The organism is Enterobacter hormaechei subsp. hoffmannii, assembly GCF_001729745.1.
Lineage (GTDB): Bacteria > Pseudomonadota > Gammaproteobacteria > Enterobacterales > Enterobacteriaceae > Enterobacter > Enterobacter intestinihominis.
Genome location: NZ_CP017186.1, coordinates 2,982,422 through 3,213,107 on the forward strand (window position 1 = coordinate 2,982,422; position 230,686 = coordinate 3,213,107).

General features: G+C 56.0%; 205 protein-coding genes, 8 tRNA genes and 1 pseudogene (2 of these 214 cut by a window edge). 90 read left to right on the plus strand and 124 right to left on the minus strand.

Translation table 11 applies throughout. The annotated features are described in order from the left end of the window. From BFV65_RS13960 to yejF, 9 genes are all read left to right on the plus strand, one after another. Positions 1-373, plus strand: the 3' end of a protein-coding gene (locus tag BFV65_RS13960; RefSeq protein ID WP_069596775.1) for a mannitol dehydrogenase family protein. It extends 1,094 nt beyond the left edge of the window; only the last 373 of its 1,467 coding nucleotides appear in the window; its start codon lies off the left edge, out of view; it ends in the stop codon at positions 371-373. A 123-nt stretch (positions 374-496) separates the two neighbouring features. Next, positions 497-1,483 (plus strand): CobW family GTP-binding protein, encoded by a 987-nt coding sequence (locus BFV65_RS13965; RefSeq protein WP_045308657.1) that lies wholly within the window; start codon positions 497-499, stop codon positions 1,481-1,483. A 33-nt stretch (positions 1,484-1,516) separates the two neighbouring features. Continuing rightward, positions 1,517-2,221 (plus strand): phosphatase PAP2 family protein, encoded by a 705-nt coding sequence (locus BFV65_RS13970; protein WP_069596776.1) that lies wholly within the window; start codon positions 1,517-1,519, stop codon positions 2,219-2,221. 424 nt (positions 2,222-2,645) lie between these two features. Beyond that, entirely contained in the window at positions 2,646-3,215 is a 570-nt protein-coding gene (mepS, locus tag BFV65_RS13975) for a bifunctional murein DD-endopeptidase/murein LD-carboxypeptidase (protein ID WP_003859364.1), read from the plus strand. 127 nt (positions 3,216-3,342) lie between these two features. Then, positions 3,343-4,896: a cyclic di-3',5'-guanosine monophosphate phosphodiesterase PdeN gene (locus tag BFV65_RS13980; RefSeq protein ID WP_063853861.1), complete on the plus strand. Its 1,554-nt coding sequence runs from the start codon at positions 3,343-3,345 to the stop codon at positions 4,894-4,896. Between the two features lie 75 nt (positions 4,897-4,971). Beyond that, positions 4,972-6,777, plus strand: a complete 1,806-nt coding sequence (locus BFV65_RS13985) for an extracellular solute-binding protein (RefSeq protein ID WP_069596777.1) — start codon at positions 4,972-4,974, stop codon at positions 6,775-6,777. A gap of 9 nt (positions 6,778-6,786) precedes the next feature. Then, positions 6,787-7,881 carry a microcin C ABC transporter permease YejB gene (locus tag BFV65_RS13990; RefSeq protein WP_003859369.1) on the plus strand — a complete coding sequence of 365 codons (1,095 nt, stop codon included), beginning with the start codon at positions 6,787-6,789 and terminating at the stop codon, positions 7,879-7,881. Continuing rightward, complete coding sequence (locus tag BFV65_RS13995; RefSeq protein WP_063849714.1) at positions 7,881-8,906, plus strand: microcin C ABC transporter permease; 1,026 nt, start codon at positions 7,881-7,883, stop codon at positions 8,904-8,906. The genes BFV65_RS13990 and BFV65_RS13995 overlap by 1 nt, the downstream gene beginning before the upstream one ends. 1 nt (position 8,907) lies before the next feature. Continuing rightward, positions 8,908-10,497 carry a microcin C ABC transporter ATP-binding protein YejF gene (gene yejF, locus BFV65_RS14000; RefSeq protein WP_022648729.1) on the plus strand — a complete coding sequence of 530 codons (1,590 nt, stop codon included), beginning with the start codon at positions 8,908-8,910 and terminating at the stop codon, positions 10,495-10,497. A 3-nt stretch (positions 10,498-10,500) separates the two neighbouring features. Here yejF and BFV65_RS14005 read toward each other — a convergent pair whose 3' ends face one another. The 3 genes from BFV65_RS14005 to rsuA all read right to left on the minus strand — a co-directional run bounded on the left by BFV65_RS14005 (position 10,501) and on the right by rsuA (position 13,044). Beyond that, positions 10,501-10,845, minus strand: a complete 345-nt coding sequence (locus BFV65_RS14005; protein ID WP_003859372.1) for a YejG family protein — start codon at positions 10,843-10,845, stop codon at positions 10,501-10,503. Between the two features lie 276 nt (positions 10,846-11,121). Further along, positions 11,122-12,321, minus strand: a complete 1,200-nt coding sequence (locus tag BFV65_RS14010; RefSeq protein WP_022648730.1) for a Bcr/CflA family multidrug efflux MFS transporter — start codon at positions 12,319-12,321, stop codon at positions 11,122-11,124. Between the two features lie 15 nt (positions 12,322-12,336). Beyond that, positions 12,337-13,044 carry a 16S rRNA pseudouridine(516) synthase RsuA gene (gene rsuA / locus BFV65_RS14015; RefSeq protein ID WP_022648731.1) on the minus strand — a complete coding sequence of 236 codons (708 nt, stop codon included), beginning with the start codon at positions 13,042-13,044 and terminating at the stop codon, positions 12,337-12,339. A 151-nt stretch (positions 13,045-13,195) separates the two neighbouring features. Here rsuA and BFV65_RS14020 point away from each other — a divergent pair, with 151 nt between their 5' ends. Together BFV65_RS14020 and rplY are read left to right on the plus strand one after the other, a co-directional pair. Next, positions 13,196-14,956, plus strand: coding sequence for a DNA repair helicase RadD (locus tag BFV65_RS14020; protein ID WP_022648732.1), 1,761 nt, complete (start codon positions 13,196-13,198; stop codon positions 14,954-14,956). A 125-nt stretch (positions 14,957-15,081) separates the two neighbouring features. Next, on the plus strand, positions 15,082-15,366 hold the full coding sequence (rplY, locus tag BFV65_RS14025; RefSeq protein WP_022648733.1) for a 50S ribosomal protein L25: 285 nt from the start codon (positions 15,082-15,084) through the stop codon (positions 15,364-15,366). 51 nt (positions 15,367-15,417) lie between these two features. Here the strand turns inward: rplY and yejK are convergent, their stop codons facing one another. After that, positions 15,418-16,425, minus strand: a complete 1,008-nt coding sequence (yejK, locus tag BFV65_RS14030; protein ID WP_017693031.1) for a nucleoid-associated protein YejK — start codon at positions 16,423-16,425, stop codon at positions 15,418-15,420. Positions 16,426-16,559: 134 nt separating this feature from the next. Here yejK and BFV65_RS14035 point away from each other — a divergent pair, with 134 nt between their 5' ends. The 3 genes from BFV65_RS14035 (at position 16,560) to BFV65_RS14045 (ending at position 18,717) form a co-directional block, all read left to right on the plus strand. Then, the gene (locus BFV65_RS14035) at positions 16,560-16,787 is read left to right on the plus strand and encodes a YejL family protein (RefSeq protein ID WP_001135586.1); all 228 of its coding nucleotides are present in this window, start codon (positions 16,560-16,562) and stop codon (positions 16,785-16,787) included. Positions 16,788-16,806: 19 nt separating this feature from the next. Beyond that, positions 16,807-18,567 (plus strand): LPS biosynthesis-modulating metalloenzyme YejM, encoded by a 1,761-nt coding sequence (gene yejM / locus BFV65_RS14040; protein ID WP_022648735.1) that lies wholly within the window; start codon positions 16,807-16,809, stop codon positions 18,565-18,567. Between the two features lie 73 nt (positions 18,568-18,640). Next, positions 18,641-18,717, plus strand: a tRNA-Pro gene (locus tag BFV65_RS14045). 38 nt (positions 18,718-18,755) lie between these two features. Here BFV65_RS14045 and BFV65_RS14050 read toward each other — a convergent pair. Continuing rightward, a complete protein-coding gene (locus BFV65_RS14050; protein WP_069596778.1) occupies positions 18,756-19,043 on the minus strand; it encodes a DUF2534 family protein in 288 nt (95 codons plus the stop codon). A gap of 202 nt (positions 19,044-19,245) precedes the next feature. Between BFV65_RS14050 and eco the strand changes: the two genes are divergently transcribed. Then, complete coding sequence (gene eco, locus BFV65_RS14055) at positions 19,246-19,755, plus strand: serine protease inhibitor ecotin (protein WP_032622478.1); 510 nt, start codon at positions 19,246-19,248, stop codon at positions 19,753-19,755. A gap of 134 nt (positions 19,756-19,889) precedes the next feature. Here the strand turns inward: eco and mqo are convergent, their stop codons facing one another. Next, on the minus strand, positions 19,890-21,539 hold the full coding sequence (gene mqo / locus BFV65_RS14060; protein ID WP_069596779.1) for a malate dehydrogenase (quinone): 1,650 nt from the start codon (positions 21,537-21,539) through the stop codon (positions 19,890-19,892). Between the two features lie 187 nt (positions 21,540-21,726). Here mqo and BFV65_RS14065 point away from each other — a divergent pair, with 187 nt between their 5' ends. Next, positions 21,727-23,022: a SulP family inorganic anion transporter gene (locus BFV65_RS14065; RefSeq protein ID WP_069597110.1), complete on the plus strand. Its 1,296-nt coding sequence runs from the start codon at positions 21,727-21,729 to the stop codon at positions 23,020-23,022. Here the strand turns inward: BFV65_RS14065 and mgtE are convergent. The 6 genes from mgtE to BFV65_RS14095 form a co-directional block, all read right to left on the minus strand. Then, positions 22,985-24,421: a magnesium transporter gene (mgtE, locus tag BFV65_RS14070; protein WP_006811337.1), complete on the minus strand. Its 1,437-nt coding sequence runs from the start codon at positions 24,419-24,421 to the stop codon at positions 22,985-22,987. The two genes, BFV65_RS14065 and mgtE, sit on opposite strands and share 38 nt — an antisense overlap. A 140-nt stretch (positions 24,422-24,561) precedes the next feature. Then, positions 24,562-26,205 carry a multidrug ABC transporter permease/ATP-binding protein gene (locus tag BFV65_RS14075; protein ID WP_046619099.1) on the minus strand — a complete coding sequence of 548 codons (1,644 nt, stop codon included), beginning with the start codon at positions 26,203-26,205 and terminating at the stop codon, positions 24,562-24,564. Positions 26,206-26,281: 76 nt separating this feature from the next. After that, positions 26,282-26,932 (minus strand): DNA oxidative demethylase AlkB, encoded by a 651-nt coding sequence (alkB, locus tag BFV65_RS14080; RefSeq protein WP_023300603.1) that lies wholly within the window; start codon positions 26,930-26,932, stop codon positions 26,282-26,284. Further along, on the minus strand, positions 26,932-27,990 hold the full coding sequence (gene ada, locus BFV65_RS14085; RefSeq protein WP_023300604.1) for a bifunctional DNA-binding transcriptional regulator/O6-methylguanine-DNA methyltransferase Ada: 1,059 nt from the start codon (positions 27,988-27,990) through the stop codon (positions 26,932-26,934). Before ada ends, alkB begins: the two co-directional genes overlap by 1 nt. 72 nt (positions 27,991-28,062) lie before the next feature. Further along, on the minus strand, positions 28,063-29,118 hold the full coding sequence (apbE, locus tag BFV65_RS14090) for an FAD:protein FMN transferase ApbE (RefSeq protein WP_045620899.1): 1,056 nt from the start codon (positions 29,116-29,118) through the stop codon (positions 28,063-28,065). Between the two features lie 113 nt (positions 29,119-29,231). Next, positions 29,232-30,323: a porin OmpC gene (locus BFV65_RS14095; RefSeq protein ID WP_046619097.1), complete on the minus strand. Its 1,092-nt coding sequence runs from the start codon at positions 30,321-30,323 to the stop codon at positions 29,232-29,234. A 745-nt stretch (positions 30,324-31,068) separates the two neighbouring features. Between BFV65_RS14095 and rcsD the strand changes: the two genes are divergently transcribed. Together rcsD and rcsB are read left to right on the plus strand one after the other, a co-directional pair. After that, positions 31,069-33,741: a phosphotransferase RcsD gene (gene rcsD, locus BFV65_RS14100; protein WP_023300606.1), complete on the plus strand. Its 2,673-nt coding sequence runs from the start codon at positions 31,069-31,071 to the stop codon at positions 33,739-33,741. A 16-nt stretch (positions 33,742-33,757) separates the two neighbouring features. Further along, the gene (rcsB, locus tag BFV65_RS14105) at positions 33,758-34,408 is read left to right on the plus strand and encodes a response regulator transcription factor RcsB (RefSeq protein ID WP_003859405.1); all 651 of its coding nucleotides are present in this window, start codon (positions 33,758-33,760) and stop codon (positions 34,406-34,408) included. A 111-nt stretch (positions 34,409-34,519) separates the two neighbouring features. On the opposite strand, the gene rcsC is transcribed toward rcsB, so the two are convergent. Both rcsC and gyrA read right to left on the minus strand, forming a co-directional pair. Continuing rightward, a complete protein-coding gene (rcsC, locus tag BFV65_RS14110) occupies positions 34,520-37,366 on the minus strand; it encodes a two-component system sensor histidine kinase RcsC (RefSeq protein WP_023300607.1) in 2,847 nt (948 codons plus the stop codon). Positions 37,367-37,500: 134 nt separating this feature from the next. Continuing rightward, entirely contained in the window at positions 37,501-40,137 is a 2,637-nt protein-coding gene (gene gyrA / locus BFV65_RS14115) for a DNA topoisomerase (ATP-hydrolyzing) subunit A (RefSeq protein WP_023300608.1), read from the minus strand. 146 nt (positions 40,138-40,283) lie between these two features. Between gyrA and ubiG the strand changes: the two genes are divergently transcribed. From ubiG to yfaE, 4 genes are all read left to right on the plus strand, one after another. Next, positions 40,284-41,012: a bifunctional 2-polyprenyl-6-hydroxyphenol methylase/3-demethylubiquinol 3-O-methyltransferase UbiG gene (ubiG, locus tag BFV65_RS14120; RefSeq protein ID WP_006811346.1), complete on the plus strand. Its 729-nt coding sequence runs from the start codon at positions 40,284-40,286 to the stop codon at positions 41,010-41,012. A 349-nt stretch (positions 41,013-41,361) separates the two neighbouring features. Further along, entirely contained in the window at positions 41,362-43,647 is a 2,286-nt protein-coding gene (gene nrdA / locus BFV65_RS14125) for a class 1a ribonucleoside-diphosphate reductase subunit alpha (RefSeq protein ID WP_022648801.1), read from the plus strand. Positions 43,648-43,755: 108 nt separating this feature from the next. Next, on the plus strand, positions 43,756-44,886 hold the full coding sequence (gene nrdB / locus BFV65_RS14130) for a class Ia ribonucleoside-diphosphate reductase subunit beta (RefSeq protein ID WP_022648802.1): 1,131 nt from the start codon (positions 43,756-43,758) through the stop codon (positions 44,884-44,886). Then, entirely contained in the window at positions 44,886-45,140 is a 255-nt protein-coding gene (gene yfaE / locus BFV65_RS14135; protein WP_003859419.1) for a class I ribonucleotide reductase maintenance protein YfaE, read from the plus strand. The genes nrdB and yfaE overlap by 1 nt, the downstream gene beginning before the upstream one ends. Positions 45,141-45,682: 542 nt before the next feature. Here yfaE and glpQ read toward each other — a convergent pair. Then, on the minus strand, positions 45,683-46,741 hold the full coding sequence (glpQ, locus tag BFV65_RS14140) for a glycerophosphodiester phosphodiesterase (RefSeq protein WP_069596780.1): 1,059 nt from the start codon (positions 46,739-46,741) through the stop codon (positions 45,683-45,685). Positions 46,742-46,752: 11 nt separating this feature from the next. Further along, positions 46,753-48,105: a glycerol-3-phosphate transporter gene (gene glpT / locus BFV65_RS14145; RefSeq protein ID WP_022648804.1), complete on the minus strand. Its 1,353-nt coding sequence runs from the start codon at positions 48,103-48,105 to the stop codon at positions 46,753-46,755. A gap of 249 nt (positions 48,106-48,354) precedes the next feature. Between glpT and glpA the strand changes: the two genes are divergently transcribed. From glpA to glpC, 3 genes are read left to right on the plus strand one after another with little or no spacing between them, the layout of a single operon-like run. Beyond that, a complete protein-coding gene (glpA, locus tag BFV65_RS14150; RefSeq protein WP_069596781.1) occupies positions 48,355-49,983 on the plus strand; it encodes an anaerobic glycerol-3-phosphate dehydrogenase subunit A in 1,629 nt (542 codons plus the stop codon). Then, the gene (gene glpB / locus BFV65_RS14155) at positions 49,973-51,190 is read left to right on the plus strand and encodes a glycerol-3-phosphate dehydrogenase subunit GlpB (protein ID WP_058646994.1); all 1,218 of its coding nucleotides are present in this window, start codon (positions 49,973-49,975) and stop codon (positions 51,188-51,190) included. The genes glpA and glpB overlap by 11 nt, the downstream gene beginning before the upstream one ends. Next, positions 51,187-52,377, plus strand: a complete 1,191-nt coding sequence (gene glpC / locus BFV65_RS14160; RefSeq protein ID WP_069596782.1) for an anaerobic glycerol-3-phosphate dehydrogenase subunit GlpC — start codon at positions 51,187-51,189, stop codon at positions 52,375-52,377. The genes glpB and glpC overlap by 4 nt, the downstream gene beginning before the upstream one ends. Before the next feature lie 31 nt (positions 52,378-52,408). Here glpC and BFV65_RS14165 read toward each other — a convergent pair whose 3' ends face one another. The 4 genes from BFV65_RS14165 to tctD all read right to left on the minus strand — a co-directional run bounded on the left by BFV65_RS14165 (position 52,409) and on the right by tctD (position 56,442). Next, positions 52,409-53,608: a nicotinamide mononucleotide deamidase-related protein YfaY gene (locus BFV65_RS14165; RefSeq protein WP_069596783.1), complete on the minus strand. Its 1,200-nt coding sequence runs from the start codon at positions 53,606-53,608 to the stop codon at positions 52,409-52,411. Between the two features lie 94 nt (positions 53,609-53,702). Further along, on the minus strand, positions 53,703-54,242 hold the full coding sequence (locus BFV65_RS14170) for a YfaZ family outer membrane protein (protein ID WP_022648809.1): 540 nt from the start codon (positions 54,240-54,242) through the stop codon (positions 53,703-53,705). A gap of 129 nt (positions 54,243-54,371) precedes the next feature. Next, positions 54,372-55,781: a sensor histidine kinase gene (locus BFV65_RS14175; RefSeq protein WP_023306632.1), complete on the minus strand. Its 1,410-nt coding sequence runs from the start codon at positions 55,779-55,781 to the stop codon at positions 54,372-54,374. Continuing rightward, the gene (gene tctD, locus BFV65_RS14180) at positions 55,768-56,442 is read right to left on the minus strand and encodes a transcriptional regulator TctD (RefSeq protein WP_017693014.1); all 675 of its coding nucleotides are present in this window, start codon (positions 56,440-56,442) and stop codon (positions 55,768-55,770) included. Before tctD ends, BFV65_RS14175 begins: the two co-directional genes overlap by 14 nt. A gap of 152 nt (positions 56,443-56,594) precedes the next feature. Here tctD and BFV65_RS14185 point away from each other — a divergent pair, with 152 nt between their 5' ends. From BFV65_RS14185 to BFV65_RS14195, 3 genes are read left to right on the plus strand one after another with little or no spacing between them, the layout of a single operon-like run. Then, the gene (locus tag BFV65_RS14185; protein ID WP_038416442.1) at positions 56,595-57,575 is read left to right on the plus strand and encodes a Bug family tripartite tricarboxylate transporter substrate binding protein; all 981 of its coding nucleotides are present in this window, start codon (positions 56,595-56,597) and stop codon (positions 57,573-57,575) included. Between the two features lie 11 nt (positions 57,576-57,586). Further along, positions 57,587-58,018, plus strand: a complete 432-nt coding sequence (locus tag BFV65_RS14190) for a tripartite tricarboxylate transporter TctB family protein (protein WP_022648813.1) — start codon at positions 57,587-57,589, stop codon at positions 58,016-58,018. Between the two features lie 11 nt (positions 58,019-58,029). Further along, positions 58,030-59,544 carry a tripartite tricarboxylate transporter permease gene (locus tag BFV65_RS14195; protein ID WP_023300617.1) on the plus strand — a complete coding sequence of 505 codons (1,515 nt, stop codon included), beginning with the start codon at positions 58,030-58,032 and terminating at the stop codon, positions 59,542-59,544. Here the strand turns inward: BFV65_RS14195 and menE are convergent, their stop codons facing one another. The 8 genes from menE to BFV65_RS14235 form a co-directional block, all read right to left on the minus strand. Continuing rightward, positions 59,545-60,906, minus strand: coding sequence for an o-succinylbenzoate--CoA ligase (menE, locus tag BFV65_RS14200; protein ID WP_069596784.1), 1,362 nt, complete (start codon positions 60,904-60,906; stop codon positions 59,545-59,547). Next, entirely contained in the window at positions 60,903-61,868 is a 966-nt protein-coding gene (gene menC / locus BFV65_RS14205) for an o-succinylbenzoate synthase (RefSeq protein WP_069596785.1), read from the minus strand. The genes menE and menC overlap by 4 nt, the downstream gene beginning before the upstream one ends. Continuing rightward, positions 61,868-62,725 carry a 1,4-dihydroxy-2-naphthoyl-CoA synthase gene (gene menB / locus BFV65_RS14210; RefSeq protein WP_014832749.1) on the minus strand — a complete coding sequence of 286 codons (858 nt, stop codon included), beginning with the start codon at positions 62,723-62,725 and terminating at the stop codon, positions 61,868-61,870. The genes menC and menB overlap by 1 nt, the downstream gene beginning before the upstream one ends. Next, a complete protein-coding gene (gene menH, locus BFV65_RS14215; RefSeq protein WP_069596786.1) occupies positions 62,722-63,498 on the minus strand; it encodes a 2-succinyl-6-hydroxy-2,4-cyclohexadiene-1-carboxylate synthase in 777 nt (258 codons plus the stop codon). The genes menB and menH overlap by 4 nt, the downstream gene beginning before the upstream one ends. After that, positions 63,495-65,165, minus strand: a complete 1,671-nt coding sequence (menD, locus tag BFV65_RS14220) for a 2-succinyl-5-enolpyruvyl-6-hydroxy-3-cyclohexene-1-carboxylic-acid synthase (protein ID WP_069596787.1) — start codon at positions 65,163-65,165, stop codon at positions 63,495-63,497. Before menD ends, menH begins: the two co-directional genes overlap by 4 nt. 88 nt (positions 65,166-65,253) lie before the next feature. Next, positions 65,254-66,549, minus strand: a complete 1,296-nt coding sequence (gene menF, locus BFV65_RS14225; RefSeq protein WP_069596788.1) for an isochorismate synthase MenF — start codon at positions 66,547-66,549, stop codon at positions 65,254-65,256. A gap of 86 nt (positions 66,550-66,635) precedes the next feature. Further along, on the minus strand, positions 66,636-66,941 hold the full coding sequence (gene elaB / locus BFV65_RS14230) for a stress response protein ElaB (RefSeq protein WP_022648821.1): 306 nt from the start codon (positions 66,939-66,941) through the stop codon (positions 66,636-66,638). A 50-nt stretch (positions 66,942-66,991) separates the two neighbouring features. Further along, entirely contained in the window at positions 66,992-67,456 is a 465-nt protein-coding gene (locus BFV65_RS14235) for a GNAT family N-acetyltransferase (protein WP_038416448.1), read from the minus strand. 71 nt (positions 67,457-67,527) lie between these two features. On the opposite strand from BFV65_RS14235, the gene rbn reads away from it, so the two are divergent. Both rbn and BFV65_RS14245 read left to right on the plus strand, forming a co-directional pair. After that, complete coding sequence (gene rbn / locus BFV65_RS14240) at positions 67,528-68,445, plus strand: ribonuclease BN (protein WP_022648823.1); 918 nt, start codon at positions 67,528-67,530, stop codon at positions 68,443-68,445. A 64-nt stretch (positions 68,446-68,509) separates the two neighbouring features. Continuing rightward, positions 68,510-69,514, plus strand: a complete 1,005-nt coding sequence (locus BFV65_RS14245; RefSeq protein ID WP_023306639.1) for a chemotaxis protein — start codon at positions 68,510-68,512, stop codon at positions 69,512-69,514. Between the two features lie 99 nt (positions 69,515-69,613). Here BFV65_RS14245 and nuoN read toward each other — a convergent pair whose 3' ends face one another. The 14 genes from nuoN to lrhA all read right to left on the minus strand — a co-directional run bounded on the left by nuoN (position 69,614) and on the right by lrhA (position 86,208). Then, a complete protein-coding gene (gene nuoN, locus BFV65_RS14250; RefSeq protein WP_022648825.1) occupies positions 69,614-71,071 on the minus strand; it encodes an NADH-quinone oxidoreductase subunit NuoN in 1,458 nt (485 codons plus the stop codon). Positions 71,072-71,077: 6 nt separating this feature from the next. Then, positions 71,078-72,607, minus strand: coding sequence for an NADH-quinone oxidoreductase subunit M (gene nuoM, locus BFV65_RS14255; RefSeq protein ID WP_023300624.1), 1,530 nt, complete (start codon positions 72,605-72,607; stop codon positions 71,078-71,080). Between the two features lie 160 nt (positions 72,608-72,767). Continuing rightward, entirely contained in the window at positions 72,768-74,609 is a 1,842-nt protein-coding gene (gene nuoL / locus BFV65_RS14260; protein ID WP_022648827.1) for an NADH-quinone oxidoreductase subunit L, read from the minus strand. Next, positions 74,606-74,908, minus strand: coding sequence for an NADH-quinone oxidoreductase subunit NuoK (gene nuoK, locus BFV65_RS14265; protein ID WP_006176506.1), 303 nt, complete (start codon positions 74,906-74,908; stop codon positions 74,606-74,608). The genes nuoL and nuoK overlap by 4 nt, the downstream gene beginning before the upstream one ends. After that, positions 74,905-75,459: an NADH-quinone oxidoreductase subunit J gene (nuoJ, locus tag BFV65_RS14270; RefSeq protein ID WP_069596789.1), complete on the minus strand. Its 555-nt coding sequence runs from the start codon at positions 75,457-75,459 to the stop codon at positions 74,905-74,907. The genes nuoK and nuoJ overlap by 4 nt, the downstream gene beginning before the upstream one ends. Positions 75,460-75,469: 10 nt before the next feature. After that, positions 75,470-76,012, minus strand: a complete 543-nt coding sequence (gene nuoI / locus BFV65_RS14275) for an NADH-quinone oxidoreductase subunit NuoI (protein WP_003861491.1) — start codon at positions 76,010-76,012, stop codon at positions 75,470-75,472. 14 nt (positions 76,013-76,026) lie between these two features. Continuing rightward, a complete protein-coding gene (gene nuoH / locus BFV65_RS14280; protein WP_022648828.1) occupies positions 76,027-77,004 on the minus strand; it encodes an NADH-quinone oxidoreductase subunit NuoH in 978 nt (325 codons plus the stop codon). Next, a complete protein-coding gene (nuoG, locus tag BFV65_RS14285) occupies positions 77,001-79,724 on the minus strand; it encodes an NADH-quinone oxidoreductase subunit NuoG (protein ID WP_069596790.1) in 2,724 nt (907 codons plus the stop codon). The genes nuoH and nuoG overlap by 4 nt, the downstream gene beginning before the upstream one ends. Before the next feature lie 54 nt (positions 79,725-79,778). Further along, a complete protein-coding gene (gene nuoF / locus BFV65_RS14290; protein WP_003861487.1) occupies positions 79,779-81,116 on the minus strand; it encodes an NADH-quinone oxidoreductase subunit NuoF in 1,338 nt (445 codons plus the stop codon). Then, positions 81,113-81,613, minus strand: a complete 501-nt coding sequence (nuoE, locus tag BFV65_RS14295) for an NADH-quinone oxidoreductase subunit NuoE (RefSeq protein WP_006176513.1) — start codon at positions 81,611-81,613, stop codon at positions 81,113-81,115. Before nuoE ends, nuoF begins: the two co-directional genes overlap by 4 nt. 2 nt (positions 81,614-81,615) lie before the next feature. Beyond that, positions 81,616-83,418 (minus strand): NADH-quinone oxidoreductase subunit C/D, encoded by a 1,803-nt coding sequence (gene nuoC, locus BFV65_RS14300; protein WP_003861484.1) that lies wholly within the window; start codon positions 83,416-83,418, stop codon positions 81,616-81,618. Positions 83,419-83,507: 89 nt separating this feature from the next. Then, a complete protein-coding gene (gene nuoB, locus BFV65_RS14305) occupies positions 83,508-84,182 on the minus strand; it encodes an NADH-quinone oxidoreductase subunit NuoB (protein ID WP_003861482.1) in 675 nt (224 codons plus the stop codon). Between the two features lie 15 nt (positions 84,183-84,197). Next, the gene (gene nuoA, locus BFV65_RS14310) at positions 84,198-84,638 is read right to left on the minus strand and encodes an NADH-quinone oxidoreductase subunit NuoA (protein WP_003861475.1); all 441 of its coding nucleotides are present in this window, start codon (positions 84,636-84,638) and stop codon (positions 84,198-84,200) included. A gap of 631 nt (positions 84,639-85,269) precedes the next feature. Continuing rightward, the gene (gene lrhA / locus BFV65_RS14315) at positions 85,270-86,208 is read right to left on the minus strand and encodes a transcriptional regulator LrhA (RefSeq protein WP_032622483.1); all 939 of its coding nucleotides are present in this window, start codon (positions 86,206-86,208) and stop codon (positions 85,270-85,272) included. A 936-nt stretch (positions 86,209-87,144) separates the two neighbouring features. On the opposite strand from lrhA, the gene alaA reads away from it, so the two are divergent. Both alaA and yfbR read left to right on the plus strand, forming a co-directional pair. Continuing rightward, a complete protein-coding gene (alaA, locus tag BFV65_RS14320) occupies positions 87,145-88,359 on the plus strand; it encodes an alanine transaminase AlaA (protein ID WP_022648831.1) in 1,215 nt (404 codons plus the stop codon). A gap of 117 nt (positions 88,360-88,476) precedes the next feature. Continuing rightward, positions 88,477-89,076 carry a 5'-deoxynucleotidase gene (gene yfbR, locus BFV65_RS14325; protein ID WP_022648832.1) on the plus strand — a complete coding sequence of 200 codons (600 nt, stop codon included), beginning with the start codon at positions 88,477-88,479 and terminating at the stop codon, positions 89,074-89,076. An 82-nt stretch (positions 89,077-89,158) separates the two neighbouring features. Here the strand turns inward: yfbR and BFV65_RS23585 are convergent. The 5 genes and pseudogenes from BFV65_RS23585 to yfbV form a co-directional block, all read right to left on the minus strand. Beyond that, positions 89,159-89,233: pseudogene (locus BFV65_RS23585) on the minus strand (hypothetical protein); the annotation flags it as partial. Positions 89,234-89,357: 124 nt separating this feature from the next. Continuing rightward, entirely contained in the window at positions 89,358-91,190 is a 1,833-nt protein-coding gene (locus BFV65_RS14330; RefSeq protein WP_069596791.1) for an SLC13 family permease, read from the minus strand. Positions 91,191-91,265: 75 nt separating this feature from the next. Then, entirely contained in the window at positions 91,266-91,925 is a 660-nt protein-coding gene (locus BFV65_RS14335) for a sugar phosphatase (RefSeq protein ID WP_022648834.1), read from the minus strand. A gap of 11 nt (positions 91,926-91,936) precedes the next feature. Continuing rightward, the gene (locus BFV65_RS14340) at positions 91,937-92,431 is read right to left on the minus strand and encodes a YfbU family protein (RefSeq protein WP_008502874.1); all 495 of its coding nucleotides are present in this window, start codon (positions 92,429-92,431) and stop codon (positions 91,937-91,939) included. A gap of 92 nt (positions 92,432-92,523) precedes the next feature. Beyond that, the gene (gene yfbV / locus BFV65_RS14345) at positions 92,524-92,979 is read right to left on the minus strand and encodes a terminus macrodomain insulation protein YfbV (protein WP_003861459.1); all 456 of its coding nucleotides are present in this window, start codon (positions 92,977-92,979) and stop codon (positions 92,524-92,526) included. A gap of 335 nt (positions 92,980-93,314) precedes the next feature. Here yfbV and ackA point away from each other — a divergent pair, with 335 nt between their 5' ends. Then, on the plus strand, positions 93,315-94,517 hold the full coding sequence (ackA, locus tag BFV65_RS14350; protein ID WP_022648835.1) for an acetate kinase: 1,203 nt from the start codon (positions 93,315-93,317) through the stop codon (positions 94,515-94,517). 75 nt (positions 94,518-94,592) lie between these two features. After that, entirely contained in the window at positions 94,593-96,734 is a 2,142-nt protein-coding gene (gene pta / locus BFV65_RS14355; protein ID WP_022648836.1) for a phosphate acetyltransferase, read from the plus strand. Positions 96,735-96,844: 110 nt separating this feature from the next. Here the strand turns inward: pta and BFV65_RS14360 are convergent, their stop codons facing one another. From BFV65_RS14360 to BFV65_RS14380, 5 genes are all read right to left on the minus strand, one after another. Beyond that, on the minus strand, positions 96,845-97,798 hold the full coding sequence (locus BFV65_RS14360; RefSeq protein WP_023306640.1) for a transketolase family protein: 954 nt from the start codon (positions 97,796-97,798) through the stop codon (positions 96,845-96,847). Further along, positions 97,791-98,621, minus strand: coding sequence for a transketolase (locus BFV65_RS14365; RefSeq protein ID WP_046619064.1), 831 nt, complete (start codon positions 98,619-98,621; stop codon positions 97,791-97,793). Before BFV65_RS14365 ends, BFV65_RS14360 begins: the two co-directional genes overlap by 8 nt. Further along, positions 98,618-100,009: a PTS ascorbate transporter subunit IIC gene (locus tag BFV65_RS14370; protein ID WP_017383437.1), complete on the minus strand. Its 1,392-nt coding sequence runs from the start codon at positions 100,007-100,009 to the stop codon at positions 98,618-98,620. Before BFV65_RS14370 ends, BFV65_RS14365 begins: the two co-directional genes overlap by 4 nt. A gap of 21 nt (positions 100,010-100,030) precedes the next feature. Beyond that, a complete protein-coding gene (locus tag BFV65_RS14375; RefSeq protein ID WP_003861447.1) occupies positions 100,031-100,303 on the minus strand; it encodes a PTS sugar transporter subunit IIB in 273 nt (90 codons plus the stop codon). Between the two features lie 79 nt (positions 100,304-100,382). Then, positions 100,383-100,826, minus strand: coding sequence for a PTS sugar transporter subunit IIA (locus BFV65_RS14380; RefSeq protein ID WP_045621140.1), 444 nt, complete (start codon positions 100,824-100,826; stop codon positions 100,383-100,385). A gap of 236 nt (positions 100,827-101,062) precedes the next feature. On the opposite strand from BFV65_RS14380, the gene BFV65_RS14385 reads away from it, so the two are divergent. Then, positions 101,063-102,082: a LacI family DNA-binding transcriptional regulator gene (locus BFV65_RS14385; protein ID WP_017383439.1), complete on the plus strand. Its 1,020-nt coding sequence runs from the start codon at positions 101,063-101,065 to the stop codon at positions 102,080-102,082. 3 nt (positions 102,083-102,085) lie between these two features. On the opposite strand, the gene yfcD is transcribed toward BFV65_RS14385, so the two are convergent. Genes yfcD through yfcF form a run of 3 tightly spaced genes read right to left on the minus strand, consistent with a single transcriptional unit; the run spans position 102,086 to position 103,960 of the window. Next, entirely contained in the window at positions 102,086-102,652 is a 567-nt protein-coding gene (yfcD, locus tag BFV65_RS14390; RefSeq protein WP_006811396.1) for an NUDIX hydrolase YfcD, read from the minus strand. 55 nt (positions 102,653-102,707) lie between these two features. After that, positions 102,708-103,259 carry a phosphodiesterase gene (yfcE, locus tag BFV65_RS14395; RefSeq protein ID WP_023300633.1) on the minus strand — a complete coding sequence of 184 codons (552 nt, stop codon included), beginning with the start codon at positions 103,257-103,259 and terminating at the stop codon, positions 102,708-102,710. 56 nt (positions 103,260-103,315) lie between these two features. Continuing rightward, positions 103,316-103,960 carry a glutathione transferase gene (gene yfcF / locus BFV65_RS14400; RefSeq protein ID WP_023300634.1) on the minus strand — a complete coding sequence of 215 codons (645 nt, stop codon included), beginning with the start codon at positions 103,958-103,960 and terminating at the stop codon, positions 103,316-103,318. A gap of 140 nt (positions 103,961-104,100) precedes the next feature. Here yfcF and yfcG point away from each other — a divergent pair, with 140 nt between their 5' ends. The 4 genes from yfcG to BFV65_RS14420 all read left to right on the plus strand — a co-directional run bounded on the left by yfcG (position 104,101) and on the right by BFV65_RS14420 (position 106,635). Further along, on the plus strand, positions 104,101-104,730 hold the full coding sequence (gene yfcG, locus BFV65_RS14405) for a GSH-dependent disulfide bond oxidoreductase (RefSeq protein WP_022648841.1): 630 nt from the start codon (positions 104,101-104,103) through the stop codon (positions 104,728-104,730). A 75-nt stretch (positions 104,731-104,805) separates the two neighbouring features. Then, entirely contained in the window at positions 104,806-105,174 is a 369-nt protein-coding gene (gene folX, locus BFV65_RS14410; RefSeq protein ID WP_003861432.1) for a dihydroneopterin triphosphate 2'-epimerase, read from the plus strand. Between the two features lie 13 nt (positions 105,175-105,187). Beyond that, positions 105,188-106,081, plus strand: coding sequence for a TIGR01777 family oxidoreductase (locus BFV65_RS14415; RefSeq protein ID WP_023300635.1), 894 nt, complete (start codon positions 105,188-105,190; stop codon positions 106,079-106,081). Positions 106,082-106,125: 44 nt separating this feature from the next. After that, positions 106,126-106,635, plus strand: a complete 510-nt coding sequence (locus tag BFV65_RS14420) for a GNAT family N-acetyltransferase (RefSeq protein WP_063853425.1) — start codon at positions 106,126-106,128, stop codon at positions 106,633-106,635. A 140-nt stretch (positions 106,636-106,775) separates the two neighbouring features. Here the strand turns inward: BFV65_RS14420 and hisP are convergent, their stop codons facing one another. From hisP to pdxB, 15 genes are all read right to left on the minus strand, one after another. Then, the gene (gene hisP / locus BFV65_RS14425; RefSeq protein ID WP_003861426.1) at positions 106,776-107,549 is read right to left on the minus strand and encodes a histidine ABC transporter ATP-binding protein HisP; all 774 of its coding nucleotides are present in this window, start codon (positions 107,547-107,549) and stop codon (positions 106,776-106,778) included. Between the two features lie 9 nt (positions 107,550-107,558). Then, on the minus strand, positions 107,559-108,272 hold the full coding sequence (locus BFV65_RS14430) for an ABC transporter permease (protein ID WP_003861424.1): 714 nt from the start codon (positions 108,270-108,272) through the stop codon (positions 107,559-107,561). Continuing rightward, on the minus strand, positions 108,269-108,955 hold the full coding sequence (locus BFV65_RS14435) for a histidine ABC transporter permease HisQ (protein ID WP_006811404.1): 687 nt from the start codon (positions 108,953-108,955) through the stop codon (positions 108,269-108,271). The genes BFV65_RS14430 and BFV65_RS14435 overlap by 4 nt, the downstream gene beginning before the upstream one ends. A gap of 88 nt (positions 108,956-109,043) precedes the next feature. After that, complete coding sequence (gene hisJ, locus BFV65_RS14440; protein WP_003861421.1) at positions 109,044-109,826, minus strand: histidine ABC transporter substrate-binding protein HisJ; 783 nt, start codon at positions 109,824-109,826, stop codon at positions 109,044-109,046. Positions 109,827-110,050: 224 nt separating this feature from the next. After that, positions 110,051-110,833, minus strand: a complete 783-nt coding sequence (gene argT / locus BFV65_RS14445) for a lysine/arginine/ornithine ABC transporter substrate-binding protein ArgT (RefSeq protein ID WP_046619057.1) — start codon at positions 110,831-110,833, stop codon at positions 110,051-110,053. A 290-nt stretch (positions 110,834-111,123) separates the two neighbouring features. Continuing rightward, positions 111,124-111,693, minus strand: coding sequence for a UbiX family flavin prenyltransferase (locus BFV65_RS14450; RefSeq protein WP_015572254.1), 570 nt, complete (start codon positions 111,691-111,693; stop codon positions 111,124-111,126). An 89-nt stretch (positions 111,694-111,782) separates the two neighbouring features. Next, positions 111,783-113,300: an amidophosphoribosyltransferase gene (gene purF, locus BFV65_RS14455; RefSeq protein WP_008502595.1), complete on the minus strand. Its 1,518-nt coding sequence runs from the start codon at positions 113,298-113,300 to the stop codon at positions 111,783-111,785. Positions 113,301-113,333: 33 nt separating this feature from the next. Beyond that, entirely contained in the window at positions 113,334-113,822 is a 489-nt protein-coding gene (cvpA, locus tag BFV65_RS14460) for a colicin V production protein (protein WP_000262116.1), read from the minus strand. A 253-nt stretch (positions 113,823-114,075) separates the two neighbouring features. Further along, positions 114,076-114,762 (minus strand): cell division protein DedD, encoded by a 687-nt coding sequence (dedD, locus tag BFV65_RS14465; protein ID WP_023300639.1) that lies wholly within the window; start codon positions 114,760-114,762, stop codon positions 114,076-114,078. After that, positions 114,752-116,020 (minus strand): bifunctional tetrahydrofolate synthase/dihydrofolate synthase, encoded by a 1,269-nt coding sequence (gene folC / locus BFV65_RS14470; protein WP_069596792.1) that lies wholly within the window; start codon positions 116,018-116,020, stop codon positions 114,752-114,754. The genes dedD and folC overlap by 11 nt, the downstream gene beginning before the upstream one ends. A gap of 70 nt (positions 116,021-116,090) precedes the next feature. Next, on the minus strand, positions 116,091-116,996 hold the full coding sequence (gene accD, locus BFV65_RS14475) for an acetyl-CoA carboxylase, carboxyltransferase subunit beta (RefSeq protein ID WP_022648854.1): 906 nt from the start codon (positions 116,994-116,996) through the stop codon (positions 116,091-116,093). A gap of 154 nt (positions 116,997-117,150) precedes the next feature. Continuing rightward, positions 117,151-117,810, minus strand: coding sequence for a DedA family protein (locus tag BFV65_RS14480; protein WP_006811410.1), 660 nt, complete (start codon positions 117,808-117,810; stop codon positions 117,151-117,153). Between the two features lie 28 nt (positions 117,811-117,838). Then, positions 117,839-118,651 carry a tRNA pseudouridine(38-40) synthase TruA gene (truA, locus tag BFV65_RS14485; protein WP_001286071.1) on the minus strand — a complete coding sequence of 271 codons (813 nt, stop codon included), beginning with the start codon at positions 118,649-118,651 and terminating at the stop codon, positions 117,839-117,841. Beyond that, positions 118,651-119,664 carry an aspartate-semialdehyde dehydrogenase gene (locus BFV65_RS14490; RefSeq protein ID WP_023306649.1) on the minus strand — a complete coding sequence of 338 codons (1,014 nt, stop codon included), beginning with the start codon at positions 119,662-119,664 and terminating at the stop codon, positions 118,651-118,653. The genes truA and BFV65_RS14490 overlap by 1 nt, the downstream gene beginning before the upstream one ends. A 67-nt stretch (positions 119,665-119,731) precedes the next feature. Next, a complete protein-coding gene (pdxB, locus tag BFV65_RS14495) occupies positions 119,732-120,868 on the minus strand; it encodes a 4-phosphoerythronate dehydrogenase PdxB (RefSeq protein WP_023306650.1) in 1,137 nt (378 codons plus the stop codon). A gap of 111 nt (positions 120,869-120,979) precedes the next feature. Between pdxB and flk the strand changes: the two genes are divergently transcribed. Beyond that, positions 120,980-121,984 carry a flagella biosynthesis regulator Flk gene (gene flk, locus BFV65_RS14500; protein WP_045621148.1) on the plus strand — a complete coding sequence of 335 codons (1,005 nt, stop codon included), beginning with the start codon at positions 120,980-120,982 and terminating at the stop codon, positions 121,982-121,984. 84 nt (positions 121,985-122,068) lie between these two features. Here the strand turns inward: flk and BFV65_RS14505 are convergent, their stop codons facing one another. Then, positions 122,069-123,247, minus strand: a complete 1,179-nt coding sequence (locus tag BFV65_RS14505; RefSeq protein WP_069596793.1) for an MFS transporter — start codon at positions 123,245-123,247, stop codon at positions 122,069-122,071. A 68-nt stretch (positions 123,248-123,315) separates the two neighbouring features. After that, entirely contained in the window at positions 123,316-124,533 is a 1,218-nt protein-coding gene (fabB, locus tag BFV65_RS14510) for a beta-ketoacyl-ACP synthase I (protein WP_022648859.1), read from the minus strand. Positions 124,534-124,691: 158 nt separating this feature from the next. Here fabB and mnmC point away from each other — a divergent pair, with 158 nt between their 5' ends. Then, the gene (gene mnmC, locus BFV65_RS14515; protein WP_023300645.1) at positions 124,692-126,689 is read left to right on the plus strand and encodes a bifunctional tRNA (5-methylaminomethyl-2-thiouridine)(34)-methyltransferase MnmC2/FAD-dependent 5-carboxymethylaminomethyl-2-thiouridine(34) oxidoreductase MnmC1; all 1,998 of its coding nucleotides are present in this window, start codon (positions 124,692-124,694) and stop codon (positions 126,687-126,689) included. A 65-nt stretch (positions 126,690-126,754) separates the two neighbouring features. Here the strand turns inward: mnmC and BFV65_RS14520 are convergent, their stop codons facing one another. Genes BFV65_RS14520 through prmB form a run of 6 tightly spaced genes read right to left on the minus strand, consistent with a single transcriptional unit; the run spans position 126,755 to position 131,303 of the window. Beyond that, positions 126,755-127,030 (minus strand): YfcL family protein, encoded by a 276-nt coding sequence (locus BFV65_RS14520; protein WP_022648861.1) that lies wholly within the window; start codon positions 127,028-127,030, stop codon positions 126,755-126,757. 13 nt (positions 127,031-127,043) lie between these two features. After that, positions 127,044-127,589, minus strand: coding sequence for an elongation factor P hydroxylase (locus BFV65_RS14525; RefSeq protein WP_023300646.1), 546 nt, complete (start codon positions 127,587-127,589; stop codon positions 127,044-127,046). Further along, the gene (locus BFV65_RS14530; RefSeq protein ID WP_022648863.1) at positions 127,589-128,398 is read right to left on the minus strand and encodes a sulfite exporter TauE/SafE family protein; all 810 of its coding nucleotides are present in this window, start codon (positions 128,396-128,398) and stop codon (positions 127,589-127,591) included. Before BFV65_RS14530 ends, BFV65_RS14525 begins: the two co-directional genes overlap by 1 nt. After that, on the minus strand, positions 128,398-129,222 hold the full coding sequence (gene mepA, locus BFV65_RS14535) for a penicillin-insensitive murein endopeptidase (protein WP_063147680.1): 825 nt from the start codon (positions 129,220-129,222) through the stop codon (positions 128,398-128,400). The genes BFV65_RS14530 and mepA overlap by 1 nt, the downstream gene beginning before the upstream one ends. A 2-nt stretch (positions 129,223-129,224) precedes the next feature. Further along, positions 129,225-130,310, minus strand: a complete 1,086-nt coding sequence (aroC, locus tag BFV65_RS14540; RefSeq protein ID WP_022648864.1) for a chorismate synthase — start codon at positions 130,308-130,310, stop codon at positions 129,225-129,227. A gap of 60 nt (positions 130,311-130,370) precedes the next feature. After that, a complete protein-coding gene (gene prmB / locus BFV65_RS14545; protein WP_022648865.1) occupies positions 130,371-131,303 on the minus strand; it encodes a 50S ribosomal protein L3 N(5)-glutamine methyltransferase in 933 nt (310 codons plus the stop codon). A 145-nt stretch (positions 131,304-131,448) separates the two neighbouring features. On the opposite strand from prmB, the gene smrB reads away from it, so the two are divergent. Then, positions 131,449-132,000 (plus strand): endonuclease SmrB, encoded by a 552-nt coding sequence (gene smrB, locus BFV65_RS14550; RefSeq protein WP_022648866.1) that lies wholly within the window; start codon positions 131,449-131,451, stop codon positions 131,998-132,000. A 46-nt stretch (positions 132,001-132,046) separates the two neighbouring features. On the opposite strand, the gene sixA is transcribed toward smrB, so the two are convergent. The 4 genes from sixA to BFV65_RS14570 all read right to left on the minus strand — a co-directional run bounded on the left by sixA (position 132,047) and on the right by BFV65_RS14570 (position 136,721). Further along, positions 132,047-132,532, minus strand: a complete 486-nt coding sequence (gene sixA / locus BFV65_RS14555; protein WP_003861375.1) for a phosphohistidine phosphatase SixA — start codon at positions 132,530-132,532, stop codon at positions 132,047-132,049. 209 nt (positions 132,533-132,741) lie between these two features. After that, on the minus strand, positions 132,742-134,889 hold the full coding sequence (gene fadJ, locus BFV65_RS14560) for a fatty acid oxidation complex subunit alpha FadJ (RefSeq protein WP_069596794.1): 2,148 nt from the start codon (positions 134,887-134,889) through the stop codon (positions 132,742-132,744). Continuing rightward, positions 134,889-136,199 carry an acetyl-CoA C-acyltransferase FadI gene (gene fadI, locus BFV65_RS14565; protein ID WP_023300649.1) on the minus strand — a complete coding sequence of 437 codons (1,311 nt, stop codon included), beginning with the start codon at positions 136,197-136,199 and terminating at the stop codon, positions 134,889-134,891. The genes fadJ and fadI overlap by 1 nt, the downstream gene beginning before the upstream one ends. 237 nt (positions 136,200-136,436) lie before the next feature. Continuing rightward, entirely contained in the window at positions 136,437-136,721 is a 285-nt protein-coding gene (locus tag BFV65_RS14570; protein ID WP_022648869.1) for a YfcZ/YiiS family protein, read from the minus strand. Between the two features lie 372 nt (positions 136,722-137,093). Between BFV65_RS14570 and fadL the strand changes: the two genes are divergently transcribed. Then, complete coding sequence (fadL, locus tag BFV65_RS14575; protein ID WP_022648870.1) at positions 137,094-138,377, plus strand: long-chain fatty acid transporter FadL; 1,284 nt, start codon at positions 137,094-137,096, stop codon at positions 138,375-138,377. Positions 138,378-138,421: 44 nt separating this feature from the next. On the opposite strand, the gene mlaA is transcribed toward fadL, so the two are convergent. Beyond that, complete coding sequence (gene mlaA / locus BFV65_RS14580; RefSeq protein WP_022648871.1) at positions 138,422-139,174, minus strand: phospholipid-binding lipoprotein MlaA; 753 nt, start codon at positions 139,172-139,174, stop codon at positions 138,422-138,424. A 315-nt stretch (positions 139,175-139,489) separates the two neighbouring features. Here mlaA and BFV65_RS14585 point away from each other — a divergent pair, with 315 nt between their 5' ends. The 4 genes from BFV65_RS14585 to ypdK all read left to right on the plus strand — a co-directional run bounded on the left by BFV65_RS14585 (position 139,490) and on the right by ypdK (position 142,166). Next, positions 139,490-140,419, plus strand: a complete 930-nt coding sequence (locus tag BFV65_RS14585) for a formate/nitrite transporter family protein (RefSeq protein ID WP_022648872.1) — start codon at positions 139,490-139,492, stop codon at positions 140,417-140,419. Between the two features lie 75 nt (positions 140,420-140,494). After that, positions 140,495-140,566: transfer RNA gene (locus tag BFV65_RS14590), tRNA-Arg, on the plus strand. Between the two features lie 248 nt (positions 140,567-140,814). Then, entirely contained in the window at positions 140,815-141,735 is a 921-nt protein-coding gene (gene lpxP, locus BFV65_RS14595) for a kdo(2)-lipid IV(A) palmitoleoyltransferase (protein ID WP_168713920.1), read from the plus strand. A 359-nt stretch (positions 141,736-142,094) separates the two neighbouring features. After that, complete coding sequence (gene ypdK, locus BFV65_RS23195) at positions 142,095-142,166, plus strand: membrane protein YpdK (RefSeq protein ID WP_099458937.1); 72 nt, start codon at positions 142,095-142,097, stop codon at positions 142,164-142,166. 57 nt (positions 142,167-142,223) lie between these two features. Here the strand turns inward: ypdK and alaC are convergent, their stop codons facing one another. Then, positions 142,224-143,459: an alanine transaminase gene (gene alaC / locus BFV65_RS14605; protein WP_023300650.1), complete on the minus strand. Its 1,236-nt coding sequence runs from the start codon at positions 143,457-143,459 to the stop codon at positions 142,224-142,226. Positions 143,460-143,845: 386 nt separating this feature from the next. Here alaC and BFV65_RS14610 point away from each other — a divergent pair, with 386 nt between their 5' ends. Further along, a complete protein-coding gene (locus BFV65_RS14610; protein WP_045308680.1) occupies positions 143,846-145,543 on the plus strand; it encodes a sensor histidine kinase in 1,698 nt (565 codons plus the stop codon). Between the two features lie 13 nt (positions 145,544-145,556). Next, positions 145,557-146,288, plus strand: a complete 732-nt coding sequence (locus BFV65_RS14615; RefSeq protein WP_032622329.1) for a LytR/AlgR family response regulator transcription factor — start codon at positions 145,557-145,559, stop codon at positions 146,286-146,288. Positions 146,289-146,323: 35 nt separating this feature from the next. On the opposite strand, the gene glk is transcribed toward BFV65_RS14615, so the two are convergent. Next, positions 146,324-147,289 (minus strand): glucokinase, encoded by a 966-nt coding sequence (gene glk / locus BFV65_RS14620; protein ID WP_022648928.1) that lies wholly within the window; start codon positions 147,287-147,289, stop codon positions 146,324-146,326. Positions 147,290-147,494: 205 nt separating this feature from the next. On the opposite strand from glk, the gene BFV65_RS14625 reads away from it, so the two are divergent. Continuing rightward, positions 147,495-148,730, plus strand: coding sequence for an ion channel protein (locus BFV65_RS14625; protein ID WP_038416469.1), 1,236 nt, complete (start codon positions 147,495-147,497; stop codon positions 148,728-148,730). Here BFV65_RS14625 and ipdC read toward each other — a convergent pair whose 3' ends face one another. Beyond that, positions 148,731-150,389: an indolepyruvate decarboxylase gene (ipdC, locus tag BFV65_RS14630; protein WP_038416470.1), complete on the minus strand. Its 1,659-nt coding sequence runs from the start codon at positions 150,387-150,389 to the stop codon at positions 148,731-148,733. 186 nt (positions 150,390-150,575) lie between these two features. On the opposite strand from ipdC, the gene mgrA reads away from it, so the two are divergent. Next, a complete protein-coding gene (gene mgrA, locus BFV65_RS14635; protein ID WP_022648931.1) occupies positions 150,576-151,574 on the plus strand; it encodes an L-glyceraldehyde 3-phosphate reductase in 999 nt (332 codons plus the stop codon). A 126-nt stretch (positions 151,575-151,700) separates the two neighbouring features. Continuing rightward, positions 151,701-152,048 carry a DUF2502 domain-containing protein YpeC gene (gene ypeC, locus BFV65_RS14640; protein ID WP_022648932.1) on the plus strand — a complete coding sequence of 116 codons (348 nt, stop codon included), beginning with the start codon at positions 151,701-151,703 and terminating at the stop codon, positions 152,046-152,048. Positions 152,049-152,081: 33 nt separating this feature from the next. Here the strand turns inward: ypeC and BFV65_RS14645 are convergent, their stop codons facing one another. Continuing rightward, the gene (locus tag BFV65_RS14645) at positions 152,082-153,320 is read right to left on the minus strand and encodes an Nramp family divalent metal transporter (protein ID WP_023300656.1); all 1,239 of its coding nucleotides are present in this window, start codon (positions 153,318-153,320) and stop codon (positions 152,082-152,084) included. 345 nt (positions 153,321-153,665) lie between these two features. On the opposite strand from BFV65_RS14645, the gene nupC reads away from it, so the two are divergent. Next, positions 153,666-154,853: a nucleoside permease NupC gene (gene nupC / locus BFV65_RS14650; protein ID WP_022648934.1), complete on the plus strand. Its 1,188-nt coding sequence runs from the start codon at positions 153,666-153,668 to the stop codon at positions 154,851-154,853. Positions 154,854-154,898: 45 nt separating this feature from the next. Here nupC and BFV65_RS14655 read toward each other — a convergent pair whose 3' ends face one another. The 3 genes from BFV65_RS14655 to BFV65_RS14665 all read right to left on the minus strand — a co-directional run bounded on the left by BFV65_RS14655 (position 154,899) and on the right by BFV65_RS14665 (position 157,490). Further along, on the minus strand, positions 154,899-157,088 hold the full coding sequence (locus tag BFV65_RS14655; RefSeq protein ID WP_069596795.1) for an EAL domain-containing protein: 2,190 nt from the start codon (positions 157,086-157,088) through the stop codon (positions 154,899-154,901). A gap of 209 nt (positions 157,089-157,297) precedes the next feature. Further along, a tRNA-Ala gene (locus BFV65_RS14660) sits at positions 157,298-157,373 on the minus strand. Positions 157,374-157,414: 41 nt separating this feature from the next. Then, positions 157,415-157,490: transfer RNA gene (locus BFV65_RS14665), tRNA-Ala, on the minus strand. 217 nt (positions 157,491-157,707) lie between these two features. Between BFV65_RS14665 and BFV65_RS14670 the strand changes: the two genes are divergently transcribed. Next, positions 157,708-158,070 (plus strand): YfeC-like transcriptional regulator, encoded by a 363-nt coding sequence (locus BFV65_RS14670; RefSeq protein ID WP_022648936.1) that lies wholly within the window; start codon positions 157,708-157,710, stop codon positions 158,068-158,070. 1 nt (position 158,071) lies between these two features. After that, on the plus strand, positions 158,072-158,458 hold the full coding sequence (locus BFV65_RS14675) for a YfeC-like transcriptional regulator (protein WP_032622330.1): 387 nt from the start codon (positions 158,072-158,074) through the stop codon (positions 158,456-158,458). 51 nt (positions 158,459-158,509) lie between these two features. Here BFV65_RS14675 and gltX read toward each other — a convergent pair whose 3' ends face one another. Next, positions 158,510-159,925 (minus strand): glutamate--tRNA ligase, encoded by a 1,416-nt coding sequence (gltX, locus tag BFV65_RS14680; protein ID WP_022648938.1) that lies wholly within the window; start codon positions 159,923-159,925, stop codon positions 158,510-158,512. Between the two features lie 258 nt (positions 159,926-160,183). On the opposite strand from gltX, the gene BFV65_RS14685 reads away from it, so the two are divergent. The 5 genes from BFV65_RS14685 (at position 160,184) to BFV65_RS14705 (ending at position 161,040) form a co-directional block, all read left to right on the plus strand. Continuing rightward, positions 160,184-160,259 (plus strand) — tRNA-Val (locus tag BFV65_RS14685). Between the two features lie 41 nt (positions 160,260-160,300). Then, positions 160,301-160,376: transfer RNA gene (locus tag BFV65_RS14690), tRNA-Val, on the plus strand. Positions 160,377-160,405: 29 nt separating this feature from the next. Further along, positions 160,406-160,481: transfer RNA gene (locus BFV65_RS14695), tRNA-Val, on the plus strand. A 4-nt stretch (positions 160,482-160,485) separates the two neighbouring features. Next, positions 160,486-160,561, plus strand: a tRNA-Lys gene (locus BFV65_RS14700). Positions 160,562-160,698: 137 nt separating this feature from the next. Continuing rightward, positions 160,699-161,040 (plus strand): FlxA-like family protein, encoded by a 342-nt coding sequence (locus tag BFV65_RS14705; RefSeq protein ID WP_022648939.1) that lies wholly within the window; start codon positions 160,699-160,701, stop codon positions 161,038-161,040. On the opposite strand, the gene BFV65_RS14710 is transcribed toward BFV65_RS14705, so the two are convergent. Next, positions 161,031-161,972, minus strand: coding sequence for a LysR family transcriptional regulator (locus tag BFV65_RS14710; RefSeq protein ID WP_038416474.1), 942 nt, complete (start codon positions 161,970-161,972; stop codon positions 161,031-161,033). The genes BFV65_RS14705 and BFV65_RS14710 overlap by 10 nt on opposite strands. Before the next feature lie 89 nt (positions 161,973-162,061). Between BFV65_RS14710 and BFV65_RS14715 the strand changes: the two genes are divergently transcribed. After that, complete coding sequence (locus BFV65_RS14715; RefSeq protein WP_022648941.1) at positions 162,062-163,057, plus strand: bile acid:sodium symporter family protein; 996 nt, start codon at positions 162,062-162,064, stop codon at positions 163,055-163,057. Here the strand turns inward: BFV65_RS14715 and BFV65_RS14720 are convergent. The 3 genes from BFV65_RS14720 to zipA form a co-directional block, all read right to left on the minus strand. Then, complete coding sequence (locus BFV65_RS14720) at positions 163,054-163,269, minus strand: DUF3820 family protein (protein ID WP_003861328.1); 216 nt, start codon at positions 163,267-163,269, stop codon at positions 163,054-163,056. The genes BFV65_RS14715 and BFV65_RS14720 overlap by 4 nt on opposite strands. A 1-nt stretch (position 163,270) precedes the next feature. After that, positions 163,271-165,286, minus strand: a complete 2,016-nt coding sequence (gene ligA / locus BFV65_RS14725) for an NAD-dependent DNA ligase LigA (protein ID WP_069596796.1) — start codon at positions 165,284-165,286, stop codon at positions 163,271-163,273. A gap of 68 nt (positions 165,287-165,354) precedes the next feature. Continuing rightward, on the minus strand, positions 165,355-166,350 hold the full coding sequence (gene zipA / locus BFV65_RS14730; RefSeq protein WP_022648943.1) for a cell division protein ZipA: 996 nt from the start codon (positions 166,348-166,350) through the stop codon (positions 165,355-165,357). A gap of 229 nt (positions 166,351-166,579) precedes the next feature. Here zipA and cysZ point away from each other — a divergent pair, with 229 nt between their 5' ends. The 5 genes from cysZ to crr all read left to right on the plus strand — a co-directional run bounded on the left by cysZ (position 166,580) and on the right by crr (position 171,371). After that, the gene (gene cysZ / locus BFV65_RS14735) at positions 166,580-167,341 is read left to right on the plus strand and encodes a sulfate transporter CysZ (protein ID WP_069596797.1); all 762 of its coding nucleotides are present in this window, start codon (positions 166,580-166,582) and stop codon (positions 167,339-167,341) included. Positions 167,342-167,504: 163 nt separating this feature from the next. Further along, a complete protein-coding gene (gene cysK / locus BFV65_RS14740; RefSeq protein WP_006811453.1) occupies positions 167,505-168,476 on the plus strand; it encodes a cysteine synthase A in 972 nt (323 codons plus the stop codon). A gap of 317 nt (positions 168,477-168,793) precedes the next feature. Further along, a complete protein-coding gene (gene ptsH / locus BFV65_RS14745; protein WP_000487600.1) occupies positions 168,794-169,051 on the plus strand; it encodes a phosphocarrier protein Hpr in 258 nt (85 codons plus the stop codon). 45 nt (positions 169,052-169,096) lie between these two features. Next, positions 169,097-170,824 (plus strand): phosphoenolpyruvate-protein phosphotransferase PtsI, encoded by a 1,728-nt coding sequence (gene ptsI, locus BFV65_RS14750; protein WP_022648945.1) that lies wholly within the window; start codon positions 169,097-169,099, stop codon positions 170,822-170,824. Between the two features lie 43 nt (positions 170,825-170,867). Beyond that, entirely contained in the window at positions 170,868-171,371 is a 504-nt protein-coding gene (crr, locus tag BFV65_RS14755; protein ID WP_022648946.1) for a PTS glucose transporter subunit IIA, read from the plus strand. 44 nt (positions 171,372-171,415) lie between these two features. On the opposite strand, the gene pdxK is transcribed toward crr, so the two are convergent. From pdxK to BFV65_RS14805, 10 genes are all read right to left on the minus strand, one after another. Beyond that, positions 171,416-172,252, minus strand: a complete 837-nt coding sequence (pdxK, locus tag BFV65_RS14760) for a pyridoxine/pyridoxal/pyridoxamine kinase (protein WP_022648947.1) — start codon at positions 172,250-172,252, stop codon at positions 171,416-171,418. A gap of 5 nt (positions 172,253-172,257) precedes the next feature. Continuing rightward, positions 172,258-173,169 (minus strand): cysteine synthase CysM, encoded by a 912-nt coding sequence (gene cysM, locus BFV65_RS14765; protein WP_048965750.1) that lies wholly within the window; start codon positions 173,167-173,169, stop codon positions 172,258-172,260. A gap of 67 nt (positions 173,170-173,236) precedes the next feature. Further along, a complete protein-coding gene (gene cysA / locus BFV65_RS14770) occupies positions 173,237-174,331 on the minus strand; it encodes a sulfate/thiosulfate ABC transporter ATP-binding protein CysA (protein ID WP_069596798.1) in 1,095 nt (364 codons plus the stop codon). Next, positions 174,321-175,196: a sulfate/thiosulfate ABC transporter permease CysW gene (cysW, locus tag BFV65_RS14775; protein ID WP_003861305.1), complete on the minus strand. Its 876-nt coding sequence runs from the start codon at positions 175,194-175,196 to the stop codon at positions 174,321-174,323. The genes cysA and cysW overlap by 11 nt, the downstream gene beginning before the upstream one ends. Continuing rightward, positions 175,196-176,029, minus strand: a complete 834-nt coding sequence (gene cysT, locus BFV65_RS14780; RefSeq protein WP_022648951.1) for a sulfate/thiosulfate ABC transporter permease CysT — start codon at positions 176,027-176,029, stop codon at positions 175,196-175,198. The genes cysW and cysT overlap by 1 nt, the downstream gene beginning before the upstream one ends. Continuing rightward, complete coding sequence (locus BFV65_RS14785) at positions 176,029-177,042, minus strand: sulfate ABC transporter substrate-binding protein (RefSeq protein WP_022648952.1); 1,014 nt, start codon at positions 177,040-177,042, stop codon at positions 176,029-176,031. Before BFV65_RS14785 ends, cysT begins: the two co-directional genes overlap by 1 nt. 176 nt (positions 177,043-177,218) lie before the next feature. Then, positions 177,219-178,118 carry a Dyp-type peroxidase gene (locus tag BFV65_RS14790; RefSeq protein ID WP_022648953.1) on the minus strand — a complete coding sequence of 300 codons (900 nt, stop codon included), beginning with the start codon at positions 178,116-178,118 and terminating at the stop codon, positions 177,219-177,221. Between the two features lie 92 nt (positions 178,119-178,210). Beyond that, on the minus strand, positions 178,211-178,786 hold the full coding sequence (locus BFV65_RS14795) for an RpoE-regulated lipoprotein (protein ID WP_069596799.1): 576 nt from the start codon (positions 178,784-178,786) through the stop codon (positions 178,211-178,213). A gap of 63 nt (positions 178,787-178,849) precedes the next feature. Next, positions 178,850-179,299, minus strand: a complete 450-nt coding sequence (locus BFV65_RS14800) for a DUF2919 domain-containing protein (protein WP_023306669.1) — start codon at positions 179,297-179,299, stop codon at positions 178,850-178,852. Next, complete coding sequence (locus BFV65_RS14805; RefSeq protein ID WP_003861292.1) at positions 179,286-179,711, minus strand: GNAT family acetyltransferase; 426 nt, start codon at positions 179,709-179,711, stop codon at positions 179,286-179,288. The genes BFV65_RS14800 and BFV65_RS14805 overlap by 14 nt, the downstream gene beginning before the upstream one ends. A gap of 212 nt (positions 179,712-179,923) precedes the next feature. On the opposite strand from BFV65_RS14805, the gene amiA reads away from it, so the two are divergent. Further along, the gene (gene amiA / locus BFV65_RS14810) at positions 179,924-180,799 is read left to right on the plus strand and encodes an N-acetylmuramoyl-L-alanine amidase AmiA (RefSeq protein ID WP_023306670.1); all 876 of its coding nucleotides are present in this window, start codon (positions 179,924-179,926) and stop codon (positions 180,797-180,799) included. Beyond that, positions 180,799-181,698: an oxygen-dependent coproporphyrinogen oxidase gene (gene hemF, locus BFV65_RS14815; RefSeq protein WP_038416479.1), complete on the plus strand. Its 900-nt coding sequence runs from the start codon at positions 180,799-180,801 to the stop codon at positions 181,696-181,698. The genes amiA and hemF overlap by 1 nt, the downstream gene beginning before the upstream one ends. A gap of 127 nt (positions 181,699-181,825) precedes the next feature. Here hemF and maeB read toward each other — a convergent pair whose 3' ends face one another. Further along, positions 181,826-184,105 carry an NADP-dependent oxaloacetate-decarboxylating malate dehydrogenase gene (gene maeB / locus BFV65_RS14820; RefSeq protein ID WP_023300666.1) on the minus strand — a complete coding sequence of 760 codons (2,280 nt, stop codon included), beginning with the start codon at positions 184,103-184,105 and terminating at the stop codon, positions 181,826-181,828. Between the two features lie 286 nt (positions 184,106-184,391). Between maeB and tal the strand changes: the two genes are divergently transcribed. Together tal and tkt are read left to right on the plus strand one after the other, a co-directional pair. Further along, positions 184,392-185,342, plus strand: a complete 951-nt coding sequence (gene tal / locus BFV65_RS14825) for a transaldolase (protein WP_069596800.1) — start codon at positions 184,392-184,394, stop codon at positions 185,340-185,342. 19 nt (positions 185,343-185,361) lie between these two features. Next, a complete protein-coding gene (gene tkt / locus BFV65_RS14830; protein WP_022648960.1) occupies positions 185,362-187,350 on the plus strand; it encodes a transketolase in 1,989 nt (662 codons plus the stop codon). An 81-nt stretch (positions 187,351-187,431) separates the two neighbouring features. On the opposite strand, the gene BFV65_RS14835 is transcribed toward tkt, so the two are convergent. The 3 genes from BFV65_RS14835 to aegA form a co-directional block, all read right to left on the minus strand. After that, positions 187,432-188,475, minus strand: a complete 1,044-nt coding sequence (locus tag BFV65_RS14835; protein ID WP_022648961.1) for a DUF1176 domain-containing protein — start codon at positions 188,473-188,475, stop codon at positions 187,432-187,434. 109 nt (positions 188,476-188,584) lie between these two features. Continuing rightward, positions 188,585-189,175, minus strand: a complete 591-nt coding sequence (nudK, locus tag BFV65_RS14840; RefSeq protein WP_048965538.1) for a GDP-mannose pyrophosphatase NudK — start codon at positions 189,173-189,175, stop codon at positions 188,585-188,587. A gap of 67 nt (positions 189,176-189,242) precedes the next feature. Beyond that, on the minus strand, positions 189,243-191,219 hold the full coding sequence (gene aegA / locus BFV65_RS14845; RefSeq protein ID WP_071892858.1) for a formate-dependent uric acid utilization protein AegA: 1,977 nt from the start codon (positions 191,217-191,219) through the stop codon (positions 189,243-189,245). A gap of 152 nt (positions 191,220-191,371) precedes the next feature. Between aegA and narQ the strand changes: the two genes are divergently transcribed. Beyond that, entirely contained in the window at positions 191,372-193,066 is a 1,695-nt protein-coding gene (narQ, locus tag BFV65_RS14855; protein ID WP_032623807.1) for a nitrate/nitrite two-component system sensor histidine kinase NarQ, read from the plus strand. Between the two features lie 141 nt (positions 193,067-193,207). Continuing rightward, complete coding sequence (gene acrD / locus BFV65_RS14860) at positions 193,208-196,321, plus strand: multidrug efflux RND transporter permease AcrD (protein ID WP_069596802.1); 3,114 nt, start codon at positions 193,208-193,210, stop codon at positions 196,319-196,321. 111 nt (positions 196,322-196,432) lie between these two features. On the opposite strand, the gene ypfM is transcribed toward acrD, so the two are convergent. Then, a complete protein-coding gene (gene ypfM / locus BFV65_RS23200) occupies positions 196,433-196,492 on the minus strand; it encodes a protein YpfM (RefSeq protein WP_100181659.1) in 60 nt (19 codons plus the stop codon). 387 nt (positions 196,493-196,879) lie between these two features. On the opposite strand from ypfM, the gene BFV65_RS14865 reads away from it, so the two are divergent. The 3 genes from BFV65_RS14865 to BFV65_RS14875 are packed head-to-tail and all read left to right on the plus strand — an operon-like array spanning position 196,880 to position 198,589. Beyond that, positions 196,880-197,236: an ArsC family reductase gene (locus BFV65_RS14865; protein ID WP_045309148.1), complete on the plus strand. Its 357-nt coding sequence runs from the start codon at positions 196,880-196,882 to the stop codon at positions 197,234-197,236. 3 nt (positions 197,237-197,239) lie between these two features. Further along, a complete protein-coding gene (gene dapE / locus BFV65_RS14870) occupies positions 197,240-198,367 on the plus strand; it encodes a succinyl-diaminopimelate desuccinylase (RefSeq protein WP_017383496.1) in 1,128 nt (375 codons plus the stop codon). Between the two features lie 24 nt (positions 198,368-198,391). After that, positions 198,392-198,589 (plus strand): YpfN family protein, encoded by a 198-nt coding sequence (locus BFV65_RS14875; RefSeq protein WP_000383991.1) that lies wholly within the window; start codon positions 198,392-198,394, stop codon positions 198,587-198,589. Positions 198,590-198,627: 38 nt separating this feature from the next. Here the strand turns inward: BFV65_RS14875 and ypfH are convergent, their stop codons facing one another. The 6 genes from ypfH to dapA all read right to left on the minus strand — a co-directional run bounded on the left by ypfH (position 198,628) and on the right by dapA (position 205,085). Further along, complete coding sequence (gene ypfH, locus BFV65_RS14880) at positions 198,628-199,323, minus strand: esterase (RefSeq protein WP_069596803.1); 696 nt, start codon at positions 199,321-199,323, stop codon at positions 198,628-198,630. Positions 199,324-199,396: 73 nt separating this feature from the next. After that, positions 199,397-201,343 (minus strand): tRNA(Met) cytidine acetyltransferase TmcA, encoded by a 1,947-nt coding sequence (locus BFV65_RS14885; RefSeq protein ID WP_069596804.1) that lies wholly within the window; start codon positions 201,341-201,343, stop codon positions 199,397-199,399. Further along, positions 201,343-202,212, minus strand: coding sequence for a KPN_02809 family neutral zinc metallopeptidase (ypfJ, locus tag BFV65_RS14890; protein WP_069596805.1), 870 nt, complete (start codon positions 202,210-202,212; stop codon positions 201,343-201,345). The genes BFV65_RS14885 and ypfJ overlap by 1 nt, the downstream gene beginning before the upstream one ends. Positions 202,213-202,332: 120 nt before the next feature. Next, positions 202,333-203,046, minus strand: a complete 714-nt coding sequence (gene purC / locus BFV65_RS14895; RefSeq protein WP_001171626.1) for a phosphoribosylaminoimidazolesuccinocarboxamide synthase — start codon at positions 203,044-203,046, stop codon at positions 202,333-202,335. Between the two features lie 109 nt (positions 203,047-203,155). Next, positions 203,156-204,190 (minus strand): outer membrane protein assembly factor BamC, encoded by a 1,035-nt coding sequence (gene bamC, locus BFV65_RS14900; RefSeq protein WP_022648971.1) that lies wholly within the window; start codon positions 204,188-204,190, stop codon positions 203,156-203,158. A gap of 16 nt (positions 204,191-204,206) precedes the next feature. Further along, positions 204,207-205,085 (minus strand): 4-hydroxy-tetrahydrodipicolinate synthase, encoded by an 879-nt coding sequence (gene dapA, locus BFV65_RS14905; protein ID WP_003860542.1) that lies wholly within the window; start codon positions 205,083-205,085, stop codon positions 204,207-204,209. Between the two features lie 145 nt (positions 205,086-205,230). On the opposite strand from dapA, the gene BFV65_RS14910 reads away from it, so the two are divergent. Together BFV65_RS14910 and bcp are read left to right on the plus strand one after the other, a co-directional pair. After that, positions 205,231-205,800 (plus strand): glycine cleavage system transcriptional repressor, encoded by a 570-nt coding sequence (locus tag BFV65_RS14910; RefSeq protein WP_000213743.1) that lies wholly within the window; start codon positions 205,231-205,233, stop codon positions 205,798-205,800. Further along, positions 205,800-206,270, plus strand: a complete 471-nt coding sequence (gene bcp / locus BFV65_RS14915; RefSeq protein ID WP_022648972.1) for a thioredoxin-dependent thiol peroxidase — start codon at positions 205,800-205,802, stop codon at positions 206,268-206,270. Before BFV65_RS14910 ends, bcp begins: the two co-directional genes overlap by 1 nt. 531 nt (positions 206,271-206,801) lie before the next feature. Here bcp and BFV65_RS14920 read toward each other — a convergent pair. After that, positions 206,802-207,866: an AI-2E family transporter gene (locus BFV65_RS14920; RefSeq protein ID WP_003860546.1), complete on the minus strand. Its 1,065-nt coding sequence runs from the start codon at positions 207,864-207,866 to the stop codon at positions 206,802-206,804. Between the two features lie 220 nt (positions 207,867-208,086). Between BFV65_RS14920 and bepA the strand changes: the two genes are divergently transcribed. Further along, entirely contained in the window at positions 208,087-209,550 is a 1,464-nt protein-coding gene (gene bepA / locus BFV65_RS14925) for a beta-barrel assembly-enhancing protease (protein WP_069596806.1), read from the plus strand. Between the two features lie 13 nt (positions 209,551-209,563). After that, positions 209,564-209,920 carry an arsenate reductase (glutaredoxin) gene (gene arsC / locus BFV65_RS14930; RefSeq protein WP_069596807.1) on the plus strand — a complete coding sequence of 119 codons (357 nt, stop codon included), beginning with the start codon at positions 209,564-209,566 and terminating at the stop codon, positions 209,918-209,920. Here arsC and BFV65_RS14935 read toward each other — a convergent pair. Then, the gene (locus BFV65_RS14935; RefSeq protein WP_069596808.1) at positions 209,917-210,741 is read right to left on the minus strand and encodes a hypothetical protein; all 825 of its coding nucleotides are present in this window, start codon (positions 210,739-210,741) and stop codon (positions 209,917-209,919) included. The two genes, arsC and BFV65_RS14935, sit on opposite strands and share 4 nt — an antisense overlap. 147 nt (positions 210,742-210,888) lie before the next feature. On the opposite strand from BFV65_RS14935, the gene celB reads away from it, so the two are divergent. From celB to BFV65_RS14950, 3 genes are read left to right on the plus strand one after another with little or no spacing between them, the layout of a single operon-like run. After that, positions 210,889-212,208, plus strand: a complete 1,320-nt coding sequence (celB, locus tag BFV65_RS14940) for a PTS cellobiose transporter subunit IIC (RefSeq protein WP_023300675.1) — start codon at positions 210,889-210,891, stop codon at positions 212,206-212,208. A 3-nt stretch (positions 212,209-212,211) separates the two neighbouring features. Continuing rightward, the gene (locus BFV65_RS14945) at positions 212,212-213,168 is read left to right on the plus strand and encodes a glycosylasparaginase (RefSeq protein WP_022648976.1); all 957 of its coding nucleotides are present in this window, start codon (positions 212,212-212,214) and stop codon (positions 213,166-213,168) included. After that, complete coding sequence (locus BFV65_RS14950; RefSeq protein ID WP_069596809.1) at positions 213,168-214,586, plus strand: leucyl aminopeptidase family protein; 1,419 nt, start codon at positions 213,168-213,170, stop codon at positions 214,584-214,586. Before BFV65_RS14945 ends, BFV65_RS14950 begins: the two co-directional genes overlap by 1 nt. Positions 214,587-214,662: 76 nt before the next feature. On the opposite strand, the gene BFV65_RS14955 is transcribed toward BFV65_RS14950, so the two are convergent. The 4 genes from BFV65_RS14955 to BFV65_RS14970 form a co-directional block, all read right to left on the minus strand. After that, positions 214,663-215,364 (minus strand): DnaA inactivator Hda, encoded by a 702-nt coding sequence (locus BFV65_RS14955; protein ID WP_211482948.1) that lies wholly within the window; start codon positions 215,362-215,364, stop codon positions 214,663-214,665. Positions 215,365-215,461: 97 nt separating this feature from the next. Next, positions 215,462-216,751, minus strand: coding sequence for a uracil permease (gene uraA / locus BFV65_RS14960; protein ID WP_022648978.1), 1,290 nt, complete (start codon positions 216,749-216,751; stop codon positions 215,462-215,464). Between the two features lie 82 nt (positions 216,752-216,833). Next, complete coding sequence (gene upp / locus BFV65_RS14965; protein WP_022648979.1) at positions 216,834-217,460, minus strand: uracil phosphoribosyltransferase; 627 nt, start codon at positions 217,458-217,460, stop codon at positions 216,834-216,836. Between the two features lie 217 nt (positions 217,461-217,677). Beyond that, a complete protein-coding gene (locus tag BFV65_RS14970) occupies positions 217,678-219,108 on the minus strand; it encodes a 6-phospho-beta-glucosidase (protein WP_023306686.1) in 1,431 nt (476 codons plus the stop codon). A 266-nt stretch (positions 219,109-219,374) separates the two neighbouring features. Here BFV65_RS14970 and purM point away from each other — a divergent pair, with 266 nt between their 5' ends. From purM to ppx, 4 genes are all read left to right on the plus strand, one after another. Beyond that, positions 219,375-220,412, plus strand: coding sequence for a phosphoribosylformylglycinamidine cyclo-ligase (gene purM, locus BFV65_RS14975; protein WP_032623797.1), 1,038 nt, complete (start codon positions 219,375-219,377; stop codon positions 220,410-220,412). Next, a complete protein-coding gene (purN, locus tag BFV65_RS14980; protein WP_023300681.1) occupies positions 220,409-221,050 on the plus strand; it encodes a phosphoribosylglycinamide formyltransferase in 642 nt (213 codons plus the stop codon). The genes purM and purN overlap by 4 nt, the downstream gene beginning before the upstream one ends. A 204-nt stretch (positions 221,051-221,254) precedes the next feature. Then, positions 221,255-223,315 carry a polyphosphate kinase 1 gene (ppk1, locus tag BFV65_RS14985; protein WP_006811494.1) on the plus strand — a complete coding sequence of 687 codons (2,061 nt, stop codon included), beginning with the start codon at positions 221,255-221,257 and terminating at the stop codon, positions 223,313-223,315. Between the two features lie 3 nt (positions 223,316-223,318). Then, a complete protein-coding gene (gene ppx / locus BFV65_RS14990; RefSeq protein WP_003860570.1) occupies positions 223,319-224,857 on the plus strand; it encodes an exopolyphosphatase in 1,539 nt (512 codons plus the stop codon). On the opposite strand, the gene BFV65_RS14995 is transcribed toward ppx, so the two are convergent. Continuing rightward, the gene (locus BFV65_RS14995; protein ID WP_051979833.1) at positions 224,805-227,102 is read right to left on the minus strand and encodes an EAL domain-containing protein; all 2,298 of its coding nucleotides are present in this window, start codon (positions 227,100-227,102) and stop codon (positions 224,805-224,807) included. The two genes, ppx and BFV65_RS14995, sit on opposite strands and share 53 nt — an antisense overlap. A gap of 368 nt (positions 227,103-227,470) precedes the next feature. Between BFV65_RS14995 and BFV65_RS15000 the strand changes: the two genes are divergently transcribed. The 3 genes from BFV65_RS15000 (at position 227,471) to BFV65_RS15010 (ending at position 229,022) form a co-directional block, all read left to right on the plus strand. Continuing rightward, the gene (locus BFV65_RS15000; protein WP_017383512.1) at positions 227,471-227,641 is read left to right on the plus strand and encodes a YfgG family protein; all 171 of its coding nucleotides are present in this window, start codon (positions 227,471-227,473) and stop codon (positions 227,639-227,641) included. Positions 227,642-227,797: 156 nt separating this feature from the next. Beyond that, positions 227,798-228,265, plus strand: a complete 468-nt coding sequence (locus BFV65_RS15005) for a DUF6130 family protein (protein WP_003860582.1) — start codon at positions 227,798-227,800, stop codon at positions 228,263-228,265. Positions 228,266-228,275: 10 nt separating this feature from the next. Then, positions 228,276-229,022: an alpha/beta fold hydrolase gene (locus BFV65_RS15010; protein ID WP_069596810.1), complete on the plus strand. Its 747-nt coding sequence runs from the start codon at positions 228,276-228,278 to the stop codon at positions 229,020-229,022. Positions 229,023-229,152: 130 nt separating this feature from the next. Here BFV65_RS15010 and BFV65_RS15015 read toward each other — a convergent pair whose 3' ends face one another. Further along, positions 229,153-229,989, minus strand: a complete 837-nt coding sequence (locus BFV65_RS15015; RefSeq protein WP_058676992.1) for a MipA/OmpV family protein — start codon at positions 229,987-229,989, stop codon at positions 229,153-229,155. Positions 229,990-230,194: 205 nt separating this feature from the next. Between BFV65_RS15015 and BFV65_RS15020 the strand changes: the two genes are divergently transcribed. Further along, positions 230,195-230,686, plus strand: partial view of a response regulator gene (locus BFV65_RS15020; protein WP_038416495.1) — the 5' portion only. The gene runs 186 nt beyond the window's last position; 492 of the gene's 678 nt are visible here — the first part of the coding sequence; the start codon lies at positions 230,195-230,197; its stop codon lies beyond the right edge, outside the window.

A 230,686-nucleotide genomic window follows, 5' to 3' on the forward strand; every position in this document is an offset into this window, starting at 1 on the left:
CACCTGGCAAATCGCTATGGACGGCAGTCAGAAGCTGCCTCAGCGCATGCTGGATGGGATCCGCATGCATCTTGAGCGTAACACCGCCTGGCCATTACTGGCGCTGGGCGTCGCAGGCTGGATGCGCTACGTCAGCGGGACGGACGACCAGGGCAACGCCATTGACGTGCGCGATCCGCTGAGCGACAAGTTTCAGGCCATTGTCGCTACCAGCAGTGACACAGAACGCGTTAGCGCCCTGCTGACGCTAAAAGAAATCTTTGGCGACGACCTGCCGCAAAACCCTGTCTTTGTCGAGGCAATCACCGGCGCGTACCAGCGCCTCGTCCGGCTCGGCGCGCGTCAGGCCGTTATCGAAACGTTAAAAATTTAGCGATTATTGCGTTTAAGGCGAACGGTTTTACGCTCCGTTCGCCCTCCCTCTTCTCAATGCCCGATTTTTTCGTCAGGATGATAGATAGTTGTCACTACATCACAATTATTTATCGGAGCGCACGTGACCAAAACCAACCTGATCACCGGCTTTCTCGGCAGCGGTAAAACTACGTCCATTCTGCATTTGCTGGCCAATAAAGATCCGGCGGAAAAGTGGGCCGTGCTGGTCAACGAATTTGGCGAAGTGGGGATCGACGGCGCGTTGCTCGCCGACAGCGGCGCGATGGTGAAAGAGATCCCGGGCGGGTGTATGTGCTGCGTGAATGGTCTGCCGATGCAGGTCGGGCTGAATACGCTGCTGCGTCAGGGCAAGCCTGACCGTCTGCTGATTGAACCCACTGGGCTGGGTCATCCGAAGCAAATTCTTGATTTACTGACCGCCCCGGTCTACGAGCCGTGGCTTGAGCTGCGTGCGACGCTTTGCCTGCTCGACCCCCGCCAGCTGCTGGATGAAAAAGCGATCAATAACGACAATTTCCGCGACCAGCTCGCCTCGGCAGACATCATCGTGGCGAATAAATCCGATCGCGCGACGGCTGAGAGTCAGGCCGCGTTCAATGCCTGGTGGCAGCAGGCTGGCGGTGGACGTCAGTATGTGCAGACCACCCAGGGCAACATTGATGGCGCCCTGCTCGATCTTCCCCGCCTCAACCAGACGCAACTGCCTGCCAGCGCAGAGCATTCGCATAGCCACGGCGCGAAGCAAGGTCTGGCTGCGCTGAGCCTGCCCGAACATCAGCGCTGGCGTCGAAATCTGAACAGCGGCCAGGGACACCAGGCCTGCGGCTGGATCTTCGATGCCGATACGGTTTTCGACACCATTGGTATACTGGAATGGGCGAGACTGGCGCCGGTTGAGCGGGTAAAAGGGATCATGCGCACCCCGGATGGTCTGGTGCGCATTAATCGTCAGGGCGAGGATTTCTTTATAGAAACCCAGAACGTCGCGCCACCCGACAGCCGGATAGAGTTAATTAGTGCGGTTAATACCGACTGGAATGCCCTCCAGTCAAGCCTGTTGAAGCTTCGTTTAAGTTTGGGCGGCTAACGTTGCCCCTGATTTCACACATTGCTGAAGACTATGACGACTCGACTTCCTGCTATTTTATTGCTCAACGCTGCCGGTCTGGCGCTCTTTTTCTCCTGGTATATCCCGGCGGATCACGGATTCTGGTTCCCGCTGGATTCCGGGCTGTTCCACTTCTTTAACCAGGCGCTGGCGAAGAGTGAAGCCTTCCAGTGGCTGGTGGCGATCACCAACAACCGCGCGTTTGACGGCTGTTCGCTGCTGGCAATGGGCTGTCTGATGCTCTCCTTCTGGCTGAAGGAGGACAAAACGGGTCGTCGCCGTATTCTGATTATCGGCCTGGTCATGCTGCTGGCAGCCGTGATTATCAACCAGCTGGCGCAGCATCTGATGCCGGTTAAACGCGCCAGTCCGTCGCTCTCTTTCCCGAATATTAACCGCGTCAGCGAGCTGCTTCATATTCCAACCAAAGACGCGTCGAAGGACAGCTTCCCGGGCGACCACGGTATGATGCTGCTGATTTTTGCTGGCTTCATGCTGCGCTATTTCGGTAAAAAAGCCTTCGCCATCGCCCTGGTTATTGTGGTGGTATTTGCATTCCCGCGGGTGATGATTGGCGCTCACTGGCTGACAGATATCGCCGTAGGCTCCCTCACGGCGGTGTTAATTGGTTTACCGTGGGTGCTGATGACTCCCCTGAGCGATCGCGTAATAGGTATTTTTGATCGCTATCTTCCCGGCAAATTTAAACAAGTCTGAAACAAATAAATAACGCTAATTAACACCATTCATCAGGGATCGTTTTCGATCCCTGAGTCACTTCTTTCCGGCATCATTCAGCGCTGTCATCATTCCGTCATACAATTCGTGATAAAAATGAAGCAATTGCAGGGATTACCGGTATGAATGGCGGCATTTTGAGCAATTCCGCGCTGTAACGTTGTGTATCACATTTTCTTATAAAAAAACGGTCTTTTTTGCTCGCAATGCCCTTTGCAATCGGTTAACCTCGAACTCGTTTTGCCCCATTGAGATAATTATTATCGTGGTGAATAATTTTGTGCGTTGTGCCACAGATTTCACCATAAAGAATTGTCTCATTGTGAACAGATAATTAGTCTCGTCACGGTTGGCATTTTTATAACGATATTTTCGTTAAGGACTTCAAGGGAAAACAAACAAAATGGTCAAATCTCAACCAATTTTGAGATATATCTTGCGGGGGATCCCGGCGATTGCAGTGGCGGTTCTGCTTTCGGCATGTAGTACGACGAACACCGCGAAGAATATGCATCCTGAGACGCGTGTTGTGGGAATGGAAGATTCCTCTTCACTGCAAGCCTCTCAGGATGAATTTGAAAATATGGTACGTAATCTCGACGTTAAGTCGCGTATTATGGATCAGTATGCTGACTGGAAAGGCGTGCGTTACCGCCTGGGCGGCAGCACCAAGAAAGGCATCGATTGCTCCGCATTCGTACAGCGTACTTTCCGTGAGCAGTTTGGGTTAGACCTTCCGCGTTCTACTTATGAACAGCAGGAAATGGGCAAGTCCATTTCGCGCACTAAACTGCGTACGGGCGATTTAGTCCTGTTCAGAGCAGGTTCAACCGGTCGACACGTTGGCATCTATATCGGTAACGATCAGTTTGTCCATGCTTCCACCAGCAGTGGTGTGACGATTTCCAGCATGAACGAACCTTACTGGAAGAAGCGCTACAACGAAGCTCGCCGCGTTCTGAGCCGTAGTTAATATTGCTGTCGTATCGTTGGTTATCCCTTGGCTGGCGATACGATTAAAAAAGCACTGCTCCGGCAGTGTTTTTTTTTGCCCGTTACACTGATAGACATCCAGCGTCATTTCAGGAATCACGACATCTATGTTTACCCGCTACTTCTCCAGCAACCGCAAGATACTGTTTCTCAGTATTTTGACGGGGTTGTTTACCGCCCTGCTTCTGAGTGCGTTACAGTTTTACTGGAGTTATCACAAGCGAGAAGTCAGGTACGATACCCTCATTACGGATTTAAGCGTCTACATGGAGAACTTTTTCGACGAGCTTAAAACCTCTATTGATACGCTCCAGCCGCTCACGCTGAACAGCTGTGAAGAGGTCAGTGCGGCGCTCACCTCACGCGCGGCCTTCAGTATTAACGTGCGCGCCTTTTTGCTGGTCCGGGATAAACAGGCCTTCTGCTCTTCGGCAACAGGTCCGATGAATACCCCAATGGAAACGCTTATCCCTCAGCTACACATCAGCAAACCTGTTGATATCGCGCTCCTGCCGGGCACGCCCATGCTGCCGGATAAACCCGCGATCGCTATCTGGTATCGCAATCCGCTGGTAAAAGACGGCGGCGTATTTACCTCCGTGAACATCAACCTGACGCCTTACCTTCTTTATACGTCACGTCAGGATGAATTTTCCGGAATATCGATCGTCATTGGCGACTCCGCGTTATCCACCCAGTCCGGAATGCTGGTTCAGGCGCGGGATTTGCCTGAGGTCCCTGCCCGCACCGCCACGCTGAAAAATATTCCTCTGACCGTTAACGTCTATGCGCAAGCCTGGAAGACCGATGAACTGCTCTACGCCGTGTTCTTCGGCCTGGTCTGCGGTATTGCGGCAGGTCTGCTGAATTTCTATATTCTCACTATCCGTCTGAATCCCGGGAAAGAGATCCTTACGGCCATCAAGCACGACCAGTTCTACGTGGTCTATCAGCCCGTCGTGGATGCGCAGTCGCTCAGAATGACCGGGCTGGAAGTCCTGATGCGCTGGAAGCACCCGGTGATGGGCGAAATTCCACCGGATGCCTTTATTAACTTCGCTGAAGCGCAGAAGCTGATTGTCCCGCTGACGCTGCATCTTTTTGACCTGATTATCCGCGATGCCCCTGTCCTGCAAACGGTGCTCCCGCCTGGGGCCAAGTTTGGGATCAACATCGCGCCCGGTCATCTGCATGCGGAAAACTTTAAGGAGGATATGCGCGCGTTTGCCGCTGCCCTTCCGCCCGATCACTTCCAGATTGTGCTGGAAATAACCGAGCGCGACATGATCAACCACCGCGAGGCAAATCAGCTGTTTGAATGGCTGCACAATGAAGGTTTTGAAATCGCCATCGATGATTTTGGCACCGGCCACAGCGCGCTGATCTATCTGGAACGCTTCACGATGGATTACCTGAAAATTGACCGTGGCTTCGTGAATGCCATCGGGACTGAAACCGTTACCTCGCCAGTGCTTGACGCGGTGCTGACGCTGGCAGAACGCCTGAATATGTTAACCGTCGCCGAGGGTGTTGAAACGCCCGAGCAGGCGGCGTGGCTGCGCGAGCATGGCGTGAACTATCTTCAGGGCTACTGGATCGGCCGACCAATGCCGCTGGAGCAGTTCAGGACGTGGCAACCCGACATCACGCTCGGGGAATAATTTCACAATCACGGCGCTGTCCCTTATTATTCTCCTCAACCGAGCCTGCCTGTGAACAAAGGGATCCGCCGCACTATGATTATGCGCGTTGTATTGATGCTGTTGGCGCTGGTGAGCCTGTCGAGCCAGGCGCAGACCATCAAAGAGAGCACGGCCTTTGCCGTCATTGGCGAGCCGAAGTATGCGGTCAACTTTACTCACTACGATTATGTGAACCCCGCCGCCTCGAAAGGCGGGAACGTGACGCTTTCCGCGACCGGAACGTTTGACAACTTTAACCGCTTCGCCCTGCGCGGCGTGGCGGCAGCGCGTACCGAATCCCTCTATGACACGCTGTTCGTCACCTCCGACGACGAGCCCGGCAGCTATTATCCCCTGGTCGCTGAGAACGTGCGTTACGCCGATGATTTTAGCTGGGCAGAAATCGCGATTAATCCGCGGGCGCGTTTTCACGACGGTACGCCGGTTAGCGCCCGCGATGTGGCGTTCACCTTTCATAAATTTATGACCGAAGGCGTGCCGCAGTTTCGTCTGGTGTACAAGGGCACCACGGTGAAAGCCATCGCCCCGCTGACCGTGCGAATCGAACTCCCTGAGCCAAACAAAGAGAATATGCTGAGCCTGTTCTCCCTGCCCGTCATGCCCGAATCATTCTGGAAAAACCATAAGCTGAGCGATCCCCTCTCTTCCCCGCCGCTGGCCGGAGGACCGTATCGCATTACCGACTGGCGAATGGGCCAGTACGTGATCTATTCCCGCGTGAAAGATTACTGGGCAGCCACGCTGCCGGTAAACCGGGGCCGCTGGAACTTCGATACAATCCGCTACGACTACTACCTGGATGATAACGTGGCCTTCGAGGCGTTTAAGGCAGGCGCATTTGATTTACGTGTCGAGAACAGCGCCAAAAACTGGGCGACCCGGTATATCGGAAAAAATTTCGCGAAAGGCTATATCGTTAAAGACGAACATAAAAACGAATCCGCGCAGGACACGCGCTGGCTGGCGTTTAATATTCAGCGCCCGGTTTTTTCCGATCGTCGGGTGCGTGAAGCTATTACCCTGGCGTTTGATTTCGAATGGATGAACAAAGCGCTGTTTTACGGAGCCTACAGCCGGGCGAACAGCTATTTCCAGAATACTGAATATGCCGCCCGTGATTATCCCCACGCGGACGAGCTGGTTTTGCTGGCGCCAATGAAAGCGGAGCTCCCGCCGGAAGTGTTCACCCGCCTATTTGAACCGCCAAAATCCGACGGAAACGGGTTCGACCGGGACAACCTGCTGAAAGCCAGCAAACTGCTGGATGACGCTGGCTGGGTGCTGAAAAATCGGCTACGAGTAAATGTTAAAACTGGTAAACCGCTCAGCTTCGAACTGCTGATTGCCTCCGGCGCAAACGATCAGTGGGTGCTGCCGTTTAAGAAGAACCTTGCCCGTCTTGGGGTGACCATGAATATCCGCCAGGTCGATATTGCCCAGCTGACCAACCGCAAGCGCAGTCGCGATTACGACATGATGCAAACCCTGTGGGCTGCCCAGCCGTGGCCGAGTTCAGACCTGCAAATCTCCTGGGCATCGGGCTATATCGACTCCTCCTACAACGCTCCGGGGGTAAAGAGTCCGGTGATTGATGCGCTGATCGCGAAAATCGTTGCCGCTCAGGGCGATAAAGAGAAACTTCTGCCGCTCGGGCGTGCGCTTGACCGGGTGTTAACCTGGAACTATTACATGCTGCCGATGTGGTACATGGGTGAAGATCGCGTGGCCCGCTGGGACAAATTCTCCCTGCCCGCCGTTCGCCCGGTTTATACGCTTGGTTTTGATACGTGGTGGTATGACGTGAATAAAGCCGCAAAACTGCCCGCAGCGCGGCGTTGAGGAGTGACGATGGGCGCTTATCTTATCCGCAGGCTGCTGCTGGTTATCCCCACGCTATGGGCCATCATTACCATTAACTTTTTTATCGTGCAGATTGCCCCCGGCGGCCCGGTGGACCAGGCGATTGCGGCCATAGAATTTGGTCACGCTGGCGGCATGCCGGGCGGCGGCGGTGAAGGAATGGGGGCCAGCCATGCCCGGACGGGCGTGGGCAATATCAGCGAAAGCCACTACCGGGGCGGTCGGGGACTGGATCCGGAGGTGATCGCCGAGATCACCCATCGCTATGGTTTTGACAAGCCGCTGCACGAGCGATATTTCAGGATGCTCTGGGATTATGTCCGTTTCGATTTTGGCGACAGCCTGTTTCGCAGCGCCTCGGTGCTAACCCTGATCAAGCAAAGCCTGCCGGTTTCCATCACGCTCGGACTGTGGGGGACGCTGATTATTTATCTGGTCTCCATTCCGCTGGGGATCCGCAAAGCGGTCTACAACGGTAGCCGTTTTGATATCTGGAGCAGCACGTTCATTATCATCGGCTACGCTATCCCGGCGTTTCTGTTTGCCGTGCTGCTGATTGTCTTTTTCGCTGGCGGCAGTTATTTCGATCTCTTCCCGCTGCGCGGGCTGGTCTCTGCGGATTTCAGCACGCTGCCGTGGTATCAGAAAATCACCGATTACTTCTGGCACATCACGCTTCCGGTGCTGGCGACGGTTATCGGCGGTTTTGCGGCGCTTACGATGCTGACCAAAAATGCCTTTCTTGATGAGATCCGCAAACAGTACGTCGTCACCGCGCGCGCCAAAGGCGTCGGTGAAAAGCAGATTATGTGGAAGCACGTTTTTCGTAACGCCATGCTGCTGGTGATTGCCGGTTTTCCCGCCACGTTCATCAGTATGTTTTTTACCGGCTCTCTGCTGATAGAAGTGATGTTCTCTCTCAACGGTTTAGGGCTGCTCGGCTATGAGGCCACCGTCTCCCGTGATTACCCGGTGATGTTTGGCACACTGTACATTTTCACCCTGATCGGCCTGCTGCTGAATATCATCAGCGATATCAGCTATACGCTGGTCGATCCCCGTATCGATTTTGAGGGCCGCTGATGTCGCGTTTAAGCCCCGTCAATCAGGCCCGCTGGGCGCGCTTTCGCCACAACCGTCGCGGCTACTGGTCGCTGTGGATCTTCGCCGTCCTGTTTGCCTTAAGTCTGTGTTCCGAACTGATTGCCAACGATAAACCCCTGCTGGTGCATTTCAAAGATCGCTGGTACGTGCCGGTGCTTACTACCTATAGCGAAAGCGATTTTGGCGGTCCGTTTGCGACGCCAGCCGAGTATCAGGATCCCTGGTTACGTGAACAGATCGCGCAGCACGGCTGGGCGCTTTGGGCACCGATTCGCTTTGGCGCGAACAGTATTAACTACGCCACGTCCACCCCCTTCCCTTCCCCGCCTTCCTCGCAGAACTGGCTGGGAACGGACGCCAACGGCGGCGATGTGCTGGCGCGCATCCTCTATGGCACCCGCATCTCGCTCCTGTTTGGGCTGCTTCTGACGCTCTTAAGCAGCGTAATGGGCGTCGTGGCGGGCGCCGTGCAGGGCTATTACGGTGGAAAAATCGATTTGTGGGGGCAGCGCGTAATTGAAGTCTGGTCCGGTATGCCGACGCTGTTTCTGATTATCCTGCTGTCCAGCGTAGTACAGCCTGGCTTCTGGTGGCTGTTAGGCATCACCGTTCTGTTCGGCTGGATGGCACTGGTCGGCGTGGTGCGCGCGGAGTTTCTGCGCACGCGAAATTACGATTATATTCGCGCCGCGCAGGCATTAGGCGTGAGCGATCGCGCAATTATCTTCCGTCACATGCTTCCCAATGCGGTGGTGGCGACCCTCACCTTCCTGCCGTTTATTTTGTGTAGCTCCATTACCACCCTGACGTCGCTCGATTTTCTTGGTTTCGGTTTGCCGCTGGGCTCACCGTCTCTTGGCGAACTGCTGTTGCAGGGCAAAAACAACCTCCAGGCCCCCTGGCTGGGCATCGCCGCATTCCTCTCCGTGGCTGTGCTGCTTTCCCTGCTGATTTTTATTGGCGAAGCCGTGCGCGATGCCTTCGATCCCAACAAGGCGGTATGACATGACCCGGCCTCTTCTGAGCATAGAAAATCTGTCGATTGCGTTTTCAAAGCAGGGCGAATCTCGCCCGGTGGTGACGGATTTATCGTTGCAGATCCAGCGCGGAGAGACGCTGGCGCTGGTCGGGGAATCCGGCTCCGGTAAGAGCGTTTCGGCGCTGTCGGTGCTGCGCCTGCTCCCTTCCCCGCCGGTCAGCTATCCGCACGGGGATATTCTGTTCCATGGACAATCCCTGCTGAACGCTGATGAGCAAACCCTGCGCGGCATTCGTGGCAATAAGATTGCCATGATTTTTCAGGAGCCGATGGTGTCGCTCAATCCATTGCATACGCTGGAAAAACAGCTCTATGAAGTGCTGTCACTTCATCGGGGAATGCGTAAAGAGGCAGCGAGGGGGGAAATTCTGGACTGCCTTGAACGCACCGGCATTCGTAATGCGGCGAAACGGCTGAACGATTTCCCGCATCAGCTTTCCGGCGGCGAGCGCCAGCGCGTGATGATCGCGATGGCGCTGCTGACGCGCCCCGAACTGTTGATTGCGGATGAACCCACCACCGCGCTGGACGTCACGGTGCAGGCGCAAATTCTGCAACTGCTGCGTGAACTGCGCGACGAGCTGAACATGAGCCTGCTGTTTATTACGCATAACCTGGGCATCGTGAAAAAGCTCGCTGACGCGGTGGCCGTGATGCAAAACGGCCGCTGCGTCGAACAGAACAGGGCAACTGCCCTGCTGAGCGCGCCTCAGCACCCGTATACACAGCGCCTGCTCGATAGCGAACCCTCTGGCGACCCGGTTCCGCTTAACGCTGACAGCGCACCGTTGCTGAAGGTTGAGGACCTGTCGGTGTCATTCCCGATCCGCAAAGGCATTTTGCGTCGCGTGGTCGATCACAATCATGTTCTGAAAAACATGAGCTTCTCTCTGCGTCCGGGCGAGTCGCTTGGGCTTGTGGGCGAATCCGGTTCGGGCAAAAGCACCACCGGCCTGGCGCTGCTGCGCCTGATCGCCTCGCAGGGAAGCATTCTCTTTGACGGCATGCCGCTGCAAAACCTGAGCCGCCGCCAAATGCTGCCCGTCCGCCCGCGGATGCAGGTGGTCTTTCAGGATCCGAACTCTTCGCTGAACCCGCGGCTGAGCGTATTGCAGATTATTGAAGAGGGCCTGCGCGTTCATCAGCCCGCGCTGACGGCACAACAGCGTGAAATCGACGTGAAGCGGGTGATGGCGGAAGTGGGTTTAGATCCCGATACCCGGCACCGGTATCCGGCTGAGTTTTCCGGCGGACAGCGGCAGCGTATAGCGATTGCCCGCGCGCTGATCCTGAAACCGGAGCTGATCGTGCTGGACGAGCCTACCTCTTCACTGGACCGCACCGTGCAGGCGCAAATTCTGGCGCTGCTGAAGGGGCTACAGGAAAAGCATCGGCTGGCCTATATCTTTATCAGCCACGATTTACAGGTGGTGCGTGCGCTTTGCCATCAGGTGGTGGTATTGCGGCAGGGAGAAGTCGTTGAGCAGGGAGAGTGCCAGCGCGTATTCACTGCGCCTGCGCAGGATTACACGCGCCAGCTATTGTCCGCTGACTAGCACTCAGAAAGGATATTGACCGGAGAACGGTTCGGCAATCGCCACGCCGAAGTTTTTCAGACGGCAGGTCGCAGCAAATTCATCCTGGCTGTTAACAAACAGGCACGGCTCACCTTCGCATTCCAGCACGGAGCTGTCTACTTCGATGTCCGTCAGCGCCTGGCTGAGACGTTCCATAACCGGCCACGCATTTTCATCGCTCGGGCTAAGCAGCTTGAGCGCCACCAGACAATTATCCTCCCCGGCAACGCTTTGCGGAATCGGTTCAACTTTCGAACCTGCAAAACCCGTCGACCAGCGATAGCTCTGGGGCAAGCGATGGACAATGGAGAGTTGTAATGTATTCACGTTCAGATCCCCGGAAGCAAATTTACTTCACAATTTATTTACATTTATAGTAACACATCATCGCCAACCTGCACTGTTTAGCGGATTTTATAGGCGTTGCAGGCTCACGTCGGCGCTATATGTACCCGTTTCTGCGATCTAACTCAACCTTTTTAAATACAATGATGTGACTTTTTACATAAATAGATTTTACATAAAAGAAACAAACACCGGGTAAACGAACCGAGGGTTGGTTGATATGGGTCAACAAAAAGGCCCGTTTCGGGCCTTAAGTGCTCATTTATGCGCCGTCTTACGGGGCCGGCTGGCGTAAAGATAGAAGAGGATGGAGCAAGTCGCGCAGAGGGCAATCGCCCACAGCATCGGCCAGGCAGTATTAAACGTCGCCATTGAGAGCAGCGCCCCGACAATCGCGCCAATCCCGAAACGGAACGTCCCTGCCAGCGACGAGGCGGTGCCCGCCATATGCGGGAATTCGTCGAGGATCACCGCCATCGCGTTGGATGAGACCATCGAGACGCAGCCAACAAACGCCGCCACGCCCACCACCAGCGCCCAAAAACCTACGCCCAACAATGCGCTCAATACCAGCCAGATAGCCATCACGAACTGGATCCACAGCCCGGCGCGGAACATATTCAGCGCCCCGACCCGCCGGACAAAGCGGCTGTTGATAATGGTCATCACAAACAGGAACACGATATTCAGCGCGAAGTAGTAACCAAAGTGCTGGGGTGACACATGGTTCAGTTCGATGTACACAAACGGCCCCGCGCTCAGGAACGAAAACATCCCGGCAAAGCTAAAGCCGCTGGCCAGCATATAGCTCAGCACGCGCTTATGGCGAAACAGCGAGGCAAAGTTGCCAAGCGTGGTGCGGACGTGAAACTTCTGACGGCGCTCGACCGGCAGCGTTTCATCGATAAAGACGAAGATCATCACCGAGGCCAGCAGCGCGGCAATCGCCAGGATCCAGAAAATCGCATGCCAGCTGAACCACACCAGCACCGCCCCGCCTACCATGGGGGCGACCAGCGGCGCAATGGTTGTGACCAGCATGACGAACGACATCATGCGTGAGAACTCTTCCTTCGGGTAGATGTCGCGCATCAGCGCGTTAATCACCACGCTTGCCGCAGCCGCAGCCAGGCCATGGAAGAAACGCATCACGATCAGCTGATCGATACTCTGCGCCAGCGCGCAGGCCACCGCCGCTGCGGCAAATATCAACGTCCCGCCCAGAATAACGGGTTTGCGCCCCAGGCTGTCTGCCATTGGGCCATAAAAGAGCTGGCCGAGCGCAAAACCAAGAATGTAGGTGCTGAGCGTCATCTGTGCGCTGCCTGCCGGTACGCCAAACTGCGCGGAAATCACCGGCAGCGCGGGCAGATACATATCGATAGACAGCGGCATCAGCATGGCCAACAGGCCAAGGATAAATACGATTTTAAACGACGAGTGTGGCCTGGTGGTCACAGGGTTCTCCTGAATTTAGCGTGAAAGCAGCCCGACGCTGGCAATCTCTTCTTCCGTCAGCGGGCGATATTCCCCTGGCGCCAGGTCTGGATCGAGTTCAATCGCGCCGATACGTTCACGATGCAGCCCCACAACGTGGTTGCCCACGGCGGCAAACATCCGTTTCACCTGGTGGTAACGGCCTTCACTGATGGTCAGACGGACGTCCGTTGGGGTAATGACTTCCAGCACCGCCGGTTTGGTCAGATCTTTTTCATTATGTAGCTGAACGCCTTTCGCGAATTGCTCTGCCGTGTCATCCGAGACCGGCGACTCAAGTGTCACCCGATAGGTTTTCTCACAGTGATGGCGCGGGGAGGTGATGCGGTGCGACCACTGACCGTCATCGGTCATCAGCACCAGGCCGGTGGTATCAATATCCAGTCGCCCTGCCGCATGCAGCTTGTGCGCCACAGGTTCGTCGAGGAAGTAGAGCACCGTCGGGTGATCCGGATCGTCCGTTGAACAGACGTAACCTTCCGGTTTGTTGAGCATGAAGTAGCGCGGGCCATTCTGCTGGGTCAGCGGGTTGCCGTCATACTCCACCTGGTGGTCAGGCTGGAGTTTAAAAGCGCTGTCTTTCACAATGTCGCCGTCCACGGTTACGCGGCTGGCGCGAATTTCACGCCCGGCAATAGCGCGGCTTACGCCGAGTTGCTGAGCGATAAACTTATCAAGTCGCATGAAATCTTTTTAGCCTTAATGGTGCTGGAAGTCGGACTACGCGTCCGAAAAAGAAGCATTCAGAAACAGTTCAGTATAATGGTCTGGTTGCGCCACTCAAGGGAAAAAGTTTCGTGGCATACTATATGCGAGTTAACTGAATAGAGAAGCCATGACGTTCACACTACGCCCCTATCAGCAAGAAGCCGTTGATGCCACCCTCGCCTGGTTTCGCAAGCACCGGGAACCCGCCGCCATCGTGCTCCCGACCGGAGCCGGTAAAAGCCTGGTGATTGCCGAACTGGCGCGCCTGGCTCGCGGGCGCGTGCTGGTGCTGGCGCACGTAAAAGAGCTGGTGGCGCAAAACCACGCCAAATATTGCGCGCTCGGCCTGGAGGCCGATATTTTTGCCGCCGGGCTGAAGCGCAAAGAGAGCCACGGGAAAGTGGTGTTTGGCAGCGTACAGTCCGTTGCGCGCAACCTGGACCTGTTTCGCAGCGAGTTTTCCCTGCTGATTGTCGATGAGTGTCACCGCATCAGCGATGACGACGACAGCCAGTATCAGCAAATCCTCACTCATCTGAGAGAGGTGAACCCTCACTTACGCCTGCTTGGCCTGACCGCCACGCCATTTCGTCTGGGCAAGGGCTGGATTTATCAGTTTCATTATCACGGCATGGTGCGTGGCGATGAAAAGGCCCTGTTCCGCGACTGTATCTATGAGCTTCCGCTGCGCTACATGATCAAGCATGGCTATCTGACGCCACCGGAGCGGCTGGATATGCCGGTCGTGCAGTACGATTTCAGCCGCTTACAGGCGCAGAGCAACGGGCTGTTCAGCGAGGCGGATCTTAACCATGAGCTGAAAAAACAGAAGCGGATCACGCCGCATATCATCAGCCAGATTGAAGAGTTTGCGCAAACGCGCAAAGGGGTGATGATTTTTGCTGCTACCGTCGAACACGCGCGTGAAATCACGGGGCTTCTGCCCACCAACGACGCGGCGTTAATTACCGGTGAAACCCCCGGGCCGGAGCGCGACAGCCTGATTGAGGCTTTCAAAGCCCAGCAGTTCCGCTACCTGGTGAATGTCTCCGTATTAACCACCGGGTTTGACGCACCGCACGTTGACCTGATTGCGATTCTTCGCCCGACCGAATCCGTCAGCCTGTACCAGCAGATTGTCGGCCGTGGCCTGCGCCTGGCACCGGGCAAAACCGACTGTCTGATCCTCGATTATGCCGGTAATCCGCACGATCTCTACTCCCCGGAAGTGGGCACGCCAAAAGGCAAGAGCGACAACGTGCCGGTACAGGTGTTTTGTCCGGCCTGCGGGTTTGCCAACACTTTCTGGGGCAAAACTACCGCCGACGGCACGCTGATCGAACATTTTGGCCGCCGCTGTCAGGGCTGGTTTGAAGACGATGAAGGCCATCGCGAACAGTGTGATTTCCGCTTCCGCTTCAAAAACTGCCCGCAGTGCAACGCCGAGAACGATATCGCTGCCCGCCGCTGTCGGGAGTGTGACACGGTGTTGGTCGACCCGGATGACATGCTGAAAGCGGCGCTGAAGCTGAAAGATGCGCTGGTGCTGCGCTGTTCCGGCATGGTCTTACAGCCCGGTGCGGATGAAAAAGGCGAGTGGCTAAAGATTACCTATTACGACGAGGACGGCGCAGACGTCAGCGAGCGGTTCAGGGTCCAGACGCCCGCCCAGCGCACCGCGTTCGAACAGCTCTTTATCCGCCCGCATACCCGCACGCCCGGCGTGCCGCTGCGCTGGATAACCGTTGCCGATATCGTGCGCCAGCAGGCGCTGCTGCGCCATCCTGATTTTGTTGTCGCCCGTAAAAAAGGGCAGTTCTGGCAGGTGCGTGAGAAGGTCTTTGACTATGAAGGACGCTTTCGCCGGGCAAACGAATTGCGCGGTTAACGGGACTTTTCGTTGATGCGCGAGCCATTTGAGTATAAAATGCCGCCCGCTTCACATCCGTGAGGCAGAACACTCACCTGCTGCTGGGTCGCCTGTAGCAGGGTTTTAAATACAGAGAGAAATCAATGTTCACTATCGAAGCAGAAGTACGTAACGTGCAGGGTAAGGGTGCGAGCCGCCGCCTGCGTAACGCTAACAAGTTCCCGGCTATCGTTTACGGTGGCGAAGCTGCTCCAGTTGCAATCGAACTGGATCACGACAAAGTGTGGAACATGCAGAACAAAGCTGAATTCTACAGCGAAGTTCTGACCATCGTTGTTGGCGGTAAAGAAGAAAAAGTGAAAGTTCAGGCTGTTCAGCGTCACCCGTTCAAGCCAAAACTGTCTCACATCGACTTCGTTCGCGCGTAATCGCAAACCAGTCGAGAAAAACCCCGCTTCTGCGGGGTTTTTTTATGGCCGCTACTTACCGCCTGAGGTGCGACGCTGGAGCTGATCGCGCAGATTCGGCGGCGTGCCTTTAATGGTCAGCGTGTCGGTCGCCGGATCCCAGAAGATACGTTCCCCGAGCAGCATGGCATCAAAGTTAATGGTTAACCCACCGCCGCTACCGGCAAATTTCGTCAGCTGACGCAGCGTACTGCGATCCGCCGGGAAGCTCTCTTCCAGCTCATAGCCTTTTTCTGCGGTAAATTCCTGGAAGCTGACTTCGCTGACGCCCGCCAGCTCTTTGGACAGCGACTCCAGCTCAATCTCTTCCCCGGCCTGTAACTGCTCGTTACAGTAGCTGTAAACCTGCTGACGCACGGTCTGACGCTCAGATTTATCCAGCTGCGCCTCAGCGGTAAAGTCATCCACCGCCTGGAGCAGACCTTTGTTCTGCGCTTTGGCGTTCAGCCCTTCACTGGCACCGAGGAAGTCCATAAAGAAATCGGCCACTTTGCGGCCCACGCGGCCTTTAAGGAAGGTCAGGTAGCGCGTCGATTCCGGATTGGTTTCCCATTCGGTTAAATCAATACGCGCCACAATATCCGCATGGTTGATATCCAGATAGTGCGTTGAGCTGATATCCAACTGCTCGTTCACACGCATGCTGCTTAAATTATTCAGCACGGTGACCAGCAGATACTCTACCGCCAGATAGCGGTAGTGGCAGAACAGGACGATACCGCCATCGGCGAAGGGATATTTCGCCAGTTCGTCACGAAGACGGCCGGTTGCAGCGCGGCTGAATGCCAGGAAATCCTCTTCGCCCTGACGTTGCAGGCGCAGGCTATCCGCCAGCTCGCTCTCTTCGCTGAACAAGCCATAGGCTTTATTTTTCGCGCTGTAGACGCGATGCAACTCCGCCATCATCTCGACAACGGTAGGCGTTGGTTCCAGTAACGAATCGCGTAGCACCACTTCAAGGGTTTGCTCATCACGCTTGATAAGCTGGTGCAAGGCAATCTGGTTGATTTCCAGACTCATGATAAACTCTCCTTTTAGACCGGGCGGTATTCAACCACCACCAACGCATGTGTGCAACAGAAGATAAAAAAGGGGAAAAAAAGCTGTTGCTACGGTAATATGTCGCCCTTCTCTCAACAAACTGATTTTGATTTATGCCACAACATTCCCGCTACAGTGACGAACACGTTGAACAACTGCTCAGTGAGCTGGTCAACGTACTGGAAAAACATAAAACGCCAACCGATCTCTCCCTGATGGTTTTGGGAAATATGGTTACCAACCTGATCAATACCAGCGTTGCTCCGGCTCAGCGTCAGGCGATCGCCAAATCTTTCGCCCAGGCTTTGCAGTCATCCGTTAGCGACGACCAGGCACACTAAGGGAAACGAACAACAGTTTATGGTGACGAATCGTCAGCGCTACCGTGAAAAAGTCTCCCAGATGGTCAGCTGGGGGCACTGGTTTGCCCTGTTCAACATTCTGTTGGCGATGGTGCTCGGCTGCCGTTATCTGTTTGTGGCGGACTGGCCAACCACGTTAACCGGGCGTATCTACTCGTGGATGAGCCTTGTTGGTCACTTTAGCTTTCTGGTCTTCGCCACCTATCTGCTGATCCTGTTCCCACTGACGTTTATCGTCATGTCGCAGCGGCTGATGCGCTTCCTGTCCGCCATTCTTGCGACGGCGGGCATGACGCTGTTGCTTATCGACAGCGAAGTTTTTACCCGGTTCCACCTGCACCTGAATCCTGTCGTCTGGGAGCTGGTGATTAACCCGGATCAGAACGAGACCGCCCGCGACTGGCAGCTGATGTTTATCAGCGTGCCGATTATCCTGCTGATCGAAATGTTGTTTGCGACGTGGAGCTGGCAAAAGCTCCGCAGCCTGACCCGACGCCGACATTATGCGAAGCCCGTCGCGGCGCTCTTTTTCGCCTCATTTATCGGTTCGCACCTGATGTATATCTGGGCAGATGCGAACTTCTACCGCCCGATTACCATGCAGCGCGCGAATCTGCCGCTCTCCTATCCGATGACGGCGCGTCGTTTCCTTGAAAAACACGGTCTGCTGGACGCGCAGGAGTATCAGCGTCGTCTGGTCGAACAGGGTAATCCGGAAGCGGTCAGCGTGCAGTATCCCCTGAGCGATCTGAAATATCGCGACATGGGGCGCGGTCAGAACGTGCTGCTGATTACCGTCGATGGCCTGAACTATTCTCGCTATGAGAAGCAAATGCCTGCCCTGGCTGAATTCGCTGAGAACAACATCGTATTCACTCAGCATATGAGTTCCGGTAATTCGACCGACGCGGGTATTTTCGGTCTGTTCTACGGTATTTCACCGAGCTATATGGACGGCGTGCTGTCGGCCCGTATTCCGGCTGCATTGATTACCGGGCTTAATCAGCAGGGCTACCAGCTGGGGCTGTTCGCCTCTGATGGTTTCAACAGCTCGCTGTACCGCCAGGCGCTGCTGTCTGATTTCTCACTGCCAGCCGCGCAGAGCCAGTCTGACGATCGGACTGCTGACCAGTGGATAGACTGGCTGAAGCGCTATGCACAGGAAGATAACCGCTGGTTCTCCTGGGTTGCGTTTAACGGCACAAATCTTGATGACAGCAATCAGAAAGGCTTCGCGCGCCGCTATAGCCGTGCGGCGGGTGATGTCGATGCGCAGATCGCTCGCGTGCTGACCGCCCTGCGCGACGCGGGCAAGCTGGACAATACGGTCGTCATTATCACGGCGGGGCATGGCGTGCCGCTCGGCGACGAAGCGAAGGGCATGGACTGGTCGCGCCCGAACCTGCATGTCCCGCTGGTGATCCACTGGCCGGGCACTCCCGCGCAACGCATCAATATGCTGACCGACCATAAAGACGTCATGACCACGTTAATGCAGCGGCTGCTGCACGTTAGCACGCCGGCAATTGAATACTCGCAGGGACAAGACCTCTTTAGCGCCACGCGGCGTCATAACTGGGTCACGGCTGCTGGCGAAAACACGCTGGTGGTGACCACGCCGACGCTGTCCCTTGTGCTGAACAGCAACGGCAATTACCAGACGTACAGCCTCGAAGGTGAGAAGCTGAAAGACCAGAAACCGCAGCTCAGCTTGCTGTTGCAGGTGCTGACAGACGAGAAGCGCTTTATCGCTAACTGATTATTTATGAATCAGTTAGCGTTGCTTCCCCCTTGCAATCAAAAAGGAATCGAGTAGTATTCCTTTTATGCGTCGGCACGTAGCGCAGCCTGGTAGCGCACCGTCATGGGGTGTCGGGGGTCGGAGGTTCAAATCCTCTCGTGCCGACCAAAACTACACAAAAAAACCAGCCGCTTATGGCTGGTTTTTTATTGCCTGTCTTCGCATGCACAATGTTTGTGCTTCTCACGCCCACCGAGAAAGAAAATCCCCAGCGGAATCGCCAGCAGGACGGTGAACACCAGACTGTAAACAAAGATCATCGCTGATTGCAGGACAAACATGCTGGTTGTCCACGCAGAGAGCGGGATGTTGTACTGCTCGATCACGCCGACAATGGTTGCTCGCCCCACGCATGCAGCAGCAATCATAAACACAACCAGTAACGCCAGCAGGAACTTGCGGCCTTCAGGTGTCTTCAGTTTTTCCCGTACCATCTCTTCTCCCTTTACAGATGAATAACAATAATTAACGCGTAAAATAACACGATCTCTGCACCGACTCCACCACAGCATTAAACACCAATAAAAGAGCATAAAGGCAGTTCTTTACTCCGTTTAAAATGAAAATGTGAGTAAATTACGCCAACCATTCACATACATTATGTTAGTCTTTCCGGGATCGTTTTAACAAAAAGGAATGACAGTGAAAAACGCACCTAAATTTGCCATCGCCCTTATCGCCGCTGCGTGCGCGAGCACCAGCGCTTTCGCCAGCGAAACCCCAAAAGAGCAGCCGCTGGAAAAAGTTGCCCCGTATCCGCAAGCGGACAAAGGGATGAAGCGCCAGGTTATTCAGCTCCCGGCTCAGCAGAATGAAGGGAATTTCAAAGTCGAGCTGTTAATCGGCCAGACGCTGGAAGTGGACTGCAACCAGCATCGTCTGGGCGGCCAACTGGAAAGCAAAACGCTGGAAGGCTGGGGTTATGACTACTATGTCTTCGACAAAGTAACCTCGCCAGTCTCCACCATGATGGCGTGCCCGGACGGCAAGAAAGAGAAGAAATTTATCACCGCCTATCTGGGTGATAACAGTCTGCTGCGCTATAACAGCAAGCTGCCGATCGTCGTATATACGCCGGAAAACGTGGATGTGAAATATCGCGTATGGAAGGCGGACGAGACTGTCGGGCAAGCAGTAGTTCGTTAAAAATAAGTCGGGTGGCGCTCACGCTTACCCGACCTGGAAAGGGTGCGTTCTGGTGCCCTCACCCCAACCCTCTCCCGGTGGGAGAGGGAGAAAACACGAAAAACGGTAACGGATGTTACCGTTTTGCGTTTACCTTACAGCGCGATATCCGCAACCGGCTTGCTTTCCGCCTGCGGCTTCAGCTCTGCCTTCGGCGCAGCATCCGCAGCCTGCGGTTTGACGTATTGCAGTTGCAGAACGCGGCTGGTGTATTCCAGCTCTTGTTCCGTGGCGTCAACGTTACCGTTCAGATTCGTACCGTAGGATGGAATAATGGTTTTCAGCTTCGCCTGCCATTCCGGGCTGGATACTTTGTCCTTAAACACTTTTTCCATCAGGTGTAGCATGATTGGCGCAGCGGTAGACGCCCCCGGGGATGCTCCCAGCAGCGCGGCAATAGTGCCATCCTTATCGCTTACTACTTCGGTACCCAGACGCAGCACACCGCCCTCTTTCGGATCGCGTTTGATGATCTGCACGCGCTGACCTGCCTGCCACAGACGCCAGTCTTCTTTCTTCGCCTGCGGATAGTACTCTTTCAGCGCCTCGAAGCGTTCTTCATCAGAGAGCATCACCTGGCTAATAAGGTATTTCACCAGATCGAAGTTATCCAGTCCCACGTCCATCATTGGCTTGACGTTTGACGTCGTGGTCGCGCTCAGCAAATCCCACAGGGAACCGTTTTTCAGGAACTTGGTAGAGAATGTAGCGAACGGCCCGAACAGCACCACGCGCTTACCGTCCAGCATACGGGTGTCGATATGGGGAACGGACATCGGTGGCGCACCAACAGAAGCCTGACCGTACACTTTAGCCAGATGACGGTTAACCACTTCAGGGTTTTCTGACACCAGGAACTGGCCGCCTACCGGGAAGCCGGCGTAGTCGTCCGCTTCCGGAATACCGGACTCCTGCAACAGTTTCAGCGCCGCGCCGCCAGCACCGATAAACACGAACTTCGCCTTAATCACATGCTCGGCTTCGTTGTTTTTCAGATCGGCAACGGTCACGCTCCAGCTGTTATCCGCGTTGCGCTTGAAACCACGCACTTCGGAGCTGAGTTGCAGGTTAAAGTTCTCTTTTTTCTTCAGAGAGGCCACCAGCTGACGGGTGATTTCACCGTAGTTAACGTCAGTACCAATTTCAGTGCGGGTCGCCGCCACTTTCTGGTTCGGATCGCGGCCTTCCATAACCAGCGGCGCCCACTCTTTGATTTGAGCGTGATCTTCAGAGTATTTCATCCCGCGGAAAAGCGTGCTCTGTTGCAGGGCAGCGTAGCGCGCACGCAGGAAGTTGACGTTTTGATCGCCCCAGACAAAGCTCATGTGCGGAACGGTGTTGATGAAGGAGTGCGGATTGTGCAACACACCGCTGTTCACCTGGTGAGACCAGAACTGACGTGAGATCTGGAACGCTTCGTTGATCTCTACCGCCTTCTCGATACTAATGGAACCGTCCTTTTTCTGCGGCGTATAGTTCAGTTCCATAAGTGCCGAGTGCCCCGTCCCGGCGTTATTCCAGCCGTTAGAGCTTTCCTGCGCCACGCCATCAAGGCGCTCGACCATGGTCATGGACCAGTTCGGCTCTAATTCCTGAAGATATGTGCCCAGCGTGGCGCTCATGATGCCGCCACCAATTAAAAGGACATCCGTTTCCTGCTCTTTTGGTGCGTCAGCCTTCGCCGCCAGCGAGACGGCGTTCAGCCCCACGGCCAGAGAAAAGAGCACGGCAGTCATTTTTTTCATCATTTATGCCTTAGTTGAATAGTGCTTGATGCGTAGAAATTACAGGTGAAACACGCTGCGGTGGCACGGTAGCAACTTTTAAATATTGTTTAAAGGTTACGAAATTATTGTAATTGTGAAATTTAATGATGGATTGTTTGTAGGGTTTTGGCATACAGGCTGGCACCCGACGATTTTCCTGGCTATGATGCTGCACTTTGTGATCGCGCGCACGGAAGCCTGCCCCTACCAGCGAATTGTTATGTCATTACCTCACTCGTCTGTACCCCAAGAAGGCCATGTCGCCACCGTTTTACGTTCGCCTCAACGTCTGATGCGCGAAACCCTGGCCGGCGTGATTACCGCGCTGGCGCTGATCCCGGAAGTGATTTCGTTTTCCGTGGTCGCGGGCGTGGATCCGAAAGTGAGCCTTATCGCCTCCGTGGTGCTCTGTTTCGCCCTTTCTCTGCTCGGCGGGCGTACGGCCATGGTGACGGCGGCGGCCGGTTCCGTCGCGCTGGTGATTGGCCCGATGGTCCATCAACACGGCGTACAGTACATTCTGCCCGCGGTGGTGATGGCTGGCGTGATTCAGATCCTGTTCGGCGCGCTGGGAATGGCGCGGCTGATGCGCTTTATTCCCCAGTCGGTGATGACCGGGTTTGTTAACGCCCTTGGCATTTTGATTTTCTTTGCCCAGGTGCCCCATTTCTGGAGCCGAAGCCCGCTGATAGTGGGCCTGTTCGTGCTGACGCTGCTGATTGTGCTGTGGGTGCCACGCTATATCAAAAGCGTGCCCTCCCCGCTGATTGCCATTGTGCTGCTGACTTTGTTCACCGTCACCAGCGGGCAAATCCTGTCAACGGTAGGGGATGAAGGCTCCATGAGCGGCGGTTTGCCGGGCTTTACGCAACTGCTGGTGCCGCTCAATCTGGAAACCCTGAGCATTATCTGGCCGTGTGCGCTAAGTATCGCTTTTGTTGGCCTGCTCGAATCGCTACTGACGGCTAAGCTGGTGGATGAACTGACCGTTACCCCTTCAAGCAAGCGCCGCGAGAGCATCGGTCTGGGCGTGGGGAATATTATGGCCGGGTTCTACGGCGGCATTGCGGGCTGCGCGATGATTGGGCAGACCATCGTTAACGTGGAGATGGGGAAAGGCAGAAGCCGTATCTCCACCCTTGCGGCGGGTATCGTACTGCTTGTGCTGGTTACGGCGCTCAGCGAGGTGATGGCCAAAATCCCGATGGCGGTACTGGCGGGTATTATGGCCATTGTGGCCGTCAAGACCTTTAGCTGGCATAGCGTTCAGCCCGGCACGCTGAAAAACGCGCCGGTGGCTGAAACCGTCGTGATGCTGGTGACGGTTGTGGCAACGGTTTACACCGGCAACCTGGCGATTGGCGTGCTGGGCGGGATTGTGATGATGTTCATCCTCCCTGCCCGACTTAAGCAAAAAGCGCTGGCTACAGAAGAAAAATCGTCGCCAGTCCAAGAAAAATAAAGAAACCGCCGGTATCGGTAATGGCGGTGATCATCACGCTCGACCCCACCGCGGGGTCGCGCCCCAGCCGGGTCATCGTCAATGGGATAATCACGCCCATCATCGCCGCCACCAGCAGGTTCAGCACCATCGCCAGCATCATGACCCCGCCCAGCGCCATATCATCGTACAGCCACCAGGTAATGCCGCCCATGATGCCGCCCCAGACCAGGCCGTTAATCAGCGCGACGCCCATCTCCCTGAAAATCAGCCACGAAAAATTACCCGGCTGAATGTTTTCCAGCGCCAGGGCGCGAACGATCATGGTGATAGTCTGGTTGCCGGTGTTCCCGCCGATCCCCGCCACAATCGGCATCAACGACGCCAGGGCCACCAGCTGGGAAATGGTATGTTCGAAGCCGTCAATAACGCGGGACGCCACGAACGCGGTGCATAAATTGATGGCGAGCCACGCCCAGCGGGTTTTGACGGCCTTGCCGACGGAGGCATGAACATCGTCTTCGGCACTGATACCGCCAAGGGCACGCAGGTCGTTATCGGTCTCTTCATAGACCACGTCAACGATCTCATCAATGGTCAGACGCCCCATCAGCTTGCCCACCGAATCCACCACCGCCGCGCTCACCAGGTCATCACGTTCGAAGGTACGCGCCGCTTTTTCGGCATCGTCTTCCGGCGAGAAGACCATCGGCTCGGTTTCCATGACCTCACTTACCCGCTGCTGGGTGCTGTTCAGCAGGATCGTTTTCAGCTCCAGCTCCCCGAGCAGGGTTTTATCCCGCGAGGTGACGAACAGTTTATCGGTGTTGTCCGGCATACTGCCCAGGCGACGAAGATAGCGCTGCACCGTACCCAGGGTGACGTCCGGACGCACGGTGATGACGCCAAACTCCATGATCGCGCCGACGCTGTTTTTCTCGTAGTGCATCACCTGACGCACGCGCGCCCGCTCCTCGGCAGGCAGGGAAGCCAGCAGGCGTCCGGTCAGGTTGCGCGGAAGATGCTGAACGAGGTAAATCTGCTCATCGATATCCAGCGTTTGCAGGGCGTCAAGAATGTCCCGGTCGCTCATCTCATCGATAAGGTCATCCCAGACGTTTTCCGAGGCTTCAAGCAGCACCTGACCGCGCTCATGATCCTGCACCAGCCGCCACAGGGCGTGGCGCTCCTCGGAAGGCAATGCCTCCAGGGTATCCGCCAGATCCGGAGGTGGTAAATGTGCAACCAGCGCACCTACCTCAGCAATATCGTCGGCCAGCGTGCCGACATCATATTGCTCAGCCAGGGTTAGCTTACCCAATAACGTTGACGTGACCGCTTTATCGGTCGTCAGGAGCCAGATGAGCCGCGCACGCTCCTGGTCACGCTGCCTGGCGCTGTTTTTCTTTAATACCGACATCAATCATAAATCCATTAAATGAGTTGGCGTTAAGCATAGCGCGGGGATATGTAAATAAGAATAAACGGCGGGTCGGGATGGAGAAAAAAACGGCATATATGAAAAATGAGTGTGCCGGGGGCCACCCGGCACAATTGCAATCAGGCCGTGCGCGCCACCGCGTCCCGTGACGCCGCATCGCGCTCATCGCCGGTCAGCTCGCTCAGTTTGCCGTCGCGCATCTCCAAAAGACGGTCGGCGTGAATGAAGTAGTGATCGTCATGGCTGATGGCAAAAATGGTTTTCCCCATCGCCTGCATCAGCGGCAGCAGGACCTGATAAAACTCGCGACGGAAGTGCGGGTCCTGATCGGCGGCCCATTCATCCAGCAGGATGATGTCGCGCTCTTCGGCCAGCGCCAGCAGCAGCGCCACGCGCTTCTTCTGCCCTTTCGACAGCTTGAGATTCAGGATTTTGCCATCCTGTAGCTCCAGCTTGTGTGACATTTGCAGATGCGCAAGCCACTTCTCCACCAGCGCCGGATCCGCCTGCTGCCCTTCCGGGCCCAGCAGCCGGTCGAACAGCCAGACGTCGGTAAATACCGCCGAGAAGAGCTTGCGGTAGTCCTCCGGTTTCTCCGCGCTCAGCGCTTTGCCATCCAGCAAAATTTCGCCTGATTGCGGCTGGTAGAGGCCCGTCAGCAGCATCGCCAGCGTGGATTTGCCGCTGCCGTTACCGCCGATCAGGAACAGCAGTTCGCCGCGGTGAATGGTCAGATTTATCGGCCCCACGGAGAAGGCGTTATCCTGATAGCGGAAGGTCACGTTACGCAGCTCAAGCGTTTGCCAGTTCGGAAAGGCCTGCGGGCGCGGGAACTCAGACTTAAACGGCGCAAGGTCGAACTTCTTCAGCTTGTTGAAGGCAACCTGTGCGCTCAGCAGCGTCGGTAGTGCGCCAACGGCCGACAGCAGCGGCGTGCGTAAAAACAGCAGCGTCAGGGAGTACGTTGCCGCCACGTTGGTATCCGCCCACCCCAGGCTGTTCGCCATCCAGAACACCAGGCCAATGGCACCCAGCATCATGATGTTGGACCAGTTCACGGCGCTCAGGTGGAACGTATCGGCGCGAATAATGTGATGACGATATTCGTGCGCATCCGGGATATAGAGATGGTTGAAGATATGTTCGGCGCGCTCGCGGTTCAGCGTCAGCTCTTTGCGCCCTTCCAGCACTGTCTGATAATCGTTATAGAGCTTGTCTTCCGTTTCGCGCAGCACCGCCATGTGCTTATAGACGCGTGATACCAGCAGGAACCCGCCCCAGATGGTAATAACAATCCACAGCGCCGTTACCGCCAGCATTTTGCTGGAGAGCCAGGCGAGATAGGCTGCCGAGCCAAAGGTCAGGATGATCCCCTGCACCAGCTCCGGCAGGCGCACAAAGGCGATGGTAATGGCGCGCACATCGCTGGTCAGCCCCGCCAGCAGAGAAGCACTTCCCAGCTGTTCGATGCGTTCCACTTGAGTATCAAGGATCCGTTTGATGAACTCGCTGCGCAGACGGAAAACGAAGTGGTGGCCGAGCGCGGTCAGCGCCAGCTGTGACCCGAGCGTGACTGCCATCAGCAGCAGCAGTAAACCCAGAAATTCCGGCAGGACGGAGAGTGACGTGTCGACCATTTCGATCAAACGCACGTTAATGAAGGCAATCAGGCCGATCCCCAGCGCCGCGCTGGCAAGGCTTAGCGCCATCACCGCGATAAAAGGCCAGCGATACTGCCGCCAGACAAGAAGAAGTAGTTGCATGCAGAGCAATCCGGACAAGAAAAATCAGCCAGCAGTGTAAACTGCCTTTCACACACATCAAGAATAATTCTTATTTTTATTCTCTGTACGCTGCCTGGCGGAACGTGAGGTTGTAGCGAAACGCCCCCGCCACCGGGTGATCGCCATTTTTAAGCGGCTGAATGCCGTGATAAAAAAGCCGTGATTCACCGCCCCAGACCACCACATCGCCATGCTCCAGCATCAGCCGTTTGAGCGGGTCGTTGCGCCGCAGGCCGCCAAACTGAAAGACAGCGGGCAACCCAAGGGATACCGAGACAATCGGCGCGCGCAGGTCAGGCTCGTCCTTATCCTGATGCAGGGAGAGTTTTGCGCCGACGGCATAGCGGTTGATCAGACAGGCATCGGGACGAAAATCAGGATAGCCGGCCGCGACGGCGGCATCGTGACACAGCGCCTGAAACGCCTCCGGCATCGGCGGCCACGGCCTATCCGTCAGCGGGTCGTTCGCGGCATATACATAGCCCCGCTCATTCGTCGCCCATCCCAGTTCGCCGCAGTTGGTCATCGCCACGGACATGGTATACCCGCCCGGCGTGACCATATGGCGAAACGGCGAACGGGCGGTGACGGTATCAATACCGTCGAACAGCGCCGCCGCGCGGGAAAGCGCAAAACGTCTCAGGATCGTCGCCCCCGGCGCGAGCGGCTCCTGCCAGGGTTCAGCATCAGCAAAAAGATCGAGCATTATCCCTCCGGGTTGTTCGCCTCACGTTTCAACAATAGCACCTTACGCGCTGCGCCCCAGCGATAACCCGACAGCGCACCGTCGTTACGCACCACGCGGTGACAGGGGATAACTATCGCCAGTTTGTTGGCTCCGCAGGCCCCCGCCACGGCACGTACGGCATTGGGTTTACCAATGGCCTTCGCCACCTGCTGATAGCTTGCCGTTTCACCGCAGGGGATAGCCCGCAGCGCCTGCCAGACCTGCTGCTGGAAGGCGGTACCCCGGATATCCAGCGGTAACGTCAACGGCGTCGCGCGGCTGTCGACAGAGGCAATCACCTGACGAACACGCCCGGCAAATGCGCCTTCCATCGGTTCACGGACGGCAAGCGGAAACAGTGAGAGCAGCTCAGCCGTCAGCCCGGCGTCGTCATCACCCAGCAGTATTGCGCAGATCCCGCGCTCGCTTTCCGCCACCAGACAGTGGCCCAGCGAGCAGTCGCTGATGGCATAGCGGACCGCAGCCTCTCCGTTACGGTACTGTTTCGCCGTCATGCCCAGCGCGCCGTTGGCTTTACGGTAGTAGCTGCTGCCGTCCGGGAAGCCAGCGGCCAGTACGGCGTCGGTGATTTTACCGCCCTGTGCAAGCAGGCTACGCAGGCGTTGTTCACGCGCAGCCTGCTGCCATGCTTTCGGCGTCATGCCGGTAACGGATTTAAACAAGCGGTGGAAATGGAACGGACTCATGCCAACCTGCTGCGCCAGTGCCTCCAGGTTCAGCGCGGCATCCTGCTCAAGCAGTCGGCAGGCCAGCGCAACGTTGGCCTTTTTCTGCGCCATAGGGTCGACCTGGTCCGGCCTACAGCGCTTACAGGGGCGGAAACCCGCCTGCGCGGCCTGGTGAGCATCAGGATAAAAGCAGACATTTTTACGCAGCGCGTGGCGGGCACGGCAGGACGGACGACAATAAATGCCGGTCGTCTGCACGGCAAAGACAAACTGGTTATCCGCACGCGGATCGCGGGCCAGAACAGCCTGCCAGCGATCCTCATCGGTAAGATAGGTTGTGTTTTTCATCATCGGCTCCTCTTACAAGCATACGCTCAGCTTGCCTGAACGCCACCGAACAAAAACCCGCAACCTTGCTTTTTAATTTTTTTCGCTCACCAGGAAGCTGTTGAACTGCGGTGAACTCCAGGTTTTAAACCCGTCAGCCTCTTTGGTGATCATATAAACGGCCAGCCCTTCCTGACGTACCACCTCTTTGGCCTTCTCCGTGCCGAGCACCATCAATCCGGTATCCCAGGCGTCGGCTTCCAGCGCAGTTGGCGCTATCACCGTCACGGACACCAGGTTGTGGGTAATCGGGCGTCCGGTTTGCGGATCAATCACATGCGAGATACGTTTGCCATCCAGCTCGTAATAGTTGCGGTAGCTTCCGGAGGTGCTGATACCGTGCCCGTTGATGTCGACAATCGCCTGCACCGCGTTCTGCTGATCGGTTGGTTTTTGGATGGCCACTCGCCACGGCCTGCCGCTGGCGTTCATGCCCCGGCTGACGAGCGCGCCCCCGACGGAAACCAGATAACGGGGAATACCTTCCTGCGCCATCAGGGCCGCGAGATGATCCGCAGCATACCCCTCGCCTACCGTGGAGAGATCCACAAACAGGTCGGGAATGTCTTTTTGCAGGTATTGCTGACCGTACTGGGAGATCACCGCCAGATGCTGTAACCCTGTACGCGCGCGGGCGTCGTCGATGGCGGCTTGATCGGGTGTGGTCACCGGCTGCTTGTTGGGGCCAAATCCCCACAGGTTCACCAGCGGCCCAACGGTCACATCCATTGCGCCGTTGGTTTTGTAGCCCACGCGCATGGCTTCCGTGACGATATCGGCCATTGCTTCGCTCACCGGCCACAGCGAGGTGCTGCTGGAGCGATTGAAACGCATCAGCGCTGAGTCATTTTTATAGGTAGAGAGTAACTGATCGTCGGCATCCAGCTGCGCCTGAATTTTACCGCGTAGTTCTTCAGCGCGGGATTTATCGATATTCATCACGCTGACGCGCCAGAAGGTCCCCATGGTTTTCCCTTCCAGCACCGTCGCGGCGGGTGCGTCGATTTTTGCGGGCTGTGTAGAAGAGTCACACGCGGTCAGGAGTAAAAAAGTCGCCAGAACGCTGGCGCGTAAAAAAGTCATATCCATTGGTTATTATCCTCATGCCAGGGCGGCAAGAGTACACTAAAACAGCGTATTTGAAGACCCTAAAAAAGCATGAAAAAAGGGGCCTGATGGCCCCTTTGTTGCAGTATGAGCAATTAGAACTGGTAAACCAGACCCAGCGCGACGATATCGTCAGTACCGATACCTGTCTGACGGGTGAAGTCATTTTCATCCAGCAGGTTGATTTTGTAATCAACATAGGTGGACATGTTTTTGTTGAAGTAGTAAGTCGCACCCACGTCAACATACTTCAGGATATCCTGATCGCCATAGTTTTCGATGTCTTTACCTTTAGACTGCAGGTAAGCCACGGATGGACGCAGGCCGAAGTCGAACTGATACTGAGCAACCACTTCGAAGTTCTGCGCTTTGTTAGCCCAGCCCTGATCGCCAACGCGGGTCGCGTTGTAAGTCTGAGTATACTGTGCAGCCAGGTAGATGTTGTTCGCGTCGTATTTCAGACCACCGGTGTAGGTCTCTGCGCGATCGCCTTCACCGTAGTAGCCCGCAGCGTTCTGGTCAGCAGTACGTTTAGAACTGGTGACTGCCGTACCGAGTGCGAAGCCTTCGCCCAGATCATAGGTCAGAGAGCCGCCGTAGCCATCACCGTTCTGACGCAGTGCCTCACGACCGTTGTTGGTCTGGCCTTCGCCGCTTGCGCTGCCGTTTTTACCCTGGTACTGCAACGCGAAGTTCAGACCATCAACCAGACCGAAGAAGTCCTGGTTACGGTAGGTCGCGAAGCCGTTACCACGCTGCTGCATGAAGTTGTCAGAACCGTAGGTATCGCCGCCGAACTCCGGCAGAACGTCGGTCCAGGAAGTCACATCGTAAACAACGCCGTAGTTACGACCGTAGTCGAATGAACCCGCATCAGCGAATTTCAGACCTGCGAACGCCACACGCGTCCATGAGTTGTTTTCGTTCTCACCAGAGTTACCCTGGATCTGGTATTCCCACTGGCCGTAACCGGTCAGCTGGTCGTTAACCTGAGTTTCGCCTTTGAAGCCCAGACGCATGTAGGTCTGGTCGCCGTCTGCACTGTCGTCATCAGAGAAATAGTGCAGGCCATCCACTTTACCGTACAGATCTAATTTGTTGCCGTCTTTGTTATAAATTTCAGCCGCATTTGCTGCGCCTGCCACCAGCAGAGCTGGTACCAGGAGGGACAGTACTTTAACTTTCATTTTATTAACCCTCTGTTATATGCCTTATTATTTACCACTGCTTACTGGTCAACCCTCTTAACCAGTCGGCAAGTTCATTCTCCTCAAAAATGCAGAATAATCCAACAGGAATATGATACGAAAACTTTGAAGATGTTTCACTTTACCATCAAGATGTTTCAATATGTAAATTTCAAGGAACTTTCACAAAGCATCAAAAGTTTAAAAATATAGCACGGATAATCAAAATAAAAATATATCCTATAAAATTCAAAAGACTAACTTAAAAAAGAGTACAGCACTGAATGACAAAAAAATTCCCGTCAACACCACTAAAATAACCCTCGCTATCATCATTAACTTTATTTATTACCGTCATTCAGTTCTGAATGTCTGTTTATCCCTAATTGAACCGGATGCTCCGCATTCGGTTTTTTTTTACCTTTCTTTACGTCAACAGACATTTTATGTGCTACCCGTCTGTAATGATAACGACTATTAACTAAATCCATCGCCCGGCGTTTACAGATTTTCCTTTTCACTTTCAAAATTAATTTCTTGTTAATTCGTGCTATTTTACTGCCATTGTAACAGCATATTTGTACATTTCACTGGGTTTTGTACATCTTTCACACGGATGACGTTGAAGCGGGTTGCGACAGATAAAAAGTCAAGGTCATACCGATAACGACGCTGGAAATTCAGTTATTACCCTTTATACTGCCCTATCCCATTACCGCGCGGCCATTACGGGTTAAACACATCGATGAGTCAGACTGAAACTACCGCCCCGAGCAAATTCTCCCTTCTACCGGGCAGCATCACCCGTTTCTTTCTTCTGTTGATCGTTGTGCTGTTAGTCACAATGGGAGTGATGGTTCAGAGCGCCGTGAATACCTGGCTTAAAGATAAAAGCTATCAAATTGTCGATATCACCCATGCGGTGCATAAGCGCATTGATACGTGGCGCTACGCGACCTGGCAAATCTACGACAATATCGCCGCCGCACCTGCCACCTCATCAGGCGAAGGGTTGCAGGAAACGCGCCTTAAGCAGGATGTGTATTACCTTGAAAAACCGCAGCGTAAGACGGAAGCCCTGATTTTCGGCTCGCACGACAGCGCAACGCTTGAGATGACGCAGCGGATCTCCTCCTATCTGGACACCTTGTGGGGCGCCGAGACCGTACCGTGGTCCATGTATTACCTGAACGGTCAGGACAACAGCATGATCCTGATCTCGACCCTGCCGCTTAAGGATCTCTCGTCGGGCTTTAAAGAGACCACCGTTGGCAGCATTGTCGATTCCCGTCGGGCAGAAATGCTGCAACAGGCCAACGCGCTGGACGAGCGCGAAAGTTTCTCGTCATTACGCCGTCTTGCCTGGCAGAATGGCCACTACTTTACGCTGCGAACCACCTTTAACCAGCCGGGCCATCTGGCGACCGTGGTTGCCTTCGATCTGCCAATTAACGATCTTATCCCGCCGGATATGCCGCTGGACAGTTTCCGACTGGAGCCAGACAACAGCACCCAAAATATGCGCACGCCGTCGGATAAAGAAGGCCCGGACAGCGTAGCGATCTCCTTTAATGGCTCGAAGATTGAGATTGCCTCATCGCTCAACTCAACCGGTATGCGGCTGGTGTGGCAGGTGCCTTTTGGCACCCTGATGCTTGATACCCTGCAAAACATTATGCTGCCGCTGCTGTTGAATATCGGCCTGCTGGCGCTGGCGCTGTTTGGCTACAGCACCTTCCGTTTCCAGTCGGGCCGCCAGAGCGACTCGACGTCGGTATCAGCCGGGACCAGCAACGAGTTGCGTGTTCTTCGTGCCCTGAATGAAGAGATTATTTCCGTGCTGCCGCTTGGGGTGCTTGTTCACGATCAGGAAGCAAACCGGACGGTGATGAGCAACAAAATTGCCGATCACCTTCTGCCGCATCTTAACCTGCAAAATATTACGGCCATGGCGGACCAGCATCAGGGCGTCATTCAGGCCACCATTAATAATGAACTGTATGAGATCCGTCAGTTCCGCAGTCAGGTCGCCTCGCGCACGCAAATCTTCATCATCCGCGATCAGGATCGCGAAGTGCTGGTGAATAAAAAGCTCAAGCAGGCGCAAAGGCTGTATGAGAAAAACCAGCATGGCCGCGCGGCGTTTATGCAAAACATTGGCGATGCCTTTAAACAGCCGCTGAAGTCACTCGCCACGCAGATTGCTGATTTAAGCACGCCGGAAAGCCGACAGCTTAGCAGCCAGGCCGACTCGCTGGTTCGTCTGGTGGACGAAATCCAGCTTGCGAACATGCTGGAGAATGACATCTGGAAGGGCACCCCTACGCTCTTCTCCATCCAGGATCTGATTGATGAGGTGGTTCCGGAAGTCCTGCCGGTGATCAAGCGCAAAGGGCTCCAGCTGCTGATCAACAACCATTTACCGGCCAACGACGAGCGTCACGGCGATCGCGATGCGCTGCGTCGCATCCTGATGATGTTGATTCAGTATGCCGTCACCACGACACAGATCGGCAAGATCACCCTTGAAGTCAGCACCGATGAGTCCACCGACGATCGTCTGACGTTCCGTATTCTGGATACGGGCGAAGGCGTCACCGTGAGCGAAATCGATAACCTGCACTTCCCGTTCCTGAACGATACCCAGCGCGACCACTACGGTAAGGCGAATGCCCTCACCTTCTGGCTCTGCGATCAGCTGGCGCGTAAGCTGGGCGGTCATCTGAACATTAAGGCGCGCGAATCCCTCGGCACCCGCTACTCCTTGCATGTTAAAATGGCGGCGAATCCTCAGGAAGAGGATGAAGAGCGTCTGCTGGATGATGTGGTGGTGATGGTGGACGTGACCTCCAGTGAGATCCGTAATATCGTCGTTCGTCAGCTGGAAAACTGGGGCGCGTCCTGCATTACCCCGGACGAAAGGCTCGCGAGTCAAGAATTTGATCTATTTTTAACTGATAATCCGTCTAATCTTACTGCCTCCGGCTTGCTTTTAAGCGATGATGAGCCAGGCGTGCGGAAAATCGGCCCTGGGCAGCTGCGCGTCAACTTTAATATGAGCAATGCAATGCAGGAAGCTGTATTACAACTGATTGAAGAGAATCTGGCGCAGGAAGAGATCCTGGAGTCACCGTTAGGCGGCGATGAAAATGCCGAACTCCATGCCAGCGGATATTATTCGCTCTTCGTTGATACAGTACCAGATGATGTTAAGCGGTTGTATACTGAGTCCGCTGCGCAGGATTTTGCAGCGCTGGCACAGACAGCACACCGGCTTAAAGGGGTGTTTGCCATGCTTAATCTGGTTCCCGGCAAGCAGTTATGTGAAACGCTGGAACATCTAATTCGTGAGAAAGATGCCTCTGGCATTGAAAAATACATCAGCGACATTGACGCTTACGTCAAGAGCTTGCTGTAGCAAGGTAGCCTTATACATGAACAATATGAACGTAATTATTGCCGATGACCATCCGATTGTACTGTTCGGTATTCGCAAATCACTTGAACAGATCGAGTGGGTGAATGTAGTCGGTGAATTTGAAGATTCCACAGCCCTTATTAACAACCTGCCTAAACTTGATGCGCACGTGCTCATTACCGATCTCTCCATGCCTGGGGATAAATACGGTGATGGGATTACGCTCATCAAATACATTAAACGCCACTTCCCGGACATTTCGATCATTGTTCTGACCATGAACAATAACCCTGCGATCCTGAGCGCCGTTCTGGATCTTGATATTGAAGGGATTGTGCTGAAACAAGGCGCACCTACCGATCTGCCTAAAGCGCTGGCGGCGCTACAGAAAGGGAAGAAATTCACGCCTGAGAGCGTCTCACGCCTGCTTGAAAAAATCAGCGCAGGTGGCTATGGCGACAAGCGTCTCTCGCCTAAAGAGAGTGAAGTTCTGCGTCTGTTCGCTGAAGGTTTCCTGGTTACTGAAATCGCCAAGAAGCTGAACCGCAGTATCAAAACCATCAGTAGCCAGAAAAAATCCGCGATGATGAAGCTGGGTGTGGATAACGATATCGCCCTGCTGAACTATCTCTCTTCCGTGACGCTGAGCGCAACGGACAAAGATTGATCGTCGCTGTCTACGCCGGGTGACCCTCGCGGTTACCCGGTCTAAAGACCCCGTAGGCCCGCGCAAGCGCAGTGCCGTCGGACACATAAAAAAGGCCCTTTCGGGCCTTTTTTATTGTCTCGCTTTTCGCACCCGCTCCGCATACACGGATAGCGTCTGCTTCAGTACATCCAGCGTGACCGGCTTCGACAGGCAGCTGTCCATTCCCGACTCCAGACAGCGCTGCTTCTCCTCCGCCAGTGCGTTGGCTGTCACCCCCACCACCGGCAGCGTCAGCCCCAGCTGTCGGATACGCTGCGTCAGACGATAGCCGTCCATGTTAGGCATGTTCACATCACTGAGCACAATATCAATATGATTCTTACTTAAGACATTCAGGGCATCCACGCCATCATTGGCCGTTTTACACTGATAGCCCAGAGAGCCAAGCTGGTCTGCGAGCAGACGACGGTTAATCGGATGATCGTCGACGACCAGAATCATCATATCGTCATTCACCGATGCCAGCTCATCAGGGGAAGCCAGCACGGTAGCGCCATCGCTGTCCTCAAGCTGTACGCTGTAAATACGCGCCAGCAAGCCCAACATTTCGTGCGGTGTCGCCACACTGTGCACCCATACCCCGGGCGAACGCTCAATCGGAATACCGATATGACGGCGGCAGAACATCACCACGCCCCGCCCCGCCCACGCCTTGTCTGGCTCAACGTCAGTAATCAGCATGTCATCTGCGTCCGGCGTCTGGCCTTCATAGCGTGAGACCCGCACACCGCTGCTGGTCAGCATCGAGGTCAGGAAATCATGTAAGGAGGCGTTGTGCACCGCCAGCCAGCAGTGCTTTTCGCTCAGCCCGTCGACCGTGGTTTTCACCGGATAGTGTGCCGAGTAGAGCGGGATACGGATGGTGAACTGGCTGCCCATACCCGGCTCGGTATCGACGGAGATATCCCCGTCCATCATGCTGATAAGCTTCTCGCAAATCGCCAGACCCAGCCCGGTCCCCTGGAAATTACGCTGGACGCCCGTCCCCACCTGGAAGAACGGATCGAACAGGCGAACGACCTCTTTCGCCGGAATGCCAACACCCGTGTCGCGTACGCGAATAGTCAGGTACTCCCCTGCCCGGCAGACATGCAGCACAATACAGCCGATATCGGTGAATTTGATGGCGTTGCTTAGCAGGTTCGAGATGACCTGTTGCAGACGCATCGGATCGCCATGCAGCGTCAGCGGCACATCCGGCTCGATAAAGCAGTACAGCCCCAGCTGTTTGCGCACCACCAGCGGCAGATAGTTGGCGCTGATATGGTTCATCACCTCGCGCGGGGAGAACTCACGCGGTTCTATTTTCAACTGCTCGGATTCAATTTTAGAGAAGTCGAGAATATCGCTGATAATTTTCAGCAGCAGGCTGGACGAGTTGTTCATCGCCGTCACCAGGCGGTCGACCCCTTTCGGCAGCTCTTTGGTCTGGAGAAGATCGAGGTTACCGATAATGCCGTACAGCGGCGTACGCAGCTCATGGCTGACGGTCGCGAGGAACATCGATTTCGACTGGCTGGCCTGCTCCGCCGCCTGCGCCATATCCTGCAATGACTCTTCCATCTTAACGCGCGCGGAGACGTCCACCAGCACGCAAATCGCCACGTTTTCATTGCGGTAGCGCGAATGGACGAAGCTGATTTGCAGGTTGGTGTGGGTGCTGGTCAGCACATCCACAAAGTTAACCTGTTGCCCACAGATGATCTGCGTTAACCGCTGGCGGTCTTCATGCGTGAGCATGTTCAGGTAGTTATGGGCAAGCTCGTTACTGAGGATATTTGTCCCGTCCTGAGTACGCAGGATACAGATCCCTACCGGCGCCGAGGCGACAATCTTACGGTTAAACTGCTCGTGCTCCTCCAGACGCTGAGCATCCGCTTCCGCCGGAATAAAGATCCGCCGCTCATACATTCTCGCCAGCATAAACAGCGCGACGCCTACCGCGATGTTCAACAAAATGGCGTTAAGGATCAGGATGCGAATGCGCTCCAGCACCTTGTCCACCGGCAGCGAATAGACAATGCTCAGCGACGATGGCGGTAAACTTTTCTTCAGCACCAGCTCGCGGAACCCGGAGGTATAGCCAAACCATGACCGCTCCTGCATCCAGCTGGGCTCCACTTTCAGGCGGTTTTCAGGCCCGGTAAGGGAGATGAGTGGGTGGCCGTTCTCATCCAGAATGGTCACGCCCATCGGCAGACTGCCCGGCGTGAAGAAGTTTTCCATGCGGATGGTTTGTTCAATCCCCAGCAGCGCTTGCAGGCGGTTTCCGAGGTAAACCGGAGTCAGGGCATAGAAATAGCCGACGCCCATGCGCGGCCCCTGGCTTATCCAGAAGATGTTGTTCCCGCGCTCTTCCTGAGGCGCATTGCGGTATTTCACTATGCGCTCATGCAGGCTTTTCAACGCGTCTTCGCGTTCGACGGGCATATCCCGCAGACCGAAGTCCGCCATGCAGAGATTTTCGTTGCCAATCAGGTAGACGCGGTTCAGATCGTAAGCGGCCGAAAAATTATCGCGCCAGTAGCGCATAAACCATGACAGGGACTCCAGTGAGCCACGCCAGGCTTTGCCCATCGCGGAACAATCGGAGTCCGGGAAGAGCGGTTCGAAATCAGGTACTTCGGTTTTTTCATCCCGACCGCGGAGGGCAAGAATGCCGTTCTCCGCCGTCAGTCGATTCTCAGCGATATACTTAAGCTCTTTCATCACATCAGACGTGCGCTGGATATAGCGCTGGGCCTGATCCGAGCTTAAGTTAAACTCCTGGCGGATCTCCGCTTCTTTCTGGTGTAACGCGTTAACGATGTAAAACACCGAGAGCAGTGCCACCAGCAACCATAGCAGTAGCGCAAGCGCCCGAAACAGATAGCGAGAGACTTTTAACGTGGTACGAAAGGAGACGAGGTATTTCAAAGGGGCGAGGCTCCGCCATCGGGGAAAAAAGAATGTGGTTAAGGTAGCGGTAAACGCGGCTTGTCGCAACGTTCACTTGTCTGCTTGCGCAAAACAAAAGGGCCGGAAACCGGCCCTTTATGCGTCAGGAGACGTTACTCGTCAGCGTCATCCGCTGCTTCATCATCGGTGTCCGCTTCCGGGACGATTTCATCATCCCCTTCCGCGACGCTGCCGTCGATAGAGTCGAGCTCTTCGTCATCCACCGGCTCAGCAACGCGTTGCAGACCGACGACGTTTTCATCTTCCGCAGTACGGATGAGGATAACGCCCTGGGTGTTACGACCCACCACGCTGATCTCTGACACGCGGGTACGCACCAGCGTACCGGCATCGGTGATCATCATGATCTGGTCCGCGTCGTCCACCTGTACCGCGCCAACAACGGAACCGTTGCGCTCGGTCACTTTGATGGAGATAACGCCCTGCGTGCCGCGAGACTTGGTCGGGTATTCGCTTTCCGCCGTACGTTTACCGTAGCCGTTCTGGGTGACGGTCAGGATTGCGCCTTCGCCACGCGGAACGATCAGGGAAACCACGCTGTCTTCACCCGCCAGCTTGATACCACGCACGCCGGTCGCCGTACGACCCATTGCGCGCACGGCGTTCTCTTTAAAGCGCACCACTTTACCGGCCGCAGAGAACAGCATCACTTCATCAGAACCGGAGGTCAGATCCACGCCGATCAGCTCGTCGCCTTCGTTCAGGTTCACCGCGATGATCCCGGCGGAACGTGGACGGCTGAATTCGGTCAACGCGGTTTTCTTCACGGTACCGCTCGCGGTTGCCATAAAGACGTTCACGCCCTCTTCGTACTCGCGTACCGGCAGAATGGCGGTGATACGTTCGTTCGCTTCCAGCGGCAGCAGGTTAACGATAGGTCGACCCCGCGCGCCACGGCTCGCTTCCGGCAGCTGATAGACTTTCATCCAGTACAGACGGCCCCGGCTGGAGAAGCAGAGGATCGTGTCGTGGGTATTGGCCACCAGCAGACGGTCAATGAAGTCTTCTTCTTTAATACGCGCCGCAGATTTGCCTTTACCGCCACGACGCTGTGCTTCGTAGTCGGTCAACGGCTGATACTTCACGTAACCCTGGTGAGACAGCGTCACGACCACGTCTTCGCGGTTGATCAGATCTTCAATGTTGATATCAGAGCTGTTGGCCGTGATTTCGGTGCGACGCTCGTCGCCGAACTGATCGCGAACCAGCTCCAGCTCTTCACGGATCACTTCCATCAGGCGCTCTGCGCTACCCAGGATATGCAGCAGCTCGGCAATCTGCTCCAGCAGCTCTTTGTACTCGTCGAGCAGTTTTTCATGCTCAAGGCCGGTCAGTTTCTGCAAACGCAGATCCAGAATCGCCTGGGCCTGCTGTTCAGTCAGATAGTACTGACCGTCACGCACGCCGAATTCCGGCTCCAGCCACTCAGGACGCGCGGCATCATCGCCGGCACGTTCCAGCATCGCCGCCACGTTGCCCAGATCCCATGGACGCGCAACCAGCGACGCCTTCGCTTCTGCCGGCGTCGGCGCACGGCGGATCAGCTCGATGATCGGGTCGATGTTCGCCAGCGCAACGGCCAGTGCTTCAAGGATATGGGCACGATCGCGCGCTTTGCGCAGTTCAAAGATGGTACGGCGAGTCACCACTTCACGGCGGTGACGCACAAACGCGCTCAGGATCTCTTTCAGGTTCATGATCTTCGGCTGGCCATGGTGCAGCGCAACCATGTTGATACCGAAGGAGACCTGAAGCTGAGTCTGGGAGTAAAGGTTGTTCAGCACAACTTCACCCACCGCGTCGCGCTTGATTTCAATCACGATGCGCATACCGTCTTTGTCAGACTCGTCGCGCAGCGCGCTGATGCCTTCAACGCGTTTTTCTTTTACCAGCTCGGCGATTTTTTCAATCAGACGCGCCTTGTTCACCTGATACGGGATCTCGTGAACAATAATGGTTTCACGGCCGGTTTTGGCGTCCGCTTCCACTTCGGCGCGGGCACGGATGTAAATCTTGCCGCGACCGGTACGGTACGCTTCTTCAATACCGCGACGGCCGTTGATGATTGCCGCCGTCGGGAAGTCCGGGCCCGGGATGTGTTCCATCAGCCCTTCAATGCTGATGTCTTCATCGTCGATGTAGGCCAGGCAGCCGTTAATCACTTCCGTGATGTTGTGCGGCGGAATGTTGGTTGCCATACCCACTGCGATACCGGACGAACCGTTCACCAGCAGGTTTGGGATCTTCGTTGGCATAACGTCAGGAATTTTTTCCGTGCCGTCGTAGTTATCAACGAAATCAACCGTCTCTTTTTCCAGGTCAGCCATCAGCTCATGGGCAATCTTCGCCAGACGGATTTCCGTATAACGCATTGCCGCGGCGGAGTCGCCGTCGATAGAACCAAAGTTACCCTGACCATCTACCAGCATGTAACGCAGCGAGAAAGGCTGCGCCATACGGACAATGGTGTCGTACACCGCGGAATCACCATGGGGATGGTATTTACCGATTACGTCACCAACGACACGGGCAGATTTTTTGTAGGCTTTATTCCAGTCATTGCCCAATACGTTCATGGCGTATAGTACGCGACGGTGTACCGGCTTAAGGCCATCGCGGACGTCCGGCAGCGCACGGCCAACAATGACCGACATCGCATAGTCCAGATAGGAGCTTTTCAGCTCTTCCTCGATGTTAACCGGTGTAATTTCTCTCGCAAGGTCGCTCATCTAACCGCTATCCCTCTACTGTATCCCGGATTCAAAGGTCGCAAATTATAACACAGCCGCGGTGATACAGGTAAACCTATACGCTTTATTCACAGGGATTGCCTGATATACTCATTTGTCTTGCTAAATAAGGAGTAAAAGCGCCCATGAATGCCGAAAAATCCCCGGTGGCTCACAACGTTGACCACGAAGAGATTGCCAAATTTGAAGCGGTGGCGTCCCGCTGGTGGGATCTCGAAGGTGAGTTCAAACCTCTGCATCGTATTAACCCGCTACGTCTGGGCTATATCGCGGAGCGTTCCGGCGGTCTGTTCGGTAAGAAAGTGCTCGACGTCGGCTGCGGTGGCGGCATCCTGGCGGAAAGCATGGCGCGCGAAGGGGCCACCGTCACCGGTCTGGACATGGGCTTCGAACCTCTACAGGTTGCGCGTCTTCATGCGCTGGAGTCCGGCGTACAGGTAGAATATGTCCAGGAAACCGTGGAAGAGCACGCGGCTAAACATGCGCACCAGTATGACGTGGTGACCTGCATGGAGATGCTGGAGCACGTTCCCGATCCGCAGTCGGTCGTCAGCGCCTGTGCAAAACTGGTGAAACCGGGTGGACAGGTCTTCTTCTCGACCATCAACCGCAACGGCAAAGCCTGGCTGATGGCCGTGGTAGGCGCGGAATATGTGCTGCGCATGGTGCCGAAAGGGACGCACGACGTGAAGAAGTTCATCAAGCCTGCCGAACTGCTGGGCTGGGTTGACCAGACATGGCTTAAGGAGCAGCACATGACGGGTCTGCACTACAATCCTCTGACGGATAAATTCAAACTTGCCCCGGGCGTGGATGTTAACTATATGTTGCACACAACCGCCAAAAACGACTAACGTCATTCGTTATTCTTATAAAGATTGCGCGACATCATGTTGCGCAATTCTGACCTCCCGTTGAAGAAATCAGCACTCGATCAAATTTTGAATTTTTTTTCTGGAATATTGACATCTCTTCCAGGCCTTACGGTACGAGGACTTAGCCTTTTTTACCCTTTCACAACCTCAATTTAACGTCAAAATCAACCCTTGTGCTGAAAAGATTCGATACTAGAATACTCACCATATAGCGTTCTTCTTATCGCAAAACCCCTATATGTAGTATTTATCCACAGAGTTAGTCACAAGGCGGTTCTGTGGATAAGCGGGGGATATTTTTTTATTTCACGGACAGGTAAAAACCCACATGAATCAGAGTCTGCTGGTGACAAAGCGCGACGGTACTACCGAGCGTATCAATCTGGACAAAATCCATCGAGTTCTCGACTGGGCAGCAGAAGGACTGAACAACGTATCTATATCCCAGGTCGAACTGCGTTCTCACATTCAGTTCTACGACGGCATCAAAACGTCTGATATCCACGAAACCATTATCAAAGCAGCGGCAGATCTGATCTCCCGCGACGCACCGGATTATCAGTACCTCGCTGCGCGTCTGGCGATTTTCCACCTGCGTAAGAAAGCCTACGGCCAGTTCGAGCCGCCGAAGCTTTACGATCACGTAGTGAAAATGGTTGAGCTGGGCAAATACGACACGCATCTGCTGGAAGACTATACGGAAGAAGAGTTCGAGCAGATGAACGGGTTTATCGATCACTGGCGCGACATGAACTTCTCCTACGCGGCGGTGAAGCAGCTCGAAGGCAAATACCTGGTTCAGAACCGTGTGACGGGCGAAATCTACGAGAGCGCCCAGTTCCTCTATATTCTGGTGGCCGCCTGCCTGTTCTCTAATTATCCACGTGAAACCCGTCTGGACTACGTGAAGCGTTTCTACGATGCGGTCTCTACGTTCAAGATTTCTCTGCCTACGCCAATCATGTCTGGCGTGCGTACCCCTACCCGTCAGTTCAGCTCCTGCGTACTGATCGAGTGTGGTGACAGCCTGGATTCCATCAACGCGACCTCCAGCGCCATCGTAAAATACGTCTCCCAGCGTGCTGGTATCGGCATCAACGCTGGTCGTATCCGTGCGCTGGGCAGCCCGATCCGCGGCGGTGAAGCGTTCCACACCGGCTGTATCCCGTTCTACAAGCACTTCCAGACGGCGGTAAAATCCTGCTCTCAGGGCGGCGTGCGCGGTGGCGCTGCGACCCTGTTCTACCCAATGTGGCACCTGGAAGTGGAAAGCCTGCTGGTTCTGAAGAACAACCGCGGCGTGGAAGGCAACCGCGTGCGTCACATGGACTACGGCGTGCAGATCAACAAGCTGATGTACACCCGCCTGCTGAAAGGTGAAGATATCACCCTGTTCAGCCCATCCGACGTCCCGGGTCTGTACGACGCGTTCTTCGCCGATCAGGACGAATTCGAGCGTCTGTACACCAAATACGAAAAAGACGACAGCATCCGCAAGCAGCGCGTGAAGGCGGTCGATCTGTTCTCCCTGATGATGCAGGAACGTGCCTCTACCGGCCGTATCTACATCCAGAACGTTGACCACTGCAACACCCACAGCCCGTTCGATCCGGTGGTTGCGCCAGTGCGCCAGTCCAACCTGTGCCTGGAGATCGCCCTGCCGACCAAACCGCTGGACGATGTGAACGATGAAAATGGTGAAATCGCCCTGTGTACGCTCTCTGCGTTCAACCTGGGTGCGATTAAGAGCCTGGACGAGCTGGAAGAGCTGGCCGTGCTGGCGGTTCGTGCGCTCGACGCCCTGCTGGACTACCAGGATTACCCAATCCCGGCGGCAAAACGCGGCGCAATGGGCCGTCGCACTTTAGGTATCGGCGTGATCAACTTCGCCTACTGGCTGGCGAAAAACGGCAAGCGTTACTCCGACGGCAGCGCCAACAATCTGACGCACCAGACGTTCGAAGCCATTCAGTACTACCTGATGAAAGCCTCCAACGAGCTGGCGAAAGAACAAGGCGCGTGCCCGTGGTTCAATGAAACCACCTACGCGAAAGGCATTTTGCCGATCGACACCTACAAAAAAGACCTGGATGCGATCGTCAGCGAGCCGCTGCACCTCGACTGGGAAGGCCTGCGCGAGTCCATTAAAACTCACGGCCTGCGTAACTCCACGCTCTCTGCCCTGATGCCGTCCGAGACCTCTTCGCAGATCTCCAACGCCACCAACGGTATTGAGCCACCGCGCGGCCACGTCAGCATCAAAGCGTCGAAAGACGGCGTGCTGCGTCAGGTGGTACCGGATTACGAAACGCTGGGCAACAACTACGAGCTGCTGTGGGAAATGCCAAACAACGACGGCTACCTCCAACTGGTGGGTATCATGCAGAAGTTTATCGACCAGTCGATCTCTGCCAATACCAACTACGACCCGACGCGCTTCCCGTCAGGCAAGGTTCCGATGCAGCAACTGCTGAAAGACCTGCTCACCGCCTACAAATTTGGCGTGAAAACGCTGTACTATCACAACACCCGTGATGGTGCGGAAGACGCCCAGGACGACCTGGTGCCGTCAATTCAGGACGATGGCTGCGAAAGCGGCGCATGTAAGATCTAATAAATTCCCTCACCCTAACCCTCTCCCACAGGGAGAGGGAACTCTTTCCCCCTCTCCCTGTGGGAGAGGGCCGGGGTGAGGGGAAATAACACCACAGGACTCACCGCAATGGCATATACCACCTTTTCACAGACGAAAAACGACCAGCTCAAAGAGCCGATGTTCTTCGGCCAGCCGGTCAACGTGGCACGCTACGATCAGCAAAAATATGACATCTTCGAAAAGCTGATTGAAAAGCAACTCTCCTTCTTCTGGCGTCCGGAAGAAGTTGACGTTTCCCGCGACCGTATCGATTTCCAGGCGCTGCCGGAACACGAAAAGCACATCTTCCTCAGCAACCTGAAATACCAGACGCTGCTGGACTCCATTCAGGGTCGTAGTCCGAACGTGGCGCTGCTGCCGCTGATCTCGATTCCTGAGCTGGAAACCTGGGTTGAGACCTGGGCGTTCTCCGAGACGATCCACTCCCGCTCTTACACCCACATCATCCGCAACATCGTTAACGATCCGGCGGTGGTGTTTGATGATATCGTCACCAACGAACAGATCCAGAAGCGCGCCGAAGGCATTGCGCACTACTATGACGAACTGATCGAGATGACCAGCTACTGGCATCTGCTGGGCGAAGGTACGCACAACGTGAACGGTAAAACCGTCACCGTAAACCTGCGGACCCTGAAAAAACAGCTCTATCTGTGCCTGATGAGCGTCAACGCCCTGGAAGCGATCCGCTTCTACGTGAGCTTCGCCTGCTCCTTCGCGTTTGCCGAGCGCAAACTGATGGAAGGCAACGCCAAAATTATCCGTCTGATTGCCCGTGACGAAGCCCTGCACCTGACCGGGACTCAGCATATGCTGAACCTGCTGCGCAGCGGTGCAGACGATCCGGAGATGGCGGAAATTGCGGAAGAGTGCAAACAGGAATGCTACGACCTGTTCGTGCTGGCGGCCCAGCAGGAGAAAGAGTGGGCAGACTACCTGTTCCGCGACGGCTCCATGATTGGCCTGAACAAAGACATTCTGTGCCAGTACGTTGAGTACATCACCAACATCCGCATGCAGGCCGTCGGTCTCGACCTGCCGTTCCAGACGCGCTCTAACCCAATCCCGTGGATCAACACCTGGCTGGTGTCCGATAACGTGCAGGTCGCGCCGCAGGAAGTGGAAGTGAGTTCTTACCTGGTCGGTCAGATTGATTCTGAAGTCAACACCGACGACCTGAGCGATTTCCAGCTCTGATGAGCCGCGTAACGCTGAGCCTTTCGGGTACAGAGGTGTTGTGCCAGGAAGAGCACCCTTCTCTGCTGGTGGCGCTTGAAGCACATCAGGTAGAAGTCGAGTACCAGTGTCGTGAAGGCTACTGCGGCTCCTGCCGCTGCCGTCTGGTCGCAGGCCAGGTAGACTGGCTGACCGAACCGCTAGCCTTTATCAGTGAAGGGGAAATTTTGCCCTGCTGCTGCCGGGCAAAAGGCGATATAGAGATCGAGATGTGATGTTGTCCTTATCCCCTCTCCCGGTGGGCTGAGGGTTCCCCACAAATTAATGCGAGCACTGAGCAATCCCCTCGCCCCTCCGGGGAGAGGGTTAGGGTGAGGGGAACATACGGCGGTGGTGGTCATTCCGTTCACTTTATGTTCCTTGCTACTCTGTAACGACATGACCGGTGAACGTGCCAGGGTGGCTCAGTCGCCACCACCCTGGCAACCCGGGCTCCCGGCGGTAAATCGCCGCTTCGCGGTGCCCTCGGCTTATTCCTTCCGGCTTATCGGGTACGGGCGGAGGCAACGTCCCTGTAAAGCCGCCCTCTCGGCGCATCCCTGCGCCTCGCCCCGGCCGGAAGGCAAACGCCTCAGCGATTTACAGCCGGACCAGGGCATCGCTGACAGCCCTCAGTCATTTAGAAAGCAACTTTATTGCTTCTGCATAAAAAAATTACTGGGGATCCCTCTCCCGGTGGGAGAGGGTTAGGGTGAGGGCATCAGGCCGCAGAGCCTGATTGTCGGGTGGCGGCTTCGCCTTACCCGACCTACAAAACCTACTTCCGGTGAATGAATTCGACCGCTTTATCCGGGAAATCCGTAAACAATCCGTCCACATCCGCCTGGTTATACAGCACGTCGTAAAGCTGATCCACGTCCGTCGCATACTCCGGCAACTGGTCTGCACGCACGGTATACGGATGCACCTGCATCTTGCTCGCATGCGCCTCTTTCACCATCGCCGTCAGCTTCACGTGGCCCGGCGTTGAGCCTTCCGCCACCAGCATGTGGTAATCCGGCCCGATGCCGTCGGCGTACTGCGCAATCTGCTTCATCGCGCCCGGCTTAAACATCCAGTCGTAGCTGTAGTTCACCCACTTCCCGTCCGGCTGTTTTTCCTGAGTTTCATTCCAGTCGGTATAGGCAATCAGCTGCACCAGATTGAGATCCATCCCCATCTTCGGCTCCAGCTCAGTTTTGATGCGCTTCAGTTCCGCGGCATCGAAACATTGCAGGAAAACCTTATCCTTCTTGCTGGTGTAGCCGTACTTTTTCAGTACCTCCAGCGTCTTCGCGGCAATGTCTTTTCCTTCCTGATGGTGGAACCACGGCGCTTTGATTTCCGGGTAGATACCGATATTTTTGCCCGTCGAGTGGTTCAGCCCCTGAACAAACTCGATCTCCTCTTCGAAGGTGTGAATACGGAAGTCAGACTTGCCCATCGGGAAACGCCCCGGATAGACCTGCACCTTCTTACCGTTCTCAATCTCGAAGCCCTCGGTAAACTTCAGCGAGCGGATCTCCGCCAGCGTGAAGTCGATGGCGTAGTAGCGGCCATCTTTACGGGCACGATCCGGGAAACGCTCCGCCACGTCCGTCACGCGGTCAAGATAATGGTCATGCAGAACGACCAGCTGGTCGTCCTTCGTCATCACCAGATCCTGCTCCAGATAATCTGCGCCCTGGGCATAGGCCATCGCTTTTGCCGGCAGCGTATGCTCTGGCAGATAACCGCTGGCGCCACGGTGGGCGATCACGATTTTATCCGCCGCCAGGGCGGAGCCTGTCATCAGGCCCGCCAGCAGCAGGCCTGTCGCTAACTGAGTTAATTTCATCGCAATGCTCCTTACTGACGACGCGCCAGCACCTCGGCATGGTGACGTTTTTCACCGATCATCACGACGATCAACAGCAGAACCGCCAGCACGCTGCCGCCAATCATCACCATAAAGCCACCGTCCCAGCCGAAGAAATCGACGGTGTAACCGACGATGGCACTTGCCGCCACTGAACCGCCGAGGTAGCCAAACAGACCGGTAAAGCCTGCCGCCGTGCCTGCCGCTTTCTTCGGCGCCAGCTCCAGCGCGTGCAGGCCGATCAGCATAACCGGACCATAAATCAGGAAGCCGATTACGATCATACAGGCCATATCCACACCCGGATTACCCGGCGGGTTAAGCCAGTAAACGACCGTCGCGATGGTCACCAGCGTCATAAAGAACACGCCCGTCGCCCCACGGTTGCCCTTAAACACTTTGTCCGACATCCAGCCGCAGATCAGCGTGCCGGGAATGCCCGCGTATTCATACAGGAAATAGGCCCAGGAGGATTTATCCAGCGCGAAGTGCTTCACCTCTTTCAGGTAAGTCGGGGACCAGTCGAGGATGCCGTAGCGCAGCAGGTAGACAAACACGTTCGCCACCGCGATGTACCACAGCAGCTTATTTGGCAGCACATACTTCATGAAGATCTGTTTCGCGGTCAGCTCTTCTTCGTGCTTCTCGCTGTAATCATCCGGGTAGTCGTTTTTGTACTCTTCAATCGGCGGCAGGCCGCAGGACTGCGGCGTGTCGCGCATCAGGGCGAAGGCGATAATCGCCACCAGAATGGCGCCAAAGGCAGGCATATAGAGCGCCGCGTGCCAGTCGTTGAACCAGGCCATCCCCAGCAGGAACAGCAGCGGCGGAAGCCCGCCCCCGACGTTATGCGCGCAGTTCCAGACCGATACAATCCCACCGCGCTCTTTCTGTGACCACCAGTGCACCATGGTACGTCCGCATGGCGGCCACCCCATCCCCTGGAACCAGCCGCAGAGGAACAGCAGTACGAACATGACGGCAATGCTGGAGGTCGCCCATGGCACAAAGCCCATGAACAGCATCACCGCTGCCGCGAGGATCAGACCGGCGGGCAGGAACACGCGCGGATTCGAGCGATCCGACACCGACCCCATAATGAACTTCGAAAAACCGTACGCGATGGAGATCCCCGACAGCGCAAAGCCCAGATCGCCGCGGGAGAAGCCTTGTTCCACCAGGTACGGCATGGCGAGCGCAAAGTTTTTACGTACCAGATAGTACGCCGCATATCCGAAGAAGATCCCGAGGAAGATTTGCCAACGCAGACGGCGGTAGAGAGGATCAATCTCTGCCTCTGGCAGTCGCGCCCGGTGTGGCGCAGGTTTAAAGATACTGAGCATAACAGCCTCCGTGGCCTTTCAAAAATGACCGGGCATCTCGCGCCCGGCTACAGAGGCGGCGATGTTAAGAAATCACGGTGAATGTTACTGTGAATCAACGCACAGATTGTTACAGAAATATGACAGAATGCGCAAAAAAGCGCATGAAATCACGTTTCACTTTCGAATTTCGCGCGTTTATGTTCGAAATCAAACAAACCACACGATCAATGTGGCTAAATGCTAAAAAACGAACATAGAGGAAAGGCAATGACAATTCACGATCCACGCTTCAGCGATGTGATTATCATTGGCGGTGGCGCGACGGGTGCCGGCATCGCACGCGACTGCGCCCTGCGGGGATTGAGCGTCACGCTTCTGGAGCGCCACGACATCGCCACCGGCGCAACGGGGCGTAACCACGGTCTGTTGCACAGCGGTGCCCGCTATGCGGTCACTGACGCTGAGTCCGCGCGCGAGTGTATTGCTGAAAACCAGATCCTCAGGCGCATCGCCCGCCACTGCGTTGAACCGACCAACGGCCTTTTTATCACCCTTCCCGAAGATGATCTCGGCTTTCAGCAAACCTTTATCACCGCCTGCACGGCGGCAGGCATTCAGGCCGAGGCGCTCGATCCTGCGCAGGCGCGCCGTCTGGAACCCTCGGTAAACCCGGCGTTACTGGGCGCGGTAAAAGTGCCTGACGGAACCGTTGATCCTTTCCGCCTGACCGCCGCCAATATGCTCGACGCGCGGGAACACGGCGCACAGATCCTGACCGGGCATCACGTCACCGGGCTTATTCGTGAAGGTAATACCGTGCGCGGGGTGCGCGTGTTTGATGCGCAGTACAACGAACACCGCGAGCTGTATGCCGCCGTCGTGGTCAACGCGGCGGGGATCTGGGGCCAGCGCATCGCGGAATACGCCGATTTATCCGTCCGCATGTTCCCGGCCAAAGGCTCGCTGCTGATCCTCGACCATCGCATCAATAACCATGTCATCAACCGCTGCCGTAAACCGTCTGACGCCGACATCCTCGTGCCGGGGGACACCATTTCGTTGATCGGCACGACCTCAATGCATGTGGACTACAGCGAAATCGATTACAACCGCGTTACCGCCGAAGAGGTGGATATTCTGCTGCGCGAAGGGGAAAAGCTGGCCCCGGTGATGGCGCAGACGCGTATTCTGCGTGCCTACGCGGGCGTGCGTCCCCTCGTCGCCAGCGACAACGATCCGAGCGGGCGTAACGTCAGCCGCGGCATCGTGCTGCTCGATCACGCCGAACGTGACGGCATGGACGGGTTTATCACCATTACCGGCGGCAAGCTGATGACCTACCGGCTGATGGCGGAGTGGGCCACCGATGCCGTCTGCTGTAAGCTCGGCAACACCGCGCCGTGCGTGACGGCGGAGCGGGCCCTGCCCGGCTCGCAGCAATCGACAGAAAAAACGCTGCACAAAATCATTTCACTTCCTGCCCCGCTTCGCGGTTCGGCGATTTACCGCCACGGCGACCGCACCCCGACCTGGCTTGGTGAAGGGCGACTCAGCCGCAGCCTGGTGTGCGAATGCGAAGCCGTGACCGCAGGCGAGGTGCAATATGCCGTGGAAAACCTGACGGTGAACAACCTGCTTGATTTACGCCGCCGCACGCGAGTCGGGATGGGCACCTGTCAGGGGGAGCTGTGCGCCTGCCGTGCCGCCGGGCTGCTGCAACGTTTTCATGCCACCTCCTCAACCCAGTCGCTCGCCCAGCTCAGCGATTTTTTAAATGAGCGCTGGAAAGGCATTCAGCCCGTCGCCTGGGGCGATGCCCTGCGCGAAAGTGAGTTTACCCGCTGGGTCTATCAGGGACTTTGCGGTCTGGAGAAGGAGCACAACCATGAAATTTGATACCGTGATTGTGGGTGGAGGGCTGGCGGGCCTGCTGTGCGGTCTCAAACTGACGCAGCGGGGTCTGCGCTGCGCCATTGTCACTCGCGGTCAAAGTGCCCTGCACTTCTCTTCCGGCTCGCTGGATTTACTGGGCGCGCTATCGTTCGCCGATCTGCCGCCTGAACATCCCTACCGCCTGACGGGCGCAGAGAATATGGCCCGCTTTGCCTGCGAAACCGAACACCTGCTGACCGCCTGCGGCGCACGCATGCAGGGTGACGCCGAGCAAAATCATCAGCGCGTCACGCCGCTCGGCACTCTGCGCGCCGCCTGGCTTAGCCCGGAAGAGGTGCCTGTCGCCCCCATCGCTGCCGGGCGCGTGCGGGTGGTGGGGATCAGCGGTTTCCTTGATTTCCAGCCGCATCTTGCCGCCGCGTCTCTCAGACAGCAAGGGATTCAGGTGGATACGGCGGAGATTGATCTCCCCGAGCTCGACGTGCTGCGCGAAAACCCCAGCGAGTTTCGTGCGGTGAACATTGCCCGCCTGCTGGATAATGAACGCTACTGGCCGCAGCTGTACGCGGCGCTTCAGCCGCTCGGCGAGAGCTGCGACGCCCTGTTTATGCCCGCCTGTTTTGGCTTAACGGACAACCGGCTCTGGCGCTGGCTCTCGGCGCGCCTGCCCTGTACGCTCGGTTTACTGCCGACGCTCCCCCCTTCCGTGCCCGGCATTCGTCTGCATACCCAGCTTCAACGTCAGTTTGTCGCCCAGGGTGGCGTCTGGATGGCAGGCGACGAGGTGAAAAAAATCACCCTGGCAGAGGGCGCGGTAAGCGAAATCTGGACCCGCAACCACGGCGACATCCCGCTTCGTGCACGCTATACGGTGCTGGCAAGCGGCAGTTTCTTCAGTAACGGTCTGCTGAGCAGCCGGGATGGCGTGCGTGAGGCAATTCTCGGGCTGGACGTCCGGCAAAGCGCTTCCCGCGCGGACTGGTATCAAAGCGATTTCTTCACCCCGCAGCCCTGGCAGCAGTTCGGCGTGATCGTCGACACCCAGCTGCGCCCGCAGCTGGGCGGGGAACCGGTTGAAAATCTTTACGCCATCGGCTCGGTTCTGGGCGGGTACGATCCCGTGGCACAGGGCTGCGGTGGCGGCGTCTGCGCCGTCACCGCGCTGCATGTCGCGGAGCAGATTATCCAGCGCAGGGAGGGAGCACAATGAACGACACCCGATTTGAAAGCTGTATCAAATGCACGGTCTGCACCACGGTTTGCCCGGTCAGCGGCGTCGATCCGCGCTATCCCGGCCCGAAACAGGCCGGCCCCGACGGGGAGCGTCTGCGCCTGAAGGACGGCGCGCTCTACGACGAGGCGCTGAAATACTGCATAAACTGCAAACGCTGCGAAGTTGCCTGCCCGTCGGACGTGAAAATAGGCGATATCATCCAGCGCGCCCGCGCCCGCTACAGTACGCAAAAACCGACGCTGCGCGACGCGATACTAAGCCACACCGATCTAATGGGCAGCCTCTCGACGCCTTTCGCGCCGGTCGTCAATGCCGCCACCGCCCTGAAGCCGGTGCGCAGACTGCTGGATGCTACGCTCAAAATCGACCATCACCGCAGTCTGCCGAAATATTCTCACGGCACCTTCCGCCGCTGGTATAAATCCGTGGCGGCAGAACAGGCGCAGTTCGCTGAGCAGGTTGCCTTCTTCCACGGCTGCTACGTGAACTACAACCATCCGCAGCTGGGAAAAGACCTGCTGAAAGTGCTGAACGCCATGGGGACGGGCGTTCAGCTGCTGAGCAAAGAGAAGTGCTGCGGCGTTCCGCTGATTGCCAACGGTTTTACCGACAAAGCGCGCAGGCAGGCGAAAAGCAACGTCACCTCTTTACGTGAGGCGATCGTCGACAAAGGGAGACCGGTACTGGCGACGTCGTCAACCTGTACCTTCACGCTGCGCGATGAATATCCGCATCTGCTGGATGTGGATAACACCGGCCTGCGCGAGCACATTGAGCTGGCGACCCGTTTTCTCTGGCGCAAGCTGGACAGCGGGCAGACGTTACCGCTGGGCAAATTGCCGTTGAAGGTGGTGTATCACACGCCATGTCATATGGAGAAGATGGGCTGGTCGATCTATACGCTGGAGCTGCTGCGGTTGATCCCGGGGCTGGAGCTGACGGTGCTGGACTCACGCTGCTGCGGCATCGCTGGCACCTACGGATTCAAGCGTGAAAACTACCCAACGTCACAGGCCATTGGCGCGCCGCTGTTCCGGCAGATTGAAGAGAGCGGCGCAGATATCGTGGTGACGGACTGTGAAACCTGCAAGTGGCAGATCGAGATGTCCACCAGCAAACGCTGTGAACATCCCATTACCTTGCTGGCAAACGCACTGGCGTAACCGTTGCCGGGGACACTCCCCCGGCACATTCTCACTCTACAAACAGCGATTCCACGACGTTGATCCAGCCGTGCTCGCTGGCGACCTCTTTCCCGTTCAGCCAGCGGCGCAGCATGTTCAGGGCCATCATCGCGCACACCTCCTGACGCACGGCCAGACTGTGGCGGGTAATACTCATCTTCACCCGCAGGGCGTGCGTTCCTTCCGGGGTTGCCAGGGCGAAGTTGAGATGCTCTTCATCCAGCCCGCCCACAAACAGCGCCAGTCCGGCGAAATGCTTCACTCTGCGCTCGGATGCCCAGCGCGCCGTCTGCGCCAGCGTCTCCTGCTGGAACGGCACCACTTCGCTGGCCAGCAGCGGCGCACCCGCGCGGGTAAGCTGAAGCGCCAGAAGCCCACCGGTAAACTGCTCGCTTAGCGTCACGCTGAGCTGACGAGACTGCAAATGCGCTGCGATCTGCGCCGGCAGCCCTTCCGTTCCTTCGAAAATCAGGCTTTCCCCGGCGACGCGCTGCACTTCCGGCCACAGCGCCAGCATGGCGGTTTTCTCTGACGCCGGTCCGGTCAGCTTCAGTTCAATAATCGGCATGGAGGAGCGATAGCCCATCGACACGCCGGGAGGCAGTTGCAGGTGATCGAGGCTCTGAGCCAGATCGCTTTCCGAGCGGCCAAAGGTGGTCAGACGCAGGCACAGCGGCGGTTCAGGCAGTGTGAAGCGCGCGCGCAGGCGCGGCAGGATCTGCTGCTCGACCATCACTTTAAATTCCGACGGCACGCCCGGAGTGAAGAACATCAGGCAGCGGTTCAACTGAACGGCAAACCCGCAGGCGGTGCCGACCGGGTTATCAATCAGTTCCGCGCTGGCGGGAATTTCAGCCTGCTTGCGGTTGCTGGGGGCCATCACGCGGCCACGCTCGGAGAAAAATCGCTCCATCTGTGCCAGCCACGCCTCGTGCAGGACCAGGCCTTCACCTCTGGCCGTGGCGGCGGCCAGCGCGCTGAGATCGTCGCTGGTGGGCCCAAGCCCGCCGTTCACAATCAGCACGTCGCAGCGTTCGCTGCGCTCGCGCAGAACGTTGACCAGCGACTCAAGATTGTCACCCACGGTGTTGCGGCGCGTTAACGGTAATCCTTGCTCAAAGAAGAGATCGGCGAGCCAGGCGGCATTGGTATCAATGATTTGCCCATGCAGCACTTCGTCGCCAGTGGATAACATTTCCACGTTTATCATTGTGTTCTCCCATTTCAATGGTCAAAACACTATAGCGCAATCGAAGACCGGGGGAAGAGAGAAACTGGCGCGACTGAACGCCGCGCCGAAAGGATTAGAAACCTGCGCTCACACCGATGTAGGGACCATCTGCCAGCGCGTTGTCGCGGTGGCCGTCTTTACCCGCCAGGTTCAGATAACGATAACCCGCTTCGATGGTGACAGGACGGATGATGGTCCAGCGTCCACCCACGTTGGCTTCCTCATAGCTATCGATACCGCTGGAGAGGGAATCCGGAGAGTAGTAGTACTCACCGAACAGGCCAAAGCTGTCGCCGATTTTCCACTGCAAACCGCCGCCCACTGCCGCCGCGTAACCTTCGTCGCCGTCGTTCGGGTTGGTGTAAATCCCTTTACCGCCGACTGTCGCCAGGAAAGGACCCAAAGGTACGTTGAAGCCCAGCCCCAGGCTTGCCGCATCCCCATCGTCGTCGTTATGCGTCCAGCCGCCGGTCATCGCCAGGCCTGCGCTATCCGTGCCAAGACCAAAGCCCAGGTGGGTATAATCTTCGCCCGCCGAGCCGTTGAAGGAAATAGCGTTGGCTGCTGCCGATACAAACATCAGGCCTAAGCCCATTAATGCCACTTTTTTCATTGTCGTGATCCCGCACAATATATTCAGAGATGTCCAAAAACCGCGAGATTTTAACCTGACTGTCTGTGGGATCAATGCGCTCAGTGGACATCGGGCAATTAGTTTGTAACGATTTGATAATATCGGTATTTATATCATCAATAAAAAACGCATTTTTACGCACAAGCCGCCCAGATTTTCACTGGGCATCAGCTGAAGATGGCTGCGGTGCAGGCGGGCAATATCGTTGGCCAGCGCCAGGCCAATGCCGGACCCGGCGGCATCGCCCACGTTATCCAGCCGATGAAACGGCAGCATGGCCTGGGAGATCTGGTCTTCGGCAATACCCGGTCCGCTGTCCTCCACGCTCAGCTCAACGGCATCGTTATCCATGCGCAGGTACACCGTCACGATGCCCTGCTCCGGCGTGTATTTGATCGCATTCTCCAGCAGGTTAGCGCAGAGTTCGCCCAGCAAAACGTCATCCCCCTCAATCATTACCGGCTGCTGTACGCCGTCATAACCGAGATCGATACCCTTGCTGCGCGCCTGTGCCAGCCGCGAAAAGCAGCAGTTTTGCACCACCTGCACCAGATCGACAGGGGCAAACTGTCGCTCCCCCTGCTCTTTCCGCTTCACCGCCGAAAGCTGTAACAGCCTTTCCGTCAGCACGATGGTGTTATCCAGCGTAACGTTCATTGCCCGTAAGCTCTCCTGCCACAGCGCCGGATCGTTACGCGTCAGAGCAACGGATACCTGCGTTTTTAGCACCGCCAGCGGCGTTTTGAGCTGGTGTGAGGCATCGGCATTGAAGCGCTCCTGCCGCGAAAGTACGCCGCGCAACCGGTCGATGTAACGGTTAAACGCCACAATCAGCAGCCGCGTTTCCGACCAGGGCAGCAGCTCCGGCAGCGGGGCCAGCAGCCCGGGCTCACGGCGCACCATCAGCGAAGAGAGTTGCCGCATTGGGCGCAGCACGCGGCGCAGCAGCCAGGCGGTCAGGACCAGCGTCAGCAGTACCAGCAGCCCCTGCGACACGAGTGAGGAAAACAGCAGCTGAGTGGCCAGATAGCGCCGCGACTGCAACGTTTCTGCGACGTAAATTTCCGCCATCCCGAACACGTTATCTTCGTTAACCGGCTGGAGCAGCTTCGCCACGCGGATCGCCTGCCCGCGATACTCGGTATGATAAAACCACGCCAGCGCCGGATAGTGAGTGGTGCGCGACGTGGAGGGAGGCATATTTGGCAGATCGTCATAGCCGGAGATCGTCCGCCCGTCAGGGTCAACCACCTTGTAGTAGAGGCGATCGTTCATGTTCAGCTCAAAGCTGTCGAGCACGACCCAGGGCACGTTCACCAGCAGCTTGCCCTTGTGCACCACCAGCCGCTCAGACACGGTGCGAGCCGAGGATAACAGCGTACGGTCATAGGCCTGCGTCGCCGCCTGTAGCGCGCTAACGTAGCTGTTAAAGGCTGACAGCCCCCATAACAGCAGCAGCGGCAAACCCAGAAAGAGCAAAAGTTGCAGGTAAAGCGACTGCGGCTTAACCCACTTCATCGCCGCACTCCAGCACGTAGCCCAGTCCCCGGAGGGTGGTGATCCGCACGCCGCTGCCGGTCAGCTTCTTACGCAGGCGGTGAATATAGAGATCGATACTCTCGGGGCTGACGTCGTCGTTCAGGCTGAACACCTGGTCGAAGAGCTGTTGCCGGGAGACGGGACGGGTCCGGCGGTGCATCAGCACCTTCAGTAAAGAGAGCTCGCGCGGCGTGAGGGAAAGAGGTTCATCGCGCAGCAGAAAAAAGCCTTCATCATCGTACTCCAGCTCTCCCAGCCGCTGGCGCTCCTGGGTTCGTCCTTCACTGCGGCGCAGCAGCGCACGCAGGCGGGCATCAAGCTCCTCCAGCTCGAACGGCTTCGGCAGATAGTCATCCGCCCCGGCATTCAGCCCTTTCACCCTGTCTGCCACGTTGCTGCGGGCGGTGAGAAATAGCACCGGCAGCGTCTGCCCGCGCTTTCTCAGACGATGCACCACTTCCAGCCCGTCGAAGCCGGGCATGCCGATATCAAGGATCGCGACGGCATAGTTTTCCCCCTGCAAAAGGTGATCGGCCGCCCGTCCATCGTTGACGCAATCCACGGCAAATCCGTTTTGTACCAGCGCTTTCTCCAGCCAGTGAGCCAGCTCACGATTATCTTCCGCCAGTAAGAGACGCATATCACATCCTGTAAAGTTGGTGTCGCAGTGAAAGGGAAATGAAAGGTTATTGTTTTAACAATCACGCAACGGAACCGCTACAAGGTGGTTCACATAATCAGAAAAAAGACACCCGTACCCGTACTCCCGGTTCTCCGGCGTGAGGATAAACGATGAAAAAACAATTACTTTCTACCCTTGCTGCAAGCGTATTGCTGTTGAGTGCCTCTGTAGTCCAGGCGCAGGACACCCCGTCCCGCACCGAGTGTATCGCCCCGGCCAAACCCGGCGGCGGCTTCGACCTGACCTGTAAGCTGATTCAGGTCAGCCTGCTGGAGACGAAGGCCATCGAGAAACCAATGCGCGTCACCTACATGCCCGGCGGCGTGGGCGCGGTAGCCTATAACGCCATCGTCGCCCAGCGCCCTGCTGAACCCGGCACCGTGGTGGCCTTCTCCGGCGGCTCGCTGCTGAACCTGTCGCAGGGGAAATTTGGTCGTTATGACGTAAATGACGTGCGCTGGCTCGCCACCGTGGGCACCGATTACGGCATGATCGCCGTTCGCGCCGACTCCCCGTGGAAATCCCTGAAAGATCTGCTGACCGCCATGGAAAAAGATCCGAACAGCGTGGTGATTGGCGCAGGCGCCTCTATCGGCAGCCAGGACTGGATGAAAGCCGCGCTGCTGGCGCAGCAGGCCAAAGTGGATCCGCACAAAATGCGTTACGTGGCCTTTGAAGGCGGCGGTGAGCCGGTGACGGCGCTGATGGGCAATCACGTGCAGGCAGTATCGGGCGATCTCAGCGAAATGGTGCCCTACCTGAGCGGGGATAAGATCCGCGTGCTGGCGGTCTTCTCGGAAAACCGTCTGCCGGGCCAGCTGGCAGACGTCCCAACCGCCAAAGAGCAGGGTTATAACCTGGTCTGGCCGATCATCCGTGGCTTCTTCGTCGGGCCAAAAGTGACCGACGCCGAGTACCAGTGGTGGGTGGATACCTTCGCAAAACTTCAGCAAACCGAGGAGTTCAAAAAACAGCGCGATCTGCGCGGGCTGTTTGAGTTCAACCTGAACGGCAAGCAGCTGGACGAGTATGTGAAAAAACAGGTGAATGACTACCGCGAACAGGCGAAAGCCTTTGGTCTGGCGAAATAACCGGAGGCGCTATGAGCGATCGCATTTTTGCCGGGATATGGCTGCTGCTCTGCATTGGCGGCCTGTTCGTCGCCTGGCAGATCCACAGCGAATACAGCTATGAACCCGTGGGGCCACGCCCCTTTCCCGTAGGCATTGTTGGCCTGATGCTGCTCTGTTCGGTGGCCCTGCTGCTGCGCCATCCGGACACCGTGGAGTGGCCGCCACGCCGCACGCTGCAACGTCTGCTGGTAATGGTGATTGTTCTGTTGATGTACGCGTGGGGCTTTGAGTGGCTCGGCTTCCCGATCGCCACCGCCCTGCTGACGATGGTGATTGGCATACTGTTTAACGCCTCGCTGCCTGCGGCGGGGATCTCCGGGGTCGTACTGGGCATTTTACTCTGGTACGCCTTCGACCGCCTGCTGGACGTGACCCTGCCGCTCGGCGCATGGTTTAACTAACGGAGCACGCTATGGATACCTGGATCTATCTCTCTCAGGGGTTCGCGGTAGCGATGACCCCGGAAAACCTGGTGATCGCCCTGATCGGCTGTTTCGTCGGGACGATCGTTGGCCTGCTGCCGGGCCTTGGGCCTATCAACGGCGTGGCGATTTTACTGCCGCTGGCCTTTGCGCTGCACCTGCCTGCGGAGTCGGCGTTGATCCTGCTGGCGACGGTTTATATCGGCTGCGAATACGGGGGGCGTATTTCCTCGATACTGCTTAACGTGCCCGGCGATGCCGCTGCCATTATGACCGCGCTGGATGGTTATCCGATGGCGCAGCAGGGACGCGGCGGCGTGGCGCTCTCTATTTCCGCCGTCAGCTCGTTCTTTGGCTCCCTGATCGCCATTGGCGGCATCATCCTCTTCGCCCCGGCGCTGGCCCAGTGGTCGCTGGCGTTTGGTCCGGCCGAGTATTTTGCCCTGATGGTATTCGCCATCGCCTGTCTCGGCAGCATGATGGCGCAGAATCCGCTGAAGTCGTTTTTGTCTGCGTTGATTGGCCTCAGTCTGGCCACCGTCGGCGTGGATGCCAACACCGGGGTTTATCGCTTTACCTTCGACAGCGTCCACCTGTCTGACGGCGTGCAGTTTATCGTCGTGGTGATTGGTCTGTTCTCTGTCTCAGAAATCTTACTGATGCTGGAACATACCAGCAGCGGGCAGACGCTAGTGCGTAAAACCGGACGTATGCTCTTTAATGCCAAAGAGGGGGCACAGTGTGTGGGTGCTACTCTGCGTTCGTCGGTGATTGGTTTCTTTGTCGGCATCCTGCCCGGCGCGGGGGCGACCATCGCCAGCGCCATCACCTACATGACCGAGAAAAAGCTGAGCGGCAACAGCGACAGCTTCGGTAAGGGCGATATACGCGGCGTGGCGGCGCCAGAGGCGGCCAATAACGCCTCGGCCTGCGGCTCGTTTATCCCGATGCTGACCCTCGGCGTGCCAGGCTCCGGCACCACCGCGGTGATGATGGGCGCGCTGACGCTCTATAACATCACTCCCGGTCCGGCGATGTTTACCGAGCAGCCCGATATCGTCTGGGGTTTGATTGCCGCCCTGCTGATCGCCAACGTGATGCTGCTGGTGATGAACATCCCGCTGATCGGGCTATTCACCCGTATGCTGACCATTCCCCTGTGGTTCCTGGTCCCGGCCATCGCCGCCGTCTCTGCGGTTGGGGTGTACGCGGTGCACAGCACCACCTTCGACCTGGTGTTAATGGTGCTGCTCGGCGTGCTGGGCTACATTCTGCGCAAGATGCACTTCCCGATGTCGCCGCTGATTTTAGGGTTTGTATTGGGGGAAATGCTGGAGCAGAACCTGCGCCGCGCCCTCTCCATCAGCAATGGCAACATGGCGATCCTGTGGGAGAGCAGCGTGACGAAGATCCTGCTGGCGATGGCGATCATGGTGATTGTCGTGCCGCCGGTGCTGCGCTGGATGCGTCGACGCCAGCAGAAACCGCAGCCGGATATCGGCTGATTAGCCCCTCAACAGGGCATTGACCCACTGCCTTAACGACTGGCGGGAGATCTTTATCCCGCCATTTTTCAGTTCTGACGGCAGCGCCAGCCAGTGTACCGGCTGCTCAAAGCGTGCCAGCCTGCCCTGAACCCACTCCGGCAACAACGTGATATCCGTGCCCGGCTCACATTCCACTACCGCCACCGGGCGTTGCCCGTATTCGGCGTCATCCAGCGGGACGATAAACACCTGGCTAACCTGCGGATGTGTGACGATAACGCGCTCCAGCGCTTCCGGCTGGATCCCTTCTCCGCCGCTGAAAAAGAGATTGTCCATTCGGCCCAGAATGGTCAGGCGTCCGTCATGCCACTCGCCGCGATCGCGGGTGGCGAACCAGCCCTGCTCGTTGACAAGCGGCAGTAAGGCGCCGTCTCGCCAGTAGCCCGCCGCCATGCTTTCCGCCCGGATCCAGACTTCACCGTTCACCACCTGAAGGTCTCTGCCCGGCAGCGCGCTGCCCACGTCCGGCGCGCCGTCGGCCTCTTTGGCGCAGACGGTGGAGGCGAACTCGGTCAGACCGTAGCCGCAGAACGTGCGGATCCCCTGCTTGCGCGCCTGTTCGGTCAGCTCAACGGGGATTTCCGCCCCGCCGAGCAGCACGGCTTTCAGCGCAACGGGATGGTGTGAATTGAGCAGCCGCCACAGCTGCGTCGGCACCAGCGAGGCGTGGGTACAGCCCTGCAGGGCCTGCTCCAGCGGCTGTTTTTCACGCACGGTGAGACGGCCTCCGCCCTGCAACCAGCGCCACAAAATCCCCTGACCGGAGACGTGAAACAGCGGCAAGGACAGCAGCCAGTCGTCATCACCGCCATAAGGCATCAGCGACAACACGCCTTTTGCGCTGGCAAGGTGGGCGGCACAGGTGTGCACCGCCGCTTTTGGCAAGCCGGTGGAGCCGGAGGTGAGCGTCATCGAGGCCAGCCGTTCTGCCTGCCACGTCACGCCGCCCTGCCCCTCACCCTCTCTTAATGCCAGCGCGGGCAGACCGTCATACTCACCGTTAAGCACCAGCGCAAAGCGCAGGGTCATCTGCGGCAGGAGGACGTCCAGCAGCGGACGGGGAAGCTGAGGGTTCACCGGCAAAATGCGGGCGCCGCACTGAAGCAACGCCAGCCAGGCCAGCAGGGTCTGCGGATGGTTGTGGGCGAGCAGCATGACGCCGTCACCGTCCCTGACACCCTGAGACTGAAAACCGGCTGCCAGACGATCGATACGCTCGCCCAGCTGTGACCAGTTGAGCGTTATATCGTCTAAACGCAGCGCGGGTGTATCGGCACTCCTGGAGCGCCAGTGCCGCCACGGCCAGTCGGTAAAAGTCATTGCAGCGGCTCCAGCGTCCCGACATCGAGGCACGGCAAGGTGCTGTCCGGCCACTGGCGAATCAGCTGGGCCTGCATCAGGTTTAGCGTATCAAGACCGGGAACGGTGTCCGGCGTTAACCATGCAGCGATGCGCGCCAGTTGCGTCAGCCCGAGGCTGGATTCGATGGATGAACTGATCACCGCCGTCAGCCCTGCGGCATGGGCCGCCGCAACCTGCTCGCGCACCTTGTCGAGGCTGCCGGTCAGCGTTGGCTTAATGACCACGGCACCGACGCCCGGCTCGGCGGCAAACGTAAAACCGGCTTCGCGCAGGCTCTCATCCCAGGCAATGGCAATGCCGGTTTCCCGGGCGAAGGCGCGAGAGTCGTCGCGCGTTTTGCACGGCTCTTCGAGAAACGCGATGCGGTTGCGGTACGCCGGGTTGACGTACTTCGCAAACTGCTGCGCCCTGAGCGGCGTCCAGGCGCGGTTGGCGTCCAGGCGCAGGTGCAGATCGGGAATGGCTTCCAGTAACAGGTTAACCACCATTCCGTCGCGCACCGCTTCGTACAGGCCGACCTTAATTTTCGCCACCTTCTCGCCAGGCATCCCGGAGAGCAGCGCGAAAAGTTCATCCGGATCGCCGGAACAGAGCGGCGCGGCGCGATAATTCGCCGCATCCGGCAAACAGCCGTCCAGCTCTGCCAGCGCGCAGCTGATGCCGAACGCGACGGAAGGAACGTCCGGCAGCGACGGATCTGCCCCCTCACGCCATTCGTGTGTCCAGGCCATCAGCGCCGCATGCGCCTCATCCAGCGTTTCCAGGCTAAAGCCCGGAAGCGGGGCGATTTCACCCCACCCTTCCCGCTCGCCCTGCCGGAGATGCACGAAAAAGCCATCACGGGTTTTTAACCGCCTTTCACGCAGTACCACGCCCGCGTCCATCGGTATCTGCCAGCGGTAAACCTGCGCGCGACGCATTACGGGTTCCGTTTGTATTTGCTGAAGTCTGGCTGGCGTTTTTCGTTGAACGCGTTGCGCCCTTCCTGACCCTCTTCGGTCATATAGAACAGCATGGTGGCGTTACCCGCCAGCTCCTGAAGTCCCGCCTGACCGTCACAGTCGGCGTTGAGGGCCGCTTTCAGGCAGCGCAGCGCCATTGGGCTGTTTTGCAGCATTTCGCGACACCAGCGCACGGTCTCTTTTTCCAGATCGGCGATCGGCACCACGGTGTTAACCAGCCCCATGTCCAGCGCTTCCTGGGCGTTGTACTGACGGCACAGGAACCAGATTTCGCGGGCTTTTTTCTGGCCGACGATGCGCGCCATGTAGGATGCCCCCCAGCCGCCGTCGAAGGAGCCAACTTTCGGGCCAGTCTGGCCGAAAATGGCATTTTCCGCCGCGATAGTCAGGTCACACATCATGTGCAGCACGTGACCGCCGCCGATGGAATAACCTGCTACCATCGCAACCACCGGTTTTGGACAGGTGCGGATCTGGCGCTGGAAATCCAGCACGTTCAGGTGGTGCGTGCCGGCATCATCCTGGTATCCGCCGTAGTCGCCGCGGACTTTCTGATCGCCGCCCGAGCAGAAGGCTTTCTCCCCTTCCCCGGTGAGGACGATGACGCCGATGTTGTCGTCGTAGCGTGCATCCGCCAGCGCCTGGATCATCTCTTTTACGGTCAGCGGACGAAACGCGTTGCGTACCTGTGGACGATTGATGGTGATTTTAGCGATACCATCGGTGGATTTGTGGTAGCGAATGTCGGTGTAGCCTTCGGAGCAGTCCTGCCATTCAACCGGCGCGTAAAGCATGTTTTCATCAGGATAGATCATAGCGTGTCCTTTGTTCGATAACGCAGTATCTGAGCCAGACTCGCGGCAACCGCTTCCGGGTTGTCCCGGTGGGCGTTGTGTCCGGCATGAGGGATAGCATGACGCATGGCGTTAAGTTCAGCAGCGATGGCTGCAAACTTCCCGTCACGTTCGCCATAGAGATAGTCGAAAGAAAAATCACGCGCGGTGAGCGCGGGACGTAAATCAGGCTGAACGGCAAGCGAGGTGGCTTCCAGCATCTCAGCCAGCCTCGGGCCGTTGTTCCGGCTACGCAGCGCGATCAGCGCGTTGCGCTGTTCATCCGTAAGGGAGGTAAAGACCGGCTGTTGATACCAGTCGGCAAAGACGGCTTCAAGCGGCTCACTGCGAAAACGTGACGCCCAGCGGCGGTCCGAGGTCAGCCGCGCCTGGCGCGCCTCGACGTCTTGCAGCCCAGGGTGTCCACCTTCCACAATCACCCCGTCTAACCCCGCAGGATGCTGGCAGGCATGGAACATCGCAATGCGGCCACCGAGAGAGTACCCAACCAGCCAGTAATTTAGTATGTTGTAACTAATTAAGGTATACGTGAGCAATTCACTTACCTCTGCAAACCCCGTCACGCCCGTATCCGCTGAACCACCGTGCCCGGGCAGGTCAAGGTAGAGCCTGGGGTAGTCATGCAGCGACGCCCCAACGGTCTGCCACTCACGACAGTCACCGGAAAAACCGTGCAGGAAAACCAGCCAGGGGTAGCCTGATTTTCCGGGCTGAGTGACGCCAGCGAGGATCACAGGTGACTCACCTGCGCCAGCAGATGTTGCAGCTTCTGCGCGCCGTCAGAATCGTTTACCACCAGCTCAATCAGCGTCGCGCCAGGCTGCCGCCAGGCGGTGTTCAGCGCCGTCTCCAGCGCGTCCCAGTTTTCCGGGCGATGGTACTTCAGGCTGAACATGGCGGCGGCGTGTTCGAACTGCACGTTTTGCGGCATCAGATAGAAGCGCTCACGTTCGCTTTGCGGCGTCGGCAGCAGGGAGAAAATCTGTCCGCCGTTATTGTTAACAACAATCAGCACGAACGGAGCCGACGCCTGACGCAGGAGCGCCAGCGCGTTGAGATCGTAGAGGGCTGAGAGATCCCCCACAATCGCCAGCGTGGATTTTGCGCTGGCCCGCTGTACGCCAGCGGCGGTGGAGATCAGCCCGTCAATGCCGCTCGCGCCCCGGTTGCTGTATACCGGATAACCCGCGGGCAGCTGCGAAAAGGCGTCAATCAGGCGCACCACCAGGCTGTTACCGACAAAAAGTTGCCCCTGCTCGGGAAGATATTTGCGGATACGGTGCGCCAGCCCGGCTTCACTGAACTCCTCGCACTGCGCTTTGGTGAGTTCCCACGCCTGACGCGACAGCGCCGGGATCTCCACCGCCCAGGGTTTGCGTTTTTCCGCCGGATGCAATTCCAGCCAGCTGTCAATATCGCTCACCAGGCGGCGACCGCGATGGTGCGCCGGGTCAAGGCGTCCTTCGAGCGGATCCACCAGCCAGTACTCTTCTGGCGTACAGGTGGCCTGCCACTGGAGCAGTCGCTTGCCCGTCAGGCTCGAGCCCAGCTGGACGACAATTTGCGCCTGCGCCAGCTCGGTGACCGCTTTCGCGTTCCCCAGCCAGAGGTCAGCGCAGGGCAGCGGCTGGCCCGTCTGGGAAAGCACATCACCAATCAGCGGCCAGCCAAGCGTTTGTGCCCACTCCGCCGCCAGCCTGCCTTCCGCCGCGCTCATCCGCCCGGCAAGCACCACCCCGCGCTTCTGACGCCAGAAGAACCAGTCGCGCTGCTTAGCGCTTTCCAGATGCGTCTGCTCACGCAGCCAGGGCTTTTCGCTCTCCCACCATTCTCCCAGCTGCTGTTGCCAGGTGAGGCCGGTCTCGTTCATTTCGCCGTACAGCGGCTCGGCAAACGGGCAGTTAATGTGCAGCCCGCCGCTGCGCAGTGCGTTCATGGCGTGGTCGAGAGTTGAGACCAGCCAGCTGGCGGGAATATCCTGGGTGGGGCGCGGCAACGAGACCGTCTGTGAAGGATGCGAGGCAAAAATGCCAGGCTGACGAATCGCCTGGTTCGCGCCGCAGTCAATAAGTTCCGGAGGACGATCGGCGGTGAGTAAAATCAGCTTTTCGCCGGTTAACCCCGCTTCAATCAGCGCGGGATAGAGGTTTGCCACCGCCGTGCCGGAAGTCACTATCACCGCCACGGGCGCGTTGCTGACTTTCGCCAGCCCGAGCGCCAGGTGGCCGAGACCACGCTCGTCAAAATGGGTGTGATGAATAAAAGCCCTGTTTTCCGCCGCAGCAAGGGTGAGCGGCGTGGAGCGAGAGCCCGGAGCAATACACACATGCCTGACACCATGGCGGGTCAGGGCTTCAAGGATCACCGTCGCCCAGCGTCGGTTAAAAGAACTTACTGACATGAGATTGTCCAGTATCAAGAATGCGACACAGTATAAATAATAGAAAAAGTCAGAATTTTGATATGAATCGGGATTGCACGAATCAGTATTAATCCCTCAGGAGGAGGGAACGCAGCCCGGCGGCCTTATTTTCGATCTCCTGCCACTCCTGCTCTGGATCGGAGCCGCTGACGATGCCCGCCCCCGCATAAAGACGCAGCGCGGCGTCATGAACGCGGGCGGAGCGTAATGCCACGCAGAACTCGCTTTGATCGCGCGATAAATAGCCCGCCGATCCGGCGTACCACTCCCGGTCAAACGGCTCCACTTTCGCAATAAATTCTCGCGCTGCCTGACGCGGCAGCCCGGCCACCGCCGCCGTCGGTTGCAGAATATGCAGACACTGCTCGTCATCAGACTGTTTGAGTTCGGTCCAGATACAGCGGCGTAAATGCTGCACCTTGCGCAGACGCAGCACCTGCGCTGGGAGGATCTCCAGCGTCCGGGTATGGTGCTGAAGACGCTGGCAGATATCTTCCACCACCAGCATATTTTCCCGCTGATTTTTGTCGTCGTTCATCAGCCAGTCGCCCAGACGCTGGGCCTGCTTATCGTCAGAATGGCTGGCGACGGTGCCTGCCAGCGCTTCAGTGCGCAGCAGCATGCCGCGTCGCCGCCACAGTCGCTCGGGCGTCGAGCCGAGGAACGCGTTGCTGGCGTCAAAGACCATACAAAAATGATAGCAGTTGAGGTTTAGCGCGCGGCTGGCGGCCATTAGCGCGATGGCGTTCACGGGCTGCTGGCACTGCACGTCTGTAGCACGTGCGAGCACCACTTTCTCAAAATCGCCGCGAGCAAGGGTATCCGTCGCCTGACGAATCAACGCCAGCCATTCCGGTTTTTCCGGATGATGGGTTTCCTGCACAATCTGCACGGACAACGGGCGGATCGGCGCGGCGTCGCGCAGGTTATCAATAAACTTCAGTGCGTCACCGGCATCGTCACACAGCGACGTTTCGCTCCACAGTTGCAGGCGCAGCGTGGCGACCCCGCCAGACCGTCGCCAGAGAAGGCGCGGTAAAAACAGCTTTCCCTGTGCCGGGTTGAAGGCGTTCAGGCCGCAGATACGGGTATCATTGGCTACGTCATGGGTGTGCAAAAACCGGGAGGCCGAGGCCAGAGAGTCAAAATGGGCGAGGCTTCCGAGCGCGGCAAGTTCTTCATCACCGCTCCGCTGTTGCCAGTAAAACTGGGGATAGCATCGCTGCACACCCAGCCAGGCCAGCGGATCGAAGGCGTCGTTTAACGGGAAAGAGACATCGAAATGGCGAAAACCGGGTGTAGCGGGTAACGCATGCGCAAGCTGAGTGCGCAGGCGTTCCAGCGCGATGGAAATCGAATGCACGCGAACCTCTCCCTGTTAAAACCTTACATTATACGGGGTACTGATGATAAATAGCAGTACCCACGTGTAGGGAGGGGTTTACCGGCTTAACGACGGGCTAACAGCAGGCCCAGCACCAGCCCTACGGCCGCACCGACCCCAATGCCCTGCCACGGCTTTTCGTGCACATAATCGTCGGCACGATAAACCGCCTGTTTGGCGCGGTAGTAGTAATTGTCGGATGCGTTGCTGACGCGGTTTTTCACGTCATGCAGCGCCTGCTCGGCGCGGGCTTTGAGCTCAATGTACTTCTGATCGGCAGGATCGCCTGAAGAGCGCAGTACTTCTTCCAGCGTTTCGCTTAACAGCGTTAAATCGTCGTCTGCTCGGGTATCCCAGGATTGAAATGACATATTTTTCTCCATGTTAGTACACCAGTCCGATAACTATAGACAACGTCTCGCTATTGCGCCTGTTTCGCTTCGCGCGCCATACCGATGTGTGGGATGCCATCTTCATCGTAAATGTCCGTGACCGGGGTAAAACCAAAATGGCCATAGAATGATTGCAAATGCGCCTGCGCGCCCAGGTATAACGCCTTGTCTGGCCACCGTTTCTGGCATGCGTCCAGCGTTTTTTCCATCAGCTGATAGCCCAGCTTTTCACCGCGCGCGCTTCCGCTGATAATGACGCGGCCAATGACGACAGGGTCAAAATCCTCTTCGCTTTTCAGAATCCTCGCATACGCCACCAGCTCGTTATCGCGCCAGCCGAGGATGTGCCGGTTCTCGCCGACCAGGTCATCGCCGTCGATATCCTGATACGGGCAGGTTTGTTCAACCACAAAAACTTCGCAGCGCAGTTTGAGCAGGGCGTAGAGTGACTGAATAGTCAGTTCGCTGTGGTGTAGATCTTGCCACTGGATCATGTGTTTCTCCTTCCTGGGGTTCATCACGTTATACTAAACCCCTTCCCATTCGGCAAAGGGCTGATTGCGTTATGGAACTGATTTTTCTGGGTACGTCCGCGGGCGTGCCAACCCGCTCACGCAACGTGACGGCGATTCTGCTGGATCTTAAGCATCCTACCCGCGGCGGGCTGTGGCTGTTTGACTGCGGCGAAGGTACGCAGCATCAGTTGCTGCATACCTCATACCACCCGGGGAAAGTGGATAAAATATTTATCACCCATCTGCACGGCGACCATCTGTTTGGCCTGCCGGGCCTGCTGTGTAGCCGTTCGATGGCCGGTAACGCTAACCCGCTGACCATTTATGGCCCTGCGGGTATTCAGGCATTCGTTGAGACCACGCTGCGCCTGAGCGGCTCGTGGACCGATTATCCGCTGGAGGTGGTTGAGATCGGCGAAGGTCTGGTGTTCGACGACGGAGATTACCAGGTGCGCGCTTACCCGCTTAACCATCCGGTGGAATGCTACGGCTATCGCGTTGAGGAGCATGACAAGCCCGGCGCGCTGAACGCCGCCGCGTTGCAGGCCGATGGGGTGAAACCTGGCCCGCTGTTCCAGCGTCTGAAGCACGGCGAGACCGTCACGCTGGAAGACGGGCGCGTCATCAACGGTCAGGATTACCTTGCGCCGCCGCAGCCGGGCAAAAAACTGGCTATTTTTGGGGATACCGCCCCCTGCCCTTCGGCGCTCCGGCTTGCCGGGGGTGTGGATGTGATGGTGCATGAGGCAACGCTGGAAGCGGCGATGGAAGAAAAAGCCAATAGCCGGGGGCACAGCTCAACGCGTCAGGCCGCGCAGCTGGCGCGCGAGGCTGGCGTCCGGAAACTGATTGTCACTCACGTCAGCTCACGCTATGACGTCCGCGGCTGTGAAAGCCTGCTGGCAGAGTGTCGGGAGGTGTTCCCGGCATGCGAGCTGGCGGAAGATTTTGCTCAGGTCAGCGTTTAGTCCTTCATTTTTCCCTCAGGGTGCCGATAACGATTAAAAGGCCAGCATTTCTCTTGAGGGTAGAATGGATAATTTCCAGAAAGATATTGATGACAGGGCGAACCTGACCCAGTCCAACCGTTTTGAACTGTTGCTGTTCCGTCTTGGCACCTCTCTGAACGAAAATAAATCCGAGCTGTTCGGCATCAACGTGTTCAAACTGCGCGAAATTGTGCCGATGCCGACCTTCACCAAACCAGCGGGAATGAAGTCTCCGCTGATGGGGATGGTAAATATTCGCGACCAGGTGATCCCGGTGATCGATCTGGCCGCCGTCGCCGGCTGCAAGCCAGCCACCGGGCTAAACATTTTGCTGATCACCGAATATGCCCGCAGCGTGCAGGCGTTTGCCGTGGAATCGGTGGAGAATATCATGCGTCTCGACTGGAAGCAGGTGCACGCCGCGGAAACCGCCGTCAGCGGTCGCTACATCACCAGCATTGCCTGTCTGGACGATAAGACCGATACCAACGATCTGGCAATGGTGCTCGACGTGGAGCAGATCCTGTATGACATCACCCCGGCGAACCACGATCTGCACGCCACCCATCTGGAAACCACCAAATTCAACATCAAGCCTGGCTCTGTCGCGATTGTTGCTGAAGACTCGAAAGTAGCGCGCTCAATGCTGGAGAAGGGATTGCAGGCAATGGAGATCCCGGCTCAGCTGCATATCACCGGCAAAGACGCATGGGAGAAAATCACTCAGCTGGCCGCGCAGGCTCAGGCAGAGGGCGTCCCCGTTACCGATAAGATTGCCCTGGTATTAACCGACCTCGAAATGCCGGAGATGGACGGCTTTACGCTGACGCGCAAAATCAAAACTGATCCGGTACTGAAAGATATTCCGGTGGTGATCCACTCGTCTCTTTCCGGCAACGCGAACGAAGATCATATACGCAAAGTGAAGGCTGACGGCTATGTGGCGAAGTTTGAGCTGAATGAGCTGTCGTCGGTGATTGAAGAGGTGCTGGACCGCTCGATGAAGAAGATTGACGGGCCGCTTATAAGCAGGAAGCAGTTAGCTTAGTCGGGTGGCGCTTCGCTTACCCGACCTACAAGACCTGTAGGCCCTGCAAGCGTAGCGCCGCTGGGCAATAAAAAACCCGCCGAGGCGGGTTTTTTGCTTTTACATCAGCGGCATCGCGCGCTGCACAATCTCAATCAGCGGCTGCGGATAGATACCGAAGATTAGCACCAGAAGCGCGGAGATCAGCACCACGATCCCCCCGGCGCTGTACTGCCAGTTGGACGGTGCATCACGGTTGAGCTGCTGAGGCGCGCTCAGGTACAGGCTCACAGCCACACGCAGGTAGTAGTAAAGACCAATCGCGGAGCCGATAACGACACCGGCAGTCAGCCACCACAGACCCGCCTGCACACCGACGGCCAGCACGTAGAACTTACCGATAAAGCCCAGCGTCATCGGGATACCCGCCAGAGAGAGCATCATCACGGTCATTACCGCAGACAGAATCGGACGGTGCCAGAACAGACCACGGTAGGAGAACAGGGAATCTGCATCCGGGCCACGGTACGGGCTGGACATCAGGCTCACCACGCCGAACGCGCCGAGGCTGCTGAACAGGTAACCGGCCAGATACACACCCACGGTTTCCATCGACATCTCACCGCTTTGCAGCGCAATCAGCGCCACCAGCAGGTAGCCCAGATGGGAGATTGAGGAGTAGCCCAGCAGACGCTTAATGTTGGTCTGGCTCAGCGCCATCAGGTTACCGAAGATGATGGAGACGAACGCGATAATGCCCAGCACCACGCGAACCGCTTCGCTGTCACCCACCGGGGCGTACAGGAACAGACGCATGACCACGCCAAAGATAGCGATTTTGCTCGCCGTCGCCAGGAAGGTAGAGACCGGCGCTGGCGCACCCTGATAAACGTCTGGCGTCCACAGGTGGAACGGCACCAGAGAGAGTTTAAAGCCAAGGCCAACAATCATCATGCCCAGACCCGCCAGCAGCAGCGGCTCATGCATCATGCCGTCGCCGAGGCTCTTGCCGAGCGCCAGGAAGGAGAGGTTACCCGTCTGTGCATACAGCAGCGCGATACCGAACAGCAGGAACGACGACGCAGCAGCGGACAAGATGGTGTACTTGATAGCCGCTTCCAGTGAGCGTTTCTGGCGGAAGGCGTAACCAATCAGGCCGAACAGCGGCAGTGAGATCAGCTCAATACCGAGGAACAGCGCGGCCATGTGGTTCGCGTTCGCCAGCAGAATGCCGCCCAGTGCGGCAATCAGTACCAGCAGGTAAAACTCTTCTTTGTTGTCGTTGTACCCTTCGAGCCACGGGTACGCAAAGGTACAGGTTGCCAGGCTCGCCAGCAGCACCAGACCGGTGTAGAGCATGGCGTAGCCGTCAACGCGCATCAGCGGCGTGACGTCCATTGCGCCCGCCTGGCCAACAAACCAGAGGGAGACTAACGCAGCGTTCAGACCCAGAACGGACAGGGTCGCATTCAGGAAGTGATTGCGTCGCCACGCAATGGAGAGCATCACAACCACCACCGTCAATCCGACGATCAGCAGCGGTAGCAGCGCGATCAGTTGTTGTGGAGTTATTGTCATGGCGAATTACGGCCTTGTAGTAGAAGCAGAATTAACAAACCACTGCTGGATGTTACCCATCGCGGAGTGCGAGGTATCCAGAATCGGCTGCGGATAGAAGCCCAGCAGCACCAGCAGTACGACCAGCAGCAGGATGATGGACAGCTCACGCAGCGACATCCCCGGCAGTTCTTTAGCAGCAATTTCGCTCTTCGCTTTACCGAAGTAGGCGCGGTGCAGCATCGCCAGCGAGTACACGGAGGCGAACACCAGACCAAAGGTGGAGATGACGGTAATCATCGGAACCACTTTGAAGCTGCCGAACAGAATCATAAATTCGCCAACGAAGTTACCGGTACCTGGCATACCCAGGGTGGCAACCGCGAAGAACATGGAGAGTGCAGGCAGCCATTTCATTTTGCCCCACAGGCCGCCCATCATACGCATGTCGCGGGTATGCAGACGTTCGTACAGCTGACCGCACAGGATGAAGAGACCGGCTGCGGACAGACCGTGCGCAATCATCTGGATCACCGCGCCCTGGTACGCCAGCTGGCTACCGGTGTAGATGGCAATCAGTACGAAGCCCATGTGGGAAACGGAGGTGTAAGCAATCAGACGTTTGATGTCGTACTGCGTGAAGGCCATCCATGCACCGTAGAAGATACCGATCACGCCAAGCCACATGGCAATCGGCGCAAACTCTGCGGAGGCGTTCGGGAACAGCGGCAGGGAGAAACGCAGCAGACCGTAGGCCGCCGTTTTCAGCAAGATACCCGCCAGGTCAACGGAACCCGCCGTTGGCGCCTGAGAGTGCGCGTCCGGCAGCCAGCCGTGCAGCGGAACCACCGGCATTTTCACCGCGAAGGCGATGAAGAAGCCGAGCATCAGCAGGTATTCCACACCGTGGGACATCGGGGTCTTCAGCAGATCTTCATAGTTGAAGGTCCAGACGCCGGTGGCGTTGTAATGCACAAACACCAGCGCCAGGATGGCAATCAACATCACCAGACCACTCGCCTGGGTGTAGATGAAGAACTTGGTGGCCGCCGTGATACGCGTTTTACCGTCGGATGCCTTGTGGCCCCACAGCGCGATCAGGAAGTACATCGGCACCAGCATCATCTCCCAGAAGAAGAAGAACAGGAACATGTCGATGGCCAGGAACACGCCGATAACGCCGCCCAGGATCCACATCAGGTTCAGGTGGAAGAAGCCCTGGTATTTTTCGATTTCTCGCCAGGAGCAGAGTACCGCCAGAACGCCGAGCAGACCGGTCAGCACGACCATCAGCAGCGACAGACCGTCAATCGCAAGGTGGATCGTGATACCGAAACGTGGGATCCACGGCAGAATGAACTCAGATTGCCACTGCGGAAGGCCCGCAGACTGGGTCAATGAGTAGCCACCCTGCAACCACAGTTGCAGGCCAAGCGCGAGCGTCAATCCCATGGTGATCAGCGCGATCCAGCGCGGCATCTTCACGCCAAAGCGTTCAGTCTGCCAGCACAGGAAGCCGCCGATGAAGGGAATTAATATTAGCCAGGGTAATAACATGGCGATTTTTATTCCTTGTTAAAGTCCCTCAGGGACCGATTTTCAACGAATTCGACAAAATTCACGTGTTAGTGCGGTTTGTGGTGTCGGGTGACGCTCACGCTTACCCGACCTACGGTCTCGTAGGCCCGGTAAGCGCAGCGCCACCGGGCAAAAACCACTATCGCAACACCATCAGCAGCGCCAGCACGACAACCGCACCGATGCTCATGGATGCCACATACCAGCGCAGATAGCCGTTCTCGCTGTACAGCAGGCCTTTACCTGCAAAGCGAGAGAGGATCGCCGGGATATTCATCAGGCTGTTCAGCGGATCGCGCTTCAACAGCCACGCAATGCCCAAGAACGGCTTCACGAAGATCATGTCGTACAGCCAGTCGAAGCCCCATGCGTTGTACCACCAGGTGCCCAGCAGACGGCCCGGCGCGCTGTTGGCAACGGCAGTCACCAGCGTGCGTTTGCCCAGCCACAGCCATGCGGCAATCAGGATGCCCGCGATAGCCACAACGCCCGAGGTGATTTCAAGCGTCAGAACGCGACCGTGCTCAAGCTCGGTTGTTGCCGGCAGTACGCCCTGCAACGGTGGCACAATCATCGCGCCAACGAAGGTGGAGAGTACCAGCAGCACAATCAGCGGCAGGTGGTGGGTAATCCCCTTCCCTGCGTGAGCGTGAATTTGTTCTTTACCGTGGAAGACGATGAAAATCATACGGAAGGTGTACAGGGAGGTCATAAACGCACCGACCAGACCCGCAACCATCAGATTGATATGACCATTCGCCATGGCGCCCGCCAGGATTTCATCCTTACTGAAGAAGCCTGCGGTAATCAGCGGCAGTGCCGCCAGCGCCGCGCCGCCTACCAGGAAGCAGACATAGACGAGCGGGATGGACTTACGCAGTCCGCCCATTTTGAAGATATTCTGCTCGTGGTGGCAGGCCAGGATCACCGAACCGGATGAGAGGAACAGCAGCGCTTTAAAGAACGCGTGCGTCATCAGGTGGAAAATGGCTGCGTCCCACGCCTGAACGCCCAGCGCCAGGAACATGTAACCAATCTGGCTCATGGTGGAGTACGCGAGAACGCGTTTGATGTCGGTCTGCACCAGTGCGGCAAAGCCTGCCAGCACCAGCGTAACCGCACCGACGATACCCACCAGATGCAGAATTTCCGGGGTCATCAGGAACAGGCCATGGGTACGCGCAATCAGGTAGACACCGGCGGTGACCATGGTCGCGGCGTGGATCAGCGCGGAGACAGGGGTTGGACCCGCCATCGCGTCGGCAAGCCATGTCTGCAACGGCAGCTGTGCGGATTTACCCACAGCACCACCCAGCAGCATCAGCGTTGCCCACCACAGCATGTTGTTGCCTGCTTCGAAGTGCGCTGGCGCCAGTTCCACCATTTCGCGGAAGTTCAGCGTGCCCAGTTCGTTGTAGAGAATGAACAGCGCGAAAGCGAGGAAGACGTCACCCACGCGGGTCACGACGAACGCTTTCATGGCCGCTGCGCCATTCTTCGGATCGGTGTAGTAGAAACCGATCAGCAGGTAAGAGCACAGACCCACGCCTTCCCAGCCCAGATACATCAGCAGCAGGTTATCGGCCAGCACCAGTACCACCATGCTGGCGATAAACAGGTTGGTGTAGGCGAAGAAGCGGGAGTATCCCTCTTCACCGCGCATGTACCAGGAGGCGAACATGTGGATCAGGAAGCCGACGCCGGTGACCACGGAGAGCATGGTCAGAGACAGACCATCCAGCACCAGGTTGAAACCGATGTTGAAGTTACCGACCGACATCCAGTTCCACAGCGGCACGCTGTAGGCCTGACGTCCATTGTTAAAGAAATCGATACCCGCATACGCTGTCACCAGCGCAGCCAGACCGATTGAGCCAATGCCCACGGTGGCAGACAGATTCTCAGACCAGCGGCCGCGAGAAAATGCCAGCAGCACGAAGCCAATCAGCGGAAAAATAATGGTTAAGGCAAGCATGTTCATCCACGCAACTCACTTACTGAATCGATGTTCAGGTTCTGGCGGCGACGATGGAGCTGCAGCAACAGCGCCAGGCCAATACTCGCTTCGGCAGCCGCGAGGCTGATGGCGAGAATGTACATCACCTGACCGTCGGCCTGGCCCCAGTAGCTGCCGGCGACCACAAAGGCCAGCGCGGAAGCGTTGATCATGATTTCCAGACCGATCAGCATAAACAGCAGATTGCGGCGGATAACCAGACCGGTTAAGCCCAGAACGAACAAAATCGCAGCGAGGATCAGTCCATGTGTTAAGGGGATCATGCGCGCTCCTCCGTTTTTCTTTTCGCACGGTCATCAGTGCGGTTGCTCAGCACCTCACCAACACGTTCTTCGCGACCGACGTGGAAGGCAACAACCAGGCCCGCCAGCAGCAGCATAGAGGCCAGTTCAACCGCCAGAACGTACGGACCAAACAGCGCAATACCAACAGCCTTGGCGCTGATTGGCGTGCCGTCAATGCCCTGGTCGTTAACGCCCAGAATAGCGTAAACAATCACCACCAGCATGATGGCCGACAAAATTGCCGGGCCAATCCACACCTGCGGTTTTAACCATTGACGTTCCTGCTCAATTTCAGAGCCGCCCAGGTTGAGCATCATCACCACGAACACGAACAGCACCATAATGGCACCCGCGTAGACGATAATTTCCAGCGCACCGGCAAATTGCGCGCCCAGCGCAAAGAACACCCCGGAAATAGCCAGCAGCGAAATGATTAAATACAGCAACGCATGCACCGGATTGGTGTGCGTGATCACTCGCAGCGTAGCCAGGATGGCGATAAGGCCACAGATATAAAAAGCGAATTCCATTGCCCTCTCCTTACGGTAACAGGCTCTTGACGTCGATAGGCTTAGCTTCGTTCTCTGCTTCGCCCTTATCTTTGCCGTCGATTGCCATACCCGCCATCCGGTAGAAGTTATATTCCGGGTATTTGCCCGGACCGGAAATCAGCAGATCCTCTTTCTCGTACACCAGGTCCTGACGCTTGTACTCACCCAGCTCGAAGTCTGGAGTCAGCTGAATCGCCGTGGTTGGGCACGCTTCTTCACACAGACCGCAGAAAATGCAGCGTGAGAAGTTGATGCGGAAGAACTCAGGGTACCAGCGGCCGTCTACCGTCTCGGCTTTCTGCAGAGAGATACAGCCTACCGGACACGCTACCGCACACAGGTTACAGGCTACGCAGCGCTCGGAACCGTCCGGGTCGCGCGTCAGCACGATACGGCCACGGTAGCGCGGCGGCAGATATACCGGCTCCTCCGGATACATCCGGGTTTCGCGTTTGGCAAACGCGTGCAGGCCGATCATCCAGATACTGCGTACCTGGGTGCCAAAGCCTACGAGTAATTCTTTTAAGGTCATGATCTCAAAGCCCCTTATGGCTGCTGCCAGAGAATGACAGCCGCCGTTACCAACAAGTTGACGAGCGTCAGCGGCAGGCACACTTTCCAGCCGAAGGACATTACCTGGTCATAACGCGGACGCGGTAAGGACGCACGAATCAAAATGAACATCATCATGAAGAACGCGGTTTTCAGCGCGAACCAGATGAACGGCGGTAAGAACGGGCCATGCCAGCCACCAAAGAACAGCGTTACCATCAACGCGGAAATGGTGACGATACCGATGTACTCGCCCACGAAGAACAGACCGAATTTCATACCGGAATATTCAATGTGGTAACCGTCGGCCAGTTCCTGTTCGGCTTCTGGCTGGTCAAACGGGTGACGGTGACACACCGCCACGCCCGCGATAGCAAAGGTCACAAAACCAAAGAACTGCGGGATAACGTTCCAGATGTCGGCCTGGTTGTTGACGATGTCGGTCATGTTGAATGAACCGGCCTGCGCCACCACGCCCATCAGGGAGAGTCCCAGGAACACTTCGTAGCTCAGCGTCTGCGCGGAAGCACGCATCGCACCCAGCAGCGAGTATTTGTTGTTACTGGACCAGCCTGCGAACAGCACCGCGTACACCGCGAGGCCTGCCATCATCAGGAAGAACAGAATGCCGATGTTCAGGTCAGCCACCACCCAGGTTGGGCTGACGGGAACGATAGCAAACGCCAGCAGCAGCGAGGTAAAGGCGATCATCGGTGCCAGCGTAAAGATCACGCGGTCCGAGAAGCGCGGAACCCAGTCCTCTTTAAAGAACATCTTGATCATGTCCGCCACCAGCTGGAGTGAACCACCCCAGCCCACGCGGTTCGGTCCGTAACGGTTCTGGAACAGACCGAGCAGACGACGTTCACCAAAGCTCATGAACGCGCCGCAGGTGACGACCACCAGCAGAATGACGACCGCTTTCAGAATGCTCAGCAGGATGTCGATAAGATCCGGCGTTAACCAACTCATGCTTTTGCCTCCTGAAGGTTATCAAGATGCGCACCCGCCAGGACCGGCGCGATGCCAGGCATACCCATCGGCAGACCCACCTGCCCTGCTGACAGGCTTTCAGAAATAATCAGCGGCAGGCTGATTGTCTGGCCGTCGTAGCTAAAGGCAATGTTCGCACCCGCGTTAACGCCAAGCTTCGCGGCATCCGCCGGGTTGAGCTTGATGTACGGCTGCGGCATACGCTGCTGGAATACCGGAGAACGCTGGGACATTTCGTCGCTACCGAACAGATGGTAGTACGGCGCAATACGCCAGTGGCCTTCCTGTGCCTGGAAACGTTCCGGAACGGTAGAGAAGAAGTCCAGACCGGTTTCGGAGGCTTCAATCAGACGCACGCCCGGATCGCCGTGGCGCAGATGACCACCCACTTCAGCCTGGAATTTGTTCCATGCCTGCGGGGAGTTCCAGCCCGGTGCCCATGCAAACGGGATTTGCGAACGCGGCGCAGACGGCTGGTTGTTCCCTTCCATCGAGAAGGCGAACATGGTGTCTTTATCCTGCGGCTGACGCGGTTCGTGCACGCTGATGTTGGCACGCATCGCAGTACGACCGCTGTAGCGGTGCGGCTCACGCGCCAGTTTCTGGCCGCGAATACGGAAGCTTGCGTCAGGCGCGGCGTCTTTAATGCCCGCCAGCTGAGGCAGTTTCTCAACAACCGCGTCGATAACGTGGTCGAGCTGCGTCCAGTCCACTTCACGGCTCTGCACGGTGCTGTGCAGAGAGTGCAGCCAGCGCCAGCTTTCCAGCATCACGGTGTTGCTGTCGTAGTAGGCCGGGTCATAAACCTGGAAGAAGCGCTGTGCGCGGCCTTCGTTGTTGATCACCGTCCCGTCGCTTTCTGCGAAGCTTGCAGCAGAGAGCACCAGGTGTGCTTTGTCCATGATCGCGGTGCGCTGATGGTCGATAACCATCACCAGCGGTGCTTTGGAGAGCGCGGCGTCAACGCGAGCGGCGGAAGCGTGGCGATGCAGGTCATTTTCCAGCACTACCACCACATCAGCAGAACCGGATTCCAGTTCGCTTAACGCTTCTTCCAGCGAGCCGCCACCAATCATGCCCAGTCCGATGCTGTTCACCGCACGGGCAATCATGGTCACACCGACGTCAGCGCCACGGCCCTTCAGGGCTTTGGCAACGTTCGCTGCGGCCTGAATGATTTCAGCGCTACCGGCGTTGGTACCGGAAATGATCAGTGGTTTTTTCGCCCCCGCCAGCGCCTGAACAATCACGTCGACCTTGTTCTGCAGGTCGCGATCCAGTTCAACGGCCGGCGAGTTGCTGTCCAGCGCGTGGGCAATGGCAAAGCCGAGGCGCGCCTGATCTTCAACCGGCGCGCAGTAGGTCCACGCGGCGATATCGTCCAGACGGGTGTTGTCGACGTTAGTCACAAACAGAGGATGCTTCGCGCGCTGGCCGATGTTGAGGATCGCCGCAATCTGCCAGTCAGCCACTTTCTGCGCTGCTGCCATTTCACGTGCTTTGCCCTTCACCGCCTGACGAACCGCCAGAGCCGCGCGTGCGCCGGTCTGCGTCAGGTCTTCCCCGAGCACCAGAACCGCATCATAGGATTCGATTTCGCGCAGCGCAGGCGTGTGTACACCGCCTTCACGCAGCACTTTCAGCACCAGTTGCAGACGTTCCTGCTCGCCATGGGCGATACCGGTATAGAAGTTTTCCGCCCCAACCAGCTCGCGCAGCGCGAAGTTGCTTTCGATGCTGGCGCGCGGGGAGCCGATGCCGATCACTTTCTTCGACTGGCGCAGAATATCTGCCGCGCCCTGCATCGCCTGTTCAGCGTTGAGGGTAATGACGTCGTCGCCACGGCGCTGAACCGGCTGACGCGGACGGTCTTTCAGGTTCACATAGCCATAGCCAAAACGACCGCGATCGCAGAGGAAGTAGTGGTTAACGGTACCGTTGTAACGGTTTTCGATACGACGCAGTTCACCGTAACGTTCACCCGGGCTGGTGTTACAGCCGAGGGAGCACTGCTGGCAGATGCTTGGCGCAAACTGCATGTCCCATTTACGGTTGTAACGCTCGGAGTGGGTTTTATCCGTGAACACGCCGGTCGGGCAGATTTCTACCAGGTTACCGGAGAATTCGCTTTCAAGCGTACCGTCTTCCGGACGACCGAAGTAAACGTTGTCATGCGCGCCATACACGCCCAGATCCTGACCGTCTGCATAATCTTTGTAGTAACGCACGCAGCGGTAGCAGGCGATGCAGCGGTTCATTTCGTGAGAGATGAACGGCCCCAGATCCTGATTTCGGTGGGTACGCTTGGTAAAGCGATAGCGACGGAAGCTGTGACCGGTCATGACGGTCATATCCTGAAGGTGGCAGTTACCCCCCTCCTCACACACCGGACAGTCGTGTGGGTGGTTGGTCATCAACCACTCCACTACGCTTTCGCGGAACTGTTTGGCTTCTTCGTCATCAATCGAAATAAAAGTGCCTTCGGTGGCTGGCGTCATACAGGACATCACCAGTCGACCACGCGTGTCTTCCGCGTTTTGATATTGCTTCACCGCACACTGGCGGCAAGCACCGACGCTGCCCAGCGCCGGATGCCAGCAAAAGTACGGAATATCGAGGCCAAGAGACAGACAAGCTTCCAGCAGGTTGTCCGCCCCGTTGACTTCGTATTCTTTGCCGTCTACATGAATCGTAGCCATTAGCATGCTTCCAGTTGGCTCGGCCGAAACCGAGCGTTAATCAAAATTCTGTTTTTACCAGCGTGCTTTCAGCAGGTTCGGCTGAATACCATTGATAGAATGGGTATTGCTGAACGGCTGCTTGATGCCTGCTTCGAATTCGTCGCGGAAATATTTAATCGCGCTCTGCAGCGGCTCGACGGCACCCGGTGCGTGGGCACAGAAGGTTTTACCTGGCCCTAAGAATCGACACAGTTGCTCAAGTGTCTCGATATCGCCAGGCTGGCCTTCGCCACGTTCGATAGCGCGCAGGATCTTCACGCTCCACGGCAGACCGTCACGGCATGGTGTACACCAGCCGCAGGACTCGCGGGCGAAGAACTCTTCCAGGTTACGCACCAGGGATACCATGCCGATCTCGTGGTCGACGGCCATCGCCAGCGCGGTACCCAGACGGCTGCCTGCTTTACCAATGCTTTCGAACTCCATTGGCAGGTCAAGGTGGGCTTCGGTTAAGAAGTCTGTCCCTGCCCCACCCGGCTGCCAGGCTTTGAATTTCAGGCCATCGCGCATGCCGCCGGCGTAGTCTTCAAGAATTTCACGTGCGGTGGTGCCGAACGGCAGCTCCCAGACGCCGGGATTCTTCACGCGACCGGAGAAGCCCATCAGCTTGGTACCGGCATCTTTACTTGATGAGATGCCCTGATACCACTCCACGCCGTTCGCAAGGATAGCCGGAACGTTACACAGGGTTTCGACGTTGTTTACACAGGTCGGTTTACCCCACACGCCGGAGCTTGCCGGGAACGGTGGCTTGGAGCGCGGGTTCGCGCGGCGGCCTTCCAGGGAGTTAATTAGCGCGGTTTCTTCACCGCAGATATAACGCCCGGCACCGGTGTGCACGAACAGCTCGAAGTCAAACCCGGTGCCCAGGATGTTTTTACCCAGCAGTCCGGCTTCAGTGGCTTCGGCAATCGCGCGACGCAGGTTTTCAGCCGCTTCGATGTATTCGCCGCGCAGGAAGATGTAGCCACGGTACGCTTTCAGCGCGAACGCGGAGATCAGCATGCCTTCCACCAGCAGGTGCGGCAGCTGTTCCATCAGCAGGCGGTCTTTATAGGTACCCGGCTCCATTTCATCGGCGTTACACAGCAGGTAACGGATGTTCATGGATTCATCTTTCGGCATCAGGCTCCACTTCAGACCGGTGGAGAAGCCCGCACCGCCGCGCCCTTTCAGGCCAGACTCTTTCACCGCATTAACGATGTCGTCTGGCGCCATGCCGCCGAGGGCTTTACGCGCACCGGCATAGCCGTTTTTGCTCTGATATTCGTCGAGCCAGACCGGCTGTTTGTCATCGCGCAGACGCCAGGTCAGCGGATGCGTCTCAGCAGTACGAATTACAGTTTTCATTTGTACTGCTCCAGCAGGTCAGGAATCGCTTCCGGCGTCAGATGGCTGTGAGTGTCCTCATCAATCATCATGGTCGGTCCCTTGTCGCAGTTACCCAGGCAGCAGGTTGGCAGCAGGGTAAAGCGTCCGTCGAACGTGGTCTGGCCCGGCTTAATATTAAGTTTCTTCTCAATCGCAGCCTGAATGCCCTGATAACCGGTAATGTGGCAGACAACGCTGTCACAGTAGCGGATCACATGGCGGCCGACCGGCTGACGGAAGATCTGGCTGTAGAACGTGGCTACGCCTTCTACGTCACTTGCCGGAATGCCCAGCACTTTTGCGATCTCATAGATCGCCCCATCCGGCACCCAACCACGCTGTTTCTGTACGATTTTCAGCGCTTCAATGGACGCCGCACGCGGGTCTTCGTAGTGGTGCATCTCGTGCTCAATGGCGGCACGCTCTGCTTCACTCAGCTCAAAAGCCTCGGTTTGTGGTTGTTGATTCTCGTGCATAATTAGCGGTCCACATCTGACATAACAAAATCGATACTACCCAGATACACAATCAGGTCGGAGACCAGACTGCCGCGAATGGCGGCCGGGATCTGCTGCAGGTGCGCAAAGCTTGGCGTACGCACGCGGGTACGGTAGCTCATGGTGCTGCCGTCGCTGGTGAGGTAGTAGCTGTTGATACCCTTGGTCGCTTCAATCATCTGGAAGGATTCTTGTGCCGGCATGACCGGGCCCCAGGAAACCTGCAAGAAGTGGGTGATCAGGGTTTCGATATGTTGCAGCGTGCGCTCTTTCGGTGGCGGCGTCGTCAGCGGGTGATCCGCCTTGAACGGGCCTTCCGGCATGTTGTTGAGGCACTGCTCAAGGATGCGCAGGCTCTGGCGCAGCTCTTCCACTTTCAGCATCACGCGGGTGTAGCAGTCGGAAACGCCGCCGCCAACCGGGACTTCAAAGTCGAAGTTCTCGTAGCCAGAGTAAGGACGGGCTTTACGCACGTCGAAATCAATACCGGTTGCGCGCAGGCCAGCACCTGTGGTTCCCCACTCCAGCGCCTCTTTCGCGCCGTAGGCGGCAACGCCCTGGGAGCGGCCTTTCAGGATGGAGTTACGCAGCGCGGCTTTCTCGTAAGACGCCAGACGTTTCGGCATCCAGTCGAGGAATTCACGCAGCAGGCGGTCCCAGCCGCGCGGCAGATCGTGCGCCACGCCGCCGATGCGGAACCAGGCCGGGTGCATACGGAAACCGGTAATCGCTTCCACCAGATCGTAGATTTTCTGACGGTCGGTAAAGGCGAAGAAGACCGGCGTCATCGCGCCGACGTCCTGAATGAACGTGGAGATGTACAGCAGGTGGCTGTTAATACGGAACAGTTCAGACAGCATCACGCGAATCACGTTAACGCGATCCGGGACGGTGATGCCTGCCAGTTTCTCAACGGCCAGCACGTATGGCATCTCGTTTACGCAGCCGCCGAGGTATTCGATACGGTCAGTATACGGAATGTAGCTGTGCCAGGACTGACGCTCGCCCATCTTCTCAGCACCACGGTGGTGGTAGCCAATGTCAGGCACGCAGTCGACAATCTCTTCGCCGTCAAGCTGAAGAATAATACGGAATGCACCGTGCGCAGACGGGTGGTTTGGACCGAGGTTAAGGAACATGAAGTCCTCGTTTTCGGTGCCGCGCTTCATGCCCCAGTCTTCCGGCTTGAAGGTCAGCGCTTCCATCTCCAGATCCTGCTTGGCTTTGGTCAGCTCAAACGGGTCGAATTCGGTGGCGCGTGCCGGGTAGTCTTTACGCAGCGGGTGGCCGGTCCAGGTCTGCGGCATCATGATGCGCGTCAGATGCGGGTGGCCGTCGAAGGTCATGCCGAACATTTCCCAGGTTTCACGCTCGTACCAGTTAGCGTTTGGGAAAAGTTTGGTGATCGTCGGCAGATGCATGTCGTTTTCAGACAATGCCACCTTGAGCATGATATCCGTGTTGCGGTCTATTGAGATCAGGTGGTAGAAAACGGAAAAATCCGCAGCAGGGAGACCCTGGCGGTGCGTTCTCAGACGTTCGTCCATGCCGTGTAAGTCAAACAGCATGACGTAAGGTTTTGGCAATTTCTTGAGGAAATCGACAACTTCCAGTAATTGCTCACGCTTCACCCAAACAACGGGTACCCCGGTGCGGGTGGCCTGAACAGTAAAGGCATCCGGCCCAAAACGGTTGCGCAGTTCGCCAATGACGGGGTCATCGAGATGATCCCGGGTCTGCCAGGCGGCTTCTTGCGCGGTTAAGTCGGTCATATTGTTCACCATTGCAAATGGTCCGTGGTGACTGTTAAGCCTGGCTTCGCGCTATTTGAGTAGTGATATGCGAAGGTGTTCTCCAGGCCCACAGGCGCAAATTAAATTTCGTCAGGCGTACGCAGGTTGGTGACGGCAATACGTTCACCACGTTTACGCTCGCGCTCAGACTGCATGTTCGCGCGATAGACACCTTGATCGCCAACTACCCAGGAGAGCGGACGGCGTTCTTTACCGATTGACTCCTGCAGCAGCATCAGCGCCTGCATATAGGCCTCTGGACGCGGCGGGCAGCCCGGGATGTACACATCCACCGGAATGAACTTATCAACGCCCTGCACAACGGAATAAATGTCGTACATACCGCCGGAGTTTGCACATGCGCCCATGGAGATTACCCATTTTGGCTCCAGCATCTGGTCATAAAGACGCTGAATAACCGGTGCCATCTTGGTAAAGCAGGTTCCGGCCACCACCATCAGGTCAGCCTGACGTGGAGAAGCACGCAGTACCTCGGCCCCAAAACGCGCAACGTCATGCACCGCAGTGAATGACGTCACCATTTCAACGTAGCAGCAAGAAAGGCCAAAGTTGTATGGCCAGATGGAGTTCTTACGACCCCAGTTGACCATATCGTGCATGGCATGTTCGAGTTTGCCCATGTACACGCTTTTGTTGACTTCTTGCTCCAGGGGGTCGGTTACGATCTCCTGTTTTTGCAGGGGGTAACGGTCATTCTCACCGTTAGGATCTATGCGGGTGAGCGTATAATCCATCTTATTGCCTCGCTGTTACTGCTGACGATTAGAGATACTGTTTTCCGGGTTGATGTGTTCACGGCGTGAACGCACAGGTGTCCAGTCCAGCGCGCCAATACGCACCAGATAAACCAGACCGGCCAGTAACACTAAAATGAAAATTGCGGCCTCGACAAAGCCCACCCAACCACTTTCGCGAATCGAGGTAGACCACGCGAAGAGGTAAAGCGCTTCCACGTCGAAAATGACGAAGAACATGGCTACCAGGTAGAACTTGGCAGACAGGCGTAAGCGAGCGGTACCTACTGAATCAATACCTGATTCGAAAGGTGTGTTTTTGTGCCTTGCGCGGGCGCGACCGCCCAGGAACCAGCCGCCGACTAACATCAGGCAGCACAGGCCAATGGCTACAATAAGAAAGATTGCGAATGCCCAGTGATGAGCGATGACTTCTGTGGATGTTGACATACTCATTGCTTACTCATCAAAAGTGATACCGACGACACTGCTCTTGCTGGCAGATGGGCATCACATCGATTCATGGGGAGGAACAAAATAACCTTACACTAACTGTCAGAAATGAGACATAGACAGCAAAATGATGGGGTTTTTTACTCCTTTCTATAACCTTTTGTCAACTTTAACAAAGGTTTCTTCACATTAAATTACAACGTGCGATTCTCATTAACATTTGGTGCCCTTTAACCCTGGTGGGTACATGACTTTACGTCAAATGCATCTTGTTGAATCGTGTCCGTTTTGGAAGTAAAAAAAATAACCCTCCTATTTTGACAGGATTTGCCAACGATTCCTCCCCCCAAATGGGAGTATTTTCTTGATCTGAGACACGCTTTTGTTAATTCAATCAAAAAAACAGCAACATATTTCCTGTTTTTTTAACATCGGCGGGGTATTAAGCAAGTTAGAAGAGGTATCGTTTACAACTTAACCAAAAGCATTTTCTGCATTGATAAATAAGCGGTATTTGCTTTAACCCTGCTCCGTTCGCGGTTATGAATAGCAAAAAAAACCACCCGCAGGAAAAAATCATGCGAGTGGCTCTTTTTTGCACTTACATTTTGTTACGAGAATTTTGGGGGAATGATCACTCAAAATCCCTTTCCACAATCAGGGAGTCATCCCCTCCTTCCGGAGTAACAGGCGCGTACTGCCATGGATTGTGGTAGTTTTCCATTGCCTCGAATACCACTTTCGCTAGCTCGTTGTTGCTGGCGGCATTATGGCACAGCAGGTACTCCGTATCCGGCAACGACGGGAGTCCCTCAGATTGACCCAGCACACGCAGATCGGGGCTCATCATCTCCACCGGACGGGCTGTTACGCCAAGTCCGGCCTTCACTGCCGCTCGTACCGCAGGCAACGTTGACGCAACGTACGCCAGGCGCCACGGAATACTGGCTTCGTTGAGCGCAGTCAGCACCATATCGCGGAACGGACTAGGATCGTCCAGCAGGACCAGGGGTATTGGCTCACCTTTTTGCAATACGTACTCCGCGGCACAGTACCAGTGCGTAGGAGAAGTACGCAGCGTCAGGCAGTCATACTGGCCAGGTCGATGCGTGGTGACCACCAGGTCAACCTCGTTTTCTTTCAGCATCTCAACCATGAAGGCATTGCGTTTAACGCTAACGTCCAGGGCAAGCTTCGGATAAACCGAGCTAATTCGGTTGAGAAGGAAGGGCAAAATGGTATCTGCTGATTCATCTGACGCCCCTAATGTTAACACTCCCTGAAGGTTGCTAAACATTAATGACATACAGGCTTCATCATTAAAGCGCAGTATCTTTCTGGCATAACCCAGAAGCTGAATACCATGTTCTGTTAAAAGCTTATTACGTCCATGACGCGCAAAAAGCTCTTTACCAACCAGTTGTTCCAGCCGCTGCATTTGCTGACTCACGGCGGACTGGGTACGGCAAACGGCGGCAGCAGCTGCTGCAAAAGTGTTGAGATCGGCGACCGCAACAAACGTTCTCAGCAGATCGAGGTCGAGATTCATTATCGGACGATTTGCATTTATCATATCTTTTCACTTTCAGGTTGCTCGTGCGGAGCTGCCCGGGTTGAAGCTGTGTGTAACAGTTAAGCAATTCCTTCTGAAGAGTTTCCCTCGCGTCCCGGCCCGGCAGACTGCCTGACAGATAGTTATTGTACTTTGGTATATCAACAGTCAGAAATCACGTTTCATGACGTTATTTTTATTCTCTTGCGTTCAGGATATTTCGTTATCTGAAGGTAGATGTAAATTCCATTAAGAGTAAGACATGTTTTCTGCCATCTATATCGCGGCGTTGCCAGCGTAGCAAGATGTGACTTACCCAATCAGCCAGAGATTACTTTAACAATAACAATCGATTAATACAGGAAGGCAGAAGCTGATATACGTAACAGGCCTATCGCTACGCTGCATTCCCAAAACACATCTTAACCCAAATCCACTATATTTATAAGTCTTATTGCAATATAACGGATTTAACGCCAATGATAAGCAACTACACTCTTTTTATTAAAATTAACGAAAGTTGCATTTTCGTCGTTAATAATAAATAAAGTTTAATTTAGATTCAGGCCATTCATTAATAACACTTAACATTAATTTCACATGAGTAACTTTTAACCTGGCTTTGCTAATAGAGCAAACTGTATCTCAGCATTCAGGTTTTACGAATGGTCACTCAGGGGGACTAACGCTTCAGCCCGGATCGTCTTTTTATTTAAATCAGAATAATATTAATATTTATGTGAAACTTTCAGCATAAAAAACCCAACAATAAGCGTTTTCACGGTAATTTCAGGCGCAAAATCACTCCATCATTAGATTAAGCAATCACAGCAGTGCTGCCTGGTTGGACAAAATCTTCTTCTGTGCGCCCTTCAAAACGAAGCGCGGTGGGAGTACATTGTTCCGTGCTGCTTCCACGGCAGGAAGTTGCAATAATAGCGAAAAGGTTAAAGGTTCATGTCCCCTATCGAAAAATCCAGCAAGCTCGACAACGTCTGTTACGACATCCGTGGCCCGGTACTCAAAGAGGCAAAACGCCTTGAAGAGGAAGGCAATAAGGTTCTGAAACTCAACATCGGCAACCCCGCGCCATTTGGTTTTGAAGCGCCGGATGAGATCCTGGTGGATGTGATCCGTAACCTGCCCACTGCACAAGGCTACTGCGATTCAAAAGGGCTTTATTCCGCCCGTAAAGCCATTATGCAGCACTATCAGGCTCGCGGTATGCGCGACGTCACCGTTGAAGATATCTACATTGGCAACGGTGTCTCGGAGCTGATCGTTCAGGCGATGCAGGCGCTCCTGAACAGCGGCGATGAAATGCTGGTTCCCGCTCCAGACTATCCGCTGTGGACGGCTGCGGTATCGCTCTCCAGCGGTAAAGCGGTGCACTATCTTTGCGATGAATCGTCGGACTGGTTCCCGGATCTGGATGACATTCGCGCCAAAATAACACCGCGCACCCGGGGAATCGTGATCATTAACCCGAATAACCCGACGGGCGCGGTCTATTCAAAAGAGCTGCTGATGGAGATCGTCGAGATCGCCCGCCTGCACAACCTGATCATCTTTGCCGACGAGATTTACGACAAGATCCTGTACGACGCGGCGCAGCACCACTCTATCGCCGCGCTGGCGCCCGATCTGCTGACGGTCACCTTTAACGGACTGTCTAAAACTTACCGCGTTGCCGGTTTCCGTCAGGGCTGGATGGTACTGAACGGTCCGAAAAAACATGCGAAAGGCTACATTGAAGGGCTGGAGATGCTGGCATCCATGCGTCTGTGCGCCAACGTACCGGCGCAACATGCGATCCAGACAGCACTCGGGGGCTATCAAAGCATCAGCGAGTTTATCGTTCCAGGCGGCCGCCTCTATGAACAGCGCAACCGTGCATGGGAATTAATTAATGATATTCCGGGCGTCTCCTGCGTGAAGCCTAACGGCGCGCTGTATATGTTCCCGAAAATCGACGCGAAGCGCTTCAATATTCACGACGACCAGAAAATGGTGCTCGACTTCCTGTTGCAGGAAAAAGTGCTGCTGGTTCAGGGGACGGCGTTTAACTGGCCGTGGCCGGATCACGTGCGTATTGTAACCCTGCCGCGCGAAGACGATCTCGAAATGGCCATCAGCCGCTTCGGACGATTCCTCTCGGGGTACCATCAGTAACGCTGACTTTCCGCCGGGTGGCGCTGCGCTTACCCGGCCTGTAACATCTGCAAATTTGCATCTTCCCTCCCCTCCCCGCACAATGAAGTCCGTCGCAGTGAAGACATAAGGTAACCTATGAGTCAGAGTCATTTCTTTGCCCACCTCTCCCGCCTGAAACTCATCAACCGCTGGCCGCTGATGCGCAACGTGCGCACTGAAAATGTGTCTGAGCACAGTTTGCAGGTTGCTATGGTCGCTCATGCGCTGGCCGCGATTAAAAACCGCAAATTCAACGGGCAGGTTAATGCCGAACGTATCGCCCTGCTGGCGTTGTACCACGATGCATCGGAAGTGCTGACCGGGGATCTGCCTACGCCGGTGAAATATTTCAACTCGCAGATTGCCCAGGAATATAAGGCCATTGAGAAGATTGCCCAGCAGAAGCTGATCGATATGGTGCCTGATGAGCTGCGTGATATCTTCGGGCCGCTGATCGACGAGCATCAGTATACGGAAGAGGAGAAATCCCTGGTTAAGCAGGCCGATGCGCTGTGCGCCTACCTGAAATGTCTGGAAGAGTTATCCGCGGGGAATAACGAGTTCCTGCTGGCGAAAACGCGCCTGGAGAAAACGCTCGACTCCCGCCGTAGCGAAGAGATGGATTACTTTATGCAGGTGTTTGTGCCGAGCTTCCATTTGTCGCTGGATGAGATCAGTCAGGATTCACCGCTGTAGTTTTTCGCCCAGCGGCGCTGCGCTTGCAGGGCCTACGGATCACGTAGGCCGGGTAAGGCGTAGCCGTCACCCGGCAATGTTCTCAGAACGGGAATAACACCGGAATCAGCACCACGCATACCAGCATCACCAGCACGGTGAACGGCACGCCAATTTCACGAAGTCGCTGGATGAGATTAGCAAGGATTCGCCGCTGTAGTTTTTCGCCCAGCGGCGCTGCGCTTGCAGGGCCTACGAATCACGTAGGCCGGGTAAGGCGTAGCCGCCACCCGGCGATGTTCTCAGAACGGGAATAACACCGGAATCAGCACCACGCATACCAGCATCACCAGCACGGTGAACGGCACGCCCAGCTTTACAAAATCGCTGAATCGATAGTTTCCCGGCCCCAGCACCAGGGTATTGACCGGGGAAGATACCGGCGTCATAAATGCCGCGGACGCCGCCATCGCTACCACCATCGCAAACGGATAGGGCGAAACGCCCATCGATTTTGCCATCGCCAGCGCAATAGGCGCCATCAGCACCGCCGTTGCGGTATTGGAGATGAACAAACCAATGGTGGCGCACATGACGAACAGGCAAACCATCATCAGGTACGGACCATATCCCCCGCCCGCGTCCATTAAGCCTTTTACGATCAAATCCACCCCGCCGGTTTTCTGTAGCGCCAGGGTGAAGGGCATCATCCCAACGATGAGAATGATGCTTGGCCAGTGAATCGCTTTGTAAGCGCTTTCGGCGTCGATACAGCGGAATTTGCCCATTAACAGACAGGCGATTATCGCCGCCACCGGGTTAGGGATCTCGTCCGTCAGCATCAACGCGACCATCAACACCAGGCAAAAAATCGCATGGGGCGCCTGACTGTGCGCCGGTGACGCGTCGCTCTCTTCAATCGGCATATTCAGCACCACAAAATCGCGGCCTTTCTGCCCGAGCTGGCTAATCAGTTTCCAGTTGCCGACCACGAGGAAGATATCCCCCAGCAGGATCGGCTCATCCACCACCGCCCCTTCAAGGGCTACGCCATCGCGCTTCAGGCCCACCACGTTGAGACCATAGCGGGTACGAAAGCCGATTTCGCGCACGGTTTTGCCCAATAACTCCGATTCCGGGATCAGCGACACCTCGGCCATTCCCACATCCAGCGCCCGGTCGGAGAAATACTCGCCGCGCAGCACCATCGGCTCCAGCAGCTGCTCGCTACAAAACTCTCGCAGATCCACGTCCGCGGTGGACATATCAATCAGCAGGACGTCACGCGCGCGAAACTCTGACACCCCATTCACGTTAACGATTACCCGACGAAAACGACGCCAGCGCTCAACCCCGATGACGTTCGCGCCATAGCGTTCGCGTAGCTTAAGGTCGTCCAGCCGCTGGCCTATCATCGGCGAACCGGGGCGGATAGCCAGCCGACGGGCGCGCCCGGTCAGACGGTACTCTTTGATCAAATCGCGAAAAGTTCGCCGCTTCCAGCCCTCTTTGGCTTTGTCCTGCTTCTCCCCTTTCAGCGCGAAACGGGTCAACAGCATATAGATAATGCCCATCACCAGTACAACCAGCCCGATCGGCGTGACGCTGAAAAAGCTAAACCCCTCAAGCCCCTCACGGATCAGTTCGCTGTTCACGACGAGGTTCGGCGGGGTCGCGACCAGCGTCATCATGCCGCTGATGAGCCCGGCAAAGCTCAACGGCATCATCAGCCGCGACGGGGAGATCTGCATCCTCATGCAGACGCTCAGCACAACCGGAATAAAGATGGCCACGACCCCCGTCGAGCTCATAAACGCACCCAGTCCGGCGACCGTCAGCATCAGGTAAATCAGCATTTTGGTTTCGCTGCTGCCCGCCACTTTAACCAGCCAAGACCCCATCATCGTCGCCACGCCGGTGCGTACCAGCCCGTCGCCAATAATAAACAGGGCGGCAATCAAAATAACGTTGGGATCGCTAAACCCGGAAAAGGCTTCCGGCAGGGAAAGGGTACCGCTCAGAACGAACGCGACAATCACAAACAGGGCGACGGCATCCATGCGCACCTTGCCCGTGGCAAAAAGAATGATGGCGATTAACAGCAGGCTCAGGACCCAAATCAGTTCACCGTTCACAACATGTCCTTGTCAGTGGAGGAGAAGCAATTCTGCCATAAAAAAGCCCCGGTAATGCGGGGCTATATCATGGGATTACATTTTTAGCGAGACGGTTACAACGCCGTCTGATGCCTTCGAGACGTCGATGGCGGTCAGAGTATTAAGCACAAAATCTGCCTCCTCCAGCCGGGGGGACCCCGCCGGGACGTTAACGGCAATGACGTGGCTTCCGGCGTTCAGCCCGGCCAGCACGCCTGCCGCCGCGTCTTCCACCACCACGCACTCCGCTGGCGCAAGGCCGAGCAGTTCAGCGCCGAGCAGAAACGCATCCGGTTCGGGCTTGCCGCGCTTTACGCGCTCAGCGGTAATGAAGACGTCCGGCGTCGGTAAACCGGCCGCCTTATGGCGGGCATGCGCGACAGGAACCGAGCCGGAGGTGACGATAGCCCACGGGATCTGCGCTTCATTCAGATGCTCAAGCAATTCGCGCGCACCGGGCAGCGCGGTGATGCCCTCAGTGTCGGTAGCTTCAATCTGCTCCAGATATTTGAACTCCGCCTGAATCTCTTCCTCAGGACGTCCCGCCAGGAAGTGCCGCAATGAGGTAATGGCCTGTTTGCCATGGATGAAATTCAGTACATCCTGATGGTCAATGCCGTGCCTGTCGGCCCAATGACACCAGGAACGCTCCACTACCGGCAGCGAATCCACCAGCGTACCGTCCAGATCAAACAGAAAACCTTTACACTGCACACGCACCTCCGTCAGGCATTAATGATTTGTTGAATTTCGTTGCTGCTTAAATGGTACTGACGCGGACAGGCGTGCCACGCGCTCAGCATACGTTGATACTTATCCCACATCGGGGTCTGGGCGTTGAAGCCGTGCGTACCCGCATCAAAATGAGTGTAGCGCCCTTCGGTGTTCACCATAAAGCGCACATAGCTCAGATAGCGCGCTTCTGTCGCGGCATCAAAGCCCAGGAACGTTACGCGGCGCTCATCAATGGACTGCTGGTCTTTCAGATTGGTCCAGGACACATGCAGCGCATGGTACATCTCCATGATGTCGATAACGATACGGCAGGTTTCCTCTTTCAGTTCGCCAAATTCGCGATCCAGTTCGCGCATCTGCAAGCCAAAACCACGTTCAACAATGGTTTGCAGGCGGCTGTAGCGCGCAGCGTTATCGGGATCAAGCATAGTCATCATCTTGTACTGGTTAGACAAAATCAGACGTTGAGCATGGGTCATTTCCATCTTTCGACTCCTGTAGCGCATTGCACTGTAAAAAAAAGACACGGTAACTGATTGTTACTGTGCCTTCTTTTGGTCGTCGTTTCGATGATCAATCACAAGTCATCGAGGAATGTTTTATCAAGCTGTTTAAACGCGCGCTTGAGGGTGTCCGCCAGCGCCTGATAATCCGGCTTGCCTTCAACCGGGGCGAGCGCCTGGCCGGCCTCCTCCAGTTTTCCACGCACTTCATAAAACCAGTGTAAAATAGAAGGCGGAAGTGGCGTGACGGAACGTTTACCTAACCACCACAATCCCTGCATCGGCAGGCTTAACGCAAAGAGCGCAGTCGCGACGGCAGGTCCAAGCTGTCCACCCAGCGCAATTTGCCAGCAAAGAGTAAAGACAGCGATCGGGGGCATAAAGCGAATCGCATAGCGCGTGGCGCGAATAGTGCGATTTTCAATAAACATGGGCGCGAGGCGCTTTTCCATCGGCCATGTCTTTGCGTAATGCTGTCCCCGACGAAACAGACTAAAAAAGTTCACGGACGGGATTTCAGGTGTTGACATGGCTGTACCTCAACTTCACATATAAAAATTAAAATTTTCGTGCAAAACCACAACAGGCTATGACAACGTTCAAAATATTTTGTCATCGCTACCCCGTATCGGGTATCCTGTGCCAGCCTGATAGGCCGTAGACGAGAAGCGTTAACTCGTCAAATTATCGCATATTATGCCATTGTCTGAAAAATGTTCAAAATGGCTTAAAATCATAGGTATTTCTTCCATCCTGCCAGAATGTTCGTTTGGCATGATGTTAATCATAAATGTCTGAGTCAGCATGCGTTACGCTTTAGACTCATTGACGTTTTTTTAGCCACGTATCAATTATAGGTACTTCCATGTCGAGTAAGTTAGTACTGGTTCTGAACTGCGGTAGCTCTTCACTGAAATTCGCCATCATCGATGCGCTCAACGGTGATGAGTACCTCTCTGGTTTGGCCGAATGTTTCCATCTGCCTGAAGCACGTATCAAGTGGAAGATGGACGGCAGCAAACAAGAAGCGGCTTTAGGTGCAGGCGCCGCTCACAGTGAAGCGCTGAACTTTATCGTTAACACTATTCTGGCACAAAAACCAGAACTGTCTGCTCAGCTGACTGCGATTGGTCACCGTATCGTCCACGGCGGCGAAAAATACACCAGCTCCGTGGTAATCGACGACTCTGTGATTCAGGGCATCAAAGACTCTGCGTCTTTCGCACCGCTGCATAACCCGGCTCACCTGATCGGTATCGCTGAAGCACTGAAATCCTTCCCGAATCTGAAAGATAAAAACGTGGCCGTGTTTGACACCGCGTTCCATCAGACCATGCCGGAAGAGTCTTACCTCTATGCCCTGCCATACAGCCTGTACAAAGAGCACGGCGTACGTCGCTACGGCGCACACGGCACCAGCCACTTCTATGTGACTCAGGAAGCCGCAAAAGTACTGAACAAGCCGGTTGAAGAAGTCAACATCATCACCTGCCACCTGGGCAACGGTGGTTCTGTTTCTGCTATCCGCAACGGTAAGTGTGTTGATACCTCTATGGGTCTGACCCCGCTGGAAGGTCTGGTGATGGGTACCCGTTCCGGTGATATCGACCCGGCGATCATCTTCCACCTGCACGACACCCTGGGCATGAGCGTTGACGACATCAACAAAATGCTGACCAAAGAGTCTGGCCTGCTGGGTCTGACCGAAGTCACCAGCGACTGCCGTTACGTTGAAGACAACTACGCAGAAAAAGCTGACGCTAAACGTGCAATGGACGTTTATTGCCACCGTCTGGCGAAGTACATCGGTTCTTACACCGCGCTGATGGACGGTCGTCTGGACGCGGTTATCTTCACCGGCGGCATCGGTGAGAACGCGGCAATGGTACGTGAGCTGTCCCTGGGCAAACTGGGCGTACTGGGCTTCGAAGTCGATCACGAGCGTAACCTGGCTGCCCGCTTCGGCAAGTCTGGCTTCATCAACAAAGAAGGCACCCGCCCGGCTATCGTTATCCCAACTAACGAAGAGCTGGTCATCGCGCAAGACGCGTGCCGCCTGACTGCCTGATTCCACACCGCCAGCAATGCTGGCGGTGCTGTTTTGTAGCCCGCCCAACGCGGCGGTAACGAAAGAGGATAAACCGTGTCCCGTACTATTATGCTGATCCCTACCGGAACCAGCGTCGGCCTGACCAGCGTCAGCCTCGGCGTGATCCGCGCTATGGAACGCAAAGGCGTTCGTCTGAGCGTCTTTAAGCCTATCGCCCAGCCACGTGCCGGTGGCGATGCGCCAGACCAGACCACCTCCATCGTTCGTAAGAACTCCAATCTGCCAGCGGCTGAACCGCTGAAGATGAGCCACGTTGAATCTCTGCTCTCCAGCAACCAGAAAGACGTGCTGATGGAAGAGATCATCGCCAACTACCACGCAAACGCGCAGGACGCTGAAGTGGTGCTGGTTGAAGGCCTGGTCCCGACCCGTAAACACCAGTTTGCCCAGTCTCTGAACTTTGAAATCGCGAAAACCCTGAACGCAGAGATCGTTTTCGTGATGTCTCAGGGCACGGACACCCCAGAGCAGCTGAAAGAGCGTATCGAACTGACGCGCAGCAGCTTCGGCGGTGCGAAAAACACCAGCATCACCGGCGTGATTGTTAACAAGCTGAACGCACCGGTTGATGAGCAGGGCCGTACGCGTCCTGACCTGTCCGAAATCTTCGACGACTCTTCCAAAGCGAAAGTCATCAAAGTTGACCCGGCTAAGCTGCAGGATTCCAGCCCACTGCCGGTGCTGGGTGCGGTGCCATGGAGCTTCGATCTGATTGCCACCCGTGCAATCGATATGGCGCGTCACCTGAATGCCACCATCGTTAACGAAGGCGATATCAACACCCGCCGCGTGAAGTCCGTGACCTTCTGCGCGCGCAGCATTCCGCACATGCTGGAACACTTCCGCGCAGGTTCCCTGCTGGTGACCTCTGCTGACCGTCCAGACGTGCTGGTTGCAGCGTGCCTGGCTGCGATGAACGGCGTGGAAATCGGTGCGATCCTGCTGACCGGTGCCTACGAGATGGACCCGCGCGTCAGCAAGCTGTGCGAACGTGCGTTCGCCACTGGCCTGCCAGTATTCATGGTGAACACCAACACCTGGCAGACCTCCCTGAGCCTGCAAAGCTTCAACCTCGAAGTGCCGGTTGATGACCACGAGCGTATCGAGAAAGTTCAGGAATACGTTGCGGGCTACATCAACGCAGACTGGATCGAATCCCTGACGGCGACGTCCGAGCGCAGCCGTCGTCTGTCTCCTCCAGCCTTCCGTTACCAGCTGACCGAGCTGGCGCGTAAAGCGGGCAAACGCGTGGTTCTGCCAGAAGGTGACGAACCACGTACCGTTAAAGCGGCGGCCATCTGTGCAGAGCGCGGTATCGCGACCTGTGTGCTGCTGGGTAACCCGGATGAGATCAACCGCGTTGCGGCGTCTCAGGGCGTTGAGCTGGGCGCTGGCATTGAGATCGTTGACCCGGAAGTGGTTCGCGAAAGCTACGTTGCCCGCCTGGTTGAGCTGCGTAAGAACAAGGGCATGACCGAAGCCGTTGCGCGCGAGCAGCTGGAAGACAACGTCGTGCTGGGTACGCTGATGCTGGAGCAGGACGAAGTTGACGGCCTGGTTTCCGGTGCGGTTCACACCACCGCGAACACTATCCGTCCACCGTTGCAGCTGATCAAAACCGCACCGGGCAGCTCTCTGGTCTCCTCCGTGTTCTTCATGCTGCTGCCTGAACAGGTTTACGTTTATGGCGACTGCGCGATCAACCCGGACCCAACCGCAGAGCAGCTGGCAGAAATCGCTATCCAGTCTGCGGACTCCGCGACTGCCTTCGGCATCGAACCGCGCGTAGCGATGCTCTCCTACTCCACCGGTACTTCTGGTGCAGGCAGCGACGTAGAGAAAGTCCGTGAAGCAACCCGCATTGCGCAGGAAAAACGTCCGGATCTGATGATCGACGGCCCGCTCCAGTACGATGCCGCAGTAATGGCTGACGTTGCGAAATCTAAAGCGCCTAACTCGCCGGTTGCAGGTCGCGCTACCGTGTTCATCTTCCCGGATCTGAACACCGGTAACACCACCTATAAAGCGGTACAGCGTTCAGCAGACCTGATCTCCATCGGGCCAATGCTGCAAGGTATGCGCAAGCCTGTGAACGACCTGTCTCGTGGTGCGCTGGTTGACGATATCGTCTACACCATCGCGCTGACGGCGATTCAGTCTTCGCAGCAGCAGTAAGCTAAAAAGCCCGGTGGCGCTAGCGCTTACCGGGCCCAGGGTTTTGTAGGCCGGATAAGCGAAGCGCCATCCGGCAAAAAAAGGCGACCATTCAACGGTCGCCTTTTTTATTACAGCAACTCTCGTGCCGCCGACACAATGTCATGTGCCGTCAGGCCATACTCCTTCTGCAGGAAGTCCTGCGTGCCTACCTGACCGTAACGCTCCTTCACCCCAACCCGCCGCATCGGCACCGGACAGGTTTCCACCAGCACTTCCGCCACCGCCGACCCCAGCCCGTTGTGAATGCTGTGGTTTTCACAGGTCACAATACGCCTGGTTTTCTCGGCATAATTTTTCACCAGCATCCGATCGATGGGCTTCAGGGTAAACATGTCGATGACCGCTGCGCTTACCCCCTCCTGCTCCAGCTGGCGCGCCGCCTCCAGCGCTTCCGCCACCATAATGCCGTTAGCAATCAGGGTAATATCGGTTCCCTCGCGCAGCACGTTGCCCTTGCCGATGGTGAAGGTTGACCCCGGGGCATAGACGCTCGGCGCCTGTTTACGGATGGTCCGCACCCAGTAGAAGCCTTCCAGGTCGATAAGCTGACGCAGCACATCTTCGAACATCACCGCATCGGTCACCTCCAGCACTACTGAATGCGCCAGACCGCGCACGATGCCCATATCCTCAAACGACATATGCGTCCCGCCGTTGTGGCAGGCCGTCACGCCCGCATCCGAGGCAATCACCTTCACATTATTGCGCTGGTAGTCCAGGGACATAAACAGCTGGTCGAAGCAGCGACGGCTGGCAAAGGCGGTAAAGGTATGGACGAACGGCTTACGTCCGGTGAGCGACAGCCCGGCGGCCGTCCCAATCACGTTGGCCTCCATAATGCCGCAGTTGATGACGTGCTGTGGATAATCACGCGCTACGCCGTCCATCGCCATCGAGCTCATCAGATCCGCTTCGAGCGCAATAATCTCGCTCCCGGCCTCAATCTGTTTTGCCACAAAACCCGCATAGACCTTACGCATCTCAACCGAATCTTTCTGTCCTGTCGGTGCAACCTTAATCATGTGAAGCCTCCAGTTGGCGAATCGTCTCGTTGAGCGCTGCTTTGCTCTCCTCAGTTAATCGCAGGTGATGCGAGTTGCTGAGCTGTTCCAGGTATGGCACCCCTTGCCCTTTGATGCTGTCGAGGATCACCACCCGCGGACGCGCATCGGCCGCAGGGATCGGTACGGTCACCTCCAGCAGCGCCGGAATGTCATCCCCCTTCACCGTCACCACGTCAAAACCAAAGGCGCGGAATTTGCCTTCCAGATCGAAGGCGCTGATGATTTCGTCCAGCTCGCCGTCGAGCTGCTGTTTGTTCCAGTCCACGAACACCGTCAGATTGTTCAGTCGATGGTGAGCAATAAACTGGAAGGCTTCCCAGCACTGCCCTTCGTTCAGCTCCCCGTCGCCAACGATGCAAAACACCCGGTTTGGCCTTTCTGCCAGCTTGTGCGACAGCGCCATGCCGCCTGCAATGGAGATCCCCTGACCCAGCGATCCGGTGGTGGCATCCACGCCGCGTGTTTTCAGGCGATCCGGGTGGCTTGGCAGACGCGTTCCGTTCTGGTTTAGCGTGCTCAGCTCTTCAATCGGGAAGTAGCCCTTAATCGCCAGCGTGCTGTACAGCGCCGGGCCCGCATGTCCCTTCGACAGCACAAAGTAATCGCGCTCTGGCCAGTCCGGATCGGCCGGGTCAATTTTCATTACCGCGCCGTACAGAACGGCCAGTGTTTCAACGACTGACATGCTGCCGCCGTAGTGACCAAAACCCAGCTGCGTCAGGGATTTCAGCGTCTCAAGGCGGATCTGACGCGCCAGTTCGGTTATTTCATTTTCATTCATGATTTGGCTCCGGGGTTTTCCTGCGCGTTACCGCTGGCAGGTTTGTTTTTAGCGAAGACGTTGTAGGCCACCAGCAGCGCAAACAACACAACAACCAGTCCGGTGATGGCAAGCGGCGACAGGAAGCGCGCCAGGTTGCCGAGCACAATCCCGACGGCGCCAAAGTCGGCGTCCGAGAAGGTCGTATTCGCAAAGCCAATCGCGCCCAGAACAGGCAGCAGCAGGACCGGCAGGAAGGTGATCAGCAGGCCGTTAGCAAAGGCGCCAATCATCGCCCCACGACGTCCGCCGGTGGCGTTCCCAAACACGCCCGCCGTTGCACCGGTGAAGAAATGCGGCACGACGCCCGGCAGGATCAGCACCCAGCTAAACTGACCGCAGATGAACAAGCCTACAATCCCGCCGAGGAAGCTGAACAGGAAGCCAATCAGCACCGCGTTTGGCGCATACGGGTAGACCACCGGGCAGTCCAGCGCAGGTCGCGCATTGGGCACCAGTTTTTCCGAGAAGCCGGTAAAGGCCGGGACAATTTCCGCCAGAATCAGGCGCACACCCTGCAAGATGATAAACACGCCTGCCGCGAAGGTGATGGCCATAATGATGGCGTACACCAGGTAGTTCTGGCCGCCGCTGAAGGTGGCCTCCACGTACTCACGCCCGGCGCTCACCGCCATAATCAGGTAGATAATCATCATGGTCAGTGAGATGGAGATCGAACTGTCGCGCAGGAAGCTGAGGTTCTTCGGCAGGTTCATCTCTTCGGTGGAGCGCGAGCCTTTACCGACCTTGCTGCCAATCCAGCCGGACAGCACGTAGCCCAGCGTGCCGAAATGACCGAAGGCAATCTCATCGTTGCCGGTAATACGCTTCATATAGCGCTGCGCAATCGCCGGGAAGAAGGCCATAATCAGGCCGAGGATCAACGAACCGGTAAAGACCAGCCCGACCCCTTCGAAGCCTGCGACCGTCAGGATCACGCCAATCATGCACGCCATGTAGAAGGTGTGATGCCCGGTCAGGAAGATGTACTTCAGGCGGGTAAAGCGCGCGACAATAATATTCGCCACCATCCCGAAAGCCATAATGAGCGCGGTGGAGGCACCATATTTTTCCAGGGCAATCGACACAATAGCTTCATTGTTGGGAATAATGCCCTGAATATTAAAGGCGTGCTCAAACATACCGCCGAGCGGATTTAAAGAGCCCACCAGCACGGTTGCGCCGCCGCCCAGTACAATAAAGCCGAGAATGGTTTTAATTGTGCCTTTTACCACATCTGAAAAGGCTTTTTTCTGCGCCACCAGACCAATCAGGGCAATTAACCCGACCAGGACTGAAGGGACTTTTAAAATATCAACAACGAAATTCAGCGTTTCAAGGATAAACATATCCACCTCGCCTTTTCAGGATTATTGTCTTTCGAACCAGGCGCGCAGCTGCGCTTCGAGTTCGTTGATATCGATAATATTGTTGATCACCACCAGCTGGCTTTCCGGCACGCTGGCGCTGGCGGCAATGTCTTTCGCCATTACAAACAGGTCCGCCGCGCCCGGCGTGGCCGAGGAGAGATCGGAGTGTTCAACCTCTGCCTCAATTTCCAGTTTTTTGAGCACCTTTTTAATATTCATTTCGACCATAAAACTGCTGCCCAGGCCGGAGCCGCAAATAGCCATAATTTTCATTGTTATCCCCTTTTTTGAGTAGAGTACGCCCCATCACGCTGACGCGTAATGTTGAGATGAATCGGATTAAATAATTAAATCAGAAGCGATTGATGACGGTTTTTATCTCCTCCAGCGTATTCGCCCGATGTAATTCAGACATATCTTCGTCGCTGGAAAATAATTCTGCTAAGGCGGAGATCATTTCGATATGGCTATGTTTGTCCGGCGCCGCCAGCATCACAATCACATCGACGGGGTCAAACTCACCAGCACCAAATGAGACGCCCTGTTTCAGTTTTAATAATGACAGGCCAAGTCCTTTCGCCCCTTCTTCCGGTCGCGCATGTGGCATTGCCAGCCCAGGAGCCAGCACATAGTAGGGACCTAACCTGTGGTGCTGCTCAATGATAGCCGTGACATATTTCGGCGCAATGACCTGCAAATCCAGCAGCGGTTTCGCGCACAGTTCCAGCGCCTGGGGCCAGCTTTCAACGCTATCCTGTAGGATGATGGTTGTATCATATATCCACTTTTTGAGCATTTTTCACTCCCGCTAAAGACCAGACATGGGCAAACTCTATTTAACCCATCAATTAATGACTGCGATCGCGATCACAAAGATAGCGCTACCAACGACTAACATGCAGAACTGTGATAGCGCTATCAAATTGCTATCCTGGTGCGAAATCACAGCAAAAAAAGGGATTTAAGGCGTATACTGCCTGTCACGTAAAATGAAGGATGAAACTAAATCGCGTCCTGTCAGCAGGAAGATGTATGTCATTAACCCGAAAACGGCGCAGTACCGGAAAAGTAACGCTCGCGGATGTCGCGCAGCTTGCCGGCGTAGGCACGATGACTGTTTCCCGTGCCCTCCGCACGCCCGAACAGGTTTCCGATAAACTGCGTGAAAAAATTGAAGCCGCGGTGCAGGAGCTGGGTTACATGCCCAATCTTGCCGCCAGCGCACTGGCATCGGCATCGTCATGGACGATTGCGATGGTAGTACCCAATCTTTCCGAAGCTGGCTGTTCCGAGATGTTCGCCGGGCTACAGCAGGTGCTCCAGCCAGCCGGATATCAGATTATGCTGGCGGAATCTCAGCATCGTCTTGAACAGGAAGAGAAACTGCTTGAAACGCTGCTGGCCTCGAACATCGCCGCGGCGATACTGCTCAGCGTCGAGCACTCCGATACCGTGCGACACTGGCTAAAAAACGCCTCTATCCCGGTGATGGAAATGGGTGCAATGCGTGCCGATCCTATTGATATGAATATCGGGATTGATAACGTCGCCGCCATGTATGAACTTACCGAAATGGTGATTCAGCGCGGCTACCAGAATATCGGCCTGCTGTGCGCTAACCAGGAGCAGTGGATTTTTCAGCAGCATTTGCAGGGCTGGTACAAGGCGATGCTGCGCCACCACCTGTCGCCAAACAGAGTGATTAATGCCGCCATGCCGCCGAACTTCTCCACCGGTGCGGCACAATTGCCAGAGTTTCTGCTGGCGTGGCCGGAGCTGGATGCGCTGGTGTGCGTATCAGATGAACTGGCCTGCGGCGCGCTGTATGAGTGCCAGCGTCGGCGCATCAAGGTGCCGGACGATTTAGCGGTCGTGGGCTTTGGCGACAGCGACGTCAGCCGCGTCTGTCAGCCGCCGCTGACGACGATGGCAGTACCGCATCGCAAGATTGGGATTGAAGCCGGGAAAGCGTTACTGGAACGTCTGAATGACGGAGACTGGCGCGACCATAAACCCATCGCGTCCAGCCTGTGTCTCCGGGAAAGCTGTTAAGGCTTACTCAGCCTCTTCCTCTTTTTCCGCCTTATTTTCCGGTTTAGCGGATTCGTTTTTGGCGTTGCGGGTCATCCACAGCGCCAGTGCTTTAAGGGAATCCGGCGTGAATTCGTCACAACGCGCGGTGATCTCTTCCGGCGTCATCCAGCACACTTCGCTCACTTCCTCTTCCTGCAAGGCGAAAGGTCCGTGGGAAACGCAGCTAAACAGCCCGCCCCAGACGCGACAATGCTCATCTTCGAAATAAAACTGTCCGTGCTCGGCAAACGGCACGCCAGCGATACCTAACTCTTCTTCCGCTTCACGACGCGCGGAATCCAGCAATACTTCATCGGCCTGCACGACGCCACCCGCTGTGGCATCCAGCATACCAGGAAGAAAATCTTTGGTGTCGGTGCGACGCTGGACCAGAATCTTGCCCATGCCGTCATGAACAACGATGTAAGTCGCGCGGTGACGCAGACGCTCCGCACGCATTTGTTCGCGGCTGGCCTGCGCGATCACTTCATTCTCTTCGCTGACAATGTCAACCCACTCAGTACTTGCCAAATGATTCTGCTCCACCATCGGGAAACCTTCTCGTCTAAGCGCTCTTTCGGCGCGTTTGCAGTTGTGGTGTAACTTACGGATTAATCGCTATCTGCGCAATAACTTGCTGATCATTAAGTGCGATAACGCTTAATGTCCCGTCTTCATACATGCCGTAGCTTGCCGGGTTACCGCCTTTAGGAATGCTGACAGACCCGGGGTTAAAGTGGTAAAACGCCCCGCGTTTTTCCGCCACCGGAATATGAGTATGACCATAAACCAGGACATCGCCAGCGGCGAGTGACGGCAGGTTATCCGGGCCGAACAGGTGCCCGTGGGTCAGGAACAAACGGCTGTTTTCCATCAACACTTGTTGCCAGGGAGCGGTGATGGGAAATTGCAGCAGCATCTGGTCAACTTCGCTGTCGCAGTTGCCGCGAACGGCGATAATGCGCGAGGCAAAATGATTAAGTTTTTCCGCCACCTGCGCGGGAGCATACCCTTCCGGCAACGCATTGCGTGGGCCGTGGTTTAACACATCGCCCAGGATCACCAGCCATTGCGCCCCGCTTTGGGCAAACAGAGATAACACGCGTTCGGTCGCGGGCAGCGATCCATGAATATCCGACGCAAACATCAGTTTCATCAGTTACTCCTCGGGAATTCAGACTGCCCCTATCATACCTCAAGCGCCCCGTCTTATCAGCCCGCGCGCTTAGCAGAGAGTGCCAGATAGCGCTGTACCGACGCGCGTTGCCACTGGAAGGTGGCGTAATCCACCAGTAGCTGTGGGACGTCATCGCCGTTGAGGATAAGGCGATTGAGCATCAGCGCCAGATCGGTGTCGGCAATACACCACTCGCCAAACAGGTTTGGGTTACCCTGTGACAGCAGCGATGACGCGGTATCAATCAGCTTCCGGGCGCTGGATAAGCCTTCCTCGCTGAGGGCGGGCTTTTTGACGCCAGCGAACACCACGTCCGTGGAGCGTTCTGTGCGAATCGGCACCAGGTCGCTACGCAGCCACGCCTGGATCTGGCGGGCGCGGGCGCGCTTTTGCAGATCGTGAGGATAGATGCGTTCCCACTCTGGTGGGGCAAAGCGGTCTTCAAGGTACTCGTCAATCGCTGAGGATTCACTCAACTCAAAACCGTCAATCTCCAGCACAGGGACACGGCGGGTGAGCGCGTAGCCCTGCCACTGAGGCTTTAGATGTTCGCCGCTGTCCAGGTCAACGGTTTTCAGACTAAAAGTTAGCCCCTTTTCTGCCAGCGCCACATAAACGCTCATGACATAAGGAGAAAAAAAGTTCGCATCGGACCACAACGTTATTACAGGCTGGCTCATAACATCCTCATCGGCTGATCGGTTTTCACTCAACATATAATCTCTTTGCCTCGCTGTCACTTGATGAAAACTCACGATTTACAACAAGCACCTATACTGATTTTTCATGGCAACACTATTCGCACTGACAGGAGTTGAGAATGATAGATCTCTATTATGCCCCCACCCCTAATGGCCATAAGATCACCCTCTTTCTTGAAGAAGCCGAACTGGACTACCGGATCATTCGCGTGGATATCAGCAAAGGCGATCAGTTCCGCCCCGTTTTTCTGGCCATCTCGCCCAACAATAAAATTCCGGCCATCATTGATAACCTGCCTTCTGACGGGGGCAAACCGTTAAGCCTGTTTGAGTCCGGAGAGATTTTGCTTTATTTGGCAGAGAAAACCGGCAAGCTCCTGAGCGGGGAGTTGCGCGAGCGTCATCACACGCTGCAATGGTTATTCTGGCAGTCGAGCGGCCTGGGGCCGATGCTGGGGCAGAATCATCACTTTACCGCCTATGCGCCGCAGACGATCCCTTACGCCATTGAGCGATATCAGGTCGAAACCCAGCGCCTGTACGGGGTCCTGAACCGTCGGCTGGAAAAATCACCATGGCTGGGAGGTGAGCATTACAGCATCGCAGATATCGCCTGCTGGCCGTGGATCAACACCCATGAACGCCACCGGATCGACCTGGCCACTTATCCGGCGGTGAACAACTGGTTTGAGCGCATCCGGACCCGCCCGGCAACCGAACGCGCCATGCAAAAAATCCATCAGATTTGAGCCTGTGCCCCGTTGGGTGCAGGTGTTCTCCTCATGTATGATGAGGTAAAAATACTGACACGGAGAAGACCTGCAATGTCCCAGCATGACGCTATTATTCGTATAAAAAACCTACGCTTACGCACATTCATTGGTATCAAAGAGGAGGAGATCGCGAATCGCCAGGATATCGTGGTGAATGTCGTGATCCATTACCCGGCAGACAAGGCGCGCGCCAGCGAAGACATCAATGACGCGCTGAACTATCGCACGATCACCAAAAGCATCATCCAGTACGTTGAGAACAACCGTTTTGCGCTACTGGAAAAATTAACTCAGGATGTGCTCGACATCGCACGCGAACACCACTGGGTCACTTATGCTGAAGTGGAGATCGATAAACTTCACGCCCTGCGCTACGCCGACTCCGTCTCCATGACGTTAAGCTGGCAGCGCCAGGCGTAAACCTGGAGGTTGTATGAAGATCCTGCTCACCGGCGGTACGGGGCTGATTGGTCGCCATCTCATTCCACGTTTGCAGGCGTTGCATCACGACATTACCGTGGTCACGCGCAGCCCGGAAAAAGCGCGCCAGGTGCTGGGCACCGGCGTTGAGATCTGGAAAGGCCTGGCGGAACGGCAGGATCTGAACGGCTTTGACGCCGTCATCAACCTCGCAGGCGAGCCTATCGCTGATAAACGCTGGACCGAAGAGCAAAAACAGCGTTTATGCAGCAGCCGCTGGAACATGACCGAAAGGCTGGTTGAGCTGATTCGTAACAGCGAGATGCCGCCCTCGGTGCTGATTTCCGGCTCTGCAACAGGCTATTATGGCGATCTCGGTGAAGTGGTGGTGACCGAAGAAGAGCCGCCGCACAACGAGTTTACCCATAAACTCTGCGCCCAGTGGGAGCGCATTGCCTGCGGGGCGCAGAGCGATAACACCCGCGTCTGCCTGCTGCGCACCGGCGTGGTGCTTGCTCCGAAAGGCGGTATTCTCGGTAAAATGTTGCCGCCGTTTAAAATGGGGCTTGGCGGGCCCATCGGCAACGGTCGTCAGTATCTGGCGTGGATCCATATCGACGATATGGTCAACGGTATTCTCTGGCTGCTGGATAACGACCTGCGCGGGCCGTTTAACATGGTATCTCCCTACCCCGTACGTAATGAACAGTTTGCTCACGCCCTGGGTCATGCCCTGCATCGCCCGGCGGTACTGCGCGTGCCTGCGACGGCGATTCGGCTGTTGATGGGCGAATCTTCGGTGCTGGTGCTGGGCGGCCAGCGCGCGCTGCCAAAACGGCTGGAAGCGGCCGGATTTACGTTCCGCTGGTATGACCTGGAAGAGGCGCTGGGGGATGTGGTGCAGTGAATATGTTAGAGTCATACGCCATCTCTGGATGATATGGCGTAACTATGGCAACCATCACCACAACCCGGCTTCACCTCACCCCTTTCGAACCTTCTGACTGGGCGTTCTTTCGCTCTCTGCGCGAAGACCCCAACATCATGCGCTATATGGCCGCTATCATGCCTGAAAAAGAGACGCGCCGCGTATTTGCCGCGCGCCTGATGGCGGAGCATGTCTTTGTGATCCGTCTGCATAACGACGTTACGCCGCTCGGGGATATCGGCCTGCAAATCAGTGCGGCGAACCGTGAAGAGGCGGATATTGGCTACACGGTTGTGCCTGACGCGCAGGGAAAAGGCATTGCCAGCGAGGCGCTGCGGGCGGTGTGTGAGTATGCATTTAACCAGACGGGCGTGAAGGCGATAAACGCGTACGTGCTGGCGGATAATGGCGGGTCGGTGCGGGTTCTTGAGAAAGCAGGTTTTGTGCGCACGCAGGTACTGGAGAAGGCGTACGAGATTAACGGCGTACGGTATGACGACTGGGTGTATCGGCTGGAGTGTGGTGCGGTCTGAATGCCGGGCGGCACTGCGTTTGCCCGGCCTACGGTTTTTGTAGGTCCGGAAAGCGAAGCGCCACCGGGCAATTGGGCGGCTCTGCGGCCTGATGCCCTCACCCCGGCCCTCTCCCACAGGGAGAGGGAGAAAGGCCAAACCTACTTCAACGAGCCTTTCAGGAACTGCTGCAAACGCGGGCTTTGCGGGTTCGCCAGCACCTCGTCCGGATGCCCCTGCTCCTCAATCTTGCCCTGATGCAGGAAGATAACGTGGTTAGAAACGTTACGGGCAAAGCCCATCTCGTGCGTCACCACCACCATCGTTTTGCCCTCTTCCGCCAGCTTCTGCATGATGCGCAGCACTTCGCCAACGAGTTCAGGATCCAGCGCGGAAGTCGGTTCGTCAAACAGCAATACTTCCGGCTCCATCGCCAGCGCGCGGGCGATGGAAACACGCTGCTGCTGTCCCCCTGACAGGTGCACCGGATATTTGATCTGCTGCCGCTCGTCGATACCCACTTTCGCCAGGTATTTGACCGCACGCTCGCGGGCTTCCTGCTTGCTTAAGCCGAGCACCTGAACCGGCGCTTCCATCACGTTCTCCAGCACCGTCATGTGGCTCCAGAGATTAAAGTGCTGGAATACCATGGTCAGGCGTGTGCGCAGCAGGCGCAGCTGGTTTTTATCCGCTACTTTAAGCTGACCGTCTTTATCACGGACCATGTTGATGTTCTGTCCGCTCACCACAATCGATCCTTCGCTCGGCTTTTCGAGGAAGTTGATGCAGCGCAGGAAGGTACTTTTACCCGAACCTGATGAGCCGATAATACTGATCACGTCGCCCGCGTTAGCCTCCAGCGACACCCCTTTCAGCACTTCATGTTCGCCGTAGCGCTTGTGCAAATCAATTACGTTTAATTTGTTCTCAGCCATCATAAATTCTCAGTGCGTCGACGGTTTTATATGCTGCAACCAGCGTTTTTCAGCCTTACGGAACAGGCTGATCAGGACGTAAGAAATGATCAAATAGAGCACTGCCGCAATACCAAACGCCGTAAACGGCTGGTAGGTGGCAGAGTTAATATCGCGGGCAATCTTTAACAGATCCGGCACCGTGGCGGTAAACGCCAGTGCCGTTGAATGCAGCATTAAAATCACTTCGTTGCTGTACGCCGGCAGCGCAATGCGCAGCGCTGAAGGCAAAATAATACAGCGATAGAGCTTCACGGAGGAGAAGCCGTACGCGCGCGCCGCCTCAATCTCACCGTGCGGCACGGAACGAATGGCCCCGGCGAAGATTTCGGTGGTATAGGCGCAGGTATTAAGGGTCAGCGCCAGCACCGTACAGTTCAGACCGCTGCGGAAGAACGCGTTCAGCATCTCGGTGCCTTTCACGATCTCCAGCGTGTACATTCCGGAATAGAACACCAGCAGCTGCACGTACAGCGGCGTACCGCGAAACACGTAGGTGAACAGCCAGATCGGAAACTGGATAAATTTATTGTTCGACACGCGGCCAATGGCGAGAAACACCGCCAGAATGCCGCCCATGACCACCGAGGAGATCAGCAGCCACAGCGTGATCGCCACGCCAGTAAAGCGGTAGCCATCCGTCCACAGCAGGGATTTCCAGTACTCCTGAATAATCTCAATCACAGGTCAGCCCTCTTCACACCCACGGAGTAGCGACGTTCGAGCAGAAGCAGCACACCATTGGAGACGGTCGTAAAGACCAGATAGATTACGCCGCAGACCACCGCAAAGTAGAACGGTTCCCAGGTACTTTTACCCGCCAGCTGCGTGGCCTTCACCACATCTTCCAGACCCAGCAGAGAGACCAGCGCCGTTGCCTTGAGAATAACCTGCCAGTTGTTACCGATGCCCGGCAGCGCGTAGCGCATCATGGCCGGGAACATGATCCGGCGAAACGTTTGTGAGGAGGTAAAACCGTAGGCGGTCGCCGCTTCAATGTGCCCTTTCGGCACGGCCATGTAAGCGCCGCGAAAGGTCTCAGTGAAATAAGCACCGTAGATAAAACCAAGGGTAATAATACCGGCCACCATCGGGTCGATATCGATCTGATCCATGCCGATGGCATCCGTGACGCCGTTAAGTGCGATTTGCAGGCCATAAAAGATCAGCAGCATCAGCACCAGGTCAGGCACGCCGCGAATCAGCGTGGTATAGCCTTCAAATATCAGCGCCAGCGGTCTGTTGGCGGATAACTTTGCCCCCGCGCCCGCCAGGCCTATCAGCACCGCCAGCACCACGGAGCTGATAGCCAGCTCAAGGGTGACAAGCGCGCCCTGTAAAATAACGCCAGAAAATCCGTACAGCATACCGCGTGCCCTGTCGTCTCGTGAGTGGTGGAACCGTGTCTTTTCCCCTCCCGCAACGGGAGGGGCCGCACGTTATCAGACGGGGCGATTAGCCGCCGTAAACATTAAAATCGAAGTACTTTTTCGCCAGCTTGTCGTAGGTGCCGTCCGCGCGCATCTCGGCGAACGCTTTGTTCAGGGCTTCACGCAGTTCGTTGTCTTCTTTCCGCAGGCCCATACCGGTGCCAACGCCAAAGAGTTTTTCGTCCTTAATGGACGGACCGCCGAACTTGTAATCTTTACCCACAGGCTGTTTCAGGAAGCCTTCGCTTGCCGCCACTTCATCCTGGAATGCCGCGTCAATACGGCCTGCCGTCAGGTCTGCGTAGATGTTTTCCTGACCCTGGTAAGAGACAATTTCAATCCCCTTTGGCGCCCAGTGCTCGTTACCGTAGGTTTCCTGCGTCGTACCCTGCAACACGCCCACGCGTTTGCCCTTCAGAGATTCAAGGGTTGGCTGAATGTCAGAGGATTTCGCCACCACCAGACGTGAGTCAGCCGCGTAGAGTTTGTCCGTGAAGGCAATCTCCTGCTGACGTTTTTCGGTGATAGACAGGGAGGACATGATCACGTCAATTTTTTTCGCTTTCAGGGACGGGATTAGCGCGTCCAGCGGGTTTTCAACGTAGGTACATTGCGCTTTAATGCGTTTGCACAGCTCGTTAGCCAGATCGATGTCAAAACCGACCAGTTCCCCCTTCGCATTTTTCGATTCGAAAGGCGCGTAGGTTGGGTCAGTCCCAATACGAATTTTCTGCGGAATGGCTGCGAATGCTGCGGTGGCGCTGGAAAAGGCCAGTACCAGAGAAAGTGACAACACCAGTTTTTTCATATCTGTCCTCAACAAACTGTCTAAATACGAGATTTTACGACCCCGGGGTGCCGTTAATGTGCCATTAATCCCCTCACTCAGGCAAAGATTAATGCCTCTGAACGGGAATTTTTGCATTTAAAATGCTTAACTATGCACACGGCGGTCCAATATGGTGCATTGATTGCACCATACTGGAACACTCCCCCTAAAGATGCACCACATCAGTGCATCTCATTCAGGTATTAATCACCGTAGACGTTGAAATCGAAGTATTTCTTCGCCAGTTTGTCGTAGGTACCGTCTTTACGCAGCTCATTAAACGCTTTGTCGAAGGCGGCTTTCAGCTCGGTATCATCCTTACGCAGGCCAATACCGGTGCCGTCGCCAAAGTATTTTTTGTCTTTCACCGACGGGCCGGCAAAGGCGTACTCTTTACCCGCAGACTGTTTCAGGAAGCCTTCGCTCGCGGCGACTTCATCCTGAAACGCGGCATCCAGACGGCCTGCCGCCAGGTCAGAGTAGATCAGATCCTGGTTCTGGTAAGCGACCACATCGACGCCTTTCTCGCGCCAGTTAGCATTGGCGTAACCTTCCTGGGTCGAGCCCTGAAGCACGCCAACATGTTTGCCTTTCAGCGAGTCGATGGTCGGCTGGATTGGCGAGCCTTTCGCGGCAATCAAACGTGAGTCGGCAGCATAGAGCTTCTCTGAGAAGGCGATCTCCTGCTGACGTTTTTCCGTGATGGAGAGAGAAGAGATAATAGCGTCGATTTTCTTGGCTTTCAGCGACGGGATCAGCGCGTCAAAGTCACTGCCCACCCATGTGCATTTCACTTCCATGCGTTTGCACATCTCATTTCCCAGATCGATATCAAACCCCACGAAATCGCCTTTCGCATCCTTGGAGGAGAATGGCGCGTAGGTTGCGTCTGTACCGATACGAACTGTCTGTGGTAGCGCTGCATAGCTACTTGCTGCTGCACTCAAGCCCACGAGCAAAGACAGAGCCAGAACCGTCTTCTTCATACATTTACCCTCAAGAACCGTGATTTTATTATGGTTTATGTTGTGTGTTGTGTTGCAGGCTGCTCTTGCAGGTCTTATGCCACATTGTCGTCGGGTTAAAACTACGACGTTAAATATGTTAATAAAACGTTGCGATACTGCCTTAATGGTGAAAGATAGCAGGTCTGCCGAACGAACCGGAAAGAGAAAAAGGGAAAAAGCGGATTAAATGTCGAGGATATGATCGCGGTTGCAGTTTTGCCCTGAAACAGGGCAAACAGTCATTTCATGCACCTTGTTTGTGCACAGCCTCACGCCCCCTGCCAGCGGGTAAAGAGATCTTCCGGCAGGTCTATATCGAACTGATCCAGCACGCGGTTAACGGTCTGGTTGATGACATCGTCCAGCGTTTGTGGACGATGATAGAACGCGGGGACCGGCGGCATTATCACAGCTCCCAGTTCGGCTGCCTGCGTCATTAAACGCAGATGTCCCAGGTGCAGCGGCGTTTCCCGCACGCAGAGCACCAGAGGACGACGCTCTTTCAGCACCACGTCCGCCGCACGCGTCACCAGCGTGTCGGTATAGCTGTTTACGATACCGGAGAGGGTTTTAATCGAACAGGGCAAAATAACCATGCCGGCCGTTTTAAACGAGCCCGAAGAGATGCTGGCGGCGATATCGCGGGCATCGTGGACAACATCAGCCAGCGCCTGAACGTCGCGCAGAGAGAGATCGGTTTCAAGAGAGAGGGTCTGACGCGCCGCCTGGCTCATCACCAGATGGGTTTCTACGCCTGCAACGTCACGCAGCACCTGTAACAGCCGGACGCCATAAATCGCGCCGCTGGCACCGCTGATCCCTACAATGAGTCGTTTCATGATTTTTGCCCTTGCTGATTTCAGGGCTGACTGTGCAGGATTTTACGGGGAGTTGCAAGTGAGGGCGAGCCCCCTCACTTGCCGGAGCATCAACCTTCGTTGTGCATCTCTAAGCTTTCGAGATCGTTTTGCAGCTGGACGGCTTTCGCATCGTCGTTACGCAGAGAATCAAGGTAGTCGAGATACTGCTGGTCTACGTCTTTTGTCACGTAGATCCCATTGAATACCGAGCATTCGAACTGCTGAATATCCGGGTTCTCGGCGCGCACCGCATCGATCAGATCGTTCAGATCCTGGAAAATCAGGCCGTCGGCCCCGATGATCTGGCGAATCTCATCCACTTCTCGGCCATGCGCAATCAGCTCATTAGCGGTTGGCATATCAATGCCATACACGTTCGGGAAGCGAATTTCCGGCGCTGCGGAGGCGAGATATACTTTCTTCGCCCCGGCCTCACGCGCCATCTCGATGATCTGCTCAGACGTCGTGCCGCGCACAATGGAGTCGTCCACCAGCAGCACATTCTTGTCGCGGAACTCGGCACGGTTAGCGTTCAGCTTACGACGTACGGACTTACGACGCAGCTGCTGGCCCGGCATGATAAAGGTGCGGCCAACGTAGCGGTTTTTCACGAAGCCCTGACGGTACGGCTTGTCCAGAATACGGGCAATTTCCAGCGCGATATCACAGGAGGTTTCAGGGATTGGGATCACGACGTCGATGTCGAGATCGTCCCACTCGCGGGCAATCTTCTCGCCCAGCTTCGTCCCCATGTTGACGCGCGCGCTGTAAACGGAAATTTTGTCGATGAACGAGTCCGGACGCGCGAAGTAAACGTATTCGAACAGGCACGGGTTGCTCACCGGATTGTCGGCGCACTGGCGGGTAAACAGCTGGCCCTTCTCGGTGATGTAGACCGCTTCGCCTGGCGCGACATCACGCAGGAATTCGAAGCCCAGCGTGTCCAGCGCCACGCTTTCGGAGGCAACCATGTACTCGGAACGGCCATCGCCGAGGTCACGTTTGCCGAGCACCAGCGGGCGAATGCCATTTGGATCGCGGAAGGCCACCATGCCATGACCGATAATCATCGCCACGCAAGCGTACGCGCCACGGATCTGGCGATTAGTCGCGGCAACGGCGGCAAAAATGTTGTCTGCTTCCAGCGGATAATGGCGGAAGTTATCCAGCTCGCTGGCAAAGATATTGAGCAGGATTTCAGAATCAGAGGTGGTATTAATGTGGCGACGTTTCTCTTCAAACAGCTTTTTACGCAGCTCGTGGGCATTGGTCAGATTGCCATTGTGGGCAAGCGTGATGCCATACGGGGAGTTAACGTAAAAAGGCTGAGCCTCAGAGGCGCTGGAACTACCAGCAGTAGGATAACGAACGTGACCGATCCCCATATTACCTTGCAGACGCTGCATATGGCGGGCTTCAAACACATCGTTTACCAGGCCGTTCGCCTTGCGTAAACGGAAGCAGTTGTTTGCATCAATGGTGATGATACCCGCAGCATCCTGCCCACGGTGCTGAAGCACCGTTAACGCGTCATAAATCGACTGGTTTACCGGCATGAAACCGGCGATACCGACAATACCGCACATTCGTCTTTTCCTCGTTAAGCCACATCTCAGGGTTTATGCCCTGGGCAAGAAACTCGACGAGCTTTGCAGATAGTCAAAGAACCATCTGATGATGAAGCTGAACTCCGGAATGAGCTGCGATTTTTGCCAGTCTTCACTTTTGGAGAACCCGGTAAAGGTATCCAGGAAGAACAGGATCGCGGCCACAATCAGCACGCCTCGCAACGCGCCGAAACAGATGCCGAGCACCCTGTCCGTTCCTGACAGACCGGTTTTCTCGACCAGCTGGCCTATCACGTAATTGACGATAGCGCCGACAATCAGCGTCGCGATAAACAGCACCGCGATGGCGATTCCGTTTCGGACCAGTTCATCTTCAAAGCCCGTGAACCAGACAGACAGGTAAGTGTAGTAATGACTGGCAACAAAGAAAGCACAACCCCAGGTTACCAGCGATAACGCTTCACGAACAAAGCCACGGATCAGGCTAACCAGACAGGAAAAACCAATCACCGCAATGATGGCGTAATCAATCCAGACCATATGTGTCCCACGATTAAACGCCCTGTCATCCAGTTCGGGGCGAATTCTAACAGAAAAAGAAAACGTTTGCGTAGGGATTTCCTTCCCACGCGTAAATAAAAAAGGCGCTGAAAAAATGCTCAACGCCCCTCCGGCTGACGTCTCTGTGGACGTCTGCTTTCTCCCCCTCACCCTCACCCTCTCCCCAAAGGGGAGAGGGAATTATTTGCACCCTCTCCCCTTTGGGGAGAGGGCCGGGGTGAGGGGAGCCTTATCAGTTTGCGCTGTAGTTCATCACCACACCGCTCAGGCCGGAGATTTGCTTCAGCTCGCCAAGCGAACCTTTGAGCTTATCTTTAGACGCATCCGGCCCCACGAGGATACGGGTAATTTTACCCTGTACCGGCGTGGTGGGTGAAGTATAAACACGGTATCCCGCGCCGCGCAGTTTACTCACAATCTCATTGACCTTATCTGCATTTTTCAATGCACCGAGCTGAACGACATAGGCTTTGCCGGTAGGGGCCGCGTCCTGTTTCGCCGGCGGTGGCGTTTCTGAAGCGGCTGCCAGTTGCTCGGCCGCTTTATCCCGCTGCGGTTTCGGCTGCGGCTTCTCCACCGGTTTCGGCTTCTCAACAGGCTTAGGCTGTTCTACCGGCACCGGATCAATCTCGATGTTATTGTTCGTCGCCAGACGCGACGGGTCAAGAGACGGCGCGGCTGCATCACCTGCGCGCACCTCTTCCGCTGCGCCTTCAGGCGGCTGGGCTGGCAGCGCCTGCGTTGCCGCTGGCAGCATATCGGGCTCGTCGCGATCGCCCGGTTTGGGTACCAGCGGAATGGCCGCAAATTCATCCTGGTAATGCTTTTTCTGCCCGTCGAGCAATCCCGGGAGAATAATCACCCCGAGCGCGACCAGCACAATGGTTCCTGTTAAACGGTTCTGAAACTTACTCGCCACCGGTTCTCCCCGCGTCCATCACTTCCATGACATGTGCCACCGTGTGGAATGACCCACACACCAGCACGGTATCTTCTGGTTTAGCCTCCGCCATCGCGGCACGCCAGGCCGAAACCACACTGCTGTAGATTTCGCCTTTGCCGAGATGTTCCATCAACTGCTCAGCAGTCGCGCCGCGCGGCCCTTCCAGAGGAGCACAATACCAGCTATCGACCACACTCTCCATGCAGGCCAGCGTGCCGCCGATATCTTTATCATGAAGCATACCGATAACCGCCAGCACGCGCCCGGTTTTTGGTAACGATTTGAGACGTCCTGCGAGGTACGCCGCCGCATGCGGGTTATGTGCAACATCCAGAATCAGACGCGGTGACTCACTCACAATCTGAAAACGTCCCGGCAGCAGTGCGTTCTGAATGCCATCGCGGATTGCCTGCTCGCTTACCGCTAATCCGCTGGCGCGCAGGGCTGCCAGCGCAGTCGCCGCGTTAGGCTGTGGCACCTGCGGCAGCGGCAGATTCTCCAGTACGCCCTGTGCGTCGCTAAAGCGCCAGCCGTTGTCCTGCACCTCATACTGCCAGTCCACGCCGCGACGCAGCAGTCGAGCACCCTTCTCTTTCGCCACTTCAGCGATGGTATGCGGCATGTCCGGTTCGCCAACCACGGCAGGCTTATCGGCCCGGAAAATACCGGCCTTCTCACGGCCAATGCTTTCGCGGTCGGGCCCCAGCCAGTCGGTGTGATCCAGCGCGATGCTGATGACGACGGCGACATCCGCATCTACCATATTTGTGGCATCCAGACGTCCACCCAGACCCACTTCCAGGATCACCACGTCCAGTTGCGCCTGCTTAAACAGCCACAGCGCCGACAGGGTGCCGTATTCGAAATAGGTTAATGAGGTATCGCCGCGCGCGGCTTCGATAGCGGCAAACGACGCCGTATGGGCCGATTCGGCCAGCTCGGTGTTTTGCACCCGCACGCGCTCGGTGTAGCGCACCAGATGCGGCGAGCTGTAAACGCCTACCTTATAACCGGCTGCCATCAGGACAGATTCCAGCGTGCGGCAGGTGGTGCCTTTACCGTTAGTGCCGGCCACGGTAAACACGAAAGGCGCAGGTTTCAGCACGTCAAGGCGCGCGGCAACCTGGCTTACGCGCTCAAGGCCCATGTCGATAGTTTTACTGTGCAGGTTTTCCAGATAAGAAAGCCACGCGGCCAGGGGCGACGTGGCTTGAGGAATGCTTTTATTTTCCATGATGCCCGGTTGTCATTAACGGTTTAGAAAGCAAAAGGGCAGCGCCATTTGGCCCTGCCCTTTTCAGTTATCAGGCCTCGGGTTCCTGATCCGGTACCACCACGCCTTCGCGCGGCTCGTCCGGGCTCGGCGACGGCAGATTCATCAGCTTCGCCAGGACGCTTGCCAGTTTGAGGCGCATCTCCGGGCGGCGGACGATCATGTCGATAGCACCCTTCTCAATGAGGAACTCACTGCGCTGGAAGCCCGGCGGCAGTTTCTCACGTACGGTCTGCTCGATAACGCGAGGACCGGCAAAGCCGATCAGCGCTTTTGGCTCAGCGATGTTCAGGTCGCCCAGCATCGCGAAGCTTGCAGAAACGCCGCCCATGGTTGGGTCGGTCAGTACCGAGATGTACGGCAGACCGCGCTCCTGCATTTTCGCCAGCGCGGCAGAGGTTTTCGCCATCTGCATCAGGGACATCAGCGCTTCCTGCATTCGTGCGCCACCGGAGGCGGAGAAGCAGATCAGCGGGCAGTTGTCTTCCAGCGCCTGCTCAACGGCACGCACGAAACGCGCACCAACCACAGAGCCCATTGAGCCGCCCATAAAGGCGAACTCAAACGCGGCGGCAACCACCGGCATCTCATGCAGGGTGCCTTTCATGACGATCAGCGCGTCTTTCTCGCCGGTCTCTTTCTGTGCAGAGGCCAGACGATCTTTGTATTTTTTGGAGTCGCGGAACTTAAGCACATCTTTTGGCTCCAGTTCGCTGCCCAGTTCTACCAGAGAACCTTCGTCCAGCAGGCTATGCAGGCGGTTGCGCGCCGACATACGCATATGGTGGTCACACTTCGGACACACCTCAAGATTGCGTTCCAGCTCTGCGCGATACAGAACCTGGCCGCAGCTATCACACTTCGTCCATACCCCTTCAGGAATGCTCGCTTTACGCGTTGGGGTAATGTTGCTTTTAATTCGTTCAATCCAGCTCATTGATAACCTTTCTGCCTGAACCTGGTCGTATGCCAGTTTTGCTGTAAGAGGCGAATAATGCCATTTTTGCCTCCAACAGACCATGAATGTTGCACATTAAAACATAACAGCCCGAAACTTTGGATAAAAAAGTGGTCGAACCGCCAGCGTGCATTTACTTCGCTTGTTTTGCCGCCGCGCGTTTGTGACGAATAATTTCGATCACACCCGGCAGAACGGAAAGCACAATAATCGCTACAATCAGTAACTTAAGGTTTTCCTGAACCACCGGCAAATCGCCAAACAGGTAGCCCGCATAGGTAAACAGCAGTACCCACAGCAGCGCGCCCACCACGTTGTACATGGCAAAATGACGATAGGACATGTGACCCATTCCCGCCACAAACGGTGCAAATGTGCGCACAATAGGCACAAAACGGGCAAGGATAATGGTTTTACCGCCATGGCGCTCATAGAACGCATGGGTCTTATCTAAATAACTGCGGCGGAAAATCTTCGAGTCCGGATTACTGAACAACCGCTCGCCAAACACCCGCCCAATAGTGTAGTTGACCGCATCACCAATAATTGCGGCGATGATCATCAGGACGACCATCAGGTGGACATTCAGGTCATTCGTTGGCAGTGCGGATAACGCGCCCGCCACGAACAGCAGTGAATCTCCCGGCAGGAACGGCGTAACCACAAGGCCGGTTTCACAGAACAGAATGAGGAACAGAATGGCGTATACCCAGACGCCGTACTGCGCGACCAGCTCCGCCAGGTGAACATCAATGTGCAGGATGAAATCAATCAGAAAACGTATTACGTCCATATTGTCTAAGCCCTAATTGCGCCTTTGTTTAGTCCGCTAAAAACAGCGGGCCCATTGGCGGTTTTGGCAGGTCGAACCGGTCCGGATAATCCACCGAAACCAGATACAGACCTTCCGCTTTCGCCGTTGCTGCCGCAAGCGTTCTGTCCTTCGCTGCCAGCAGTTCTGCAATCCAGCTCTCCGGCTGGTGTCCGGCGCCCACTTCCATCAGGCTGCCTACAATATTCCGCACCATATGATGTACAAAGGCATTGGCTTTGATATCCACCACCACATACGCGCCATAACGACTGACGTTAATGTGCATGACGTTACGCCACGGCGTACGGGACTGACACTGCACCGCACGAAACGACGTAAAATCATTCTCTCCAATCAGACACTGCGCCGCACGCTGCATACGTTCTGCATCCAGCGGTTCATAAAAATGCGTCACGCCCTGGCTTAACACCGCCGGGCGCAGGCGCTGGTTGTAGATGACATAACGGTAGCGCCGCGCCGTCGCGCTGAAACGCGCGTGAAAATCATCCGGCACAGCTTTCACCCAACGCACGGCAATGTCACCAGGCAAATTCGCATTTACACCCAGCGTCCAGGCCGCGTCTTTGCGCACGGCGGTGGTGTCAAAATGCACTACCTGTCCCGTGCCGTGAACGCCGGCATCGGTGCGGCCCGCACAGAAGACGCTTATCGGTTCATTCGCCACCTGAGAGAGCGCTTTCTCCAGCTTCTCCTGGACGCTGCGCACCTCATTCTGCCGCTGCCAGCCATAGTATTTACTGCCATCGTATTCAATGCCGAGGGCAATTCTGTGGACCGGCTTTTGTTCCACATCTGACATCAGTACAGATACTCCTGCACCAGTTTTTCCGCGATTTTGACCGCCATCAGCGCGCCGCCAAAACGCACGTTGTCGGCAACGGACCAGAACTGCACCTGCTCAGGCATACCGTAATCGTTACGCACGCAGCCCACAGAGAGATGCGCGCTGCCGGTAGCGTCGCCCACCTGCGTCGGGAATTCACTCTCTTCGGACAGGACAAGGTCCTCTCCGCGGCCAAACGCGTCGCGGGCTTCTTCAGCCGCCAGCGGACGCAGGGCTTCAAACCCGACCATCTGCGCGTGGCCGTAAAAGACCGGAGACTGCACGACGTTCGCGGAGATCATCAGACCGTCATCCTGCAGAATTTTGCGTGCTTCATCGACGATACGACGCTCTTCCCGCACCGAACCTTCACGATCCGGCAGCAGCGGCAGCATGTTGAACGCCAGCTGGCGGCCAAAGAAATCATCTTCGTCGATCGGGATACCGTTCAGCAGCTTCGCGCTCTGCCCTGCCAGTGCGTCTACGGCTTTTTTGCCGTTAGCGGAGGCTGACAGCAGGCTGGTCACGGAAATACGCGACAGGCCACCGTCGTCGATCAGCGGCTTCAGCGCGGTCAGCAGCTGGCTGGTGAGGCTGTTCGGTACTGCAATGATATTGCGGTTGCGGTAGTCAGCCAGCACAAACGGGTTGACGTCCGGCACCACCAGCGGCACATCCGGCTCCAGGGAGAACAGGCCGCTCAGGTCGATCACCAGACAGCCTGAATTGGTCGCTTCTTCAATGTAGGATGCCGTGGCTTCCGCACCTGCGGCAAAAAACGCCAGCTGAGCCTGTGTCCAGTCAAACGCGGCGGCATCCTGCACCATCACGGATTTCCCGCCGAAACGCAGATGTTCTCCTGCGCTGTCGGTACGCGCCAGCGCGTAAATGTCGCCCACCGGGAACTGACGCTCAGCAAGGGTTTCAAGCAGGGCTTCGCCCACGGCGCCAGTGGCACCCAAAATGGCAATGTTCCAGCCTTCAGACATGGTGGTTTACTCCAGAAATAAAAAAGCGTCCCTGCCGGAATATCCGACAGGGAGCATTAAGAAGACATTAACGTGCCGGGTGGTGAACGGCGTTAAATCCCAGCTGATGCAACAGCGCCGCCGCGGGGGCGTCATCGCACATCACATACAGGGAGGACCACTCGCGGCGCTCAAGGTAATTTTTGCGCAGCTTGTCAAACTCACCCGGAATACCCGCCACTTTACGCAGCAGCGCGTCATCGCGGCGCACATCATACACCAAATGCACCAGTCTTTTCAGCGTTGCCTCATCCAGCGGTCCATGAAGGGTAATGCGACCAAATTCCGGGGCGGGCAGCAGCGTATCCAGCGCGACCTGCTGCGGATGGCCGATAAAGGCGCTGTAAGCCTCAAACACCTGGGTTGTGCCACGCGCTTTGCCTTCAAGGGTATAACCCGCGATATGCGCGGTACCCACGTCCACCTTATTCAGCAATGCGACGTTGAGATCCGGCTCTGGCTCCCAGACGTCCAGTACGACGCTAAGATCTTGTCCCTCGTCGAGACATGTCAGCAGCGCCGCGTTATCCACCACCGGTCCCCGGCAGGCATTTATCAGAATAGTGCCAGCCTTCAGACGGCGGATCAGCTTTTCGTCGGCCAGGTGCAGAGTCTTGTACGGCCCTTCTTTAAAGAGCGGCGTATGGAAGGTGATGACGTCGCACTCGTCGACCAGCTCATCCAGCGTGCGGAAATCGCCCTCATCGCCGTTATCCTTACGCGGCGGATCGCACAGCAGAGTGCGGATGCCCCAGGCTTCCAGACGCTTTTGCAGACGTCCGCCCACGTTGCCCACACCCACAATCCCGACGGTGCGGTCTTTCAGCGCAAAACCATCGCGCTCGGCCAGCATCAATAGCGAGGAGAATACATATTCCACGACGGCAATGGCGTTACAGCCTGGTGCCGCGGAAAAACCAATCCCCGCCTGCTTAAGCCACTGGTCATCCACATGATCGGTCCCGGCCGTTGCCGTCCCGACAAATTTAACCCCTTTGCCGGTGAGCAGCGCCTCATTTACTTTGGTCACCGAGCGCACCATCAGTGCGTCTGCATCGTCCAGTTCGCTGACCGGAATCGGGCGACCAGGAACAGCCTTAACCTCACCCAGGCGGCTGAACAGCTCACGGGCGTAAGGCATATTTTCATCAACGAGGATTTTCACGTCTGAGTACCTGTTTGAGAGGAAGTAAACCTGCCAAGTGTGCCATAATCTCGCCGCCGGGCATATATCTCCGCCCGGTTACGCAGAGTTTGACTTTAAGGATTTTTGACGATGCAGCCCATTTCAGGTACGCCTCCGCGCCCTCCGGGTGAAGGCCCCGTAACGCCCAACACGCCAGGCGAACAACCGCTCTCCACGCAGCAACGCACCGTACTGGAGCGTCTTATCACGCGTCTTATTGCGTTGACCTCACAGCAAAACGCAGAGGTATGGGCCGGCGTTAAGCACGATTTGGGCGTCAGAAACGATGCGCCGCTACAGTCGCGCCATTTCCCTGCCGCCGAACAAAACCTGAACCAGCGTCTTACCAGCGCACAGCAGCAACATACTACCCGCCAGATTATCTCGCAGCTGACCGAGCTGTTGGGCCAGGGGAATAATCGTCAGGCGGTGAGTGATTTTATCCGTCAGCAATACGGTCATACCGCCCTGAGCCAGCTTTCGCCGGAACAGCTGAAAACCGTGTTGACCCTGCTGCAAAGCAATCAGCTTTCTATCCCGCAGCCGCAACAGCGCCCGTCTACAGAGCGGCCATTACAGCCTGCGGAGCATAATACGCTCAAGCAGATGGTCACTAAGCTGGCTGCCGCCACCGGCGAACCGACAAAGCTTATCTGGCAATCCATGCTGGAACTTTCCGGTGTGAAAGCGGGCGAGATGATCCCGGCAAAACAGTTTACCCATCTGGTCACCTGGCTCCAGGCGCGTCAGACGCTCAGCACCCAGAGCGCTCCGACCCTGCACAGCGTACAGGCGGCACTGAAACAACCGCTGGAACCGCACGAGTTCGATATGATCCGGGATTACGCCCAGCAGAGCTGGCAGGCGACACCGCAAACCGTGCTGACCACCGCGCAGGTACAGGATTTACTGAATCAGATCTTCGTTCGCCGCGCCGAGCGGGAAGGCGGCGTGCCGGAGGTAAGAAACATTCAGCCGATCTACAACCCGCTGTTTGCCCCCGTTGTTGACACGTTCAAGACGCTTTCTGCCCGTCCGGGATTGATGTTTATCGCGTTGCTGATTGCGCTGGCGATTTTCTGGCTGGTTGCTTAAAACTGCCGGGTAGCGGCTACGCCTTACCCGGCCTACGGTTCGCGCGGTTGTAGGCCAGGTAAGCGGAGCGCCACCGGGCAAAAACTACGACCTGCGAAACGCCACCAGCGTCACCACAATCCCCACTACCGCTGACACCGCACCGGCGAGAAATACGGAAGGATAGCCAAACGACGTTGCAAGCAGCCCCGCCAGCGGCCCGGTGATGCCGTAAGAGATATCCTGAAACGCCGCATAGCCGCCCAGCGCCGTGCCGCGCACCTGCGGAGCCACGCGCTTCACCACTTCAACGCCAAGCGCCGGGAAGATCAGCGAGCAGCCGCAGCCGGTTAACGCCGCACCCAGCAGCGCAACGGATGCGGACGGAGCCTGCCAGAGCAGTACCAGACCCACGGTCTCAATGACAAGTGACACCACGGCCACCTTCACGCCGCCAAAGCGATCCGGCATCCAGCCAAACAGCACGCGCATCAATACAAACGCGCCGCCAAAGGCCGTCAGCGTAAAGCCCGCCATCGCCCAGCCGCGGCTCATGAAATAGAGGGAGACAAAGGTACCAATAACCGCGAAGCCCACCCCCTGAAGCGCCAGCCCAAGCCCCGGCTGCCAGATTTGCCCCACCACGCTCAACAGCGAAGGACGCTCGCCTTTATGGGCGGGCACCTTACGCACCGAACCGTTAAACGCCCACGCCAGCAGCGGCAATACCATGGTGGTGCCTGCCAGCGCCGCAAAACCAAACTGGCTGTGGATCAGCAGCCCCAGCGGTGCGCCTGCCGCCAGCGCGCCGTAAATCGCCATTCCGTTCCAGGACATCACTTTTCCGGAACGCGCAGGTCCCACCAGCCCCATACCCCAGGTCAGGGTGCCGGTCAGCAGCTGGCTTTCGCCAAAGCCGAGGATCAGGCGCCCTGCCACCAGCAGCGCGAATTTATACGCTGCATCTATCGGCAACAGCGCCGCCAGCAGCCAGGCTCCCCCCGCCAGTCCGCAGGCAAACATGCCCTGCAACGCCGAGCGTTTTGCGCCGTGCTGATCCGCCAGGCGACCGGCGTAGCCCCGGGTTAATACCGTCGCTAAAAACTGAATGCCCACCGCAATACCGACCATGGTGTTGCCATAGCCCAGCTCCTGGTGAACGAACAAGGGGATCACCGGCAGCGGCAGGCCAACGGTCATGTAGGTCAGAAACACCGCAAAGGCGATGCGGAAAAGGGAAAGGTTCCCGGAAGGAGCGCTCTTCTCAGGGGTAACAGCCTTCATGCATAACTCCGTGTTCAGGCATAAAAAAAGGGAGCCGCGTGGCTCCCTTCTACTATATCTTCAAACGCTTACGCTTTCAGCTTACGCATCACCAGCGTGGCGTTGGTGCCGCCGAAACCGAAGCTGTTGGACATAACGGTCGTCAGCTCACGTTCGGTGGTTTCGGTCACGATGTTCAGGCCTGCCGCCTGCTCGTCCATCTCGTCGATGTTGATGCTTGGCGCGATAAAACCGTTTTCCAGCATCAGCAGAGAGTAGATCGCTTCCTGCACACCCGCCGCACCCAGAGAGTGACCGGTCATGGCTTTGGTTGCAGAGATAGCCGGACTGTTGTCGCCGAACACTTCACGGATCGCACCCAGCTCTTTCACGTCGCCTACCGGCGTTGAGGTGCCGTGAGAGTTCAGGTAGTCGATTGGGGTATCAACGCCGTGCATCGCCATCTTCATGCAGCGCACCGCGCCTTCGCCGGATGGGGCAACCATGTCAGCGCCGTCAGACGTTGCGCCGTAGCCCACGATCTCAGCGTAGATGTGCGCGCCACGCGCCAGCGCGTGTTCCAGCTCTTCAACCACAACCATACCGCCGCCGCCAGCGATAACAAAACCGTCGCGGTGTGCATCATAGGTACGGGATGCTTTGTCTGGCGTTTCGTTGTATTTGGTGGACAGTGCGCCCATCGCGTCGAACTCACAGGCCATTTCCCAGCCCAGCTCTTCGCCGCCGCCAGCAAATACGATGTCCTGTTTGCCCAGCTGGATCTGCTCAACCGCATTACCGATACAGTGTGCGGAGGTCGCACATGCGGAGCTGATGGAGTAGTTCACACCGTGGATTTTGAACGGCGTTGCCAGGCACGCGGAAACCGCTGAACCCATGGCTTTGGTCACAACATATGGACCGACCGCTTTCAGGCCGCGCGGGCTGCGCATGGCGTCAGCACCGAACACCTGAGCTTTAGAGGAACCGCCGGAGCCTGCAATCAGGCCCACGCGTGGGTTGTTCTGGTAAGCGTCTTCGCTCAGACCAGAATCCTTGATCGCTTCCTGCATGGAAAGATAGGCGTAGATAGAGGCATCGTTCATGAAACGAACCACTTTACGGTCAATTAAACCGGTGGTATCCAGTTTAACGTTACCCCATACGTGGCTACGCATTCCAGAATCTTTAAACTCTTCAGAGAAAGTGATCCCGGAGCGTCCTTCACGCAGAGATGCCAGGACTTCCTGCTGGTTATTACCGATGCTGGAAACGATGCCCAGGCCAGTAATCACTGCACGTTTCATTCAATACCTCTGTAAGTCGCACTATAAAAAGTTTCGAGTCGCACAATAGCGTACACTTGTACGCCGAACAAGTCCGATCAGCGATTTTCTGTGGAAATTTGCACCGATGGGCTCACATCGCTAAGATCGTGCCACTGCCTGTCGGACGAGTAACTTACGTGAAACAAAACGCCATACAACCTGCCAACCTAGAATTCAACGCTGAGGGTACACCTGTTTCCCGAGATTTTGATGACGTCTACTTTTCTAATGATAACGGACTGGAAGAGACGCGCTATGTCTTCCTCGAAGGAAATCATCTCAGCACCCGCTTCCCTGAGCATCCGCGCAGCCTGTTTGTCGTCGCGGAGAGCGGTTTCGGCACCGGGCTGAATTTTTTGACCCTCTGGCAGGCCTTCGACCAGTTTCGCGCTGCACACCCCGAGGCTACCTTACAAAGATTACATTTCATCAGTTTCGAAAAATTTCCGCTTACCGCACACGATCTGCGGCTTGCCCATCAGCGCTGGCCGGAGCTTGCCCACTGGGCGGAACAGCTTCAGGCCCAGTGGCCACCGGCTATCGGCGGCTGTCATCGTCTGATTCTGGACGACGGACGCGTCACGCTCGACCTGTGGCTTGGCGACATTAACGACCTGACCGATAAGCTCGATGACTCAATGCATCAGAAAGTGGACGCCTGGTTCCTGGACGGTTTTGCGCCCGCCAAAAACCCTGACATGTGGAGTCCGCACCTGTTCAGCGCAATGGCACGTCTGGCACGCCCGGGCGCGACGCTTGCCACCTTCACCTCGGCGGGCTTTGTCCGCCGTGGGTTGCAGGAGGCGGGGTTTACCATGCGGAAAACCAAAGGCTTTGGCCGCAAACGCGACATGCTGGTGGGGGTGATGGAGCAGGATCTGGCGATCCCGGCACAGGCACCCTGGTTTGCTCGCCGCCCCAGTGCGTCGCGTGAGGTCGCCATTGTGGGCGGAGGTATTGCCAGCGCCCTGCTCTCACTGGCGCTGCTGCACCGTGGCTGGCAGGTGACGCTCTACTGCGCTGACGAGGCACCGGCGATGGGTGCATCAGGCAACCGTCAGGGCGCGCTTTATCCCTTATTAAGTTCACACGATCCCGCACTGTTCCAGTTCTTCCCGGCTGCGTTTACGTTTGCTCGTCGCCTTTACGATAGCCTGCCGGTTGCGTTCGACCACGACTGGTGCGGTGTGACGCAGTTGGGCTGGGATGAGAAGAGCCAACAGAAAATCACCCAAATGTTGTCGCTGGGGCTGCCGGAAACCATCGCCCATGCCGTGACGGCTCAGCAGGTTGCTGAGACCGCTGGCGTCGACACCGGCTGCGGCGGAATTCAGTATCCACTCGGCGGCTGGCTGTGTCCGGCTGAACTGACTTCTGCGGCGATAGCCCTCGGGCAGTCGCGTGGGTTGACAGTGCATTATGCCCACAAGGTTCAATCGCTAAGTCGCACTGCGCACTGGGAACTGCGTTTTGCTGACGGCAAAGCGTCGCAGCATGCCAGCGTTGTACTGGCCAACGGACATCACATCACTCAGTTTACCCAGACAGCGTCATTGCCGGTTTATCCAGTCGGCGGCCAGGTAAGCCATATCCCGACCGCGCCCGAACTGAGCAAACTGCGTCAGGTGCTGTGTTACGACGGCTACGCGACGCCGCAAAATCCGTCCAACGGCCATCACTGCATCGGTGCCAGCTATCATCGCGGTGAAACAGATATGCAGTACAGCGAAGCGGATCAGCAGCAAAACCGCCAGCGCCTGCTCGACTGTTTCCCGAATGCGTCGTGGGCGAAAGAGGTTGATGTCAGTGAGGGTCAGGCGCGCTGCGGCGTACGCTGCGCGACCCGCGATCACCTGCCGATGGCGGGAAACGTGCCGGACTATGACGCCACGCTTGAAGTCTATCAGGATCTTGCAGACAACAAAGAAACGGCGGTAAGTGCGCCCGTTTATCCGGAACTGTTTATGTTGGGTGGCTTAGGCTCGCGGGGATTATGCTCCGCGCCATTGCTGGCTGAAGTGCTAGCCGCGCAAATGAGCGATGAGCCGGTTCCGCTGGACAGGGTTACGCTCGCGGGGCTTAATCCGAACCGACTGTGGGTGCGGAAATTGCTGAAGGGGAAAAGGGTTAAGTAGGGTGCGGTCTGGTGTCCTCACCCTGGCCCTCTCCCCAAAAGGGAGAGGGAAGAGAAGGCGGCAACTTAGCGTTTAGCCTGCTGGAACAAATTGTCCCACATGCCCAGCACTAAAGACTGGTCGCGTGGAGACAGTTCCCCGGCCAGAATGGCTTTTTCAAGGCTGCGAGTAACTTCCGCGTGAACGGCGTCGGCAGAGTGATCGTCCCCTGCTTCCAGCGCGGCTACCGCCAGCGTCAGGTGACCACGCAGATAACCGCTGGCGAACAGCTCATCATCGCTGGCGTGTTCCACCATGTCATCAATTAACGCCAGAATGCGTGATTCAAATTCTGCGATCATCTTCTTTCCTCTGTTATAAATCTTCCGGCCACGGGAAGCATTCCGCCGTGATCTCCGGCGTATGGTAATAATTTTGTAAAGCCTCGATCAGGCGTGCCGGACGTTCCGGGATGCCTTTCTCAAGATATTCCATCACCTGCGCATGCACGCGGCGCTGGAAGACGATACGGTCTGGCTCGAAGTCGCCTTCAAGGTTGTCACAGCTGACGTTGAACGGGAAACCCGCCGCCACGCAGAACAGCCACTCCAGCGCCTGCGGTTTCACCTCCACATCTTCGAACTGCCCCTGGGTGGCGGCGTCGCGCCCGTCCGGGCAGTACCAGTAACCAAAGTCCACCAGCTCGCGACGCGCTTTCCCCGCGATGCACCAGTGCGAAATCTCGTGCAAACCGCTGGCGTAAAAGCCGTGGGCAAAGACGATGCGGTTGTATGAAACCTGGTCATCAGCAGGAAGATAGATCGGTTCGTCGTCGCCTTTAATCAGACGGGTATTAAAATCATCAGCAAAACAGCTGTCGAAGATCTCAATCAGCTGTTCGTATTTATGCGTACTGTTCATTAGTTCATCCCCAACCAGGTGAGGATCTCCTGTCCATGGCTGTCATAAAGAAGTTTGGCGCTCATCACCGCCGAGACAACAACAATCATCGGGCGGATCAGCTTTTGCCCTTTGCTTAATACCAGACGCGAGCCTGCGCGCGCGCCCAAAAACTGCCCCGCCATCATCACAAATCCGGTAGCCCAGATAACCTTGCCGCCAATGATAAACAACAGCAGGCCGCCAACGTTGGAGGTTGCGTTGAGGACTTTGGCGTGGGCGGTGGATTTGGCGAGGTTGAACCCGGCCAGCGTCACGAATGCCAGCGCGTAAAACGAGCCTGCCCCCGGACCAAAGAAGCCGTCGTAAAAACCGACGCAGCCACCGGCAATCAGCGCAAACGGCAGGCCGTGCAGTCGCCGCGCCCGGTCTTCCTCGCCGAGCTTTGGCATCAGTAAGAAATAGAGGCCAATACAGATAACCAGAATCGGCAGGATCTGGCGCAGAATGTCGGACTGTACGTGCTGGACCAGCAGCGCGCCCGCCGTCGAGCCAATAAACGTCATCAGGATATTGAGCTTCTGATCGGCAAGATTCACCACTTTGCGCCGAACAAAGTAGAGCGATGAGGAGAGCGAACCGCCGCATGCCTGGAGTTTGTTGGTGGCAAGCGCCTGGGCAGGGCTCATGCCTGCCGCCAGCAGCGCCGGAACGGTGAGCAACCCGCCACCGCCCGCCAGGGCATCGATAAATCCGGCTAACATCGCAACAAAAAAGAGCACCGCCAGCAGCAGCGGTGACACCATAAACAGATCGACGAAATTATCCATTAAAGTACATGCTCATCCAGTAGCGCCTGGCAGGAAGGCGGCAACGGAGGCGGTGTCTTCTTCTCAGGCTTAGAGGTTCCAGGCTTGGCCGGTTCAAACCAGCTTTGCAGTTCGTAACCACAACCATCGCCAGGCGGTGGCAGCGGCTGATCTTCACATTCCAGGCTGTTCGCCGGGCAGCGCAGGCGAACATGCATATGCGCCCGGTGCTGGAACCACGGGCGCACTTTACGCAGCCAGTCGCGATCCGTTCCCGCATCCAGGCAAAGCTGCTGCTTGATGGCCGGGTTAACAAAGATCCGTGTGACGTCGTTATCCTCTGCCGCCAGCTTAATCATGCTGGAAATTTCCGGCGACCAGCGCGAGGCCACGACCCGTTTACCGTCGGCCGAGACCAGATCCAGCGCCTGCGGTTTCAGCAGCTGCGCTGAGCTCCAGCGCGTTTTCGGCAGTTGCAGGAAGATGTCCACATCCAGTCCGGTCTGGTGGCTGGCGTGACCGCCGTTGAAGCGACCACCTGCAGGCATCCCCATATCGCCAATCAGCATCGTCCCCAGCCCCAGGTTATGCACCTGGTTGCCAAGACGCTGAATAAACAGCACCAGGTCAGGATGGCCGAAGTAACGGCGCTGGTCGGTGCGCATCACCTGATAGGTGTCCGACAGCAGCGGAAGTTCCTGCGCGCCGACGATACACCCGTTGGAGAAAGCGCCAATGGACTGCGCGCTTCCCGCTACCGGGTGGGTGATTTTCTGCCACGGCGTGGCGGCCAGGCTTGCTCCACTGGCCAGCAGCGCCAGCAGAGCGATTGCGGTTTTTTTCATAGTTACCAGCGTGGAATGGTGGTCGACACATCCGCATTCTGCGCGCGCTGGCGCAGGAAGTGATCCATCAGCACGATCGCCAGCATCGCTTCTGCGATCGGTACCGCGCGGATCCCCACGCATGGATCGTGCCGTCCTTTGGTGATCATCTCTACTTCATCGCCTGAACGGTTAATCGTGTGGCCCGGCACGGTAATGCTGGACGTTGGCTTCAGCGCGATATTGGCAATAATTTGCTGCCCGCTGCTGATGCCGCCCAGAATGCCGCCCGCATGGTTGCTCTGGAAACCCGCCTTCGTGATTTCGTCGCGGTTCTGGCTGCCGCGAAGCTTAACCACGTCAAAACCGTCGCCGATTTCAACGCCTTTCACCGCGTTGATGCTCATCAGCGCGTGGGCGATGTCAGCGTCGAGGCGGTCAAATACCGGCTCGCCCCAGCCAGCCGGCACACCGTCGGCCACCACGGTGACTTTCGCACCAATGGAGTCGCCCTCTTTTTTCAGGCCACGCATCAGCTCGTCCAGCGCGTCCAGCTTGTCGGCATCTGCGCAGAAGAACGGGTTAAGTTCTACCTGATCCCAGTCTTTGATTGCCAGCGGAATGTCGCCCATCTGGGTCAGACAGCCGCGGATAACGATGCCGAATTTCTGCTGGAGATATTTTTTGGCAATCGCACCTGCCGCCACGCGCATCGCGGTTTCACGCGCGGAAGAACGTCCGCCGCCGCGATAGTCGCGAAAGCCATATTTTTGTTCGTAGGTATAGTCGGCGTGGCCCGGACGGAAGACGTCTTTAATCGCGCCGTAGTCCTGGGAGCGCTGATCGGTGTTTTCAATCAGCAGACCAATGCTGGTCCCGGTGGTACGGCCTTCAAAAACGCCGGAGAGAATTTTGACCTGGTCCGGCTCGCGACGCTGCGTGGTGTAGCGAGAGGTACCCGGACGACGGCGGTCAAGGTCATGCTGTAAATCGGCTTCGGTCAGTTCGATGCCTGGCGGGACGCCATCAACGATACAACCCAATGCCAGACCGTGCGACTCGCCAAAGGTGGTCACACGGAATACCTGTCCAATACTGTTTCCTGCCATCACGGCTCCGATGTTGTTGTTTGTGTTTGAGCGTTGTGAAACGGGCCGAAGCCCGCTGGATTAATCTTTGTAAATGCTGAAGTATTCGCGTGCATCAAGCAGTTGCGTTTTGGTCAGCATAAAGACGCCGTCACCGCCGTTGTCGAACTCAAGCCAGGTGAACGGCACATCCGGGTACTGCTCTATCAGATGTACCATGCTGTTACCCACTTCACAAATCAGAACGCCATCGTCGGTCAGATAATCCGGCGCGCAGGCCAGGATGCGGCGGGTCAGCTTCAGCCCGTCAGAGCCTGACGCCAGGCCCAGCTCCGGCTCGTGACGGTACTCGTTCGGCAGATCGGACATGTCTTCGGCATCCACGTACGGTGGATTGGTGACGATCAGGTCGTATTGCAGCGTCGGCAGGTCGCGGAACAGGTCAGAGCGGATAGGCGTGACGTGATGGATCAAGCCGTGCTCTTCAATGTTATGTTCGGTGACGGCCAGCGCGTCGGTGGAGATATCGACGGCGTCCACTTCCGCTTCCGGGAAGGCGTACGCGCAGGCAATCGCGATGCAGCCGCTGCCGGTGCACATATCAAGTATGTGCTGCGGCTGATGGTTAATCAGGCCGTCAAAGTGGTTGTTGATCAGCTCGCCAATCGGCGAACGCGGCACCAGCACACGCTCATCAACATAGAACTCATGGCCGCAGAACCAGGCTTTGTTGGTCAGGTAAGCCACCGGAATACGCTCGTTCACGCGACGGATCACGCGCTCAACGATGCGGTGTTTTTCACTGGAGGTCAGGCGCGCGGTGCGCATGTCTTCCGGAATATCCAGCGGCAGGTAGAGTGACGGCAGCACCAGCTGGACGGCCTCATCCCACGGGTTATCGGTGCCGTGTCCGTACCAGATATTGGCGGCGCTGAAGCGGCTAACCGACCAGCGCAACATGTCCTGTATGGTATGCAGCTCGTTTACTGCTTCATCGACAAAAATTTTATCCACTCTTTCCTCCAGGGCATGCTCGCATAATTTTCGGCGGCTAGTTTGCCATGAAGACGGCGATAAATCAGCAATGACGCGTGTCGCTTGAGGTTAAAAAATGCGTTTAGTCGGGTACACTATCGGAAATACGAGATGAGAATGACGAATGAAAAAGAAAACATCGCTCAGCGAGGAGGATCAGGCTCTCTTCCGTCAGCTGATGACCGGGACGCGTAAAATCACGCACGACACCATTGTCCATCGCCCGCAGCGTAAAAAAATCAGCGAGGTTCCGGTCAAACGGTTGCTTCAGGAGCAGGCCGATAACAGCCACTATTTTTCAGATGAGTTTCAGCCGCTGCTAAATACGCAGGGTGCGGTGAAATACGTGCGCGAAGACGTTAGCCATTTTGAACTGAAAAAATTACGCCGGGGAGATTACTCGCCGGAGCTGTTCCTCGATCTGCATGGGTTGACCCAGATGCAGGCGAAGCAGGAGCTGGGGGCGTTGATCGCGGCGTGCCGACGCGAGCATGTTTTTTGCGCCTGCGTGATGCACGGTCACGGCAAACATATTCTCAAACAACAGACGCCGCTGTGGCTGGCTCAGCATCCACACGTAATGGCTTTTCATCAGGCACCGAAAGAGTACGGCGGAGATGCCGCATTGCTGGTATTGATTGAGGTGGAGGAGTGGCAGCCGCCAGAGTTGCCCTGACACGATGGCGGGAGGCACGCGGCACCCCGCCATATCGCACGTCACGTCAGATGGCTTTAGCCATCTTCAGGTTGCACGGACTCATTTGCCAGTTAAAGACCCCTTTGCCGGTTTCGTCGAGGGTGACGTTGGCAATGGCGGACGTTGTGAACATCGGCGGCGTTTCGCCCGGGCACAGCTCAGATACCAGATAGCCGACCAGCGGCAGGTGGGAAATGACCAGTGCGGAAGCGACACCTTCGTTGCACAGCGCCTGAAGGTAAGCACTGACAAGGCCAACATCGCCACACGGCGTGAGTTCAGGGAGAACATCCACACTGGATGGCAGGTTCATACACTCCCCTACCACATCCAGCGTCTGTTCTGCCCGCAGGAACGGACTCACCAGAACGCGTTCAATGTCCACTTTTTGACCTTTAAGCCATGTCGCCATCTGACGGGATTCGTCGCAGCCACAGACGGTTAAAGGACGTACTGAGTCACTGGCGGCATCGAGTGCCGCGTCGCCGTGACGCATGATAAAAACTTGCATATTGCACCGCTTTTGTTAACCAGAATCACCGGCGTTAACTACCCGCGATTAATGCTCTGAGGTAGAAAACCCGATGGCCGGGCATTGTGCCTGATCCATTCGGTGAATGAAACGCTGTTTTTTACCTCAATGGCGTAAGTATAGTCAATCTTTGTTTACAATTTCGCCATAACAGGTTCCATCACCTCAAGATTTACCCTTCTTTGACTTCAGTTTACGCAATCAGTTTCCCTTGCGGGCCAGAATGTCTGACCCCGTTCCGCCATCTGCAATAATTCGTCACAAGGTGTAAACCGTGGACCGTATTGCGAGGCCAGACGTTGCAGGATCGCAACCACTTCACCCGCCCCGAGGGTATCCATATACCGGAACGGGCCGCCAAGGAATGGCGGAAAACCGATACCAAACACGGCACCGATGTCGCCGTCGCGCGCGCTTTTGATCACCTGCTCACCAAAGCAGCGCGCCGCTTCATTGAGCATCATCATCACGCAGCGCTCAGCACACTGAACCGCCGACAGTTTTCCCTGACCCGTGACAGGAATAAGCGCATAAACCGAAGGGTCGACCTGTTTCTTGCTTTTACGCCCTTTCGCGGCGTAAAGATAGAAACCGCGTTCATTTTTTCTGCCTTTGCGATCGTCCTTCAAAATTGCGGAAACAAAGTTTGCAGGCGGCGCAAAACGATCGCCATAAGCCGCTTCCAGCACAGGGATAATTTTAGTCCCCGTATCAATTCCTACCTCATCCAAAAGTTGGATTGGGCCGACGGGGAAACCAAACTTCACCAGGGCGTCATCGACGTGCTCAATTTTCTCCCCTTCCGTCAGCAACCGCATCGCTTCGTTAATATACGGCGCCAGAATGCGGTTGACGTAGAAGCCGGCTTTGTCCGCGACCACAACAGGAGTTTTGCCCTGTTTTTTCGCCAGCTTCACCACGGTGGCAATAGTTTGCGGGCTGGTTGTGGCATGAGGGATAACCTCCACCAGCGGCATTTTTTCGACAGGACTGAAATAGTGCAGCCCTATCACCTGCTCCGGGCGCATGGCTTTCGCCGCGATGTCGCCGATCGGCAAAGACGAGGTGTTTGACGCGAAAATGGTGTGCGGCGCGCAATGCTGTTCAACGTCCGCTACCATCTGCTGCTTAAGGGCCAGATCTTCGAACACGGCTTCAATCACCAGATCGCGGTGTGCAAACCCACTGTAGTCGGTGGCGCCAGTGATCATCGCGAGGATTTTATCGCGATCGCTGGCCTTGATATGGCGGCGTTTCACTTTGCGATCAAGGTTCTGCCAGCTGTACTGCAACGCGTGGTTGATGCCCTGAGGATTGATATCTTTGATACGTACGGGCAATTTGCCTTTGCTGGCGGTGACAAACGCGATGCCGCCGCCCATCAGCCCACCACCCAGAACCCCAACGGCGCGCAGCGGAGCCGGTTCAGCTTCACTGCCCGGATCTTTTTTAACCTCCGTGCTGGCAAAGAAAATGCCGCGCAGCGCCTGCGACTGCGGCGTCATCGCCAGCTCGCCAAACGCTTTCGCTTCCGCGGCATAACCGCTGCTGCTGCCCTGGGATAAACCGGTTTCAATCACCTTCAGAATACGCGTCGCTGCCGGATAATTCCCTCTGGTTTTTTGCTCGGTTTTTTTACCCACCATATTAAACAGCAGCGTGCGCCCCAGCGGCCCGGCGAGGATACGCTCACGCACCGGCAGGGGGCGTTTCGCCTGACGACCTTTCAGCGCCCGCTCAACGGCAGCCTCAAGCAAGATTGCGTGCGGAACGACCTCATCAACCAGACCCGCCTTTAACGCCTGACGGGCGCGCAGCTGTTTACCGGTTAAAATCATCTCCAGCGCAGTACTGACGCCCACCAGCCGCGGCAAGCGCTGCGTGCCACCTGAACCGGGCAGCAATCCAAGCTGTACTTCAGGCAGTCCGAGTACGGTTTTCGCATCGTCGGTACAGATGCGACTGTGGCAGGCCAGCGCCAGCTCAAGCCCGCCGCCCAGGCAAGCCCCGTGGATCGCAGCGACAACGGGTATCGACAGCGCATGGATCTCCGCCATCACCTGCTGCCCCTGACGCGCCAGATCTTCTGCTTCCTGAGCGCTTGTCGCCCGGGCAATCATGTTGATATCGGCCCCGGCAATAAAGTTATCCGGCTTTGCCGAGATAAATACCAGGCCACGTATCGCTTTGTTTTCGCGGATCTGTCTGAGCATCGCACGCACCTGAACGCCGAACTCCGCCTTCAGGGTATTCATTTTTTCGTCGGGCACATCAATGGTGATAACGGCCACGTTATCAAGGCGAACAACAAGGTTAAATGCAGATGTCGTTTCCATTATTCAGCCTCCAGAACCATTGCTGCGCCCAGACCGCCCGCCGCACAGGCGGTGACGAGACCAAAGCCGCCGCCACGGCGACGCAGTTCGTGCAACGTCTGGGTGATCATTCTCGCCCCGGTCGCTGCAAACGGATGACCGTAAGCAATGGAGCCACCCAGCACATTGAATTTACTTTGATCCACTTCGCCTGTGGCATGTGCGCGGCCCAGCACGTCGCGGGCAAAACGTTCGCTCGCCATAAGCTGCACGTTTGCCAGCGTTTGTGCGGCAAAGGCTTCGTGCATATCAATTAACGTGAGATCGGAGAGCGTTAGCCCCGCGCGCTCCAGCGCCAGCGGCGTGGACCAGGCCGGTCCGAGCAGCATGTCCTGCCAGACATCGATGGCGGTAAAGGCGTAGCTGCGCAAATAGCCCAGCGGTGTGATGCCCAGCTCTTTCGCCCGGGATTCCGTCATCAGGATCACGGCGGCGGCACCGTCCGTCAGCGGCGTACTGTTGGCCGCCGTAACGGTGCCATGTTTACGGTCAAAGGCCGGGCGCAGTTTTGCGTAATCTGCCAGGGTTGAGGTGCCGCGAATGTTGTTATCTTCCGCGAGCGGTTCCCGGTAAGGCGGTACATAGGCGGTCATCACTTCGTTGGTCAGTTTGCCCTCCGACCAGGCTTTCGCTGCCAGCTGATGCGAGCGATGCGCCAGCGCATCCTGCTGTTCGCGGGTAATACCATAGGTTTTTGCCATCTGCTCGGCTGTATCGCCCATGCGCAGGCCGGTGGAGTATTCAGCAACGGCAGGTGGCACGGGCATGAGGTCGCGCAGGCGTAAACGCGAGAAGAGTTTAAGCTTTGCACCGGTAGTGCGAGCTTTGTTGGCATCCACGAGGATGCGGGCCAGCTGTTTGCTGACGCCGATGGGCAGCACGGAGGAGGAATCCGCGCCGCCGGCGATCCCCGCGCGAATGGTCCCCGCCATCAGGCTTTCCGCCACGTTCGCCACCGCCTGGAAACTTGTGGCGCAGGCGCGGCTGACGCTGTAGGCGTCGGTATGAACATTCATGCCGGTACCCAGCACGATTTCACGCGCGATATTGGGTGCTTCCGGCATCTGTACCACCTGGCCGAAAACCAGTTGCTCAATAACCTCTGGCGGGATCTCGCTGCGAGCCAGCATCTCCCCCACCACCATTTTTCCCAGATCGACAGCCGGTATACCGTGAAACGCGGTTGCCTGACGTGCAAACGGCGTACGTAACCCGCTGACAATGGCAATGCGGTCACCGTGTCGGGTGATAAGCGGTAATGCCTGACTCATAACACTCCCCTGTAAAAAAATTTTGCGCGCACGTTAAGTGGTCTGACCTGATAATAGTCTTAACTATTTTTTTACATTGAGCCAATCGGGGAAGCGAAAAATTGCGAGCTAAGGCACAGAGAAGAAAAAGAAAATGCCCAGGGTAAAAGCAAAACGGTAACCCGTGGGTTACCGTTTTTAGTGTTTGCGCCCTCTCCCGTGGGAGAGGGTTGGGGTGAGGGCACCAGACCGCAGGAATTAACGCAGGCCCAGCTGGAAGATCAGCGTTTCTGCCTCGCAGGCGAACACAAAGTCGATATCCAGCTGCACGCCGCCTTCTACTTCCGTAAAGGTAGATTTGATTTCACATGGATCGGATTCGACTTCACGCGCACGCTTGCTCAGCGCGGCCAGCGTCTCTTCCGCTTCAGCGCGGTTAGGGAATACGCGGCTGTAAGAGGCGGTGCAATCGGTGTTGTCCATAATGGTGCCAACATCCATACAGCAGCAAACCGGGGTTTCATCAGCACTGCATTTACTCATAGCTCAATTTCCTCTGTATTCGCGCAGCGCGCGAGATAAACACGATGCGACTATTTTACGCCCCCGGACGAGCCCCCTCCAGCCGTTAATGGCGCAAAACCGGATAAGTGAGCAATATCACACTAAAAAATGATCTAAAACAAAATTCACCTTTTCGGATGAATCGTACTGGTCACAATTTTGCCAACCAGATCTCGTTTCATGAAACATGTTTGAAAATATTAATAAACAAACTTGCAACATCCCAGCTGGTCAGACCTATACTCTCGCCACTGGTCTGATTTGTATGTCATACCTCAGACCCTACACTTCGCGCTCCTGTTACGGTATGTAACAATTATTGAATAAAAATAACTCAATGAGGTTATGGTCATGAGCCAGAAAACCCTGTTCAAACAAACTGCTTTAGCAGTTGCAGTGGCAATCGTCTCAACGTCCGCCTGGTCAGCGGGCTTCCAGTTAAACGAATTTTCTTCCTCTGGCCTTGGCCGTGCGTATTCCGGGGAAGGTGCGATTGCCGATGACGCAGGCAACGCAAGCCGTAACCCGGCGCTTATCATGATGTTTGATCGCCCTACCTTCTCTGCCGGTGCGGTTTACATCGATCCTGATGTCAACATTTCTGGCAAATCTCAGTATACCGGCGCAGATCTGAAGGCGGATAACATTGCACCAACGGCGTGGGTGCCTAACCTGCACTTTGTTGCGCCAATCAATGAACAGTTTGGTTGGGGTGCCTCTGTCACCTCTAACTATGGCCTGGCAACGGAGTTCAATAACAACTACCCGGCCGGGGAATACGGCGGTAAAACCGACCTGACGACCCTGAACCTTAACCTGAGCGGCGCATATCGTCTGAACGATAACTGGAGCTTTGGTCTGGGCTTTGATGCTGTCTACGCTGATGCAAAAATCGAGCGTTATTCCGGGGAGCAAACTGCTGCGCTGCCGAAAAACAGCAATAAAATTGCCAGCCTGAAAGGTGACGAGTGGGGTTACGGCTGGAACGCCGGTATCCTGTATGAACTGGATAAAAACAACCGCTGGGGTCTGACCTACCGCTCAGAAGTGAAGATTGACTTCGATGGCGATTACAAAAGCGGCATCCTGAGCCCAGTCAACGGTATGGTACCGGGCGCAGGCACCACCATTCCATGGGGTACCTCGAATCAAACCGTACCGGGTTCACTGTCACTGCATCTGCCAGAAATGTGGGAAGTGTCAGGTTATAACCGCGTTGCGCCGCAGTGGGCTATTCACTATAGCCTCGCGTATACCAGCTGGAGCCAGTTCCAGGAGCTGAAAGCCACCGGCAGCAACGGCCAGACGCTGTTCTATAAAGACGAAAGCTTCCACGATGCTTACCGTATCGCACTTGGTACGACCTATTATATGGATGACAACTGGACGTTCCGTACCGGCGTGGCATTTGATGACAGTCCGGTACCGGCAGATAAGCGTTCTATCTCCATTCCGGATCAGGACCGTTTCTGGGTAAGTGCGGGGGCAACCTACGCGTTCAACGAGAATGCCTCTATCGACGCGGGCGTGTCGTACATGCATGGACAGAAAGTGACCTTCCAGGAAGGCCCTTACGAGTTTACCTCTGAAGGTAAAGCCTGGCTGTTTGGTACCAACTTCAACTACGCGTTCTAATCCCAACACGATTAAAAAAGGTGAGCATCGCTCACCTTTTTTATTTATTCCGAATCGATATCTTTTAATTCGTTCTCGATGGCTTTCGCGTTCGGATTATCTTCCGGCTTCAGCTTACCGCCGTTGGCAATAAAGTCATGGTTCTGGAAATAGGCCTCGCGGACCATGATGTACGGATCGGAAGACTGACGCAGCAGACCGTCAGAGTCCAGCAGTTGCGCACGCGTTTCAATCCCTTCCACGGTCCATTTACCAATCGACAGCGGCCAGGTGAGCCATGACAGCACCGGATACAGCGTATCCACCATATCGCCGCCATCATCACGCACGGTAAAGCTGCCGTAGAATGGCAGGTGCACATACGGCCCATAACCTACGCCATAATGCCCCAGTGTGCTGCCGAAACGATGCGGCTGTTCACGCTGTAATTTCGGGTTCGCCATGCCTGCGACATCTATTAAGCCGCCCATACCCAGCAGAGAGTTCAGGAAGAAACGGGTGAAATGCACCATCCCCTGATACGGGTCGCCCTGGAGGAAGTAGTTCACCATCACCGCTGGCTCTTCCAGGTTACTGGTAAAGTTGCTCAGCCCGTTACGCGCTGGCTGCGGAACGTAGTCACGCCATGCCACGGCAACCGGACGAACCAGATATGGATCCAGCACATTATAGTTAAAGTTGTACATTGAACGGTTAAATCCTTCGAGAGGATCGGAGCGTCCCGTTTGCTCGCCAGAGCTGGCGCAGCCCACAAGCATCGTTACGCCCAGCGCAAGCGCCGACAGCCGAAGCTTCATATATTTCTCCCTGTTCAATATGGCTATCGTTGAATGCCATCTGTGACGGAGCCTGTGAGGCTCCGCCTGAAACGTGCAAGTGATTGTAACAGCACGCTTACCGATGTCTACGAGGACAATGACGACCCGCTCGCGTCATCACGCTAATTTCAGCATAGCCTGTCTTTAAGAATTCGTTTCGCTGGCAATTTTATATTGGCTTTGAAAGAGATGTCTCACCTTTATTGCCATTTTCAGCAATTTAAGAGCTTCCCCACGGGCAAGGCGCCAAAAGCCGCTACGCTTAAATGAGCGATTACCCCCGAAGGAGCAGTTATGAAAGATATTAACGAAGAAAAAATTGGCGAGAACAATGAGGAACATGAGATTGAAAGTGAGGAGAAAGACCGGGGAGAAGAGATAGAAGTCGATGAGGATCGCCTGCCGTCGCGTGCCATGGCCATTCATGAGCATATTCGCCAGGATGGCGAAAAGGAGATGGAGCGTGACGCAATGGCCCTGCTGTGGTCGGCCATCGCAGCCGGTCTGTCGATGGGTGCCTCTCTGCTCGCCAAAGGTATATTTCACGTTCAGCTGGAAGGCGTGCCGGGCGGTTTTTTGCTGGAGAATTTAGGCTACACGTTCGGCTTTATTATCGTCATTATGGCGCGACAGCAGCTTTTCACGGAGAACACCGTCACTGCCGTACTGCCCGTCATGCAAAATCCGACCCTTGGTAATTTTGGTTTACTGATGCGCCTCTGGAGCGTCGTGCTGCTGGGGAACCTGATCGGTACGGGCGTTGCAGCCTGGGCCTTCGAGTATATGCCAATCTTTGATGAACCGACCCGCGACGCATTCGTGAAGATTGGCATGGATGTAATGAAAAATACGCCGGTTGAAATGTTCTCTAATGCCATTATCTCCGGCTGGATCATCGCCACTATGGTCTGGATGTTCCCGTCAGCGGGCAGCGCGAAAATCGTGGTGATTATCCTGATGACCTGGCTTATCGCACTCGCCGATACCACGCACATTGTTGTCGGGACCGTTGAAATCCTTTATCTGGTATTTAACGGCACACTCCACTGGAGCGACTTTTTCTGGCCGTTCGCCCTGCCTACTCTCGCAGGCAACATTTGTGGCGGAACCTTTATCTTTGCACTGCTGAGCCATGCGCAAATCCGTAACGACATGTCCAACAAGCGTAAGGCCGAACTTAAGGCTCAGGAAAAAAAGGATAAAACTGCCGAAAAATCGGCGTGAATGGTGACTCTTTGACCAGTCAGGCGGCAATGCGCTTAACGAGAAGTGTAAATAACGCTATACTCTTGCCGCTTCGTCCCCTTAGTTAAATGGATATAACGAGCCCCTCCTAAGGGCTAGTTGCAGGTTCGATTCCTGCAGGGGACACTTTTAATTTCCCCCTATAATCCCTGATTTATCAATCCGCTTTGCAATTGCCGCTTTTTTAAGCAAAAACGAGTAATAGCTCATAATGTATAACGGTGCTACATTAAGCCGCCCACCCAAGTCAGCAATGGCCAGGCAACGTCGTAAAGAACGGTAAAGCCTGCAACCATGACCTCGTCCTACGGTCTCAATGGCACGTGGTATCGCGAAGTCTGCGCTACCTTCACAGGCTTTACAAAGGTTCCACTATTTTGTCTCAATCCAAATTTCAGCGGGCGTTTCTGCACCCGCGCTACTGGTTTACATGGTTCGGCCTTGGCGTACTTTGGCTGCTAGTCCAGCTTCCTTATCCCGTGATTCGCTTCCTGGGTTCGAAGCTCGGCAGCGCATCGCGTCACTTTCTTAAGCGTCGCGAGTCCATTGCCCGAAAAAATCTTGAACTTTGCTTTCCGCATTACAACGCGCAGCAGCGTGAAACGCTGATCGCTGAAAACTTTAAATCTATCGGTATGGCGCTGCTTGAAACCGGTATGGCCTGGTTCTGGCCAGACGAGCGTGTCCGTAAATGGTTTGACGTTGAAGGTCTGGATAACCTCAAACATGCCCAGATGCAAAAACGCGGCGTGATGGTTGTGGGTGTGCATTTTATGTCGCTTGAGCTGGGCGGCCGCGTTATGGGTCTTTGTCAGCCGATGATGGCAACCTATCGCCCGCATAACAGCGCACTGATGGAATGGGTACAAACGCGGGGCCGCATGCGTTCAAATAAGGCGATGATCAGCCGTAACAATCTGCGCGGTATGGTTGGCGCCCTGAAAAAAGGTGAAGCCGTCTGGTTTGCCCCGGACCAGGACTACGGCCCTAAAGGCAGCAGCTTTGCCCCTTTCTTTGCGGTTAAAGATGTCGCTACGACGAACGGTACCTTTGTGATTTCACGTCTCTCTGGCGCCTCGATGTTAACGGTGACCATGGTCAGAAAAGCGGATAAGTCAGGCTATCGTCTGCATATCTCACCGGAGATGGCGAACTATCCTGAGGATGAGAGTGAAGCCGCGACCTTTATCAATAAGGTGATTGAGTTTGAGATTATGCGAGCACCTGAGCAGTATCTGTGGATGCACCGCCGCTTTAAAACCCGCCCTCTGGGCGAAGCCTCACTTTATATCTAACCCCTTTCGAAGGTTAGTTTCGCTAAGAAACTAACCTTTTCAAGCACCTGTAATCGCAGTGCGTAACGGCTTTTTTCGACCGTCGCTCAACAGGCATTTATTGCGTACTGAAATCAAACTGTCGCCGTTCCACGACACTCGTAAGTATCGGAAATTATTTAAAAAAATGCCTCTTGTCACTCCTGAAATTTAGGCGTACATTAGCGCCGTCTGGCGACAGGAAAGCACAGAATTCAGAGCTGAAGTTAGCGACGTAACGGGATAATTCCGATTTCCCCTTTCGCATGATTTCAACTCTCTATACTCAGTTGGACTCTGTTTTTTTAATGCGTACCGGAAGATACGCGGAGCGATGAAACGTGAAATATTTCTTTATGGGCATTTCGGTTATTGTTTTAGTTTGGGCCGGAACGTTTGCTCTGATGATCTAGTTAAGAAAATGCAGTCAAAAAAACAGGCGCCGTTGGCGCCTGTTTTTTTGGTGTCCGTTACGACTCGGGTTGTTCCACGACGCTCTTAACTGCAAGCAGGCCATCCGCGCGGAACATGCTTTTAATCCCCCGCACAGCCTGACGGATACGGTCGCTGTTTTCGATCAGCGCGAAACGCACATGCGTGTCACCGTAGTCACCAAAGCCAATGCCTGGAGAAACGCAAACCTTCGCGTCCTGAAGCAGTTTTTTGGCAAATTCCAGAGATCCCATCGCCGCATACGGCTCGGGGATTTTCGCCCAGACGTACATGGAAGCTTTAGGCATTTCAACCATCCAGCCCGCTTCGTGAAGCCCTTTTACCAGCACATCACGGCGGCGTTTGTACTGGGCGGCAATATCAAGCACGCACTGCTGATCCCCTTCCAGCGCCGCGATGGCCGCGACCTGCAATGGCGTAAACGTACCATAGTCATGGTAACTTTTAATACGCGCCAGGGCGCTCACCAGCGTTTTGTTTCCCACCATAAATCCAATTCGCCAGCCCGCCATGTTGTAGCTTTTCGACAGGGTGAAAAACTCAACCGCCACATCACGGGCACCCGGTACCTGCATAATTGACGGCGCTTTCCAGCCATCATAAACGATATCAGCATAGGCGAGATCGTGTACCACCAGCACGTCGTAACGCTTAGCCAGCGCGACCACTTTCTCAAAGAATTCGAGTTCGACGCATTGTGCCGTTGGGTTGGACGGGAAACCGAGGATCATCATTTTCGGCTTCGGATAGCTTTCACGAATCGCCCGTTCCAGCTCGTTGAAGAAGTCGACGCCTTCCACCAGTGGGACAGAACGCACCTGCGCGCCAGCAATCACCGCCCCATAAATATGAATTGGGTAGCTCGGATTCGGCACCAGGACGGTATCGCCGTGATCGAGCGTCGCCAGCATCAGGTGGGCCAGCCCCTCTTTGGAGCCAATGGTCACAATCGCTTCGCTTTCAGGATCGATATCCACCTGATAACGATCCTGATACCAGCGGGAGATCGCCCGACGCAAGCGTGGAATGCCGCGTGAGGTTGAATACCCATGGGTATCGGGACGCTGGGCAACTGTGCAGAGTTTCTCAACGATATGCGGCGGCGTTGGGCCGTCAGGGTTACCCATACTGAAATCGATAATGTCTTCACCGCGCCGACGCGCAGCCATTTTCAGCTCAGCAGTGATATTGAAAACATAAGGGGGGAGACGATCGATACGCGTAAAACGGCGTTCAGGACTGAATTCAGCCATAGATTCCTCAGAGTCACGTTAGCGCCCGGACCGTCCGAGCGACGCTGCCACCCGTGTGGCATGCTTAGAAAATAACCTGAAGAAAAAGACGCTGTCGAGGGGATAACGGCAAAACAATATATTGCGCTAAAACGGGAATGCGATTGCAGTGAAAAGCGGAACTCTTATCGTGAACAGGCAGTTTTAAGCGCTGCGATTTAACACAATATTTTCAGTATCGTTACCTGACGCTTCTCCCCAAACGAAAAAGCAGCGACTTTCAGTCAAAAGCCAGCAATCCCCTTTGAGAATTATGGTTTTTCCCCATTTGATAAATCTGATGGATAGCTGGTCATCTGGCCCTATGTTTTCTATCATAGATTTTTCCCGTTTTCCCAGGCCTGACCGTGCACGAAATCTTCAATATGCTCCTGGCGGTGTTCGACCGCGCGGCATTAATGCTGATCTGTCTCTTTTTCCTTATCCGCATCCGTTTGTTTCGCGAACTGTTGCATAAATCTGCCCACTCGCCAAAAGAGCTGCTGGCCGTTACGTTTATCTTTTCGATGTTTGCCCTGTTCAGCACCTGGTCCGGCGTGCCGGTAGAAGGCTCGCTGGTGAACGTGCGCATCATCGCCGTCATGTCGGGCGGGATCCTCTTTGGTCCCTGGGTCGGGATTATCACAGGCATTATCGCCGGCACCCATCGATACCTGATTGATATTGGCGGCGTGACGGCAGTCCCCTGCTTTATCACCAGCATTATTGCCGGGGTACTCTCCGGCTGGATTAACCGCAAAATCCCAAAAAAACAGCACTGGCGTGCGGGGATTATCGCGGGGATGGTCTGCGAAACGCTAACCATGATCCTGGTCGTCGTCTGGGCACCGACCACTGCGCTGGGGCTGGATATCGTCTCGAAGATCGGTATTCCGATGATCCTCGGGAGCGTCTGTATAGGCTTTATCGTGCTGCTGGTGCAAAGCGTGGAAGGCGAAAAAGAGGCCAGCGCCGCGCGTCAGGCGAAGCTGGCACTGGATATTGCCAACAAAACGCTGCCGCTTTTCCGACACGTTAACACCGAATCTTTACGTCAGGTTTGCGATATCATCCGCCGGGATATTCACGCCGATGCGGTTGCCATCACCAATATTGACCACGTGCTGGCCTATGTTGGCGTCGGTGAGCACAATTATCGCGACAGCGACGATACCATCAGCCCGACCACCAGACAGGCGATTAACTACGGAAAAATCATCATTAAAAACAATGATGAAGCCCACCGGACGCCAGAGATCCACTCAATGCTGGTGATCCCGCTGTGGGAAAAAGGCGTGGTCACGGGGACGCTGAAAATTTACTACTGCCATGCGCACCAAATCACCTCCTCGCTCCAGGAGATGGCGATTGGCCTGTCGCAGATCATCTCCACCCAACTCGAAGTTTCGCGTGCGGAGCAGTTGCGCGAGATGGCAAATAAGGCAGAGCTGCGTGCCCTGCAAAGCAAGATCAATCCCCATTTCCTGTTTAACGCGCTGAACGCTATATCCTCTTCCATTCGTCTTAATCCGGATACCGCGCGGCAGCTGATTTTTAATCTGTCGCGCTATCTGCGCTACAACATTGAGTTAAAAGACGACGAGCAGATCGACATCAAAAAAGAGCTGTATCAAATCAAGGATTACATCGCGATTGAGCAGGCACGCTTTGGCGATAAGCTGACGGTCATTTACGATATTGATGAAGAGGTCAACTGCGTGATCCCAAGCCTGCTGATCCAGCCGCTGGTGGAAAACGCTATTGTTCACGGCATTCAGCCGTGTAAAGGAAAAGGCGTGGTCACGATTAGCGTGACGGAAAGCGGTAACCGCGTGCGAATCGCCGTGCGCGATACCGGACACGGCATCGATCCGAAAGTTATCGAGCGCGTCGAATCAAACGAAATGCCGGGAAATAAAATCGGGCTGCTGAACGTGCACCACCGGGTCAAGCTGCTGTACGGTGACGGGCTGCACATTCACCGCCTTGAGCCGGGCACCGAGATTGCTTTTTATGTCCCGAACGAACGAACGCCCATTAATGCCCCCATATCCTTGTTGCCGTAGGCCGGAGTAACAGATGAAAGTCATCATCGTAGAAGATGAAATTCTGGCTCAGCAGGAGTTGAGCTGGCTTATCAAAACCCACAGCCAGATGGAGATTGTTGGCTGTTTTGAGGATGGTCTGGACGTGCTGAAATTTTTGCAGCATAACCGGGTCGACGCGATTTTTCTCGATATTAATATTCCGTCTCTGGACGGCGTTCTGCTGGCGCAAAATATCAATCAGTTCGCCCACAAGCCGTTTATTGTGTTTGTCACCGCGTGGAAAGAGCATGCCGTGGAAGCCTTCGAGCTGGAGGCGTTTGACTATATTCTCAAGCCGTATCAGGAGTCACGTATTATCAGCATGCTGCATAAGCTGGAAGCCGCATGGCAGCAGCAGTCGCTGCCCGCCAGTGCCAGTCCGGTAGCGCGGGAAAACGACACCATTAATCTGGTCAAGGACGAACGGATCATCGTCACGCCTGTCGACGATATTTACTATGCTGAAGCGCACGAAAAAATGACGTTTGTCTATACGCGGCGTGAGGCCTACGTAATGGCGATGAACATCACCGAATTTTGCAACAAACTCCCGGCAGCGCACTTCTTCCGCTGCCACCGCTCGTTCTGCGTCAACCTGAACAAGATCCGCGAGATCGAACCCTGGTTTAATAACACCTATATTTTGCGTCTGAAGGATCTGGATTTTCAGGTGCCGGTAAGCCGCAGCAGAGTGAAAGCGTTCCGCCAGCTCATGCACCTGTAGCGCGTTCCCTCTCCCGCAGGAGAGGGAGACGGATGTCAGAGGATCTGACCAAGTACCTGACGCAGATGCGCCCCGGAGCCAAGCAAGCCCGGATTGTCGTGGACAATCAGGTAAACCGGAATGTCCTGCACGTAACTTTTGAAGCGGCCTTTGTCTTCAAAGCCACCACGGAAACCGGAGGCGGTAAAGAAATCGAGGAAGCGCGGCACGATCCCGCCCGCAATATAGACCCCGCCAAAGGTGCCGAGATTCAGGGCCAGGTTGCCGCCGAAACGCCCCATAATGACGCAGAACAACGACAAAGCACGACGGCAGTCAATACAGCTGTCGGCCAGCGCGCGTTCGGTCACATCTTTAGGCTGCAGATTTTCCGGCAGACGTCCGTCTGATTTTACAATCGCCCGATACAGGTTCACCAGACCCGGGCCAGAAAGCACGCGCTCGGCCGACACGTGACCAATTTCGGCGCGTAGCTCCTCAAGAATAATGCCCTCTTCTTCGCTGTTCGGCGCAAAATCCACGTGACCGCCCTCACCCGGCAGGCTCACCCAGCGTTTGTCGACGTGGACCAGGTGCGCCACCCCCAGACCGGTTCCGGCGCCGTAAACAGCAATGGGTTTGCCTTCAACCGGGGCCGTACCGCCGAACTGAATCAGATGCTCAGGTTTAAGCATTGGGATAGCCATGGAAACCGCAGTGAAATCGTTGATAATTTCAAGGTGCGAGAAGCCGAGGTTTTTCCGCATTTCGGCAATTGAAAAGGCCCACGTGTGGTTGGTCATCGCCACCCAGTCGCCGGTGATCGGACAGGCGATGGCGATACAACCGTCTTCAACGCTCACTTTATGCTCTTCAAGATAGACGCGAACTACCGCTTCCAGGCTTGGGTAATCCAGCCCTGAATAGGTTTTCGCCTGAGAAATTTCACCGCTGTTTACATCGCACAGGGCAAGGCGCGCGTTGGTGCCGCCTACATCACCTACCAAAGCATACTTTGTCATTCTTCTACTGCTCCGCTAAAGTCAGAATAAATCTTTGGGACACTGTAAATTCAAGGCGTGATAACAACAACGACCAGAAGGTGACTGCCCATGGATTATCGATCTTCGTCACATAATAACTTTACCGTTTCAGCACCTTTTGCACTATTGCCACAATGCTGATTGTGCAAAGTAACGTTAAGCCGTTTTGTACAAGGAAATCATCATGCTCCATCCGCGAGCCAGAACCATGCTGTTATTGGCTGTCCCGGCGCTAATTATTGGCGTAGCGTCGAGCCTGGTGCTCATCGTCGTCATGAAAGTAGCGGCAGTGCTGCAAACGATTTTATGGACCGCGCTGCCGGTTAAACTTGGCATCAGCACTGACTCGCCAGGGTGGATCATGATGATGCTGACCCTGACCGGAATTGCCGTAGGTCTGGTGATCCGCTATAGCCCGGGCCATGCCGGGCCGGACCCGGCACTGGAACCCTTGATTGGTGCGCCAGTATCTCCCTCTGCTCTGCCGGGGCTTGTTATCGCGCTGATTATCGGTCTTGCGGGCGGCGTAAGCCTCGGGCCTGAACATCCCATTATGGCGGTTAATATCGCGCTGGCGGTCTTTCTGGGAGCGCGTCTTTTCCCGCGCGTTGGCGCGCTGGACTGGACGATTCTGGCTTCCGCCGGTACCATCGGGGCACTGTTTGGTACCCCAATAGCGGCTGCGCTCATCTTTTCGCAAACGCTCAGCAGCGACAATGATGTGCCGCTGTGGGATAAACTCTTTGCGCCACTGATGGCCGCAGCAGCAGGGGCCCTCACAACCAGCCTGTTTTTCCATCCCCATTTTTCACTCCCCATCCCCCACTATGGCCAGATGCAACTCACCGATATTGTCAGCGGTGCCGTCGTCGTCGCGATAGCCATTGCGCTGGGAATGATCGCAGTGTGGTGTCTTCCGCGCCTGCATCGTCTGATGCACAGGCTGAAGCATCCGGTGCTGATTCTGGGTATGGGCGGTTTTATTCTGGGCGTTTTAGGCGCTATCGGCGGGACGGTTACGCTGTTTAAGGGTCTGGACGAGATGCAGCAACTGGCCTTCAGCCAGGTCTTTAGCGTCTCCGATTATCTGCTGTTCGCGCTGGTAAAACTGGCGGCGCTGGTGATCGCTGCAGCCTGTGGTTTCCGGGGAGGACGGATCTTCCCGGCGGTATTTGTTGGCGTCGCGCTGGGGCTGATGCTGCATGAGCACGTCGACGCTGTCCCTGCGGCGATTACCGTCTCCTGCTCCATTCTGGGGCTGGTACTGGTGGTAACGCGCGATGCATGGCTGAGTCTGTTTATGGCGGCCGTTGTGGTGCCGGATACCACGCTTCTGCCGCTCCTTTGTATCGTGATGTTGCCCGCCTGGCTCCTGCTGGCGGGCAAACCGATGTTGATGGCATGGCGAAACGACAGGTAATCAGGCGTTATTGCGCGCCTCCAGCGCTTTGGTCAGCGCGCTCAGCAGCGGCGGAATATCGGCTTTCGGCAGCATCACCTCGATCAGCGATAGTCGCTCGTGGTGTGCTACTTTATCCAGCACCTCCGCCAGTGTTTCCGCTTCGCTGACGCGCCAGCATTCTGCCTCTGGCGCCAGGCTCAGCGCCTGCGGGATCTGCGTCCAGTTCCAGAGGGCAATATCGTTATAGCGCTGCTCCGGCCCGTGGATGGCTCTCTCAACCGTGTATCCCTCGTTGTTAAGCACCAGAATAATCGGGCGCTGCTTGTCGCGCAGCATCGATCCCAGCTCCTGAATGGTCAACTGCGCGGCACCGTCACCCGTCAGGACAATCACGCGTCGGTTCGGACACGCTGTTTGCGCGCCAAACGCCGCCGCGAGCGTGTAGCCGATCGATCCCCAAAGCGGCTGGACGATAAAGTTCACGTCTGCCGGTAAACGCAAATCGATAGCGCCGAAAGCAGACGTCCCCTGGTCAGCCAGAATAATGTCTCCGGGGCGAATAAACGTTTGCAGGGTACGCCAGAAGCTCTCCTGAGTCAGCGCCCCTTCGATAGTGGGGAAAGAAGAGCTGCTGTGATCCGATGGCGCTCGCGTATCACATACATGCGTTTTGCACAGCGCTGTCAGCGTTTCAATGGCCTCCCTCATCGGGATACCCGTAAACCAGACGTCGCCGACGCGGGACGCGTGGGGCTGAACCTCTATCGTCTGATCTGGCGTCAGCTGGTGGGTAAACCCGGCTGTGAGCGTATCGGTAAAGCGCGTGCCAATGCACAGCACCGTATCAGCCCCCTCGATTGCCTCTTTGACCGCCGCGGCGCTCGCCGATCCGCTGTAGGTGCCATAAAAACCGCTCTGTCGTTCGTCAAAAATGCCCTTGCCCATCAGCATGGTGGCGTGTGCCATCGGCACCTCTTTCACCCACGTCTGAAGGGCCGCGCGCAAACCGTGGCGCAGCACCAGGAAGTCCGCTAACAGCGCGGTGCGTTTGCTCGTTGACAAACGCTTTTCGGCAGCCTCACGGAACGCTTGCATGCAGGCTGAATCGGCCGGTGCGGAGTTAAGAGTGAGAGCGCTTACAGGGGGTGTAGCGGCTTTTTTCGCCACATCGGCGGGCAGCATCAGGTAGCCCGGACGGCGCTCCCGCAGCATGGTGGTCAGGACTCTGTCAATTTCATAGCAGGCGTTTTGTTCGGTAAGCACCGCCTGTGCAACGGTGATGGGTTCGCTCATGTGGTAGAAATGGCGGAACTCGCCGTCGCCTAAGGTGTGGTGCAGTAACTCTCCTCGCTGCTGCGCCGCCATACCCGGAGCCCCCACAATATGGAGCACGGGGACATGTTCGGCAAAGCTGCCCGCCACACCGTTCATGGCGCTTAACTCCCCAACGCCGAAAGTCGTCAGGAGTGCGGCAAATCCCTTACAGCGGGCATAGCCGTCTGCGGCGTAAGACGCGTTCAGCTCGTTGGCACAGCCCACCCAGCAGATGTCCGGGCTGTCTATCACATGGTCGAGAAACTGCAGGTTATAGTCGCCCGGCACGCCAAACAGATGATCGGCACCGCAATCTGTTAGTCGGTCCAGCAGGTAATCGGCGACGCAATAGGGGGTACGCATATTATAGGTGTCCTTCTGACGTTGACCTCACTCTGAGTATTAAATAAGCGTGAAGGGTGTCCAGAATTGGCGACAATCAGGGGCTGGAAAGAATGCTTTACGAAAAAAGCTGAGCTATGCTCATTTTCTTCAGGTTAGTGTAAACGCATACACTGATTTTTCTTTCCAGCGCCAGAGGTCTCGCTCATGGGTTATCAACCTGACAAAAATCGTTACCAGACAATGCAATATCGCCGCTGTGGACAAAGCGGCCTCAAGCTTCCCGCCATCTCGCTGGGGCTTTGGCATAATTTTGGCGACGCGACGCTGCTCGAAAACAGCCGTCAACTTTTACAGCGCGCTTTCGATTTGGGTATTACACATTTTGACCTTGCCAATAATTACGGCCCACCTCCTGGTTCAGCCGAACGCAACTTCGGACGCATCCTGCAGGAGGATTTCCTGCCCTGGCGCGATGAGCTAATCATCTCCACCAAAGCGGGCTACACCATGTGGGACGGGCCTTACGGCGACTGGGGCTCGCGTAAATATCTGATTTCCAGCCTGGACCAGAGCCTCAGGCGTATGGGGCTGGAGTACGTTGATATCTTCTATCACCACCGCCCCGATCCACAAACGCCGCTACGTGAAACGATGAAAGCGCTTGACCATGTGGTGCGCCAGGGCAAAGCGCTGTACATCGGCCTGTCCAACTACCCGGCAGAACTGGCGCGGCAGGCGATTGAAATACTGGAGGATCTGGGCACGCCCTGTCTAATCCACCAGCCGAAGTACTCCATGTTTGAACGTGCGCCTGAAGAGGGGTTGCTGGACGTGTTGCAGCAAAATGGGGTGGGATGTATCCCCTTCTCTCCCCTGGCGGGCGGACAGTTGACCGATCGCTATCTGAACGGCATCCCGGCAGATTCTCGCGCAGCAAGCGGCAGTAAGTTCCTTAATCCGGAACAGGTCACCGACAAAAAGCTGGAAAAGGTACGCAAGCTGAATGCGCTGGCGGAAAAACGGGGGCAAAAGCTTTCGCAAATGGCACTGGCCTGGCTCCTGCGCCACGATGCGGTGACATCCGTGCTCATCGGCGCAAGCAAAACCGGACAAATTGAAGATGCTGCAGGCATGCTTGAAAATCGTCATTTCTCCGCAGAAGAGCTGAAGACGATAGAAGCGATTCTGTCCAGTTCAGATTAAAAACACTTTTAGCAAAAAGTGCTCTCGTTCATGATTTAGGAGTTGAGGCGATGAAACGAATGTTTACCAACTCGTAAAATTGCGTTAACAGGTCGCACAGCGGCCCCGATCGTGAAGGAGAAGAGTATGTTCAGGTCACTGATTCTTGCAGCGGTACTACTGGCTTCGGCCCCGCTGGTCGCCAATGCGGGCGAAATCACCCTGTTGCCATCGATTAAATTACAAATTGGCGATCGTGATGACTACGGCAGATACTGGGACGGTGGCTACTGGCGCGACCGTGACTACTGGCACCGACATTATGAGTGGCGTAAAAACCGCTGGTGGAAACACGATAACGGCTATCACCGTGGCTGGGATAAGCGTAAGGCCTACGAACGCGGCTACCGCGAAGGCTGGAACGATCGTGACGACCGCCGTGGCGGCAGGGGTCACGGAAAAGGCAGAGGCCATGGTCACGGCCATCACCATTAACAGCTAAAAGGAGCCTCACGGCTCCTTTTTCTTTTACAGGCCTGCTGCTGTGCCTATCAGCAACCACATGTTTAACGCCACCACCACGACCACAATGGCCCACCCGGCGCGTTTCACCCACGTCGAATTCACCAGATCGCCCATCAGCGATTTGTTGCTGGTGAATATCAGTAGCGGCACCAGCGCCAGCGCAATACCGAAACTCAGCAGCACCTGACTCATCACCAGAATGCGGGTCGGATCCAGCCCCATCAGAATTACAATAAAGGAAGGCAGCATCGTTACCGAACGGCGAACCCACAGTGGAATATGGAAACGTACGAACCCCTGCATCACCACCTGCCCGGCCAGTGTCCCCACAACCGTAGAGGAAAGTCCCGCAGCAACCAGGCTTAAACCAAAAATAGTGGCAGCGGCATGGCTCAGCAACGGCTCCAGCGTCAGGTACGCCTGGTCGAGATCGGCAACCCCGGTATGCCCGTTAAAGTGAAACGCGGCGGCGGCAGTCGCCATCATCGCCAGATTCACAAATCCGGCAATGGTCATCGCAATTGCCACATCCCATTTCGAGGCGGAGTAGCGCTCTTTACTCGTCCCGCCGTGCAGATTTTGGGTTAAAGAAGAGTGCAGATAAATTACGTGCGGCATAATGGTCGCCCCCAGCACCCCGGCGGCCAGAAATACGGCTTCAGAGGTGGGTAACGACGGGATCACCATCCCTTTCGTCAACTGCACCAGATTCGGCTGGGAGAAAATCAGCTCAACAATATAGGCGGCAGCGACGAATAGCAGCAGGCCGCCGATGACTTTCTCCAGCGGTTTTTGTCCCCGCCTCTGGAGCATCAAAATAAGGAACGTGGCGATACCGGTCAGCACGGCGCCCTGTAGCAGGGAGACGCCCAGAATAAGCTTAAAGCCGATCGCCGCCCCGATAAACTCGGCGAGATCGGTGGCCATGGCGATAATTTCCGCCTGGACCCAGTAAAACCATACCGCCGGACGCGGATAGTGATCGCGGATTTGCTCCGCCAGGTTTTTCCCGGTGGCAATACCCAGCTTCGCGGAAAGCATCTGAATCAGCATCGCCATCAGGTTGGCCCACACCACAACCCACAGCAGCTTATAGCCGAAACTGGCCCCGGCCTGAATATTGGTCGCAAAATTACCCGGATCGATGTAGCCAATCGCGGCAATGAATGCAGGTCCCATTAATGCGAACCGCAGCTTGCGTGCCGCCCTGCCGCTGCTACTCTCTACGCGACTATTCGTCATTTCTGCCTCTGGAAATATAGCCTGTGCTATGTTTTATGCTATCAAAATGAGAATGATTATCAAGTTCATTTGTAATGGTTAACATGATTACTCTGATAGCCAGGGACAATGGACAGGCAGGTGGAGCAAGGTCACAGAATGTGAAAATGCGCAGACATTTGTGAAGCGTAGCACACAAACTTAACTTTTCACTCATTTACCTAACATAACAAAAATGTATTGTTGATCACTATTTTTGAGACTCGTCACAGGATGTAACTATAGTGTGGGCTTGATCTCGTTTTCTTTGTGCTTGTTACATAGAATGTGCACGGAAATTAAACCTGCCTCATATTTGGAGCAAATATGGACCGCGTCCTTCATTTTGTCCTGGCACTCGTTGTCGTTACTGCACTCGCATTGCTGGTCAGCACTGACCGCAAAAATATTCGTATTCGCTATGTTGTCCAGCTGCTGGTCATTGAAGTTTTACTTGCGTGGTTCTTCCTGAACTCCAACGTAGGCCTCGGCTTCGTGAAAGGCTTCTCCGAAATGTTCGAAAAACTGCTCGGATTTGCCAACGACGGGACTAACTTTGTCTTTGGCAACATGAACGATCAGGGTTTGGCCTTCTTCTTCCTGAAAGTGCTCTGCCCTATCGTCTTCATCTCTGCCCTGATCGGGATCCTCCAGCACATTCGTGTTCTGCCGGTGGTTATCCGTGCAATCGGCTTCCTGTTATCGAAAGTTAATGGCATGGGCAAGCTGGAATCCTTTAACGCAGTCAGCTCGCTGATCCTGGGTCAGTCTGAGAACTTCATTGCGTATAAAGATATCCTCGGCAAGATGTCCCGTAACCGCATGTACACCATGGCGGCGACAGCAATGTCTACCGTTTCCATGTCTATCGTGGGCGCGTATATGACTATGCTGGAACCTAAATACGTGGTTGCAGCGCTGGTTCTGAATATGTTCAGCACCTTTATTGTTCTTTCGCTGATTAACCCGTACCGCGTGGATGCCAGCGAAGAGAACATTCAGATGTCAAACCTGCACGAGGGACAGAGCTTCTTCGAAATGCTGGGTGAATACATTCTGGCGGGTTTCAAGGTTGCGATTATCGTTGCCGCGATGCTGATTGGCTTTATCGCACTGATCGCTGCGCTAAACGCCCTGTTTGCGGCCGTACTTGGTATTTCGTTCCAGGGTATTCTGGGCTATATCTTCTACCCGGTCGCCTGGGTAATGGGTGTGCCCGCTCACGAAGCGTTGCAGGTGGGCAGTATCATGGCAACGAAACTGGTATCCAATGAATTCGTGGCGATGATGGATCTTCAGAAGATTGCCAGCACGCTCTCCCCGCGTGCGGAAGGGATCCTGTCCGTCTTCCTGGTCTCCTTCGCGAACTTCTCTTCCATCGGTATTATCGCTGGTGCGATTAAAGGCCTGAACGAAGAGCAAGGTAACGTCGTTTCTCGCTTTGGCCTGAAGCTGGTTTACGGTTCAACGCTGGTGAGCGTCCTGTCTGCCTCTATCGCAGCATTGGTGCTGTAATCCATACCGCTCAATGAAAACCGGGAGCCATCGCTCCCGGTTTTTTTATGTCTCCAGCGCCGTCAGGGGCAGTGGTTTACCAATCAAATAGCCCTGCAAATAATCAACGCCGTATCGCAGCAACATCTCGCGTTGTTCAGCCGATTCCACATATTCAGCCACCACACAAAGCGATTTCGTTTTTGCCATGTTGCAAATGGACTGCACGATCATCGCATCCATGCTGTCGGTGCAGATATCTTTCACGAAGCAGCCATCGATCTTAATGATATCGGCCTCCAGTCGCTTCAGGCGCTCAAAGTTGGCATAGCCGGTACCAAAGTCATCGATAGCAATGCGGAAGCCATAATCCCGCAGCTGCTGGATATTGTTGATGCTGCTTCCCGAGTCAGAGAAAGCCTGTTCCTCGGTGATCTCAATGACGATATCTTGCGGTGCAACGGCGTAGCGTTCAAAAAGCGCGATGATCTCAGCTGCAATCTCGTTCTGCATCAGCGTCAGCGGCATCAGATTAACGGAGAACCGCGTTCCGGCCCGTCCGGATGGATGACTGCGCATCCACATCAGCAATCTTTCCACCACGTTCAGGTCGAATCGGTGGCTCAGGTTGAACTGAGCAATCAGCGGAATAAAGCGGTCAGGGGTGATGATCTCACCATCACTTTCAAGACGCGAAAGGATTTCAAAGTACCCTTCTCCGCGCGCGTTGTGAATTGGCTGCGCGTAAAGATGGAGACCACCGATATCAAGGGCGCGTTTTATACGGGCCAGCATTAGCACCCTGTCCGTCGTATGACCAGAAACATCATCCAGACTGTTGGTTAACGCAAGGACGTTATGCCCGGAACAGGACTGCTCGGACAGCCAGCTCAACTGACCCAGCGTGTGATGCACGCTTTCTCCATTTGGCACTTCCCCCCAGGAGGCACCAAACTCAATGTCGAGCTCAGTCTTGTTCCAGATAATTTTACGGCTGTTCAGATGGTCAACCATAAATTGCAGACGTTCAGCCGTGCCCGGTCCCAGCAAGACCAACATCAGTTCACTGCCTGGTAACTGGAAGAGCTTCTCGTCTTTTTGCAATAACGGCTGCAGCGACGCGGTGATCATCTTTTTACAGTGCACGCGCATGAGGATGCCGTAGTGACGGCTCAGGAATTCCAGATTATCCAGACGCAAGCAGCAGACTTTGGCCTCAGGATGATGCTGTAGAAAAACTTCCAGCGCACGAATGTTAGGCAGACCGGTGAGCGGATCGGTAAGCGCCCTCTCCTGCCACCCCTGTTTCAGCCATTCACTTTTCTGATAGATCTGCGACATGTAAAGCAGGCAGATAGCGAAAGAGATGAGTACCGACAGAATAAAGGAGAGCGAGTGGCCCGATTCAACGCCATTGAGAAAATTATAATTATAGGTCAACAACATGAGCGCTGAGGCTGCCCAGAATAAAGAGATGAGCGCATAGCTCAAACGACCAATACCCAGGGTAAAAAGAATGAAAACGGTCGGCATCAAATAACCCGCAATAAACTGCGACTCAAAAGGCGCGCATAAAATAGCGATCATTGAGACCAACAGCATCAGCCACACAACGATAAATAACGCTTTTTTGTTGCAAAAGAGGGGCTTCACGCTTCGCCGCCAGAATGTTCGGGCATAGCGAGGATTAATAATCATTCTTAATGGATAATAGAACATCATGGTGAAAATCAGGGCGGCGCAAATCAGACTCTGAATATCGATAACGTTATAAATTGCAGAGCCTTCGCCGAAATAGGAGGAGATTGTTACCGGGAAATCAAATAAATACCCCGCCAGATACATCGATAATTTGATGCCCACAGGCACCATAAATCCGAGCCATAAAATACGTATACCAATGTACTTATTCGGCATGCTGTGGCGCCAGCGCTTGCCCAGCATCAAACGGATAACGCCACAGGCGGCGAAGACGGAAAACGTCTGACAACATAATAAAACGATAGATTGTAGCGGGGCTAAATCAAAGTAATAAGCATTAGTAACACTAAAACTTAGCAACAAAGGAATGATTGCCCGTCGTCCAAATAACAACACGATGGCGAGCATGGCGCTTAAGGGCAGCCACGCTAAATAAACATCATTTTCGTTAACGATAGCGCGCGGAGAGATATAACGGGAAAAGGGGATCGCAATCAGGCTTAGCGCCAGGGCAATCATAAATATTTTTACATTATTGTAAATTTTTCTATTCATTAATCCGGGTAATCTATTTAACCATCGTCTTATTGACCGGATCGATAATAGGTTTATTAATTGGACGAATCAAGTTTAGGTCTATTTATGGACTTATTTATTGATTTGGATTGAGGTGAGGTATAGAAAATGACGTTAATTGCAACAAAAACAGTCTAAATATTTTACAAGATATAAAAAACCCCGTCTGGCGACGAGGGTTTAAATTTTGGTGGAGCTAAGCGGGATCGAACCGCTGACCTCTTGCATGCCATGCAAGCGCTCTCCCAGCTGAGCTATAGCCCCACATGTTACTTTACCTACCGTACTCTGTTGGGTTCAGAGTTTGGTGGAGCTAAGCGGGATCGAACCGCTGACCTCCTGCATGCCATGCAGGCGCTCTCCCAGCTGAGCTATAGCCCCATCGTAAAGCTGTCATGTTGACGGGCGGCATAATATGAATTCCGCCGCACAGTGTCAACGGCAAATTCAACCTCAGCCTTTCAACCGCCGAAAAATCATGCAAATGAATCACTTTGCGAGTCTGCTCGCAGCCAGGAGTTAAGCTTGTCACGTTTTCACGTAAAACGGTGCTATAAAATGAACCACTAATTAACCCCACAGATATTCAGGAAATTGTATGATCAAGGAACGAATGACGCCAGAAGAGTTAGCCCTGCTGACTGGCTATAGCCGACAGACCATCAATAAATGGGTACGCAAAGAGGGTTGGATTACATCGCCAAAACCAGGCGTTCAGGGCGGCAAGGCGCGTCTGGTACACGTCAATGAAAAAGTGCGCGACTTTATTCGCAGCGCACGCAGGGTAACAGAGTCGCCGGAAATGCCAGAAAAGGCGTACCACGAAGGCTCGCTTCACGCCCTGCTCCTGACGCTGGCGAATGAAATGACGCCGGATGAGCAAAAGCAGATGACATCTCTGTTACTGCGGGAAGGGATTACCGGATTGTTACAACGCTTAGGGATTCGCGACCAACGCTAATATGAAAAGATTACGCAGCAAAATGACCACGGAAGAGCTGGCGGACAGTCTGGGCGTCGCCCGACAAACCGTTAATCGCTGGATACGACAGAAAGGATGGAAAACGGAGGGTATCAACGGTGTAAAAGGCGGAAGAGCGAGGGTGATATGTATTGATGCGCACGTTAAGGAGCACATCATTAGCCTTCCCGCCATTCGTAACAGTCGGGCTGTTTACCATGTGGCAGAAAGCCCTTCACTCTATGGCGTGGCGACCTCATCCAGCCTGCTTCCACAAATTATCGACTCGCTGGAAAACATGACAACTGTCGAACAGGAACGTTTGCACAAGCTGCTCGCTCGCGAAGGTTTGCAGGGTTTTCTCACGCGTCTTGGTATTGCTGAATAACAGACATAAAAAACGGCAGGTTACCCTGCCGTTATTTGTATTTCACGAGCATTACTGCTGGCTTTCGCGCTCAGCAATAAAGCCCAGCGCCTTGTTGATACGCGCAACGCTACGTGATTTGCCAATGGCATGAACGGTCACGTCCAGCGCCGGAGACTGGCCTGCCCCCGTCACCGCAACGCGCAGCGGCATACCGACTTTACCCATGCCAATTTCCAGCTCATCAGCGGTTGCCTGAATCGCGTGGTGAACATTTTCTGCAGTCCATTCGGTAATGGCTTCGAGTTTATCTCGCACCACTTCCAGCGGCTGACGCGCAACCGGACGCAGGTGTTTCTTGGCCGCATCGGCGTCGAACGCGTCAAACTCTTCATAAAAGTAGCGGCAGCTCTCGGCGATCTCTTTCAGCGTTTTGCAACGCTCGCCAAGCAGCTTCACCAGATCCGCCAGCTCAGGGCCCGTACGGGTATCGATGTTTGCCTGCTCAATGTGCCATTGCAGATAAGTCGCCACATACTCTGGCTGCATGGTATTGATGTAGTGATGGTTCAGCCACAGCAGTTTGTCAGTGTTGAACGCGCTGGCTGATTTGCTTACCGAGTTCAGAGAGAAAAGCTCGATCATCTCTTCGCGGCTGAAGATCTCCTGGTCACCATGAGCCCAGCCCAGACGCACCAGATAGTTCAGTAGCGCTTCCGGCAGATAGCCGTCATCACGGTACTGCATCACGCTCACCGCGCCATGACGTTTGGACAGCTTTTTACCGTCGTCACCGTTGATCATCGATACGTGCGCATACACCGGTACAGGCGCGTTCAGCGCTTTCAGAATGTTGATCTGACGCGGGGTGTTATTGATATGGTCTTCACCACGGATCACGTGAGTGATTTCCATATCCCAGTCGTCCACAACCACGCAGAAGTTATAGGTTGGCGAGCCGTCAGTACGACGAATGATGAGGTCATCCAGCTCCTGGTTGCTGAATTCGATCGGGCCACGGATCTGGTCATCAAAGATAACAGAGCCATCCTGCGGGTTAGCAAAACGCACTACGCAAGGCTCATCAGCAGCATGCTCGCTGTGGTCATGACGGCAACGACCGTCATAACGCGGTTTTTCGCCTTTTGCCATTTGCTCTTCGCGCAGCGCATCCAGACGCTCCCTTGAGCAGTAGCACTTATAGGCCGTGCCTGCGACCAGCATCTCGTCAATTACGGCGTTATAGCGGTCAAAACGTTTGGTCTGGAAGTATGGGCCTTCGTCCCACTCCAGATTCAGCCAGTTCATCCCATCCATAATGGCTTCAATTGCTTCCGGCGTTGAGCGCTCCAGGTCGGTGTCTTCAATACGCAGCACAAACTCACCTTTGTTGTGGCGTGCGAAAAGCCAGGAGTAGAGAGCAGTACGTGCACCACCGACATGCAGATAGCCTGTCGGGCTCGGCGCGAAGCGAGTTTTGATTTTCATGAAATGGCCTTACGTTATAAAGATGCCGGTAATCGGCAAATCCTGGGAAGAAAACAATGGGCAATATTCTATCACTGTGGGCCGATTCCTCAATGTCGATCACTTTATCCGGTTCGAGATTGCTGTTTTTGTTTAGAAATCATGCACCACAGTCCGTTTTGCGATCGTTTTGACTAATTTTACGACGAACGAATAAAAACTTTAGAAAATGCGTTGACTCATTTTCAACTCTCCCTATAATGCGACTCCACACAGCGGGGGTGATTAGCTCAGTTGGTAGAGCATCTCCTTTACACGGAGGGGGTCGGCGGTTCGAGCCCGTCATCACCCACCATCTACTTCGGTAGACTCGCAGTGTAGATAAGAATTGAGATTGGGCGATTAGCTCAGTTGGTAGAGCATCTCCTTTACACGGAGGGGGTCGGCGGTTCGAGCCCGTCATCGCCCACCATTCTCACCTTATCGTAGCAGTTCCGAAATGGGCGATTAGCTCAGTTGGTAGAGCATCTCCTTTACACGGAGGGGGTCGGCGGTTCGAGCCCGTCATCGCCCACCATTTCGGGTCGTTAGCTCAGTTGGTAGAGCAGTTGACTTTTAATCAATTGGTCGCAGGTTCGAATCCTGCACGACCCACCAATGTAAAAAAGCGCCCTAAAGGCGCTTTTTTGCTATCTGCGATATAGCACATCCCCATTACAGCCAAACCGCTTGTTTTACTCAAGCTCACGCCTTCTTTGCCGATACCTCTATTTTATGGCGAAAAGGATCTCAATATGACAACTCTTAAGCCCGTTTCTCTGTCGGCGATGGAAATCGGCAGCGTAGATAACAGCTCCGGCGGAAACGACATTGCTTCCCAGATCACCCGTCTGACCAAACAGATAACGAAAGTCACTCAGCAACTTAAAGAAGTCGCCATGGGTGATGCCACAGCGGAAGAAAAGCAAAAGCAGCAAGAATTGCTCGAATCTCAGCTGGCTATGTTGCAGGCACAGCTGGCGCAATTGCAGCGTCAGCAGGCAGAAGAGGCGATGCCAAAACAGGAAAGCGGTCAGGCCGTGGCGGAAGGCGTCAATAAACCCTCCGCAGAACATCAGATTGATATCTATATCTGATCATTGGTTTCGTTAAAAAGTGGATCGCGCGTGCGGGCCTCCATCAGACGCCTGGCCTGCATACGCACCACATCCCAGCAGGCGTGTGCCGCGCCGGAAAGTGACCTGTTTTTACGGCGTACCAGCATCAGCTGGCGTTCGACACAGGGTACGAAACGCTTCACCGTTAAACGACTCCCCTGCGGCAGTGGCAGCGCCAGCGCAGGCAGAACGCTGATCCCAATCCCCGCTTCGACCATGGGGAAGAGCGTGGCAGGATGCCCAATCTCCTGCACAATGGTTGCCTTTACGCCCTGTGCGGCCAGTGCGGCATCTATCAGCGGGCGGCTACCTGATGCATAATCCTGTAACACCAGGTTTGCCCCCTGTAAGGCTTGCCAGGCCACCTGCGACAGCGATGCCAGAGGATCATCATCGCGGCAGAGCAATAAAAAGGGTTCCGAGAGTACCACTTCACATTCCAGGTCGCTTACCGCTCCGGGATCAATAACAATCCCGAAATCCACATCCCCCTGACGAATACTCTCCAGTACCCACTGCTGCGGCCTGTCGTGCAAAACAAAATCGATATCCGGATAGCGGTGATTACTTTCAGCGATGCACTGGGGAATAAGATGCGCCGAAATCGTCTGGCTCGCCGCCACTCTCACGGTACCGGAAAGCTGTTGTCCAAGCCGTCCGACGTCCCTCAGCGTACTGTTCAGTTCATCCAGCAGCCTTTCCAGACGCGTTGCCAGCTGATGTCCCGCTTCGGTGAGCACCACTTCGCGCGTCGTGCGGTCGAGCAGTTTCACGCCGGTTTGAGTTTCCAGCTCTTTCACGCTATGGCTCACCGCCGACTGGCTGAGGCCAATCATCTCCCCAGCCCGACTGAAGCTGCGGGCCTGCGCGACGGTGACGAAAACACGAAGCTGACGTAGTGAATAATTCATCTGTTTAATTCATGAATGGATGCAATAAATCAATTTTATTTCTCAAAGGGAAGAAAGCACAATAGCGGCATCTGTTTTCAGGAGTGATTATGAAACTTTTTCGTATCCTTGATCCGTTTACGCTGACCCTGATTGGTGTCGTCTTGCTGGCCTCGTTCTTCCCGGCGCGGGGCGGTTTCGTTCCGGTCATTGAAGGGCTGACCACGGCAGCCATTGCCCTGTTGTTCTTTATGCATGGCGCCAAACTCTCCCGGGAAGCCATTATTGCAGGCGGTAGCCACTGGCGACTGCACCTCTGGGTAATGTGCAGCACCTTTATCCTCTTCCCTGTTCTGGGCGTGCTGTTTGCCTGGTGGGCGCCGGTGAATGTCGATCCGGCGCTCTATACCGGTTTCCTTTATCTGTGCATTTTGCCGGCCACCGTGCAGTCTGCTATTGCCTTTACCTCGCTGGCTGGCGGCAACGTCGCGGCGGCGGTCTGTTCTGCTTCGGCTTCCAGCCTGCTCGGGATCTTTGTTTCACCGCTGCTGGTCGGTCTGCTGATGAACATGCACGGTGCAGAAGGTAATCTGGAGCAGGTGGGTAAAATTTGTCTGCAACTGCTACTGCCGTTTGTGCTCGGACACTTATCCCGCCCCTGGATTGGGGCGTTTGTGGCGAAACACAAAAAATGGATCGGGAAAACGGACCAAAGCTCCATTCTGCTGGTGGTTTACACGGCCTTCAGCGAAGCCGTGGTGAACGGCATCTGGCACAGGGTGGGCGCAGGATCGCTGCTGTTTATTGTGGTGGTAAGCATTGTTCTGCTGACCATTGTGATCGCGGTTAACGTCTTTGTGGCCCGCAAATGCGGCTTCAATAAGGCCGATGAAATCACCATCGTATTCTGTGGATCGAAAAAGAGCCTGGCCAACGGGATCCCGATGGCCAATATTCTGTTCCCGACGTCGGTCATTGGGATGATGGTACTGCCGCTGATGATTTTCCATCAGATCCAGCTGATGGTGTGTGCGGTACTGGCGCGGCGTTACAAGGCACAGACTGAAAAGCTGGCGCAGGAAGAGACCCGCGCCGCGAAAGTTTAAGGACGTTTCAGGGGCTGCACCAGCTGGGTCAGCCCCTCTGTTTTGATCAGTAATGTGATAGCCATCAGCTCGCCAAGACGCCCGGCAGGAAACTCATCCTTACGGGCAAACCACAGCAGATATTCTTCCGGTAAATCAATCAGCCTGCGGCCCTTATATTTACCGAACGGCATCTCCGTATTGGCGATCTCAACGAGCTGCTCTTTTTCCACATCACTCTCCTAAAAGGCGCATCATTTCCGCTTCATCGATCACCTCGATGCCGAGCTCCTGCGCTTTTGCCAGCTTCGAACCGGCCGCTTCCCCGGCGATCACCAGGTCGGTTTTCTTTGACACGCTTCCCGCCACTTTTGCCCCAAGCGCCACCAGGCGCGCTTTCGCGTCATCACGCGAGAGCTGGCTCAGACTGCCGGTCAGCACCACCGTTTTACCGGCAAACGGGCTGTCGATCTCTTCTGCATTAACCACTACCGGTGCGGGCCAGTGAATGCCCTGTTCCAGTAATTTACCGATCACTTCACGGTTGCTCTCTTCGGCGAAGAAGTTGAAGACGTGGGTAGCGACCACTATACCAACGTCAGGGACTTTCTGTAGTTCGTCGATGGTGGCTTTCTCAAGAGCCTCCAGCGTGCCGAAATACGCCGCCAGCCCTGCCGCCGTCGCCTCTCCGACTTCACGAATGCCGAGCGCGTAAAGGAAACGGGCAAAGGTAGTATTTTTGGCCGCCTCAAGCGCATTGACCACGTTCTGGGCAGATTTCGGCCCCATACGATCAAGACCGGTCAGCTTACCTGCCGTCAGGGTAAAGAGGTCCGCTGGCGTATGGACATACTCTTTCTCAACTAACTGGTCGATGATCTTGTCACCCATTCCGTCGACGTCCATCGCCCGGCGGGAGACAAAGTGCTTCAGGGACTCTTTACGCTGCGCGCCGCAGATTAACCCGCCCGTACAGCGCGTTACCGCTTCACCTTCCACGCGCTCAACGTCCGAACCACATACCGGACAATGGGTAGGAAACTCGATGGCACGGGTATCGGCAGGACGTTCTGATTCCACTACGTTAACCACCTGCGGGATCACATCGCCCGCGCGGCGAATCACCACTTTGTCACCAATTCGCAGCCCCAGACGGGCAATTTCATCGGCGTTATGCAGCGTAGCGTTACTGACCAGCACGCCAGCCACCTGCACAGGCTCCAGACGCGCCACAGGCGTAATCGCACCCGTACGTCCTACCTGAAATTCCACGTCGCGAACGAAGGTCATCTGCTCCTGCGCCGGGAACTTAAAGGCCACTGCCCAGCGTGGCGCCCGGGCAACAAAACCCAACTGTTCCTGCAATGCCAGGGAGTTAACCTTGATCACTACGCCGTCAATATCAAACCCAAGCGTGGGACGATCTTCTTCAACCTTGTGATAGAACGCCAGCACCGCCTCTGGAGAGTCGCAAAGCTGCACGCGGTTGCTTACCGGCAAACCCCACTCTTTGAACTGCATTAAACGACCCAGGTGGGTATCCGGCAGGTCACCGCCTTCCAGGATCCCGACTCCGTAGCAGAAGAAAGTAAGCGGTCGCTTCGCGGTGATACGCGGATCGAGCTGGCGCAGCGAACCTGCCGCCGCGTTACGCGGGTTTGCAAACACTTTACCCCCGGTACGACGCGCTTCTTCATTGATCTTCTCAAAGCCCGCCTGCGGAAGGAAAACTTCCCCGCGCACTTCCAGCCGCGCAGGAATGTTATCGCCACGCAGCTTCAGCGGGATCGCACGAATGGTGCGCACATTGGTGGTGATGTCTTCCCCGGTGGTGCCGTCGCCGCGCGTTGCGGCACGTACCATCACGCCGTTCTCATAAAGAATGCTGACGGCCAGACCATCCAGTTTTAGCTCGCAGCACCAGCTCAGATTGTCGACGCTCTTCAGGCGATCCTGCACGCGCTTGTTGAAAGCCAGAAAACTCTCTTCATCAAACACGTTATCCAGCGACAGCATCGGCACTTCGTGGCGCACCTGGCTGAAAGCACCCAGCGGTTCCGCGCCGACGCGCTGCGTTGGGGAATCGGGCGTAATCAGTTCGGGGTGCTGCGCTTCCAGATCGCGCAGTTCACGCATCAGGCGGTCATATTCCGCATCCGGCACTTCCGGTGCGTCCATAACATGATAGAGATATTCATGATGGCGAAGCGTGGTTCGCAGTTCAGTAAGTTGTTGTTCGATTGAGTCCATATCGCACCATCAATGAGAAAAACCCCCGACAGGCGGGGGTTGAGGAGGAGTTGAAGTAAACGCGACGATTACGCGTTAGCTTCCTTAACTTCGCGGATGCGGTCCTGATATTCGCGCAGTTTCTGCGGCGTCATCATACGACGCTGATCGTCGAGCACAACACCGCCCACTTCGTCGGCGATGTGCTGAGCGGACTGTAGCATCAGCTTAAAGTTTTGCAGCTCGTCACCGTAGGACGGCACCTGCATAAAGATCGTAACCCCAGGCGTGACGAAATCACCGGTCATTTCCGGGTCAAACGTGCCTGGATTGACCATATTGGCCAGGCTGAACAGCGCCGGACCGCTGCCGTCAGGACTCAGGTGGCGATGGAAAATATTCATGTCGCCGAACTTGAAGCCTGCCTGTTGGATGCTGTTGAGCAGCACGTCACCGTTCAGATGGGTGCCATGATGAGCAGCCACATTCATGATGATTACCGCTTCTTTACGCTGCGGCTTTTCAACAACCGGTTCTGGCTCAACAACAGGCTCTGGCTCAACGCGCGGAGCGGGCTGTGGCGCAGGCGGTGCAGATTCAGGCTGCGGTTGTTCTACCGGCTGCGGCTGTTGCACTGGCTGTGGCTGATGCACTGGCTGTGCAGGCTGTTGCACAGGTTGCTGCTGTACCGGCTGTGGCGCAACGGGCTGCTGTTGCACAGGCTGCTGCGACGGATGACGAACAGGTTCTTCCACTGGCGGCGGCGCTGGCTGGCGCGGCTGGGCAGAGGCATACGGTGGTTGATACTGGTGCTGCGGAGCGCGGGGAGCTTCATGCTCTCCATGCGCTGCGCCGGGCGCAGTATTGACCCGATGAACACGAACTTCACCCACGCCGTCGTCGTCAAGACCGTCGATGTCGTCTTCAACGTCATCGTCTTCGCGACTGGACTTCATGCGCTTCAGTGGACGATCGCGAAACATAGAGGAACGCTCTTTACGGCTGGTCCAGAAACCATGTACCAGTAAAGCGATTATGGCGATCGCGCCAACAATGATTAATATCAGACGCAAATCCTGCATCATTATATTCTCTGTTGTTCTAACACCTTGCCACCACGGCAAACATTTACTCACTAAGAGTATTTGCCGTTTACGTCAAGTGCAAGTGTATGCAGAGCATTCACAGCATAAAGATGAACTAAATCGTGCTTTTTGCTGGTTTTTCGAACATTTCCGAACTGGTCATTGGCCCGTAACTGGATAATATAGGCGGGCAATTCCACTGGTTGTGTAAAAAGGAGTACAGCCTGGTATGGTTTCAACATCTTCTTCTGCCCCACGTAGCGGGGTCTGGTACTTTTCTCAGGGCTGGAAACTGGTCTCCCTGCCGGGCATTCGACGCTTCGTTGTTTTGCCGTTACTGATCAACATTATTCTGATGGGGGGCGCGTTCTGGTGGCTGTTCACCAGACTGGAAAGCTGGATCCCTTCCCTGATGCGCTATGTGCCGGACTGGTTACAGTGGTTGGACTACCTGCTCTGGCCGATTGCGGTTATCTCCGTGCTGCTGGTTTTCGGCTATTTCTTTTCGACGATAGCTAACTGGATAGCCGCGCCGTTCAACGGTCTGCTGGCCGAACAGCTGGAAGCGCGCCTGACCGGTGCGGCGCCGCCTGACACGGGCGTACTGGGGATCGTAAAAGATGTCCCCCGCATCATGAAGCGCGAATGGCAGAAGTTTGCGTGGTACCTGCCGCGGGCGATTGTGCTGCTCATCCTTTATTTTGTACCCGGGATCGGCCAGACGGTCGCACCCGTGCTGTGGTTCCTGTTCAGCGCCTGGATGCTTGCTATCCAGTACTGTGATTATCCGTTCGATAACCACAAAGTGCCGTTTAAAGAGATGCGCACTGCCCTGCGCACTCAGAAGGTTGCCAATATGCAGTTTGGTGCCCTTACCAGCCTGTTCACCATGATCCCTTTCCTGAATCTGTTCATCATGCCCGTTGCCGTTTGCGGCGCGACGGCGATGTGGGTGGACTGCTACCGTGCTAAGCACGCGTTATGGAAGTAATGCAAAAATGTGTAAAAGAGGGGTGGCTTATGCCGCCCCTTATTCCATACTGATCCCCATTATTTCCTTGCAGCATATAGATATGCGATTTCCTTACTTCCCCATACCTGTTCAACAGGTATGCTGGGTCGGTATCCCAATTTCATACAGTTAAGGACAGGCCATGAGTAAGATTTATGAAGACAACTCGCTGACTATCGGTCATACGCCCCTGGTTCGACTGAACCGTATCGGTAATGGACGCATTCTGGCGAAGGTGGAATCTCGTAACCCAAGCTTCAGCGTTAAATGCCGTATCGGTGCGAATATGATTTGGGATGCTGAAAAGCGTGGCGTGCTGAAACCTGGCGTTGAGCTGGTTGAACCCACCAGCGGCAATACCGGTATCGCCCTGGCCTATGTTGCGGCGGCGCGCGGCTATAAGCTGACGCTGACTATGCCTGAAACCATGAGTATTGAGCGCCGTAAGCTGCTGAAAGCGTTGGGTGCGAATCTGGTCCTCACGGAAGGCGCGAAAGGCATGAAGGGCGCGATTCAGAAGGCCGAAGAAATCGTCGCCAGCGATCCTGCAAAGTATCTGCTGCTCCAGCAGTTCAGCAACCCGGCCAACCCGGAAATTCATGAGAAAACCACCGGCCCGGAAATCTGGGAAGATACCGACGGTCAGGTTGATGTGTTTATCTCCGGCGTAGGCACCGGCGGTACGCTGACCGGGGTGTCTCGCTATATTAAAGGCACGAAAGGTAAAAAAGATCTGATTACCGTTGCCGTTGAGCCAACCGACTCTCCGGTTATCGCTCAGGCGCTGGCAGGCGAAGAGATCAAACCAGGTCCGCACAAAATCCAGGGTATCGGCGCTGGCTTTATTCCAGGCAACCTCGATCTGAAGCTGATCGATAAAGTGGTCGCCATCACCAATGAAGAAGCCATCTCCACGGCGCGTCGCCTGATGGACGAGGAAGGCATTCTGGCGGGTATCTCTTCCGGTGCGGCGGTTGCTGCAGCTCTCAAACTGCTGGAAGACGAAACCTTTACCAACAAGAATATTGTGGTTATCCTACCGTCTTCGGGTGAGCGTTACTTAAGCACAGCACTGTTTGCCGATCTGTTCACAGAGAAAGAACTGCAACAGTGATGCCAGCATGTTAAAAACGCGTAAAAAAGCACCTTTTCAGGTGCTTTTTTGTGGCCTGCTTCAAAGTTTTACCCCTCCTGGCATTGCTTCACCCCGTTGGGTCTGGTATTTAAACCAGCAATTATTTTGATGCGCGAAATTAATCGGTGAACGAAATAGCGCTGCTGAATCGATTTTATGATTTGGTTCAAGTCTTGCTTTCACTGCATAATGTTTAATGACGATTGAAACGTCAGCGCTAACTATACAGGCTAAAGTTAAGTCGCCAGGCTAGACTTTAGTTCCACAACACTAAACCTATAAGTTGGGGAAATACAATGTTCCAGCAAGAAGTTACCATTACCGCTCCGAACGGTCTGCACACCCGCCCTGCTGCTCAGTTTGTTAAAGAAGCGAAAGGCTTCACTTCTGAAATCACTGTGACTTCCAACGGCAAAAGCGCTAGCGCAAAAAGCCTGTTCAAGCTGCAAACTCTGGGTCTGACTCAGGGTACCGTTGTTACCATCTCCGCTGAAGGTGAAGACGAGCAGAAAGCAGTTGAGCATCTGGTTAAGCTGATGGCTGAACTCGAGTAAGTTTACCGGGTTCTTTTCAATATCAGTCACAAGTAAGGTAGGGTTATGATTTCAGGCATTTTAGCATCCCCGGGTATCGCTTTCGGCAAAGCATTGCTGCTGAAAGAAGACGAAATCGTCATTGACCGGAAAAAAATTTCTGCCGACAAGGTTGATCAGGAAGTTGAACGTTTTCTGAGCGGTCGTGCCAAGGCATCTGCGCAACTGGAAGCGATTAAAACTAAAGCTGGCGAAACTTTCGGTGAAGAAAAAGAAGCCATCTTCGAAGGGCACATTATGCTGCTCGAAGATGAGGAGCTGGAGCAGGAAATCATAGCCCTGATTAAAGATAAAGGCATGACGGCCGACGCGGCTGCGCATGAAGTTATCGAAGGTCAGGCAACTGCCCTGGAAGAGCTGGACGATGAATACCTGAAAGAGCGTGCGGCTGACGTACGTGACATCGGTAAGCGCCTGCTGCGCAACATCCTGGGTCTGGCCATCATCGATCTGAGCGCGATTCAGGACGAAGTCATCCTGGTTGCCGCTGACCTGACCCCGTCTGAAACCGCACAGCTGAACCTGAACAAGGTGCTGGGTTTCATTACTGATGCAGGTGGACGTACCTCCCACACCTCTATCATGGCGCGTTCTCTGGAGCTGCCAGCCATCGTGGGTACCGGTAGCGTCACCTCGCAGGTGAAAAACGACGACTATCTGATTCTGGATGCCGTAAACAACGTGGTTTACGTCAACCCAACTAACGATGTGATCGAGCAGCTGCGTTCCGTTCAGGAGCAGGTTGCTACCGAGAAAGCGGAACTCGCTAAACTGAAAGATCTGCCAGCCATCACGCTGGACGGCCATCAGGTTGAAGTGTGCGCTAACATCGGTACCGTACGTGACGTTGACGGCGCTGAGCGCAACGGTGCGGAAGGTGTAGGTCTGTATCGTACTGAATTCCTGTTCATGGACCGCGACGCCCTGCCAACGGAAGAAGAGCAGTTTGCAGCGTACAAAGCGGTTGCGGAAGCGTGCGGCTCGCAGGCCGTTATCGTCCGCACCATGGATATCGGTGGCGACAAAGAGCTGCCGTACATGAACTTCCCGAAAGAAGAGAACCCGTTCCTGGGCTGGCGTGCCGTACGTATCGCCATGGATCGCAAAGAGATCCTGCGTGACCAGGTTCGCGCTATCCTGCGTGCATCCGCTTTCGGTAAGCTGCGCATCATGTTCCCGATGATCATCTCTGTTGAAGAAGTGCGTGCACTGAAGAAAGAGATTGAAATCTACAAGCAGGAACTGCGTGACGAAGGTAAAGCATTTGACGAGTCAATCGAGATCGGCGTGATGGTGGAAACACCGGCAGCCGCGACCATTGCACGTCATTTAGCCAAAGAAGTTGATTTCTTTAGTATCGGTACCAATGATTTAACGCAGTACACCCTGGCAGTTGACCGTGGTAATGATATGATTTCACATCTCTACCAGCCAATGTCGCCGTCTGTACTGAATTTGATCAAGCAAGTTATTGATGCTTCTCATGCAGAAGGTAAATGGACTGGCATGTGTGGTGAGCTTGCAGGCGACGAACGTGCTACACTTCTGTTGCTGGGTATGGGTCTGGACGAATTCTCTATGAGCGCCATTTCCATCCCGCGCATCAAGAAGATTATCCGTAACACGAACTTCGAAGATGCGAAGGTATTAGCAGAGCAGGCTCTTGCTCAACCGACAACGGACGAGTTAATGACGCTGGTTAACAAGTTCATTGAAGAAAAAACAATCTGCTAATCCACGAGATGCGGCCCAAATTACTGCTTAGGAGATAAGTCTAATGGGTTTATTTAGTAAACTGTTCGGTGACAAAAGCAATAGCGACTCCGGAACTATTGAGATTGTTGCTCCGCTCTCCGGCGAGATCGTCAATATCGAAGACGTGCCGGATGTAGTGTTTGCTGAGAAAATCGTTGGTGATGGCATTGCTATCAAACCAACTGGCAACAAAATGGTTGCTCCAGTTGACGGTACCATTGGTAAGATTTTTGAAACCAACCATGCGTTCTCTATCGAATCCGATAGCGGTATCGAACTGTTCGTTCACTTCGGTATCGACACCGTTGAACTGAAAGGCGAAGGCTTCAAACGTATCGCGGAAGAAGGCCAGCGTGTTAAAGTTGGCGACCCTGTAATTGAATTCGATCTGCCACTGCTGGAAGAAAAAGCGAAGTCTACCCTGACTCCGGTTGTTATCTCCAACATGGACGAAATCAAAGAGCTGATCAAACTGTCTGGCAGCGTTACCGTGGGTGAAACCCCGGTTATCCGCATCAAGAAGTAATTCTTGCCGCACGGTAAAATGGCGCCTTCGGGCGCCATTTTTGTTTATGCAGGCAGAATAAGCTCGTCGTAGCCTTTCGACTGCGTATAGATCATCACGTCAGTCACCCTGTCGCCCGCCATGCGAATGGCGTCGGCCACGGTTTTACCGCCGACGATACCGCTCACCAGCTCCGAACAGAACAGATCCCCCGTCCCTTTCAGGTCCGTCTCAACGCGCGGGTGTGCGCTTACGGTAACGCCCTCCTCGCTCACCAGCACGACGTGGATATTTTGCGGATCGTCAGCCACTGGCGCGCTGGTGATCGCCACCCATTTAAGCGTGTCAGACAGCAGCCCCTGCGCGGCGGCAATGGCGCTCTCCGGCGTACGGCACGGTTTGCCGCTCAGCACTTCCAGCTCAAACACGTTGGGCGTAATGCCCTGGGCCAGCGGGAGCAGGTGCTCACGATAGGCTTCAGGAATATCCGGCTTCACGTACATCCCGCTGTCGATGTCTCCGATTACCGGGTCGACCAGCACCAGCAGATCGGGATGTTGAACTTTGATCGCCTTCAGCCACTGCGCCAGCAGCACGATCTGGCTGGCGCTGCCCATATAGCCGGTAGTGACTGCTTTAAGCTCGCGCAGGATCTCGCGCTCTTCCAGCGCCTTCAGGTAGCCGCTGAACCACTCGTCCGGGATCACCCCGCCGTAGAAGGTGTCGTAGTGAGGCGTATTGCTGAACAGCACCGTCGGCACGGCGGTAACGTTCAGTCGATGGGTGCGAATATTTGGCACCGCGATGCTGTTTCCCACACTGCCGTACACCACCTGCGACTGAACGGCGACAATATCGGTTTGCTGCGCCCGGGTGTTATCCCGGAATAAAATCATCTCCATGACGCTTAAATCCCCGCCCCCTGCGAATAACTCTCTTCACCAAAGACGCCGGTCGACAGGTAGCGATCGCCGCGATCGCAAATAATCGCTACCACTACTGCACCCGGGTTTGCCTTAGCCACCCGAATCGCCCCCGCTACCGCGCCACCCGAACTGACGCCGCAGAAGATGCCTTCACGCACGGCCAGCTCACGCATGGTATTTTCCGCCTCGCGCTGATGAATATCCAGCACCTGGTCCACAAGCTGCGCATTAAAGATGCCCGGCATATACTCCGCGGGCCAGCGGCGAATGCCCGGAATACTGCTTCCCTCTTCCGGCTGGAGGCCGACAATCGTCACCGGCTGCTCCTGCTCGCGCAGAAAACGTGACACACCGGTGATCGTGCCCGTGGTCCCCATGCTGGAGACAAAGTGGGTGATGCGCCCGCCGGTTTGCTGCCAGATTTCCGGGCCGGTGGAGGTGTAATGCGCGTACGGGTTGTCCGGGTTATTAAACTGGTCGAGCAGCTTGCCTTCCCCGCGCTCCGCCATCGCTAACGCTAAATCTCGCGCCCCTTCCATACCCTGCTCTTTGCTCACCAGAATCAGCTCGGCCCCGTAGGCACGCATGGCGGCACGGCGCTCCTGGCTCATGTTATCCGGCATCAGCAGCTTCATACGATAGCCTTTCAGGGCGGCTATCATCGCCAGTGCGATACCGGTGTTACCGCTGGTGGCTTCGATCAGCACATCGCCGGGCTTTATCTCGCCGCGCTTTTCGGCCTGAACAATCATCGACAGCGCCGCCCGGTCTTTCACCGACCCCGCCGGGTTATTGCCTTCAAGTTTGACCCAGATTTCGCTGCCGTTGTCACACCCCATGCGCTGAAGTTTGACCAGAGGGGTGTTGCCGATGGTGTGTTCGAGTGTATTCACGTTTTTTACTCAATAAAAAGCCCGGTAAGCATCACGCCACCGGGCGAAAAACATACTCAATAACCTATCAGGCTGACTCCGCCAGAGCAATATCCTCGCGCGTCTCGATGCGCTCGTTGCCATGATAAATGCGCGCGTGTTGCATCCCCACAAACAGGCGTTCCCCCCGGTGCGGCGGCTCGTCGTCACGCATAACCACGGTCAGCGGCTCGGTGTACCAGCCCAGGGGCTGTACCACTAATTGGGTGTAGTGACCTTTAGGGCTAGCTTCCAGCACCTGCACCGGAAGCGGTGAGTCCAGGCTGGTACGGCGGCTGACGTCCACTTCCCACGGGCGCAGGAACAGATCCACCGGCCCCTGGTGCGCGGAGGTATACCCCAGCGGCCAGCGGTGCGCGCCAACGTGGAACTGACCGCCGCGAATAGTACCCTGAAGGCGGTTTACTTCCCCCATAAACTCCAGCACAAAGCGGGTCGCCGGTTCACGCCAGAGTTGCTCTGGCTCGTCAACCTGCTCAATGTTGCCCTGACTCATCACCACCACGCGGTCGGCTACTTCCATCGCCTCTTCCTGATCGTGGGTCACGAAAACGCTGGTGAACTGGAGTTCCTCATGAAGCTGACGCAGCCAGCGGCGGAGCTCTTTACGCACCTGCGCATCCAGCGCGCCAAACGGTTCGTCCAGCAGCAGGATTTGCGGTTCCACGGCTAACGCACGCGCCAGCGCCACGCGCTGTTTCTGCCCGCCAGAAAGCTGTGCCGGGAAGCGGTCCGCCAGATGAGCCAGCTGCACCATCTCCAGCAGTTTGGTCACTTTCGCTTTGATGGCGGCCGCATTCGGACGCTCACGACGCGGCAGTACGGTCAAACCAAACGCGATGTTGTCGAATACCGTCATGTGGCGGAACAGGGCGTAGTGCTGGAATACAAAACCCACTTTACGGTCGCGGGCATGCAAACGGCTTACGTCCGTACCGTGGAAGCGGATATGTCCGCTGGTCTGGTGCTCAAGCCCGGCGATAATACGCAGCAGCGTGGTTTTACCGGAGCCAGACGGCCCCAGCAGCGCCACCATTTGTCCGGAAGGGATATCCAGCGAGATATCATTCAGCACCTGGGTGCGACCAAAAGACTTCTTAATATTGGCAATCTCAATGCTCATGATTTCCCTCCTGATGCTGACGTTTTTCCTGATTCTCTAAACGCCACTGCACCACACTCTTCAAAAACAGGGTCAAAATCGCCATCAGCGTCAGCAACGCTGCGGCAGTAAAGGAACCGACGGTGTTGTAGTCCTGTTCCAGTAATTCAATCTGTAACGGCAGCGACAGGGTTTCGCCGCGAATCGAGCCGGATACCACCGACACCGCACCAAACTCACCGATCGCACGGGCGTTGGTCAGCACCACGCCGTAAAGCAGTGCCCAGCGGATATTCGGCAGCGTGACGCGGCGGAACATCTGCCAGCCGGAAGCGCCGAGCAGCACCGCGGCTTCATCTTCATGGCTGCCCTGGCTGAGCATCACCGGCACCAGCTCGCGTACCACGAACGGACAGGTGACAAAGACGGTCACCAGCACCATCCCCGGCCAGGCGAACATGATCTGCAGGTCGTGTTCATCCAGCCAGCCGCCCAGCGGGCCATTGGAACCGTAGAAGAGCAGATAAACCAGACCCGCCACCACCGGTGACACCGCAAACGGGATATCCAGCAGGGTCAGCAGCAGCTGACGCCCCGGGAAGTTAAAGCGCGTTACCAGCCAGGCCAGCAATACGCCAAACACCAGATTCACCGGGACGGTGATCAGGGCAATCATGACCGTCAGCCAGATGGCGTGGAGCATGTCCGGATCGGCCAGGTTTTGCAGCGCGGGCATAATCCCTTTGCTGAAGGCCTGAACGAAGATGTACACCATCGGCACGACGAGAATGAATGCGGAGACCAGCACGCCGGTACCAATCAGAAACCATTTGCCCCAGTTGATGCGGGGCGCGTCATAGCGCTTCAATTGCGTAACTTCCGCCATCAGTGACCTACCACACGTCGACCAAAGCGACTTTGCAGAGTGTTAATCGAGAACAGCAGTAGCAGCGACGCGGCAAGGATCACCGAGGCAATCGCACTCGCGGCCGGATAATCAAACTCCTGCAAACGGACAAAAATCATCAGCGAGGTTACTTCGGTTTTCCACGCGATGTTCCCGGCGATAAAAATGACCGCGCCAAATTCACCGAGGCTGCGGGTAAAGGAGAGCGCGATACCCGCCAGCAACGCCGGAGAGAGTTCCGGCAGCACGACCTTGCGAAAACTCTGCCAGCGCGTGGCGCCGAGCGTTTCTGCGGCCTCTTCGTATTCGGGTCCTAACTCTTCCAGCACCGGCTGCACGGTACGTACCACAAACGGGATGCTGGTAAAGGCCATGGCCACCGCGATACCGAGCCAGGTATAGGTCACTTTGATATCAAACTTAGCCAGCCACTCACCGTAAAAGCCGTTCACGGAAAACAGCGACGCCAGCGTCAAACCGGCAACCGCCGTCGGCAGGGCAAACGGCAGATCCATCAGCGCGTCGAGCAGGGTGCGGCCCGGGAAGCGATAGCGGGTTAAGATCCACGCCATCAGCAGGCCAAACACGCCGTTAAAAATCGAGGCCACGAACGCAGACAGCAGGGTGACCTTGTAGGCCGCCACCACCTGCGGGTTAGTAATCACTTCCCAGTACTGGGACCAGCTCATCTCAGCGAGCTGCATCACCAGCGCGCTGAGCGGTAATAACAAAATCAGACAGACGAACAGCAGGCTGGTCCCGAGGCTTAAGGTAAAGCCCGGCAGCACACGTCTGGAGGACACTGCAAACATTACTTACGCCCCGCTGCCAGCAGTTTGTCCAACTCACCGCCGCTGACAAAATGCGTTTTCATGACCTCAGGCCAGGCGCCAAAATGATCTTCCACGCGGAACAGCTCGGTCTGCGGGAATTTGTCTTTCAGCTTGCTCATCACGTCCGGGTTGTTGACACGGTAGTAGTAGTCGGTGATAACGGTTTGCGCCTGCGGGCTGTACAGATAGTTCAGGTAGGCTTTCGCCGCCTTTTCTGTGCCGTTAGCCTTAACGTTTTTATCCACCCACGCCACCGGGAACTCGGCCAGAATGTTCGTTTTCGGGATAACCACTTCGAAGCCCTGCGCTTCGTACTGTTTACGAATATTGTTCACTTCGGATTCAAAGCTGATCAGTACGTCGCCCAGCCCGCGCTCGGCGAAGGTGGTGGTTGCGCCACGACCGCCGGTATCAAACACCTCGACGTTTTTCAGGAACTGGGTCATAAACTGTTCGGTTTTCGCTTTATCGTTACCGTCAGCTTTGTCCGCCGCGCCCCACGCCGCCAGATAGGTGTAACGTGCGTTGCCGGAGGTTTTCGGATTCGGGAAGATCAGCTTTACGTCTGAACGCACCAGGTCGTTCCAGTCGTGGATGTTCTTCGGGTTGCCCTTGCGCACCAGGAAGCCCATGGTGGAGTAAAATGGCGAACTGTTGTTCGGCAGGCGGCTTTGCCAGTTCGCCGGGATCAGTTTGCCTTTGTCGTGCAGGATCTGCACGTCCGTGACCTGGTTGTAGGTCACCACGTCCGCTTTCAGCCCCTGCAAAATGGCCAGCGCCTGCTTGGATGAGCCAGCGTGCGACTGCTTGATGGTCAGCTTGTCGCCGTTGTTCTCTTTCGCCCACTGCTGTTCAAATGCGGGATTAAGGGCGGCAAACAGCTCGCGCGAAACATCATAAGAACTGTTCAGCAACTCGGTTGCCTGCGCCTGCGCCACCAGCAGTAAACCTGCCAGTGCCAGCGATCCTTTTTTCAGTACAGTAACGGCCATTGCGCACCCTTATAAATGTGATGACTATCTTATAGTCATAATATTTATAACGGAGTCTAAAGGAGTAACGGTTTTATATACCGTTTGGTGATTTAGAAGCAGAAAAGGGAATAAGAGGTGCGGGAGAAATTGCCGGGTGGCGCTCACGCTTACCCGGCCTAAGAATGGAGAGCGATTTACAACGCCAGCAGGCGCTCAACGGACGGCGCAAAGTAGTAGCCGCCGGTCACCGGGCGGGTGAAGCGCAGCATGGCGTCACGCTTACCGTCGGTATCGCCAAACATGCTCAGCAGCTGCTGTTCGATGTTGTAGAGGCGTGCGCAGTAAGCGCAGAAGTACAGGCCGTGCGTACCGCTCGCGGTGCCGTACGGCAGGCTCTGGCGAACAATCTTCAGCCCCTTACCGTCTTCTTTAAGGTCAACGCGGGACAGGTGGGAAGTGACCGGACGCGCATCGCCGTCAATCTCTTCATTGGCATCTTTGGTACGGCCAATCATCATCTCCTGGTCATGCACGCTCATGCGGTTAAGCTGCCTGAGGTTATGCTCCCAGCGCTGGACGAACACATAGCTGCCGCCCGCGTCCACGCCATCCTTGATTACAGCCACCTCGCGACGCGTCTCTTCCCCGGCCGGGTTTTCGGTGCCGTCGACGAAGCCGCTCAAATCGCGCTCTTCCACCCAGCGGAAACCGTGGATCTCTTCCTGCACGTCGATACTGTCACCAAAGGCCTCAATCGCAGCCTGAGCGACAGAAAAGTTCACGTCGTGACGCAGGGAGAGGATATGGATCAGAACGTCATACTGGGTAGCGGGCGCAAGACCTTTGCCATAAGGAATAAAGTCTTTCAGCTCTTCTGCGCCTTCGCCGCCGCTCAGATGACGCCAGACGGTGCTGCCAAAGGCAACCACCGCGCCCAGATGGGCTTCGGGGAATTTGGCTTGGAAGGTGGCCAGTTTATCAACGAAAACTTTGCTGGCCGCGCGCAGGGCATCCACGTCCCCTTTGACGTTGGCTTCAATCCAAATCGCCGCCCGGCAATGTTCTGGCAAAATGCCACTCTGAACCTGAGACATCGCTCCTCCTGAAATAAAGATGCCACGACAGCGTGGCATTGATGGCGGCTATTATACCCGGATTTCAGCGAGGCGGCTTGCTCAGGCGCAAATTACTGCTGCCAGATAATTTTGCTCACTTTCCACTTTTTCAGGGTGTCGTCAGACGGCATTAACCCTTCCGGACCGTTCCAGGTGCCGCTGAACACATAGCTAATATGCTGGCTGCCGTCGGCCTTACACTCGACCGCCACGCTCTCCTCCGATGGCACACTGGTGCAGTGGCCAAACGCTTTCTGATAGAGTTCGCCAAACGGCGTTCCCACCTTCACGCCACCTGAGGTCGGGATCTCTTCATCCATCACCGCAATGCGGTTGACCGTACCTTTATCGCCGTTGATGACCATTGCCACCTTGTCATCTTTCAACGCTTCGAAATAGCGCACGATGTTGCCGTTCTCGGTTTTCATGCCGCTGCGCAGGCGATAATCACTGCCGATGGCATCCTGAATGGCATCCTGATCCAGCGCCGTCGAGGCGGTGATTTTGCCTACGCCCTGCTCGGTCACTTCCATTGAGGATCCAAACCAGTTCCACGGATAGGCCGCAGACCAGTTGATGGATGAGAGCGTGGAACAGCCGGTTAACGCCAGCGGGAGAGCGCATAAAAGTAAACGCAGCGATTTCATTGAGACGTCCTTACGTAGTAAATCAACGCTTGTTGGAGTGCAGTATCGACAAAAAGTGCCGTTTTAATCTGGCTCTTGCGTAAAACAGGCGCGTAAACGGGGATTCGTGACCAGCCACAGCAGCGCGACGATATCCGCCACCACCAGTGCAATCCCGATACCCGAAAGCGGCTCGCCGTACAGCCAGAGCAAGGGTTGCCAGACCAGAAGCACAAACTGCGCCAGGATCAACAGCCAGCGAAGCGCGCGCCAGAAGCGCGGAATGGCTTGCCGCCGTCCGCTGCACAGAAACGCCAGGACCGCCGGTACGCCCGGCAGTAACCCCAGCCAGAAGGCATCGTGATCGGGATAAAAGAGATTCAGTAACGTATCGCCCTGCCCGCGCGACGCGCCAGCCATCACGAACAGCACCCAGGTGCGGGCCTGCAACAGCAGAACGCACCAGAACAAAAAAGGCAGACGCAGACGACCGTGAACGTCGTAGTCGCCAGGGTGGAACTCAGTACTCTTCATCTTCGATCAGGCGCTTACCCAGCGTCAGTACATCCGCGTGCTCGTAGCCCAGACGTTCATACATGCCCAGCACCACGTCGTTATCTTCCCGGACCATAATCTGGATTTTCGGGCAGCCACGGGCGATCAGTTTCTTTTCCAGACGGTTAAGCAGCGCGTTGGCGATGCCGCGCGCGCGGTATTCCGGGTGCACGCCCAGATAGTAGGCCGAGCCGCGGTGGCCGTCGTACCCACCCATCACCGTCCCGACCACTTCGCCGTTGACCTCAGCGACCAGAAACAGACTGACGTCGTGATTCACCTTCCGTTCGATGTCCATTTCCGGATCGTTCCACGGACGCAGCAGATCGCAGCGCTCCCAAAGGGTGATCACCTCTTCGAAATCTTCCTGGCGAAAAACGCGTATCTCCATGGTATTAACCGCCTTTTCGGGTTTAAAAACAGTGATTATGGCGTGAACAGGGCGTTTAGCCAATAACCGGGGAAAAACTCGCCAAAATTTGGCATAATGTCACTTTGTCACGTATTGAAATGAAAAGTAAAACAATTCTCAATAAGGACTGTCGTAACGGGAAACACGATACGATATAACACCAGGACCCCAATTTTTACAATTCAGGCCGCATGAGCACATTCAAACCATTAAAAGCACTCACATCGCGTCGTCAGGTTCTCAAAGCGGGGCTGGCGGCCTTAACGTTATCGGGTATCGCAAAGCAGGCTCAGGCAAAAGAAGAGAGCACGCTTAAAACCAGTAACGGACACAGCAAGCCGAAAACCAAAAAAGCTGGCGCAAAGCGTCTGGTCATGCTCGATCCGGGCCACGGCGGGATCGACACCGGCGCCATTGGCCGAAACGGGTCGAAAGAAAAACACGTCGTGCTGGCAATTGCAAAAAATGTACGCGCAATTTTACGCAGTAACGGTATTGACGCCCGCCTGACGCGCACGGGCGACACGTTTATCCCGCTGTACGATCGCGTGGAGATTGCCCACAAGCACGGCGCAGATCTGTTTATGTCCATTCACGCGGATGGCTTCACAAACCCTTCCGCCGCAGGCGCCTCGGTATTTGCGCTCTCCAACCGTGGCGCCAGTAGCGCCATGGCGAAATACCTCTCCGATCGCGAAAACCGGGCGGATGAAGTGGCCGGGAAAAAAGCCACCGACAAAGACCATCTGTTACAGCAGGTTCTGTTTGATCTCGTGCAGACCGATACCATCAAAAACAGCCTGACGCTCGGCTCGCATATCCTCAAACGGATTAAACCCGTGCACCGTCTGCACAGTAAAAGCACCGAGCAGGCCGCGTTTGTGGTGCTGAAGTCACCGTCTATTCCGTCCGTGCTGGTGGAAACCTCGTTCATTACCAACCCGGAAGAAGAGCGTTTACTCGGCACTAAGGCGTTTCGTCAGAAGATCGCGAACGCCATCGCCTCCGGGGTCATCAGTTATTTCAACTGGTTCGATAATCAAAAAGCGCACTCCAGGAAACGTTGATGAAACCGAATGCACAGCTGGTCAAAACTTTCCTGATGCAGCTCCAGGACGCGATTTGCCAGAAACTGACCGCCGCAGACGGCGGTGAATTCCAGGAAGACACCTGGCAGCGCGAAGCGGGCGGCGGCGGGCGCAGCCGCGTGCTGCGTAACGGCGGTATTTTTGAACAGGCCGGGGTCAACTTCTCCCACGTCCACGGTGATGCAATGCCAGCATCCGCCACGGCGCATCGGCCTGAACTGGCGGGCCGCAGCTTCGAGGCGATGGGCGTCTCGCTGGTGGTGCATCCGCATAACCCGTTTGTGCCAACCAGCCACGCCAACGTGCGCTTTTTCATCGCGGAAAAACCGGGGGCCGATCCGGTCTGGTGGTTTGGCGGCGGTTTCGACTTAACGCCTTACTATGGCTTTGAAGAGGATGCCGTGCACTGGCACACCACCGCGCGCGACCTCTGCCTGCCGTTTGGCGAAGACGTTTACCCGAAATATAAAAAGTGGTGCGATGACTATTTTTATCTGAAGCACCGCGACGAGCAGCGCGGCATCGGTGGGCTGTTCTTTGACGATCTCAACACGCCGGATTTTGATACCGCGTTCAGCTTTATGCGCGCGGTGGGTGAAGGCTTTACCAACGCCTATTTTCCGATTGTCGAACGCCGCAAAGACACCGACTACGGCGTGCGCGAGCGTGAGTTCCAGCTCTACCGTCGCGGGCGCTACGTGGAGTTTAATCTGGTGTGGGATCGCGGGACGCTGTTTGGCCTGCAAACCGGCGGGCGCACGGAGTCCATTCTGATGTCGATGCCGCCGCTGGTGCGCTGGGAATACAGCTACGCGCCAAAAGAAGGCAGCCCGGAGGCTGCCTTGAGTGAGTTTATTAAGGTTCGGGACTGGGTTTAACCCTTACCCCTCACCCCGGCCCTCTCCCCAAAGGGCGAGGGTGAAAAGACGGCTCAGAGCAGTCCCCTCTCCCCTATGGGGAGAGGGTTAGGGTGAGGGGCGAGGGGCGAGGGGCGAGGGCAATAAATTACAGCGGCTGCGTCTGCGCCTCAACCACCGCCAGCGCCACCATGTTGACGATACGACGCACGGAGGCAATCGGCGTTAACACATGCACCGGTTTTGACACCCCCATCAGCACTGGCCCTACGGTCACCCCTTCAGAACTCGACACGCGCAGCAGGTTATAGCTAATACGCGCCGCTTCCACGTTCGGCATAATCAGCACGTTCGCCGAGCCTTTCAGCGGACTGTCCGGCATACGTTCATTACGAATACTCTCCACCAGCGCGGCGTCGCCGTGCATCTCGCCGTCGATCATCAGCTCCGGCGCACGCTCGCGCACCAGGTCCAGCGTCTGGCGCATTTTGCACGCCGCCGCGGATTTGGATGACCCGAAGTTTGAGTGCGACAGCAGCGCCACTTTCGGCTCGATACCAAAGCGGCGCACGGTTTCCGCCGCCATCACGGTGATTTCCGCCAGTTCGTCCGGGGAGGGATCGTCGTTGACGTAGGTATCGGCGATAAAGGTGTTACCGCTTGGCAGCAGCAGCGCGTTCATTGCGCCGGCAGTATGGACGCCCTCGCGATAGCCGAAGATCTCCTGTACCACGCTGAAATGCTCATGGTACTCGCCGATGGTGCCGCAGATCAGCGCATCCGCCTCACCGCGATGAACCATGATCGCGCCGATCACCGTGGTGTTGCTGATCACCGCCCGCTGCGCCTGCTCCTGGGTGATCCCGCGACGCTTCATGATCGAATAGTATTCGTTCCAGTACTCTTTGAAGCGCGGATCGGATTCGTTGTTAACGATCTCAAAGTCCACGCCCGGCTTTATTTGTAGGCCGAGCTTCTGAATACGCATCTCGATCACGCTCGGACGACCAATCAGGATCGGTTTCGCCAGCCCTAAGGTGATCAGCTCCTGCGTGGCATGCAGCACGCGCGCCTCTTCCCCTTCCGCCAGCACCACGCGCTTCGCGTCGGCGCGCGCCTGGGAGAAGATCGGCTTCATAAACAGGTTGGTTTTGTAAACGAACTCGGTGAGTTTATCGACGTAGGCATCGAAATCTTCAATCGGCCGCGTCGCCACGCCGGAGTCCATCGCCGCTTTGGCCACCGCTGGCGCGATCTTCACGATCAGACGCGGGTCAAATGGTTTAGGGATGATGTAGTCGGGGCCGAAGCTCAGATCCTGATCGCCGTAGGCGGAGGCCACCACTTCGCTCTGCTCGGCGTGCGCCAGCTCTGCGATAGCATGAACGGCAGCCAGCTTCATCTCTTCGTTGATCGCCGTGGCGCCGACGTCCAGCGCCCCGCGGAAGATGAACGGGAAGCAGAGCACGTTGTTCACCTGGTTCGGGTAGTCCGAACGTCCGGTGCAGATGATAGCGTCTTCACGCACCGCCTTCGCCAGCGGCGGCAGAATTTCCGGCTCCGGGTTCGCCAGGGCCAGGATCATTGGCGCGCGCGCCATCTTCTGCACCATCTCCTGGGTCAGCACTTTCGGGCCTGAACAGCCGAGGAAAATGTCAGCACCGTCAATCACGTCTTCAAGCGTGCGCTTGCCGTCGTCTTCCACCGCATAGGCCGCCTTGGTTTCCGCCATGTTTGGCTCGCGGTCTTTGTAGATCACGCCCTTGGAGTCGCAGACCACAATATTGTGCTTCTGCATGCCCAGCGCCACCAGCAGGTTCATACAGGCGATGGCCGCGGCGCCTGCGCCGGAGACCACCATGCGCACGTCGGAGAGATTTTTCTCTACCACGCGCAGGCCGTTCAGAATGGCGGCGGTACTGATAATCGCCGTGCCGTGCTGGTCGTCATGGAACACGGGAATGTTCATACGCTCGCGCAGCTTCTGCTCGATATAGAAACATTCCGGCGCTTTGATGTCTTCCAGGTTGATGCCGCCGAAGGTCGGCTCCAGCGCCGCCACCACGTTGATGAATTTATCCGGATCCAGTTCGTCCACTTCGATATCGAAGACGTCGATACCGGCAAATTTCTTAAACAGAACGCCCTTCCCTTCCATCACCGGCTTACCAGCCAGCGCACCGATGTTCCCTAACCCCAGCACCGCCGTACCGTTAGAGATAACGGCCACCAGGTTACCGCGCGCGGTGTATTTGTACGCTGCCAGCGGATCTTTTTCGATTTCCAGGCACGGAGCAGCCACGCCCGGCGAGTAGGCCAGCGCCAGATCGCGCTGGGTCGCCAGCGGTTTGGTCGGGGATACCTGGATTTTACCCGGAACAGGAAACTCGTGAAAATCGAGAGCGCTTTGTTTTAACTGATCATCCATCTTGTTATTCCTTTCACGTTTCGGTCAAAAAGGGTGATGTCGACGTTCCTATGCACACCCTGGTGTGCCGCATAGTATCGCCGCAGGCAGGCTCCTAAACTTTGAAGGCTGCCAAACTCTCACCATTGCAGAATAAAAATTGTTATCAATTTATAACAGCCATGTTACCCGTCTCAGAAAGCAATGCCTCCCCCGTCTGCTATGCTTTTTTGTTAAGTCCATCATGATTTTCTCAGAAGTGTGAACTAACGCACTCGACTAACTCTTTTATTTCCAAGGAGTAATTATGAACCAGCTAGACGGCATCAAACAATTTACCACCGTGGTTGCAGACAGCGGCGACATCGAGTCGATTCGTCACTACCAGCCGGAAGACGCGACCACCAATCCCTCTCTGCTACTCAAGGCGGCCGGTCTTGCGCACTTTAGTCATCTGATTGATGACGCCCTTGCCTACGGCAAACAGCGCGGGAAAACGCAGGAGCAGCAGGTCGCCGAGGCCAGTGACAAACTGGCGGTCAATATCGGTGCGGAAATTCTTAAAAGCATACCGGGACGCGTCTCCACCGAAGTGGATGCCCGCCTCTCATTCGACCAGGAAAAGAGCATTAACAAGGCCCGCCGCATAGTGGAACTCTACCAGGAGCAGGGGATCGATAAATCACGCATCCTGATCAAGCTTGCCTCCACCTGGGAAGGCATCCGCGCGGCGGAAGTGCTGGAGAAAGAGGGGATCAACTGTAACCTGACGCTGCTGTTCTCCTTCGCCCAGGCGCGTGCCTGCGCCGAAGCGGGCGTGTTCCTGATTTCACCGTTTGTCGGACGTATCTACGACTGGTATCAGGCGAAACAGCCGATGGATCCGTATGTGGTGGACGAAGATCCCGGCGTGAAATCGGTGCGTAATATCTACGATTATTACAAGCAGCACCGCTACGAGACCATCGTGATGGGGGCCAGCTTCCGCCGCACCGAGCAGATCCTCGCGCTCGCGGGCTGCGACCGGCTGACCATCTCCCCAGACCTGCTGAAGAAGCTTCAGGAGAGTGAAGAGACGGTGATCCGCAAGCTGGTACCGACCTCTACCGTTCTGCCAAAACCGAAACCCATGACCGAAGCGGAATTCCGCTGGGAGCACAATCAGGATCCAATGGCCGTGGAAAAACTGGCAGATGGCATCCGCCAGTTCGCCGTCGACCAGCGCAAACTCGAAGATCTTCTCGCCGCCAAACTTTAACCTTGCCACGGAGTGAACTATGTCCCGTAAAGAGCTCGCCAACGCCATTCGCGCCCTCAGCATGGATGCCGTACAAAAAGCCAATTCCGGCCACCCTGGCGCCCCCATGGGTATGGCTGATATTGCCGAAGTGCTGTGGAACGACTTCCTGAAGCACAACCCGACCGATCCGACCTGGTACGATCGCGACCGTTTTATTCTCTCCAACGGTCACGCCTCGATGCTGCTCTACAGCCTGCTGCACCTCTCCGGCTACGACCTGCCGCTTGAGGAGTTAAAAAACTTCCGCCAGCTGCACTCCAAAACGCCGGGCCACCCGGAGATCGGCTATACGCCGGGTGTTGAAACTACTACCGGCCCGCTGGGCCAGGGGCTGGCGAATGCCGTCGGCCTGGCGATTGCAGAGCGTACGCTGGCCGCGCAGTTCAACCAGCCCGACCACGAGATTGTCGATCACTACACCTATGTCTTTATGGGTGATGGCTGCCTGATGGAGGGGATCTCCCACGAGGTCTGCTCGCTGGCGGGCACCCTGGGGCTGGGCAAGCTGATTGGCTTCTACGATCACAACGGTATCTCCATTGACGGGGAAACCGAGGGCTGGTTTACCGACGACACGGCAAAACGCTTTGAAGCCTATCACTGGCACGTGGTTCACGAGATCGACGGTCACGATCCTGAGGCGGTGAAAAAAGCGATTCAGGAAGCGCAGAGCGTAAAGGACAAACCGTCCCTGATCGTCTGCCGCACCACCATCGGCTTCGGCTCGCCGAACAAAGCGGGTAAAGAAGAGGCGCACGGCGCGGCGCTGGGTGAAGAGGAAGTGGCGCTGACCCGCCAGAAACTGGGCTGGAAACACCCGGCCTTTGAGATCCCAAAAGAGATCTACAGGGCCTGGGATGCTCGCGAAACAGGTGAAAAAGCGCAGCAGGCCTGGAACGAGAAGTTTGCTGCCTACAAAAAAGCGTATCCAGAGCTGGCGGCCGAATTTAACCGCCGCATGAGCGGTGGCCTGCCGGAAGACTGGGAAGAGAAAACTCAGGCGCTGATTGAAAACCTGCAATCTAACCCGGCGAAAATTGCCACCCGTAAGGCGTCACAAAACACCCTGAACGCGATTGGCCCTGTCCTGCCCGAACTGCTGGGCGGCTCGGCGGATCTGGCGCCAAGTAACCTCACCATCTGGTCTGGCTCTAAATCCCTGAAGGAAGACATTGCCGGAAACTATATCCACTACGGCGTGCGCGAGTTCGGGATGACCGCCATTGCCAACGGTATCGCCCACCATGGCGGCTTCGTGCCGTACACCGCCACCTTCCTGATGTTTGTCGAATATGCCCGTAACGCGGCGCGTATGGCGGCCCTGATGAAGGCGCGGCAAATCATGGTGTATACCCACGACTCCATCGGACTGGGTGAAGATGGGCCGACGCACCAGGCGGTAGAGCAGCTGGCGAGCCTGCGCCTGACGCCAAACTTCAGTACCTGGCGTCCGTGCGATCAGGTTGAAGCGGCTGTGGGCTGGAAGCTGGCCGTAGAGCGCCATAACGGACCCACAGCGCTGATCCTGTCGCGCCAGAACCTGGCGCAGATTGAGCGCACGCCGGAGCAGGTGAAAAATATCGCCCGCGGCGGGTACATCCTGAAAGACAGCGGCGGTAAACCGGACGTGATCCTGATTGCCACCGGTTCAGAGGTGGAAATCACGGTAAAAGCGGCCGAGAAACTGACCGCCGAGGGTCACGCGGTGCGCGTGGTTTCCCTGCCTTCAACGGATATCTTTGATGCCCAGGATGAGGCGTACCGCGAATCGGTGCTGCCTTCAAACGTCGCGGCGCGCGTGGCGGTTGAAGCTGGCATTGCCGACTACTGGTACAAATATGTGGGTCTGAAAGGGGCGATTGTCGGCATGAAGGGTTACGGTGAATCCGCCCCGGCCGATAAGCTGTTCCCGTACTTCGGCTTTACCGTTGAGAACGTGGTGGAGAAGGCGCTGAGCGTGCTGTAGTGCAGTCTTCGTGCCCGGTGGCGGCTACGCCTTACCGGGCCTACAAATCGCTAAAACGTTGGCCGGGTAAGCGACAGCGCCCTACCTTGTGATCCACAGCGTGGGCCAGGCATCTGGCCCATTCCAGTTATCGCAGCTTGGCTCTTCCGCGTAGCGCACCAGGCGGAAGCGCTGGCCGTTAAAACGCCAGCGGGTCTGGATCCCACAGTCGCCAATCCCGCGTCCCAGTGCCAGCGTGGTCAGCTCGCGCGTTTTTTCATCGAAGCTGGCATTCATCAGCTCCATGTCGCTACTCTGGCTGGAAGGGGTAAACGGCAGGCGCAATCTCACGCTTCTGGCAGCAAACGGTTTTTTACGCGACACTAGCCATGCCAGATCGACGGTGTTGTACGCCCCCGCCTCACAGCTGATGATCATCAGCGCTTTGTCATCGGTCAACGCGGTCACGCGCACTTCACGCCGGTTCGGATCGAGGGAGCACTGGCTGTGGTTCATGCGCCAGGTACCGTAATCCAGCAGATCGTTAAGTTCGTTATGCGTCAGCGGCGTTGGCGTGGGGTTCACCACTGCCACCTTTTTTAATGCCGGCGCAGGCGGCACGCTCAGCGGTGGACTATCCCCTTTTTTAATCCATGCCGTTTCACTTCCGACGCGTTTTTGCTGGGCATCAATAAACAGCAGCGCCGCTTTCAGACCGGCCAGAGAGATCGTCTGCTTCCCCTCGCGCAGGGTCAGCGCCTGCCCTTCCTGAATGGTTTTCAGAAACGTGGTGATAGTGCCCGTATCGTCTGTTTTAAGATGCCAGGGGGTTAACTGCCAGTGTTGCGACGTGAGCTGAAGCGGCACATTGTCGAGCAGCAGGCGCGGGGCAATGTCAGGCTCTTTCACCGGAGGCGTCGAAAGACCGCCGAGATCGATGCGCAGGCTGGCGTCCGTTTTTGCCCCCGCACTGCGGCTCAGCGTCATGACCAGACCGCGATGCTCGCCGGTGTTGCGCGCTACGCAGAAATTCTGGTTATTGCAGGTCACCTGCCAGTCTGAAAAAGACTGCTGCGCAGGCGCAGCCCACACCAAAGGCGCGGGAAGCACGCAAATGAAGAAGAGAAGAAAAACGCAGTAGCGCATGAACGGCACAGCCCCGGAAACGAATAGGTCAATCTGGGGCGTATCTTCGTGCCCTGGGCGGGCTGGCTCAATCGGATTTATCGGATAGATTTATCTGAAATACAACTTATCACGCTACCGCCGCAGCATTCATCAAACCGCTGGTTTGCAGATACTGCAACAGGATCACCGCTTTACCGTCGCGGATCTCGCCGCTTTTCACCATGTCGACAGCCTGAGCGAAAGGCATTTCCAGCACTTCAATGTCTTCATCGTCCACGCCACCGCCCCGGTGCGTGCGCTGGGCATCGGTGTACTCCGCAATGAAGAAGTGAACCAGCTCGGTAACCCCGCCAGGGGACATAAACAGCTCAAAGACTTTCTGCACCGCCCCCACCTCAAAACCCGTCTCTTCAATGGCTTCTTTGCGGATACACACTTCCGGCTCATCGTCGTCCAGCAGACCTGCACAGGTTTCAATCAGACGTCCGTCCGCGTTGCCATTGACCCATGTCGCGATGCGAAACTGGCGGATCAGCACCACGCTTTGCTTTTCACGGTTATACAGCAGAATGGTTGCACCATTGCCCCGGTCGTAGACTTCGCGTTTATGGCGAATGACGTCCCCGCTCTTACGGGTGAGATCGTAAGTGATGTTACGCAGGACAAAGTAATTTTCAGAAAGGATTTTGTCTTTAATAACGGTAATGTTCAGGGACATACGGGCTCCACGGCAAAATGAGTCTGTTTATACTACGCCGTGATGCCCGCTTTGTCGCCCGTCTGCGTTAATGCATGTTGCGCGGCGGCACGCCAAGCCAGTCCATGATCCCCTGCGCGGCATGGCGCCCTTCCGCCATCGCGGTGACCACCAGATCCGCACCACGTACCGCATCACCGCCAGCAAAAATCTGCGGATTCGAGGTCTGGTAGCGGTAACGGCTCTCCACGGAGGCCCTGATGCGCCCCCAGTCGTCGGTTTCAACGCCCTGCGCCTGAAGCCACGGCATGGCGTGCGGATTAAACCCAAACGCCATGATCACCACATCCGTTGGCATGACAAACTCACTGCCCGCCACCGGGACAGGACGACGCCGCCCCTGCGCATCCGGCTCGCCCAGACGGGTGCGCAGCATCCGGATACCCTTGACCTTCCCGTCGGTATCCAGCGTGAGCTCAACCGGCTGGACATTAAATTCAAACGCCGCGCCCTCTTCTTTCGCGTTTTTAACCTCTTTCTTTGAGCCCGGCATGTTGGCCTCGTCCCGCCGATAGGCGCAGGTTACTTTCGCCGCGCCATGTCGCAGCGCGGTGCGCACGCAGTCCATCGCCGTATCGCCCCCGCCCAGCACCACCACGTTTAACCCCTGCGTGTCGATAAACGGCTCGTCTGCGGCAGGGTCAATGCCCATCACGTTCCGCGTGTTCGCCACTAAAAACGGCAGCGCGTCGTACACGCCCGGCGCGTCTTCATGAGGGATACCTGCTTTCATGGAACGATAGGTCCCTACGCCGATGAACAGGGCATCGTAGTCGTTTTGCAGTTGGGCCATCGACACGTCTTTTCCCACCTCGCAGTTCAGCTCGAAGCGGATGCCCATCGCACTGAATATCTCTCTGCGCCGCGCTAACAGGGATTTATCCAGCTTGAAGGCCGGAATACCAAAGGTCAGCAATCCGCCGATTTCTGGATAGCGATCGTAGACCGTCACACCGATGCCGCTGCGCACCAGTACGTCGGCACAGGCCAGCCCTGCCGGACCGGCACCAATGATGGCGACGCGCTTACCGACCGGTGTAACGTGGCTGACGTCCGGCGTCCAGCCCATCGCCAGCGCCCGATCCGAGATATATCGTTCGATATTACCGATGGTTACCGCCCCTGACGCATCCCGCAGGGTGCAGGCGCCTTCACATAATCGATCCTGTGGACAGACGCGGCCGGTAATTTCCGGTAAACAGTTAGTCTGGTGAGAAAGCTCAGCCGCACCGATGATATCCCCCGCCCTGATCCGCTCAATCCACTGCGGAATATGGTTATGCAGCGGGCAGGTCCACTCGCAAATGCTGTGGTCGCCACATTTCAGGCACCGGGATGCTTCGCGCTGCGCCTGTTCCGGGCGAAACGGCAAGTAGATCTCGTTAAAATGGCCGGCGCGCGCGTCGGGGCTGAGCTTATCCGGCTCACCGCGCGCCGGGGTGTTTTGCATCTGTTGCCGTTTGGTTTGAGGAGGGGCTGATTGAACCGCCTCGCTGTGCCACGGCAGCGCGTCCAGCCTTGCGCTGCGCTGTCGGCGCTGTTTAACCAGCTTATCCAGCACGGCTGGGGTGGCGAGCGTAAGCACCTCCGCCGGGCAGTTTTCAACGCAGGCCGGGCCTTGCGGCCTTTCCAGGCAGAGGTCGCATTTGTGCGCCGAGGCCTTTACGCTGTCGTTTTCAAGCGGGGTGATCAGCATGTCCATCGTGCCAAACGGGCAGGCCACCACGCAGGCTTTACAGCCAATGCATTTTTGTTGATTGACCTGTACGCTGTCGCTGTGTTGCGTGATGGCTCCGTTCGGGCAGCTTTGCGCGCAGGGCGCATTTTCACAGTGGTGGCAGGTCACTGGGCTTTTTCGCAAGCCAGAGGTAAGGACCGTAATGCGGGGATGAAAATGGCGCTCGCTCAGCGCGTGCTGCTCCCCGTTGTGCGCCATCACACAGGCAACTTCGCAGGCGCGACAACCGATACACTGTTGAGCGTTGGCCATAATAAAACGATTCATAACAACACCTGTTTTTGGTTCAATAACCTTATTCTTTATATTGTTATCGTATTTACCCACAGTGGCATGGCGACGCAATGTTCAAATGCCCAGGAAGGCGAACTATTTCCAGTGAACCTGTGGCAGATCAATTTAATTCAGGAAGCTGATGAGTGACCGTTAAACGCCCCGTATCGGGAAGCCTGGCTCGGGCTTTCTTTTCGATGATTGTCTTGTCCGTTCTGATCAGCGCCATTGCGCTGGTTACACTCGCCAGCAGCCAGCGCGACGCCGAGGCGATTAACATCGCCGGATCGCTGCGCATGCAGAGCTACCGCCTGGGCTACGAAATGCAGCGCGCCAGCCCGTCACTGGCAGAGCACCGCGCGGTCTGGCAGAAAACGCTGAGCGCGCCTGCGTTGCAGAAGCTAAACCGCTGGTATGTGCCAGAGGACGTCAAACAGCGTTACCAGCAGTTGCAGCTTGGCTGGCAGGAGATGGACACGCGTATCGCCAGCGGCGATACCGGGTGGTATCAGAGCCACATAGAGGATTTTGTGGGCCGGATAGATGCCTTTGTGCTGGCGCTACAGCACTACACCGAACATAAGATACAGCTGGTGATTTTCATGTCGCTGACGGGCGGCCTGGGCATCCTGCTGCTGGCGGTGATGACCCTGCGGCGCATCCGCCGTCAGGTTGTGCTGCCGCTGAATAATCTGGTGGCAGCGAGCGAGCGTATCGAACAGGGGCAGTTCGATACCCCCGCGCCGGATATTATGCTTCCCAACGAGCTGGGCCAGCTTTCCCGCGCCTTCAACCATATGTCGGCGGAATTACACACCCTGTACCGTTCCCTGGAGCACTCCGTTGCCGAAAAAACCCGCCACCTGAATGAAGCGCATCAGCAGCTTGAAATGCTGTTCAAATGCTCACAGGCGTTGAATACCGGGCAGATAGACAGCCACTGCTTCCGGCATATTTTGCAAATTGTGCATGACTATACGCAGATGAATTACCTGCAATTGCGCACCAGTGACGACTGGCAGCTTTACGAAGGACAGGAGTCCCCGGGCGAGAAAATGCACAATTTACCGGTATTAATGCAGGACACCCTGTACGGCGAACTGCGCTGGCAAAGCGCGACCGGGGATGTTCCGCTGCCGCTCATGGAAAGCGTGGCGACGATGCTGGGCCGGGGGCTCTATTTCAATCAGGCGCAGAAACATTATCAGCAGTTGCTGCTGATGGAAGAGCGCGCCACCATCGCGCGTGAGCTACATGATTCTTTGGCGCAGGTGCTCTCCTATTTGCGTATTCAGCTTACGCTGCTGAAGCATGCCGTGCCGGGCGACAATGCCCCGGCGCAGACCATCATTACGGACTTCTCCCGCGAGCTGAATAACGCCTGGCATCAGCTACGCGAGCTGCTCACCACCTTCCGCCTGACGCTCAACCACGCCAATCTTCCTGCCGCGCTACAGGAGTCTCTCGACGGTTTGCAAAGCCAGACCAGCGCGAAGCTGGTGCTTGACTGCCGTCTCTCATCGCTTGCGCTGGACGCGCAAAAACAGGTGCACCTCTTACAGATTGTGCGTGAGGCAGTGCTGAATGCGATTAAACATGCCGATGCCAGCGAGATTGTGGTCAGCTGCGTCACCACCGCGGACGGTACTCACACGGTCACGATCCGCGACAACGGTATTGGTATCGGCGACGCCAGTGAACCGCCGGGGCATTACGGGCTGAATATCATGCGCGAACGCGCGGGACGGCTCGGCGGAACATTACACTTTTCTCAGCCGCCACAGGGCGGTACACAGGTCAGCGTGACGTTCAGGACACCTGCGGCGCAGGCTGAAAAATAGCGGGAAAGAAGGCGCGCTGAAAAAAGCGCATGATAATTTACATTATCTCCTTTATTTCTCCACGTTTGACCTGGACCTTACCGCTAAAGTTAGGCGGGCAATAAACAATAATGACGTGCAGCAAAACGAGGTCACATTTTAATGGCGAATTTTTTCATCGATCGCCCCATTTTTGCCTGGGTGCTAGCAATCCTGTTGTGTCTGACGGGTGTCCTGGCGATTACTTCCCTTCCTGTTGAGCAATACCCCGACCTCGCCCCCCCTAACGTGCGTATCACGGCGAACTACCCTGGCGCCTCGGCACAGACGCTGGAAAATACCGTCACGCAGGTTATCGAGCAGAACATGACGGGTCTTGATAACCTGATGTACATGTCCTCGCAGAGCAGCGCCACGGGCCAGGCGACGGTAACCCTGAGCTTTACGGCGGGCACGGATCCGGACGAAGCGGTGCAGCAGGTGCAAAACCAGCTGCAATCGGCCCTGCGTAAACTGCCTCAGGCGGTGCAGAACCAGGGGGTGACCGTGCGTAAGACCGGTGACACCAATATTTTGACCATCGCGTTTGTTTCAACCGATGGCTCGATGGATAAGCAGGACATCGCGGACTACGTCGCCAGTAATATTCAGGATCCGCTCAGCCGTATCAACGGCGTGGGTGATATCGACGCCTACGGCTCGCAGTATTCCATGCGTATCTGGCTGGATCCCAACAAGCTGAACAGCGTGCAGATGACCGCCAAAGATGTCACCGACGCCATCGAATCGCAGAACGCTCAGATTGCCGTGGGGCAGCTCGGTGGTACGCCGTCCGTGGATAACCAGGCGCTTAACGCCACCATCAACTCCCAGTCGCTGCTCCAGACGCCTGAACAGTTCCGCAATATCACTCTGCGCGTGAATCAGGACGGTTCGGAAGTGCGTCTGGGGGATGTCGCCACCGTGGAAATGGGGGCGGAAAAATATGACTACCTGAGTCGCTTTAACGGCAATGCTGCGTCCGGCCTGGGGGTGAAACTGGCCTCCGGCGCTAACGAAATGGCGACCGCGCAGCGGGTGTTAGAGCGTCTGGATGAGCTGTCGCATTACTTCCCGCACGGACTGGAGTACAAAGTCGCCTACGAAACCACCTCATTCGTAAAAGCCTCCATCGAAGATGTGGTGAAAACCCTGCTCGAAGCTATCGCGCTGGTGTTCCTCGTGATGTACCTGTTCCTGCAAAACTTCCGCGCCACGCTGATCCCCACCATTGCGGTGCCGGTGGTGTTGCTGGGAACCTTTGCGGTGCTGTATGCCTTCGGTTACAGCATCAACACCCTGACCATGTTCGCCATGGTGCTGGCCATCGGCCTGCTGGTGGATGATGCCATCGTGGTGGTGGAAAACGTCGAGCGCATCATGAGCGAGGAAGGGCTTTCGCCCCGCGAGGCCACGCGTAAATCGATGGGGCAAATTCAGGGTGCGCTGGTCGGTATCGCCATGGTGCTGTCGGCGGTATTTATCCCGATGGCGTTTTTTGGCGGCACTACGGGCGCGATTTATCGCCAGTTCTCGATCACCATCGTCTCTGCGATGGTGCTCTCCGTACTGGTGGCGATGATCCTTACCCCTGCTCTGTGCTCGACGCTGCTCAAACCGCTGCATAAGGGCGAACACCACGGTCAAAAAGGCTTCTTCGGCTGGTTTAACCGCATGTTTAACCGAAATGCGGCGCGCTATGAAGCGGGCGTGGGTAAAGTACTGCACCGCAGCGCGCGCTGGATGGTGGTTTATGTCCTGCTGCTCGGCGGCATGGTCTTCTTATTCCTGCGGCTGCCAACCTCGTTCCTGCCGCTGGAAGATCGCGGCATGTTTATCACCTCCGTACAGTTACCGAGCGGCTCGACCCAGCAGCAGACCCTGAAAGTGGTGCAGAAGGTTGAGAACTACTTCCATACTCAGGAGAAGGATAACGTGGTCTCCGTCTTCTCCACCGTCGGCTCTGGCCCTGGCGGTAACGGGCAGAACGTGGCGCGTATGTTTGTGCGCCTGAAAGACTGGGACCAGCGCGACAGCGATAGCGGCTCCTCCTTTGCCATCATTGAACGTGCAACTAAAGCGTTCAACAAAATCAAGGAAGCGCGCGTTTTCGCCAGCAGCCCGCCCGCTATCAGTGGCCTGGGCAGCTCAGCCGGATTTGATATGGAGCTTCAGGATCACGCGGGTGCCGGGCATGACGCGTTGATGGCAGCTCGCGATAAACTGCTCGAGCTGGCCGGGAAAGATCCGCAGCTTACCCGCGTTCGTCATAACGGTCTGGATGACAGCCCTCAGCTACAGGTGGATATCGACCAGCGTAAAGCGCAGGCGCTGGGCGTCTCCATCGACGACATTAACGACACCCTGCAAACGGCATGGGGCTCAAGCTACGTGAATGACTTTATGGATCGCGGTCGCGTGAAAAAGGTCTACGTTCAGTCTGCTGCCAAATACCGCATGCTGCCGGACGATATCAACCGCTGGTATGTGCGCAATAACACCGGCGGCATGGTGCCGTTCTCGGCGTTTGCGACGTCACGCTGGGAGACCGGTTCGCCGCGTCTGGAGCGTTACAACGGCTATTCGGCGCTGGAGATTGTCGGTGAAGCCGCGCCTGGCGTCAGTACCGGTACTGCAATGGACATTATGGAAAAACTGGTTCAGCAGTTACCGACCGGCTTTGGCCTGGAGTGGACGGCGATGTCCTACCAGGAACGGCTTTCCGGCGCGCAGGCGCCTGCCCTGTATGCCCTTTCGCTGCTGGTGGTGTTCCTCTGCCTGGCGGCGCTGTATGAAAGCTGGTCAGTGCCGTTCTCGGTAATGCTGGTGGTACCTCTCGGGGTCATCGGCGCGCTGCTGGCAACCTGGATGCGTGGCCTGGAAAACGATGTCTATTTCCAGGTCGGACTCCTCACCGTAATCGGATTGTCGGCGAAAAACGCCATTCTGATCGTCGAATTTGCCAATGAGATGAATGCCAAAGGTCACGAACTGATGGCCGCCACGCTGCACGCCTGTCGTCAGCGCCTGCGCCCGATCCTGATGACTTCTCTGGCGTTTGTGTTTGGCGTCCTGCCGATGGCCACCAGCTCCGGCGCAGGCTCCAGCAGCCAGCACGCGGTGGGAACGGGCGTTATGGGGGGAATGATTTCCGCGACGATTCTGGCTATCTATTTCGTACCGCTGTTCTTTGTGCTGATACGCCGTCGTTTCCCGCTGAAGGATAAGCCGGAATAACCCGTTGAAATAAAAAAAAGGCGGCTTTACAGGCCGCCTTTTTATTGTGTGATTCTTTCACACTATGGTTATTTTAGTTAATTAAGTGCTCTTGCATTTCTTACCGGAAATTCATTTACGAAGCATGCCTTCGATAAAATCTTTCCAGTTCCCCAGTTCATGTTCAATCATAACAACCTCTCTTATTATTATGTGCATTCTACGAAAACGTATCATCATTGTGAAGCCACTTTAACCGATTGCTGTGATTGAGCCTCGCTGTGCAGGTAGGTTTAGGATCACTATGAGCGTTGACGGGTAAATTTTATGTGACCTACAGCAATATTTTGAAATAGTCAGAAAAATGACAGCATTTTTAATTTCCCCCTGAGTTTATTGGCAATTTATACAGAGTGGACAACTATGCTTAAAAGATGGAAGACTATTCAGCTTACAGCTGTTCGTTGAATTATGGAGAATTGTAAATCACGAAAAATTCCGAATATGTTATATTCCACTTAAGGATATATCTTCGAAAATATTGAACATTTAACCCACACAAGAACAAAAGGATTCACTATGGTTGTGATGTACGGCATTAAGAATTGCGATACGATTAAAAAAGCCCGCCGCTGGCTGGAAGCACACAACATCGACTATCGCTTCCATGATTACCGTGCCGACGGGCTTGACCCTGCGTTTCTCCATTCCGCCATCAATGAACTGGGCTGGGAAGCGCTGCTGAACACCCGCGGGACCACATGGCGAAAACTGGATGAATCTCTCCGGGCCACGATCAACAACGCCGACAGCGCAGCCAAACTGATGCTTGAAATGCCGGCAATCATCAAACGCCCATTGCTCTGCAAGCCAGGTCAGCCTATGCTGCTGGGTTTCAGTGAAACCCTTTATTCAGATTTATTCGTTGAGGTGTAGTCTATGTCATGCCCGGTCATTGAGCTGACTCAGCAGCTTATTCGCCGTCCTTCCCTTAGCCCGGACGACGCAGGTTGTCAGGCATTAATGATTGAGCGCCTGCGTGCCATCGGTTTTACCGTCGAGCACATGGATTTTGGCGATACGCAGAACTTCTGGGCATGGCGCGGTCAGGGGGAGACGCTGGCGTTTGCCGGACATACCGACGTAGTTCCCGCAGGCGACGCAGACCGCTGGATCAACCCGCCTTTTGAGCCAACCATCCGCGACGGCATGCTTTTCGGACGCGGCGCTGCGGATATGAAAGGTTCCCTGGCTGCGATGGTCGTGGCGGCAGAGCGTTTCGTCGCCCAGCATCCGAACCATAAAAACCGTCTTGCGTTTTTGATTACCTCCGATGAAGAAGCCAGCGCCCACAACGGCACCGTGAAGGTCGTTGAGGCGCTGATGGCGCGCAATGAACGTCTGGACTACTGTCTGGTGGGCGAACCGTCCAGTACCGAAGTGGTGGGCGATGTGGTGAAAAATGGCCGCCGTGGATCCCTGACCTGCAATTTGACCATTCATGGCGTGCAGGGCCACGTTGCCTATCCGCACCTGGCGGATAACCCGGTACACCGCGCCGCGCCGATGCTGAACGAACTGGTGGGCATTGAATGGGATAAAGGCAACGAATTTTTCCCGCCAACCAGCATGCAAATAGCCAACATCAAGGCCGGCACCGGCAGCAACAACGTCATTCCCGGCGATCTCTTCGTCCAGTTTAACTTCCGCTTCAGCACCGAACTGACCGACGAGATGATCAAAGCACGCGTGATTGCGCTGCTCGAAAAATACCAGCTGCGCTATACCCTCGACTGGTGGCTGTCTGGCCAGCCGTTCCTGACGCAGCGCGGTAAACTGGTGGATGCGGTAGTGAACGCCATCGCGCACTATAATGAGATTAAGCCACAGCTGCTGACAACGGGCGGCACGTCTGACGGACGCTTTATCGCCCGCATGGGCGCACAGGTTGTCGAACTGGGTCCGGTTAACGCGACGATTCACAAAATCAATGAATGCGTGAACGCTGCCGATTTACAACTGCTGGCCCGCATGTATCAACGTATTATGGAGCAGCTCGTCGCCTGACGGGTGCTTAAAGAGGATTAGCGAATGGACTGGCTTTCAAAGTACTGGTGGATTCTGGTGTTGGTATTTCTGGTAGGCGTGCTGCTTAACGTGATTAAAGATCTCAAGCGCGTTGACCACAAAAAGTTCCTTGCCAACAAACCGGATCTTCCGCCGCACCGTGATTTTAACGACAAGTGGGACGATGAAGACGACTGGCCGAAGAAGGACCAGAAGAAGTAATCGCTCTGTTTCCCCTCTCCCTAGGGAGAGGGGGAACCTCACATAAACTCGACGATATCATCATCATTCGGCTTACCGCCGCTGAGCGCTTCATCAAAGTAGTGCTTCGGTACGGTATAACGCAGATGACCGAGCGCGAACTGCATGCTGCGATCGTCAATGGCATGCCCCAGATCGTCCACGATATCCAGCGTCACATCCCCGCCTTCACGCATCAGCGCGTCCTGGGCCGCAACCGCATGCGAAAGCTCAATTACCCGGTCTTCACCCCCATGAATGAGATGGATCGTGGTCTGCGTGGTCGCGCTTTGCGGTAACGTCGCAAAACGCCCATTGAAGGCAATCACGCGGGACACCAGTCCGGGCTGCGCTTTTACGCTTTCCAGCGACATGATTGAGCCCTGAGAGAAGCCAATCAGCGCTGTTGCATTGGCACCTACGCCGCTCTGCTGCTGCCAGTAACGCACGGTATTGATAAAGGCTGGCATAACGGCATCAATACGCGTCTGACGATTTTCCTCCGTCACGCCCTCGACGGAAAACCACTGCCGCCCGCCCGGACCGCAGGGCTCCACGCCGCCGATACTGACGATCAGCGCGTGTGGGAAAACGGGTGCAAACCAGCTGCCAATCTGTCCCATATTGACGGCATTGTCGCCCACGCCATGAAACAGAAGCAGTAGCTGTTTAGCAGGTGTATCCGGGCTTTGCACAACAAAATGGTCATGTTTCATGGCGATCTCCTTAATTGTTAAGCAGGATTTTACGCCTCTGCGGGGTAATAACCATGCCACTTTACTGAAGAAGTCATTGAAAAAATTGCCATTGCAAAATGTCGGCTTTCAGCCGCTGGCTACGAGAGTAATCAAGCCTTTCAAGCGCGTGAGCGGTTTCCTCGCGTAGCTTCGCCAGCAACGCTTTGCGCCCGAAATCGTGCGTATTCCCTTCCATTTTCCCACGCAGCGCCGGGAGCGGCATATCCACGGCAAACAACAATCGCGTTAGCGCCGCAACCGAGGTTGAAAACGCCCGGTGCGCAAAGGCAAACCCCGCCAGCTCCAGCCAGTCGTCACTATTAAGGGTAGCTTCCCATGCATCCATCACCGGGATCTTTTCGCCATTCCAGGCCGACAGGACGCGCATATCACGACATAAACGCTGATGCGCCTCTTCGCAGAGCTGATGCCCCGCCTCGCTCAGCGGCAGCAACGCCATCGCCGTATAGCACCCGCTGCTGGCCTCCCGGTGGCTGCCCATTCGCACCAGCACAAACCCGCACTGCCGCCAGAAACGCCACAGCTCGTCGGTATAGCCAAAGCTGACCGAGAGATAATCTTCTCCGCTGGCACTGCGGATCAGCCCCTGGCCGATGCCTTCCCGCTGGCGATGAGGATGAACCGCAATACGGCTGACGCGTCGGCCTTTCAGCGTCGCCGCGAGAGGCGAACCGCCGTGGGCAGCCAGAGACTGCGCCACCAGATTCCCACGCGGCCGACGAAATCCCGCCCACACCGCGCGACTAAGCTCTGGGGATAAGCCGCCCTCCTCCACCAGCCAGAGCGCGCCAGCGATCTCCGCGCCCGCCTGAGCAACAGCAAAGTGCTGGCCGGGGGCGTCCATCATCCGGCGTAAATCGAGGGGGGTCGTCCGGTAGTGCGCGGCACACAGCAGTTCATACACGCCTGCCCCGCGCGCCGGATCGCTCTCCCACACCCCGGGCTCCAGCGACGTTAAACTTACCTCCCCTGCCGGTTTGCGATCGATAAGCGCATCGTCGAACAGCAGCGCGTTCGCCACGATTCGCTCAAGAGGACATCCGGCAGCCCAGCGTACAGGAGTTGATAAGGTATATCGCCGCAGACCGCTGAACCGGGCGCAGAACTTCAGCAGGAATCCCCTGCCCGTGCCTTCATAACCCTGCACCGTAGTGGTCAACAACACGCGGGGAAAACGCATCGTCAGTTTCTCGAGCAGCGGGCCGGGGATGGCGGCCGCCTCATCGACAATCAGCCAGTCAGCTTCTGTTGTGGAGGCCAGCAGCGCATCCGGGGCCATAAAGTGAAAATGTTCCCCGGCGAAACGCGCGATGACATCCGTCGCCCCTTTTGCCGGTGCGGTCACTACAGCACTACCCTGAATGCCGTTGAGCAACATGCCCGCCAGGGCGGACTTTCCTCGTCCGCGCGGGGCCGTCACGGCAGCCACGCCAGCAGGCATGGTCAGAAGCGCATCGAGGATCGCAGCCTGCTCGCGCTGCGGTTCACCGCTGGCGGGCTGCCAGGCGGGTAAATCTGGCGCAACGGGAAGGCACAGAGGACGATGTTGATGCCAGACGATAGCATCTGAATCGGCGGCCAGCGTCCGGCAAAAATGGTAAACAAAGTGCGGGGTGGCGATCGGCTCGGCGCTGTCGCTCCAGCGTAGAGAATCCGCGTCGGGCCTGTTAGCCCAGACGGAGAACGGCGGCACCAGCAGCACCAGAAGGCTTCCGGCGCGCAGGGTCCCGCTGAGGGCGGCGAAGGCCGAGACGTCAAACCCGCGACGCGCGTCAAAAACGGCGTGCAGATATTCACGTCCCAGCAGGCCGCTGATGGTCTTAGAGGGGTTTTCCTCCAGCCACAGCCAGTCTCCTGGTAACGTAACGCGCAGGATGGTCGCCTGGCTCAACGTCCACGCTTCATCGCCGCTAAGCACCACCAGCCGGCGGTGCCCGGTACGCTGAAGCTGGTTAACCAGCTGTTCAACCCCCAACATCACATAGCTTTGCCGAAGGTATTACACTGCGACGGGTTGCCGCTGTCAAAGCCACGCTTAAACCAGTTGTAGCGCTGCTCTGAGGTGCCATGGGTAAAGCTGTCCGGCACAACGCGCCCCTGGCTTTGCTGCTGCAAGCGATCGTCACCAATCGCCTGTGCGGCATTCAGGGCCTCTTCCAGATCGCCTGTTTCCAGCACGCCCTGCTGCTGCATGCTGTGTCCCCAGACGCCAGCGAAGCAGTCGGCCTGAAGCTCCATGCGTACGGAGAGATGATTCACCTCCGCCTGAGACGCATTCTGCTGCATCTGACGCACTTTAGGTTCAATGCCGAGGAGCTTCTGCACATGGTGGCCGACTTCATGCGCGATCACGTAGCCCTGGGCAAAATCGCCGTCGGCGCCCAGCTTGCTTTTCATGTCGTCATAGAAGGAGAGATCGATATAGACGGTGCTGTCCGCCGGGCAGTAGAACGGCCCCATAACGGACTGCCCGGTGCCGCAGCCCGTGCGGGTTGCTCCCCGGTACATCACCAGTTTTGGCGGCTGATAAGTCCGCCCCATTTTCTCGAACTGCTGACCCCAGGTATCTTCGGTCGTCGCGAGAATAACGGAAGTAAATTTCGCCGCTTCATCTTCATTCGGGCTGATGGAGCGCTGAGAATACTGCTGCTGTTGCCCGGTTTCACCGGTCATCAAACCGGTCAGGTCGACACCGTAGTAGCCCGCTACCAGCACGACGACCAGCAGAATAATACCGCCCTTGCCGCTGGGTAACCGGAAACCTGGCCCGCCCATAGACGGCCCACCGCCACCACTGCTGCGTCTGTCTTCTACGTTGTCACTTTCACGACGCCCTTGCCAGCGCATAAACACCTCGAACTATTCCATTTATAATAGCTATGATCGTAGGCGGTTAATGAAAGGATTACCATAGTAAACAAGGATAAGACGCCAAAGGATGCCAACATCCTTTGGCAAATGCGCAGTTTAGTCGAGCTTAACGCCTAAACGGTGAGCAACCGCTTCGTACGCTTCGACCACGCCACCCAGACTCTGGCGGAAACGGTCTTTGTCCATTTTATCCAGCGTCTCTTTGTCCCACAGGCGGCTGCCGTCAGGAGAGAACTCGTCGCCCAGCACCACTTCGCCTTTGTACAGACCGAACTCCAGCTTGAAGTCGACCAGGATCAGGCCCGCGTCATCAAACAGCTTTTTCAGCACGTCGTTGGCTTTGTAGGTCAGTTCCTGCATGCGCGCCAGGTTCTCTTTGCTGACCCAGCCGAAGGTTTCGCAGTAGGATTCGTTGACCATCGGGTCATGCATGGCGTCGTTTTTCAGGAACAGATCGAACAGCGGTGGATTCAGTTCGATACCCTCTTCAATGCCCAGACGCTTCACCAGGGAGCCTGCGGCACGGTTACGGATCACGCACTCAACCGGCACCATATCCAGTTTTTTTACCAGACATTCCGTATCGGACAACAACGCTTCCATCTGAGTCGGGATACCGGCTTCGGCCAGTTTGGTCATAATGAAGTGGTTGAACTTGTTGTTCACCATGCCCTTACGATCGAACTGCTCAATGCGTGCGCCGTCTCCTGCTGACGTATCATTGCGGAATTCGAGCACCAACAGATCCGGGTTTTCCGTGCTGTATACGGTTTTCGCTTTGCCACGATACAACTCAGCTTGCTTCTGCATCTTCATTACTCCTGGTGTGATGATTTGTATTCAAAACTGGCTATATTATGCCACGCACACGTTTGCGTGGCACGAAAATAAAAAGGGCTGGATTAACCAGCCCTCACTATTATTTGCTGAATGCGGCCTGGAAGGCAGCGACCAGCGCATCGTTCTGCGCCTGGGTCAGCGTGTGTCCTTTCGGATCGATAAACTGCAGGCTGCTGCGGTTATCGAGGTCGCCGACCTGGATTTTGTAGTCACCGGAAGGCAGCTGTGGATCGCTTGCCCCCAGCTCCTGCCAGGCACTTTCAGACAGCGGCTTATAGGTCGCTGTGATGCTGCCCGTTGAACGGGTGCTGTCGGTCACCTTCATGCCCACTTTTTCCAGCGTGGCTGGCAGACGCTGCCAGGTCTGGTTAAACGGCGCACGCACCACCAGCATTGGCAGGCCGGTATCGTCTGCACCGCTCTGCACGTCAAACGTTGAGCCGTTACGGTTCTGCGCGGCGTTTGCGGCATCAGCAGCGTTCTTATCCAGACCCGCTGCAATCACGTTCAGCATTTCGGTACTGTAGCGCTGCATGGCGGACGGATCGGCAACCGGTTTACCTGCCTGCTCAAGATTCAACAGCTTAACGGTAACCGCCTGCTGATAACCCTGCGGCTTAACGGAGACTTGATAACGACCACGATACTGCTGGTCTTCATCGAGACGGTTCCACTCAATCCAGTCGGTGGTTAAGGTCTGGCTGGCGTCGTCGCGTTTATCAATCGTATAGTTTTTCGACTGAATGACGCTCACAACCTGCGGCCACAGCGTGGTACCGCGTGCGCTTTCCACCAGCAGAGAAGCTGTATCACCGGTGAACTGCGTGCGCGCGCCACTCACCAGCGCCAGAGGCTGAGCTGGCGGACGAATATCGAGCGCTTTACCCACCAGGCCGCTACCGTTGGTAACCGGAATATTATAATCACCGTTCTGGATCGGCAGGATCATGCCGGCAGGCGCGTGAAGTTCAGCAAGCGGCGGCGCATCCAGATAGGATTCATCACCGCTCACCTGGCGCTTGTAGCGCGAGTCTGAACTACAGGCAGCGAGGAGCATAACAAGCGAAACACCCGCAACCTTGGCCAGGCGCGACTTCTGTACTGAATAAGCCATCAAATCTCCCTAAACTTTACAGCAAACCGGCATGCTTCAGCGCGCCAGCGACAATTTCACGACCATGGTCGGTAATCGGTGTCATTGGCAGACGCAGCGTGTCGGTTGCTACAAGCCCCAACTCCTTACATGCCCATTTCACTGGGATCGGATTGGGTTCGACAAATAATTTATTATGCAACGGCATCAGACGCTGATTAATCACGCGAGCTTCATCAAAGTGACCGGCTGCGGCCAGTTTGCACATGTCAGCCATATCACGCGCCGCCACGTTCGCCGTCACGGAAATAACGCCGTTACCACCGAGCTGCATAAAGTCCAGTGCGGTCGCATCATCACCGCTCAACAGGATAAAGTCGTCTGAAACCAGCTCTTTGATCTGATGAACGCGGCTTAAGTTCCCTGTCGCCTCTTTAATCCCGATAATATTTTTTACTTTCGAGAGACGGCCAACGGTTTCCGGCAGCATATCGCAACCGGTACGGGACGGCACATTATACAGAATTTGTGGCAAGTCAGTATGTTCAGCGATGGCTTTGAAATGCTGGAACAAACCTTCCTGAGTTGGGCGGTTGTAGTAAGGGGTCACCGTCAGACAGCCAACAATGCCGCTGTCGTTAAAACGCTGAGTCAGGCTAATGGCCTCTGCCGTTGCGTTTGCGCCCGTACCCGCGATGACCGGAATACGCCCGTCCGCCAGTTCCAGGGTCAGCATCACAACATCGCCGTGCTCTTCGTGGCTCAGCGTGGCGGATTCACCGGTAGTCCCTACCGAAACGATCGCCGAGGTTCCATTGGCGACATGGTAATCAATGAGCTTCTTCATGCTTGACCGGCAGACATTACCTTTTTCATCCATCGGTGTAACAAGCGCGACAATACTTCCCGTGAACATGAGCCATCCTCTGTGCGAACAAGAGCCTCAATGTTACGTTTGGAACTGTAATAAAAGCAAGCGACCTGAGGCTCTCAGGCGGTTGTATGCATGTTTTTTTTATGCTTTCCTTAGGAAGACTTAACCACGCAAAGGAAGAACAGGTTTGACAACCTCATCACAACATTACCTGGTTATCACTGCGCTGGGTGCTGACAGGCCGGGTATCGTGAATACCATCACTCGCCACGTGAGCAGCTGCGGCTGCAATATCGAAGACAGCCGGCTGGCTATGCTTGGCGAAGAGTTCACGTTCATCATGCTGCTTTCCGGAACATGGAATGCCATTACCCTCATCGAATCTACCCTGCCGCTGAAAGGCGCAGAGCTGGATTTACTGATTGTGATGAAGCGCACCACCGCGCGCCCGCGTCCGGCTCTGCCTGCCACAGTCTGGGTACAGGTTGAAGTGCCTGATTCACCTCATCTGATTGAACGTTTTACGGCACTGTTTGACAGCCATCAGATGAACATTGCCGAACTGGTTTCCCGCACGCAGCCTGGCGATGAAAACGCCATCCCGACGCTGTTTATTCAAATTACCGCCCACAGCCCTGCCTCGCAGGATGCGTCAAATATCGAGCAAGCGTTCAAAGCCCTCTGTACAGAATTACACGCGCAAGGCAGTATAAGCGTCGTCGATTATTCGCAGCACGAACAGGATGGAGTTGAGTAATGAACCCACTGAAAGCCGGTGATATCGCACCGAAATTTAGCTTACCGGATCAAGACGGCGAGCAAGTAAATTTGACCGACTTCCAGGGACAGCGTGTTCTGGTCTATTTCTACCCGAAAGCCATGACCCCGGGCTGTACCGTACAGGCCTGCGGTTTACGCGACAACATGGATGAGTTGAAAAAGGTCGGTGTGGAAGTGCTGGGCATCAGCACCGATAAACCAGAGAAGCTGTCACGTTTTGCGGAAAAAGAGCTGCTGAACTTCACGCTGCTTTCCGATGAAGACCACCAGGTTTGCGAGCAGTTTGGCGTCTGGGGTGAGAAGTCCTTTATGGGCAAAACGTACGACGGTATTCACCGCATCAGCTTCCTGATTGACGCTGACGGTAAAGTTGAGCACGTGTTTGATGATTTCAAAACCAGCAACCACCACGACGTGGTGTTGAACTGGCTGAAACAAAGCGCCTGATAAACAGCAAAACGGCAACCCAGGTTGCCGTTTTTGGTGTTTGCCCCCTCTCCCCGTGGGCTGAGGGTTCCCCACAAATTAATGCGAGCACTGAGCAATCCCCTCGCCCCTCCGGGGAGAGGGTTAGGGTGAGGGGAACATACGGCGGTGGTGGTCATTCCGTTCACTTTATGTTCCTTGCTACTCTGTAACGACATGACCGGTGAACGTGCCAGGGTGGCTCAGTCGCCACCACCCTGGCGACCCGGGCTCCCGGCGGTAAATCGCCGCTTCGCGGTGCCCTCGGCTTATTCCTTCCGGCTTATCGGGTACGGGCGGAGGCAACGTCCCTGTAAAGCCGCCCTCTCGGCGCATCCCTGCGCCTCGCCCCGGCCGGAAGGCAAACGCCTCAGCGATTTACAGCCGGACCAGAGCATCGCTGACAGCCCTCAGTCATTTAGAAAGCAACTTTATTGCTTCTGCATAAAATTACTGGGGATCCCTCAGCCCCGTGGGAGAGGGTTGGGGTGAGGGCATCAGCCCGTACTAAATCTACTTCTCTTCCACCGCCGGCACATCCGGCCACGCGTGGACCACGGCTTTAATCAGCGTCGCCAGCGGAATGGCGAAGAACACGCCCCAGAATCCCCACAGCCCGCCGAAAATCACCACTGACAGGATAATCACCAACGGATGCAGGTTAACTGCTTCTGAGAACAGCACCGGTACCAGCAGGTTCCCGTCCAGTCCCTGAATAATCAGGTATACGGCGAAACAGCTCCAGAACTCCGTACCCAGACCAAACTGGAACAGCGCCACACCGACTACCGGAATGGTCACCACAAACGCGCCGATATACGGGATCAGAACCGAGAATCCGACCAACACCGCCAGCAGCAGCGAGTAGTTCAGCCCGAAAATCACGAAGCCAATCCAGGTCGCCACGCCCACCACAATCATCTCCAGCACTTTACCGCGAATGTAGTTGGTGATCTGCTGGTTCATCTCCTGCCAGACCTGACCGGCGAGACCGCGATTGCGCGGCAGCACGCGGCGCACCGCGTTCAGCATCTGCTCTTTATCTTTGACCAGGAAAAACACCATTAACGGCACGAGAACAAGGTAAACCGCCAGCGTCAGCAACCCCACCAGCGAGGCCAGAGAGTATTTCACCACCGAGTCACCCATGGTCATGATGCGGGCGCGCATGTTTTCGGCCATCGCATCGATGATCCCGGCGTCCATCAGCGCAGGATAGCGGCGCGGCAGCGTGGCGGCAAAATCAGACAGTTTATTCAGCATGCCGGGCATGTCGCGGATCAGGTAGATCCCCTGTTGCCAGGCGATGGGCATCACCACGAAGGACATCAGCAGCAGAATGCCGACAAACAGCACCAGGACAATGCTGGTCGCCCAGCGTCGGGAACAGCCGATATGTTCCAGACGCGCGGTGGGCCACTCCAGCAGATACGCCAGCACAATCGCCACCAGAAGCGGTGCCAACAGGCCACTAAAGAAGAACAGGATACCGAATCCGGCAACCAGAATGACCAGCAAAGCAATGGCTTCCGGATCGCTAAACCGACGCCGATACCACTGCATTAACATTTCGAGCATACAACCCTTCCCTGAATCGAATGGCGGGAGTGAGACGGTGAATTGTATCTAACTGTCACAAAAAAGACTTTCCTTTTTGTTTCACTGTCAGGTTTCGCAAAACCCTGATGAATGGGATTTTCTTCATCTCTTAACACGGCTACACTCGCAGAGCAGCGGAGATGAACGTTATGCGGGTTCATCGGTCAAATTAGCACATCCAACATACAGGACAGTGGTTATGTTCAGGCAGTTGAGAAAAACACTGGTTGCGACACTGATTGCCGCCGTGACGGTGGGTCAGGTGTTGTCCGCTTTCGCTGACTCGTCCGATTCATTGCCGGACATGGGCACCACGGCAGGAAGCACGCTCTCCATCGGGCAGGAGATGCAGATGGGTGATTATTACGTACGCCAGCTGCGCGGCAGTGCTCCGCTGATTAACGACCCTTTGCTGGTGCAGTACATCAACGGTCTGGGGATGCGACTGGTGGCGCACGCAGACTCGGTAAAAACGCCCTTCCACTTCTATTTAATCAATAACGACGAAATCAACGCCTTCGCCTTCTTTGGCGGGAACGTGGTGCTGCATTCGGCGTTGTTCCGTTATTCCGATAACGAAAGCCAGCTGGCGTCCGTCATGGCGCACGAAATTTCGCACGTCACCCAGCGCCATCTGGCGCGTGCGATGGAAGATCAGAAGCGTAACGCCCCCCTGACCTGGGTGGGCGCGCTGGGCTCTATTCTGCTGGCGATGGCCAGCCCGCAGGCCGGAATGGCGGCGCTTACCGGGACGCTGGCGGGAACGCGTCAGGGGATGATCAGCTTTACCCAGCAGAACGAGCAGGAAGCAGACCGCATCGGCATTCAGGTTTTACAGCGTTCCGGCTTTGACCCGCAGGCCATGCCGAGCTTCCTGGAAAAACTGCTCGACCAGGCACGCTACTCGTCGCGCCCGCCTGAAATTCTGTTGACCCACCCGTTGCCGGAAAGCCGTCTCTCGGATGCGCGTAACCGTGCTAACCAGATGCGTCCGGTCGTCGTGCAGTCCTCGCAGGATTTCTACATGGCCAAAGTGAGAACGCTTGGCATGTACAACTCCGGACGTAATCAGCTCACCAGCGATCTGCTGGACGCGCTGGCGAAAGGCAACGTGCGCGAGAAGAACGCCGCGCAGTATGGTCAGGCACTCCAGGCGATGGAAGCAAGCAAGTACGATGAAGCGCGTAAAGCGCTACAGCCGCTGCTGGCGTCGGCGCCTGACAATCCGTGGTATCTCGACCTCGCAACCGATATCGATTTAGGACAGAAAAAAGCGACCGATGCGATCAACCGTCTGAAAGGGGCGAAAGACATTCGCAACAATCCGGTATTGCAGCTAAACCTGGCGAACGCCTACTTACAGGGCGGCCAGCCCGGCGAGGCGGTGACCATTCTGAACCGCTATACCTTTAACAATAAAGATGACCAGAACGGCTGGGAGCTGCTCGCCCAGGCCCAGGGGCAACTGGGTAATCGCGATCAGGAGCTGGCCGCGCGCGCGGAAGGTCTGGCGCTGGCGGGGCGCCTCGATCAGGCCATTTCCCTGCTAAGCAGCGCCAGCTCACAGGTGAAGCTCGGCAGCCTGCAACAGGCCCGCTACGATGCGCGAATCGACCAGCTGCGTGGCCTGCAACAACGTTTTAAGCCGTACGAGAAGATGTAATAAAGGAGAAGTCATGACAGACGCGGTAAAAATTTACCATAACCCTCGCTGCTCCAAGAGCCGCGAGACTCTGAATCTGCTGAAGTCTAACGACATCGATCCGGAAGTGGTGTTGTATCTGGAGACGCCCCCGGACGCGCAGACGATCCGCCAGCTGCTGAAGATGCTGAACATGGGCAGCGCACGCGAGCTGATGCGTCAGAAAGAAGATCTGTATAAATCGCTCAATCTGAACGATACCAGTCTCACTGAAGATCGGCTGATTCAGGCGATGGTCGACAATCCTAAGCTGATTGAGCGCCCGATTGTCGTAGCGAACGGCAAGGCGTGTATCGGCCGTCCACCGGAAGACGTACTCGGGATCGTCTAATCGTTACGCCGCAGCGCTTCCAGAAACGCCTGCGGCGTACTCTCCCCCAGCTTTTTCTGCGCTTTTCCCCGGTTGAAAAATTCACACAGCTGGATCAACAGCTCTCCCGCCGGTTCACTATTCACGCGCGGAATGATCTCACGTAACGGCACGGCGACCTGAAGGGCAAGATAATACTGTGAATGCACTTTTACGGTGACGTTATGCTCCGGCAAGTTCACTGCCAGCCCAAAAGTCTCAATAGATTGAATATCAGCCGGACAGGCAGACAGCACCTCGTTCGTCCAGCGGGTCAGCAACTGCGGCGAGACACCGGCATAAAGCCGGGCGTAGCACCAGCCGCTGACGGGTTCACGCGCCCAGAGCAGGTGTTGCTCCCCACCGTCGTCCATATGCAGCGATAGCGGCTGATGATGCAGAAGTAGCTTCTGCGGCATGATACCGGCCTTCAGTGCCTTTTTGCCCTGCAACGGCGCCCCCTTTTGTCTTACCGAAGCCGGTTTGAGGTAGCGGTTCAGGGTCGCGCGGGAAACGGCGATCCCGAGTCCGTCATTCACCAGCAGCAGCAGTTCATCCAGCGGTGCCCCAGTGATATCCCGCAGGGCATTTATCAGTGCCGCCTGCTCTTGTCTCAATGCTTTGTGTATCACTTTTGGCGTTGTGTGGTTATCCGAAACCTGGTCGCGGTTGCGCCAGCGCCTGACGGTGGTGACCGAGATCCCCAGTTCAACAGCTAGCTCTCTGTCGCTTTTATCTGACTGCTGAAGATAGCGACGGATACGCGGTGTGGTGGTGGCGTTAGCATGCAGTTTGATTTCCATCGCGTCCCTCTCCGCAACTAATCTCATGAGATTTATAGTAGAGCAGCGAATGCTTTGTGACCGATTTCACCTTTCGCTCGCCGCGCTTCACTGATAATCCACAGACATAACATAAACAACACCTCTCAATCTTGTACGGAGTTCACAATGAACAATGTTCTGGGATTTCTTGAAGCAAAACTGATGCCGCTGGCGGCGAAAACGGCCCAGCAGCGTCATCTTGGGGCCATTCGTGGGGCCTACGTTTCATTCATGCCGTTTATCATCGTCGGCTCCATCCTGCTGGTGATCTCCTCCTTCCCGAATCAGGCCTATCAGCAGTTTATGTCTCAGGCCTTTGGTGAGAGCTGGAGTGCGATTATAGAGATTCCATTCAACGCGGTATTCTCAACCATGTCGCTGTTTATCAGCTTCCTGGTGGCCTACCGCCTGGCTGAGCACTATGGCGAGGACCGCATCTCCTGCGGCATCCTGGCGCTGGTCGCCTTCCTGATCCTGACGCCCTTTATCAAAGTGGCGGAAAACGGCGGCATTACCGTGATGCCGGTGGAGTGGATTGGCAGCAAAGGGTTGTTTGTGGCGATGATCGGTTCCCTGCTGTGGACGGAACTGTTCTGCTGGCTGAAGCGCAAAAAGCTGGTCATTAAAATGCCGGACGGCGTACCACCGGCGGTGCAGGAGTCGTTCGCGGCGCTGATCCCGGCCCTGCTGGTGATGATTCTGGTGCTTATTATCCGCATCATCTTCGAAAACACCCACTACCACACCATCCACCAGTTTATTTATGAAGTGGTTGCCACCCCGGTGCGCCACTACGGTACCTCTTATTTCGGTGCGCTGATGACCGTATTCAGTATCACCATTCTGTGGTCAGTGGGCATTAACTCCGGTTCGATGATCAACGGCATTATTCGCCCGCTGTGGATGGAAAACCAGACCGACAACATCGCCGCAATCCAGGCGGGAACGACGCCGCCGCACATCATCACCGAACAGTTTTTTGACATGATCTGGATGGGCGGCGCGGGCGCCACGCTGTCGCTGGTGATAGCGATGCTGATTTTCGCCCGCAGCAAAAACATGCGTGAGGTGGCGCGCCTCGGCGCAGGAGCCTCGGTATTTAACATCAACGAACCGATCCTGTTTGGCCTGCCGGTGATCATGAACCCGATCATGCTCATCCCGTTTAATCTGGTGCCGCTGGTGCTGGTCACCGTGCAGTATGCGGCGATGAAAATTGGCGCGGTCGCCGTCACCACCGGGGTGTTTATTCCCTGGACCCTGCCGCCGGTTATCAGCGGCTTTATCGTCACCGGGCACCTGAGCGGCAGCGTGATGCAGCTGATCAACCTGCTAATTGGCGCCATGCTGTACCTGCCTTTTATGCGTATCCTGGATAAACAGTACCGCGCCGCGGAGCTGACTATTGCTACACAACCCGACACCACCCTTGCAAAACAGGAGTAAAGCATGTGGGGAATTATCGCAACCTGGCGAATGGCACTTGAAGGGGTAACGGAATCCGCGTCTGCCCTGGCGGCGGGAAAACCGGTCGCTTCGGCGGTGGTTGATGCCGTCGCTGCCGTGGAAGACTTTCCGCTGTATAAATCCGTCGGCTACGGTGGCCTGCCGACCGAGAACGGCGAGGTGGAGCTGGACGCGGCCTATATGGACGGCGACACGCTGGCGTTCGGCGCCGTGGGCAATCTGGTGGATATCGCCAACCCGGTGCGCGTGGCGCACGCGCTCAGTCGCCAGCGCTACAATAGCCTGCTAGTCGGCCAGGGCGCGCGGGAATGGGCGCTGAGCCAGGGCTTTGCCGACAAAACCATGCTCACTGACCGCGCCATGCAGCACTACCGCAAGCGCTGCCGCGAAACGCTGGATAAGGGGTTAAGCCCCTACGACGGACATGACACCGTCGGCATCATTGGCCTTGATAAACAGGGTTCGATGAGCGTCGCCACCTCCACCAGTGGCCTGTTTATGAAAAAACGCGGTCGCCTCGGTGACTCACCCATCATCGGCTCCGGCTTTTACTGCGACAGCGAAACAGGCGCGGCCACCGCCACAGGCGTCGGTGAAGACCTGATGAAGGGCTGTACCAGCTACGAAATCGTTCGCCGGATGGCGCAAGGGATGACGCCGCAGCAGGCGGCGGATTCAGTCGTATTCGAACTGGAAGACAAGCTGATGTCGCGCTTCGGTCGCGCGGGCGATCTCTCCGTGGTGTGCATGAACAACCAGGGCGAATTTGGCGCCGCGACTAACATAAAAACCTTCTCGTTCGTGGTGGCGACGGCTCGCCAGCCCCTCACCGTTTTTCGTACTGAACGCCTGCGGGAGAAAACGCACTATCACGCGGTAGATGAGGAGTGGATGCAGGCCTATGCCGCACGGATCCGCGCGCCGATTGAGGAATCATGATGATCACTTACCAGTTTATCAACGCGCTTTCAGACGCGAAGCCGAACAGCCATTTGATTGCGCGCGCTGACAGTTCCCTGTTACCGGATAGCGCTCTTATCGCTGAAATGCGCCAGCAGAGCACCGTCGCGGACGCGCGCTTTGGCTGCGCGCCGTTTGCGCGCATTACTCTGTTGCCGGACACGATCTGGCATGACGCCCTGACCGAAGGGTTGCTCACCGCCCTGCGACCGCTGCTTACCGCCCCCGCCAGCGCCGAACTCGTGCTGGACGTGACGGATATCGACGATGTGGTGCTGGCGCAGGTGCTGCGTTTTCTCTTTAATCAGGCGCACAGGCTCAGTGACCTGAAGCTGAAGAAGACGGACGAAGCGGTGCGTCTTACCTGCATCACTGCCCTCTGCCTGCCGGAACAGCAGGCGAAGCTGGAGACGACCTTCCGCCAGCAGCAGGCCATTGCGCTCGGCATGATCGCGGCGCGACGTCTGGCGGATATGCCGTCCGACCGCTGCACGCCGCAGTTTGTGGTGGAAGAGGCGCAAAAACTGTGTGCCGCCAGCCCTGCCCTGCGCTGCGAGGTGCTGAACGAAAAAGATATTGCTGAGCAGGGTCTTGGACTGCTGCACGCCGTTGGCAAAGGGGCGACCTGCCCGCCGCGTCTGCTGGCTATTCATTATGATGGTGCCAACGACGGCCCGATGCGCTGCTACGTGGGAAAAGGCATTACCTTTGACACCGGCGGCCTGTGGCTGAAGGAAGGCGCGGGCATGTACACCATGAAATATGACATGTGCGGCGCGGCCAACGTACTGGGGCTGATGCTGACCGTTGCGGAGCTGAAATTACCCGTGCGCATCATAGGCGTGCTGGCGCTGGCGGAAAACGCCATCGGCCCCGACGCCATGCAGCCCGGCACGGTGGCAACAGCCTGTAACGGCACCACCGTTGAAATCAATAATACCGATGCCGAGGGCCGGCTGGTGCTGGCTGACGCCATTGCCTGGGCCAGCCAGCGGTACCCGCAGGCCCGCTACATCATTGATATGGCGACTTTGACGGGCGCAGTGGTGAAAGCGCTGGGGTATGAGCTGAGCGGGCTGATGACCCAGGATGAACCGCTGCGCGCCGCGTTGACGCAGGCAGGAAAACGGAGCGGTGACGAGGTGTGGTCTCTGCCGCTGGACGCACGGCTGAAAAAGCAGACCGACAGCGCGATTGCCGATCTGTGCAACACACCGACTAACAATGCAGCGATAAGCGCCTCGGCGGCGTGGCTGCTGCATCACTTCTGTCCGCCGGCGATCCCATGGGCACATCTGGATATCAGCGGGACGGCGCTGTGGCGTGAGAACGGCAGAAGCATGGCGTCGGGAAGACCGATTCCGCTGCTGGTTGAGCACCTGATGGGGGATCTTTAGCCCGGTGGCGCTGCGCTTACCGGGCCTACGGGTGCCAAATGTAGGCCGGGTAAGGCGCTGCCGCCACCCGGCATAACTACAGCTTAAGAATATCTTTCACAAACGGAATGGTCAGCTTGCGCTGGGCGGTGATGGAGGCGCGATCGAGCTGATCGAGCGTATCAAAGAGCGTGCGCATCTCCCGATCCAGACGCTTAAGCAGGAAGCGCCCTACGTCTTCCGGCAGTTCAAATCCGCGCAGTCTGGCGCGCAACTGAAGTGCCTGGAGTTTGTCTTCATCCGACAGCGGTTGCAGCTTGTAGATTTGCCCCCAGTCCAGACGAGACGCCAGATCCGGCAGCCCCAGGTTGAGCTGACGCGGCGGACGATCGCCGGTGATCAGCAGCCGGGTTTTGCCCGACTCCAGAATGCGGTTGTAGAGGTTAAAGATCGCCATTTCCCACGGCTCGTCTCCCGCCACGCATTCAATATTATCGATGCAGACCAGGGAGAGATGTTCCATGCCCTCCAGCACTTCAGGCACAAACCAGGTGCGTTTATCCAGCGGCACATAGCCTACCGCGTCACCGCGCGCCGAAAGTTCCGCACAGGCGGCATGCAGCAGGTGGCTGCGTCCCGCGCCTTCGCGTGACCAGATATAGATATATCCGCTGTGTTCCTGGCGCAGCACGTTTTGCAGTGCAGCCAGTAAAGAGGGGTTATCACCCGGCCAGAAACTCGCGAAAGTTTCGTCGTCAGGGAGATAAAGTGGCAGAGAGAGCTGTGCCGGTCCGTTCAGAAATACCTCAACCAGAGATCTTACATAAAATCGGAATGGAGTTTAACACGGAACCAGCAAGGAGAGAACCGGGCGGATCGTCCGCCCGGTTAAAGGATCAATGTGGTGCTTTTTCGCTATCGTCAGCGTCCAGGATTTCTTCTTCCGGACGAATGACCGAGATCAGCTTGAAAATCAGGCTCAGGCCCACGCCGACGATGGTCGCCAGCGCCATCCCCTTCAGCTCTGCCGCGCCGATGTGCACCTTCGCGCCGCTCACGCCGATGATCAGGATAACGGAGGTCAGGATCAGGTTCTGCGCCTTGCTGTAATCCACTTTGGATTCAATCAGCACGCGAATACCGGACGCACCGATCACCCCGTACAGCAGCAGGGAAACGCCGCCCATCACCGGAACCGGGATAATCTGGATCGCCGCCGCCAGTTTGCCGACGCAGGAGAGCAGAATAGCGATGATCGCCGCGCCGCCGATAACCCAGGTGCTGTAGACGCGGGTGATCGCCATTACGCCGATGTTCTCCCCGTAAGTCGTGTTAGGCGTGGAGCCGAAGAAACCGGAGATGATGGTGGAGAAACCGTTGGCAAACATGGAGCGATGCAGGCCCGGGTCGCGGATCAGGTCACGCTTCACGATGTTCGCCGTCACCACCAGGTGGCCAACGTGCTCAGCAATCACCACCAGTGCAGCAGGCAGAATGGTGAAGATAGCAAACCATTCGAAGCGTGGGGTGTAGAAGGTCGGCAGCGCGAACCAGTGTGCCTCGGCAATCGGTGTGGTATCCACAACGCCCATCACGAAGGAGAGCGCGTAACCCGCCAGCACGCCGATCAGGATCGGGATAATCGCCATAAAGCCGCGGAACAGGACGGAACCGAAAACCGTCACGCCCAGCGTCACCAGCGAAATAATAATGGTTTTAGAATCCGGTGACTGACCGTCCGCAGGCAGCAGCCCAGCCATGTTCGCCGCGACACCCGCCAGTTCCAGGCCGATGACGGCAACGATTGCCCCCATTGCCGCAGGCGGGAACATCACGTCCAGCCAGCCGGTACCCGCTTTCTTCACGATGAAGGAGACCAGGCAGAACAGCACGCCGCACATGATAAAGCCGCCCAGCGCGACCTCGTAACCCAGCGGCAGCAACAGCAGTACCGGGGAGATAAACGCGAAGCTCGACCCGAGATAGGCAGGGATTTTGCCTTTACAGATGAAGAGGTAAAGCAGCGTACCGATGCCGTTAAACAGCAGCACGGTAGCCGGGTTAATGTGAAACAGGATTGGCACCAGCACGGTTGCGCCAAACATGGCGAACAGGTGCTGCAAACTAAGCGGGATTGTCTGTAAAAGCGGCGGTCTTTCACTCACCCCGATAGCACGGCGCGTCATAGTGTTTTCCTCTGAGTGTCATTGTTGGTTTTTATTCAAAAAAAAGCCGACTATCAAAGTCGGCTTCTTTATCGTTATTCGATTATTTAGTCCCAAAAATCTTATCGCCGGCATCGCCGAGCCCCGGGATGATGTACCCGTGCTCGTTCAGTCCCTGGTCGACAGACGCGGTATAGAGTTCAACGTCCGGGTGCGCTTTTTCCAGCGCCGCGATACCTTCCGGCGCCGCGACCAGTACCAGCACTTTGATGCTGCTGCAGCCTGCTTGTTTCAGCAGGTCAATGGTGGCGATCATCGAACCACCGGTCGCCAGCATCGGGTCAACTACCAGCGCCATACGCTCATCAATGTTAGAGACCAGCTTCTGGAAGTATGGGACCGGCTCAAGCGTCTCTTCGTTACGGTAGATACCTACCACGCTGATACGCGCACTTGGGACGTGCTCCAGCACGCCTTCCATCATGCCCAGACCCGCACGCAGGATTGGCACCACGGTAATTTTTTTACCTTTGATCTGCTCAACCTGTACCGGGCCGTTCCAGCCTTCGATGGTCACTTTTTCCGTTTCCAGATCAGAGGTCGCTTCGTAGGTCAGCAGGCTACCCACTTCAGAAGCCAGTTCGCGAAAACGCTTCGTGCTGATGTCATGCTCACGCATCAGGCCCAACTTGTGTTTAACGAGTGGGTGTTTCACTTCCACAATCTTCATTCTCTTTCTCCTCTGAGGTGGCATCCGCAAAAAAATCGCGGGATTATACCGCTTTTTTCGGATTGCGCCATACCCATGTTGCTTGATGTACATCAATCAAAAACAAAAAAGCCGGAGGCTGGGCTCCGGTTTGGGTGCGGGGTCTTGCCCGGTGGCGCTGCGCTTACGCGGGCCTACGTGTAGTGTAGGTCGGGTAAGTATAAGCGCCACCCGACAATTACAGGTTATCGCCGTTGCTCGCAATCACCTGCTTATACCAGTCGAACGATTTCTTCTTGCTGCGGTTCAGCGTGCCGTTACCTTCGTTATCTTTATCGACAAAGATAAAGCCGTAGCGTTTCTTCATCTCGCCAGTGCCGGCAGAGACCAGGTCGATACAGCCCCAAGGGGTATAGCCCATCAGATCCACGCCGTCTTCCACCACCGCTTTTTTCATCTCGCGGATGTGGGCGGAAAGGTAGTCGATGCGGTACTGGTCGTTCACCGTGCCGTCGCTCTCCAGCACGTCGATCGCGCCAAAGCCGTTTTCCACAATAAACAGCGGCAGCTGATAGTGATCCCAGAACCAGTTCAGAGAGTAGCGCAGCCCGACAGGATCGATCTGCCAGCCCCAGTCCGATTTCTGCACGTACGGGTTAGAAACCAGGCTCTTGCTCTCGTCATAATCCAGCGTCGGATTATCCGCCGTCGCTTTGGTGGCGAACGACATGTAGTAGCTGAACCCGATGTAATCCACACAGCCTTGCGTCAGCGCCACTTTATCTTCTTCGGTGATATCCAGCGCGAAGCCGCGACGTTCAAAGTAGTTGAGCAGATGCTGCGGATACTTGCCGCGCACGTGAACGTCGGTGAACCAGTAGCGGCGATGCATGGCGTTCATCGCCATCATCATGTCGTCCGGGGCACAGGTCAGCGGATAGATGGGGCACATGGCAATCATGCAGCCGATGTGCAGTGATGGGTTGATCTTGCGCCCCGCTTTCACCGCCAGGGCGCTGGCCACCAGCTCATAGTGCGCCGCCTGGAACATCACCGGCTCGCGATCTTCTCCCGGGGCATATTTCAGCCCGGAGTTGGTAAACGGCGCAAAGTCTTCGTGAAAGTTGGCCTGGTTATTGATCTCGTTAAAGGTCATCCAGTACTTCACTTTATGCTGATAGCGCTCAAAAACGACCTTCGCGAAGCGGACAAAGAAGTCGATCAGCTTACGGTTACGCCAGCCGCCGTATTCCGTTACGAGGTGGAAAGGCATCTCGAAGTGGGAAAGCGTGATCACCGGCTCGATGCCGTGCTTCAGGCACTCGTCGAAAAGATCGTCATAGAATTTGAGTCCCGCTTCGTTCGGCTCCAGCTCGTCGCCTTTCGGGAAGATACGCGTCCAGGCAATGGAGGTGCGGAAGCATTTGAACCCCATCTCGGCAAAGAGTTTGATGTCTTCTTTATAGCGGTGGTAAAAGTCGATGGCTTCGTGGTTTGGGTAATTTTTCCCCTCCAGCACGCCGTTGGTGATTTCACGCGGTACCCCGTGGGCACCTGCCGTCATGACATCGGCAACGCTCACGCCCTTGCCGCCCTCTTTCCAGCCGCCTTCAAGTTGGTGCGCCGCAACGGCCCCACCCCACAGAAAACCTGCTTTAAATCCTGACATTCGCTTTCCCTCATTCTGCGTTATTTTCTGCAAAAACAGTTACAGAAACCGGTTTCATTTTGATGATGTGCAAAGGGGATATCCGTTGCAAGCAGATCGCCGAAACCGGTTTCATTTTCGTGAACAGAGTCAAGTTTGTTGCCCTGGACAGTCCGCACAGAAAAAAAGATCCTCGCGCCGAGAATAGGCTCGCAAACGTTTGCCTGGACTGTTAGAATTGCGCCGATTTTTCTTACTAGCTATGCAATCGCGTGGGGATTTAAGCCGTGACCAACAAAACTTCTCTCAGCTACAAAGATGCCGGTGTTGATATTGACGCAGGTAATGCGCTGGTTGACCGAATCAAAGGTGTGGTGAAAAAAACCCGCCGCCCGGAAGTGATGGGTGGCCTGGGTGGATTCGGCGCACTGTGCGCGCTGCCGCAAAAATATCGTGAACCTGTGCTGGTCTCGGGTACGGATGGTGTCGGTACAAAACTGCGCCTGGCGATGGATCTTAAGCGTCACGATACGATTGGTATTGATCTGGTGGCGATGTGCGTCAACGACCTGGTGGTACAGGGCGCTGAGCCGCTGTTCTTCCTGGATTACTACGCGACCGGCAAGCTGGATGTGGATACCGCAGCCAGCGTCATTAACGGTATCGCCGAAGGCTGTCTGCAATCCGGCTGTGCGCTGGTCGGCGGTGAAACCGCTGAAATGCCCGGCATGTATCACGGTGAAGATTATGACGTCGCAGGCTTCTGCGTCGGCGTGGTAGAAAAATCAGAAATTATCGACGGCAGCAAAGTGGCTGACGGCGATGTGCTGGTTGCGCTGGCCTCCAGCGGTCCGCACTCCAACGGCTACTCTCTGGTGCGTAAGATCCTCGAAGTGAGCGGTTGCGACCCGCTGACCACCGAGCTGGACGGCAAACCGCTGGCCGATCACCTGCTGGCCCCGACCCGCATCTACGTGAAAAACGTGCTGGAGCTGATTGAGAACGTTGACGTGCACGCCATCGCTCACCTTACCGGCGGCGGCTTCTGGGAAAACATTCCGCGCGTGCTGCCGGACAATACCCAGGCGGTGATCGACGCCTCCTCATGGCAGTGGCCGCCCGTCTTCAACTGGCTGCAATCCGCAGGCAACGTGAGCGAGCATGAAATGTACCGCACCTTTAACTGCGGCGTGGGCATGGTTATCGCCCTGCCCGCCAGCGAAGCGGATAAAGCGGTTAAGCTGCTGACAGAAAAAGGTGAAAACGCGTGGAAAATCGGTACGATTAAAGCTTCCGATTCCGAACAGCGTGTGGTCATTGAATGAAAAACATCGTGGTGCTCATTTCCGGCAACGGAAGCAATTTGCAGGCAATTATAGACGCCTGCAAACAGAAGAAAATCAATGGCACCATTCGGGCAGTATTCAGCAACAAGGCCGATGCGTTCGGCCTTGAGCGCGCACGGGAAGCGAACATTCCTGCGCACGCGCTGGAAGCCAGCCAGTTCGCCGGGCGTGAAGCCTTTGACCGTGAGCTGGTGCAGGAGATTGACGCCTACGCGCCTGACGTGGTGGTGCTGGCGGGCTACATGCGTATCCTGAGCCCGGCCTTCGTCGCGCATTACAACGGACGTTTGCTGAATATTCACCCTTCTCTTCTGCCGAAATATCCTGGCCTGCATACCCATCGTCAGGTGCTGGAGAACGGCGATGAGGAGCATGGTACCTCCGTGCATTTCGTTACCGACGAGCTGGACGGCGGTCCGGTCATTTTGCAGGCAAAAGTACCGGTCTTTGACGGTGACAACGAAGACGACGTGACGGAACGTGTACAGGCTCAGGAACACGCCATTTATCCGCTGGTGGTAAGCTGGTTTGTTGACGGCCGTCTTGAGATGCGCGACGGTGCCGCCTGGCTGGACGGCGTGAAGTTGCCCCCGCAGGGTCATGCGGCTGAAGAGTAGTTTGTTCTGTCGGGTGGCGCTGCGCTTACCCGACCTACATTTTGCATTACCCGATATTCCCTTCTCCAACCCCCTAAAATCCCCAACAAAAAAAATAACTGTCATACTTTTCTGGCACTGTTGGACATATCGTGGAAATGCTCGCCATAATAAGGACGAGACGGATTTACCACGTCCTGTGATTGAACTGGAGTGTGAGCTGTAATGGGTCAGGAAAAGTTATATATCGAGAAAGAGCTAAGCTGGTTAGCATTCAACGAACGTGTACTTCAGGAAGCGGCCGATAAAAGCAACCCGCTGATTGAGCGTATGCGTTTTTTAGGCATCTATTCCAACAATCTGGATGAGTTCTACAAGGTTCGCTTCGCCGAACTGAAACGCCGAATCATCATCAGCGAAGAACAGGGCTTGAACTCCCACTCGCGGCATCTGCTTGGAAAAATCCAGTCTCGCGTCATGAAAGCCGATCAGGAATTTGATGGCCTCTATAACGAGCTGCTGCTGGAAATGGCACGCAACCAAATCTTCCTGATCAACGAACGCCAGCTCTCCGCGAATCAGCAAAACTGGCTGCGCCACTATTTCAAACACTATCTGCGCCAGCATATCACCCCGATTCTGATCAACCGTGAAACCGATCTGGTGCAGTTCCTGAAAGATGATTACACCTATCTGGCGGTAGAAATCATTCGTGGTGAGACCATTAACTACGCGCTGCTGGAAATACCGTCTGATAAAGTCCCACGCTTTGTAAATCTGCCGCCGGAAACCCCGCGCCGACGTAAGCCGATGATCCTGCTGGATAACATTCTGCGCTACTGTCTGGACGATATCTTCAAAGGCTTCTTCGATTACGACGCGCTCAACGCCTACTCGATGAAGATGACCCGTGATGCCGAGTACGATCTGGTGCATGAGATGGAGGCCAGCCTGATGGAGCTGATGTCTTCCAGCCTCAAGCAGCGCCTGACGGCAGAGCCGGTGCGTTTTGTCTATCAGCGCGATATGCCGGACGCGATGGTGGAGATGCTGCGCGATAAGCTGACCATCTCCCGCTACGACTCCATAATCCCCGGTGGGCGTTACCACAACTTTAAAGATTTCATTGGCTTCCCGAACGTCGGCAAAGCCAATCTGGTAAACAAACCGCTGCCGCGCCTGCGCCATATCTGGTTCGATAAATTCCGCAACGGGTTCGATGCCATCCGCGAGCGGGATGTGCTGCTCTACTATCCGTATCACACCTTTGAACACGTGCTGGAATTGCTGCGTCAGGCCTCGTTCGATCCGAACGTGCTGGCGATTAAAATCAACATTTATCGCGTGGCGAAAGATTCCCGCATCATCGATGCGATGATCCACGCGGCGCACAACGGCAAGAAAGTGACCGTGGTGGTTGAGCTCCAGGCTCGCTTCGACGAAGAGGCCAACATCCACTGGGCACGCCGACTGACGGAAGCGGGCGTGCACGTCATCTTCTCCGCGCCGGGGCTGAAAATTCACGCCAAGTTGTTCCTGATCTCCCGTAAAGAGGGCGACGACGTGGTGCGCTACGCCCATATCGGTACCGGGAACTTTAACGAGAAAACCGCGCGTATTTACACCGACTATTCGCTGCTGACTGCCGATGCCCGCATCACCAACGAAGTGCGTCGGGTGTTCAACTTCATTGAGAACCCGTACCGCCCGGTGAGCTTCGATTATCTGCTGGTGTCGCCGCAGAACTCACGGCGCCTGCTGTACGATATGATCGACAAAGAGATTGCCAATGCGCAGAACGGCTTGTCGTCCGGCATCACGCTGAAGCTCAACAATCTGGTGGACAAAGGCCTGGTGGATCGCCTGTATGCGGCCTCCAGCTCCGGCGTTCCGGTAAATCTGCTCATTCGCGGCATGTGCTCGCTCATTCCGGAACTGGAAGGCATCAGCGACAACATCCGCGTGATCAGCATTGTGGATCGCTATCTTGAACACGATCGCGTCTATATTTTCGATAACGCCGGTGATAAGCGCGTATACCTCTCGTCCGCCGACTGGATGACGCGTAACATTGATTACCGTATTGAAGTGGCGGCACCGCTGCTGGATCCTCGCCTGAAGCAGCGTATCCTAGACATTATCGAGATCCTGTTCAGCGATACGGTGAAAGCACGTTATATCGACAAAGAACTCAGTAATCGCTATGTACCGCGCGGCAATCGCCGTAAAGTGCGGTCGCAGCTGGCGATTTACGATTACATCAAATCACTTGAGCAACCCGATTAACCTATGCCAATAAACGATAATACCCCACGCCCGCAGGAGTTCGCTGCGGTCGATCTTGGCTCAAACAGTTTCCATATGGTCATCGCCCGCGAGGTGGATGGCGCGATGCAGATCATCGGTCGTCTGAAGCAGCGCGTGCATCTGGCCGATGGGCTCGACGCGCGTAACATGCTGAGCGAAGAGGCAATGGAGCGCGGGCTTAACTGCCTGTCGCTGTTCGCAGAACGTCTGCAAGGCTTTTCGCCGTCCAGCGTCTGCATCGTCGGGACGCATACGCTACGCCAGGCGCTGAACGCGCCGGAATTTCTTAAGCGCGCGGAAAAGGTTATCCCCTACCCGATTGAGATCATCTCTGGTAACGAAGAAGCGCGCCTGATTTTTATGGGCGTGGAGCATACGCAGCCGGAAAAAGGCCGCAAGCTGGTGATTGATATCGGCGGAGGCTCAACCGAACTGGTGATTGGCGAAGATTTCGAGCCGCGTCTGGTTGAAAGCCGCCGTATGGGCTGCGTCAGCTTCGCGCAAATGTATTTTCCGGGCGGCGTCATCACCCGCGAAAACTTCCAGCGCGCGCGCATGGCCGCCGTGCAAAAACTGGAAAATCTGGCCTGGCAGTATCGTATTCAGGGCTGGAACGTGGCGCTGGGCGCATCGGGGTCGATTAAAGCGGCCCATGAAGTGCTGCTGGCGATGGGTGAAAAGGACGGGTTTATTACGCCTGAGCGCCTGGTGAAACTCACCGAAGAGGTGCTTAAGCACAAGAGCTTCGACGCCCTGAGTCTGCCGGGCTTGTCCGACGAGCGTAAAGCGGTGTTCGTACCGGGGCTGGCGATCCTCTGCGGCGTGTTTGACGCGCTGGCGATCAAAGAGCTGCGCCTCTCTGACGGCGCCCTGCGCGAAGGTGTGCTGTATGAGATGGAAGGCCGTTTCCGTCATCAGGATATTCGCAGCCGCACCGCGCAGAGCCTTGCCAACCAGTACAATATCGACCGCGAACAGGCGAAACGGGTGCTGGAAACCACGGTTCAGATGTACGAGCAGTGGGAGGAGCAGAATCCAAAGCTGGCGCATCCGCAGCTGGCCGCGCTGTTAAAATGGGCCGCGATGCTGCATGAGGTGGGGCTGAACATTAACCACAGCGGAATGCATCGCCATTCAGCCTATATTCTGCAAAATAGCGATCTGCCTGGCTTCAACCAGGAGCAGCAAACCATGATGGCGACGCTGGTGCGCTATCACCGCAAAGCCATCAAGCTCGACGATCTGCCGCGCTTTACGCTATTTAAGAAAAAGCAGTTCCTGCCACTCATTCAGCTTCTGCGCCTGGGCGTGCTGCTCAATAATCAGCGACAGGCGACCACCACGCCGCCGACGTTGAAGCTTAAAACGGATGACTATCACTGGACGCTGAGCTTCCCGCACGACTGGTTTAGCCAGAACGCGCTGGTGCTGCTGGATCTGGAAAAAGAGCAGCAGTACTGGGAAGCGGTCACCGGCTGGCTGTTGAAGATTGAAGAAGAGAGTTCTGAGGCGGCAGCGTAACGGCTAAGGCGCTCTCCTGAGAAGGCTGTGTTTCGAGCAACGTATCAAGCTCAACTGGCAATCCAATCAAGTAGCCCTGCACATAATCGATACCTAGCGCGTGCACCGCGCTACGTATCTCTTCTGTTTCCACACATTCCGCCACCACCAGCATTTTCTTCATCCGGGCCAGATGGCAAATGGATGCCACGATCTGGTAATCCAGGCTGTTGCTGACAATATTGCGAATAAAGCCGCCGTCGATTTTGAGAATGTCGGCGTCCACGCTTTTTAACCGCGCATAGCTGGCGTAGCCGGTGCCAAAATCATCAATGGCGATCCGTATTCCCATTTTTTGCAATTGCCTGAGGGTGGATGCCGCCAGATCCGCATGACCAAAGGCGCTACTTTCGGTCACTTCAAAGATCAGCTGCCATGCTTCAACGGCATATCTGGCTAACAGGCGGCTCACTTCAAGCGGGAACTGCGCCCGGTAGACGGTAGAAGGTGCGAGGTTGATGGCAAAGCGCTGGCCCGGCAAACGCTGGCGGTGCTGTGCCAGGAAACTCAACGTACGCTCCAGTACCCATAAATCGACACGCGACGATAAACCAAACTCCTGTGCTATGGGCAGGAACTGCTCGGGAAAGATCAGCGCCCCGTTATCATCACGCATTCGCAGCAGCACTTCGTGGTAATGATCGCCGCGCAGGCCGCGAACGGGCTGAACTAACAGGCTAAAAGCGTTCTGCTCCAGCGCTGTCTGCAAACGGCTCATCATCGCCACCTTATCTTTCAGGCTACGCTGCAAGTGAACAGCCCCGCGCTGCTGAAGATTTTCCGGGTGATTCGTTGAGAGGGAGAGGTCAGCCACGATGCCCAGTTCCCCCAGCACCAGATAGAGGTGATTGACGGGTGAGCGTACATAGCAGTAGCTCACGCCAACCTGAGGCTGCACCGGCATACCATCCCAGATAAAAACAAACTGCTTAATATGCTCGTCCAGCGTCTCAATGCGCTGTTGATGCGACTCCGCCTCCAGACGCACCGCCATGTCATATCCGGTGAGGTGATAGACTTGCTCTTTTGGCTGAAGGGTGCCATTTATCCATTGCGCCAGCTGCTGTTTATACTGGATCCGTAGCAGTACGCCGTAATTGCGTCCCAGTACCTCCAGCTCGGGCACGCGCAGTAAACAGAGCGCTGACCACGGATGACTGGCCAGCTCGCGCGACAGCGCCCGCAGGTTGGGCATATGCACCACCGGATCGAGAAAAGCCTGACTGCGGGAGCGAATATTGATGGTCCGCTGGCGTGTCGCCAGCATCGACATGTACGTCACAACGAAGGAAAAGACCAGATAGCTGGATGAGGTGATCGCCAGCTGAATGCCATAACCCCCCTGCACCGGAATGTAGTGATAAAAAAAGTGAATCGATACCAGCAGGACCGGCGTCCAGATGATTGACATCAGCTTGTAGCCAAAGCGCATCGCCCCCCAGAGCATCACGGGCATCAGCAGTGACAACGTGTAGTTGGTGCTGAAAATGGAACTGTTTTCATTCATGGGCAGCAGCAGCATAGCCAGCAACCCTCCCAGAGCTAAAAACCACACCACAAACTCAACGGCCGTCACCTTTTTGTCTATTTGCGTGCGGAGCTGGGACATCAGTCCCTTGAAATAGCGCGGATGACGTATCAGGCGGATCAGCAGGTAGCTTAGCGGCACACCCGTCAGCCCGCTCACCAGCAGCCCCTGATAGTTAATAAGGGTCCGAATATTGAGGGGATTCAATCCTGCAAGGCTCTGGCGGCTCTCATAGACCCCGAGATAAACCGCAAACTGAAATAGCACCAGAAAAAGCGTTGCCGGGCAAAACACCTGCCAGAAGATACGTTGCCCCATCAGGCGTATGTCACCGTAAGCGGTCATATTGCGTCGGGGCGCAAACACGCGGTAACCGCCCCAGCTGAGCACCAGGGGGACGATAAAATGTAGAATGCCGGTCACGGTTTCAAACAGCCCAACGGACGGGTAATAACGTAAAAACAGCGACACCACCACTCCGGGAAGGGCTTCCAGGCCAAAGAACAACATCAGCGTCAGCAGAAAGGAGAGCGGGAGATAATAGAGCGCAACGATACCGTCGCCCAGCTGCGTTAAGGTATTAGCCACACTAAGCACCGGGAGTAACACGACGGGTAATATAAGAGGAAGTGCCCACCAGCGGTCTTTATTTTGCTTCAGGATGTGGTGAATATTCATAGATGCTCGTTTACAACCCTTGCGCTCCAGAGGGTAAATGAAGACAGGCATCCAACCTGACGTACACGATGCCCGGAAAATTCCTGGCAAGCACAGTGGAGGTGGGATTTTAAATATCAACGACGAGATGCTGTTGACCTAAATCAAATTAATTTATCTGAATAAACATTTCTTACATTTTATTTGAATATTTTTCCTGTAATTATCAATGCGATAAATAAAAGCGTTGTTTTTAATAACATAAATTAATGTAAGCATTGACGGTATTTTACATTTCGCTGAATTGACCCCGACTTGCGGCTGTGCATTAATAGCCGTATCGCCCAAAAGGGTATACTCAGGAAAAGAAAGTGAGTCAGGCTACGCGTATGCGAAAACGACATCGATTTAACACCCGGATGACCCGCATCATACTGCTCATCAGTTTCCTGTTTTTCTTTGGCCGCTTTGTTTATTCCTCCATTGGCGCCTGGTATCACCATCAGGACAAAATTCAGTCGCAGCAATCAGGTCTTGTAGTGGATTCGCCCGAGCGCTAAAGCGTGTTCGCTCCAGGCAGACAATCTGTATCGCACTGTATCCCGAGCGCTACGCTGACAAACCGGTACAAAACGCCCGCAAAAGCAAACATCCCCGATACATAAAAATGGTCTTCTGTGTCCCTCGCCATAATAAACTGATGAGGAGAGCCACAGATGATTCGTCGATATTTCCTGCTTCCTGTATTTGCGCTGACGTCCTTTGCTGGCGCACTTGCCGCACCGTTGGATGGCCTGAGCGCCGCTGATGTTAATGGCCCGGCCGCCGTAGCGCCGCAGGAAAAACCCCAGCCGCCAGCAAAACTGATCGTCGACCCACCGCTGGCGGGACCGCTGAGTAAAGGTGCGGTCTTTATTCAGTACCGCGTCGAAAACCTGCGCATTGAACCTGTATTTGGACCCGACGCGCTGAAAGTCACTCCGCGTATCGGCCATATTCACGTAGTGGTGGATGACGCGCCCTGGCACTGGGCTGATACCAGCGGCGAGCCGGTGATCCTGGTCGGGCTGCCCGCCGGGAAACACAAGGTAACCATCATCGTTGCCGACCCGACGCATAAGCCCATCGACCATAAAACCGTTGAATTCACCGTGCCGCCACACGCCGCGGTTCACCACTTTTAAGGAGCCTGTTATGAAAGCATTGTCTGTATTAACAGCGGCGCTGCTGGCGGTTTCCACCAGCGCGCTGGCAGAGACGAAAGCCAGCGTGGTGCTGGTGCACGGGGCGTTTGCCGACGGCAGCAGCTGGAATAAGGTGATTACCCGGCTGCAAAAACACCATACCGAGGTCATTGCGGTACAACTTCCGCTCACGTCTCTGAAAGATGATGTCGCCGCCACGCAGCGTGCTATCGCCCGGGCTCATGGCGACGTTGTGCTGGTCGGGCACTCCTGGGGCGGGTCGGTAATCAGCGAAGCGGGCAATAATGCGCGGGTGAAGTCTCTGGTTTACGTTGCCGCTTTTGCGCCGGATTCCGGCCAGTCGACCGCAGATCTGGCAGACAGTTATCCTGCTCCGCCAGGGAGCGCCAGCCTCGCTAAAACGGCAGAGGGGTATTTATATCTGCCGACAAAAGCGGTCAGCGAGAATTTTGCCCCTGACGTGAAGGACGTTGAGCGCAGCGTGATTGCCGCGACGCAGAGCCCCATTAAGGCCAATGCGTTTGGGGAGAAAGTCGCGCATGCCGCCTGGCATGACAAACCGAGCTGGTATGTGGTCAGCAAAAATGACCGGATGATCAATCCTGAGCTTGAGCGCGCAATGGCGAAGAAAATCAACGCCAACACCACGGAGGTTGCGGCAAGCCATGTATCGATGGTCAGCCGGCCGGACGTTGTTACCCGTACGATTGAACAGGCGTTATCGGGTCAACAGTGATAAAAAAAGCCCGCATGATGAACGGTCCGACTTCGGGCCACGCCATCCTACGGGCTTTATGTACTTCCGGCTCCTGTAACGGGGTTATGTGCGGTTTTGTCACAAACGCGCCTTCGCCCTCACTGAACCATCAGAAGCTATACGTCACCTTCAAACTTCCCACAGGAGACGTTTTTCGCTGAACAATGGGGCTATCGCCCGCCTCTCCCGTCAGCTGCGTAACGCCAGCTGCGGCAAGCAGGCTCCAGCGGGAGGTGAGCTTATGGGTCCAGTCCAGGTTCAGCGAATAGGCGTATATGCCCGATCCGGCATCATGTCGGGCAAATCCCGATGCGGCCGACTGGGCGGCGCTGACCCCGTAGTACGTTTGCATGTACTTGCTGGATCCCCAGCTGCCGGTCAGCGCCAGCGTCACCGAGTTTTCAGGAGAGGTGTAGAGCGGGCTGGCAATGCCGAAGTGCACAGCCTCACCGTTGTCTCTTTCCGAAACCGGGACCTCAGCCTGCAGCTGCACGTTAAGCCAGTCAGTTACCCTGTACCCCAGCCCCGGCACAACGACGGCTGAGCCTTTGACGTCACCCATCCCCCGCAGATAGTCGCTGCCGGAGGCGATTGAATCGCTGCTTACGTCGCGATCCTTACGTCCTGCGCGATAGCTCAGCGCAGCGCTGTAATCCAGGTTGCCAACGCGGTTGCCGTAGCCGAGCCCGCGGGTGGTACTGATAAAGAACCCATTTGCCATCGCGTAATCAACCACCTGAGCCGCAGTAACGCGGCTCTTATCCGAACCGGAATAGCGTGGCGCAACATCCACGCCGCCCCCCAGGGTTAACACGTTGTCCTGGCGCTGCCCGGCCGCCAGCGCCGGGGTAGCCAGTAACGCCAGGACGGCCCCCGACAGGATGCTTTTCACGCTGCGACCGATGAGTGAACGGGGGAACCTGTGACGCAGTTTGCAGTTTCTCATTAAAGAAGCCCTTTTGGATTCAGATGGTTACGATTCAAGCGGTGTTAAACGCCAGCGCGCTCATTCTGAATACCCTCCCTAAGGTTCTTATGAGCCGAAAATGAAGAAACGCTGAAGCACGTGCTGGTTCTGTAAAGTTGAATGATTTCCTGATACCGTTTTTTTCTTAAGCTGTTCTTCATCCACTGCTGATACCGTTACCTTTGTGAAAATTCTACTAATTGAAGACGACCTGGATCTCGGCAACGGCGTACGTTTCGCCCTTGCAGATCAAGGATTTGATGTCATATGGGTACGCCGGAAAGAGGATGCGCTGCATCAGCTTGAGCTCTGCGTGCCGGAGCTTATCCTGCTCGACCTGGGGCTGCCCGATGGCGATGGCATGAGCCTGATGACGCGTCTGCGTCAGCAGCTCCGGGGGATCCCCGTCATTATCCTGACGGCGCGAGGCACGCTGCAGGACCGCCTGTGCGGGCTGGACGCGGGCGCGGACGACTATCTGGTCAAACCTTTTGTTCTCGCCGAGCTGCTGGCACGCGTGAGAGCCCTTGCGCGACGCAGTTACGGTTTTGAAAATGAGGCAATAGAAATTCGCGGTTTGTCGCTTCATATTCCGACGCGTCGCGTAACGGTGAGCGCACGCCACGTTGAGCTGACGGCAAGCGAATATGCGCTGCTTGAAACGTTAATGCTGCGC

Bases quoted from the DNA above. Each gene is read 5' to 3' on its own strand.
- apbE (WP_045620899.1), bottom strand. From the start codon at position 29,118: ATGGATATGACTTTTTTACGCGCCAGCGTTCTGGCGACTTTTTTACTC.
- menD (WP_069596787.1), bottom strand. From the start codon at position 65,165: ATGTCAGTAAGTTCTTTTAACCGACGCTGGGCGACGGTGATCCTTGAA.
- nuoC (WP_003861484.1), bottom strand. From the start codon at position 83,418: ATGGTGAACAATATGACCGACTTAACCGCGCAAGAAGCCGCCTGGCAG.
- BFV65_RS13995 (WP_063849714.1), top strand. From the start codon at position 7,881: ATGTCGCGTTTAAGCCCCGTCAATCAGGCCCGCTGGGCGCGCTTTCGC.
- BFV65_RS14075 (WP_046619099.1), bottom strand. From the start codon at position 26,205: ATGCAACTACTTCTTCTTGTCTGGCGGCAGTATCGCTGGCCTTTTATC.
- tkt (WP_022648960.1), top strand. From the start codon at position 185,362: ATGTCCCGTAAAGAGCTCGCCAACGCCATTCGCGCCCTCAGCATGGAT.
- bamC (WP_022648971.1), bottom strand. From the start codon at position 204,190: ATGGCTTATTCAGTACAGAAGTCGCGCCTGGCCAAGGTTGCGGGTGTT.
- BFV65_RS14065 (WP_069597110.1), top strand. From the start codon at position 21,727: ATGCTGCACTTTGTGATCGCGCGCACGGAAGCCTGCCCCTACCAGCGA.
- ipdC (WP_038416470.1), bottom strand. From the start codon at position 150,389: ATGCGTACCCCCTATTGCGTCGCCGATTACCTGCTGGACCGACTAACA.
- BFV65_RS14490 (WP_023306649.1), bottom strand. From the start codon at position 119,664: ATGTCTGAAGGCTGGAACATTGCCATTTTGGGTGCCACTGGCGCCGTG.
- glpQ (WP_069596780.1), bottom strand. From the start codon at position 46,741: ATGAAATTAACTCAGTTAGCGACAGGCCTGCTGCTGGCGGGCCTGATG.
- sixA (WP_003861375.1), bottom strand. From the start codon at position 132,532: ATGCAAGTTTTTATCATGCGTCACGGCGACGCGGCACTCGATGCCGCC.
- BFV65_RS14185 (WP_038416442.1), top strand. From the start codon at position 56,595: ATGAAAAAACAATTACTTTCTACCCTTGCTGCAAGCGTATTGCTGTTG.
- nuoB (WP_003861482.1), bottom strand. From the start codon at position 84,182: ATGGATTATACGCTCACCCGCATAGATCCTAACGGTGAGAATGACCGT.
- zipA (WP_022648943.1), bottom strand. From the start codon at position 166,350: ATGATGCAGGATTTGCGTCTGATATTAATCATTGTTGGCGCGATCGCC.
- BFV65_RS15000 (WP_017383512.1), top strand. From the start codon at position 227,471: ATGCGAAAACGACATCGATTTAACACCCGGATGACCCGCATCATACTG.
- cysA (WP_069596798.1), bottom strand. From the start codon at position 174,331: ATGAGCATTGAGATTGCCAATATTAAGAAGTCTTTTGGTCGCACCCAG.
- mqo (WP_069596779.1), bottom strand. From the start codon at position 21,539: ATGAAAAAAATGACTGCCGTGCTCTTTTCTCTGGCCGTGGGGCTGAAC.
- BFV65_RS14585 (WP_022648872.1), top strand. From the start codon at position 139,490: ATGAAAGATATTAACGAAGAAAAAATTGGCGAGAACAATGAGGAACAT.
- ada (WP_023300604.1), bottom strand. From the start codon at position 27,990: ATGAAAAACACAACCTATCTTACCGATGAGGATCGCTGGCAGGCTGTT.
- menE (WP_069596784.1), bottom strand. From the start codon at position 60,906: ATGACTTTTACCGACTGGCCGTGGCGGCACTGGCGCTCCAGGAGTGCC.
- accD (WP_022648854.1), bottom strand. From the start codon at position 116,996: ATGAGCTGGATTGAACGAATTAAAAGCAACATTACCCCAACGCGTAAA.
- BFV65_RS14530 (WP_022648863.1), bottom strand. From the start codon at position 128,398: ATGGATAATTTCGTCGATCTGTTTATGGTGTCACCGCTGCTGCTGGCG.
- BFV65_RS14715 (WP_022648941.1), top strand. From the start codon at position 162,062: ATGAAACTTTTTCGTATCCTTGATCCGTTTACGCTGACCCTGATTGGT.
- BFV65_RS14095 (WP_046619097.1), bottom strand. From the start codon at position 30,323: ATGAAAGTTAAAGTACTGTCCCTCCTGGTACCAGCTCTGCTGGTGGCA.
- ligA (WP_069596796.1), bottom strand. From the start codon at position 165,286: ATGGACTCAATCGAACAACAACTTACTGAACTGCGAACCACGCTTCGC.
- rcsB (WP_003859405.1), top strand. From the start codon at position 33,758: ATGAACAATATGAACGTAATTATTGCCGATGACCATCCGATTGTACTG.
- crr (WP_022648946.1), top strand. From the start codon at position 170,868: ATGGGTTTATTTAGTAAACTGTTCGGTGACAAAAGCAATAGCGACTCC.
- fabB (WP_022648859.1), bottom strand. From the start codon at position 124,533: ATGAAACGTGCAGTGATTACTGGCCTGGGCATCGTTTCCAGCATCGGT.
- ubiG (WP_006811346.1), top strand. From the start codon at position 40,284: ATGAATGCCGAAAAATCCCCGGTGGCTCACAACGTTGACCACGAAGAG.
- yfcD (WP_006811396.1), bottom strand. From the start codon at position 102,652: ATGGTGGAGCAGAATCATTTGGCAAGTACTGAGTGGGTTGACATTGTC.
- yejK (WP_017693031.1), bottom strand. From the start codon at position 16,425: ATGAGTCTGGAAATCAACCAGATTGCCTTGCACCAGCTTATCAAGCGT.
- BFV65_RS14020 (WP_022648732.1), top strand. From the start codon at position 13,196: ATGACGTTCACACTACGCCCCTATCAGCAAGAAGCCGTTGATGCCACC.
- ackA (WP_022648835.1), top strand. From the start codon at position 93,315: ATGTCGAGTAAGTTAGTACTGGTTCTGAACTGCGGTAGCTCTTCACTG.
- nuoL (WP_022648827.1), bottom strand. From the start codon at position 74,609: ATGAACATGCTTGCCTTAACCATTATTTTTCCGCTGATTGGCTTCGTG.
- yfcG (WP_022648841.1), top strand. From the start codon at position 104,101: ATGATAGATCTCTATTATGCCCCCACCCCTAATGGCCATAAGATCACC.
- BFV65_RS14790 (WP_022648953.1), bottom strand. From the start codon at position 178,118: ATGTCTCAGGTTCAGAGTGGCATTTTGCCAGAACATTGCCGGGCGGCG.
- pdxK (WP_022648947.1), bottom strand. From the start codon at position 172,252: ATGGAGATGATTTTATTCCGGGATAACACCCGGGCGCAGCAAACCGAT.
- yfaE (WP_003859419.1), top strand. From the start codon at position 44,886: ATGAGCCGCGTAACGCTGAGCCTTTCGGGTACAGAGGTGTTGTGCCAG.
- nuoM (WP_023300624.1), bottom strand. From the start codon at position 72,607: ATGTTATTACCCTGGCTAATATTAATTCCCTTCATCGGCGGCTTCCTG.
- bcp (WP_022648972.1), top strand. From the start codon at position 205,800: ATGAACCCACTGAAAGCCGGTGATATCGCACCGAAATTTAGCTTACCG.
- yfbV (WP_003861459.1), bottom strand. From the start codon at position 92,979: ATGTCAACACCTGAAATCCCGTCCGTGAACTTTTTTAGTCTGTTTCGT.
- alaC (WP_023300650.1), bottom strand. From the start codon at position 143,459: ATGGCTGAATTCAGTCCTGAACGCCGTTTTACGCGTATCGATCGTCTC.
- nrdB (WP_022648802.1), top strand. From the start codon at position 43,756: ATGGCATATACCACCTTTTCACAGACGAAAAACGACCAGCTCAAAGAG.
- ypfH (WP_069596803.1), bottom strand. From the start codon at position 199,323: ATGAAACATGACCATTTTGTTGTGCAAAGCCCGGATACACCTGCTAAA.
- aegA (WP_071892858.1), bottom strand. From the start codon at position 191,219: ATGAATCGTTTTATTATGGCCAACGCTCAACAGTGTATCGGTTGTCGC.
- nuoN (WP_022648825.1), bottom strand. From the start codon at position 71,071: ATGACAATAACTCCACAACAACTGATCGCGCTGCTACCGCTGCTGATC.
- mepS (WP_003859364.1), top strand. From the start codon at position 2,646: ATGGTCAAATCTCAACCAATTTTGAGATATATCTTGCGGGGGATCCCG.
- yfcE (WP_023300633.1), bottom strand. From the start codon at position 103,259: ATGAAACTGATGTTTGCGTCGGATATTCATGGATCGCTGCCCGCGACC.
- aroC (WP_022648864.1), bottom strand. From the start codon at position 130,310: ATGGCAGGAAACAGTATTGGACAGGTATTCCGTGTGACCACCTTTGGC.
- BFV65_RS14785 (WP_022648952.1), bottom strand. From the start codon at position 177,042: ATGGCCGTTACTGTACTGAAAAAAGGATCGCTGGCACTGGCAGGTTTA.
- BFV65_RS14675 (WP_032622330.1), top strand. From the start codon at position 158,072: ATGAAAAGATTACGCAGCAAAATGACCACGGAAGAGCTGGCGGACAGT.
- mgrA (WP_022648931.1), top strand. From the start codon at position 150,576: ATGGGTTATCAACCTGACAAAAATCGTTACCAGACAATGCAATATCGC.
- BFV65_RS14035 (WP_001135586.1), top strand. From the start codon at position 16,560: ATGCCACAACATTCCCGCTACAGTGACGAACACGTTGAACAACTGCTC.
- nrdA (WP_022648801.1), top strand. From the start codon at position 41,362: ATGAATCAGAGTCTGCTGGTGACAAAGCGCGACGGTACTACCGAGCGT.
- glpT (WP_022648804.1), bottom strand. From the start codon at position 48,105: ATGCTCAGTATCTTTAAACCTGCGCCACACCGGGCGCGACTGCCAGAG.
- ypfJ (WP_069596805.1), bottom strand. From the start codon at position 202,212: ATGCGCTGGCAAGGGCGTCGTGAAAGTGACAACGTAGAAGACAGACGC.
- eco (WP_032622478.1), top strand. From the start codon at position 19,246: ATGACAGTGAAAAACGCACCTAAATTTGCCATCGCCCTTATCGCCGCT.
- BFV65_RS14435 (WP_006811404.1), bottom strand. From the start codon at position 108,955: ATGCTGTACGGATTTTCTGGCGTTATTTTACAGGGCGCGCTTGTCACC.
- ptsH (WP_000487600.1), top strand. From the start codon at position 168,794: ATGTTCCAGCAAGAAGTTACCATTACCGCTCCGAACGGTCTGCACACC.
- BFV65_RS14380 (WP_045621140.1), bottom strand. From the start codon at position 100,826: ATGCTCAAAAAGTGGATATATGATACAACCATCATCCTACAGGATAGC.
- rplY (WP_022648733.1), top strand. From the start codon at position 15,082: ATGTTCACTATCGAAGCAGAAGTACGTAACGTGCAGGGTAAGGGTGCG.
- fadL (WP_022648870.1), top strand. From the start codon at position 137,094: ATGAGCCAGAAAACCCTGTTCAAACAAACTGCTTTAGCAGTTGCAGTG.
- glpB (WP_058646994.1), top strand. From the start codon at position 49,973: ATGAAATTTGATACCGTGATTGTGGGTGGAGGGCTGGCGGGCCTGCTG.
- mgtE (WP_006811337.1), bottom strand. From the start codon at position 24,421: ATGTCGGTATTAAAGAAAAACAGCGCCAGGCAGCGTGACCAGGAGCGT.
- BFV65_RS14245 (WP_023306639.1), top strand. From the start codon at position 68,510: ATGGATAATTTCCAGAAAGATATTGATGACAGGGCGAACCTGACCCAG.
- flk (WP_045621148.1), top strand. From the start codon at position 120,980: ATGCAGCCCATTTCAGGTACGCCTCCGCGCCCTCCGGGTGAAGGCCCC.
- BFV65_RS14645 (WP_023300656.1), bottom strand. From the start codon at position 153,320: ATGACGAATAGTCGCGTAGAGAGTAGCAGCGGCAGGGCGGCACGCAAG.
- smrB (WP_022648866.1), top strand. From the start codon at position 131,449: ATGAAAAAGAAAACATCGCTCAGCGAGGAGGATCAGGCTCTCTTCCGT.
- argT (WP_046619057.1), bottom strand. From the start codon at position 110,833: ATGAAGAAGACGGTTCTGGCTCTGTCTTTGCTCGTGGGCTTGAGTGCA.
- BFV65_RS14570 (WP_022648869.1), bottom strand. From the start codon at position 136,721: ATGAGTAAATGCAGTGCTGATGAAACCCCGGTTTGCTGCTGTATGGAT.
- nuoG (WP_069596790.1), bottom strand. From the start codon at position 79,724: ATGGCTACGATTCATGTAGACGGCAAAGAATACGAAGTCAACGGGGCG.
- cvpA (WP_000262116.1), bottom strand. From the start codon at position 113,822: ATGGTCTGGATTGATTACGCCATCATTGCGGTGATTGGTTTTTCCTGT.
- dapA (WP_003860542.1), bottom strand. From the start codon at position 205,085: ATGTTCACGGGAAGTATTGTCGCGCTTGTTACACCGATGGATGAAAAA.
- BFV65_RS14365 (WP_046619064.1), bottom strand. From the start codon at position 98,621: ATGAATGAAAATGAAATAACCGAACTGGCGCGTCAGATCCGCCTTGAG.
- alkB (WP_023300603.1), bottom strand. From the start codon at position 26,932: ATGCTCGATCTTTTTGCTGATGCTGAACCCTGGCAGGAGCCGCTCGCG.
- yejM (WP_022648735.1), top strand. From the start codon at position 16,807: ATGGTGACGAATCGTCAGCGCTACCGTGAAAAAGTCTCCCAGATGGTC.
- BFV65_RS14805 (WP_003861292.1), bottom strand. From the start codon at position 179,711: ATGGAGATACGCGTTTTTCGCCAGGAAGATTTCGAAGAGGTGATCACC.
- BFV65_RS13980 (WP_063853861.1), top strand. From the start codon at position 3,343: ATGTTTACCCGCTACTTCTCCAGCAACCGCAAGATACTGTTTCTCAGT.
- BFV65_RS14420 (WP_063853425.1), top strand. From the start codon at position 106,126: ATGGCAACCATCACCACAACCCGGCTTCACCTCACCCCTTTCGAACCT.
- BFV65_RS14920 (WP_003860546.1), bottom strand. From the start codon at position 207,866: ATGCTCGAAATGTTAATGCAGTGGTATCGGCGTCGGTTTAGCGATCCG.
- BFV65_RS14370 (WP_017383437.1), bottom strand. From the start codon at position 100,009: ATGTTTATCCTTGAAACGCTGAATTTCGTTGTTGATATTTTAAAAGTC.
- nudK (WP_048965538.1), bottom strand. From the start codon at position 189,175: ATGTCCCTGAACATTACCGTTATTAAAGACAAAATCCTTTCTGAAAAT.
- hisJ (WP_003861421.1), bottom strand. From the start codon at position 109,826: ATGAAAAAACTGGTGTTGTCACTTTCTCTGGTACTGGCCTTTTCCAGC.
- ypeC (WP_022648932.1), top strand. From the start codon at position 151,701: ATGTTCAGGTCACTGATTCTTGCAGCGGTACTACTGGCTTCGGCCCCG.
- nuoE (WP_006176513.1), bottom strand. From the start codon at position 81,613: ATGCACGAGAATCAACAACCACAAACCGAGGCTTTTGAGCTGAGTGAA.
- BFV65_RS14375 (WP_003861447.1), bottom strand. From the start codon at position 100,303: ATGAAAATTATGGCTATTTGCGGCTCCGGCCTGGGCAGCAGTTTTATG.
- ppk1 (WP_006811494.1), top strand. From the start codon at position 221,255: ATGGGTCAGGAAAAGTTATATATCGAGAAAGAGCTAAGCTGGTTAGCA.
- BFV65_RS14050 (WP_069596778.1), bottom strand. From the start codon at position 19,043: ATGGTACGGGAAAAACTGAAGACACCTGAAGGCCGCAAGTTCCTGCTG.
- ptsI (WP_022648945.1), top strand. From the start codon at position 169,097: ATGATTTCAGGCATTTTAGCATCCCCGGGTATCGCTTTCGGCAAAGCA.
- BFV65_RS14995 (WP_051979833.1), bottom strand. From the start codon at position 227,102: ATGAATATTCACCACATCCTGAAGCAAAATAAAGACCGCTGGTGGGCA.
- ppx (WP_003860570.1), top strand. From the start codon at position 223,319: ATGCCAATAAACGATAATACCCCACGCCCGCAGGAGTTCGCTGCGGTC.
- elaB (WP_022648821.1), bottom strand. From the start codon at position 66,941: ATGTCATTTCAATCCTGGGATACCCGAGCAGACGACGATTTAACGCTG.
- nuoK (WP_006176506.1), bottom strand. From the start codon at position 74,908: ATGATCCCCTTAACACATGGACTGATCCTCGCTGCGATTTTGTTCGTT.
- fadI (WP_023300649.1), bottom strand. From the start codon at position 136,199: ATGAGTCAGGCATTACCGCTTATCACCCGACACGGTGACCGCATTGCC.
- rcsD (WP_023300606.1), top strand. From the start codon at position 31,069: ATGAGTCAGACTGAAACTACCGCCCCGAGCAAATTCTCCCTTCTACCG.
- menB (WP_014832749.1), bottom strand. From the start codon at position 62,725: ATGATCTATCCTGATGAAAACATGCTTTACGCGCCGGTTGAATGGCAG.
- yfbR (WP_022648832.1), top strand. From the start codon at position 88,477: ATGAGTCAGAGTCATTTCTTTGCCCACCTCTCCCGCCTGAAACTCATC.
- amiA (WP_023306670.1), top strand. From the start codon at position 179,924: ATGAGCACATTCAAACCATTAAAAGCACTCACATCGCGTCGTCAGGTT.
- BFV65_RS14655 (WP_069596795.1), bottom strand. From the start codon at position 157,088: ATGAATAGAAAAATTTACAATAATGTAAAAATATTTATGATTGCCCTG.
- BFV65_RS13970 (WP_069596776.1), top strand. From the start codon at position 1,517: ATGACGACTCGACTTCCTGCTATTTTATTGCTCAACGCTGCCGGTCTG.
- BFV65_RS14710 (WP_038416474.1), bottom strand. From the start codon at position 161,972: ATGAATTATTCACTACGTCAGCTTCGTGTTTTCGTCACCGTCGCGCAG.
- BFV65_RS14340 (WP_008502874.1), bottom strand. From the start codon at position 92,431: ATGGAAATGACCCATGCTCAACGTCTGATTTTGTCTAACCAGTACAAG.
- rbn (WP_022648823.1), top strand. From the start codon at position 67,528: ATGGAACTGATTTTTCTGGGTACGTCCGCGGGCGTGCCAACCCGCTCA.
- BFV65_RS14235 (WP_038416448.1), bottom strand. From the start codon at position 67,456: ATGATCCAGTGGCAAGATCTACACCACAGCGAACTGACTATTCAGTCA.
- BFV65_RS14385 (WP_017383439.1), top strand. From the start codon at position 101,063: ATGTCATTAACCCGAAAACGGCGCAGTACCGGAAAAGTAACGCTCGCG.
- nuoJ (WP_069596789.1), bottom strand. From the start codon at position 75,459: ATGGAATTCGCTTTTTATATCTGTGGCCTTATCGCCATCCTGGCTACG.
- BFV65_RS14615 (WP_032622329.1), top strand. From the start codon at position 145,557: ATGAAAGTCATCATCGTAGAAGATGAAATTCTGGCTCAGCAGGAGTTG.
- tal (WP_069596800.1), top strand. From the start codon at position 184,392: ATGAACCAGCTAGACGGCATCAAACAATTTACCACCGTGGTTGCAGAC.
- BFV65_RS14875 (WP_000383991.1), top strand. From the start codon at position 198,392: ATGGACTGGCTTTCAAAGTACTGGTGGATTCTGGTGTTGGTATTTCTG.
- BFV65_RS14175 (WP_023306632.1), bottom strand. From the start codon at position 55,781: ATGAAGTGGGTTAAGCCGCAGTCGCTTTACCTGCAACTTTTGCTCTTT.
- nupC (WP_022648934.1), top strand. From the start codon at position 153,666: ATGGACCGCGTCCTTCATTTTGTCCTGGCACTCGTTGTCGTTACTGCA.
- BFV65_RS14950 (WP_069596809.1), top strand. From the start codon at position 213,168: ATGATCACTTACCAGTTTATCAACGCGCTTTCAGACGCGAAGCCGAAC.
- glk (WP_022648928.1), bottom strand. From the start codon at position 147,289: ATGACAAAGTATGCTTTGGTAGGTGATGTAGGCGGCACCAACGCGCGC.
- BFV65_RS15015 (WP_058676992.1), bottom strand. From the start codon at position 229,989: ATGAGAAACTGCAAACTGCGTCACAGGTTCCCCCGTTCACTCATCGGT.
- BFV65_RS14935 (WP_069596808.1), bottom strand. From the start codon at position 210,741: ATGGAAATCAAACTGCATGCTAACGCCACCACCACACCGCGTATCCGT.
- folC (WP_069596792.1), bottom strand. From the start codon at position 116,020: ATGGAAAATAAAAGCATTCCTCAAGCCACGTCGCCCCTGGCCGCGTGG.
- BFV65_RS14705 (WP_022648939.1), top strand. From the start codon at position 160,699: ATGACAACTCTTAAGCCCGTTTCTCTGTCGGCGATGGAAATCGGCAGC.
- BFV65_RS14170 (WP_022648809.1), bottom strand. From the start codon at position 54,242: ATGAAAAAAGTGGCATTAATGGGCTTAGGCCTGATGTTTGTATCGGCA.
- menC (WP_069596785.1), bottom strand. From the start codon at position 61,868: ATGCGTCGCGCGCAGGTTTACCGCTGGCAGATACCGATGGACGCGGGC.
- BFV65_RS14190 (WP_022648813.1), top strand. From the start codon at position 57,587: ATGAGCGATCGCATTTTTGCCGGGATATGGCTGCTGCTCTGCATTGGC.
- dapE (WP_017383496.1), top strand. From the start codon at position 197,240: ATGTCATGCCCGGTCATTGAGCTGACTCAGCAGCTTATTCGCCGTCCT.
- maeB (WP_023300666.1), bottom strand. From the start codon at position 184,105: ATGGATGATCAGTTAAAACAAAGCGCTCTCGATTTTCACGAGTTTCCT.
- cysT (WP_022648951.1), bottom strand. From the start codon at position 176,029: ATGTTTGCAGTGTCCTCCAGACGTGTGCTGCCGGGCTTTACCTTAAGC.
- nuoA (WP_003861475.1), bottom strand. From the start codon at position 84,638: ATGAGTATGTCAACATCCACAGAAGTCATCGCTCATCACTGGGCATTC.
- alaA (WP_022648831.1), top strand. From the start codon at position 87,145: ATGTCCCCTATCGAAAAATCCAGCAAGCTCGACAACGTCTGTTACGAC.
- fadJ (WP_069596794.1), bottom strand. From the start codon at position 134,889: ATGGAAACGACATCTGCATTTAACCTTGTTGTTCGCCTTGATAACGTG.
- hemF (WP_038416479.1), top strand. From the start codon at position 180,799: ATGAAACCGAATGCACAGCTGGTCAAAACTTTCCTGATGCAGCTCCAG.
- BFV65_RS14970 (WP_023306686.1), bottom strand. From the start codon at position 219,108: ATGTCAGGATTTAAAGCAGGTTTTCTGTGGGGTGGGGCCGTTGCGGCG.
- nuoF (WP_003861487.1), bottom strand. From the start codon at position 81,116: ATGAAAACTGTAATTCGTACTGCTGAGACGCATCCGCTGACCTGGCGT.
- BFV65_RS14360 (WP_023306640.1), bottom strand. From the start codon at position 97,798: ATGATTAAGGTTGCACCGACAGGACAGAAAGATTCGGTTGAGATGCGT.
- upp (WP_022648979.1), bottom strand. From the start codon at position 217,460: ATGAAGATTGTGGAAGTGAAACACCCACTCGTTAAACACAAGTTGGGC.
- BFV65_RS14800 (WP_023306669.1), bottom strand. From the start codon at position 179,299: ATGAAGAGTACTGAGTTCCACCCTGGCGACTACGACGTTCACGGTCGT.
- cysK (WP_006811453.1), top strand. From the start codon at position 167,505: ATGAGTAAGATTTATGAAGACAACTCGCTGACTATCGGTCATACGCCC.
- arsC (WP_069596807.1), top strand. From the start codon at position 209,564: ATGACAGACGCGGTAAAAATTTACCATAACCCTCGCTGCTCCAAGAGC.
- BFV65_RS14450 (WP_015572254.1), bottom strand. From the start codon at position 111,693: ATGAAACGACTCATTGTAGGGATCAGCGGTGCCAGCGGCGCGATTTAT.
- tctD (WP_017693014.1), bottom strand. From the start codon at position 56,442: ATGCGTCTCTTACTGGCGGAAGATAATCGTGAGCTGGCTCACTGGCTG.
- BFV65_RS14885 (WP_069596804.1), bottom strand. From the start codon at position 201,343: ATGTTGGGGGTTGAACAGCTGGTTAACCAGCTTCAGCGTACCGGGCAC.
- BFV65_RS14520 (WP_022648861.1), bottom strand. From the start codon at position 127,030: ATGATCGCAGAATTTGAATCACGCATTCTGGCGTTAATTGATGACATG.
- BFV65_RS14415 (WP_023300635.1), top strand. From the start codon at position 105,188: ATGAAGATCCTGCTCACCGGCGGTACGGGGCTGATTGGTCGCCATCTC.
- BFV65_RS14505 (WP_069596793.1), bottom strand. From the start codon at position 123,247: ATGAAGGCTGTTACCCCTGAGAAGAGCGCTCCTTCCGGGAACCTTTCC.
- BFV65_RS14945 (WP_022648976.1), top strand. From the start codon at position 212,212: ATGTGGGGAATTATCGCAACCTGGCGAATGGCACTTGAAGGGGTAACG.
- celB (WP_023300675.1), top strand. From the start codon at position 210,889: ATGAACAATGTTCTGGGATTTCTTGAAGCAAAACTGATGCCGCTGGCG.
- bepA (WP_069596806.1), top strand. From the start codon at position 208,087: ATGTTCAGGCAGTTGAGAAAAACACTGGTTGCGACACTGATTGCCGCC.
- folX (WP_003861432.1), top strand. From the start codon at position 104,806: ATGTCCCAGCATGACGCTATTATTCGTATAAAAAACCTACGCTTACGC.
- BFV65_RS14835 (WP_022648961.1), bottom strand. From the start codon at position 188,475: ATGCGCTACTGCGTTTTTCTTCTCTTCTTCATTTGCGTGCTTCCCGCG.
- mlaA (WP_022648871.1), bottom strand. From the start codon at position 139,174: ATGAAGCTTCGGCTGTCGGCGCTTGCGCTGGGCGTAACGATGCTTGTG.
- gltX (WP_022648938.1), bottom strand. From the start codon at position 159,925: ATGAAAATCAAAACTCGCTTCGCGCCGAGCCCGACAGGCTATCTGCAT.
- BFV65_RS14480 (WP_006811410.1), bottom strand. From the start codon at position 117,810: ATGGACGTAATACGTTTTCTGATTGATTTCATCCTGCACATTGATGTT.
- purN (WP_023300681.1), top strand. From the start codon at position 220,409: ATGAAAAACATCGTGGTGCTCATTTCCGGCAACGGAAGCAATTTGCAG.
- BFV65_RS15010 (WP_069596810.1), top strand. From the start codon at position 228,276: ATGAAAGCATTGTCTGTATTAACAGCGGCGCTGCTGGCGGTTTCCACC.
- mepA (WP_063147680.1), bottom strand. From the start codon at position 129,222: ATGAAAAAAACCGCAATCGCTCTGCTGGCGCTGCTGGCCAGTGGAGCA.
- BFV65_RS13990 (WP_003859369.1), top strand. From the start codon at position 6,787: ATGGGCGCTTATCTTATCCGCAGGCTGCTGCTGGTTATCCCCACGCTA.
- nuoH (WP_022648828.1), bottom strand. From the start codon at position 77,004: ATGAGTTGGTTAACGCCGGATCTTATCGACATCCTGCTGAGCATTCTG.
- acrD (WP_069596802.1), top strand. From the start codon at position 193,208: ATGGCGAATTTTTTCATCGATCGCCCCATTTTTGCCTGGGTGCTAGCA.
- BFV65_RS14165 (WP_069596783.1), bottom strand. From the start codon at position 53,608: ATGATAAACGTGGAAATGTTATCCACTGGCGACGAAGTGCTGCATGGG.
- glpA (WP_069596781.1), top strand. From the start codon at position 48,355: ATGACAATTCACGATCCACGCTTCAGCGATGTGATTATCATTGGCGGT.
- glpC (WP_069596782.1), top strand. From the start codon at position 51,187: ATGAACGACACCCGATTTGAAAGCTGTATCAAATGCACGGTCTGCACC.
- BFV65_RS13985 (WP_069596777.1), top strand. From the start codon at position 4,972: ATGATTATGCGCGTTGTATTGATGCTGTTGGCGCTGGTGAGCCTGTCG.
- yejF (WP_022648729.1), top strand. From the start codon at position 8,908: ATGACCCGGCCTCTTCTGAGCATAGAAAATCTGTCGATTGCGTTTTCA.
- purF (WP_008502595.1), bottom strand. From the start codon at position 113,300: ATGTGCGGTATTGTCGGTATCGCCGGTTTCATGCCGGTAAACCAGTCG.
- nuoI (WP_003861491.1), bottom strand. From the start codon at position 76,012: ATGACCTTAAAAGAATTACTCGTAGGCTTTGGCACCCAGGTACGCAGT.
- cysW (WP_003861305.1), bottom strand. From the start codon at position 175,196: ATGGCGGAAGTTACGCAATTGAAGCGCTATGACGCGCCCCGCATCAAC.
- BFV65_RS14865 (WP_045309148.1), top strand. From the start codon at position 196,880: ATGGTTGTGATGTACGGCATTAAGAATTGCGATACGATTAAAAAAGCC.
- cysZ (WP_069596797.1), top strand. From the start codon at position 166,580: ATGGTTTCAACATCTTCTTCTGCCCCACGTAGCGGGGTCTGGTACTTT.
- BFV65_RS14670 (WP_022648936.1), top strand. From the start codon at position 157,708: ATGATCAAGGAACGAATGACGCCAGAAGAGTTAGCCCTGCTGACTGGC.
- hisP (WP_003861426.1), bottom strand. From the start codon at position 107,549: ATGGCTGAGAACAAATTAAACGTAATTGATTTGCACAAGCGCTACGGC.
- yfcF (WP_023300634.1), bottom strand. From the start codon at position 103,960: ATGAGCCAGCCTGTAATAACGTTGTGGTCCGATGCGAACTTTTTTTCT.
- BFV65_RS14525 (WP_023300646.1), bottom strand. From the start codon at position 127,589: ATGAACAGTACGCATAAATACGAACAGCTGATTGAGATCTTCGACAGC.
- truA (WP_001286071.1), bottom strand. From the start codon at position 118,651: ATGTCAGATGTGGAACAAAAGCCGGTCCACAGAATTGCCCTCGGCATT.
- uraA (WP_022648978.1), bottom strand. From the start codon at position 216,751: ATGACGCGCCGTGCTATCGGGGTGAGTGAAAGACCGCCGCTTTTACAG.
- BFV65_RS14625 (WP_038416469.1), top strand. From the start codon at position 147,495: ATGCTCCATCCGCGAGCCAGAACCATGCTGTTATTGGCTGTCCCGGCG.
- gyrA (WP_023300608.1), bottom strand. From the start codon at position 40,137: ATGAGCGACCTTGCGAGAGAAATTACACCGGTTAACATCGAGGAAGAG.
- BFV65_RS15005 (WP_003860582.1), top strand. From the start codon at position 227,798: ATGATTCGTCGATATTTCCTGCTTCCTGTATTTGCGCTGACGTCCTTT.
- lrhA (WP_032622483.1), bottom strand. From the start codon at position 86,208: ATGATAAATGCAAATCGTCCGATAATGAATCTCGACCTCGATCTGCTG.
- rsuA (WP_022648731.1), bottom strand. From the start codon at position 13,044: ATGCGACTTGATAAGTTTATCGCTCAGCAACTCGGCGTAAGCCGCGCT.
- BFV65_RS14795 (WP_069596799.1), bottom strand. From the start codon at position 178,786: ATGAAATCGCTGCGTTTACTTTTATGCGCTCTCCCGCTGGCGTTAACC.
- purC (WP_001171626.1), bottom strand. From the start codon at position 203,046: ATGCAGAAGCAAGCTGAGTTGTATCGTGGCAAAGCGAAAACCGTATAC.
- BFV65_RS14195 (WP_023300617.1), top strand. From the start codon at position 58,030: ATGGATACCTGGATCTATCTCTCTCAGGGGTTCGCGGTAGCGATGACC.